Annotated in this window: 181 protein-coding genes, 2 pseudogenes and 1 riboswitch (1 of these 184 only partly in view); of the genes and pseudogenes, 50 read left to right on the top strand and 133 right to left on the bottom strand. The window is 51.0% G+C overall.

Features of this window, described 5'->3' with window-relative positions; genetic code table 11:
• Positions 1–155 precede the first annotated feature (155 nt).
• The gene (locus tag WFJ73_RS15555; protein WP_336773934.1) at positions 156–2,063 is read left to right on the top strand and encodes an LTA synthase family protein; all 1,908 of its coding nucleotides are present in this window, start codon (positions 156–158) and stop codon (positions 2,061–2,063) included.
• Between the two features lie 60 nt (positions 2,064–2,123).
• Here WFJ73_RS15555 and WFJ73_RS15550 read toward each other — a convergent pair whose 3' ends face one another.
• The 7 genes from WFJ73_RS15550 to WFJ73_RS15520 all read right to left on the bottom strand — a co-directional run bounded on the left by WFJ73_RS15550 (position 2,124) and on the right by WFJ73_RS15520 (position 11,832).
• Entirely contained in the window at positions 2,124–3,881 is a 1,758-nt protein-coding gene (locus WFJ73_RS15550) for a glycoside hydrolase family 2 protein (RefSeq protein ID WP_336773933.1), read from the bottom strand.
• Positions 3,882–3,936: 55 nt separating this feature from the next.
• Complete coding sequence (locus WFJ73_RS15545; RefSeq protein WP_336773932.1) at positions 3,937–6,360, bottom strand: glycoside hydrolase family 43 protein; 2,424 nt, start codon at positions 6,358–6,360, stop codon at positions 3,937–3,939.
• Between the two features lie 4 nt (positions 6,361–6,364).
• Positions 6,365–7,204: a carbohydrate ABC transporter permease gene (locus WFJ73_RS15540; protein ID WP_127491594.1), complete on the bottom strand. Its 840-nt coding sequence runs from the start codon at positions 7,202–7,204 to the stop codon at positions 6,365–6,367.
• Positions 7,205–7,218: 14 nt separating this feature from the next.
• Positions 7,219–8,109 carry a carbohydrate ABC transporter permease gene (locus tag WFJ73_RS15535; RefSeq protein WP_336773931.1) on the bottom strand — a complete coding sequence of 297 codons (891 nt, stop codon included), beginning with the start codon at positions 8,107–8,109 and terminating at the stop codon, positions 7,219–7,221.
• Positions 8,110–8,201: 92 nt separating this feature from the next.
• Positions 8,202–9,623, bottom strand: coding sequence for an ABC transporter substrate-binding protein (locus WFJ73_RS15530; protein WP_336773930.1), 1,422 nt, complete (start codon positions 9,621–9,623; stop codon positions 8,202–8,204).
• Between the two features lie 280 nt (positions 9,624–9,903).
• Positions 9,904–10,827: an ArsR/SmtB family transcription factor gene (locus WFJ73_RS15525; protein WP_336773929.1), complete on the bottom strand. Its 924-nt coding sequence runs from the start codon at positions 10,825–10,827 to the stop codon at positions 9,904–9,906.
• Positions 10,828–10,959: 132 nt separating this feature from the next.
• Positions 10,960–11,832 carry a LysR family transcriptional regulator gene (locus WFJ73_RS15520; protein ID WP_336773928.1) on the bottom strand — a complete coding sequence of 291 codons (873 nt, stop codon included), beginning with the start codon at positions 11,830–11,832 and terminating at the stop codon, positions 10,960–10,962.
• 112 nt (positions 11,833–11,944) lie between these two features.
• Between WFJ73_RS15520 and WFJ73_RS15515 the strand changes: the two genes are divergently transcribed.
• The gene (locus tag WFJ73_RS15515; protein WP_336773927.1) at positions 11,945–12,268 is read left to right on the top strand and encodes an antibiotic biosynthesis monooxygenase family protein; all 324 of its coding nucleotides are present in this window, start codon (positions 11,945–11,947) and stop codon (positions 12,266–12,268) included.
• A gap of 13 nt (positions 12,269–12,281) precedes the next feature.
• Here WFJ73_RS15515 and WFJ73_RS15510 read toward each other — a convergent pair whose 3' ends face one another.
• Positions 12,282–12,734, bottom strand: coding sequence for a MarR family winged helix-turn-helix transcriptional regulator (locus WFJ73_RS15510; RefSeq protein ID WP_336773926.1), 453 nt, complete (start codon positions 12,732–12,734; stop codon positions 12,282–12,284).
• A gap of 132 nt (positions 12,735–12,866) precedes the next feature.
• On the opposite strand from WFJ73_RS15510, the gene WFJ73_RS15505 reads away from it, so the two are divergent.
• Positions 12,867–13,301 carry a GNAT family N-acetyltransferase gene (locus WFJ73_RS15505; protein WP_336773925.1) on the top strand — a complete coding sequence of 145 codons (435 nt, stop codon included), beginning with the start codon at positions 12,867–12,869 and terminating at the stop codon, positions 13,299–13,301.
• Here the strand turns inward: WFJ73_RS15505 and WFJ73_RS15500 are convergent.
• The 4 genes from WFJ73_RS15500 to WFJ73_RS15485 form a co-directional block, all read right to left on the bottom strand.
• Positions 13,291–13,512 carry a hypothetical protein gene (locus WFJ73_RS15500; protein ID WP_336773924.1) on the bottom strand — a complete coding sequence of 74 codons (222 nt, stop codon included), beginning with the start codon at positions 13,510–13,512 and terminating at the stop codon, positions 13,291–13,293. The genes WFJ73_RS15505 and WFJ73_RS15500 overlap by 11 nt on opposite strands.
• A gap of 75 nt (positions 13,513–13,587) precedes the next feature.
• Positions 13,588–13,740: a hypothetical protein gene (locus WFJ73_RS15495; RefSeq protein ID WP_336773923.1), complete on the bottom strand. Its 153-nt coding sequence runs from the start codon at positions 13,738–13,740 to the stop codon at positions 13,588–13,590.
• A gap of 534 nt (positions 13,741–14,274) precedes the next feature.
• Positions 14,275–15,273, bottom strand: a complete 999-nt coding sequence (locus tag WFJ73_RS15490) for an aldose 1-epimerase (protein WP_336773922.1) — start codon at positions 15,271–15,273, stop codon at positions 14,275–14,277.
• 31 nt (positions 15,274–15,304) lie between these two features.
• Positions 15,305–17,182: a beta-L-arabinofuranosidase domain-containing protein gene (locus WFJ73_RS15485; protein ID WP_336773921.1), complete on the bottom strand. Its 1,878-nt coding sequence runs from the start codon at positions 17,180–17,182 to the stop codon at positions 15,305–15,307.
• Positions 17,183–17,360: 178 nt separating this feature from the next.
• On the opposite strand from WFJ73_RS15485, the gene WFJ73_RS15480 reads away from it, so the two are divergent.
• Positions 17,361–18,233 (top strand): helix-turn-helix transcriptional regulator, encoded by an 873-nt coding sequence (locus tag WFJ73_RS15480; RefSeq protein ID WP_336773920.1) that lies wholly within the window; start codon positions 17,361–17,363, stop codon positions 18,231–18,233.
• On the opposite strand, the gene WFJ73_RS15475 is transcribed toward WFJ73_RS15480, so the two are convergent.
• The 20 genes from WFJ73_RS15475 to WFJ73_RS15380 form a co-directional block, all read right to left on the bottom strand.
• The gene (locus WFJ73_RS15475) at positions 18,226–19,284 is read right to left on the bottom strand and encodes a glycoside hydrolase family 76 protein (protein ID WP_336773919.1); all 1,059 of its coding nucleotides are present in this window, start codon (positions 19,282–19,284) and stop codon (positions 18,226–18,228) included. The two genes, WFJ73_RS15480 and WFJ73_RS15475, sit on opposite strands and share 8 nt — an antisense overlap.
• Positions 19,284–20,348, bottom strand: coding sequence for a glycoside hydrolase family 76 protein (locus tag WFJ73_RS15470; protein ID WP_336774022.1), 1,065 nt, complete (start codon positions 20,346–20,348; stop codon positions 19,284–19,286). The genes WFJ73_RS15475 and WFJ73_RS15470 overlap by 1 nt, the downstream gene beginning before the upstream one ends.
• 27 nt (positions 20,349–20,375) lie before the next feature.
• Positions 20,376–21,533 (bottom strand): glycoside hydrolase family 76 protein, encoded by a 1,158-nt coding sequence (locus WFJ73_RS15465; RefSeq protein ID WP_336773918.1) that lies wholly within the window; start codon positions 21,531–21,533, stop codon positions 20,376–20,378.
• A gap of 5 nt (positions 21,534–21,538) precedes the next feature.
• A complete protein-coding gene (locus WFJ73_RS15460) occupies positions 21,539–22,462 on the bottom strand; it encodes a carbohydrate ABC transporter permease (RefSeq protein WP_336773917.1) in 924 nt (307 codons plus the stop codon).
• A gap of 12 nt (positions 22,463–22,474) precedes the next feature.
• Positions 22,475–23,362, bottom strand: coding sequence for a carbohydrate ABC transporter permease (locus WFJ73_RS15455; protein ID WP_336773916.1), 888 nt, complete (start codon positions 23,360–23,362; stop codon positions 22,475–22,477).
• Between the two features lie 107 nt (positions 23,363–23,469).
• On the bottom strand, positions 23,470–24,819 hold the full coding sequence (locus WFJ73_RS15450) for an ABC transporter substrate-binding protein (protein ID WP_336773915.1): 1,350 nt from the start codon (positions 24,817–24,819) through the stop codon (positions 23,470–23,472).
• 80 nt (positions 24,820–24,899) lie between these two features.
• Positions 24,900–26,195 carry a glycoside hydrolase family 125 protein gene (locus WFJ73_RS15445; RefSeq protein WP_336773914.1) on the bottom strand — a complete coding sequence of 432 codons (1,296 nt, stop codon included), beginning with the start codon at positions 26,193–26,195 and terminating at the stop codon, positions 24,900–24,902.
• A gap of 191 nt (positions 26,196–26,386) precedes the next feature.
• Positions 26,387–26,905 (bottom strand): CBO0543 family protein, encoded by a 519-nt coding sequence (locus WFJ73_RS15440; RefSeq protein WP_336773913.1) that lies wholly within the window; start codon positions 26,903–26,905, stop codon positions 26,387–26,389.
• A 27-nt stretch (positions 26,906–26,932) separates the two neighbouring features.
• The gene (locus WFJ73_RS15435) at positions 26,933–27,457 is read right to left on the bottom strand and encodes a CBO0543 family protein (RefSeq protein ID WP_336773912.1); all 525 of its coding nucleotides are present in this window, start codon (positions 27,455–27,457) and stop codon (positions 26,933–26,935) included.
• Between the two features lie 152 nt (positions 27,458–27,609).
• Complete coding sequence (locus tag WFJ73_RS15430; RefSeq protein WP_336773911.1) at positions 27,610–28,761, bottom strand: GntR family transcriptional regulator; 1,152 nt, start codon at positions 28,759–28,761, stop codon at positions 27,610–27,612.
• Between the two features lie 168 nt (positions 28,762–28,929).
• Positions 28,930–29,625, bottom strand: coding sequence for an SDR family oxidoreductase (locus WFJ73_RS15425; RefSeq protein ID WP_336773910.1), 696 nt, complete (start codon positions 29,623–29,625; stop codon positions 28,930–28,932).
• 149 nt (positions 29,626–29,774) lie between these two features.
• Positions 29,775–34,835, bottom strand: coding sequence for a glycoside hydrolase family 66 protein (locus tag WFJ73_RS15420; RefSeq protein ID WP_336773909.1), 5,061 nt, complete (start codon positions 34,833–34,835; stop codon positions 29,775–29,777).
• A 106-nt stretch (positions 34,836–34,941) separates the two neighbouring features.
• Positions 34,942–36,549 (bottom strand): ABC transporter substrate-binding protein, encoded by a 1,608-nt coding sequence (locus tag WFJ73_RS15415; RefSeq protein WP_336773908.1) that lies wholly within the window; start codon positions 36,547–36,549, stop codon positions 34,942–34,944.
• 64 nt (positions 36,550–36,613) lie between these two features.
• Positions 36,614–37,495, bottom strand: coding sequence for a carbohydrate ABC transporter permease (locus tag WFJ73_RS15410; protein ID WP_127491633.1), 882 nt, complete (start codon positions 37,493–37,495; stop codon positions 36,614–36,616).
• 10 nt (positions 37,496–37,505) lie between these two features.
• Positions 37,506–38,420 carry an ABC transporter permease gene (locus tag WFJ73_RS15405; protein WP_127491635.1) on the bottom strand — a complete coding sequence of 305 codons (915 nt, stop codon included), beginning with the start codon at positions 38,418–38,420 and terminating at the stop codon, positions 37,506–37,508.
• 75 nt (positions 38,421–38,495) lie between these two features.
• Positions 38,496–40,100: a response regulator transcription factor gene (locus tag WFJ73_RS15400; RefSeq protein WP_336773907.1), complete on the bottom strand. Its 1,605-nt coding sequence runs from the start codon at positions 40,098–40,100 to the stop codon at positions 38,496–38,498.
• Positions 40,078–41,853, bottom strand: a complete 1,776-nt coding sequence (locus WFJ73_RS15395; protein WP_336773906.1) for a sensor histidine kinase — start codon at positions 41,851–41,853, stop codon at positions 40,078–40,080. Before WFJ73_RS15395 ends, WFJ73_RS15400 begins: the two co-directional genes overlap by 23 nt.
• Before the next feature lie 80 nt (positions 41,854–41,933).
• Positions 41,934–42,941 carry a LacI family DNA-binding transcriptional regulator gene (locus WFJ73_RS15390; RefSeq protein ID WP_336773905.1) on the bottom strand — a complete coding sequence of 336 codons (1,008 nt, stop codon included), beginning with the start codon at positions 42,939–42,941 and terminating at the stop codon, positions 41,934–41,936.
• A gap of 110 nt (positions 42,942–43,051) precedes the next feature.
• Positions 43,052–43,783 carry a ThuA domain-containing protein gene (locus WFJ73_RS15385; RefSeq protein ID WP_336773904.1) on the bottom strand — a complete coding sequence of 244 codons (732 nt, stop codon included), beginning with the start codon at positions 43,781–43,783 and terminating at the stop codon, positions 43,052–43,054.
• Between the two features lie 15 nt (positions 43,784–43,798).
• Positions 43,799–44,848, bottom strand: a complete 1,050-nt coding sequence (locus tag WFJ73_RS15380; RefSeq protein WP_336773903.1) for a Gfo/Idh/MocA family protein — start codon at positions 44,846–44,848, stop codon at positions 43,799–43,801.
• A 126-nt stretch (positions 44,849–44,974) separates the two neighbouring features.
• Here WFJ73_RS15380 and WFJ73_RS15375 point away from each other — a divergent pair, with 126 nt between their 5' ends.
• Positions 44,975–45,844 carry a helix-turn-helix transcriptional regulator gene (locus WFJ73_RS15375; protein ID WP_336773902.1) on the top strand — a complete coding sequence of 290 codons (870 nt, stop codon included), beginning with the start codon at positions 44,975–44,977 and terminating at the stop codon, positions 45,842–45,844.
• Between the two features lie 31 nt (positions 45,845–45,875).
• Here the strand turns inward: WFJ73_RS15375 and WFJ73_RS15370 are convergent, their stop codons facing one another.
• Positions 45,876–46,901: a PocR ligand-binding domain-containing protein gene (locus WFJ73_RS15370; protein ID WP_336773901.1), complete on the bottom strand. Its 1,026-nt coding sequence runs from the start codon at positions 46,899–46,901 to the stop codon at positions 45,876–45,878.
• Between the two features lie 267 nt (positions 46,902–47,168).
• On the opposite strand from WFJ73_RS15370, the gene WFJ73_RS15365 reads away from it, so the two are divergent.
• Both WFJ73_RS15365 and dhaK read left to right on the top strand, forming a co-directional pair.
• Positions 47,169–48,305 (top strand): glycerol dehydrogenase, encoded by a 1,137-nt coding sequence (locus WFJ73_RS15365; RefSeq protein ID WP_336773900.1) that lies wholly within the window; start codon positions 47,169–47,171, stop codon positions 48,303–48,305.
• Position 48,306: 1 nt separating this feature from the next.
• Positions 48,307–50,067, top strand: coding sequence for a dihydroxyacetone kinase subunit DhaK (gene dhaK, locus WFJ73_RS15360; protein ID WP_336773899.1), 1,761 nt, complete (start codon positions 48,307–48,309; stop codon positions 50,065–50,067).
• Between the two features lie 79 nt (positions 50,068–50,146).
• On the opposite strand, the gene WFJ73_RS15355 is transcribed toward dhaK, so the two are convergent.
• The 4 genes from WFJ73_RS15355 to WFJ73_RS15340 form a co-directional block, all read right to left on the bottom strand.
• Positions 50,147–50,935 (bottom strand): SDR family oxidoreductase, encoded by a 789-nt coding sequence (locus WFJ73_RS15355; protein ID WP_336773898.1) that lies wholly within the window; start codon positions 50,933–50,935, stop codon positions 50,147–50,149.
• A 281-nt stretch (positions 50,936–51,216) separates the two neighbouring features.
• Positions 51,217–51,378: a hypothetical protein gene (locus tag WFJ73_RS15350; protein ID WP_336773897.1), complete on the bottom strand. Its 162-nt coding sequence runs from the start codon at positions 51,376–51,378 to the stop codon at positions 51,217–51,219.
• 120 nt (positions 51,379–51,498) lie between these two features.
• Positions 51,499–52,449: a hypothetical protein gene (locus WFJ73_RS15345; protein WP_336773896.1), complete on the bottom strand. Its 951-nt coding sequence runs from the start codon at positions 52,447–52,449 to the stop codon at positions 51,499–51,501.
• 95 nt (positions 52,450–52,544) lie between these two features.
• Positions 52,545–55,883, bottom strand: coding sequence for a DUF5107 domain-containing protein (locus tag WFJ73_RS15340; protein ID WP_336773895.1), 3,339 nt, complete (start codon positions 55,881–55,883; stop codon positions 52,545–52,547).
• A gap of 160 nt (positions 55,884–56,043) precedes the next feature.
• On the opposite strand from WFJ73_RS15340, the gene WFJ73_RS15335 reads away from it, so the two are divergent.
• Positions 56,044–56,934, top strand: coding sequence for an AraC family transcriptional regulator (locus tag WFJ73_RS15335; RefSeq protein ID WP_336773894.1), 891 nt, complete (start codon positions 56,044–56,046; stop codon positions 56,932–56,934).
• 19 nt (positions 56,935–56,953) lie between these two features.
• Here the strand turns inward: WFJ73_RS15335 and WFJ73_RS15330 are convergent, their stop codons facing one another.
• The 7 genes from WFJ73_RS15330 to WFJ73_RS15300 all read right to left on the bottom strand — a co-directional run bounded on the left by WFJ73_RS15330 (position 56,954) and on the right by WFJ73_RS15300 (position 69,008).
• Positions 56,954–59,074: an alpha-galactosidase gene (locus WFJ73_RS15330; protein WP_336773893.1), complete on the bottom strand. Its 2,121-nt coding sequence runs from the start codon at positions 59,072–59,074 to the stop codon at positions 56,954–56,956.
• 194 nt (positions 59,075–59,268) lie between these two features.
• Positions 59,269–60,879, bottom strand: coding sequence for a response regulator (locus tag WFJ73_RS15325; RefSeq protein ID WP_336773892.1), 1,611 nt, complete (start codon positions 60,877–60,879; stop codon positions 59,269–59,271).
• 2 nt (positions 60,880–60,881) lie between these two features.
• The gene (locus tag WFJ73_RS15320) at positions 60,882–62,681 is read right to left on the bottom strand and encodes a cache domain-containing sensor histidine kinase (RefSeq protein WP_336773891.1); all 1,800 of its coding nucleotides are present in this window, start codon (positions 62,679–62,681) and stop codon (positions 60,882–60,884) included.
• Positions 62,682–62,789: 108 nt separating this feature from the next.
• Positions 62,790–64,481 (bottom strand): hypothetical protein, encoded by a 1,692-nt coding sequence (locus WFJ73_RS15315; RefSeq protein ID WP_336773890.1) that lies wholly within the window; start codon positions 64,479–64,481, stop codon positions 62,790–62,792.
• Positions 64,482–64,566: 85 nt separating this feature from the next.
• Positions 64,567–65,466 (bottom strand): carbohydrate ABC transporter permease, encoded by a 900-nt coding sequence (locus WFJ73_RS15310; RefSeq protein WP_336773889.1) that lies wholly within the window; start codon positions 65,464–65,466, stop codon positions 64,567–64,569.
• Between the two features lie 3 nt (positions 65,467–65,469).
• Positions 65,470–66,360 (bottom strand): ABC transporter permease, encoded by an 891-nt coding sequence (locus tag WFJ73_RS15305; protein WP_127491678.1) that lies wholly within the window; start codon positions 66,358–66,360, stop codon positions 65,470–65,472.
• Between the two features lie 176 nt (positions 66,361–66,536).
• Positions 66,537–69,008 (bottom strand): beta-mannosidase, encoded by a 2,472-nt coding sequence (locus WFJ73_RS15300; RefSeq protein ID WP_336773888.1) that lies wholly within the window; start codon positions 69,006–69,008, stop codon positions 66,537–66,539.
• 186 nt (positions 69,009–69,194) lie between these two features.
• On the opposite strand from WFJ73_RS15300, the gene WFJ73_RS15295 reads away from it, so the two are divergent.
• Entirely contained in the window at positions 69,195–70,034 is an 840-nt protein-coding gene (locus tag WFJ73_RS15295) for an AraC family transcriptional regulator (RefSeq protein WP_336773887.1), read from the top strand.
• Between the two features lie 175 nt (positions 70,035–70,209).
• On the opposite strand, the gene WFJ73_RS15290 is transcribed toward WFJ73_RS15295, so the two are convergent.
• A complete protein-coding gene (locus WFJ73_RS15290) occupies positions 70,210–71,241 on the bottom strand; it encodes an NADH:flavin oxidoreductase/NADH oxidase (protein WP_336773886.1) in 1,032 nt (343 codons plus the stop codon).
• Positions 71,242–71,461: 220 nt separating this feature from the next.
• Between WFJ73_RS15290 and WFJ73_RS15285 the strand changes: the two genes are divergently transcribed.
• A complete protein-coding gene (locus tag WFJ73_RS15285) occupies positions 71,462–72,322 on the top strand; it encodes a LysR family transcriptional regulator (RefSeq protein ID WP_336773885.1) in 861 nt (286 codons plus the stop codon).
• Positions 72,323–72,365: 43 nt separating this feature from the next.
• On the opposite strand, the gene WFJ73_RS15280 is transcribed toward WFJ73_RS15285, so the two are convergent.
• Positions 72,366–72,593 carry a hypothetical protein gene (locus WFJ73_RS15280; protein ID WP_336773884.1) on the bottom strand — a complete coding sequence of 76 codons (228 nt, stop codon included), beginning with the start codon at positions 72,591–72,593 and terminating at the stop codon, positions 72,366–72,368.
• A gap of 145 nt (positions 72,594–72,738) precedes the next feature.
• Positions 72,739–73,863, bottom strand: coding sequence for a copper amine oxidase N-terminal domain-containing protein (locus tag WFJ73_RS15275; protein ID WP_336773883.1), 1,125 nt, complete (start codon positions 73,861–73,863; stop codon positions 72,739–72,741).
• A gap of 440 nt (positions 73,864–74,303) precedes the next feature.
• Here WFJ73_RS15275 and WFJ73_RS15270 point away from each other — a divergent pair, with 440 nt between their 5' ends.
• Positions 74,304–75,605: an alpha/beta hydrolase family protein gene (locus WFJ73_RS15270; RefSeq protein ID WP_336773882.1), complete on the top strand. Its 1,302-nt coding sequence runs from the start codon at positions 74,304–74,306 to the stop codon at positions 75,603–75,605.
• 122 nt (positions 75,606–75,727) lie between these two features.
• On the opposite strand, the gene WFJ73_RS15265 is transcribed toward WFJ73_RS15270, so the two are convergent.
• The 9 genes from WFJ73_RS15265 to WFJ73_RS15225 form a co-directional block, all read right to left on the bottom strand.
• Positions 75,728–76,351 carry a DUF3885 domain-containing protein gene (locus WFJ73_RS15265; protein WP_442955953.1) on the bottom strand — a complete coding sequence of 208 codons (624 nt, stop codon included), beginning with the start codon at positions 76,349–76,351 and terminating at the stop codon, positions 75,728–75,730.
• 300 nt (positions 76,352–76,651) lie between these two features.
• A complete protein-coding gene (locus WFJ73_RS15260) occupies positions 76,652–77,419 on the bottom strand; it encodes a nucleotidyltransferase (protein ID WP_336773880.1) in 768 nt (255 codons plus the stop codon).
• Between the two features lie 199 nt (positions 77,420–77,618).
• The gene (locus WFJ73_RS15255) at positions 77,619–78,533 is read right to left on the bottom strand and encodes a phosphotransferase (RefSeq protein ID WP_336774021.1); all 915 of its coding nucleotides are present in this window, start codon (positions 78,531–78,533) and stop codon (positions 77,619–77,621) included.
• Positions 78,534–78,747: 214 nt separating this feature from the next.
• Positions 78,748–79,401 (bottom strand): hypothetical protein, encoded by a 654-nt coding sequence (locus WFJ73_RS15250; RefSeq protein ID WP_336773879.1) that lies wholly within the window; start codon positions 79,399–79,401, stop codon positions 78,748–78,750.
• Positions 79,402–79,496: 95 nt separating this feature from the next.
• Positions 79,497–80,174, bottom strand: coding sequence for a DUF4304 domain-containing protein (locus WFJ73_RS15245; RefSeq protein WP_336773878.1), 678 nt, complete (start codon positions 80,172–80,174; stop codon positions 79,497–79,499).
• A gap of 143 nt (positions 80,175–80,317) precedes the next feature.
• On the bottom strand, positions 80,318–81,037 hold the full coding sequence (locus WFJ73_RS15240; protein ID WP_336773877.1) for an IMP cyclohydrolase: 720 nt from the start codon (positions 81,035–81,037) through the stop codon (positions 80,318–80,320).
• Positions 81,038–81,087: 50 nt separating this feature from the next.
• A riboswitch (ZMP/ZTP riboswitch) is annotated at positions 81,088–81,165 on the bottom strand.
• A 93-nt stretch (positions 81,166–81,258) separates the two neighbouring features.
• On the bottom strand, positions 81,259–81,567 hold the full coding sequence (locus WFJ73_RS15235) for a YfjL-like protein (protein ID WP_336773876.1): 309 nt from the start codon (positions 81,565–81,567) through the stop codon (positions 81,259–81,261).
• Between the two features lie 119 nt (positions 81,568–81,686).
• A complete protein-coding gene (locus WFJ73_RS15230; protein WP_336773875.1) occupies positions 81,687–81,863 on the bottom strand; it encodes a hypothetical protein in 177 nt (58 codons plus the stop codon).
• 539 nt (positions 81,864–82,402) lie between these two features.
• Positions 82,403–84,448: a beta-galactosidase gene (locus tag WFJ73_RS15225; RefSeq protein WP_336773874.1), complete on the bottom strand. Its 2,046-nt coding sequence runs from the start codon at positions 84,446–84,448 to the stop codon at positions 82,403–82,405.
• A gap of 183 nt (positions 84,449–84,631) precedes the next feature.
• On the opposite strand from WFJ73_RS15225, the gene WFJ73_RS15220 reads away from it, so the two are divergent.
• From WFJ73_RS15220 to WFJ73_RS15195, 6 genes are all read left to right on the top strand, one after another.
• Entirely contained in the window at positions 84,632–85,477 is an 846-nt protein-coding gene (locus tag WFJ73_RS15220; RefSeq protein WP_336773873.1) for a helix-turn-helix domain-containing protein, read from the top strand.
• Between the two features lie 242 nt (positions 85,478–85,719).
• Positions 85,720–86,274, top strand: coding sequence for a MarR family winged helix-turn-helix transcriptional regulator (locus WFJ73_RS15215; RefSeq protein WP_336773872.1), 555 nt, complete (start codon positions 85,720–85,722; stop codon positions 86,272–86,274).
• Positions 86,275–86,342: 68 nt separating this feature from the next.
• Positions 86,343–87,803, top strand: coding sequence for an aryl-sulfate sulfotransferase (locus WFJ73_RS15210; RefSeq protein WP_336773871.1), 1,461 nt, complete (start codon positions 86,343–86,345; stop codon positions 87,801–87,803).
• 11 nt (positions 87,804–87,814) lie between these two features.
• Positions 87,815–88,852, top strand: a complete 1,038-nt coding sequence (locus tag WFJ73_RS15205) for an ABC transporter substrate-binding protein (RefSeq protein WP_336773870.1) — start codon at positions 87,815–87,817, stop codon at positions 88,850–88,852.
• A 13-nt stretch (positions 88,853–88,865) separates the two neighbouring features.
• Positions 88,866–89,678 (top strand): ABC transporter ATP-binding protein, encoded by an 813-nt coding sequence (locus tag WFJ73_RS15200; protein WP_336773869.1) that lies wholly within the window; start codon positions 88,866–88,868, stop codon positions 89,676–89,678.
• Positions 89,675–90,454, top strand: a complete 780-nt coding sequence (locus WFJ73_RS15195) for an ABC transporter permease (protein WP_336773868.1) — start codon at positions 89,675–89,677, stop codon at positions 90,452–90,454. The genes WFJ73_RS15200 and WFJ73_RS15195 overlap by 4 nt, the downstream gene beginning before the upstream one ends.
• Before the next feature lie 74 nt (positions 90,455–90,528).
• On the opposite strand, the gene WFJ73_RS15190 is transcribed toward WFJ73_RS15195, so the two are convergent.
• Positions 90,529–91,542 (bottom strand): LacI family DNA-binding transcriptional regulator, encoded by a 1,014-nt coding sequence (locus tag WFJ73_RS15190; protein ID WP_336774020.1) that lies wholly within the window; start codon positions 91,540–91,542, stop codon positions 90,529–90,531.
• Between the two features lie 510 nt (positions 91,543–92,052).
• On the opposite strand from WFJ73_RS15190, the gene WFJ73_RS15185 reads away from it, so the two are divergent.
• Entirely contained in the window at positions 92,053–95,064 is a 3,012-nt protein-coding gene (locus WFJ73_RS15185) for a glycosyl hydrolase (RefSeq protein WP_336773867.1), read from the top strand.
• A 73-nt stretch (positions 95,065–95,137) separates the two neighbouring features.
• Here WFJ73_RS15185 and WFJ73_RS15180 read toward each other — a convergent pair whose 3' ends face one another.
• Positions 95,138–96,679, bottom strand: coding sequence for an alpha-L-rhamnosidase-related protein (locus WFJ73_RS15180; protein ID WP_336773866.1), 1,542 nt, complete (start codon positions 96,677–96,679; stop codon positions 95,138–95,140).
• Between the two features lie 355 nt (positions 96,680–97,034).
• On the opposite strand from WFJ73_RS15180, the gene WFJ73_RS15175 reads away from it, so the two are divergent.
• The 3 genes from WFJ73_RS15175 to WFJ73_RS15165 all read left to right on the top strand — a co-directional run bounded on the left by WFJ73_RS15175 (position 97,035) and on the right by WFJ73_RS15165 (position 100,333).
• The gene (locus WFJ73_RS15175) at positions 97,035–98,426 is read left to right on the top strand and encodes an ABC transporter substrate-binding protein (protein WP_336773865.1); all 1,392 of its coding nucleotides are present in this window, start codon (positions 97,035–97,037) and stop codon (positions 98,424–98,426) included.
• A 195-nt stretch (positions 98,427–98,621) separates the two neighbouring features.
• Entirely contained in the window at positions 98,622–99,503 is an 882-nt protein-coding gene (locus WFJ73_RS15170; protein WP_015846648.1) for a carbohydrate ABC transporter permease, read from the top strand.
• Positions 99,503–100,333, top strand: a complete 831-nt coding sequence (locus tag WFJ73_RS15165; protein ID WP_336773864.1) for a carbohydrate ABC transporter permease — start codon at positions 99,503–99,505, stop codon at positions 100,331–100,333. Before WFJ73_RS15170 ends, WFJ73_RS15165 begins: the two co-directional genes overlap by 1 nt.
• Positions 100,334–100,389: 56 nt before the next feature.
• Here the strand turns inward: WFJ73_RS15165 and WFJ73_RS15160 are convergent, their stop codons facing one another.
• The 15 genes and pseudogenes from WFJ73_RS15160 to WFJ73_RS15090 form a co-directional block, all read right to left on the bottom strand.
• Positions 100,390–101,703, bottom strand: coding sequence for an ABC transporter substrate-binding protein (locus WFJ73_RS15160; RefSeq protein WP_336773863.1), 1,314 nt, complete (start codon positions 101,701–101,703; stop codon positions 100,390–100,392).
• Complete coding sequence (locus WFJ73_RS15155; RefSeq protein WP_336773862.1) at positions 101,696–103,216, bottom strand: response regulator transcription factor; 1,521 nt, start codon at positions 103,214–103,216, stop codon at positions 101,696–101,698. The genes WFJ73_RS15160 and WFJ73_RS15155 overlap by 8 nt, the downstream gene beginning before the upstream one ends.
• Before the next feature lie 5 nt (positions 103,217–103,221).
• Positions 103,222–104,988 (bottom strand): sensor histidine kinase, encoded by a 1,767-nt coding sequence (locus WFJ73_RS15150; protein WP_336773861.1) that lies wholly within the window; start codon positions 104,986–104,988, stop codon positions 103,222–103,224.
• Positions 104,989–105,552: 564 nt separating this feature from the next.
• Positions 105,553–106,689 carry a bifunctional cystathionine gamma-lyase/homocysteine desulfhydrase gene (locus tag WFJ73_RS15145; protein WP_336773860.1) on the bottom strand — a complete coding sequence of 379 codons (1,137 nt, stop codon included), beginning with the start codon at positions 106,687–106,689 and terminating at the stop codon, positions 105,553–105,555.
• 16 nt (positions 106,690–106,705) lie between these two features.
• Positions 106,706–107,623: a PLP-dependent cysteine synthase family protein gene (locus WFJ73_RS15140; protein WP_336773859.1), complete on the bottom strand. Its 918-nt coding sequence runs from the start codon at positions 107,621–107,623 to the stop codon at positions 106,706–106,708.
• Positions 107,624–107,668: 45 nt separating this feature from the next.
• On the bottom strand, positions 107,669–108,310 hold the full coding sequence (locus WFJ73_RS15135; protein WP_336773858.1) for a class I SAM-dependent DNA methyltransferase: 642 nt from the start codon (positions 108,308–108,310) through the stop codon (positions 107,669–107,671).
• 162 nt (positions 108,311–108,472) lie between these two features.
• Positions 108,473–109,122 (bottom strand): annotated as a pseudogene (locus WFJ73_RS15130) (glycerophosphodiester phosphodiesterase family protein).
• A gap of 142 nt (positions 109,123–109,264) precedes the next feature.
• The gene (locus WFJ73_RS15125; RefSeq protein WP_336773857.1) at positions 109,265–111,547 is read right to left on the bottom strand and encodes a beta-glucosidase family protein; all 2,283 of its coding nucleotides are present in this window, start codon (positions 111,545–111,547) and stop codon (positions 109,265–109,267) included.
• Positions 111,548–111,584: 37 nt separating this feature from the next.
• Positions 111,585–112,832 carry a PTS sugar transporter subunit IIC gene (locus WFJ73_RS15120; protein ID WP_336773856.1) on the bottom strand — a complete coding sequence of 416 codons (1,248 nt, stop codon included), beginning with the start codon at positions 112,830–112,832 and terminating at the stop codon, positions 111,585–111,587.
• A 205-nt stretch (positions 112,833–113,037) separates the two neighbouring features.
• Positions 113,038–115,542, bottom strand: coding sequence for a GH39 family glycosyl hydrolase (locus WFJ73_RS15115; RefSeq protein ID WP_336773855.1), 2,505 nt, complete (start codon positions 115,540–115,542; stop codon positions 113,038–113,040).
• A gap of 60 nt (positions 115,543–115,602) precedes the next feature.
• Positions 115,603–116,649 carry an S-layer homology domain-containing protein gene (locus WFJ73_RS15110; protein WP_336773854.1) on the bottom strand — a complete coding sequence of 349 codons (1,047 nt, stop codon included), beginning with the start codon at positions 116,647–116,649 and terminating at the stop codon, positions 115,603–115,605.
• Between the two features lie 66 nt (positions 116,650–116,715).
• Complete coding sequence (locus tag WFJ73_RS15105; protein WP_336773853.1) at positions 116,716–121,227, bottom strand: glycoside hydrolase family 3 C-terminal domain-containing protein; 4,512 nt, start codon at positions 121,225–121,227, stop codon at positions 116,716–116,718.
• A gap of 248 nt (positions 121,228–121,475) precedes the next feature.
• Positions 121,476–122,678 (bottom strand): MFS transporter, encoded by a 1,203-nt coding sequence (locus WFJ73_RS15100; RefSeq protein WP_336773852.1) that lies wholly within the window; start codon positions 122,676–122,678, stop codon positions 121,476–121,478.
• A 72-nt stretch (positions 122,679–122,750) separates the two neighbouring features.
• Positions 122,751–123,350, bottom strand: coding sequence for a TetR/AcrR family transcriptional regulator (locus WFJ73_RS15095; protein WP_336773851.1), 600 nt, complete (start codon positions 123,348–123,350; stop codon positions 122,751–122,753).
• 131 nt (positions 123,351–123,481) lie between these two features.
• A complete protein-coding gene (locus tag WFJ73_RS15090) occupies positions 123,482–124,426 on the bottom strand; it encodes a glycoside hydrolase family 43 protein (protein WP_336773850.1) in 945 nt (314 codons plus the stop codon).
• Between the two features lie 310 nt (positions 124,427–124,736).
• On the opposite strand from WFJ73_RS15090, the gene WFJ73_RS15085 reads away from it, so the two are divergent.
• Entirely contained in the window at positions 124,737–126,278 is a 1,542-nt protein-coding gene (locus WFJ73_RS15085; RefSeq protein ID WP_336773849.1) for an acetamidase/formamidase family protein, read from the top strand.
• Between the two features lie 73 nt (positions 126,279–126,351).
• Here WFJ73_RS15085 and WFJ73_RS15080 read toward each other — a convergent pair whose 3' ends face one another.
• The 3 genes from WFJ73_RS15080 to WFJ73_RS15070 all read right to left on the bottom strand — a co-directional run bounded on the left by WFJ73_RS15080 (position 126,352) and on the right by WFJ73_RS15070 (position 129,086).
• The gene (locus WFJ73_RS15080) at positions 126,352–126,798 is read right to left on the bottom strand and encodes an Lrp/AsnC family transcriptional regulator (RefSeq protein ID WP_336773848.1); all 447 of its coding nucleotides are present in this window, start codon (positions 126,796–126,798) and stop codon (positions 126,352–126,354) included.
• A gap of 100 nt (positions 126,799–126,898) precedes the next feature.
• Entirely contained in the window at positions 126,899–127,918 is a 1,020-nt protein-coding gene (locus tag WFJ73_RS15075) for a cation diffusion facilitator family transporter (RefSeq protein ID WP_442955952.1), read from the bottom strand.
• A gap of 124 nt (positions 127,919–128,042) precedes the next feature.
• On the bottom strand, positions 128,043–129,086 hold the full coding sequence (locus tag WFJ73_RS15070; RefSeq protein ID WP_336773846.1) for an oxidoreductase: 1,044 nt from the start codon (positions 129,084–129,086) through the stop codon (positions 128,043–128,045).
• Positions 129,087–129,290: 204 nt separating this feature from the next.
• On the opposite strand from WFJ73_RS15070, the gene WFJ73_RS15065 reads away from it, so the two are divergent.
• Positions 129,291–130,061 carry a DeoR/GlpR family DNA-binding transcription regulator gene (locus WFJ73_RS15065; RefSeq protein WP_336773845.1) on the top strand — a complete coding sequence of 257 codons (771 nt, stop codon included), beginning with the start codon at positions 129,291–129,293 and terminating at the stop codon, positions 130,059–130,061.
• Positions 130,062–130,104: 43 nt separating this feature from the next.
• On the opposite strand, the gene WFJ73_RS15060 is transcribed toward WFJ73_RS15065, so the two are convergent.
• Positions 130,105–130,959 (bottom strand): helix-turn-helix domain-containing protein, encoded by an 855-nt coding sequence (locus WFJ73_RS15060; protein ID WP_336773844.1) that lies wholly within the window; start codon positions 130,957–130,959, stop codon positions 130,105–130,107.
• A 121-nt stretch (positions 130,960–131,080) separates the two neighbouring features.
• On the opposite strand from WFJ73_RS15060, the gene WFJ73_RS15055 reads away from it, so the two are divergent.
• Positions 131,081–133,411, top strand: coding sequence for a beta-galactosidase (locus WFJ73_RS15055; RefSeq protein WP_336773843.1), 2,331 nt, complete (start codon positions 131,081–131,083; stop codon positions 133,409–133,411).
• A 58-nt stretch (positions 133,412–133,469) separates the two neighbouring features.
• Here WFJ73_RS15055 and WFJ73_RS15050 read toward each other — a convergent pair whose 3' ends face one another.
• The 6 genes from WFJ73_RS15050 to WFJ73_RS15025 form a co-directional block, all read right to left on the bottom strand.
• On the bottom strand, positions 133,470–134,327 hold the full coding sequence (locus tag WFJ73_RS15050; protein ID WP_336773842.1) for a sugar phosphate isomerase/epimerase family protein: 858 nt from the start codon (positions 134,325–134,327) through the stop codon (positions 133,470–133,472).
• A gap of 104 nt (positions 134,328–134,431) precedes the next feature.
• Complete coding sequence (locus WFJ73_RS15045) at positions 134,432–135,175, bottom strand: sugar phosphate isomerase/epimerase family protein (RefSeq protein ID WP_336773841.1); 744 nt, start codon at positions 135,173–135,175, stop codon at positions 134,432–134,434.
• Between the two features lie 18 nt (positions 135,176–135,193).
• Positions 135,194–136,198, bottom strand: coding sequence for a zinc-dependent alcohol dehydrogenase (locus WFJ73_RS15040; protein WP_336773840.1), 1,005 nt, complete (start codon positions 136,196–136,198; stop codon positions 135,194–135,196).
• Entirely contained in the window at positions 136,191–137,108 is a 918-nt protein-coding gene (locus WFJ73_RS15035) for an AraC family transcriptional regulator (RefSeq protein ID WP_336773839.1), read from the bottom strand. Before WFJ73_RS15035 ends, WFJ73_RS15040 begins: the two co-directional genes overlap by 8 nt.
• Before the next feature lie 193 nt (positions 137,109–137,301).
• Positions 137,302–137,859 carry an AAA family ATPase gene (locus tag WFJ73_RS15030; protein ID WP_336773838.1) on the bottom strand — a complete coding sequence of 186 codons (558 nt, stop codon included), beginning with the start codon at positions 137,857–137,859 and terminating at the stop codon, positions 137,302–137,304.
• Entirely contained in the window at positions 137,852–138,340 is a 489-nt protein-coding gene (locus tag WFJ73_RS15025; RefSeq protein WP_336773837.1) for a DinB family protein, read from the bottom strand. The genes WFJ73_RS15030 and WFJ73_RS15025 overlap by 8 nt, the downstream gene beginning before the upstream one ends.
• A gap of 222 nt (positions 138,341–138,562) precedes the next feature.
• On the opposite strand from WFJ73_RS15025, the gene WFJ73_RS15020 reads away from it, so the two are divergent.
• The 4 genes from WFJ73_RS15020 (at position 138,563) to WFJ73_RS15005 (ending at position 143,798) form a co-directional block, all read left to right on the top strand.
• Positions 138,563–140,326, top strand: coding sequence for a glycoside hydrolase family 2 protein (locus tag WFJ73_RS15020; protein WP_336773836.1), 1,764 nt, complete (start codon positions 138,563–138,565; stop codon positions 140,324–140,326).
• Positions 140,327–140,375: 49 nt separating this feature from the next.
• Positions 140,376–141,458, top strand: coding sequence for a Gfo/Idh/MocA family protein (locus WFJ73_RS15015; RefSeq protein WP_127491806.1), 1,083 nt, complete (start codon positions 140,376–140,378; stop codon positions 141,456–141,458).
• A gap of 116 nt (positions 141,459–141,574) precedes the next feature.
• Entirely contained in the window at positions 141,575–142,495 is a 921-nt protein-coding gene (locus WFJ73_RS15010; protein ID WP_336773835.1) for a helix-turn-helix transcriptional regulator, read from the top strand.
• A 409-nt stretch (positions 142,496–142,904) separates the two neighbouring features.
• Positions 142,905–143,798: an EamA family transporter gene (locus tag WFJ73_RS15005; protein ID WP_336773834.1), complete on the top strand. Its 894-nt coding sequence runs from the start codon at positions 142,905–142,907 to the stop codon at positions 143,796–143,798.
• A 4-nt stretch (positions 143,799–143,802) separates the two neighbouring features.
• Here the strand turns inward: WFJ73_RS15005 and WFJ73_RS15000 are convergent.
• Positions 143,803–143,992 (bottom strand): annotated as a pseudogene (locus WFJ73_RS15000) (aminoglycoside phosphotransferase family protein); the annotation flags it as partial.
• 673 nt (positions 143,993–144,665) lie between these two features.
• On the opposite strand from WFJ73_RS15000, the gene WFJ73_RS14995 reads away from it, so the two are divergent.
• The 3 genes from WFJ73_RS14995 (at position 144,666) to WFJ73_RS14985 (ending at position 147,488) form a co-directional block, all read left to right on the top strand.
• Positions 144,666–144,896, top strand: coding sequence for a hypothetical protein (locus WFJ73_RS14995; protein WP_336773833.1), 231 nt, complete (start codon positions 144,666–144,668; stop codon positions 144,894–144,896).
• Between the two features lie 146 nt (positions 144,897–145,042).
• Positions 145,043–146,461 carry an MFS transporter gene (locus WFJ73_RS14990; protein WP_336773832.1) on the top strand — a complete coding sequence of 473 codons (1,419 nt, stop codon included), beginning with the start codon at positions 145,043–145,045 and terminating at the stop codon, positions 146,459–146,461.
• Between the two features lie 289 nt (positions 146,462–146,750).
• Positions 146,751–147,488, top strand: coding sequence for an alpha/beta hydrolase family protein (locus tag WFJ73_RS14985; protein ID WP_336773831.1), 738 nt, complete (start codon positions 146,751–146,753; stop codon positions 147,486–147,488).
• A 13-nt stretch (positions 147,489–147,501) separates the two neighbouring features.
• On the opposite strand, the gene WFJ73_RS14980 is transcribed toward WFJ73_RS14985, so the two are convergent.
• From WFJ73_RS14980 to WFJ73_RS14970, 3 genes are read right to left on the bottom strand one after another with little or no spacing between them, the layout of a single operon-like run.
• Positions 147,502–148,134 (bottom strand): bifunctional 4-hydroxy-2-oxoglutarate aldolase/2-dehydro-3-deoxy-phosphogluconate aldolase, encoded by a 633-nt coding sequence (locus WFJ73_RS14980; RefSeq protein ID WP_336773830.1) that lies wholly within the window; start codon positions 148,132–148,134, stop codon positions 147,502–147,504.
• A 14-nt stretch (positions 148,135–148,148) separates the two neighbouring features.
• On the bottom strand, positions 148,149–149,315 hold the full coding sequence (mutY, locus tag WFJ73_RS14975; RefSeq protein ID WP_336773829.1) for an A/G-specific adenine glycosylase: 1,167 nt from the start codon (positions 149,313–149,315) through the stop codon (positions 148,149–148,151).
• 4 nt (positions 149,316–149,319) lie between these two features.
• Positions 149,320–150,213: a helix-turn-helix transcriptional regulator gene (locus WFJ73_RS14970; RefSeq protein ID WP_336773828.1), complete on the bottom strand. Its 894-nt coding sequence runs from the start codon at positions 150,211–150,213 to the stop codon at positions 149,320–149,322.
• Between the two features lie 120 nt (positions 150,214–150,333).
• Between WFJ73_RS14970 and WFJ73_RS14965 the strand changes: the two genes are divergently transcribed.
• Entirely contained in the window at positions 150,334–150,681 is a 348-nt protein-coding gene (locus tag WFJ73_RS14965; RefSeq protein ID WP_336773827.1) for a c-type cytochrome, read from the top strand.
• A gap of 76 nt (positions 150,682–150,757) precedes the next feature.
• Here the strand turns inward: WFJ73_RS14965 and acpS are convergent, their stop codons facing one another.
• The 7 genes from acpS to WFJ73_RS14930 form a co-directional block, all read right to left on the bottom strand.
• Positions 150,758–151,153, bottom strand: coding sequence for a holo-ACP synthase (gene acpS / locus WFJ73_RS14960; RefSeq protein WP_336773826.1), 396 nt, complete (start codon positions 151,151–151,153; stop codon positions 150,758–150,760).
• A gap of 8 nt (positions 151,154–151,161) precedes the next feature.
• Positions 151,162–151,971: an ammonia-dependent NAD(+) synthetase gene (nadE, locus tag WFJ73_RS14955; protein ID WP_336773825.1), complete on the bottom strand. Its 810-nt coding sequence runs from the start codon at positions 151,969–151,971 to the stop codon at positions 151,162–151,164.
• A gap of 30 nt (positions 151,972–152,001) precedes the next feature.
• Positions 152,002–152,436, bottom strand: coding sequence for a BrxA/BrxB family bacilliredoxin (locus tag WFJ73_RS14950; RefSeq protein ID WP_127491824.1), 435 nt, complete (start codon positions 152,434–152,436; stop codon positions 152,002–152,004).
• 83 nt (positions 152,437–152,519) lie between these two features.
• On the bottom strand, positions 152,520–152,897 hold the full coding sequence (locus WFJ73_RS14945) for a DUF3905 domain-containing protein (RefSeq protein WP_336773824.1): 378 nt from the start codon (positions 152,895–152,897) through the stop codon (positions 152,520–152,522).
• 11 nt (positions 152,898–152,908) lie between these two features.
• The gene (locus WFJ73_RS14940; RefSeq protein WP_336773823.1) at positions 152,909–153,040 is read right to left on the bottom strand and encodes a hypothetical protein; all 132 of its coding nucleotides are present in this window, start codon (positions 153,038–153,040) and stop codon (positions 152,909–152,911) included.
• A gap of 66 nt (positions 153,041–153,106) precedes the next feature.
• Entirely contained in the window at positions 153,107–154,774 is a 1,668-nt protein-coding gene (locus WFJ73_RS14935) for an ATP-binding protein (RefSeq protein WP_336773822.1), read from the bottom strand.
• Between the two features lie 99 nt (positions 154,775–154,873).
• Complete coding sequence (locus tag WFJ73_RS14930; RefSeq protein ID WP_336773821.1) at positions 154,874–155,710, bottom strand: alpha/beta hydrolase; 837 nt, start codon at positions 155,708–155,710, stop codon at positions 154,874–154,876.
• 115 nt (positions 155,711–155,825) lie between these two features.
• On the opposite strand from WFJ73_RS14930, the gene WFJ73_RS14925 reads away from it, so the two are divergent.
• The gene (locus WFJ73_RS14925) at positions 155,826–157,106 is read left to right on the top strand and encodes an NAD(P)/FAD-dependent oxidoreductase (protein WP_336773820.1); all 1,281 of its coding nucleotides are present in this window, start codon (positions 155,826–155,828) and stop codon (positions 157,104–157,106) included.
• A 27-nt stretch (positions 157,107–157,133) separates the two neighbouring features.
• Here WFJ73_RS14925 and WFJ73_RS14920 read toward each other — a convergent pair whose 3' ends face one another.
• On the bottom strand, positions 157,134–157,529 hold the full coding sequence (locus WFJ73_RS14920; protein ID WP_336773819.1) for a hypothetical protein: 396 nt from the start codon (positions 157,527–157,529) through the stop codon (positions 157,134–157,136).
• Positions 157,530–157,720: 191 nt separating this feature from the next.
• Between WFJ73_RS14920 and WFJ73_RS14915 the strand changes: the two genes are divergently transcribed.
• Entirely contained in the window at positions 157,721–158,608 is an 888-nt protein-coding gene (locus tag WFJ73_RS14915; RefSeq protein WP_336773818.1) for a helix-turn-helix domain-containing protein, read from the top strand.
• Positions 158,609–158,615: 7 nt separating this feature from the next.
• Here WFJ73_RS14915 and WFJ73_RS14910 read toward each other — a convergent pair whose 3' ends face one another.
• The 3 genes from WFJ73_RS14910 to WFJ73_RS14900 form a co-directional block, all read right to left on the bottom strand.
• Positions 158,616–160,346, bottom strand: a complete 1,731-nt coding sequence (locus WFJ73_RS14910; RefSeq protein ID WP_336773817.1) for a methyl-accepting chemotaxis protein — start codon at positions 160,344–160,346, stop codon at positions 158,616–158,618.
• A 318-nt stretch (positions 160,347–160,664) separates the two neighbouring features.
• Positions 160,665–161,417 (bottom strand): twin-arginine translocase subunit TatC, encoded by a 753-nt coding sequence (gene tatC, locus WFJ73_RS14905; protein ID WP_336773816.1) that lies wholly within the window; start codon positions 161,415–161,417, stop codon positions 160,665–160,667.
• The gene (locus tag WFJ73_RS14900) at positions 161,414–161,644 is read right to left on the bottom strand and encodes a MerR family transcriptional regulator (RefSeq protein WP_336773815.1); all 231 of its coding nucleotides are present in this window, start codon (positions 161,642–161,644) and stop codon (positions 161,414–161,416) included. The genes tatC and WFJ73_RS14900 overlap by 4 nt, the downstream gene beginning before the upstream one ends.
• A 383-nt stretch (positions 161,645–162,027) precedes the next feature.
• Here WFJ73_RS14900 and WFJ73_RS14895 point away from each other — a divergent pair, with 383 nt between their 5' ends.
• From WFJ73_RS14895 to WFJ73_RS14885, 3 genes are read left to right on the top strand one after another with little or no spacing between them, the layout of a single operon-like run.
• On the top strand, positions 162,028–163,632 hold the full coding sequence (locus WFJ73_RS14895; protein ID WP_336773814.1) for a flavin monoamine oxidase family protein: 1,605 nt from the start codon (positions 162,028–162,030) through the stop codon (positions 163,630–163,632).
• Positions 163,633–163,647: 15 nt separating this feature from the next.
• Positions 163,648–164,208, top strand: coding sequence for a RidA family protein (locus tag WFJ73_RS14890; protein WP_336773813.1), 561 nt, complete (start codon positions 163,648–163,650; stop codon positions 164,206–164,208).
• A 55-nt stretch (positions 164,209–164,263) separates the two neighbouring features.
• Positions 164,264–164,449, top strand: coding sequence for a twin-arginine translocase TatA/TatE family subunit (locus WFJ73_RS14885; RefSeq protein WP_132310505.1), 186 nt, complete (start codon positions 164,264–164,266; stop codon positions 164,447–164,449).
• A 115-nt stretch (positions 164,450–164,564) separates the two neighbouring features.
• Here the strand turns inward: WFJ73_RS14885 and xylB are convergent, their stop codons facing one another.
• From xylB to WFJ73_RS14860, 5 genes are all read right to left on the bottom strand, one after another.
• Entirely contained in the window at positions 164,565–166,061 is a 1,497-nt protein-coding gene (gene xylB / locus WFJ73_RS14880; RefSeq protein WP_336773812.1) for a xylulokinase, read from the bottom strand.
• Between the two features lie 39 nt (positions 166,062–166,100).
• Entirely contained in the window at positions 166,101–167,414 is a 1,314-nt protein-coding gene (xylA, locus tag WFJ73_RS14875; RefSeq protein WP_336773811.1) for a xylose isomerase, read from the bottom strand.
• 223 nt (positions 167,415–167,637) lie between these two features.
• A complete protein-coding gene (locus WFJ73_RS14870) occupies positions 167,638–167,841 on the bottom strand; it encodes a helix-turn-helix domain-containing protein (protein WP_336773810.1) in 204 nt (67 codons plus the stop codon).
• Positions 167,842–168,082: 241 nt separating this feature from the next.
• On the bottom strand, positions 168,083–168,322 hold the full coding sequence (locus WFJ73_RS14865; protein WP_336773809.1) for a hypothetical protein: 240 nt from the start codon (positions 168,320–168,322) through the stop codon (positions 168,083–168,085).
• Positions 168,323–168,656: 334 nt separating this feature from the next.
• A complete protein-coding gene (locus WFJ73_RS14860) occupies positions 168,657–169,280 on the bottom strand; it encodes an ECF-type sigma factor (RefSeq protein WP_336773808.1) in 624 nt (207 codons plus the stop codon).
• A 390-nt stretch (positions 169,281–169,670) separates the two neighbouring features.
• On the opposite strand from WFJ73_RS14860, the gene WFJ73_RS14855 reads away from it, so the two are divergent.
• Together WFJ73_RS14855 and WFJ73_RS14850 are read left to right on the top strand one after the other, a co-directional pair.
• A complete protein-coding gene (locus tag WFJ73_RS14855; RefSeq protein ID WP_336773807.1) occupies positions 169,671–169,988 on the top strand; it encodes a helix-turn-helix transcriptional regulator in 318 nt (105 codons plus the stop codon).
• 250 nt (positions 169,989–170,238) lie between these two features.
• Positions 170,239–171,402 (top strand): ROK family transcriptional regulator, encoded by a 1,164-nt coding sequence (locus WFJ73_RS14850; RefSeq protein ID WP_336773806.1) that lies wholly within the window; start codon positions 170,239–170,241, stop codon positions 171,400–171,402.
• A 39-nt stretch (positions 171,403–171,441) separates the two neighbouring features.
• Here WFJ73_RS14850 and WFJ73_RS14845 read toward each other — a convergent pair whose 3' ends face one another.
• The 4 genes from WFJ73_RS14845 to WFJ73_RS14830 form a co-directional block, all read right to left on the bottom strand.
• Positions 171,442–177,150, bottom strand: a complete 5,709-nt coding sequence (locus WFJ73_RS14845) for a hypothetical protein (RefSeq protein ID WP_336773805.1) — start codon at positions 177,148–177,150, stop codon at positions 171,442–171,444.
• 848 nt (positions 177,151–177,998) lie between these two features.
• Positions 177,999–179,207: an S-layer homology domain-containing protein gene (locus WFJ73_RS14840; protein WP_336773804.1), complete on the bottom strand. Its 1,209-nt coding sequence runs from the start codon at positions 179,205–179,207 to the stop codon at positions 177,999–178,001.
• Between the two features lie 302 nt (positions 179,208–179,509).
• Positions 179,510–180,727, bottom strand: a complete 1,218-nt coding sequence (locus WFJ73_RS14835; RefSeq protein ID WP_336773803.1) for an MFS transporter — start codon at positions 180,725–180,727, stop codon at positions 179,510–179,512.
• Positions 180,728–180,755: 28 nt separating this feature from the next.
• Entirely contained in the window at positions 180,756–181,835 is a 1,080-nt protein-coding gene (locus WFJ73_RS14830) for a lactonase family protein (RefSeq protein ID WP_336773802.1), read from the bottom strand.
• Between the two features lie 185 nt (positions 181,836–182,020).
• Between WFJ73_RS14830 and WFJ73_RS14825 the strand changes: the two genes are divergently transcribed.
• Entirely contained in the window at positions 182,021–182,383 is a 363-nt protein-coding gene (locus tag WFJ73_RS14825; protein ID WP_015846737.1) for a LytTR family transcriptional regulator DNA-binding domain-containing protein, read from the top strand.
• 110 nt (positions 182,384–182,493) lie between these two features.
• Positions 182,494–183,498, top strand: a complete 1,005-nt coding sequence (locus tag WFJ73_RS14820) for an aldose 1-epimerase (RefSeq protein WP_336773801.1) — start codon at positions 182,494–182,496, stop codon at positions 183,496–183,498.
• A 293-nt stretch (positions 183,499–183,791) separates the two neighbouring features.
• Here the strand turns inward: WFJ73_RS14820 and sbnB are convergent, their stop codons facing one another.
• Genes sbnB through WFJ73_RS14805 form a run of 3 tightly spaced genes read right to left on the bottom strand, consistent with a single transcriptional unit; the run spans position 183,792 to position 187,020 of the window.
• Positions 183,792–184,760, bottom strand: coding sequence for a 2,3-diaminopropionate biosynthesis protein SbnB (gene sbnB / locus WFJ73_RS14815; RefSeq protein WP_336773800.1), 969 nt, complete (start codon positions 184,758–184,760; stop codon positions 183,792–183,794).
• On the bottom strand, positions 184,760–185,758 hold the full coding sequence (gene sbnA, locus WFJ73_RS14810; protein ID WP_336773799.1) for a 2,3-diaminopropionate biosynthesis protein SbnA: 999 nt from the start codon (positions 185,756–185,758) through the stop codon (positions 184,760–184,762). The genes sbnB and sbnA overlap by 1 nt, the downstream gene beginning before the upstream one ends.
• Complete coding sequence (locus tag WFJ73_RS14805) at positions 185,755–187,020, bottom strand: CoF synthetase (RefSeq protein WP_336773798.1); 1,266 nt, start codon at positions 187,018–187,020, stop codon at positions 185,755–185,757. The genes sbnA and WFJ73_RS14805 overlap by 4 nt, the downstream gene beginning before the upstream one ends.
• Positions 187,021–187,172: 152 nt before the next feature.
• On the opposite strand from WFJ73_RS14805, the gene WFJ73_RS14800 reads away from it, so the two are divergent.
• The 3 genes from WFJ73_RS14800 (at position 187,173) to msrA (ending at position 189,391) form a co-directional block, all read left to right on the top strand.
• Entirely contained in the window at positions 187,173–187,922 is a 750-nt protein-coding gene (locus tag WFJ73_RS14800) for a YheC/YheD family protein (RefSeq protein ID WP_336773797.1), read from the top strand.
• A 129-nt stretch (positions 187,923–188,051) separates the two neighbouring features.
• Positions 188,052–188,717 carry an ABC transporter ATP-binding protein gene (locus tag WFJ73_RS14795; RefSeq protein ID WP_336773796.1) on the top strand — a complete coding sequence of 222 codons (666 nt, stop codon included), beginning with the start codon at positions 188,052–188,054 and terminating at the stop codon, positions 188,715–188,717.
• A gap of 152 nt (positions 188,718–188,869) precedes the next feature.
• Positions 188,870–189,391 (top strand): peptide-methionine (S)-S-oxide reductase MsrA, encoded by a 522-nt coding sequence (gene msrA, locus WFJ73_RS14790; RefSeq protein ID WP_336773795.1) that lies wholly within the window; start codon positions 188,870–188,872, stop codon positions 189,389–189,391.
• 73 nt (positions 189,392–189,464) lie between these two features.
• Here msrA and WFJ73_RS14785 read toward each other — a convergent pair whose 3' ends face one another.
• Positions 189,465–190,457: an NADPH:quinone oxidoreductase family protein gene (locus tag WFJ73_RS14785; protein WP_336773794.1), complete on the bottom strand. Its 993-nt coding sequence runs from the start codon at positions 190,455–190,457 to the stop codon at positions 189,465–189,467.
• A gap of 74 nt (positions 190,458–190,531) precedes the next feature.
• Positions 190,532–191,206 (bottom strand): O-methyltransferase, encoded by a 675-nt coding sequence (locus WFJ73_RS14780; protein WP_442955951.1) that lies wholly within the window; start codon positions 191,204–191,206, stop codon positions 190,532–190,534.
• Between the two features lie 125 nt (positions 191,207–191,331).
• Here WFJ73_RS14780 and WFJ73_RS14775 point away from each other — a divergent pair, with 125 nt between their 5' ends.
• Entirely contained in the window at positions 191,332–192,228 is an 897-nt protein-coding gene (locus WFJ73_RS14775) for a LysR family transcriptional regulator (protein ID WP_336773793.1), read from the top strand.
• A gap of 148 nt (positions 192,229–192,376) precedes the next feature.
• Here WFJ73_RS14775 and WFJ73_RS14770 read toward each other — a convergent pair whose 3' ends face one another.
• From WFJ73_RS14770 to WFJ73_RS14750, 5 genes are all read right to left on the bottom strand, one after another.
• A complete protein-coding gene (locus WFJ73_RS14770; protein ID WP_336773792.1) occupies positions 192,377–198,850 on the bottom strand; it encodes an alpha-amylase family glycosyl hydrolase in 6,474 nt (2,157 codons plus the stop codon).
• A gap of 361 nt (positions 198,851–199,211) precedes the next feature.
• Positions 199,212–199,577 carry a hypothetical protein gene (locus tag WFJ73_RS14765; RefSeq protein WP_336773791.1) on the bottom strand — a complete coding sequence of 122 codons (366 nt, stop codon included), beginning with the start codon at positions 199,575–199,577 and terminating at the stop codon, positions 199,212–199,214.
• A gap of 15 nt (positions 199,578–199,592) precedes the next feature.
• Positions 199,593–201,074 carry an FTR1 family iron permease gene (locus WFJ73_RS14760; protein ID WP_336773790.1) on the bottom strand — a complete coding sequence of 494 codons (1,482 nt, stop codon included), beginning with the start codon at positions 201,072–201,074 and terminating at the stop codon, positions 199,593–199,595.
• 175 nt (positions 201,075–201,249) lie between these two features.
• Positions 201,250–201,816, bottom strand: a complete 567-nt coding sequence (locus tag WFJ73_RS14755) for a GNAT family N-acetyltransferase (RefSeq protein ID WP_336773789.1) — start codon at positions 201,814–201,816, stop codon at positions 201,250–201,252.
• Positions 201,817–201,828: 12 nt separating this feature from the next.
• Positions 201,829–202,668: an AraC family transcriptional regulator gene (locus WFJ73_RS14750; RefSeq protein WP_336773788.1), complete on the bottom strand. Its 840-nt coding sequence runs from the start codon at positions 202,666–202,668 to the stop codon at positions 201,829–201,831.
• Between the two features lie 122 nt (positions 202,669–202,790).
• Here WFJ73_RS14750 and WFJ73_RS14745 point away from each other — a divergent pair, with 122 nt between their 5' ends.
• The gene (locus tag WFJ73_RS14745) at positions 202,791–203,864 is read left to right on the top strand and encodes a Gfo/Idh/MocA family protein (protein ID WP_336773787.1); all 1,074 of its coding nucleotides are present in this window, start codon (positions 202,791–202,793) and stop codon (positions 203,862–203,864) included.
• 11 nt (positions 203,865–203,875) lie between these two features.
• A complete protein-coding gene (locus WFJ73_RS14740) occupies positions 203,876–205,033 on the top strand; it encodes a Gfo/Idh/MocA family protein (RefSeq protein WP_336773786.1) in 1,158 nt (385 codons plus the stop codon).
• 984 nt (positions 205,034–206,017) lie between these two features.
• Here WFJ73_RS14740 and WFJ73_RS14735 read toward each other — a convergent pair.
• Together WFJ73_RS14735 and WFJ73_RS14730 are read right to left on the bottom strand one after the other, a co-directional pair.
• Positions 206,018–207,496: an alpha-N-arabinofuranosidase gene (locus WFJ73_RS14735; protein WP_336773785.1), complete on the bottom strand. Its 1,479-nt coding sequence runs from the start codon at positions 207,494–207,496 to the stop codon at positions 206,018–206,020.
• An 82-nt stretch (positions 207,497–207,578) separates the two neighbouring features.
• A complete protein-coding gene (locus tag WFJ73_RS14730; RefSeq protein ID WP_336773784.1) occupies positions 207,579–207,878 on the bottom strand; it encodes a DUF6171 family protein in 300 nt (99 codons plus the stop codon).
• Between the two features lie 275 nt (positions 207,879–208,153).
• On the opposite strand from WFJ73_RS14730, the gene WFJ73_RS14725 reads away from it, so the two are divergent.
• The gene (locus WFJ73_RS14725) at positions 208,154–208,804 is read left to right on the top strand and encodes a helix-turn-helix transcriptional regulator (RefSeq protein WP_336773783.1); all 651 of its coding nucleotides are present in this window, start codon (positions 208,154–208,156) and stop codon (positions 208,802–208,804) included.
• On the opposite strand, the gene WFJ73_RS14720 is transcribed toward WFJ73_RS14725, so the two are convergent.
• Positions 208,788–209,675 (bottom strand): helix-turn-helix domain-containing protein, encoded by an 888-nt coding sequence (locus tag WFJ73_RS14720; RefSeq protein WP_336773782.1) that lies wholly within the window; start codon positions 209,673–209,675, stop codon positions 208,788–208,790. The two genes, WFJ73_RS14725 and WFJ73_RS14720, sit on opposite strands and share 17 nt — an antisense overlap.
• Before the next feature lie 81 nt (positions 209,676–209,756).
• Between WFJ73_RS14720 and WFJ73_RS14715 the strand changes: the two genes are divergently transcribed.
• Positions 209,757–210,560 (top strand): phytanoyl-CoA dioxygenase family protein, encoded by an 804-nt coding sequence (locus tag WFJ73_RS14715; protein ID WP_336773781.1) that lies wholly within the window; start codon positions 209,757–209,759, stop codon positions 210,558–210,560.
• Positions 210,561–210,631: 71 nt separating this feature from the next.
• Here WFJ73_RS14715 and WFJ73_RS14710 read toward each other — a convergent pair whose 3' ends face one another.
• From WFJ73_RS14710 to WFJ73_RS14685, 6 genes are all read right to left on the bottom strand, one after another.
• Positions 210,632–214,456, bottom strand: a complete 3,825-nt coding sequence (locus tag WFJ73_RS14710; RefSeq protein WP_336773780.1) for a GH32 C-terminal domain-containing protein — start codon at positions 214,454–214,456, stop codon at positions 210,632–210,634.
• A gap of 86 nt (positions 214,457–214,542) precedes the next feature.
• Positions 214,543–215,442: an ROK family protein gene (locus WFJ73_RS14705; RefSeq protein WP_336773779.1), complete on the bottom strand. Its 900-nt coding sequence runs from the start codon at positions 215,440–215,442 to the stop codon at positions 214,543–214,545.
• A gap of 16 nt (positions 215,443–215,458) precedes the next feature.
• The gene (locus tag WFJ73_RS14700) at positions 215,459–216,937 is read right to left on the bottom strand and encodes a glycoside hydrolase family 32 protein (protein WP_336773778.1); all 1,479 of its coding nucleotides are present in this window, start codon (positions 216,935–216,937) and stop codon (positions 215,459–215,461) included.
• A 106-nt stretch (positions 216,938–217,043) separates the two neighbouring features.
• Positions 217,044–218,657 carry an ABC transporter substrate-binding protein gene (locus WFJ73_RS14695; protein ID WP_336773777.1) on the bottom strand — a complete coding sequence of 538 codons (1,614 nt, stop codon included), beginning with the start codon at positions 218,655–218,657 and terminating at the stop codon, positions 217,044–217,046.
• Between the two features lie 76 nt (positions 218,658–218,733).
• Positions 218,734–219,615 carry a carbohydrate ABC transporter permease gene (locus WFJ73_RS14690; protein ID WP_336773776.1) on the bottom strand — a complete coding sequence of 294 codons (882 nt, stop codon included), beginning with the start codon at positions 219,613–219,615 and terminating at the stop codon, positions 218,734–218,736.
• Positions 219,616–219,631: 16 nt separating this feature from the next.
• The gene (locus tag WFJ73_RS14685; RefSeq protein ID WP_336773775.1) at positions 219,632–220,573 is read right to left on the bottom strand and encodes an ABC transporter permease; all 942 of its coding nucleotides are present in this window, start codon (positions 220,571–220,573) and stop codon (positions 219,632–219,634) included.
• 471 nt (positions 220,574–221,044) lie between these two features.
• Between WFJ73_RS14685 and WFJ73_RS14680 the strand changes: the two genes are divergently transcribed.
• A complete protein-coding gene (locus WFJ73_RS14680) occupies positions 221,045–222,085 on the top strand; it encodes a LacI family DNA-binding transcriptional regulator (protein WP_336773774.1) in 1,041 nt (346 codons plus the stop codon).
• Between the two features lie 77 nt (positions 222,086–222,162).
• Here the strand turns inward: WFJ73_RS14680 and WFJ73_RS14675 are convergent, their stop codons facing one another.
• The 7 genes in view from WFJ73_RS14675 to WFJ73_RS14645 are tightly spaced (at most 27 nt apart) and all read right to left on the bottom strand, a layout consistent with a single transcriptional unit that may run on beyond the window.
• A complete protein-coding gene (locus WFJ73_RS14675; protein ID WP_336773773.1) occupies positions 222,163–223,221 on the bottom strand; it encodes an LLM class flavin-dependent oxidoreductase in 1,059 nt (352 codons plus the stop codon).
• Positions 223,218–224,708, bottom strand: coding sequence for a DHA2 family efflux MFS transporter permease subunit (locus WFJ73_RS14670; protein WP_336773772.1), 1,491 nt, complete (start codon positions 224,706–224,708; stop codon positions 223,218–223,220). The genes WFJ73_RS14675 and WFJ73_RS14670 overlap by 4 nt, the downstream gene beginning before the upstream one ends.
• A complete protein-coding gene (locus tag WFJ73_RS14665; protein ID WP_336773771.1) occupies positions 224,687–226,732 on the bottom strand; it encodes an ABC transporter ATP-binding protein in 2,046 nt (681 codons plus the stop codon). Before WFJ73_RS14665 ends, WFJ73_RS14670 begins: the two co-directional genes overlap by 22 nt.
• Before the next feature lie 15 nt (positions 226,733–226,747).
• Entirely contained in the window at positions 226,748–227,641 is an 894-nt protein-coding gene (locus WFJ73_RS14660; protein ID WP_336773770.1) for an ABC transporter permease, read from the bottom strand.
• Between the two features lie 27 nt (positions 227,642–227,668).
• A complete protein-coding gene (locus tag WFJ73_RS14655; protein WP_336773769.1) occupies positions 227,669–228,589 on the bottom strand; it encodes an ABC transporter permease in 921 nt (306 codons plus the stop codon).
• A 20-nt stretch (positions 228,590–228,609) separates the two neighbouring features.
• Complete coding sequence (locus WFJ73_RS14650) at positions 228,610–230,295, bottom strand: ABC transporter substrate-binding protein (protein ID WP_336773768.1); 1,686 nt, start codon at positions 230,293–230,295, stop codon at positions 228,610–228,612.
• Positions 230,296–230,317: 22 nt separating this feature from the next.
• Positions 230,318–230,686, bottom strand: partial view of an LLM class flavin-dependent oxidoreductase gene (locus WFJ73_RS14645; protein ID WP_317979966.1) — the 3' end only. It continues 975 nt past the right edge of the window; the window shows 369 of its 1,344 coding nt (coding positions 976–1,344); its start codon lies off the right edge, out of view; its stop codon occupies positions 230,318–230,320.

Here is a 230,686-nt window from a genome sequence, read left to right as displayed (position 1 = left end):
TTTTTCGTCTGCTGGCATGCATGAACGTACGATTTTGAACAACCCTATTACTAATCCCGCAAGTCGCGAGCTGCAATCGGTACATACGGGGGCAGCCGTTCATATTATACAGCTTACCCTTGGTAATTAACTGAATGAAAGGGAGACGATTCGTTTTGACTAACGGATATCGGTGGAAAGCGCTGCTGAACAAGCCTTTTGTTGTCTTTTCCATTATTATGATTCTAAAAATGCTCCTTGTCTGGATCATCGTATTCGATGGCGGCACGGGAGATATCGTTAAAATGCTGTTGACTGGCATTTCATCAATCGGATTTATTTTCTGTCTTATCGAGGCCTTTGCTTACAGGAAGAAGTTTATGACTTACCTGATCCTCGACCTCATTCTAACCGGTATTTATTTTGCGGTTATTATGTATTACAAATATTTCGGCGTTATCGTTACTTATCATGAGCTGCGCCAGGTGAACCAGGTTGGCGAAGTAAACAGCAGCGTCTTCTCGCTGATGGATCCTTACTTCCTGTTTATCTTTACGGATATCGTGTTCCTGTTCATCATGATCGCCAGCAGCAAGCGATTCCGCGCTTGGAGCCGCACCTTGTCGGTCAAAGGAAGAAGAAGCTGGTTTGTGGCTGGACAAGTGCTTGCGGTTGCCGCATGCGCAACTGCCATCATTCCTTACCGCCAGGATATGAACGAATTCCAGCAGGCGAAAAACATGGGGATCCTGAATTACGAGATCTATGCGACGTTTGCCCCTTCCAAGGACTTGCCGATTAACGCGGAGGAAGTCACTCCGGCTATGGTCGAGCAGGAAAAAGGAAGCGCTCAGCCCGCTCAGCCTGCTTATTGGGAAGCTGCAAAAGGCAAAAACGTCATTGTTATACAGCTTGAAGCATTCCAGAATTTCCTCATAAACTTGAAAATCGACGGCAAAGAAATTACGCCGAATATGAATAAGCTGGCTGCGGATCATTTCTACTTCCCGCATTTCTTCCAGCAAGTGGGTCAAGGCAATACGGCGGATGCCGAGTTTGTCGTGAATACATCGCTTTACGTTCCGCCTAACGGCGCGGCTTCCGAGGTGTATGCCGACAAGGAGCTGCCAAGCATGCCGAAGGCCTTTGCCGCTAACGGCTACCAGACAGCAACCTTCCATACGAACAACGTTATGTTCTGGAACCGCGACCAGCTGTATAAGGCGCTTGGCTGGGGCAAATATTATGATGACCGGTTCTTTGGCAAGGAGGATCCCGTTGCCTTTGGTCCTTCCGATGAAGTTCTGTACGCGAAGACGTCCGATGAGCTTGCGCGCATGCAGCAGACCGGCCAGCCGTTCTATGTTCAACTGATTTCCATGTCCGGCCATCATCCGTTCCGCATTCCGGAAAGCAAATACAAGATGGAACTGCCGGACCGCTATAAAAACACGCTTGTCGGCGACTACATTGAAGCCCAGAACTACGCGGATTACGCGCTTGGCCAATTGATCGACGAACTGAAGAAAAACGGCGTTTGGGATAACAGCGTAATCGTCTTGTACGGTGATCATCAAGGACTGCCGATTTACTCCCTGAACAACAATGAGAAGAAGCTGATGAAGGAAATTTACGGCCGTGACTATACGCTGCCGGATATGATGAATATCCCGCTGATTATGTCCGTGCCTAATCAAACTCCTCAAGTTTTCCCTCAAGTTGGCGGACAGTCGGATATTTTCCCGACCATCTCGAACTTGATTGGCGTCTCGCTTAAGGATCAAGTCCACTTCGGACAGGATCTGCTGAACCATACAAGCAACATTTTGCCTGAACGTTACTATCTCCCTACCGGTTCCTTCATTACGGATAAAGGCGCGTTTGTGCCAGGCTCGGGTTACGCGGACGGCATCACCTATCCGATTGCGGGCGGCTCGGTCACAACTCCGCAGGATACGGAGGACACCTTTACGAGAGCGCACCGACTGATCAGCATGTCGGATGAATATGTCGCTTCGCTGCCGGAATGGAACAAGAAGGTTACGCCGGCAGACGATACGAAGCAGGTTGCATCGGTAAAATAAAGGCTTAGACATAAAAAATAGCGAAGCAGGAGTAATTCCTGCCTCGCTATTTTTTTCATATTACATCAGATTCACTTCGCGGATCTTCTCGATCGGAAGCTTCGGCTTGCGGTCTGCCGTAAGCACTCCGTTCATTTCCTGCTGCACGTCCGTAATTTGCGTATAGCAGTAGCCAACGATATAATCTCTGTCCTTGATCGCCTGGTGGATATTGCGGAAGCGGTTCAAGAACGCCTCATCCGACGCTACCTGGTTGCCGTAACCCCATCCTGCTTCCGTCTGGAAGGCGATGCCGCCAAACTCGCTGACGATGACCGGCTGCCCTTGATATTCGTAACCATCCGCAAAAGCATACTTCCAATGGTTAAACGAGATCTCGTTATTCAGGATTGCGTCCTTGTTGCTGTAACGCTTCTCGAACTCTTCTTTTGTCTCCACATAATCGTGAAGAGTCAGAATATCGGATACCGTATGCTCCCAGCCGTCATTCGTAATAACCGGACGGTATGGGTCAAAGCTTTTGGTCAAATGATAGATGGCTTCGGTAAACTTCTGCTGCTTCTTGTCCTTCTTGATGTTCATGACGCCCCAGGATTCGTTGAACGGAACCCAAGTGATGATAGACGGGTGATTGTACTGCTGCCGCACAACCTCCATCCATTCGTTCGTAAACTTATGAACGGCGTTGTCGTTAAATTCGAAGGTTGCGGCCATCTCCGACCAGACGAGCAGGCCTTTCACGTCGCACCAGTACAGGAAGCGCGCATCCTCCACCTTCATATGCTTGCGAACGCCGTTGTAGCCCATGTCCAGTATAAGATCGATGTCCTCAATCAGCGCTTCTTCCGACGGAGGCGTCAGATGACTATCCGGCCAATAACCTTGATCCAGAATAAGACGTTGATAGAGCGGCGCGTTATTGAGCAGGATACGGCCCTTCTCGATCGAGATTTTTCTCATGCCGAAGTACGAATACACATGGTCCAGCTTGGTATCGCCCTTATACAAAATAAACTCCACGTCATACAGATTCGGATGCTGCGGCGACCACATGCTATGCTTCCACGGGCCGTTCGCCTCGTGAACGAGATCGGCATCCAGCTGAAGCCAAGGACGGTCTACCGTCAGGCTCATCTGCTTCACCTGTTTGCCCCTCAAGCTAATGATGGTCTCCACGCGGATATCCGAAGCCGAATAATCGCCTTCTACCTGATATTCGAAACGAACGGTGCGGTTGTCGATATCCGGCGTTATCTTGACGGAATCCACGCGGACGGGAGCGACAAATTCCATCCATACCGATTGCCAGATCCCCGTCGTCTGCACGTAGAAGCATTCGAAATTGTCCTTCACCCAGCGCTGCTTGCCGCGCGGCTGCGTTGCGTCCATGCTATCCTCTACCTTAACGGTCAGCTGGTTCTCCCCGCCAATGGCGATATAAGGCGTAATGTCGAAGGAAAAAGCCGCATAGCCGCCTTGATGGGAGCCGACGTAAGTACCGTTAATCCATACCTTCGCGACATAGTCGACGGCTTGGAAATGCAGCAGCACTCTCGAGCCCTCGGCTTCGGCCGGAATATCCAGCGTACGGTTGTACCAGACATAAGGATGATGGCTTTCGTCGTTAATGCCGCTATCCGGCGTTTCGTAAGTAAAAGGCACGTTAATCTTCAAATCGCTGCTGAATACAGCCGGCAAATTCGCTTCGCCCGTATTGGCATCATCAAACGCAAAGTTCCATTCGCCGTTCAAATCGACCCATTGCTCGCGGACGAATTGCGGCCGCGGGTAGTTTTTGATATACATTTTTGTTGTCATACGTATTTCCCTGCTCTCTGTTACGCCTATGCGCTGCGTTAATGATGAATGAATGTTATGATTTCGTATTTACCGTGATATGGCTGAATTGCCACTCCGAAGAGCTCGCGCGAAGTCCGATCCGTCCATGCAGGAAGGCATTCCGGTCCGTCCAGGTCAGAACGGGCTCGTCATTGTCCCCGTCGAATACCTGGATGCTTGGTCCCTTCAGCTTGATCCGTATGGAATGGGCTTTACCGTTCTCCAGCTCCAGTACGCCGGAGGTAAGCTCTTGATTCACTTCGTAGCTGACTTTCTTCAGGATGATTCTGCCGTTGCGGAAGGTAAGCTCATACCCGATAAAAGAATCAGCAACCTGATCGCGAAAAGAGGATTCCATAGTTGTCCGTAGCAGAATCGACGCCTCGTCTTCCGCGGCTTCGTCCTGCGTGACGTCCACGCCAACTTCCATATCCGTCCAGCGGGTATCCCCGCCGAATATCATCGAATTATCGCCGGCCAACTGCAGCCCTACGGTACCGCCCTCTTCCTGCCAATACCCAAAGGTCGAGTCCGGGTCAAAAGCAACCTGCTGTTCTCCTTCAGGCGCTGCCGCCTCGATTGTTTCGATAAACCGGATGTCCGGATTTCCTTTTCCTTTGGAGAGCGTAAGCCACTGCAAGCCCTGCTTCAACGGATACGTTCCTAGCGGAACCTTCATCCATTCCGAGGAATCGTCTTCGGTAACGAACTGCTCCGCCTTAATTTTTACGGACCGCTTTACGCCGCCCGCTTCAACCTCAAGCGTAGAGCCCGCGGAAGCATCCGATATCATCGCAGCCAGCATATAGTCCCCGTCCGAACGGACGTATACCGGGAAAGCAAGCTCAGCGGATTTGCCAGTCAGTTCGGCCGAGTAGCTGCCGTCAGGCGTTCCTTCATGATGAATAGTGACTTCATTATTGCCGGACGCTGTAGCGTGCACGGCTTCCATCGTGCCGGGCACCTGCTTGATGATTTTGTTGTCGCTGCTGCCGCCCGCTTCATTGGAGAATGCCGTATACTGCAGCTCCGGCTTCAAGCCGCCTGTCCAGGCGTAACCGATTTGTCCGGCTTTTGCCGCGAGCTCCGCATTATCGATGAGCAGAAGTCCATCCCAGTACACTCTTGTTCCGCTCCGGTCCGCTTCTACCCGAACGGTATGCAGCTTGGAGAAATCCATGCCCGCAGGCAAAGATGCCTTCTGCACTTCTTTATCCGACGCCGCATCCCGTAACGAAATGGAATAGTCTGCCGGATTGACCCGAATGCTGCGATAATCGTCCGCGCTTGTATAAGAGAAGATCGTCTCCAATTCACCGCTTTCGCTGCCTAGCGCAACGTTGTATTCTGCCGTAAAACGGTCCCCCGTCGGCATCGAAGTCACCCAGGCCGCATCAGCCCCGGAGATTTCGGCCGATTGCCATTTATCCGCGCTTGGACTGCCGCCAAGCGGATCGCGGAATGCCGGAAGCGCGGGAGCCGGAACCGGCGCATCATGCGTTGGGCCAAGCACGGACATTTTATCCCCGTTAAACGTCAGGCGGTCCATGTTAAGCTTCCTTACGGGAGGTCCTTCGGCCGAGCTGCCGACCAGATTGTGATAAACGATATAATAGGAATCCATATCCGGGCCAAGTACCGTCGCGCTATGCCCAAGGCCGTTAAAATCTTTGTCCGTCGAGATGATAAGCGGATTATTGTCCGGTATCGTATACAGACCGGTTGGCGACTCATGCCCTACTGCGTAATTAACGCGATAGCCTTTCGAGAAAACATGATTGCCGGTATACGTGATGAAATATGTGCCGCCCCGCTTAATAATCATCGAGCCTTCCGTCCAATGCCCCAATGACGTGTTTAGCTTATCGCCTGCTTCGATCGTATAAGGATCGCTCATGCTGCTAGCCATAATGCCTCCGGATTCGGCATGGGTGAAATACCATTTGGCGTCATCGTCGATAAAGACGGAGCCGTCAATCGTAAGGCCGAGATTATCGGTTTTTACCTTGAACGGTCCTGTGGGACTGTCGCTTTGCAGCACGTAATGCCCTTTGCCCGCAGGAGACGTATACATATAGAAGGAACCGTTCCAATACACCACTTCCGGCGCATAAGCGCCTTCGCTTACCGGCTCTTCCGTTACCAGCCCTTCGTAGCTCCAATTCACCAGATCGTCGGAGCTCCATGCTTTTATGCCAACCCGCCAGTCCTTCGTGCTGCAGTACAAATAATATTTGCCGTTGTAGCGCAGCACGTAAGGATCGCCGATGCCGTAATCCTCCCATTCCTGGCCCAGCGTCATCGGATTCTGATAGGTCCGGTCCATCGTAACAGCCTCTCTTGCTTGTCCCTGCTCATCCTGGTTTTGCGTAAGCAACCATATCCCTCCTCCGCCTGCTGCGAGTACGACCGCGATGCCAATGCCGATCAAGGATCGTTTCATTTGCCATCCGTTCATGTCTTTACCCCTTAATACCGCTGATCGCCATCGACTCGATGAAGTAACGCTGCGCCATAAAGAACACGATAACAACCGGCACAAGCGCAACAATCGACGCCGCCATCAGGGACGGGTAATTCGAGGTGGAAATATAGTTGGACTGCATGCTTGCGATAAGGACTTGAATCGTTTGGCGTTCTGGCGTATGCAGGTAAATGAGCGGACCCATAAAATCATTCCAGATGCCCATAAAACCAAGCGCTGCTTGCGCGGCAATCGCCGGCTTCGCAATCGGAAGCGCAACGGTCGTAAAGGTGCGGAAATAGCCGCAGCCGTCGATTTTTGCCGCATCGATCAGATCATTCGGAATAGAGCCCTGCATAAACTGCCGGAAGAAGAAGATCGTTACGATATTGCCGAACAGGCCCGGAACGATAAGCGGCGCAAGCGTATCCACCCACCCAAGCTCAGAGAAGCCGATATATTGCGGGATCATAACAACCGAATAAGGAATCATCATGGTGCCAAGCAGCGCCATAAAGATCCATTCCTTGAACGGAAACTCGAACTTGGAGAATGCATAAGCGGCCATCGCTGCCACAAACAAACCGACAGTCAGCACGCACACTACAACGATTGCGCTGTTCATGAATCCGTATAATAGAGGCGCCTTCGACCAGACATCCTTATAGTTGAGCCAAGTGAGCGGTTCCGGAATCCATTGCGGAGGCACGTCGAACACATGCTGCTGCGTTTTTAATGAAGTCGACACTGTCCATACGAGCGGGCCCAGCATAATAACGGATCCCGCAAGCAGCAGCACGAATATTAAGGTATTGATAAGACGGCGTTGATTAGCCATTGCTTAAAGGCCTCCTAATCCTGGTACACCCACCGCTTGGACAAGCGGAACTGTACCAACGTAATGATGAATATAAGGATGCCAAGCACCCAGGCAACCGAACTTGCGTAACCCATGTTGAAATATTTGAACGCTTCTTGGAAAATGTAGTACACGATTGTCGCGCCGCTGTATTCCGGTCCGCCGTCTGCAGCCAGAATGTACATTTGGCTAAAGGACTGGAACGTTCCGATAATGCCCATAACGACAACATAGAAGTGAATCGGCGACAAAAGCGGAAGCGTAATATGCCTGAATTGATGCCAACGGGTAGCCCCGTCAACTTCTGCTGCTTCGTAATAGGTAGAAGAAATGCCTTGGAGACCGGCCAGATACAACACCATCGTACCCCCTACGCCGCCCCATAATCCCATAATAATGAAGGATGGTTTTACCCAATTCGGATCGCCGAGCCAATTCGGGCCTTGCGTTCCGAAGACTTTCCAAATAAACTCGTTAACCAGGCCGTAATCATAATTGAGCATCCACTGCCATAAGAGGGATACCGCAATAATCGGCGAGATAACGGGAATGTAATAAATCGTCCGGAAAATCGAGATGCCTGCCAGCTTGCGGTTCATCATAATAGCCAGAATCATCGAGATGACCATGCCTAGCGGAATGCCGAGCAGCAGGAAGAAGGTGTTGTAGAGAGATTTATAAAATTTCTCGTCATTAAACATGTAATGAAAATTATCGAAGCCGACAATCTTCGAAGGGGTTAGCATATCCCAGGTCATAAAGCTGAGACCAAACGAGGTTAAGAGCGGCGCCAGCCCAAAGATCAGAAATCCAAGCACGGGCGGCGTGACAAATATAAGCGACCAGATTATTTCCTTGCGCCGGTATCCTATCGTTTTCTTCATTAATAATCCTCCCTGGCCGAAGGTAAGAGGGGCAAAGACATCGCTTAAGGCGATTGTCTTTCCCCCGCGTACTCCAGCAAGTTCAACCTGCTTTACTTATTGCCTTCGTCGTACAGTTTTTGAAGCTTCGGCTGCTCCGCCTTCACAAAGTCGGCTGCGCTTTGCTTGCCGGTCCAGACCGCGCTTGCGTCCTGCCAGAACGTATCCAGCCATTTTGTGTTTTTCGAGCTGTTTTCAATTGGAGGACGGCCGTAATCGGAGATAATATCAAGGAATACTTGGCGGCTCTCCGGTTTTTTGTCCATTTGCATAAATTCGCCTTTAGCCATATCCATCAGGTTCGGAACCGCTTGGCCGAGCTGATAGTTTTGTCTTTGCGAGTCTTGATCAAGGCTGAGGTATGCCGCAAGACGGAAGGCGTCATCCGGGAACTCGGTTTTGGCCGATACTACAAAGCCAAGCGATCCAAGCCAAGTTGCGGTTTTGCCTGTATTCGGGCTAGCCGGCCATGCAGCGATATCCCAGTTGAACGGCAGATCCCAGAAGCCCGGCTGATCCCATGGACCCATCGGGAACATCGCCACTTTACCCGCTACGAAACGCGAATAACCGTTTTGCGCTTTTTCATCGTCCTTGGAAGGACTTACTTTGTTAACAAGGCTAAGGTCCGCTACAAATTGCATGGCTTGCGCAAACTCAGGAGTATCAATCGTGATCTTGCCATTGCCGTCTGTCCAGTCTCCTCCGTTTGCCCATACGGCAGATTCGGTGGAGTATGCGGCAACGCCAAAGGTATCGATCTTGCCGCGTTCATTAGCAACCGTCAGCTTTTTCGCGTCGGCAATCATATCGTCCCACGTGTATTCGCCGGCTTTTGCGCTAGGATAAGGAAGACCGGCTTTGTCGAACAGATCTTTGTTGTAAGCAAGCGCCCAAGGGCCAACGTCTTTCGGAAGACCGTAGATGTCGCCTTTGCCGGAAGCTGTACCGTCATAACGGTAGCGGTCCAGAGCGGCAGGCCATACGTTGCTTTGGTCAACCAGACTGCTTGTGTCCAGCATCTTCTGCAGGTTCATCAGCACGCCGCTGCTTACGAGCTTGTTGAAGTTCGCGCCGCCTGCGTAGAACACATCCGGTGTTTTCTTAGCTGCGATCAAGGTATCAAGCTTTTGGTAATACTCGCCTGGAGGTACAACCGTGTACTTTACCTTTTTGTTCGGGTACTTCTTCATATAAGCATCAATCAGCTTTTGGAAGACGGCTTTCTCCGTGTCTCCGCCCCAGCCCATAAATTCGATGCTCGATTTCGCGTCGGCTCCGGCGTCGGCTCCGGCATCCGTTCCTTCTGCCGTTGCTCCCGTGTTCGACGATTCCTGTGCTGCCGCATTGCTGTTGTTCTTACCGTTATTGGAGCTTTCCTTGCTGCCGCCGTTATTAGAGCTGCAGCCTGCCAGTACGATAATGAGACAAAGCATTGCAGCCATCCAAACTTTACCGCTTCTCCATTTCGCCATCTGTTACTTCCCCCTTCATAATGAATGAACGATATGATTTCCTCGCTGTAAACAAATAAGCCATGACCCTTATGTACCGTTCAAACGGCCCCCGCTAGCGATCCTTCATAGGCTCGTATATACCGACACATTTTTTAATTTGTTTCAAGTTATTTGTTTATAAACAAAATATACATGCGTTAAATCACTATGTCAACGCTTTCTTTCAATAAAACTGTATCATTCAATAAAAAAGTTCCAGATGCCTTTGTGCTAACAAAACATCTGGAACAATTAGACGTTATTCGTATTGCATCCGCATAATAATCCCTTGCGCGTAATCGCCAAACGATTTGCCAAACAAATTCATGCCGCCCTGATGCTTGGCATCCGGCTTTAATCCAATCCGGAATGTAATAAAAGGCTTCTGATCCATCTGCAGATCCCGAAGCGTTGTCGAGGAGCTTTTTTCGTTATCGATGGTACTGCGGCTTTCTTCGATTGCCCAAGTTTTCAGCAGTCCGTGCTGGGTGCTGGAGTCATTCCACCAAGGCGGATTCAGCTTGCCCCGGTGGTCGCCGAAATCGCCGGGCGAAATCCAGGAGCCTATCTCCCTATCATTCACCCATACCGTAATTTCGGAAGGCCAGTCGTTATTATAGTTCGGCGCTTCCGAGCATAGCTCAAGAGAGAACTCGAGCGATTTCACCTTAGCGCCCGCCGGCAGCTTCTTCGGAAACCGGTATTCGATCCAGCCTTTTCGGAACCAGATAATCTCGGCCGTACGGCTGTCCGGATGATAGAAGTTTTCCGGTTCATCCTCATTAAAGAGCATGCCGGTCGTATTCGCCATCCCGCAGGTTGGCTGGATGTCGAAGTTAATGAAATGGCCGATCGGCATTTCGACTTCAACAGCCTTGCTGGTGTTCTGATAGTAAGCAATCGGATTAAGTATCATGCGCACATCGTCGAAATTCCGGCTGCACACCTTCATGGCTCCGCGCGATGCCGGCTGAAGCTCGGTCAGAATAAGCTCCGCCTCTTCGAGCACCTTCACATTGGTAGCCGCCGTAGAGACTGGAATATCGAGCGCTTCCGCAATTTCAATAATATTCAGGTTTGGCTTGGCAAGCAGCAGCTTTATGATGCCGATTCTGGTATGTGTACTAAGAGCATGCGCAACCTTTACGAGACGATCGGGCTCGTCTATCGTTAATTCTAACAACGCAAAGTCCCTTCTTCCTCTGTATCGATTATGTTTCTTACAATCAGATTAGCGCCATTTGAATATTTTGTCTAGTTTATTTGTAACAAAATATAATTTTGTTTTTGTTTCAGATTTTGTGTAACTAAAGGTTTATCGGGACGCAATCCAAGTTCTAATCCATTCAATCAGCTTTCTGGCTGCCGGGGAGACATTTTTAAAAGACCTTGCGGCAAGGCCAATATGGCGGTAATGCTCGCTTTCCAGCGGACGGCAGCAGACATTGTCCGGAAGATGCGACAATATCATTTCGGGTAGAATGCTGATCCCAAGATTGCTTTGCACCATTGCAATGATGGCATGGTCATCCTCCAACTCGTATTTAATTTGCGGCTTACATTTGTTCTGCGAAAAGATTCGTTGTACATCCGTGTCGCAGCCCGCAACCGGCATAATAAAAGGCTCCTCCATAATCAGCCCCAAGCTGACAGCCTTCCGGTGACTGAAAGGATGCCCGGCATTCATTACGCACATCATCCTATCCTGATGAAGCGGTACTACATCAAATGCTTCGCGGGCAGGGAGATTAACAAAGCCAAAATCGGCCGATCCATTCGCGATCCACTCCTCGATCTCATGATAGTTGCCGTCCAGTAGCTTCACTTCGATTTGAGGATACAGATTCTGAAATTGCTTCATGATTTGCGGCAGCCATTGTATCGAAACGCTAGTGAAGGTCGCGATCTTAACCGTTCCGATCTCGATTCCTTTTATAGCGGCTACCTCTTGCTTCAAAATATCATTCGCGCGAAGAATTTCTCTGATCGGATGGATCAGACGTTCACCGTTGTTCGTAAGCTGAATTCCCGCCCTGTTTCTTATAAGCAGACTTAAGCCAAGCTCGTTCTCCAAGCTGGAAACCGCGTGACTGATCGCGGATTGCGTCAGATTCAAGAGCTCCCCCGCCTTTGTTAAACTTCCCACCTCAACGACCTTGCTAAAAATCCGGTACTTTTCTATATTCATCGTTGTCCCGCCTTAAATGAAACTCTTTCATGTTTAGCATTATTATCATTCATTTTATTTATCCAACAATCAATAGTATAGTCTAATTAACGCAGAAAGGAGCCTGATAAACATGGTAATGGACACTTGTTATGCGGTTATTTTTTCGAGTCAACGGACGGACGGGGATCATGGATACGGCGCGATGTCCGACAAAATGGAGGAGCTTGCCGCCAAGCAGCCTGGATTCCTATCGGTGGAGAGCGTGAGGGATGCCTCGGGAGCGGGCATTACGATTTCGTATTGGGAGAGCCTGGAGGCGATACAAAACTGGAGGCAGAACGGGCTGCACCAGGTTGCTCAGCAGAAAGGCAAAGAGGCCTGGTATGAGAGTTACAACGTTAAAATCTGTAAAGTTGAACGGGCCTATTCCTACCCGGCAGCCGGTCATTCGTGACGGCTGCCTTCTCTTAGTAGTCTCTTTTATTCCCCTTTTTCACGGAGTCCCACTCGACCTCAATATTTTTTCTAACCCTCTGCAGCAATTGGAAAAGCGTCTCCGCATCCTCTTCCGTTATTCCTGCCAGTGCCACAGAGTTCGAATGATCCCCTTCCCGCTTCAAAAATGGATAAGCCAGCTTGCCTTTCTCCGTTGTAAACAGCCTTTTGATTTTCTTGTTTGATTCATCGTCTTTCTTCTCGAGAAAGCCTTGAATCTCAAGCTTCTGAATCGCACGCGCCGCCGTTGTCCGGTCCACCTTTATCATTTCCGCCAGCTTCTCCTGAATAATTCCCGGGTGCTCATAGACGCGAACCAGATACAGGTATTGTCCTTTGGTAAGCTCAAGCTCCTTGAACTCGATATTGCTTATGGAATCCAATGCCCTCGCGATCATGCCAACCTCACGAAGTATCTCCCTCATGTTGCCACCTGCCAGCCAGTTAAATTTTGTTGCATTTACAACAATTATATTTTTTTATATACTGCATTTACCGCTGTTATTCATTATGACGTTAATCGCCATAAAAATAAATCCGGAAAGGCTGGAGAAAGTATGAATCCAATCAAAATTGCAACGCTCGAGGAGCTCGAGAGCGCATTTTCGATCAGAAAGAACGTGTTTGTTGAAGAACAAGGAGTACCTCTTACCGATGAATTTGACGAGTTTGACCAGTTGAATGGGAAATGCGAGCATATTCTAGCCTATTACAATGGACAACCGGTTGGCACGGGAAGGATCCGCACGGTCGAAGGAATGGGCAAGCTAGAGCGCATTTGCATACTAGAGCCTTACCGCAAATTCGGGATCGGCAGACAAATTATCGCCGCATTGGAAGGCATCGCTCTTGAAAAGGAACTTCCCAAGGTTAAACTGCACGGGCAAACCCATGCGAAAGGATTCTATGAGAAGCTTGGCTATGAAGTAGCATCGGCTAAATTCATGGAGGATAGCATCCCTCATGTTCTCATGACCAAATCTATCCAATAAAGTCAGCTCGTCGGATTAACCCTTTCGCCGCAAGCCACGCACATTTTTGCTTGCGGCGTGCGCAACGGCTTTCCGCATTTTTCGCAAGGTTCCCATACATGGAGATTCTATGGTGCATGATGGCATTGTGATGCATATCTTTAAAACCGGTCATTTTCTCGTACTCTCGCACCAGGAGTTTAAAGGCTTCGTTAATACGACTGTCGGTCAAAACCTTGCTTCCCGACATTCTATATTTTCGCACACGGTCAAAGCACTTTTCATACCGAAATATGCGCTCCCCCTGTTATTCGGAGTCTTTATTGGTTTGGGCATGGAGCAGAAGATCAAGCTTCTCGATCATAAGCTTCTGATTCTCCAAATGCTTCTTTATTTTCCCGTCTATATTGAGCACGGCGAGCAGCATAATGACAAACGCAATGATAAAAAAGATCCCCATATCATTTCCCCCCACTATCGATCGCGAATTGTTGTAAATTCCATCCTATTTCTAATGATTTTTAACGCAGAAAGCAGCGCGAAGTTGCGCTTTGCCTCGCTAACGAAACTACAGAGCCTTAGAACGCGGAAAACAGTCTTTCGCCAGTTTTAACGAAACTGTATATCGCTAATTGGCATTTTGGCGGTCAAATTGCACCAATACACCGTCAATAACGATATGTAGTTTCGTTACAATTACAAATGCCTCGTTTTTGAGCCAATAGCGTTACGTAGTTTCGTTATCGGTTAGGGAAATCTGGTTATTCGGCAATAGGCAAGTCGACGATAGGAGTCTGCGAGAGGAGAGTCTGCGAGAGGTTATTCGGCAATAGAGGAGTAAGCGAACGGACGAGCAACGTGAAGGCGAACAAGTGTGCAGAAATCGGCAATCATGATCACGCGGTTGGGCGATTAAGCGAGCAACCAGACACACGCACATAAAAAAAGCTACCCCTCATCATCCGAAGATGACGAGAGGCAGCCTCTCAAGCTATCAGCCTTTTATAACATACAACCGGCTGGATTCCTCGAAAATCTCTCCCGCAGCCAAGCTCAGAAGGCCGATTTCATCGGCTGGAAGATCCACATTTGGCGCGTTCACCAGGTTGATCTGTGGCTCAGGGCAGAAGAAGCCCTCGGTCGCGTTGTTATTCCAGATCATCCACTGCTTATAGGAGGTGCCTACATCATAGACAAGCTTTATGCCCGCTTTTGTATCGGTCAGCTCCATCCGGTTGCGTCCGTTCTGCGGGCGTGCCGTATAGTGGTTATCCATCGCTTCGAAGAACGGATATACGCCGCTGTCGCGCATAAACTGCTCCTCTTCCTTGAGTGGCTGATACTGCTTCGTTGGCAGCATCCGCTCGTTCAGCTCCCAACGCTCGCCAAGCGTCATATGGATCCGGTAATCTTTAGCCTCTCCGCCCGGCACAAACGGTGCGTTCACCGAAGTATGGAAAGCGAGAAGGCAAGGCATTGCCTCTTCGCCGTCATTGCGGACCGTCACCTGCTGCAGCAGGCCGTTCTCGCTTAACGAGTAACGGAGAAGGATCGTATAGTTAAACGGGAAGCTGGCATAGGAAGGATGGTTCTCATCCACCTGAACCGATACAACCACGTAGCTTTCCGTCTTTGTTGCGCCGAAGTCTTCAACCTGCCACGGCGTTTGATAGAGGAAGCCATGAAGATGGTTGCCCGTTGCCGGTTCATTGACATCGAATTGATGAACCTTCCCCTCCCAAGGGAATTTGCCGTCCTCATAGCGGTTCGGCGGGAACAGCACGGGGATGCCGTGGATCATCGGCCTTGCCTTGAAGCTCTCCATCTCCTCGGGTGTTGGTTCATGCAGGAAGCGGTATTCCTTCTCTACATCCCGAAAAGCAATCAGGTTGCCGCCAATCTCGGGAAGAAGAGCAGCCTCGTACGGTCCAAAACGCAGCCAAATCGCGCGTTCGCCGTGAAATAATCCTTCGTTTGCTTGATTTACCGTCATTCTTCTTACACCTCGTCTGTTAGTTTCCGTATTATCGTGTCCTTGATGTCTTTCGTTCGCCGATTAACGGGAATTCCCCGATCCTAAGCTTTGCTCCGCCATACGGAACAAGCACAAGCTCGGTGACCGGCTGATCATCTGTATTCGGTGCGATTGGCGGAGTTCCTGCATTATTGCCTTCCATACGCCAATCCGGCACCAGCTGACCCAATACGGCGAGCTTAACGGGAGACTCGACGGCCAGGAACGGCTGGTACGGAATTTCTTCGCTGCTCGTAACCGCTTTAAATGTCGTATCCGCCAGCAGTCCGTACTTCCAAGGGGAAGCCGGGTACAGCTCATAATCATGGAATCGTTCGCGCTTCCGCAGCAGCTGCCAGCTCTCTTCCACGGGAAGGGCATAAACAAGAGGTCCGCGTTCCACGCTTACGGCATACAAATTGCGGGAGACGGTTTTCGGTTCCATCGGCAGAGACAGCTCCATGCGGTCCCCCGTCTGCCATTCGCGGTGAATGGCCGCATAACCTTGCTTGATCTCAAGCTCTGCAGCGGTTCCGTTTACCGTAATGACCGGCGATTCGCACCAGCCCGGAATACGCAGCCGTACCGCAAAGCTGGCCGGACGATCCAGCTGAAGCTCTACTGTTACCCGCTCCCGGAACGGATACTCCCCGGATACCCGCAGCTCGGCTTTCACGCCGCCCGCGACATCCGCACGGACAAGACAAGGGGCATAAGATACGGCAGCCAATCCGCCCTCATTGTCCTTCATCCACAAATGGGAAACCAGCTTAGGCCAGCCCTGGTGCATGTTAGCCGTGCAGCAGCCGAAATTCGGCTCCAGGCCAAAGACGTTGGCATAAGGACCGTTGCTCCAGGCGCGCGGGGCTACGTTGCAAATAATCTGATTCACCTGCTGATCGTATTGATGGGAGGTCCAATCCGCCGAGATGGCGGCAGGCAAAGCGTTAAAGGCTACCTTTTCCAATACGTCGGCAAATTTGCCATCTCCGAAAATCCGGGTCAACTGCTCCAGCGTGAACATGTATTCAACAACCGCGCATAATTCCACGCCTTGGCTTGGATGCGTACCCGACAGCCATTCGTCGCCGGAGAACATGCCATGCGCCTGCCCGTGATAAATCATCAGACTTTCGATTCCGCGGTACACCGCCTCCAGCTCATGGCTGTCCTCGGTCAGCTCGTAGAGAACGCCCGGCGTCTTGAGTCCCATTGCCACATTAACGACATGCGTTCTCCAATCCCACTGCTCAACCTTCCGCCAGAACGGAAAATCATAAAAGATATCGGTCCAGTCCGTTGTCTGTTCCTTTACAATGGAAGCCAGCTTCAGCAGCTCTTCCTTGCCGGTGCGCTTATACAGCCAGATGAGGCAGAGCAGCAGCTCCGCGCCGCGTGCTTTGGCCCATCCCTGCAGCGGCTGATCCTCAATCTTCCCGGCTACGTAGTCCGCGAATTTCGTCAAGAACGGAATAACCCGCGCATCGCTGGTCGCTTCCTCGTATTGCGTAAAGACCTTAAGCATGATCATGTAATGCCACCAATCCTGCTCCTTGCTTACGTCATTATTGACCGTTTCGATTCGTGCCGGCCCGAACATGCCGCTCTCCTGCTGACTGTTCAGCGCCCATTCCACCCAGCGGTTTGCCTTCGCGATCAATGTCTCATCGTTCAAAATATAAGCAAGCGGCAGCAAGCCGTCCAGATAATACGGACCGCGTTCCCAGCTTTCGCCGTTGCCGCCAATCCATCCGTTATCCGGGCCAACGTCCGGCCAATGCTCCTCCAGATGACCCGTTAATCCGTCTGCTTGAATCCGAAGCTGGTTATACAGCCATCCCTCCGCTTGAATGCTGCCAAGCGGCAGAGCCTCAAAGATACTCTTCATGATTAAGCTCCCTCCCATTCGTCTGTCTCGAATATACCATTAGACGGGCCCCGGGCTGGATAGACAATCGCAACTACTATTTGTCCGATCACAACTTAATAGATTCGGAGGTATGTTTACGTATGTCCCGCATTTACTTATACTGGATTCATTCCTGTTCAAATGGAGGAGCTGCATAATGTTTCATTTTGAATGTCCGCCTATGCCCCACTTCGTTCAAATCGGAGAAGATACGTACCAGCCGGGCAGAAAGCATCCCGACCGCAGCAGCATCGGCGTATTCGATCTTTTGTTTGTGACCAGAGGATGTCTGTACCTAGCCGAGGGGGAGAACGAGCTCACCTTGCCAGCCGGTCATTTCGGCATTTTGCGTCCGGACCTGGAGCATCATACCGTCATCCCTTGCAGGGAAGAGACCCATTTCTACTGGCTGCATTTCCAGACGACCGGACAGTGGCATCCCGAGCCTTATGACAAAGAGCCCTTGCCGCCTGAGCAAGAGCCTCTTTATCCGCCTATCGAATACTTCTCCTTCTATTTGCCGCGCTCAGGCCCGGTACAAAGCCTCGGGAGAGGGGAAGAACAGTTCCGCGAGCTTCTTCACCTCTATGAGAATCCTGCCGGAAATTCCCGCTGGCAGGAGCAGCAGCTGTTCCATGCAATCCTCCTTAAGCTTCAGGAGGACAGCAAAGAAGAGACAACGCAAAGCTCCCATCTGCAGCTGGCCGAGGATGCCGCCCTCTATTTGCGCAAGCATTACCGCGACCCGCTGAGCTACAAGCGGATGGCGGAGGAGCTGCATTTTCACGCTAACTATATCGCCTTATGCATGAAAAGAACGTTTGGCTGCACGCCGCTTGATTATGTCACCCAATACCGCATTGAACAGGCTAAACGACTTCTTATTCATACGAACGATCCTGTCGGCGCGATTGCCGAGGATACCGGCTTTGGCTCCTTCCCTTATTTCGTCCGCTGCTTCCACAAGCGTACCGGCAAGACGCCAAAGCAGTTCCGGATGCTGTACCGTCAGAGCAAGCTGCCTACCTAGGCGCGAGGAAGCCGTCTCTCTCCAGCTCCGCCATCGCCTCAAGAAGCATCACGCCGCTAAGCTGGCCGCTCAGTTGAACTTCCGGCTCCGGCTCTCCGGCCCAGGATAAGCTGAACAAGCCGGCTTCCGAGCGACCCTTCTCCCACAAGGAGCCTGCGTTATGCCGGATCAGATTGACCCATGGCAGCGATAAATCAGGCTGAATACGGATGAGGTTAACAAGATAACGGATCAGAATGCCTTTGAACAGGCCGCAGTCGTCATTCCCCTCGCGCGGCAGCATGCCCGTCTCCGGATCGACAAGTTCCTGGACGGCCGCCCCTGCGGTTCGTTGAGCATCAACAAGATAGCTCTCATCCCCCGTGCAGTTGTACAGCTCAATGCCGGCTCCGATAAAGACGCCTTGGCAATACGTATATTTCCAATCGTAATCAATCTTGCCGTCGCCCAGCCGGTTCATGCCGTCCCAGACGAAGCCGGTCTCCGGATCCACAAGCCGTTCCTTGTTGAACCGATATATCCGCCTCGCCCATTCCAAATCTTCTTCGCGGCGGTCCATCTGATAGATGCGCGCAGCAAGTATGGAGGCCGGGGCATTTGCAGGCGTGTTTTTGTAGTCCAGCTGATCCTTCTTCCAAGCCATGCCGCCGCCCATATGATCGTTCCACGCCATCTTGATATCGTCCCACAGCTCAAGAGCGCCTTCCTTGTAGAACGATTTCCCCGTCGCACCATAGGCTCTCAGCAGCGCAAGCGCCATCCATTCCATATCGTCGTAGTAGTTATGAAGCAGCGTATCGCCGTTCCATTTCTTCGCCCCGCGGAATGCCCGCTCCAGCAGAACCTCATCCTCTTCCGACTTTGTGCGCTCCAGGGAATCTACCAATACGTCTACCACATGCGCATGCCACCAATAAATCCAATGGTCATTGCATGTGCCGTTGCAGGGCACCACTTGATCCATTACGCCGCGCTCTTCATTCCAGAACAGACGGCGAAAATCCTCCTGCGCGATTGCCGCGCGTTCTGCCCAAATTCCTTGTGCCGCCATCAGGACTGTACCTCCTCGGTTAACGCCGTGCTTGTCAGACCGCGCTTCTCCAGCGCAGCCAGCTGCTCCAGCAGCATAATGCCGCTAAGCTGCGTGCTTAAGGTAACGCGCTCTTCCGGCTGAAGGCTCCAGAAGGTGCTGAACACCTTGCGCGCAGGATCGGCGCCACGCGTCCAGAGCGCCTGGCCCTGCTGCTCCAGCAGCGCCGACAGCTCGGCCCGCTCCTCCGATACGGAAGCTAACTCGCCAAGATACCGGATCAGAATGCCTTTGAACAAACCGCCGTCTCCATCGCCTTCATCCGGCCATAGACCGCCCTGAAGCAGCTCGTCAGCCGCTGCCCTCGCCGTGCGTTCCGCGTCCCGCAAATAAGCCGAGTCGCCCGTAATCCGGAACAGCTCTACCGCAGCGCCAATATAGACGCCTTGGCAGTAAGTGAATTTCCAGTCCTTGTCAATCGAGCCGTCGCCGGTCCGGTTCATGCCGTCCCAGACAAAGCCAGTGTCCGGATCAACAAGGCTTGCCTTCAGCCAATTATAGATTTTGTGAGCCCATGCCAGATCCTCTTCGCGGCCAAACGCCTGATACAATCTTGCCGCCAAAATAACGGCAGGCGCGTTGGCAGGGGTATTCTTGTAATCGAGCTGCGGCTTCTGCCAAGCGATTCCGCCGCCTGCATGCTCGTTCCAGCCGGTCTGGATATCCTCCCACAAGAGAAGGGCCGCACCTTTATATTTCTCTACGCCGGTCGCCTGATAAGCCCTCAGCCAAGCGATGGCCATCCATTCCATGTCGTCGTACAGCTCATTTGGCCACGCGCCGTTGTTACGGTTCAATATTCCTTCGTAGAAAGCCTCCAGCCGTTCCCGGTAGAAGTCGCTTTCCGTCCGGTTCAGCCCATCCGCCAATGCATCCACGGCATGCGCCATCCACCAGTAATGAAAAATCGTATTGCAAGCGCCGTCCGGGCACGGAATTTCGATATCGTACATGTTAATTGCAGGATTCCAATACAACTGCTCCAATGCCTGCTGCGCTTCTTCCGCTCTTGCCGCCCACACCATTGCTCTCACTCTCCCCGTATCCTCTGCCTACTGTAATTGTCCGTTTTTCTCCAATACGGCCATCTGCTCGAGCAGCATCATTCCGCTTAACTCCGTGCTTAACTGCACGATCGTATCCGGCGCTTCGGCCCATGAATTGCTGAATACGGCTTTGTCTTCCGCTTTGCCGTATTGCCATAAGCTGTTGGCGTTGGTCCGAAGCATGTCAATCCATTCTTTACGCTCCGGCCCATCCGGATCAGCGGCAATCAGCTCTCCCAAGTAGCGGATTAATACGCCTTTGAACAAGCCCCCGTCGCCGTCGCCTTCCGATGGAAGCATGCCGGTTGCGGGAGACAGGAACGCTTCCTTCAGATTAGCCGCCGTCCGGCGGGCATCCTCCAGATAAGCCTTATCCTCCGTTGCCCGGAATAGTTCAACGCCGGCCCCGATAAACACGCCTTGGCCATACGTGAATCTCCATTCCTTGTCGATATTGCCGTCGCCCGTCCGGTTGATTCCGTCCCATACGAGACCGGTATCCGGATCCACAAGCGTCTCTTTTTGCCAATCGTAGATCTTTTTCGCCCAGGCCAGATCTTCCCCGTTATGGAAATGCCCGTACAGCCGTGCCGCCAAAATAGCCGCAGGAGCATTCGCCGGCGTATTCTTGTAATCCGTCTGCTCCTTGCGCCAAGCGATGCCGCCGCCCATCTCCTCGTTCCAGCCGCCTTTAATCTCTTCCCACAGTTCAAGCGTTGCCTGCTTATACTTCTCGTCCTTGGTGGCATCATAAGCTCTCAGCCAGGCTAACGCCATCCATTCCATATCATCGTAATAATCGTTGATCATCACGCCCGCGTTGCGATCAAGCAATCCTTGATGCAGCTTGGCGATTTGCTCCGTGTACCGTTCATCGCCGCTGCGCTCGTAGCCGTCGACCAGCACATCCACCGCATGCGCCAGCCACCAATAATTAAACGGATCGGTGCATAGCTGGGCAATGCAAGGTGCAGCATTGTTGTAGAGCCCACGCTTGTCGTCCCAGAAGGACTTGGTCAGCTCAAGCTGCGCTTCTTCCGCCCGCTCCTGCCAAATGACGGAGGCTGTTGCCGTTTTATCCTTCCAGACCAATGACCAGACCAACGCTATGAGGATAACTGCCGCAGCGCCGGCCAGCCAAAAATATCGTTTGTTACGATTCAATGCGATCAGCCTTTCGTCCCCGTAAAGGCAATGCCCTGTACGAAATACTTCTGGAGCAGAAGGAACAAGACGAGAATCGGCAGGATCGCGATCAGCGCGCCGGCCATCATAGGACCGAAATCGGTCTGATGGTTGAACGAGAACGCCTGCAGTCCCATCTGTATCGTCGCTTTCGCCGGATCATTCAAGACGATCATCGGCCACAGGAAGCTGTTCCAGCCCGCCTGGAAGGTAAAGATCGAAAGGGTTGCAAGCGCCGGCTTCGTCAGCGGCAGATAAATATTCCAGAAGATGCGGAACTCGCCGGCGCCTTCGATCCGCGCCATTTCCATCATGTCGGAAGGCAGCGTCAGGAAGAACTGCCGCATGAAGAAGACCGCGAACGAACCGGACGCACCCGGCAGAATGATTCCCCAGAAGGAATTCAGGAAGCCGTTGCCTCCGGCTCCAAGGATGTCATTGCCGCCAATCAGCGGGAAATGCTTCAATACATAGAAGCTTGGAATCATCGTTACGATGCCCGGAATCATCATCGCCGCCAGCAAGATGCGGAACAGCGGTTTATTCAGCTTGAAGTTCAGCTTGGCAAAGGCGTAGCCGCTGATAGACCCAAAGAACAGGTTGCATAATACGCCCGCTGCGGCCAGGATAAAGGAGTTTGCGAAATATCCCGCGAACGGTACGGTCGTAAACGCCGACCGGTAATGCTCTAACGTAAGCTTGGACGGAATCCACTTGATCGGCACCGAGAAGATCTCGTTGCTTGGTTTAAACGAAGTAATCAGACTCCAGAAAAACGGCAAGAACATTGCTGCCGCTATAGCTATCGCAACCACGTAGAACAGGACGCCTACCAGAACCCTTTTGAGAGTATAAGAAGGCGGCTTGGGTGCGCGTACTGCAATGGATTTGACAATAGGCTGTGCCATTTGCGTGCCTCCTTACACAATCGGTTCTTCGGATTTATTAATGCGCATGTTAATGAAAGAAAAGATCAGAATCGCCACGGCCAGCACAAACGCTTGGGCAGAAGCATAACCCATCTTGAGCTGGTTGAAGCCCTGGTTATAAATGAGATATACAGGCGTCTTGGTCACGTTGCCCGGCCCGCCCTGCGTCAAGACAAAGGCCTGGTCGAACAGCTGCAGCGCCCCGATAATCGCCATCGTGCTGACAAGGAAGGTTGTTGGGCGAAGCTGCGGCCAAGTAATATAACGGAACCGCGCAAAAGCGGTTGCTCCGTCCAGCTTGGCGGATTCGTACAAGTAATCCGGCACGCCTTGCAGGCCGGCGATATAAATGATCATATTGGAGCCGACCGACTGCCATAACGTCACCATAATAATGGAGAACATCGCCGTCTCGGTCTGAGCGAGCCAAGCCGGACCGGTAATGCCCACATAGCTGAGCAGGTTGTTCACCAGGCCGAACTCCGGATGGAGCAGCCAGATCCAGACCGTGGACGCCGCAACGGCGGAGGTTAATGTCGGAAGATAATTGAGCGTACGGAACAGCTTGACGCCGAACCGCTTGAAGTTCAGAAGCATGGCAAGCAATAAGGAAATGATGATGTTCAGCGGTACAAAAATAACGGAATAGAAGAATACGTTCTTGAACGTCGTCCAGAACAGATCATCCTCAAGCAGCTTCTTGTAGTTGTCGAGCTTAACGAATTCCATCCGGCTGACCACATCGTAGTTCGTAAAGCTTAAGTAGAGCGCCATGACGACAGGAATAATGGTAAAAGCGAAAAACAGCAGCATCGTTGGGGTAATAAATAAGTAGGCCATGCGGGCCTGATGCTGATTCAGCTTGCCCATTGAAGACATCAGCACTCCTCCCTCCTTCGTAGTGAATCCCGTTAGGCCGGCCGGAATAGATAAAGGGAGGTCTCCCTCCCTTTATCATCCGGTCCGTACCACCGGGAGACCTTCAATTACTTCACGTCTTCGTTGTCCGCGAGCTGCTGGTCGCCCCGCTGCTGCGCTTTCTTGAGCGTATCCTCCGCGCTCTGCTTCTTCTGCTGGTACAGCTCCAGGTTCGGAATAAGCGCTTCGGTCTCCATGACGGAGTAGCCAGGGTGAGCCGGACGAGTCTTCGCGAATTCGAGCGTATCGAGGAATGGCTGCCAGAGCGGATCTTCCTTGAAGAAGGGATCGTCAAGCGCCGGCTTGTAGCCAGGAATGTTCAAGCTTGTTTTTGCCCACAGAAGCGCGTTGTCTTTGCTTGCCGTCCACCACTTGATGAACTCCCATGCCGCTTCCTGATTTTTCGAGGCTTCCGGAATAACAAGGCCAAAGCCGCCCATCACGCCGCCTTTGTCTCCGTTAGGTCCAGCCGGAGGAGGCACAACCCCGAAGTCCAGATCCTTGCCGTATTTCTTATACGTGCTCAGCATCCATGGACCGTTGTAAGTCATTGCAACCTTGCCGGTTGCGAAAGCGTCGGTTCCTTCGCCAAGGCCTTGCTCGAAGCCAACCTTATACACTTTGTCCTGGTTCAGCATGCGGTCCCAGAATGCAAGCACGGACAGACCTTTTTCGTTGTTGAAGTTTGTTTTCTTGCCGTCGTCGGTCAGCATCGAGCCGCCTGCCTGTTGAAGATACATATTAAAGAGTCCGTTATCGGCAAGCGAGAAGCCTGCTACTTCAAGCTTGCTTCCGTTCCATTTGGTTGTCTTGATGGCAGCCTGCTCGAGCTCATCCCAAGTTGTAGGAGGCTGCGTTACGCCTGCGTCGGCCAAAAGTTTTTTGTTATAAAATAGTGCGCGCGCATCAACGGTTAAAGGAAGGCCGTACAGCTTGTCGCTATTGGACAATTCCTTCAGCGCTTCGCCGTAGAAATCATCCTTGTTCAAGCCGTCTTTCGTCATGAAATCATCGATTGGGTGAAGCACGTTTTTCGGTGCGTACAGCGGTGTCCGCCATCTGTCCCACAGCAGCACGTCAGGTGCGCCGCCGGATGTAGCAGCCGTCAGGAACTTCGTAATCAGATCCTGTTGAAGCACATACTTGACATGAATTTTGTCCTGCGATTTGTTGAAAGCGTCAACCATCGTCTGGAATTGCTTCTGTCCGTCGCCGGCCCAGTCGCCCCAGAACGTCAGCTCTACGGCTTTGCCGCCGCCGGAATTCCCCGAAGCGTTATCCGTTTGCTCGCTGTTTGCGTTCGTATTACTGCTTGCATTCGCATTCCCGTTGCCATTGCTGCTTGTCGTTGTTTTTGCGCAGCCGGCTGCTGTTGCCACTACCGTAACCAAGGCGATCATCGTGATCCATTTTTTCACTTTTCATGCCTCCCTTTTTTAGTAACCCACTATATTTCGAAGAAAGCCGCCGTTAGGCCTTGCTCTCTATGAAACCGCTTTTATTTTGTTTGTACTCGAATACCGCAATAATCAAGCAGAAGCTCGCTGAACATCATGTTGGCCCACGAGAACCATGGACGGCTGAACTGATACGGATCATCCGCGTGGAACCCTTCGTGCATAAAGCCCGTTCCCGCCGTTGTGGCTTCCATCAGGCTGAGAAGCCTCTCCTTCTCGGAACGGTCATCCGTTGTCAGGCCCTGCATTGCCAGGGCGATATGCCAGATGTAACGGTCCGGGGTATGCGGACTGCCGATTCCGGCTGCCGCTTCGCCTTCGAAGTAATACGGATTGCTGCTGCTTAGCACAAAGTCGCGCGTATTGCGGTAGATCGGATCCTCCTGCGAGGTATAGCCGAGATAGGGAATCGACAGAAGACTCGGTACGTTTGCGTCATCCATAAAATTGTAATTGCCTAGCCCGTCGGTTTCATATGCATAAACTTTTCCAAATTGCGGATGTTCGGTAATCGCGTAGGTCTGGATGCCTTGATGAAGCTCCCCGCCAAGCTTAGCCGCTCTTGCCGCAAGCTCCTCATCGCCAAGCACTTCTTCCGAAATTTCCTTCAGATAGCCCAAGACGACAACCGCAAACATATTTGCCGGCACCAGGTAGCCGTATGTACAAGCATCATCGCTAGGGCGGAAGCCGCTCCATGTCATTCCGGTATATGCGGTTTCCGTGCCTTTGCCCTCGCGCAGCAGCGTATCCGTTGGCGCGCAATTGAAGCGCTGGAACCGGTAAGGCGATGCGCTCTCATGCTCCTGCTCCGTTGTCCAGAGATTCAGAATCGCATCCGCGGCCTGACGGAAGGTATCGCCAAATTGCGAGGTTCTGCCGGTATTCTTCCAGAGCAGATAGCTGAGCTGCAGCGGGTAGCAAAGCGAATCGATCTCGTATTTGCGCTCCCAGATGGAAGGCCCCATGTCCGTCAGGTCGTCCTGATGTCCTTTGCCGGTTGGCCCGTTATTAAAGGCATTCGCGTAAGGATCAAGCAGGATCGAATCCATTTGCCTCCGGACAAGACCTTCAATCAGATCGGCCAGCTCGGCATCCTCGGACGCAAGCACCAGGAACGGGCGAAGCTGCGCAGCGGAATCGCGAAGCCACATAGCTGGTATATCACCTGTTATAACAAATGTGGTACCATCCGGCAGGCGCTGGATCGTCGTTTGCAGCGTATTGTGAATGGCCTTCTCGAATATTGCTGCCCACTTCGGATGATCCGCTGTTTTTTCCTTGATACGCTCCACTAGTCGCGTTAAGGATGCGGGAATTTCTGTCGATTGCGTCATCAGTTTCGTGCCTCCTTGTTTCCTTTGAACGCTTTCTATAAAACGCTTTCATTTGATATTGCTATTATATTGGCATATATATGGTATGTCAATATATAATTTTTAAAAAGGTTATACCAACCTTTATACTAATTGACCGGGACTTCAGACGCAAAATAAAGAGCCTCCAGAACGGAGGCTCTTCTTAGCAATCAGTTTCTTTGTTCAACGGGAACATTAACCGGGATCTTGAAATACCAGATATAGAACAGACATAACAGAAACATAATCCCGTAAGCAACCAGCGGTTTCCTGTGGAAGATCCACAGCAATGGAAACATCGTGCAGTCAAAAAAGATAGACCAGCTTAGATTCCAACCGTACTGGTAAATGATCCGGTCCGTCAGCATAAAGAACCATTCCACTCCTACGTATACCCCGATGTATCTCAGGTAGTGGCCGATGATTTTGCTATACCGGTCAGGGTAATTCGAGATAAACATTAACGCCGTCGCCGGAAAAATAACAAAGGTATACACCATTTCCGTCATACTATGGTTAGGTAAAAAGTCCGGCTTCAGCTTCCAGAGGAAGTGACCCGCCGTCAAAAAGTTATACAGCAGATTGCCAATGACAATAAACATCATCGTATGATGATATCTTTGCCAATGCCGCCAGTCCCCGTACCTCCATGCCGCGAGCACGGTAATAACCCCTAGGATCAAATGCACAAAGATTGCCCCTCTTATAGGTCGAGCTCAAGTCAGCTCTTGGAATTTTTGTCGGCGACTAAAGTAGAGAGCCAATAAATAGATACCAAACTGAATCGGAACGGAATACGTGTGATGCCACTTTATTAGTTGATATATGCCAAGCCAATGAATAAAAGGCTCTGCTGCATACGAGGTTAACAAGGCAAATACCAGCGCTTTTAAGAATGGGCTGACGGCAGGCTTTATCTGTAATAGAAACATGACCCCTACAGGCATTAAAGTGACATCCCAGGGGAAATAAGTCGGGATAAGAGGAATGACGTTAAACCTGTAATGCCAGAATCCGAATTGATCGCCCAGTACGTCCAGCGTCAGCGCGAGGATTGTAGTCAGAAACCCGGCATATAAGTTGCGGTCCGTGCTTTGCTTGTTTCGCAGCAGGATCCACAATACCCAAGGCATAACGCTTAGAATAACGCCCAGCCACCACAATCCTGAGAAGACCACGTAGCCCGGACCAGATTTGTTTTTTTTGATCAAGCAATTCTTCGATTTTATAATAATTTTCATCAATGAGACCAGCGACTTTCTCTTTATCCACGATTCTCCATCACCCCCTGCAAAAATATTGTGCTCTAACCTTTTTTTGTTATTCCTTGCCCGCCATGAAAAAGCGCAAATAAAAAAAACCTCCGTAAAGGAGGCCTTTCTGTACGCGAAAACTAGGATTGGGCTGGACCTGTCGAGTCGCTGACAACAAGCGAAGCATCCAGCAGAATTTTATTCGGTACGGATTGCCCGGCCCACAGCTTAAGCACGTTCTCGAAAGCAACGCGCCCCATCTCATGCTGATTCTGGCTCAGATGAGTGAACGGATATCGTCCATTGGTCTCCGGACAGTCAAAGCAGACAATCGAATAGTCCTTAGGTACGGACTTGCCCATCTGCTGCACCGCCTGATAAGCGATCTGCCCGATATTGAATTCCGTCGCAAACAGTGCCGTTATCTGCGGGTGCTTGTTCAGATGGCTGATCAGCTTCTGAATATCCTCCTGCTTGTTCTCCTCCGTATTGTGCTTTGGAAGCGTAGACGTAATATTCTCCATCCAGATCTCCCGGTCAACGACAATCCCTTTCTCCGCATGGGCTTGGATAAACCCTTCGATCCGTTCCTCGATAGCGGTTGTATCCACCGGCGGAGGCGTCAGGAAAGCAATCGATTTATGTCCAAGCTCAAACAAGTAGTTTGTTCCGTCCTTGGCGGCGCCTACATTGTCCGTTGCAATGGAGCTGGCCGAAATCCCCTTCAGATGGCGGTCAACAAGCACAAACGGGAACTGGTTAATGACCAGCTTCAAAATTTCGGCATTAAAGTATTCGCCTTGCGCCGGAAAAATAATAAGTCCGTCCACGCCAAGCTCCAGCAGTCCCTTGATCGCCTCCTCTTCGAGGGCAGGCATGCCGAACGTACGCCGGAGAACCAGGTAGCAGTTATGATGGCGGGATGCTTCCTCCATGCCATAAATCAGTCCGTTGCCGTAGCTGTCCGCAAAATCGGTAATCACAAGACCTATCAGCAGCTTGCCGTCTTCCTTGCGCGTCTTCTGTGCCGGCGTCCCGATTGCTGTCTGCTGCTTCGGTTGTGGCGCCGGCTGATCCGATACGAAAGAGCCTCGTCCCGGCTGCCGGATAATATAGCCTTCGTTAGCCAGAAGCTCCAGCGCCTTCTTGCTCGTAATCCGGCTGACGTTGTATTCGTCGCCAAGCTCCTTCTCCGAAGGAACCCGGTCGCCCGGTACGTATTTCTTCTCCACAATGTCTTCGCGGAGCGCTTCGAAAATCCGTTCATACATCGGTTTCGATGATTCGTTCATCCTGTTCGTTCCCCCGTCTTCCCTCTGACAAGTGTTTATTATATAACAATATATCATGATATATGTTATTTGCCAAGCTGAATTGACATATCAACTGCAGAATAGCGACAACATAAAAAAGCCTGTACCCCCAGTCGGGAGTCAGGCTTTTCAACAAATATTAGGTTACTAGATCGGCATTTCCTTGCCCGTATAATCCACAAAGTTGAACTTACCCTTAGGCACGAGTTGACCTTCGATCATATCCAGAATGCCCTTCGCGCTTTGGCGCGGATCGGTAGGCGCGTTCTCCCCGCCCATGTCCGTCTTCATCCAGCCCGGATGCACGCTAAGCACTTGAATGCCCCGCTCCTTCACGGCGGACAGGAGCTGCTGCGTGAACATATTCAGCGCCGTCTTCGAGATGCCATAAGGGTAATCTCCCGGATAAGCATTCGAGATGCTGCCCGCTTCGGAGGAAATATTGATAATGGCTCCATGCTTCTCGGTTACTAACTTAAGAAAATGCTTGGCGACCCGCATTGGCCCAAACAGATTGATATCGAAGGTTTTAGCTACCTCTTCGATATTCAGCTCTTCGATCGGAGTATTGCGTTCTACGAGAATGGCGGCATTATTGACGATTGCTCCAATGGCTTTTCCTTGCTGCTGCAAGGTCCCTGCTAACGCAGCGACTCCCGCTTCGTCCGTAACATCCAGCTCCACAAGCTCCAAGTGCTCACCGTATAGCTTGGCAAGTTCGGCAAGCTTGCCTTGCGCAGCGGTATCTCGCACGCCCGCAAGAACACGATGCCCGCGCTCCAGCGCTTCGGCAGCGATTTCCACGCCAAGTCCGCGGCTGGCACCCGTAATAAGGATATTCATAGAAAAACCTCCTCCTTAATCTTCCATTCTTCTAACTATAGCATAAAGGCATGTAAACATACCTTAGCAGATCCTTTGATAATATAAGGAGTTCTACCCTATTAAAAAGGCCGAGCAGATAGAACTGCTCAGCCTTGGTAGGTGCCGGACTAGATTTTTTCAAGTAAATTATCAATCGCCTGCGCGATTTCCGCGCGTGTGCCCTGACGTCCCGGAGCAAATTGCCCGTCGCCATCCCCTTGCATCAGGCCGGCTGCGCCGGCTTCGGCTATCGCCGTTTTCGCCCAGGCGGCGATTAGAGCCGCATCGGCATACAACGTCTTGCCGGCTTCCGCCTCCGATAATTCGCCGCCTGCAAGCTTATAAGCTCTCAGCAGCATGACTGCCAGCTCCTGGCGGGTAATTGGAGCGTTCGGGTTAAAACGACCGGAAGCATCTCCTTGAATGAGCCTTGCTTCATAAGCGGCGGCTAATTCCTTGCCATACCAGGCGCCTGCCGGAACATCCTTAAATCCGGCTGCAGAGGAGACCGCATTTCCGTTCAGATTAAGCGCCCGGACAATCATAGCCATGACTTCCGCGCGGGTTCCCTTCCGTTCCGGAGCAAACTGTTCCTCCGTCACGCCGTTAACGATATGCTTTGCCGACAGCGAAGCAACGGCTTCGTAGAACCAGCTCGAGCTTCCTACATCCACGTAACTCTTCTCGTATTCAAATACGGCAAATGTGCCTGCGGCATTCAAATCAGCTGCAAAGCTGCCATTTGAAGCCTTGTATCTGCCCCCCGCATACTTCCACCGACTATTCTCGCGGTCATAGACATATAAACCAAGCAGCTTGCCATTCAGCTTGGGAGCTGACACTTTAGACTCCAGTCCAGCCTGAAGATCAGACTGAACGGATGTTAGCAGCGTTCCTTCCTTTGCTTTCAAATTCAGCTCAACTGAATAGACTGTACCTTTCAGCCTCATGTCTGTCGGAACGGCAGGCGTTGCGGCAGACGATACCGGCTTCAGCGCAAACTCCAGATAGGCTCCGGCCGGGGCCGAACCTGCAAGCTTCTTCAACGGTTCCGGCTTCCACTGCAGCGCAAGACCGCCGTTTGCCTGTAGAGCAAGTTTGTTAGTGCCGAGGCTGCCGATGAGCGAAACAGGCAGCAACACGCGGTCCGTTCCTTTTTCCAATACGATGGCTACTTGCCCGTTTGCGGCGTTGTTCACATCCTGTTCAGTTACGGTACGACTGCCCTCAGACGGCGGTATAACCGTCGTATCCCCGCCTGATCCCGCACTGCCGTTTAGATCAAGCTGCTGTACTTGTCCTTGCTTCGGATCGCGGTCTACGACCAGCATCGTCCAATAATCCAGTGCAGGAACATCAATCGCAATATGATCGCCATTCCAGGTATAAGTCAGCTCCGTCATAGCGCCTTCCCCACGGTCAGGGGTAGCCGCAAACACCTTCAGCCCCGCAGCATCCTGCTTGGTGACGCCAACCGCATAATCAACCTTCAGATCGCTTTGCTTCTCCGGCTCGTTCGCCGCGTTTCTCCAGTCGGAGTCGTTATTGAGCAAATTAACAAGATGGATAATATCGTAATGTTCATACCCTTCGTTCGAAGCATTCCTGCGGACGGTATACCAGAGCGTATTATCCGAGCCGTCCTTGCTCAGCGCCAGGTCCTTTCCTCCTGCGGTCTTAACGCCAATTGTAGCGGCAGAATCGGTCTTGCTGTCGAAGAGCAGGTTCTCGTAAGCCGCGAAGAACTTATAATAATCCTTCATCGCTTCCTTCGTGCTTTCCGTCATTTTCTTGCTGCGGTTCGGGTAATACTCGTGGGCCAGCATATTGGGCCCCTCCTCAAGCTTCTCCGCCGTGCCCAGCTCAATATGGGTAGCTCCCATAGAAGCCAGAGCCGCATCCATCAACCGTACGGAAGATTCGTCAAAATAGCCTGCCGTTACGCCGCGCAGCTGGATCATACCCGGCTCATCGTCCTCTTCCATTTTAATCGTCACCGTGTGCTGCCCCGCCTTCATATGCGGAATAATCACATACCCGTCGCCGCTGTAACTGTCTTTGTTGTCCGTCCCCGATAATCCCAGCTTCAAAGCGTTTCCGCTTGCATCCTTGGCTCGTACGCCGTCAATGTAGACGGAACGGGTCGTAAACGCCCGCGGGTTTGAATACGTAAAAATCAGGCTTTGCTCTCCGGACTGCGGAATCGTGACCGGATAAGTAACTTGCTGTCCGACTTCGCCGAAATTCATTACCGTGTCTTTGTATAACGAAAACGGCGTTTCCGTATTTAAGCTTTCCGCTTCGTAGGTGCGCTCGGCAAGGCTGCCGCCACCGGCGGGAACAACTATCAGCTTGTCCAGCTGAAGGCCGATGTCGGTACCTTCAAGCATCTTGATCACTACCCGGTTTACGCCCTTCTGAAGCTGCACTCCGCTTAACACGGCTTCGCCCCATTCATCGTTTGCCGTAGGCGCAAAGCTTACCGTCTGACCTGCTCCGTCCCCGATATAAACCGAGCGGCTTAGCGGCATAACATCCGACCCGTTATTCCGGTAGAACCAACGCAGATCATAGCTTCCCGCTTCCTCCGCGTCTACATTGAACGCAAGCCGGTCGTTTTCGTTGTTAAAATCCGAGGCATAACCAACCACCGGAATGACACCGCCGACCGTCACCGCGCTTCCCGTGCTGTATTCGTACCCGCCGGCCAGCACTCCGCCGACATTCGTATATTGGCCGCTGGATTCCATCCGGAGCGTAATCGTATGATGGCCGGCCGGAACCGCTGCCTCCAGATCCTTCCGCTGCATCGCGCCGCCCCAGCCGCCAGGCGTTTTCGGGAACAACACCTTTTGCGCGTTCTCCGCAGGCTCGCCGTCTACCAGCACGGACATCGTTGGACTGTTGTCGCCATGATAGAGCACCGCAATCCTATCAATGGCGTCCGCCAGATCCACCTCATAGGTTACCGTTTGACCGGCCTGACCGAAATTATCCGTCTTGCTCTCGATGTAGGAAATACTGTTCGTCTGCGGGATGTCCGCATATAGCGCCTCGTACTTTTTGTTCCCGACAGTCATATACCGCAGCTTGATGCCCAAATCATCCGTTGGCGCCTTCAGCATAACCGTATTGTCACCGGCCTCCAGGTGAACGGTCGCCAAACCCTTATGCGCAACAAACTTATCCCAAGTGCCGTTGCCAGGGAAAGCAAGGCTGCCCTGCGGCTGATCGTTAACGACCAGGTCACGGCTTACCGTCTGCCAATCCGAGGCGTAGCTGAAGCCAAGCGGATAATCGCCCGCTTCCGGCACGCGGACGTGGAACTTCAAATAATCGCCTTTTGTATCAAAATAGTAGACGTTGCTGTACTGATCGACTATAACCGTATCCAGCTTGGCGTCTACCGCTTCGTAACGGTCGTTCACGCCGCCTCCCACCACGTCCAGACTGGCCAGGTTGAGCCACAGGTTGTTCGTATTAAGCGTCAGCTTAACCGTGTTTTCACCGGCTTTAAGCTCCGCCGGTACCGTATACTGCGCGGTCGGATGGCCCCAGCCCGTATTGACCGAGAAAGGAATAACGCCTTCCGCAACCTCGCCGTTCACGGACAGCTTGCCTTCAGGCCCCGTTGTCCCGTTGCCTTGACCGTAATTCAGGACAAGATTGTAATTCCCTGCTTCCGGAACGGTTACGGTAAAGGTCACCGCGTCGGTATCCTTGCGTCCGAAGTTGCCAACCCATCCGTAAGCCTTCGTTATCCGGGACTGATAATCGACGGTGGCCGGTACATCCTCCGCTTCCGTTCCGCGGGTTGTTACGCCGGTCGCCTGCTTATAGTTCATATAACCCGCGATAACCATTGCTTTGCCGCCGTTTGCGGCGCGCGTATCCTCCACAACCTTCTGAAGATCGCGGTATTGATTCCGGTCCTGCCATATTTCGCTGTAATCAAAGTCCGTCTTGGTGGCCGGATTCGGCACCGCGCTGTATTCCGCATTGCCGCCGACCATATTGAAAGTCACGTCGTTTTTATTCGGATTATTGACGGTAAGCGAATCCTTGACCGCGTTTATCAGCTTGCCGTAATCTAGCGAGTAATACCGCTTGTTTCCGTTGTAATCATACAAAAAATCGTTATCGTTCGCTCCCCATTGATCCAGATGAATGCCGTTAAAGCCAAACTCGTTTACCGCGCGGTTAAATTCCTTCGTAATAAAAGCCTGCCACTCCGTATTGCCCGGATCCTGCAGGAACAGCGACGTAGGATGGCCGTTTACGTCAAACGTAAATCCGTTCTGGTCCTTCTGCGGGTTGCCCGGATCAAGCGGGAACTTCGCCGACTTGTTGTACAGCCCCCATAACGGGCTGACGCCAAAATCCTCATAATTCTCCCTCGCGGCATAATTCATCTCATAAGCCATCGCGGCGGAGCCGTATTTCTGGGCAGCTGCCACCTGCTGCTTCACCGACATCGGGAATAATTCGCGTCCGAGCAAATCCGTGTAATGCGTATCCGCATCCATCGTTTCCGTTATGAAATTTCCGTTCTCGTCAGTTAGCGGCTTGCCGCTGCTGTCCGTTTTGGAATAGACCGATACATCGTGCCGCCACATCCAATCGTAGAACTGGTAGCCGTTCAAATAGTAGTCCTGGGACAGCTGCTTCAGCTTCGCATCGCTTTGCTCCGCCGTTTCCTTCGGAAACTCGCCGACATAGCCGTACCTCGGGTACTTCTTCCAATCGCTGGACACATCGATGGCAGCGGTTACAAAATCATCGCTGGCCGCCCCTTTTATCCAAGCCTTCACCATATAGCCCTTATAGTCCTCCGCCGGCGGCTTCCACTTTACCTGCAGCTCTCCTTGCCCCTGCAGGACCGTAACGGCCTTCGCGCCTTTGGCCACAAGCTTGTTTAACTGATAAATCTCCACATTGAGCTCGCCGCTCCAGGAGCTGACGTCCTTCAATGCAAAAGTCAGCGTTGCCTCTTCGCCAGGCGTAAAGCGGGCCTTATCCACCGTCAGCGAGGTAATCGTTTTCACGAATTGGCGCTGTTCACTGCTTGTCGTTTCGGCATAAGCCTTCGCCGTATGTTCACCGGCTGCCGCTTCGAATACCGGTACCGCACCTTGCAAGGCAACTATAGCTGCAAGCGACTGCAGCATTGTTTTATTCAGCTTGTTCATCGTATCCTCCTAAAATGAAGTCATATCGCCGATTGCTCTCCTGTTTTATCTGCCGTTCAAATAAGAAGGGTATAACCGCTTTGGATTATACCCTTCGTGTTGCTGCTTATTTGCCGTTTGCCGCGCGCCACGCGTCAAGCTGTTTTTGCGCTTCGGCGATGACTTTGTCCACGCCTGCCGCTTTTTGCTTCTCGAGCAATTTCGGAATGTTCTCCTCCGGATCCAGCTGGCCGGATTTCAGTCCGTCCACAAAAGCTTTGTTGGCATTGTCGATAGCGATAATCTCGTTCTTCACCGGTTCCGGATCAAAGATAAAGCCAAACGTGCGGGCCGGACGGCTCGAGACCATCTCGTTAAACTTCTCGTAGTTCTGATATTTGTTCGGGTCTTCGCCTTCACGGGTGTAGTTCAGCATCTGGTTGCCGATCTGCCACATAATATCGTGATAGAAGCCCACGTCATTTGTTGTTTTGCCGTCAGGCAGCGCGATTTGGCCGTTCTTCAGCACGTAATGCTTACCCTCTACGCCGAAGTTGAACAGCGTCAGAAGCTTTTGATCCTTAAAGAACAGATTCAGCAGCATCATGGCGCGGGCCGGGTCTTTCGACGTTTTGGAAATGGCCTGCATCGTCGCCGTCATTTTGCCGGTTTGCAGTCTGTCGACGTTTAACGGGATCTGAATCATTTCATGGCCGGCTTTAATAGATGCGTTAGGCGCTTTAGCTACCGAGCCAATCTCCATGTTAGCCAAAATCTCCATATCGCCTACCAGCGCAAAAGCTTTGCCAGCCTGGATTTTCTTCCACGCATCAAGCCCCGGAGTCAACGCGTCTTTGTTAATAAAGCCCGCTTTGAACCATTTGTGGGTCAAGTCTGCAAGCTCCTTGTAACGAGGCGTTTCAAAAGAATTAATGACATCAAGGCTTTTCGGATCCGTATTTAACGTGTTTACCGCCGCTACGCTCGAGATTGTATCCAGCGTGCCCGACGAATAGTAAGCTTCAAGCGGGAAGCTTGGCGCCGCCAGCGGCGTTACGCCCGGCTCATTATCTTTAATGATTTGAAGCAACGGCTCCAGATCTTCTACTTTGCCGGATTTCAGAGCGGATAAGTCCATGTTGTATTTGTCGACAAGCGCTTTGTCGAGATAGACGCCTTGCGAGCCGCCCAGCTCCTGATGCGTATGAATGCCGTACAGCTTGCCGCCGCGTTTGGCGGGCTCGTGGTAATCCTTTTCTACCGCCTCGATATCCGGGCCGTATTGGGCAAGCAGATCGTCAAGCGGGAGCAATCCGCCCTTCAATACCTGCTGGTTATAGCCTAACCAGTCGGCCGTGAACAGCAGGTCGAACTTCTCGTTGGACGCCATCATAAGGTTCGTCTTGTCGTTCCAAGCGCCCCAGTCAATCGGATTCAGCTTCACCGTCATATTTAATTCCGGGTACGTTTGCTTCAAATAATCGTTCATTCCGGTCTGCACGCTGGCCAGATCGGCTTGCGGCGCGTCCGGGTACACCATCACGACCTCGTAAGGATCAAGCGCCTTCGCTGCGTTATTCGCAGGTTCCGCCGAAGTATTCGCCGAGCTCGAAGCCGTACTCTCTTCCTTGTTGCCGTTTGAGGCTTTGTTCGTCGACGAGCATCCCGTTGCGGCAAACGCAATCGCAAGGATAAGCGTCAGAAGAACAAGCGAGCTGTGTCTAAACCTTTTCATTAAAGTGACCTCCCCAAAATGATCAAGCTTAAGTTCTGTATACTAAACCGAAGCGAGTTCGGACTTAGCCTTTGACTGCGCCTACCGTCAGCCCTTTGACGAAATACTTCTGCAGGAACGGAAACACGAACACAAGCGGGCCGATCGCCACCATTGCCATCGCCATCCGGATCGATTCCAGCGGCTGCGTCACATTGGCGGTATTGCTGTAGGCCTTGTTCGCGATGCTTTGCAGGAACGAAGCGTTCATCAGCGTTTTATTAAGCAGATACTGCAAGGAGTACAGCTTCTCGTTATTGATAAACACCAGGCTTGTGAACCAGTCGTTCCAGTAGGATACGATAGTGAACAGCCCGATCGTGGCCATAACCGGCAGGGACAGCGGCAATATGATGCTGAAGTACGTCCGGTACTCGCTCGCGCCGTCAATCTTGGCCGACTCGACAAGGGACGGCGGAATGCTGTTCGTAAAGAACGTCCGGATAATAAAGACGTTGAAGCCGCCGATTAACCCCGGTATGATAAGCGCAAGCAGCGTATCCTGCACATGAAGGAACCGGGTATAAACCAGATACCAAGGCAGCAGTCCGCCGGAGAACAGCATCGTGAAGAATACATAGAAACCTAGTGCATTCCGATACGGAAACTCAGTTCGAGACAATGCGTAAGCCATAGCTGAGGTAATCAGCAGACTGATGACAACGCCGGTAAGCGTAACCGTGATCGTTACCCCGTACGCTCTCGCGATATTCGCGGAATCATGGATCAGGTAACGGTAGGCTTCCCAGTCGAAATGCTTAGGCCAGAACGTGTAGCCGTTTCGCGTCAGATCGTTCTCATTGGTCACCGATACCATAAAAACGAGCCAGAACGGAATGAGACAAGACAAACTGAACAAGGTTAAGAACAACAGGATAAACGGGTTTGTGCGATTATTCGTCTTCATGCTTGGCCCCCTAGAACAACGCGTTTTCTTTGCTGAATTTCTTCACGATATAGTTGACCGTAAGGACAAGCACAAAGCCAACGACCGATTGAAGAAGACCTGCGGACGATGCGAGCCCCGTATCGCCGGTTACCAGCAAAGCGTTGTAGACGTAGGTATCGATAACCTCGGTTGTTTCCTTCAGCATCCCCGAAGCCATCGTTGCTTGGTAGAACAAACCAAAATCCGCATTAAAGATACGGCCTACCGCAAGCAGCGTCAGAATAATAATGACCGGCGTGATGAGCGGTACGGTTATGCCGGTCATCTGCTTCCATTTGCTCGCCCCGTCAATGCGGGCAGCTTCGTAATACTCTTGGTCGATCCCAACAATCGCGGCCAGATAGACGATGGCGGAATAGCCGACCGTCTTCCACGTATTGACGATCGTGAGGATATACGGCCAATATTTCGGCTCCGCATACCAAGCAATCGTCTCCTTGCCCATCGGTTCGAGAATCGATTTGTTAATAAAACCAAGCTCCGGATTCAGGAAGCCGTAGACGAGGTAACCAACGATAACCATCGATACAAAATTCGGAAGAATGGCGGCACTCTGGAAAAACTTCGACAGCACCTTCCGCCTGACCTCATTGAGCAGAATCGCAAGCAGTACGGCCAATGCCGTATTGATGACAAGGAAAGCGACATTGTACAAAATCGTGTGCTTAATGATCATCCATGCGTCATTGGAGGCAAACAAGAACTTGAAGTTCTGCAGTCCTACCCAATCGCTGCCCCATACGCCCTTCGTATAGTTCAGATCCTTGAACGCCAGGAAAATGCCGAACATCGGAAGATAGTTGTTGATAAATAGCATGATAATCCCCGGTATCGCGAGAATAATCAAGGCGCGATGCTTCAGCAGCCGTCGCAGCACGGGCATGTGTTTCACCTTCTTGTTGTTTGTATGTCCTAAGTATACGGCCGCCCGGCAGACCCCCCTACCGTTTTTGTAACCTCAGTCTAGTCGTTTTGTGACATTGCGGTATTCTTGCGGATTAACCCCGTATTGCTTCTTGAACATCTTCGTAAAATGCGAAAAATTCGAATATCCGACCTGCTGCGCGATTGCGCTGACCGTCATTCCCGTCGTATCGAGCAGCTGTCTGGCTCTTGCCATCTTCGTCTCGATGAGGTAATCAATCAGGTTCTGCCCGGTCTCCTTCTTGAACAGGCGGGACAAATAAGCCGGATTCAAACCGACATGCGCGGCGACATCCTCGCGGGAGATGTCCTCCTCCACGTTCTCTTTCATATACTGAACCGACTTCTGCACCACGCTGTTGCTCTCTAATGCAGTAAAGGCCGCATCCATGACGGCAGAGACGATATTTTCCGCCCAATGCCTGTATTGGGACAAGCTGCGGATTTGAGCCGATGCCCACAGCGGGAAGTTGGGCACCTGGCTTGGGCTCATTCCCTTTACGTGCATAAAGCCGTAAACGACCTGCAGCGTGTCCAGATGGTAGGTCTCCAACTGGTTCTGATGAATTTGACCCGCTTCCAGCTTATCCACGCTCCGGTTAATCAAGGAGATCACCTTGTCCCGTTCCTTGTTCAGCATATAGGACGACCATTCCGTTACGTTAATATTGTCCGGCACAAGCAGCGGCGCGGCCGCACTGCCTTGCGGCACGTACATAATGACCGACTGCGATTCCTTGACGTTATGACGCTCCTTGTCCTTCAGCCCTTCGCATAACCCGGACACTTCCTGCAGGCTGACGAACTTTCCGATATAACAGGTGATCTGGCAGTAGAAATAGGTTCGGCATACTTCGATGAACCTTCTGCAGATCTCGGTCCAGCTGCCCGCGGACCGGGCGGCTCCTCCCGTATAGACCATCGCGAACATCACGCCGCTCCGGTCCGTAATCACATCCCCGGCGCAGCCTGAGAGGAACAGCTCTCCGGCGGCTTTTTTCACCGCGTACTCCATAATCTCCTGATCCCGCGCATCAAGCGGCTTATGCCATTCTTCGATGCTGATGAGAATGGGCATCACTCTGCCGTCCGCTTCCAGCTCGATTTGGGCATCCTTCAGTCCCCGCTCAAGAAAATCGCCGAACGACAGCTGACGCCTCGACAACATATCCTGCCAGAAACGTTCGGCGAGCAGCGGCTGCTGCTTGCGCCACAGCTCCGCGTATTTGCGGTACTCGGCATGATGCTGTACGCTCTCTTCCTTCTCTCTAACAGCTTGAAGCATTAAGGAGACCGCCTGCACCAGCTCCTGGCCGTCGACCGGCTTCAGCAAATAATCGAAGCTGCCGAGGTTAACCGCCTGCTTGGCGTAAGTAAACTCCGAATGGCACGTAAGAAACAGAGACTCGGTATGCGGGGAATGCTGTTTCACCCAGCGGACCAGCGACAATCCATCCTCGTCGGGCATCTCGATATCGCAGACGAGAATATCGATGCGGTGCTCCTTCATGATTGTTCTTGCGGCATCGGCGTGATTGGCGGTAAACACGGCTTCAATGCCCAGCGTAGACCAATCGTTGCATTCGCAAATGCCGTCCACCGCAAATTTCTCGTCGTCAACGACCAGCATCCGCGCCATGTTCATCCCGCTCCTTTGTATGATCGATAGGTAAAGTCAGCCGTATGGCTAATCCTTTTGGTTCGTTTGGCCGGAAGCTGATCCGGGCCAGGCTGCCGTAACGCATCGCCGCCCGCTTCTTCACATTCCAGATTCCGATATGATTGTCATCCGAGGAGGGCTTGTATTGCTCCGATGCCAGCTCCTCCATCCGCTCCTCGCTTAAGCCTCTGCCGTTATCCTTCACTTCAATCTGCATCAGGCCGGAGTCCTCGGCGTCCCGCAAGGCCGTGATTTGAAGCAGGAAAGGCTCTCCTTTGACGCTCATGCCGTGAATCATCGCATTTTCCGCAAACGGCTGCACGAGCAGCGAAGGAATACGGGCATCCAGAAGCTCCTCCGCGCACCCGATCTCGAATTCGAAGGTATCCTGATACCGCATCTTCTGAATCTCCAAATAGTTGCGGATATGCTCAAGCTCCTGCGACAGCGTGATCGTATCCCGGCTTGTACCCAGCATAAACCGGAAGTAGCCGACCATATGGCGGACCGTCTTCTTCACCAGCTCGTATCTTTTCAAATCCGCCAATTGAAAAATAATGTTCATCGTATTGAGGAAAAAATGCGGATTGATCTGCGTCTGCAGATGCTTCAGCTCCGCCTTCTGCGCGTTCAGTCGCTCCTCGTACACGTCGATCTTAAGATCCTTGATCTCGTCCATCATGTTGTTAAAGGTATGATTAATTATCGCAAACTCGGTAATCGGCGAATCCGGCAGCTTCATCTCCATATCCCCGTCCTTCACCCGCCGGATGGTGCCAAGCAGCTGGAGGATCGGGGCCAGGATTATGCGCCGGAATACAAAGAGATAGACAAGCAGAATAATCAGGACAAACAGCGGAAGCAAATTTATAATCGTCTGGAATTGCTTCAGCCCTTTCAAGAGATCCGAATACGGCAGAACCACGGCCATGCTGATCCCGCTGAGCGGCGACTTGCTCGTAATGACAAACAGCTTCTTGCCTCCGTCCGAATAGGAGAAGGACGTATTCCTGGCCAGCTTATCGGCCGGAAGCCGAAAATCCTTGCTTAAGCTGCCTGACGGCTTGGACAGAATCATCCCGTCTTCTCCGGCAAACAGCACGTCGCCGCCCGTCCGCACATCCTTAAGAGGCAGCTTTAACGTATTCATGCTGATCAAAGCGCCGATATAAGCGTTATTGGTCGTATCATCGCTGACGACCCTGTGCAAATAATAGTCCTGCCCAATCTTGACGATCTTCCATTGATACAGAAGCGGATGCAGCTCTTCGGCGTTATTCAGGGTCTGCGTAATCCAGCTGCTCACCTGGTCATGGTCGGTGTCCGATATGACATTGGTTGTCGCCAGAACGTTATTGGGCTTCGAATACACGTAGAACATGTCTACCGTATGGTAATAGGAGCGGTAAGCCGAATTTCTCTGGATCAGCTCCATCTGGGCAAAATAGTATTCGGAATCCGACAGCCCAATCTGTCCGAACTTCTGAAAGTTCTCATCATGGTCCACGTTGTAGACCATATTCGTCGTTATATCGTCCAGACTGCGGTCGATCATATTCAGATTGGAATTCACCAGATTCTGATAGGAATTCGCCACCTGCGTAAGCACGACATCCTGTGCGTAATGACCGGCAGCAAACAGAATAAGCAGGAGCGGCAGGGTGACGGCCGAGAACAGCAGGACAAACCGCGAGCTTAGCTTTTTCGTTTTTTTCATGGATTTTCCAAACATGGTGGAACCTCCCGCACCCAATCTAAGAGCAGAAAATGCGTGACAGACCCGTTACACTGGCCCGCCACGCATTTTCTGTTTTATGTACGCAAATCCTTGACCGTCTGCCTTTCCACAATCTCATGCGGAACAATAAAGCTCGGGACGATCTTTCCCGTTTCAATCATCGTAATGACCTTGTCGACCGCATCGCGGCCTAACTGCAGCAACGGCTGCCCAACTGTCGTCAGCGCCGGGTAAACCATCCTCGACAGCCGGATATTATCGTAGCCGATCACGGACAAATCCTCAGGCACCCGGATGCCTTGCCGCATAGCGGCATTCATGGCTCCAACGGCCATTTCGTCGCTAGCGGCAAATACGGCCGTTATCCCGCGCTCTTGCTCCAGCAGCGTCTCCATCGCCGCCTGTCCGCTGTCATAATGGAAATCCCCGTAAGCAACCCGCGAGCTGCGGAACGGAATTCCTTTGTCACACAAGGCATCCTTATAGCCCTGCAATCTTGGTATGCCCGCGATCGGATCCTCCGCCGTGCCGGCGATCATCGCGATATCCTTATGTCCCTTGTCGATCAGATAACGTACCGCATCGTACGAGGCCTGCCGGTCATCGACCTTCACAAACGGAACCTTCGGATCCTCATTCTCGGAGGAGACGAGCACAATCGGCACCTGCATCGTATCCAGCATCTGCTTGTATTCATGCTTAAGCACTTCGCTTGCAAAAATAATGCCGTCGATCTGCCGTTCCCGAAGCACCTGCAGATACTTCATCGTCCGGTTCCCGTCTACCGCCGTATTGCATACAAGCACGCTGTAGCCCCGCTCCAGCGCATACTCTTCGATCCCCTGCAGAACGGCCGATGCGAACTCGTTGGTAACGGCGGGGAACATCACTCCAATCGTCTGGGTGCGCCTGTTGTTCAGGTAACGCGCTATGGCGTTTGGATGATAACCCATATCCTCTATTGTCTTAATCACCTTTTGTTTGGTTTTATCGGAATAGCCTGTTAATCCGTTTAGAACCCTGGAAACAGTGGCGATTGATACATTGGCTTCTCTAGCAACATCTCTGATTGTCGGTATCATAGACCATCCATCTCATTCCATGAAGTATTGCCCCGTCCATTTTACGTAACCGGTTACCTCAAAGTATATGGCCCTGAAAAACTTTCTGTCAATCGCCTTGAAATAGTAAATTATTTACTTATTTTTTCTAATGGTTCTACGCGACCGTAGGATGCTGCCGCGCCTTGTGCCGGTGCTGCCCAATTTACGGCATTTTTGATCACGTGAAGAATCTCCGGCTGATGATAAATCGGGAACGTTTCATGTCCCGGACGGAAGTAGAACAGCTTGCCTTTGCCTCTGCGGTAGCAGCAACCGCTGCGGAATACTTCCCCGCCTTCGAACCAGGAGATGAACACCAGCTCATCCGGTGCCGGAATCTCGAAGCGCTCGCCGTACATCTCTTCCTTCGGAATTTCGATGTATTCGCCGAGACCGTCGGCAATCGGGTGACCGTGCTCAATAACCCAAAGCCTTTCCTTCTCGCCGTCATCCCGCCATTTGAGCGCGCCGGTCTTTGTTCCGAGCAGCTTCTCGAACACTTTGGACGCATGGCCCGAGTGAAGAACGATCAGCCCCATGCCCTGCAGCACCCGGTCTCTTACCTTCTCGGCAATATCGTCCCGCACTTCATGATGGGCCAGATGCCCCCACCAGATCAACACGTCGGTGTTATTCAGTACTTCGTCCGTGAGACCATGCTCCGGCTCGTCAAGCGTAGCGGTTCCAACCTCAAGGCCTTCAATGGTTTTCAGGTATCCGCCAATGGCATTATGAATGCCTTCCGGATAGATGCCTTTTACATGCTCGTTATGCTTCTCGTGGCGATACTCGTTCCATACGGTTACTTTTATTTGCTTCATGTTTGTTAGTGCCTCCTATTGTTGAATGGTGATCCAGCGTTCTTCGGTAAAAGATTGAATAATCGCGTCTACGGCCAACTGATTGATATAACCGTCCTCTATCGTGGCGTCCATGCCGTCGCCTTGGCCGCTCAAGAGGCGAAAGAACGCCTGCATTTGACCTGTCCGGCAGTGATCCGGGATGTCGACCGGCCGGAATTGTTCATCGCCTTCCTCCTTGAACTTCACTTGAAGCGAGTCTGCCGCATCCAAGGTATAGACAAGAGCGCCTCTGGAGCCGTAAATTTCAATCTGCTGATAATTGCCCCGCCCGTAAGCGAAACGGGAGATCAGCATGGAAGCCGATATGCCTCCCTCCATCCGGGAGAGGACATGGCAGAAGTCATCCACGTCTACCTCGCCTTGGCCGGAGCCGTCCAGCAGATCCCGCTGCTTGATAATCGTATCCGCATCGGCAATCACGCGCTGCGTATTGCCAACCAGGAAGCGGGTTAGATCCAGGATGTGGCAGCCAAGGTCGCCAAAGGCTCCCGATCCGGTAACTGACTGCACGAACCGCCATACAAGCGGAATATCTTCATGGATGCCCCAATCCTGCAAGTATTGGCTATAAACGTGACGGATCGTGCCCAGTCTTCCTTCTTCGATAAGCTGCTTGGCGTATCGGGCGGCTGCTTTATAGCGGTAGGAGAAGCAGATCATATGAGGCAGCGGTTTATTCTGCAAAGCCGCCCGCAAGGCGGCCGCTTCCTCCGCGTTCATCCCGACCGGCTTCTCCAATGCAAACGGCTTGCCGTGCTCGATGGCTGCCATTGCAATGGCGAAGTGGCTGACGGTTGGCGTGCCGATGGTGACGGCATCCACCTCCGGATTGCGAAGCAGCTCGGTATAGCTGAGGTAAGCACGATCCTCGGGAATATTCCACTGCGCGCGCCTTGCGGCAAGGCGCTTCTCATCCTCGTCGCAGATCGCCCAAATCTCGGCCTCCCCGCTTGCGAGTATGCCTTCGCTATGAAAGTCGGCAATGCCGCCAAGTCCGATAATACCGATTTTTAATTTACTCATACGCACCATCCCAACGATTCCCGGATTTAAAACCACACCATCAGATTAGCCTGTGATAGAATGATTGAAAATGGCGGATCGAGACACTTTTTGTACAATAGCGACTTTTAGAAAAAGGGGAATGTTATGCTGGCCGTAAACATGGAGCTTGTCCCTACCGTTACGTTTCTCGGATTCGTGGCTTACACGAGCCCTTGGATTCACTTCAAACGGAACGTCGACGAATATATTCTGTACATCATCAAAAGCGGAGAACTGCACATCGAGGAGAATGGCGAGCGTTACGTATTGCGTAAAGGTGACGTGTTTATGCTGGAGCCGAATCTGGATCACGAAGGATTCGAGAAGCATGTATGCGACTATTACTACATTCACTTCAAGCATCCGGATATTCAAACGGTACATATCGAGGATATGGAGAGTTACGCGAGGAGCTTCTTTCTGGAGGATCAGGAACCGGAGGCCGGCTGCAGCCATGGCTTCCCGAAGCATTTTAACCTGGCGAACCTAAACGCGCGGAGTCAAGTGTACAATCACCTGAATGAGATGGGGCAGCTATACCAGCGGAAAAATTATAACCGCAGCATGACGGCCCTCAAGCTGGCAGAGCTGTTCGTCCAATTGTCCCGATCTTATCTTGCGGAGCATCTGCAAAGCGCAAGGAAGCGGTCCACCAAAGGAGAGGCTACCGCTTACGAGCTGCTGGATTACATCCACCAGCATTACCCGGACAAAATAACGGGCTCCGATATCGAAGCCCGCTTTGATTGCAATTTCGATTATTTGAACCGGATCTTTAACAAGATTACCGGCTGCTCCATTACGCATTACGTCAATAAAGTAAGGGTGAACCGAGCCCGGGAGCTGCTGGAGAAAACGCATATGACCATCGGCGAGGTCGCCGAGCTGGTTGGCTTCAGCGATATTTATTATTTCAGCAAAGTGTTCAAGAAATACGTCGGGCTTTCTCCTGCTTATTACAAAGGGACAAGGTGAAACGGTTACGACGTTTCGAGGCAAGCAACGATTAGGCCTTGTCCCGGTAGATTTTCCGGTAGGCGGCAGGCGTGAGACTCTCGAACTTTTTGAACGTCTTGATAAAATAACCCGCGTCTGCGAAGCCAAGCTCGTCGCTGATCTGGTTGACGGACAGCCCGGTTGTCTCAAGCAGCTCCTTCGCCCAGCCGATCTTCAGATGCGGGACAAACACCGAGAAATTCTCGCCCGTCTCCTTCGTGAAGATCCGGCTGAAATAACTCGGGCTGACATGGCATACGGCAGCCATCTCCTTGAGGTCCGCATTCTCATGCTTATGGCGGAAAATATAGTCAAAGGCCGGCTGCAGAATAGAGTTGCCTGCCTGGTAGACGCTCGAGGATTTCTTCAGCTTTTTCTCAATCAGCGTATGGGACAGCTCGCTTTGCAGCGCTTGTATATGTTCATAGGAGGAATCAATCGTATGAATGGGAGCGGCAGCCGGATTCTCGCGCGACAAGGAGTCACGGTACATCTGAAGCATGTCACTCTTACGGATCGCTTCCTCCACGATATAGTTGCATAGATGGAACAGCATATCGGCGATTTTCTCTACTTCCTCGTAAGACAACACCGGCAGCGACCGGTACTGCTCCTGCAGAGCGTTGAACTTTTTATCCGTCTCCGCATTGGGCGGCCTTGTCACGATCTGCTCAATCGGCACATCGGGATCGCTCAGCTTTACCTGCCCCGCCATAACGGCGCCAATATATTGGTTGTCCACTACAATCGGAATCGCTATATCGAGAATTTGAAAATGGCATTGATAAATATAAGGCTTGTTCGACCGGACCGCCTCGAGTCCCCCGCGCGCGTCGCATTTCTGGCAATAGGACGATAACGTGGGATCCTTTCGCACCTCGCGGCAGAATGCCTGGCATTCGCTATGCTTGGAGACGGGGATACCCTTGTAATCGACCGTAATAATCGCCATCTTCGTTACAAGGGACATGGAATCCTGAAGCTTATGCCATTTGTCGATGTCCATAATTTGTTTCAGATCGTATCTTGCGTTCATTGGGATCGCTCCAAACCTGAAGGGATGCCTCTATTATACTAGAACCCGTCGTCAGGACAAAATAGTACAATTCCAGGAAGGTTAGAGCATAAAAACACCATCGTAATCTGCTTTATTTTGCGCTTATCGTACAATGCTTCGTCCCGCCTCCTAAATTTATAATGAGAGTAGTCCGTAAGCTAAAGCTTACCATGGCTCATGATTACGAAGTATGAATTACCGCATAAGCAACCCTGCATGACCATTCATTTTAGGAGGTTATTCGAAATGAGAAAAGCATTTATCAGCCCAAGCAAATACGTTCAAGGTGAAAACGAACTGCTTAACCTCGGCTTTTTTGTTCAATCGTATGGCGATTCCGCCCTTCTTATTGCTCATCCCGAAGATGTAAAGCGCGTAAAGGACAAGCTGGACTTTACTTCTAATAAATTCCATATTACGCTGGTTGAAAGCGGATTCCGCGGCGAATGCTCCCGCGAGGAGATTGCCAGGCTGAAAGAGCTTGCCCGCGAGAAAAACTGCTCCTGCACGATTGGACTCGGCGGCGGCAAAGCGATCGATACCGCTAAATGCGTGGCCGAAGGCGAAGCGCTTATTATCGTTCCGACGATTGCGGCGACCGATGCTCCAACCAGCCATTCCGCCGTTATTTACACGAATGACGGGGCTTTCGAGGATTACGCATACTTCAAATCCAGCCCTAGCGTTGTTATGATCGACACGACCGTTATTGCGAATGCCCCTACCCGCTTCCTCGTATCCGGCATGGGCGACGCGCTGTCGACTTACTTTGAAGCAAGAGCAACTTCCCGCTCCTTCTCCAAAGTAAATGCCGGCCTGCCTAACGGCGTACATGCCGGCGCGGCGCCAATCGCCCGCGGAACCAAAGCGGCGCTTGCGCTTGCGAAGCTCTGCTATGAGACACTTCTCGAGGACGGCGTGCAAGCGAAATTGGCAAGCGACAGCAATAAAGTAACGACGGCGCTTGAGAACATCATCGAGACCAACATCCTGCTCTCCGGTCTTGGCTTCGAAAGCGGCGGCCTTGCGGCAGCCCATGCGATCCATAACGGTCTGACCGTGCTAGAAGGCACGCATCACTATTTCCACGGCGAGAAGGTTGCCTTCAGCACGATTGCGCAGCTCGTTCTGGAGAACGCGCCAAAGGAAGAAGTAAACGAAGTGCTTGCATTCTGCGCGGCGGTTGGACTGCCGGTATGTCTTTCCGACATCGGCGTAGACAGCATTACGGACGAGGAGCTTGCACAGGTTGCGGCGCTTGCCTGCATCCCGGAAGAATCGATTCATGCTATGCCATTCCCGATTACGGAGGAAGCGGTAGCCGCTGCGATCATCGTTGCCGATCAGCTCGGCCAGGCTTTCAAACAAGGAAGGAAGTCGTAAGATGAAGAAGATCATCAATCAGCCGGAAACGCTTGTCCGCGAGATGTGTAACGGACTTGCGATGGCGCATCCGGGTCTTGAATTCAACTCTAAATATAAAGTCATGAAGAAAAAAGACATCAATGCCGCGAAAGTGACATTAATCAGCGGCGGCGGCAGCGGCCACGAGCCTGCTCATGCCGGCTTTATCGGCAAAGGGATGCTGGATGCGGCGGTCTGCGGCGACGTCTTCGCCTCCCCTTCCCAAATCCAGGTCTATCAGGCGATCAAGTCTACGGCAAGCGAGCAAGGCACGCTGCTTATTATCAAGAACTACAGCGGCGACATGATGAACTTCAAGAATGCCGCTCATCTTGCGGCGGAAGACGGCATTCAGGTCGATTACGTCAAAGTGGACGACGATATTGCCGTTGAAGACAGCCTGTATACGGTTGGACGCCGCGGCGTTGCCGGTACGGTGCTTGTTCACAAGATTGCCGGTGCGGCGGCGGAAGCGGGACGGAATCTCGCCGAAGTAAAAGCCGCGGCCGAGAACGCGATTGCCCATGTCCGCAGCATCGGGTTTGCTTTTACCTCCTGCACGGTTCCGGCGAAAGGCACGCCTACGTTTGCGATTGGCGAAGACGAAATGGAATACGGCGTTGGCATCCACGGCGAGCCCGGGATCCGCAGAGAGAAGCGGATTTCCGCCAACGAGCTGGCAAGGCGCATGGTTTCGGAGCTGCTTGCCAGCCTGGGCATGAGTGCCGGTTCCACCGAGGAAATTGCCGTTCTGGTTAACGGCTTTGGCGGCACTCCGCTTCAGGAGCTGTACCTCTTGAACAACGCCGTCATGCGCGAGCTGCATGAAAAAGGCATTGCCGTTAACAAGGTGTTTGTCGGCAACTACATGACCAGCATCGATATGGCGGGTGCATCCCTGTCCATCATGAAGCTGGACGAGCAGCTGAAGCAGCTGCTGAACGAAGAATGCGATACGCCTGCCTTCCTCGTGCGCGGCGGTGCCTCGGAGAACGTGTCTTATGTTGCATTGGAGGAGCAGGCGGCAATCGCAGAGAACGTATCTTACCGCGTTGAAACGAGCGAAGAGTTTGCCGTAATCGAGAACGGAAAGCTGTCCCTCCGTAATATGACTTATCTCATTGATAAGATGAGCGAGATCATTATTGAGAACGAAGTGCCATTCTGCGAGCTGGATTCCCATGCCGGCGACGGGGACTTTGGCATGAGCGTGGCAAAAGGCTTCAAGCAGCTGAAAGCGGAATGGAAGGATATCGTGAGCGAGTCCGAGGATATCGGCAGCTTCCTGCATGCCTGCTCCCTGATCATTATGGAGCATTGCGGCGGTGCGTCCGGCCCGATCTGGGGCTCGGCCTTCCGCGCGGGCGGCAAATATGCCGAGGGCAAAACCGAGCTGTCCGTTGCCGAGGTAGCGGAACTGCTTGATGCGGTAGTAAAAGGCATTCAGGCAACCGGCGAAAGATCGTTTGGCCGCGGCGCCGTTGTAGGCGACAAGACGCTTATCGACGCGTTGATTCCTTACGCGGAAAGCTGGAAATCCGCTGCGGAAGCGGGAACCGAGCTGAAGGCTGCCGGCATTGCGGCTGCCGAAGCAGCGGTCGAAGGCGCCAAACAAACCGAATCGATCGTTGCCCGCATGGGCCGCGCCGGCACCGTCGGCGAACGCAGCATCGGTTATCCCGATGCGGGCGCTTATGCGCTTGGCGTTATTTTCACGGGATTGTCCGTCGTGTTGAAATAGTGGATGGATATACGAAACAGCAGCAGTCGTGATGACTGCTGCTGTTTTATTTCACGGATGAGGTTTTGCTCTGACACCCTTAAAATCCGCCTCTGGAATGAATAATTTGACCGGTAATCCATTCTGAATCATCGCTTGCAAGAAACGTGATCAGACGTGCTGCATCTCCAGGAAGACCGATCCGACCCATAGGGAACTGAGGCAGCAGCGCTTCCTTTACCTCTTCGGACATCCAGCCCGAATCAGTGGGACCGGGATCAACAGCATTTACGGTTATGCAAAGCGGTGCCAGCTCTGCGGCCAGTGATTCGGTAAAAATAGAAATAGCGCCTTTTGTGGCCGCATACGCAAGATTTCCGGGCATAGGCCCTTTCCCCTGGCCAGAGGTAAGATTGATGATTCGTCCGCCTAATTTGCCACCGGTGGATTGCTCCGCCTCAAGCATGCGGGCAAATTCGGCACTCAACATAAATGTACCCCTGATATTTACCGCGCAATGCGCGTCAATCAGAGCTTCGGTCAACTGCCGGAAATCTGCATCCACGCTGTAAGTCGCGTTATTCACGAGAATGGTCGGAACACCAACGGTCTTCCGCACTTCTTCCAACAGCAATAAACCCGAACCCGGCAAAGCAAGATCCAACTCCATATGTCCTACTTTTCCACCTGATTGATGAAGCTCCCCGGCAAAAAGATCCGGCCAGCTTTCATTGGCGTCATTCGGATATATATTTTTATCGTAGTCATACAGATGCGTAAAGAACAGATCGGCTCCTTCGGCGGCAAACGCCCGGCAAATGGCGGCTCCAATTCCGCCGGGGCGACTTACACCCGTGACGATAGCGATTTTCCCTTGTAATCTGGTCATTATAGATTTACCTCCCATTATCCGTTAGTGAACCCTCTAACGAAACCTCATATGCTTATCGATCAAAAAACAACAGTTTTACGATTCTAACGAAACCTCGTAACGCTTTTTGGTTCCTTGAAGACATCATAATACGTTTTTATGGACAATAGCGATATGAGGATTCGTTACAAATCCAAATACCATCATTTCGAGATAATAGCGATATGGAGGTTCGTTAGCGCAGTAAGACGCAAAGAAAAACAGCCAATCAACTGACTGGCTGCCCGCATGTTAAAGGTTCATTTTTTGTTTTTCTTCGAAGCCATCCAGAAAACGAGAATGACGATTGGAATAAAGATAAACCAAGGAATATGAATCGTGCTTTGGGTAATGACGGCGAGCACCAGCAAGCCTAGCACGCCAATAATAAGCCAGAGGCAGCCTCTGCCGAACGTCTCCATGCCTACGAATCCTCCTCCCTCTTCGACAACCTTCTTTAAGCCCATTGTATTAATCGGAACCCGATAATAAAACGGCGAGGCAACAAAAAGCCCGGAGAAGAAAAAGGTTATAGACGTTGCTTATTGGTTTTGTTTATTTTCAAGCTCCAGCTCAAGATACCATTCGTACCTGCCGTAACCCGGAATAACCGAGGTTTCTCCCTCGTCCCAAGCCGAGGAGGCATCGTCAAGGAAGCCTGTTGCCGGCTCCAGCGCGACATGATACTGATTCAAATAACCGCCGTAATTCGCCCATACCGCCAAATAAGGAACCTGCTCCTTGGGGAAGGTCATCGTAAGCATCTCCCCGCTGGCTGGATCATGCAAGGAAGCCCGGCCTTCCGGCAGCGTGCCGTCAAAATAAAACTTCTCCGCGGTTTCCGCTTCAGCCGCTTCCGTGATATTTAAGCTAACGTCCGGCAGCGGCCGTGGCCATGGCAGAAGCGTTCCCTTATCGCCTAGTCTGCGATTATGGGAGTAGGACACCGCAATTCGTTCCAGCCTTGCGGGTACGATAATTTCCATTCCCTCTTCGACTTGAAACAAGGGATGAGCCGCCCAGAGAAATGGGAGAGGATCGGAGCCTAGATTATGTGCGATGTAATCAATTCTCAAGTTGCCTTCTTCCGTAAAAGAGTAGGTCTTCTCCAACCGGTAGGGCAGTCTGCGGCCTTCCACTTCGCAAAACAACCGATCGTCCCGCAGGCCGCATTGCCAAGCCAGCGACCATACCTCGCCGTGATCGGGCAGATCGATATCCGCCCACGGCGCTTGCCGCAGACGGCAAGCGTCAACCGTAGGGAACATCTCGTCCCAGCCGCTGCCGTCGCCTTCCGCGAATGAACTGGCATAACCCAAGTTGCCAAGCGGAAGCGTAGTGCGGGACAACCACTCCCGGCGGGTGGCAGCATCCTTCAGCGATACGACCTTGCTGCCCAGCGACGGAATAAGCGTCAACTCCAGCTTTGAAGAACGGCCTCTCCACGCCTCGTAACCCTCGAACATCACTTTCTCCCAATGCATGCTTGTCATTGTCTTCAAGCACCTCCCGTTCTTATTGAAGCAGCTTCCGCAAATAAGGGAGCGCTGCGCAGTCACGGACAAGACTGTACCTCGCTCCCGAAAAATTATGACATGTAGGCCGAAGCCGGCAAGCAACGATGAATAGCGGCACCCTGGTGGGTCGGTTCAAGCTCCAGCACTTCTTGGAAATGTTCTTCGGCTATTGCCGCCTGCCCTAAGCCTAATTGACCAAGCGCTATCATGTAGTGGCAATGAATGCGGTTCTTTTTGTCCAGATCCTCGTCGAAGACCAGAAAGTCCGGTAGCGATACCGCAAAGTAATCGATCTTCTGCGGCTGGAACAAATGCTGCTCGCCGTAGTCGACCAGCTTATTGAACCGGCTGCGGGCTTCCCGCTCGCGTCCGAGCTCGCGCAAAGCCACGCCTTGGTAATAAATCATGTGAGGCGGCTGGTCGTTGTAGAACATGGCGCTGGTTGGTTCGTCTAGCCCTTCCGAAGCCAGCGACCAGAAGGCCTGCGCCTGCTCAGCGTTGCCGAGAATCCGGTACGCCATGCCGAGATAGTAATTGATATTGTTCTCTTGCGCGCCATCAAGCTTGCCCTCGTTAATGGACAACGGATATTGTTTGGCCGCTTCCAGCTGTTTGATGGCTTCGCCGGCTTGCCCTTGCTCCAGAAGCTGCTTAGCCAGCTCTACGCGGGCCAGTACGTATTGAGCCGGCACCTTTCCTTCTCCACCCTCCCAAGGATGGAAATGGCGGGCGAAGATGAGCCTCAGCGCTTCTTCATGACGGCCAAGCGAGTTGTGAAGCGTTACGTATTCAAGATACAAATCATCGCGAAGCTCCACCAGCTCTTTATTCCGCTCCAGGACGGTCAGGCGCTGCTCCGCCGTATAGGCCAGCTTCTTGTACAGCTGATCCAGCTCGTAGAAAATGCGGGCGTCATCCGGCGCCAAGGCATGCGCTTTCTCAAGCGAAGCCAAAGCGGCTTCCGGCTTGTTCTGTTTATTGTAATAAGCAAGCGCGAGATTACGGTGCACGGTCGCGTAATTGCCGTCGATGGCGGCCGAGGCTTCCCAGCTTGCCGCGGCATCGGCGTGGCGCTTCTTGTCATACAGCAGATTACCGAGATAATACAACGCTCTTGCGTCATCCGCGCGCATCCGGGATGCATGGGTCAGAGCAATGTAATCCGCAATCGTATTCGGGAAGCAGTAGGCTGGATTCGCCTCTTGACCAAGCGAGTAGCAGTAGTTGCCGGCTGTATGGTCTCCGGCCATATGGTGGTAATAGCCCTGATAATAATGCACCATCGGATAGACGCTGCCCGCCGTACGCTCCTCGATTCGTCCCAGCACGTCAAGCGCTTCGGCGTACAATCCGGCATCCGCGTAATCCTGCGCCAGCGAGATGTAATTGTGGGCATCATCCCGCATAAGGCCGGCGAGAGCTGCCAACGCTGACGAGGCTTGCTCTTCTCTGCCCTCAAGCAGGTGAATGCGAATCCATTCGTTGCGCGAGCCAAAGTCGATCGGATCGTAATCGGATGTTTCCGTCGCCAGCCGCCCTGCTTCTTCCAGGCGTCCCAGTCTGCGCAGCAGAGCCATTTTTAACAGCCGGGCCTTGCGGTTGCGATACTGCGCATCGAGAGAACGATCGATTAACTCCAGCGCCTCCTCGTATTTGCCGTTGCCAGCAGCCAGTTGTGCAAGGTTTAAGTATCCTGCAGCCTGCCAAGCTCCGGACCAGACCGACTTATAGAATGCGGCGAACGCTTCCTCGTGACGCCCCTGCCATTTGAGCACCTTGCCCAAATGGAAGAACGGCTCCGCATCGTATGGCCGTGCATTATGCCGCGTCAGCGTCTCGATCGCGCGCCGGAAATACGTCTCGCTCTCCGCGAACCGGCCGCGGCGCAGCAGCAGCAAGCCGTAAGCATTGTTCAGGCGAATATCTCCCGGATCACGCTTAAGTCCTTCCAAGTAGTAAGGATCAGGCTCGTAAGTAGCATGCCGGTACTGTTCCAGATGCTGCGCCGCCAGGAATAGCGCCTCCGTGCTGCGAAGCTCTTCCGGCTCGCCAATCGCTTTTGCCGGATCCGGCGTCTTCTCCAGCTGCTTCCGCTGCGGACGATAGCTGACAAGCTCTTTGCCGTTTTCCGCGAATACCGCAAGCTTCAGATTTTCCTCCAGCTCCCCTTCTTCAAGAACCACTGTTGCGGCAAAAACCTGGGATGGCGATAAATCCGCCGTCTGATCGATATAAGTGCGGGCTGCCCCCTTCAGTACGATGCGGGCATTTTCGTGGACCGAAGTCGCATACGCATTTACGCTAGCCTGCCGGCCTTCGACTTCCAGATTGACCGCGGCGTCAATGGTGGCGTTTTTCACCATGCCGACTTCCTTGTAAGGCATAAAGTATTGCTTGAAGCTTTTTTCCTCGTACGGCTGCAGCCATGTGAAGTCCGGCTGGTTATCCGTATAAACGCCCGTCATCAGCTCGATGTAAGGCCCGTCCTCGTCCGTCAGGTTCCGGTCCCAAGCCTGGCCGAATTCGCCATGCCCCCAGGTCCATTGTTTTTTGCCGGGAGACACATGCTTGTTGGCAATATGAAGAATGCCCGCTTTGACGTTGTGGTCATAACCACCGACAAAATCGTAATCCGACCGGTACGCCATGTATGAAGTAGGTACCGGTATGTTGCGGTAACGGGAGATGTCGACTCCTTCGGAATAATCCATTTTGTAATACGTCCCGGTTGCGATCGGGAATTTGGATACATCCCGCTTGCCATGGTCAAACACGGCGTGAACGTCGGGTGGAAATACGGACTGCGTATGGTCGTTGACCGCAACCGCCGGATTCGCCCACCATAGGAACGTTTGCGGCTCGGAGGTCCGGTTGAACAGCTGCGCGCTTATTTCCAGATAGGCCTTCCCCGGAAACAGGGTGAAGCCCGTCGTTACCTTGGTGCCGTACATCCGGTCGATCTCGCCGACCCATACGGTTTTGCTGCCGTCCGCATTTTCCCGAATATCGCATTCCACCGGTCCGTAGGTGTTCGGACGGTGATGCTGCGGCCAGTTGAACTCAATGCCGCCGGAGATCCAAGGACCGGCAAGTCCAACCAGAGCCGGCTTGATAACCTGGTTATGGTAGACGAAATCATAATCGTTCGTTTTGTCCACCGCCCGGTAGATCCGGCCTCCAAGCTCGGGCATCAATTGAATTTGCACGAATTCATTTTCCAAAAAGACGATCCGGTAAGGCTTCATCACCTTCTCGTCGTAAATCTTGTCGATAACGGGATGCGGATAGACGCGTCCCGAGCTTCCTTGATAGACGCGTTTCTCCAGAAACATCGGATTAGGGTCCGGTTTCCCGACTTCATAGGTGGGCAGCTCTACCGTCTGCTCCCATACTTTCACTTCAGCAGCCATTCTTGATTCATCCTCCCCGAGGTACGATTGTTATGGGTTAATCGTACGCAATCATGGCAGGGACCGCCATTGACAATCAAATGATAATAATGGACAATATGATGATTATTAGAACCTGCAACTCCTTATATACAGGCATGATTGGAGGATATCTTAAGGCATGGATAGACTATTAAAGGAAGAAGGCTTCCCTTCGCAGAAGCTGATCGTGCTTCCCGATCACATATTGGCCGAATATGCCGCCCATCCTCTTATCCAGCCCCTTCACATTACGGATATCGGCTGCTTCCCTTACGCGCGGCATCACTACCGGCACCGCCCGGAAGGAAGCGAGGCCTATATCGTCATGTATTGCACGGACGGCTGCGGATGGGTCAAGCTGGACGACGAGAAGCGCCATGAGGTACGCAAGGGCGAGCTTACCGTCATTCCCGCCGGCACGCCCCATGAATACGGATCGTCGGAAGAGGAGCCATGGACCATCTACTGGATCCATCTGAAGGGCGAGCTTGCGTCCTCCTTCTTCGGCGAGCAGGGGAAAGCAGCCCCCATGCCCATCCCGGTGGAGCGGTCCTCGGCGATTATCGGGCTGTTCGACGAATGTTACGAGATGCTGCTGAAAGGCTATACGCTGGATCATGTCGCCTACGTCTCGCAGCTCGCCAGCCATCTGGCAGGCATAATCCGGTTAGTTCACGCGTTTCGCCAGGCCGCCCCAAGCCCGCGCAGGCAGCTCGACATCGAGAAGGCGATCAAATATATGACGGAGCATCTGGAGGATAATGTCTCGCTAGCCGAGCTGGCAGCGGAAGCGGCACTGTCCGTGCCCCATTTTACCCAATTGTTCAAAAAAAAGACCGGCTATTCGCCGATCGATTATTATTTGCGTCTGAAGATTCAACTGGCCAGCCAATACCTCGATCTGACGGACCAAAGCGTCAAGGCCGTTGGCATTCGCGTCGGCTTCCAGGACCCCTACTACTTCTCCCGGCTGTTCAAAAAAATAATGGGGAAGTCGCCTTCCGCGTACCGCAGCACGCATAAAGGATAACTTCCCCGTCAGGATAGGATTATTGTTGTTCCTGGATATGGTACATCAAGCTGTCGAAGTCGCCTCTCAGCGGCAGCTCCACGCCGATCCGCATCAGCGACCGACCGCTAAACACGCCTTCGATACCTTTAATAGCGTATTGCTTGTCCGGGTTAAGGCCCTGCAGGAGCAAGCGCGGGAACCGGTCGCCAAGCTTTTGCGAATGCAGGAAGGCGAACAATACGCTTTCCTCTTCCCCGCTTTCGCCGATACCGACGTATTGCACCGCCTCTAAGCCTTTATGCTTCAGCGTGCTTAATCGATACTGCCTGCCTTCCTGAACGAGCGGACGAATCGTTTTGTATTGCGCGATCAAGGCGCCCGCTTCCGTTAGCTGCTCCTCGCTCCAATGATTCAGGTTGGCTCCGATGCCAAGCGTGCCCGTCATGGCGCTGTGGAAGCGGTATGGAATCGACGTCACGCGTTTGTTCATTCCGCTTACCTCTTCCGTCACCCAGCAGGTCATCAGCTTCGGCGCATACGCATACGAGAAGCCTTCTTGAATGCTCAGCCGGTCGAAAGCATCCGTGTTGTCGCTTGGCCAAGCCTGATCCGCGTAACGCAGCATGCCGAAGTCGATTCGGGAACCGCCGCCCGCGCAAGTCTCGAACGCGACATGAGGGAACTTCTCCCGCAGCTCCGCCCAAATCTCGTACAAGCTTCGCACATGGCGGACCCACAGCTCCTTCTGCCGGTTCAGAGGATGGTTCATCATGCCCGGCTCGGTAATCGTCCGGTTCATGTCCCATTTCACGAAGGAAATATGATGACGCTCAAGCAGCTCGGACATAAAGCCGATAATGTAGCGCTTTACTTCCGGCATGGAAATATTAAGGACAAGCTGGTTGCGCAGCTCCGTCCGCGAGCGGGTCGGGAAATGGTAGACCCAGTCCGGATGCTGCCGGTATAGGTCGCTGTCCGGGTTCACGGCTTCCGGCTCGACCCAGATGCCGAATTCCATGCCTAGTCCCCGTACCTTGTCAATCAGCTCGCCGAGCCCGTTCGGGAATTTCTCCGGATTAACGGTCCAATCCCCAAGGCCTGCGCGGTCATGGTTACGCTGCCCGAACCAGCCGTCGTCAATGACGAACAGCTCTACGCCAAGCTTCGCCGCACGCTCGGCAAGGGCCGTCTGATCCTGAACGTTGACGTCAAAGTACGTCGCTTCCCACGAATTATACAGTACCTTGCGCAGACTCCGGCCCGGTGCCACGACTTCATACTGATACCGATGCAGCATGCGGCTCATCGAACCAAAGCCGCCGGAAGCGTAGCCTCCGACAAATGCGGGCGTCTCGAAGCTTTCTCCGGGAGCCAGCGTCCATTCGCTGTCGAAGTCATTAATGCCGCCCGTTACCCTCACAAGATCAAACGCCGTTTTCTCCGCGACGATCTTCCAGTTGCCGCTCCAGGCTAGCGCGCCGAACCATACCTCTCCGGATTCCTCCGTTGCTCTTCCGTTGTCGATTGCAAACCAAGGATTCGCGTGGGCGTCGGTAAAGCCGCGGCGGGACTCCAGTACCTTCTTCCCTTCCGACAGCATCGTCTCCCTCAGTTGAAACTCCCCGGCCCATTTGCCCGTTACATGCGTCAGCCGGTAATTCTCGAGCGTTGGCATCGTCCAAGCCGCCGATTGGGCATTTTCCAGCACGATATTCTCGCTGCCCGTATTCGCGATAACCGCGGACCGCCCAATCAAATCAAGCCCCGGCACTACCGTATAGATCAGACGAGCTTCAATAGGATACGTCTCATCCTTCAGCGTAATGGTGAGCGTCTCTTTGCCGCCCGCTGCTTCCGTCTGATATCCGTCATAGACAAGGCGCAAATCGCGCACGCCATCGTGCAAGCGAACCTTAAGCGTAGGTTCCATGTACGACAACCCGCCCCAGAAAGCGAATTCTTCCGCCTCGCGGTCAAGCGCGGCGTCAAACGAGCTATGCGAACGGGAGCCCATGAGGAGCGCGCAATCGGCTGCTTCAACGGGAGCTCCCCAATACAAATGCTGCAGGATCCCTTTATCGTTTAATCCAAACACGTAGGAGCTGTTTGCCGTCGAGATCGAAAATAACCGCAAATCGGAGTCAAAATGTATGTTCAAGAGAATCACCTCATGTATTTGATGCGCTAATCGTACGGAAAAACGAAGCCCGAATCCATTAACGATATAAGGATAATGATGGACGATATGATGATTCAGTCAAGCAGGCAATCAAAACGATAAAAATCCAACCGCTATGCCAATGGCCTCTCCCCCGTAAGGCGGTATAATGAAATCACGGAAGATAATACCGGTCATTTGTCCTCAGGAGAATAGCCGTAATCCCGGTACTCCTGCGGAGTGACGCCTACCAGCTTTTTGAACAGGTAAGTAAAATACGCGGTTGTCTGAATGCCTACCTGTTCGGCAACCTCGTAAACTTTAATATTGGGATCCTGGAGCAGCTTCCTGGCCCGCTCAATACGGGTATCCTGAACGAACTCCGAGATCGTGCGGCCCATTTCCCGCTTGAACAGCACGCTGAGATAGCTGGCATTCAGGTTGAAATGCTCCGCCAACTGCTTCACCGTCCAATGCTCGTGAAGCCGCTCCTCGATGAACAGGGATACTCTCCGGATCAGGTTATGCTGCTGGTTCAATTGCGCTTTCTGCTCGGTATCCAGATAACGCTGCACGTAGCCGGTCAGCAGCTCCGCCAGCTGCAGGGCGCTTCCGCAATCGAGCATTTGCCGCCACAGCAAAATGTTCGCTTCGCTATCCGGCTCGTTCTTCCATTTCAAATGGCGGATCAACTCGCCCAGGAAGCTCATCGCGAAGGCTTGCGCATAGGAGAAAGAAGCATTCTCCGTCGCAAGCAGCGCATCCTTGATCCGGTTCATGTATTCGGCAACCTGCCCGGCATCGCCGGAGTCCAGCCGCTTAAGCAAGCCCGGAATAAATTCGTCATGCATCCGGTAGGCTGCGAAGTCGCCGGGCTCTACTTCGTTGTAACGCACGATCTGCCCGTCGGCTATCAGCCTCGCCTTCGTCATGCTGAATCGTATTTCCCTGTACAGCAGCGGCGCTTCTTCCCATGCGGAGCCTTCACGGCTGCAGCCAATCGTTACGCTTGCTCCGTACTGCTCGCTCATGATGGATTGAATAAATTGATATTGCTTCTCCGTTTTGGCGCGCGCAGCCGGCGACGGATTAACGTGGAGCGCGACAAATTCGTCAAACGAAGTCTGCGCAAGCCAGATGGAATCGTCTTGGGAGAAGGCGATTTCCACCGTTTTCTTAAAGCTGCTTCCGAGCAGCATCCGCTGCTTCGCCTCCTGCCCGGAGGAAGGATTACGGTCCAGGCCAAGCACGATAATCTGATAGCCGGAATCCAGCTCAGGCAGCGTCAGCAGGCCGTCCCACGAAGCAAGCAGCTCATCGACGGGAAGGGCTTCGGCAATCAGGTCGTCGACGAACCTTTCTTTAACGAGCTTTACGCTTCCCGACACTTTTTTCTCAAGCTCCCGGGTCTGTTCAACAACTTCCTTCCGCATCTCAATGGCGCTCCGGAAGCTTTGCAGACGCGAAGCCACCTCTTCAATCTTGAGCGGCTTCAACACATAAGCCTGAGCGCCGACATGAATGGCATCCTGCACGAATTCGAATTCGTTGTAGCCGCTAATCATCAGAATCTGAATATGGGGATGAAGCCGCTTCGCCTCCGCCGCAAGCTCGATTCCCGTCATGCCGGGCATGGAAACATCCGAGATCAGCACGTCAAATTCACAGCCTTGAAGCATCTCTACCGCTTCCTCTCCCGATTCCGCCGTCGACGGGGCTGCATAGCCAAGCTTCTCCCATTCGATAAACCGGACGAGTCCCTGCACATGCGATATTTCGTCATCCACAATAAGTACGTTCAGCATCTTTATCGCCCCTTCTTAATGACTGGCTGGACCCGGCAGGCCGGAAAATCAATCGTAACCAGCGTCCATGCTCCCAAAGCGCTTTCTAACGTATAACGGGCATCGTCGCCAAAATACAGCGCCAGCCGCTCCTTAATATTCGTGGAGCCAAAGCCGTTACCTTTCCCTTCGTAAACGCCATCGGCCAGCTGCCTGATCGTATCCCCGGAAATGCCCTGCCCGTTGTCGAACACCGACATAACGACCCGGTCGTCCCTCTTCTCAATGGAGATACGGATAAAAGCATCCGGCTTGCGGACAATGGCCCCATGCTGATAGCAGTTCTCCACAATCGGCTGCAGCACCGTCTTGATCGTGTACAATTCAAGCGCCGATTCGTCGATCTCCCACTCCAGCCGGACTTTGCCCGGATAACGGAATTCGCAGATTTCCAGGTAAGCCTTCACATGCTCTACCTCTTCCCTGATTCGAATAACGCTAATCTGATTGTTCAGCGTCAGCCGGTAGAAGGTCGTCAGCGCGTCGATAATCTGAATTTGTTCCTGATCCCTTGCATCCATGGCGCGCCAGCGGAGCAGCCCCAGCGAATTATAAATAAAATGCGGATTGATCTGTGCTTGTAATGCCCTGAAAGCCTGTTCCTTCTCCTGCAAGCCGGCTTGCGTGATATCTTCTACGAGTTTGCCTAGACGCTCGGACATCAGGTTAAACCTATTTTCCAGGTCGCCGAGTTCGTCCTGCTCGCTGTAGCGGATGGCCGCTTCGAATTCACCCCGGGACAGATCGCCCATTCGGTTGCCAAGCTTGCGGATCCGCCGAACGATGTTCTGCACGACGGTCATCATCAGCGATACGGAGAGCAGCAGGAAGAAGATCGTAATTCCGGCAATTAAAAGCAGAATCATGCGGTCCTGCGCGCTCAGTTGCTTCATCGCGGTGGACGAGACAACGCTCCAGCCGGATGACAGCGGCTTAACGATGAGCAGCTCTTTGCTATGCGTGAGATCCAGCCAATGAGCTTTATCGTTGATGTTGTCCTCCTTGAGTCCCTCTTGCCACTCGCTGAGCGCAAGCTTCTTACCGATCTGCTCCCGGTCGGTTGCCGCCAGGATGCTCCGGTTGTTATCCACGATGAACAGGCTTCCCTTATCGTTAAACGGTCGGTCGACCCGCTCTCCTAAGACAGCTTCATAGTCCAGCAATATATAAACGAGACCCAGCGGAGTCCCCGTCCTGTCTACAATCTTGTGCGTGATAACGACACGGTCCGGGCTGCCCGGCACGCTGCTCCATTTGAGAGGCTCCGAGGCCGCCATGGCATCCCGATACCACGTGCTTTCCTTCTGGCCCGCAATGCTTCTCGATTCCGGGCGCCATAACAGCTGACCGTCCTGCACGAGCGTATCGTTCGTATGATAAATGCGGAAATCCAAAATACCGGGCAAATACTTGCCCGTAAGCAGGAAGGTACGGTCCACGTAATTGACGGTATCCACCACTTCCGTCATATCGTCGTAATGCCTGGAGAGACGGGATATCAGTTCCCCGTCGGTTGCCGTTCGGACGGCTAATAAATCGTAGTTTCGTTTGCTGAAATCCGTAATCTGCGCCGTCTGAAGAACAGTCTCATCCACGGCGGACAAGTAGCTGTTATGGAAGCCCCGGGCGACCAGATACGCCGAACCGCTTCCCAATAGCAGCGTAGGCAGCAGCAGGATGAGCACGTATAGGGACAAAATCTTGCCGCGAAGACTCATGCCGCGGGTAAATCGGATAATCCATCGAGAGAGAGGAAAACGCAAGAGACTCCGCTCCTTTCCTGAAAATGCCCGGCCGCAGCCGACGGAAGGGAAGCCGGCATTCCGGCTTCCCTTCTCTCACGGCTTGAGCTGCGCCGTATATATATTTTTTTATGCTCCTGGGAATTGCTTGGACAGCAGCTGATGCCATTCATCCTTCAGCTCGCTCCAATGCGCGCGTTTCTCAAGCGCCGACTGGAACTCGGTCCATGCCGCTTCGAAGGCCTTGTCGTCCTTGGCCATCATCAGCTTGGCCTTGTATTCTTTCCTTACGTTTTCCAGCTCGGGCGAATATTTCTCCCACAGGCTGCCCGGTTCGGATTTGACCAAGTCATACGGCTCAGCGACCCGAATGGCCCCCATTTTGCTGATCGCGTTGGTGAAGTCGATCGTCTTCTGGCGTCCCGCTACGCTGTCTGTAGCCTCGTAATTCCACCATGGATACCACTCGTTGCTGTACGAGGACGTTGCGTAAAGCTCAGGCGTCGTGCTTGCTTTCTTCGCTGCATCGCCGGAATCATGCAGAGCCGTGTAATTCTCGTCGATATAATGCCATTTGCCGAGCGGCTTATCGACCCAATCCCAGAAAGTTCCCGCAGGTCCTTCATTGACCACTTGCTGCATTTCCGGCTTAGGCGTAAGCGTATAATCGAAAAATTTGAGTATGGCGTCGAGATTTTTCGTGTTTTTGCTGATATACACGTCATCCCCCGGATTCGGATTGATGATGGTGTTGATGCCGACTTTGTCTACGCCGGCCACCTTAGGATAAGGAACAGCCTGTAAATACCAAGCCGGTGCCGTTGGTCCATTGAGAGTTTCCCAGAGCGAGGCGTCCATGTTGAAGAAGCCGCCAGCGTTCATCGCAATGCGTCCGGACTGATTTTTTTCCTTGTAGCGCTCTTTTTTGTCCGTGATCGCTTCTTTGTCGATTAGACCTTCATTGTACATTTTGTTCATCCACTTGTAAGCTTCTTTGTATTGCGGATTGTCATAGATGAACTCGTAGTCGTCACCCTTCTTCTCCACCGGTACGACGCCGCCGCCGCTGGTCGATACGCCAAACGTGTTCAGAATGACGTTCTCGTCATTGGCATCCGACAGGAAGCCAAGCGGAATGAGTTTGTTGCCGGAGGCGTCCGTCTGCTGGCTTGCCGCCTTCAAATATTGTTCTACGCCTTCAATCGTAGCCAAATCTTCTTTCTTCATGCCCGCTTTCTCCAGGACGTCCTCGCGCACGAACCAGCCAAGAGATGCCCAGCCCGGCCATGGATCCTGCGGATTCTGGTCAAACCACGTCGGAATGGACCAGATATGTCCGTCCTTGTCCTTCATCGCATCCAGATATTGCTTCGGAATCGAAGCGAGTCCCGGATATTTGTCCGGCATGTCGAAGTATTGCTCAAGCGGCTGAATCGTGCCGGAGCGAACCATGGATGTATTGATAACGTCGCTCCGCCCGAAGATGGCCGCATCGTCGAAGCCGCCCGTATTCAGCTTCAGGTTAAGCGCGGTGGAAGCGTCGCCTTGCGTGGACTCGATCTGCACATCGACAAATGGTTCGTTCTCTCTCCAATATTTTTGAACCATGCTGTCGTTGTTGACGGTGGTCGTCCATCCGAGCCACAGATCAAACTTTCCGCCTTGCTTGCCTCCCTCGGCCGTCTGCCCGGTCTGTTCCGGATCCTTCGATGGCGAGTTCGTCGAATTGCCGCCTCCGCCCGAGCAGGCGGTTAATGCCAGCATAAGCGCCGCAAGCGCGCCGGCCGTGGTCGATTTCGCGTAAAATGCGCGACTTTTCATATTTTTTTCCCCTCTCTGTCTAGCTATTTGGTATATGTGGTTAATCCTAATACCCTGCGATAACTTGCAACAAGATCGGAATGCTCTATCCTTTGACCGAACCAATGAGTACGCCTTTGACAAAAAACCGCTGAAGGAACGGATACACGCACAGAATCGGAATGGCGCTTACCATAACGGTTGCCATCTTGACGGACATCAGCGTCACTTGGGCCAGGTTTCTGCTGCCTCGCGCGAGCGCCTCCACGCTATTGTTAGAACCCATCACCACCGAGATATCCTGGGCGGACAGCAGCTGCTGCAAGAACGTTTGGACCGGAATCAGATTCTGGTCCGAGACGAAGAAGGCGCCTGCGAACCAATCGTTCCAGTGCATAACGCCCGTAAATAGACCAAGCGCAGCAAGCATCGGCTTGGATAACGGAATGATAATCGAGAACAGGACTCTTGGCGGCTTGGCGCCATCCATCTCCGCCGATTCGATCAAAGCTTCCGGTATGCCTTGGATAAACTTCAGCATGACGAACATGTTCCAGGCCGAAAAGGCGCTTGGCAGAATGTATACCCAGAACGTATTGATCAGCGACAGATTAAACAGCTGGATATAGAACGGAATGAGACCGCCGCTGAACAGCATCGTGATCAGCACGATCGTCAGCAGCGCCTTTCTCGCCGGCATTTGCCGGTAGGATAAGGCAAACGCGGCAAGCAAAGTTACCAGAAGCCCGCTCACCGTGCCGATAATCGTTCGCATAATCGTAATCAGGTAAGAGTGCTGAATGACCTTATTGCCAAGCACGATATGGAAGTTGGACCACGTGAATTGCCTCGGCCACAAATATACGCCTCCCTTGGCGGCGTCGCTTCCCGTGTTGAGGGAAATCGCCAGCATGTAAACGAAGGGATAAAGGACCGTCAGGCAGAGCAGCAGCAGGAGCAGGGTAATAACCGCCTGTCCGAATTTTTCGCCGGTTGAACGTTTCATCGGTTACCAGAGCCCCTCTCCGTTGATTCTTCGGGATATCTGGTTCGTGCTAAGAACCAGCAGCAGACTGATAACCGAGGACAACAATCCTACTGCCGTCGCACTGCCGAAATAGCCCTGCTGCAAACCGCTCCGGAGAATATAAGTATCCAGAACATCCGCAACCGGTTGGTTGGCAGGGTTCATCAGCGGATAAATCTGATCCATGCCGACCGCTATGAGACTTGGCATGCTGAGGATCAGAACGATGGAAATCGTCGGCAGGATACCCGGGAACGTGATATGCCGGATTTGCGCCAGACGACCCGCTCCTTCCACCTTGGCTGCTTCATAGAGCTGCGGATCGATGGACGTAATCGCGGCCAAATACAGAATCGTGTTCCAGCCAACCTCCTTCCACAATCCGCTGGCGACGATCATCGGGCGGAACCACTCGGTCGAGCCCAGGAAGAATACCGGATCACCCCCGAGAGACACGATCAGCTGATTAACGAGACCGTTGTCCAGAGTAAGCAGCGACTGCAGAATGTAAGCGACTACAATCCAGGAGAAAAAGTGGGGCAGATAGCTGACCGATTGAACGAATCGTTTGAAGCCCCCGTGGCTTACCTCGTTGATCATCAAAGCCAAAATGATTGGAGCGGGAAAACCGAATACGAATTTAAGCAACGCGATGTACACGGTGTTCTTCACCACCAGCCAGAATTGGCTGTCCTGAAGGAATGCGAAATTTTCGAAGCCGGTCCAAGGGCTGTTCCAAATCGTATAGCCGATATGGAAGTCCTTGAACGCGACCTGTATACCGGCCATCGGCACGTAGCTGAACAGCAGAAGCAGCACGACGGCCGGCATGATCATGAGATATTGCCATTTGTATTTAAGTATGGCAGACATCGTATCACCTCTTTCTATTTCTAGCTTAATTGTACGCAGGGCCGGCCTTTCGAACTACGCAACAACGATTGGTTTTCTATCGCAATGTTTGTCAATTTTAATTGGCAGCCCCGAAGAGAAAGGACACACATATACGGCTATTGCCGGGACGTGTGTCCTCCCTTCTAGGAAGAGCTTTATTCAAAAGTATCGTATAGGCTTGTAACGACTAGCTCCTTGCGGAACGCAGCCAGGCTAAGCGGTTCGGACAAGCCGTCCTTTGGTACCGTCACAACGGTAGTACGGTCGGCCGATAGAGCAAATATATTGTTGCTCCAACGAGCATCGGCATGGCTCAGCTCCAACAGAACAAACGGCGCAAACGCCTGGCTGTCCAGCGTAACGATAAACCGGTCGTCTTCCTCCGTCACCTCGACGCGGATTTCCGGATTGAGCAGCTCGAAATGCTTCGGCTTCACGAACAGGGCCGTACCCTTGCTGATCGTCTCTTCGCCCATAACAAATTCGAAGGCGAGATAGCTTTGGCTGAGCAGCTGCTTGGTCGTCAGCGTCTCCGAGAAATCCAGCGAGACAATCTCTTCCGAAGCGAGAGCGTCAAGCGTGACTTCGGCTTCGCCGAATTGGATCGTCTCCGACTTGCGGTCCAGCAGTCTCCAGCGGAGCTGCCCATTGACCTCTTGCAGCGTTTCGTTGGTCACGTGAAGCGATACCGTTGTCCCGTCTTCCAGAGCGGATGCAAGCACCGGCGCAAAGAAGCGCTTGGCGGCATGATGCGTCGCCTTCCATCTGCCGAAGTAATCGAGGCTGGACCAGGATGCGCCCGGCCAGATGTCGTTCAACTGCCAGTAGACAGCCCCCATGCATCTGCCGCGGTTGCGTCTCCAATGCTCCACGCCAACCCGCATGCCTTCGGCCTGAATGAGCTGGGAGACGTACAGCAGCTTCTCGAAGTTTTTCGGATACTTGAAATATTCGCTGATGTAATACATGATCTTTTCGTTGCCTGTGCCGTTCTTCTGGTGAGCCTCCATGACCCGCGAGAAAATATTACGGTCTTCGGGAAGCGTAAACGTCTCGACCGTCTTAATAGAAGGGAAAGACTGCAAGCCGAACTCGGACATAAAACGGGGATGCAGCGTCCGGTATTCCGTTATCGGCTTCCGCCCGTGCCAGACATCCCAATAATGCATGTCGCCGATGTCTTCGTTATTCGGATCATCGATACCGCCCTTGGAGGATGGCGATGACACCAAATAGGACGTGTTTGGATCAAGCGACTGCGACAGCACCGGCAGGAACTCTTCGAACTGCTTAAGGTAATCGTCGCGCTGCTTCTCGCCGTAACGCTCCGTCCAGCCCCAATACGCCCAAGCGTATTCCAGCTCGTTGTTTCCGCTCCAGAGGCCCAGCGAGGCATGGTGACGGATCCGCTTCATATTGTCGATCGTCTCGAGGCGAATATTTTCCTTGAACTCATCGTTAAAATCGTAAGCTCCGCATGCGTATAAGTGATCCTGCCACACGATCAAGCCGTGCTTATCGCACAGATCGTAGAAGTAATCGTCAGCGTAGTACCCGCCGCCCCAGACGCGGATGCAGTTGTAGTTAGCCTCAACGCAGCTTTGAATCAGCTGTTCCGTCCGCTCGTCGCTGCGCCGTCCAAAGATGTTGTCCTCCGGAATAAAATTGGCGCCCATCGCGAAGATCTGATGACCGTTTATTTCAAACGCAAATGACTCGCCCCACTTATCCGGTTGGCGCACGACATGCAGCGTGCGAAGGCCGATGCTCAGCGAGCGTTCATCCAGAATACGGTCTCCGCTCCGCAATTCAACCCGTACCGCATATAAAGGTTGGCTTCCGAGATTGTTCGGCCACCACAGCTCGGGATCCTGAACATTAATCACAAGACTTGCGTTGTCTCCGATTTGGACGGCCGACGCTTCCAGCGTCCTACCATCCGGTGTCTCGATAGAGGCGAAAAGAGCAAGCGACTCGTCAGAGGACCAACGCTGCAATTCTGCGGCGATGTTCACCGAAACGTTGTTGTCGCCATGCTGCTGCGTAATGTAAACATCATCGATTCGGCCGATATTAAATCCGCAGAGGGACATGTCCCGCCAAATGCCCATATCCGGCAGCTGCGGACCCCAATCCCAGCCGAACATGCTATGCGCCTTGCGCAGATGCGAGATGCCCGGTACGGCGTCGGCGCAGCTCGTCAGGAAAAGCTCCTTGTCCTTCGCAAGCACAAAATTCGTGGCCGAGCGGATAATGACGTGAATATCATTGCTGCCTTCCGTGAGCAGCCCCTTCACATCCGCTTCGTATGTCCGGTGCATATTGTCCGTATTTAATACGGCTTGTCCGTTTACGTAAACCTCGCAAAGCGTATCCAGCCCTTCGCAGCGAAGCAGCACGCGGTCCATCCGCAGCAGATCCCCGTCAACGAGGAAGCTGCGGCGGTATTCGTAATCGAACTTCGTCAGCTCCAAAATATCGTATTCGTTATCGCGGTAATAAGGATCTTCCATCTTACCCGCAGACATTAGATCATGGAATACGGAGCCCGGAACCGTTGCGTTGTTCCACTCCGCTTCATCCGTTCTTTTCATCGTCCAATTGCCGTTTAGCGTTACTGAGCGCATGCTTATCAACCTGCTTTCAAATGTATGGATTGTGCTGGAATGATGCCATTCCTTCAATATTAGGTAAGGAAGGATGCATGATTCGGCCCTATCGTAGCATTCGAGGCAAATTATCGTCTTGTTATGCAGATGCTTTTTTTGTGCTATATTAACATCAATAATAACAACGACGAGGAGACAGCCGCCATGACGGTTCCCATGTTGTATGCGGCGGCTTTGATTGATCCGCTGGTGCAATCCAATTTCCATATCGTACATTCGGTGAGACATGCGTATCCGCTGCATGGACACGACTTCTACGAAATCTTTATCGTCATTTCCGGCCAATGCACGCATCTGGTCAACGGAGATACTCAATTTCTGAAAGAGGGAGCTATGGTGTTCATTCGTCCCGATGACACGCATAGCTATGATTTGCTGGAAGGCGAGGATTGCCGGTTCTTGAACGTCAACTTTTATAAAGAGGTTGTGGAGGGGGCTTTCGACTACATTGGCCACGCGGCGTTTGCCCAGGCGCTCCGGAGTCCGCAGCTTCCGCCCGTCATCCTGCTGCCCGGAACAGACATGGAGGCTCTGATGAGGAAAAGCGAGCAAATCCAGCTATTTAACTCGACCGATAAGCAAAAGGCAAGAACGATGGCCCGCAGCTTCCTAAACGATGCCTTAACCCATTTCTTCCTACACTTCCGCAATGACGGCACGCAACCGCTGCCGCAATGGTTCGATCATCTGCTCGCGCAGCTGCAGCGCAAAGAAAATTTCAGCGCCGGACTGCCCAGATTACGGGAATTGACGGACCGGAGCGACGGCCATCTTAACCGCGTTTTCAAGCAATATCTCCGCATGACGCCAACGGCTTATTTGAACCACCTGCGGCTTGGACATGCCAAAAACCTGCTGCTCACCACGCAGCTTCCCATCGTGGATATCGCTTACGACGCCGGGTTCGATAATTTAAGCCATTTCTACCATCTCTTTAAAGACGCCTACGGAATTGCACCGGGCAAAATACGCAACTGGCAATGACAGCAGGCTAATGAAAAGAAGTCCTGTTAATTAGCAAACTGCGCATTCGATGTTCTTTCGATCGCCATTGCTCCAGAATCATCGAGTGCTCCGTTTGGAATTAGAACGATTTTCAAGAAACCAAACACAAAAAAGCGGGGCAGGATTTAGTCCTGCACCGCTTTTTCGATATCTATTAACCGCGCGCGAAACCGCGCTCGTATTGTCTTGGAGGATCGATTTCTTTGTGGAGAACGCTCGCTGCTTCGAGGGCCCAGTAAGGATTGCGAAGCATGCCTCGGCCTACGGCCACGAGGTCCGCGTCTTCGTTGCCGATCACGGAGTTGGCAAGCGCAGGATCGTCTAGTCTGCCGACTGCGATAACCGGGATATTCAGTGCTTCTCTGATCGCTCTCGCGAGAGGCACCTGGTAACCCGCATGCGTACCCGGTCTGCCGGCAGCCGCGATCTGACCTTCGCCGCCCGCACTAATATGGAAGAGGTCGACGCCCGCTTCTTTTAATTCTTTCGCGAAAGCAATGCTTTCGTTAATGCCATAGCCGCCTTCTACATATTCGCGTGCGGAAATCCGCATAATTAACGGCATATGGTCCGGCATTTCGCTTTTTGCGGCTTTAATCACTTCTTTGCCGAATAACGTCCGGTCTTGACCGTATTTATCGTTTCTTTTATTCGTCAGCGGGGACACAAACTGGTGAATCAGGTAGCCGTGGGCACCGTGAATCTCAATCGTATCTACGCCAGCCTGTACGGCACGGCGCACGGCAAGTCTAAATTTCTCCACCATTTGCTCTACTTCTTCGGTAGTCAAAGCCCGAGGCGTTTTGGAATTTTCGTCAAACGGAATAGCCGACGGGGCTACCGGCAGCTCCGCGTCCTCGGCTTTACGGCCGGCATGGGCAATCTGAATGCCTATCTTGGCCCCATGCTGATGGACGGCATCAACGATGCGGGCTAGCGCCGGAATATGATCATCCGACCACAATCCTAAATCATAGTCCGTAATTCGGCCGTCCGGCTCGACGTCCGTCATTTCGATAATAATCAATCCCGCACCGCCAACCGCGCGGCTGACGTAATGCGCGTAATGCCATTCGTTTGCTATGCCGTCTTTGGCCGTTACCGAGTATTGGCACATCGGCGGCATAACGACGCGGTTTTTCAAGGACAAGCTTTTCATTTCGTACGGAGTAAATAAGTGCTTCAAAATACGATCTCTCCTCTATTCTATAGTTCCACGGTTCCAATTCGGCTACATCATAATGTACCCCGTTTCGGACAACTCATGAACAGGCATTTGTAAAGAAATGTTACAGACCCCATTATACCCTTGCCCCGACAATAAAACTAATTATATAAATTGCATTAAATCATAAAAATATTTATAATTTGGTTTTACTTATGAACGATAGAGGATGAGGAATAAGATGGTCGATTTTGAATGGTACCGAAGCTTTATTGCTATCTACAAGCATCACTCCGTCTCCGAGGCCGCCAAAACCAGAATGATGACGCAGCCAGCCATGAGCCAGCATCTAGCCGCGTTGGAGGCTGAAGTTGGAGAAGCGTTATTCACGCGCGTATCGAGGAGACTTGTCGTAACCGAACGGGGCAAAGAGCTATATTCCCGGGTTGCGCCGCTAGTTGAATCGCTGGAGGAAACAACGGCCGGGCTGAAATCCACGTCCCTGCCGAACAACAAGGTGTTCCGCATTGGCTTATCCCTGGAGTATTTCCAGGAGCTGTTTCTTCCCAAGGTTACGAATTCCGGCATGTGCAGCGTTTCTTACTTCGGGACGGCAGACCAATTGCTGGAGCTGTTAAAAGAAGATCAAGTGGAGCTCATTATTACTCCCAAGAAATTTATCTTACCCGGCATTGAGTATGAGCTGTTAATGGAAGAGACGTTTACGATCATAACCCCTGCTTCGCTTGAGGTCCCCGATCTTCGCCATCCCAAAGAGATCGAGGAATGGCTGTCCGAGCAGCGATGGATTTCCTACGGGCTGGAGCTCCCGATTATTAGACGTTTATGGAGAGAGCATTTCAAGAGACGTCCTCTAATCAAGCCCAAGCATGTGATTCCCAATCTGCACGCGGTTATCAGGGCCGTAGAGTTGGGAGCCGGAATCAGCGTGATCCCTACTTATCTGCTTGAGAATTCGAAGGCCGGCATTCATACTTGCTTCGACAATCTGACTGTCACTAATGATCTGTTAATTGGCTATAAAAGCAAGCACAAGCATCTGCCCGAGCTGCAGGAGATTATTTCGATTATCCGGAGATGAGAAAAAAGCCGCAAATTTGCGGCTTTCTTTTTTTCTTATCCTATTACAGCGAGCTGAATTTTTTCCCGACCTGAGCCAGCATCTCTTTGCGAGCCTCGTCGGTAACCGACGTAACGCCGCCAAACAGGAACTGCTCGACAACCTCAATGCCAGTAAATTCGAATATTCCGCTTCCGGAGGTTTGCTTCAAGGAATTGTTCATGCCAATGGATTCGTAAATCTCGGGACCACGATTGAGCAGATTGTCGAGAAAATTTTGCGTCAGGAACACTTGTAATCTTCCTGTAATCTTTCGCTCAGGTTCCTTTCATCATCGGCTCCTATAATAAAGGACATGACCCCCCTTTATATATTCTCTATTGTTGCCTGCGGCTGATTGCCGCAGGCTTTTTGTTTCTTCTTGTGTCTTATTTTCCTCAATCTGCGACCTTAGCGCTTACCTTGATATCGTCAAAGTAAAGCGTAGTCAGCCCTTCAAATCCGGAATCGGAGCCAACAAGAATAAAGATCTGGCCTTTGGCGTTTGCCGTTACCTTGGCGTTGTAGTCAAACTCAACACGCTGATACCCTTCCTTGTCCACATCCGGTTTAGCCGCATTGCCTATGACCTTTACATCCTTGCCGCCGGTTCCTTGGCTGCCGATGTCCACGTTCATTCTGTAATATTCTTCACCCGAAGAAGAGGTTGGCACGGACAACGGTTCGGTGGGCAGGATACCGGCCTTTAAGAAAATAGATTCCGCAGGCGAGCCGCCAATACCAATCGACCCTCCTTCCGCTTCGGTGTACATCGCAAACTTCAGATTAACGTTGTAAGAAGTATTTGGTTTGAAGCCTTCAATACCTTTGGAAAGATACATAAACAAATCATCGCTTCGATTATGCCCGGACAGCTTCAGGCCGTAATTGGAAGTATTGTTCGGGACCGGAATCAAGCTGCGCGCAAAGTCGAGCTCGTAAATCTCTTTGTAATAGTTGGTCGGCATATCGGCAAAGCCGCCCTTCCATCCTTCCGTATCCTTCGTAAACTGATAATTGAAATCGAGACCTGCGGGAGTATTTGCCTGATTGATAAGGGTAACCGTATGGGCTGCAGGCTCCCATTGCAGGCGGGCCCCCATAAGAGCCGCCAACGAACGGGCTGGAACAAATACCGTTCCTTTTGCCTGGCGAACCTGCTCGGGCAGCTTGATATTCTCTCCTTTCGCATTTACCGCATAAGAAGAGTTCAAAGTGAATTTTATCGTTCCGAAGGCTTTCCCCGACAAGGTAATCATCCGGTCTTTGTTATTCCAGCTTATCGATGCGCCGAGAGATTCGGCAGCGGCTCTAACGGGAACCATCGTGTTTCCGTTGCTAACATAAGGGGCGGAGAGCAGGCTATGCTTACCCGTGTTATTGCTATAATGAACATCGTTAATTTTAAAAGTAACGGCAGAGGCCGCGGCTTGGCTTTCTGCTCCGTGTGCTAGCGGGATGCTGCCTGCCGAAAGCACGGTTGCAACAAGGAGACTGGACAGCATGAGATTTTTTTTACGCATATTTATATTCTTCCTTTCTGCTCAGATGTACTTTCTAGACGCAACGATGAATTTAAAGGTTACAGCCTTTACAATCCGGCAATTTTTGAGACAAAAAAAGTGCCCCGCTTTGCAAGCAAAGTTGAGCACTTTCTCTCATCATACTCCCTATTAAACTAAAGAGCCCGGAGAGTCTGTACATATTTTTTTGGGGAAAAAATAAAATTACACTATACTATTCATGACCAATAAAGTTTGGAGAAAGGGCATCCTTACATGAACCATGCCTTATATATAAGCCTTACCATGGAGCAATGAGAATTTGGGAATCCATTCTGCTTATTATGCTGACCATTAGCATGATGACAATGAATCGAAATCAATCTTACTTACGCTTCTTTTGTATGCTTCTGCCCGTTCCATTGACTGTTCACCTATTAACCGAAGGATATCGCTGGCAAATGGTTCCTTCGTATTTATTCGCTTTCTATTCGTTTGTGACCGCTGTTCCGGGATTATTCAAGCGAAAGCGTATGTCCCCCATCCGTATGGGATTGATACCCTCACTCGGATTGCTGCTGATGTGCTGGGCATTGCCTTATTTGATACCCGTTCCTTCGCTAGAGGTTCCGTCTGGAAATAACCCGGTCGGTACAGTCATGTATCACTGGATTGACACAAGCAGGCCCGAGCAGACTATGGAGAAGACGAATAAATACCGTGAGATGAACGTTCAAATCTGGTATCCGGCACAAATCAAAGGAAGAATACAGCAGGCTCCGTATATTCCCGAACTAACCGGCTTGAGCCATTACATAAACCAGCGCTTGCATATTCCTTCCTTCTTGCTGAGCTACATGCGCCTTGCGAGGACGTATACCTACATGGATGCCGATATGGCGAATAATCAAAGCCAGTATCCAGTCGTTATCTTTTCGCATGGTTGGCCAGGCGCACGGTACGCCTATCATTATCTTGTCACGGATTTAGCTAGCAAAGGTTATGTGGTAGCCGTAGTTGAGCACACCTACGGTACTCTTGCGACTGTTTATCCCGACGGTCGGATGATGTCCCAAAAAGCTCCTCCGGAACTTCAACTTCCGGCTTGGGACCGTATCATTGATAATGTTTGGGCGGAAGACGACAGGTTCGTGCTGGATCAGTTGGAAAAGCTGAACGAGGGAATTATGGATAAACGTTTCAACCATCGTCTCAATATAGAGGAAACCGCAATTGCCGGCCATTCTTTCGGCGGGGATGACGCCCTTGCCGTGCTTCGCAAAGACAAAAGATTCAAGGTGGGAATTAGTTTGGACGGCTCCTTTTATGGGAGTACACGGACCCCGCTTTCCGCGGATCAATCTTTTCTATGGATTTGCACCGATAATTATTTGAATGGGCTAGGTCTGCCCGAACCAAGCGACAAGCAGTTGTCGGAAGAAGGGATACAACGGGCCGTTTATAATGACTGGGCAGACAACTTCTACCGTAGAAGAGACCAAGCGATATCCGAAGGCGGTCAAATTTTGCAGCTTAAAGGAATAAAACATTCAAGCTTCTCGGATTTTTATACGTACTCCCCTATTCTGAAGTGGAAAGCCAAAGCACCCGATCCTAAGCAAAGCCATCAACTGATTCTGAAATACGTCGAGTTATATCTGGAACAACATCTAAAGGGACAACCATCGGTAGGAAGGTTCGAAAACCTGTCGCATCAAGACAACCAGGTCTTACTAAATCCTTCGGTCAACCACAGATCATAATAAAAGTACCCTGCCTTGCTATAAAGCAAGATCGGGTACTTTCGGATCGTGTGCGATTGACCGTTTCTGCTTCTACTGTTCAAAAATTAATTTATCGACGATTTTCATCACTTAGACGAGAATCACTTATCCTTGAATATACCGTCAATGTATTCTCTCCAGTAGTCCACAATCCAATCGTTATACTTTAAATATAGAGTCTTTAAGCTTCCAATTGAAATGGCGTGTGCGATGCACCCTCTATCATCGTACATGTGAAATAGAATGTCCTTATCTTGACTTAAAAAGTAAACTCTTTGTCCAATGGACGGTTTTCTTCCCTGCTCATAATGAGAAATCCCTTCAAGGATCTTTTTATATGGAATTGACGAAACTAAACCCGATATTACTTTAAATTGATACTGATTTTTAACTTCTGTTGTATTTCCGTCTTCATCCTCGTCTTCATCGATCTCAAAGAGGGTGTCCTCTTCCATTGTTCTTTCTTGAAGCAATTCATATAGATAGTCCGGGGTTGGATTTCCAAACATGATATCTTCATAAGGTCCCCAGTCTTTGATTAAGACATATATAAAATCCGTCGGTTTAAACAACTCTTCGAAAATTGTATTTACTCTTTTATTTACTTGGGCAATTCTTCGTTTTGATCCGTTTCGATATGGTTCACCTAACTCAAAACGTACGTTGATATCACTTCGATATTCAGGAAACTTATATTTCAAGTAACTATATATATCCTGTAACATTTGATCCCCTTAGTTTTGTCATTTTTGTCTAATATCTTATCTATGAAACTTGCGAACTATCCTTATTTGAGTAATCGAGAAGCAAAAATAATACGGCAGTTGTTCCTTTGATCGGCCACCACCAATGCGTTGATTAAACTATCGTTCTCCAGATAGCTCAATAGTCTTATGTTTTTTAATTAGAGTCGCTGCTTATAGTTGTGAGGCTTGCCGAACACCTAATGCAGTGACGTCCCGACGGGCTTAGTGGCTGGATGTGGTCACTCGCTTCTCAGAGTGACCCGGAGCGTCAATATGGTGTTAGCCGAAGGAAGTTCTGGAAGCAGCCATTGCATTTAAGGCGTTCTCAAAATAGCTATATACGTCATCCGCAATTCCCAGAAACTCTTCAACAAGTACATTACTATCCAAGTAACAAGCATACAGATAATCAACTAAAGCGGAGTCAATCTCACAATAGTTTAATATGGCATTCTTCATCTTAATAATGTCATCTTGCCATACACCTGTATCTTCTAAAACCAAAGAGTATAATGCACGAATTAATCTCTTAGAGTAACCTTTAATATATCTAGTTTTCATTGTGTTATCACTAGCATTAGAAAGTAAACTATGTATACGATCTACTTCCTCCTTGGTCTCTGTATTTAAGTCTAAAATGAACTCTGGAGAAATAATTATCGATGGTACTTTTTCACCAACGTCATGACCATAAATGCAAACACAAATTATCTTTACCCAAAAACCCCACTCATTTGGTTTACTTAATACATCGTCAATCGAGCAAATTATCGTATCAATTTTAGTTACTACAGGATATTCTTCCAAGAGCCTGTCTTTAATATTTGTCAATCTTTCGTAATCAATATCATTGGGATTTACACATACAATAGTAAAGTCTGCATCTGACTTAAAAGGTATAGCAGTTCCTTTTGGAATTGAGCCACACATATAAATGCTATGAATCTTACCTTTAAATTCGGTAAGTATATTATCTATATACTTTTCAACAAAATTCTTATATTCACTTTGTATTACAATTCTATTTATAACTTTTTCTAATATCATATAGACCCCTCCTAAACTAAGAACCTCTTTCGGCTAACGTCTTTTTTGCGAACTTCGTAAATTCGTCATGACTTAAGTTATTCGCGAAATCATTCAACTATCTTGCCCTTTCGTTCAACGATGAGCGGCGGCCGATCGAATGGACGGCCGCCGCTGTGACATGATTGAGCTATCGTCTCCCGATAGCGGAATGAATTTCTTAATCAGCGAGAGCACGTTTTATGATCGCTTTTGCTTCAGCAACCAACTTTTCATCTTTATAATCAATTGCCTGCATCATGATCAAAATGGGAATGTATATGGCTATCAATCGAGCTAATATCTTCGTTTCTTCATCGACATCCCCATATTCTTTGAAAAAGTCTGAACGCGCATCCGGAGGCAAAAAGCTATACGCGACATTCAAGTCGCAAGCAGGATGTCCAATATTGATATCTCCCCAGTCGATAATCCCTGAAACTATTCCATTTTCGTCTACCAGCATATTTTTAAAATGAAGGTCTCCATGGAGGAATACGTTTTTGGGTTTCACTTTTTCAGTTCCAAGCTGTTCCAAATAGTTCGATAATTCATGATACTCTTCTTCACTAAAATGAAGGGCAAGGTCGGAAATGAATTTATGCAACTTTTCTTTACGCATTACAATATCAATCAAATTTCTATGGTCATGTTGAACTCCATTTTCTTGGGCAATTTGCACAGGAAATGCATGTAAGCTTTTCAAAAATTGCGCGAGCGTTGTTGCTGATAACGCACGTTGCTTGTCAGTTAATCCGATTGGAAACTCTCCTGATAAATAGGGGTAGCCTAGGAAAGGTGCAGGATAATTATAATCCCCTTCCCCAAAAAATAGAGGTAACGAATATGCAATGGAACAATAATCTTTAAGCTTAGGTAGTATCTTTTCTTCAATCCTTAAACGATTAATTGCAACTTCTCTTCTTGGAAAGCGAAATACATATTCGATCCCGATAAGAAAAACAGTGTTATCCCAGCCGTATCCTAGTTTTTGTACGCTTTGTGAAGCTAACTGCGGAAACTGACTGCTTATTAATTTATGAGCCAATTCTTCTGATACTTCCCATTCCGCATCCCATTGATTCGTACTTCCCATACCCATTTATCGACTCCCTCACGAAAATAGAAAATAGGCTCGACTAGCCTGTTCCATTTACAACATCATATCATTAATTTGTTCTTCTGTTCGAGAACAACCTTACCGTCTGTTCCTCTATCCTGCCCGTTACTTCAATGAAAAAAGAAGAGCAAATTGCCGCGGCAACTGCTCCAAGTTTCGTTGAACTATAGTTCCCCGATAGCGTAACGACTCATCTGAACTGATCAGCATTATTTCGAGATAGCCAGTCCACCATAAAATCAAACAACTCGATTGAGTAAGTATGCTTATTTTGGGTACTCGGAATCGATGTAATGATTTCCCTAATATTTCTATCAACGCTCACGGAATCTATAAAATGGACAAGATCGGGAACCTCTTTATTAAGCGCTTGGAAGTAATGTTTTTGTGGCTTAATGAACTGTAAATTCATATCAAAGCCCCCTCGTTTCCTCGAAGAATCCGATTCTTTCCGTTTAATTAGTTCATCCTCACTGCAGCTGAGTAGATAATATCTGTCAGGGAATCCGATTTTTTGGTCTAGAATCAGATTCCGATAGTAATCGGCTATAAACTCTAACGACTGATTATCAAATAAAGTAAAATCATACGCCCAGTTATACCAAAAGGGTTGAAATAAATCGATGTCTATAACAACAAATGAGTGCTTATTCCTGTTTTCCAAGGCTATTCTCCATCGATCTGCCTGACGTTCAAACCACCATTCTCTATATTCAGGGTTAGGTCGTTCTTTCCACCAGGTATTAATTTCAGGGATATGAAAAGCCCCATGAATGGCAGCCAGTTCAGAGGATGTGCTTGTTTTTCCTACAGCACTAGCACCTTCGATACTTATAATGGTCATACCTTCTCCTCCATAATTTGCTGCGTTAAATCTTTTACTCCATAAAAAACGGCAGCGGATCTCTAATCTGCAGCCGTATTATGCATGCTTTGAAACTAATGTTCTTCGTTAGCGTAATCCATTATTTCTGTGAAGTCCTGTATTAGTCCAGTTGTCTTACCTATGTTTGTAAGTCCCCAATGGGCAAAATTAGCGGCTTCAGCCTTATTTTCGAGGAAGATATGGGTACGTGCTATTAACAATGCTAATCTTAAATTCAAGGGTGCTCCGTAACTGTCTAATTTCTTTGTACGTTGTGATAACTCATTCAATTTTATTGAGGTTATTGCACGAGGGAAATCTTCATTGAACTGAGAGAAGTAACTTAACCCCTGGCCTAGTATCATATCTTTCATTTCTTGTATTAATGCCCTTGCTCTTGACTCATCTTCAGTATGATCATACCGAAACCAAACTTCACTTTTCTTTTGACGAAGAACATTTGATTGGAACCAGTTTAATTTATTAATCAATCGTGTTCTAAACTCACAGTCATAGACAGTTATTTTGCTTACAGGGATAAACTCTCTAATTGTATTAGGAAGGAAATCGAAGTGAACCCCCAACTCTACAACGCACGATCCACCATACTTATCCGCCTGTATCACAATAGCATTGATTACGTGGCTGCCGTTATCTTTTACAAAGTGATGATCTGTTCCAATAAATCCAATTTTGTTTAGTTCTGGTGCTAGATATTTCTTAATTAGCTTTCTAAATTCACTTGTTTTCATTCGCGATTTACCTCGGCAGATACGTTTTACGTTTAATTCGAGAAGATACTCTACGTATCCTTTAACTAATTCTGATTAAAGTAACCTTTACTTCAACAAAAGCTGCAGTAGGATCCTTCGATCCGCTGAAGCTTTTGTTTGAACTATAGTCTCCCGATAGTTGAATTCTTATTTCGAATTTGCAAGTGTATATCCTCATTCTGCACATCAATAAACTTTACTAACAATGCAATTTTGTTCTCAGAATTTATACGTTCCCAATAGTAGTCTGCTAATTCATTAATTGAATCAGATAGTGGTACCTCAAATGGTTCACCTTCGAATGGCTTAAGTACACCATCCAGTTCTGAACTATAGGTATGTATGCAATGACCTATTCCCTTTTTGAATCCGCTGTATTGATACATGTTACGTATACAAACTGAAGGATCATTGTCCTTTGTTTTGAGAATTGATAGGCTGTATTGTTTAAGTTCTGTGTTAATTATACCTGAGATTCTTGGGGTAAAGTGGGGAGCATCTGGTTCAAACTCTCGAAGCATTAATGATTCGTGAAAGGATCTTTGGTCCTTTAATCCTTCATAAATAGTTTCAGTTTGATCACCATTAGAGACAATGTGTACTTTATCCCTATGTCGTATAGGATAATAAATTATTAGAGAAGGGTCTTCCATTAGGCTAGGATCAAATGCTTTGTTTCTTACATTAGCCCCCTCTCTTTCAAATACTCGATTTCTACTGTTAGCGCTTCTTCCCATAATCCAGTACACCTGAACATAATGCGATCCTGAAGGAGTCATACCTACAATAAGTGTTCTTCCGGGATATGGATTTTCAAACAAATCGTATTGAATTGTTTTCATTTGCTTCTTCTCCTCTCGAATAAACACAAAGAGGTAAGGGGAATTCCCCTTACCTCTGCCCAGGCGTACGGCTACAACTTATATGCTTCCTCATGGATCCCCATGCTTCGCCAGTCACATATAAGGCTCTAAATTAGATATATAATAACAATTTTCAATGTTTTTTTTGTCATTATGTAACTAACGTTCACCGTTAGTTGAACAACTTGTTACCCTTGTTATTAATTCTCAACATTATAACTTTGAAGATTACCATCGTATCCTTTATCAATTCTAATGATCTGATTTGGATTATTCATGGGATGAACAACTGCAATAAAATGTTGATCGCTAGATGTAGATTCTTTGAAGCTATACTCAATACTTTCAATAATCATTTCATCTTGATAGTTTTTTCTGAGATATTCTTCGACTTCTTCTTTAAACATCCCTTTAGATATTGGATTTCCGTAACCAAGGCAATAGATTAAATAGCCAACAACTATTATTACGAATATCACTAAAGCAAAGATTAAATAACGAACTTTCATTTAGATTTCATTCCTTTAAAATGTGTTATATATAAATTTAATCTAATACTTTATTTACGGATTTCGCAACACTTCAACATTTAACATATTCGCGAATCGACTAATCTATCCGCCCTTTCTTAATCACAATCGTCTGCTCTTTCGCCGCTTGCATCTATTTGAGCAGTCCCACCGCCAAACTGCCACCCCTTGCTCTCAATAAATTCAATAAACGCTTCCAAAAACTCGTTATGCCCTAAATCACCTTCATTTGCATAAACACTATCATTGATTTGAACTCCAAAAGGTCCTTTCAAGTATCTCACTCCACTTCATAATAACCTTTCATTTATCACCTTATATTACCACGCAATCCTGCCCGTTAGCTCAATGAATAAATAAAACGTGCAATCCGAAAGGGATCACGTACTGTTTAAAACAAGAACATCTATCTATAACGAGAGTCGCAGTTAACGCGACTCCGGTTGTAGATAGATGTTCTTATCGTCAGACAGCTACCTCTCATTCTGTACCTGTGAGGGGGAACTTCCCAAGTATATGGCATTAAAGAACTTTATTTTCACAGACAAATAATAATCTTCTTGAATTAAAGAACTTTATTTTTCATTAAAGAATTTTATTTTCCCTCAGCAGCAATGGCGGATGGACGTATCAATCAACTGAACTTGTAACCTTCCTGTAATATTCCGCTCAGGTTCCTTTCATTATCGGCTCCTATAATAAGGGACAAGACCCCCCTTTATATATTCTCTATTGTTGCCTGCGGCTGATTGCCGCAGGCTTTTTGTTTGCGCAGCAAAAAGCCCCCGCAGGAAAATCCCACGGGGCTCATATATTAAAGTTCCAAAATCATAACGCCGTAAGCCGGCATCTCTACATCGTTTTCCACTGCTGCTCCGGTCAGGAGGTCTGTTACGCTCTGCTTCACCTGAATCGCAACCGGCTTATCCGAATAGTTCAGCAGGAAAGCGTAAGAAGCATCCTTCGAGGATCGAATACCGATCTCGACTTCAGCCGGGGCAGTGATCCGGTCCGCGAGAGGCGAGCGTAAACCAATCTCATCCAAAATCCCATCGACTACCGGTTCGCTGTAGGCAGCTCCTAAGTACCAGACTTGGCCTTCCCCAACATTCCGGCGGGTTAACGCTGGCTCCCCTTGATAATATTCGGATGAGTACCGGGCGACAACTTCCGCTTCCGGGTTCTGAACGCTAAGCACCTCGTTGAAGCCTACCGCCTTCGTGCCTTCGGACAATCGGCCTTCCCATTGCAGCTCTGCCGCATTCACTTTGCCTTTAATAAGCGTAAAGTCCTCAACCGTAATGCCGCATAGTCCGGCAACCGGACCCGGGAATGGACGCATGTAGCATTGTCCGTTCATATCCTTGTACCCCGTGCGGGCACCTAGGAACAGCTTGCCGCCCTGCTCCGCATAGCGGGTCAGAAGCTCGGCCGTCTCATCGGTCATAATCGCCGAATGCGGATAGACGATTACTTTGTACTTGGCTAAATCCTCGAGTGTCGTATTCGAGCGCAAGAAAATGGAGTCTGCCGGAATATGCCGGTATTGCAGCTGCTTAAACCAGGAGCGCATGCTCTGCCACTGCAGAGGGCCATGCCATACATCCATCTCTCCATCCCAGTTATTGTTGTAATCCTGCATAAAAGCAACTTCCGCTTGATAGGCCGTACCTGCGATCAGGGATCCAATCTTCGCGAATTCGCCGCCTACCTGCGCCACTTCCCGCACTCTACGGTTCGGCTGGTTGTGGTAGTCATTAATGCCATGCCAATAAATTTCGGTGCCGAACGTTGCCGTGCGCCAGCGGAAATAGACAAGAAGATCGGTTCCGTGAAGCACCGATTGATACGACCATAAACGGATTTGACCCGGTCTTGGCGTTCCCATCTCAATCCGGTCAACCCAACCGCCGGGGCCGGACTGCTGCTCCATGACGCAGAAGTTCTGCGAGATGGACCTGACGTTGGTCAAATTAATGCTCCATTGGCGGTCAAGCAGAGGGTCGGTTTCATTGTCGTTATAGAAAACGCTGCTGAATTGCGGATACGAGTCATACGAGAAGAAATCGAGCAGCTCATCCGTCATCTTATGATTATCGAGATGGCCGAACAATCCGTTAGTCGTTACCCAATGCTGCGGCGCCAGCTCGCGGATAATATCAACCTGCAGCTTGGCGAACGAAATGACGTTATCCGAAATAAACCGTTTCTCGTCCAATGCCAAATGCGGGTTCGGCGAATCCGTCTGCGACAGGTGCAGCTGCTCCCAATCCGTATAGGTCTGACTCCAGAAAACCGTACCCCATGCTTTATTGAGATTGTCCAACGTCTCATACTTTTCTTTGAGCCATACCCGAAAAGCGGCATGATCGGCTTCGGCATAAAACACGTTTTTCTCGCAGTTAAATTCGTTATCGATCTGCCAGCCTATAACCGCAGGATGGTCTTTGTAAGCGTTCACCATATTGCGCACGATTCGCTGGGAAAGCTCCCGGTATTTCGCGCTGGAATAATTGTAATGGCGGCGCATGCCGTGCTTGATCAATACTCCTTCCTTCGTTGCATTCAGCACCTCTGGATATTTATGCGTCAGCCAAGCAGGCGGCGTTGCGGTAGGCGTACCCAGAATAACCCTCAGACCGTAACGATGCGCCAGATCCATTATCCGCGTGAAAAAGCTGAAATCAAATACGCCTTCCTGCGGTTCGAGCATCGCCCAAGAAAATTCCGCCATCCGGATCACCGAGATATTCATCTCCCGCATGCGGCGGAAATCATCCTCCCACAGCCCCTCCGGCCAATGCTCCGGATAATAACATACCCCTAACGTTAACTCGTCCATTTGGATCGATTTTGCCATGACGACATCCTCCTTAGCTTATCTTGCTACTACCTCCATTCTAGTGGACGCCCAGGCAGAAGGATATGACAAAAAGATGCGAACTGTATTAAAATATTGTCATCAATTCATTCATTAGTTGCTATATTATCTTCTAAAAGAAGATATCGTATAAAAATATTGCGCTATTACGAGGTGTTTTCAATGAAAGAACATATCTTCCTCCCCAAGCCCATTTTCCCCCGTCACATCTGCTTTCCCGACTTCATCGGCGGCTACAGCGAATTTCCGGAGCATGCCGTCAACCGGGAATTTGCCACAACAGAAAACAACCTGGACCGTTATTACAATTTGCACATTGTGCTAGGCGGCAAAGGTTATCTGCATACGGACAACATGACCTACGAGCTGACGCAGGGGCAAGGTTTTCTGTACGGACCCGGCCTTAGACAAACGTATCATTCGGATGCCCGGGATCCCTGGAGTATTCGTTGGGTCCATTTTTACGGCGTAAGGCCAGAGGAGTTGCTGGACGGAAAAGGTCTCGATGAACCATGGCTTTTTCATTTGCCCGATCTTGCTCCTGTTGAAGCCTTGATGGAGCGACTCCTGGGGCTTGGCAGAAGCTATGAAGTAGATGACGAATACGCGGCTGCTTCCACGCTGTACGAGCTGCTCACCAGGATTCAGACTACCGCCAGCCAGCTTAACGTGTCCGTTCATCAAGCCGCGGACAAAATCCGGGCGGCAGCCAATTACGTACGCGCCAACTGTAATCAACCCTTTACCCTTGAGCAGGCGGCAACGATTGCCGGGTACAGTTCCCATTATTTCAGCCGGAAATTTAATCAAACCTTTGGCAAGTCCTTCTCCGACTTCCTGACCGAAGCGCGTATTTTGCGGGCGAAGCAGCTCCTTGCCTCAACCCGCCTAGCGGTCAAGCTTATTGCGCTGGAAACCGGCTTTTCCCAGACCAGCTATTTCAGCAAATGCTTTCGCGATCAGGAAGGCATGACCCCGCTTCAATTCAGGGAAAGGCATAAGGCGTAAAATAATTATTTTTAAATACCACTTGACTTGTCGGAATTATGAGGTTAATATCAATCCATAATCCTTCAACGTTCATTCTTTTAACGTTGAACTAATTTCATAACGCCGATTGGATAACCAAAGGCCCAACTCACGTACCTGATCACGGGACGTCTGTTGCGGCCTTTTTTGTTTTCTTCGGATTATGCTTTCGCAGTAAGAATCATCACGAGCGGCCCTATAGGAGGTAACGAGAGAACGACATGGCAGATTTCATATCCCAAATGGAAGAAAACGATTGGCTGTTCAGAAGGATGGTCCGCAGATTCGTTAAGGAACGCGACAAAATATCCGTGGAGGATATCGCATTGCCCGGCTTCCTTATTCTCCGAAGCATTCAACTGGGCGGCGCGCAAAAGCTTGGAGAACTGGCGGAGCAGCTTGATTTGACCTCCGGAGCAATAACGGCGCTTTGCGACAAGCTGGAAGCGAAACGCTTCGCACAGCGGCAGCGTCTGCAAGGCGACCGCAGGAACGTATGGCTGGACATTACGGAGGAAGGCCGGCAGCTGTTAGAACGGTATCCGGAGCTTGGCAAGCGTGGAGTCAGTCTGCTGTTCGGCAGCTTTAGCGAGGAAGAGCTCGCCTGCCAGAAGGAAATTTTCGAACGTATTTATGCCAATCTGGAAGGCTTCTCGGAGCGCTATATGGCAATGGTCAAGGAATACGAAGAGCAAAAAGCGGTAGAAAAAACGGAAGAACAACCAAAAAAACCGCCTGCCGCCAAACCGAATCAAAATTATTTTCTGAATTATTAATCCACTTTACTTTAGCTAATGCTTACGAAGCATGAATTGCTTCACAATTCATTTTAGGAGTGTTGAACATGGGACATCCCACTATTTATCCAACCGGAGCTACGGTTTATTTGCCTGAGAAAGCATGGAGCGGTTATACGATTTTCCAGGCGGCCAACGTTGGCGCCCTGCTGATTGATATGAGCGGCAAAGAGGTTCACTTGTGGAAAGGTCTGCGAGGCTTCCCGAACAAAATTTTGCCGGGCGGTTACGTAGTAGGCAGCACCAAGGAACGCGATCCGAAATACGGCTTCCAAGACGAAGCCGATCTGGTGCAAGTGGATTGGAACGGCAATATCGTATGGAAATTCAACCGCCTCGAATACATAGAGGATCCGGGCTACGAGCCGGAGTGGATGGCGCGCGCGCATCATGATTACCAGCGCGAAGGCAATCCGGTTGGCTACTATGCTCCGGGACAGGAACCGCAGACAAACGGCGGACGCACCCTCATTCTTGCTCACCGCAACGTAACCAAGCCGGAGATCTCCGATAAGCTGCTGCTTGACGACGTTATTCTCGAAGTGGACTGGGAAGGCAATATCCTGTGGCAATGGGCGGTAAGCGACCATTTCGAAGAGCTTGGCTTTGACGAAGCGGCGAAAAACGTGCTGTTCCGCGATCCTAACGGCCGTCACTTCGGCGGCAATACGGGCGGCGACTGGATGCATATCAACTCCGCGTCGTGGGTAGGTCCGAACAAGTTTTACGATGCCGGCGACGAGCGCTTCCACCCGGACAACATTATCTGGGATGCGAGAGAATCCAATATTATCGCCATCACGGACCGCCAAACCGGCAAAATCGTCTGGCAGCTTGGTCCGGATTACTCGAAGCCGGAAGTCAAGCATCTGGGCTGGATTATCGGTCAGCATCATGCCCATATCATTCCGCAAGGCTTGCCTGGCGAAGGCAATCTGCTTGTATTCGATAACGGCGGCTGGGGCGGTTACGGTCTTCCGAATCCTGCATCTCCTTACGGTATCAAAAATGCAGTCCGCGATCATTCCCGTATTCTCGAGATCAATCCGGTCACTTTCGAGATTGAATGGCAGTATACGCCAACGGAAGCCGGCTTTATGGCTCCGCTCGATTCCTATCGTTTCTACAGCCCGTACATCAGCTCCGCGCAGCGCCTGCCAAACGGCAATACGCTGATTACCGAAGGCGCCGACGGCCGGATTTTCGAGGTGACGAGCGAGCATGAACTGGTATGGGAGTACATCTCCCCTTACAAGAACAAAATTAACGCCAACATGGTTTACCGTGCTTACCGCGTCCCTTACGAGTGGGTGCCTCAGCTCGAGAAGCCTGTTGAAGAAGCGATTGTTCCGCTCGACGTTGCCAACTACCGGGTGCCGGGCGCCGCGGCAAAAGGAACCGATTCGGTTGTGGAAGTCGTAGGCACCGGAGAGTACGGCGAAGGCGCATTCTGCGTCGCGACCGTCGAAGAAAACCCAAGCACGGCCGAATCCGGAGAAGAAAGCTGAGGCGAAGTCAGATGAAAAAGTTCGGTATTCTCGCAACGGTTCTGGCCGTTGCCTTCACCCTTGCCGCATGCGGCGGCAAGGAGAATAAGCCGGCAGCGGCTGAAGCGAAATCGACAAACAGCCAGCAGGCTGAAGCGGCTAGCGATCCGATTAAAATCAAAATCGCCGATACGTCGACCAACCCGGTATTCCGCGTGGCGAAGAGCAAGGGCTTCCTCGAGAAATACGGCATTGATGCGGACATCATTACCTTCGCTACGCCTGCGGAGGGTATTAACTCCTTGTTCATCAAGCAGGCGGATATCGGCTGGGGCGCGGACTTTCCGTCGCTGAACGCGGTAAGCAAAGGCGAATTTTCGATTATTGCCGCGACAGGCACGGATACCGAGGCATCCGCTGCCCAATGGAAGCTGTTTGTCCGGGATGAAATCCAGTCCCCTGCCGATCTAAAGGGCAAAAAGCTAAGCACCCTTCGCGGCACGTTCCTCCCTTACTTGTGGGATGTTTATTTGAAGGATAACGGCGTAGCGGTAGGCGATACGAAAGAGATTGGGCAAGGCGGCTTCGACGAGGCTTACGTGGCGCTCAAAAAAGGCGAAATCGACGCCAGCTGGGTCATAGGCGCTACGCTGATCGATAAATTCAAAGCCATTGATGGCGTCCACGAGCTGACCGATATGTCCAAAACCTCCGTGCGGATCGGGGGTACGATTATCGCCCCTAATTCCTTGATTAAGGATCATCCGAAGGCGGTTGCCAACTTCCTGAAGGCCTTGGATGAGACTTCCAAGTACATTGCGGCTAATCCGGATGAAACCGCCGACATTCTGTTTAAGGAGACCAAGCAGCCGAAGGAAGCAACAATCCGGGATTTGGCGACGAACAACTGGACCGTTGGTTTTACCCAGCAATCCTTCGACAGCCTGACCAATCAGAAGAACTATATGGTAGGAGCCGGCATTATCCAGAACGACTTCAACCTGGCCGATAAGCTGAGCTTGGACAGCGTGCAGCAGGCTGTACCCGATCAGTTCACCTATAAGAAATAAGGAGAGATGACAAATGTTGAATACGAGTCCATCTCCAAATACGATTACGATCGAACGGCTTAATAAAAGCTATTCCGACGTGAAGCCCGGAACTGCCGGCTCCGTTCACTACATCATCAAAGATATTGATCTAGTCGTGAAGGGCGGAGAATTCTTCGTTCTTCTAGGCCCAAGCGGCTGCGGCAAATCAACGCTGCTTAATATGATCGCAGGCTTTGTCTCCAAGACCGGAGGCAGCCTGCGCGTCGGGAACGATGAAGTCGACAAGCCCGGCAAGGAAAGAGCGGTTGTCTTCCAGCAGGCGGACTCCTCCCTCTTCCCTTGGCTGACGGTCCGTCAAAACGTAGAGTTTGGCCTGAAAATGAAAAAGATGCCAAAGGACGAGCGCAAGGAAATATCGGAACGCTATATCCGGCTTGTCGGATTGTTCGGCCATGAGAACAAATTCCCGCGCGAATTGTCCGGCGGCATGAAGCAGCGCGTTCAGCTTGCCCGCGTATTAGCCAATGATCCGGCGATTCTGCTTATGGATGAACCGTTTGGCGCGTTGGACGCAATGACAAGACGGATCATGCAGAAGGAATTAAGCCAGATCTGGCGGGAAACCGGCAAGACGGTTATTTTCGTCACCCACGATATTCAGGAAGCGTTGCTGCTGGGACAACGGATCGCCGTTATGTCTACCGGACCTAATGCGAAGATCTCCAGCATCTATCAGGTTCCGCTCGGCTATCCGCGCGACCCGGCTTCCCCGGAGCTGAACGAGCTTCAGCGCCATATCCAGTCGCACTTTGACGCCGAACTGGAAGGAGGCATGTACCCGTGAAGGTTTTGCAAAAGAAATGGGTAACGATTCCGCTTCTGTGGGTCATCACCTTCATCGTATGGCAGGTTGGCGCATGGATCTACGGCCCGGAGATTATTCCGGGTCCCGCCGCTACCTGGCAAGGAGCGCAGGAGCTGCTGAGTGACGGTTCATTGATGAAATATATCGGCATCAGCTTCTACCGGGTATTTGCCGGCTGGGCGCTTGGCAGCCTTCTTGCCATTCCGATCGGACTTACCATCGGCAAAGTAACCGCGATCCGCGTCTTTGCGGAGCCGTTCCTGAACTTTGTCCGGTTTATCCCTCCTATCGCGTTTATTACGCTGTTCCTCGTATGGTTCGGCATTGGCGAGCAGTCGAAGATTGCCCTCATTATGTACGCGACTCTATTTATCGTCATTATTAATACGTTAACCGGCGTGCTCGCTATCGAAGAGGACCGGATCCGCTCGGCCCGCAGCATGGGGGCTTCCGAATGGCAGATTTTGCTTCATGTCGTCATTCCGGCTACCACGCCTTATATCTTCACCGGCATCCGGCTTGCTATGGGCACCTCGTACATGGCGATCATTGGCGCAGAGATGATTGCGGCGAACGAAGGCGTAGGCTTCCTCATCTGGAACTCCAGACTTTACTTCCGTACGGACTGGATCTTTGTCGGATTGATCAGCCTTGGTCTGATGGGCTTCCTGACCGATCGCATCGTTGGCTGGCTCGGCAGCAAGCTGCTGTTCCGTTATGGCGTTATTAATACAACGGCCCTTCGCCGCCGCTGAGAAAACCTCAATCATAGTAACAAAAGAGCTGTCTCCAGGCCGGTCGTAACCGGGAATCTGGAGACAGCTCTTATTCATGATCGTGCGGCACCGCAGCTCTGCCGCACGATCAGCTCCGGCGCGACCATAACCGAGCTCGACTGCAGCTGGCCGTTCATTAGGTCATACAGCATTAGAGCCGCCAGAAGGCCAATCTTCTCCTTATCCTGTCTTACGGTTGTCAGCGGAGGGCTGACGTATTGGCACGCTTCAATATCGTCGCAGCCGATAACCGCAACATCCCCCGGGACGTTCAGCCCTTTCTCTCTGATTGCCCGAATCGCCCCTATCGCTAGCAGATCGGAAGCCGCGAATACCGCACGCGGAACCTGCCCCGCTTCAATCATCCTTGTCATCGCCTCATAACCGGAATGCTCAAAGAAGTCGCTTCCGTTCCGGAAGAACGGTTCCATGACAGGCAGGCCGTAACGCTGCAAAGCCTCCCTGTACGATTGCTCCCGGAACTGTGAAATCCGGCTTGTCCCCGAGCAGCCGATAAATCCAAATTCCTTGTACCCCTGCAGGTAAAAATGCTCCACGGCCCGGTTCGAAATATGGCTGTTGTCCGACATGACGTAACCGGACCGGTTGCCGGTCAGCTCGAGATCGATTCCGATGCAAGGAATATCGCTCTGATCCAGCTCTCCGATTCCGGAATCAATCTCGTCGCCGGAAATAATAATGCATCCGTCCACCTGATAATGCCGGCAGCGGGACAAATAGTCCCCTTCCGAATCTTCAAGTCTCTCATTCGAGAAGAAGAGCAGGTCGTACCCTAACAGACCGATTCTTTTCTTAAAAGCGTTGATTACATCCACAAAGAAAAGGTGATTGAACTCGGCATTTATTTTACCCGCGTATACAACGCCGACCAGCTGGGATTTACGTTTCGGAGCCTTGGCTGCATTGGAGACCTCATACCCGTGCTCCTCCATAATCCGCAGCACGCGCTCTCTCGTTTCGGTGCCGACATCATCGTAGTTGTTTACGATTTTAGAGACGGTCGACACGGATACCCCCGCCAGCTCGGCGATTGTCTTAATCGTTATTTTCACCGTAATCTCTCACTTCCGTGGGCAGATATGCCCTTCTTCTCTTCTTTCATCCATCCTACCATACCTGTTAATTTTCGGAAACACCACAGTTATGTGTTTATAAAGTTACGAAAACTTTCGTTAGCAAAACAGGATTTAAGCCCTATTTTTGTAAATTCCCCCACTTTCCTCTTTACAAATGAACGAATCACGACCATAATCAAGATGAAATTACGAAAACTTTCGAAAATCGCATCACCACACTCCTCTTCGTTTCGCTACGCACACACATCAATCGCAATCACTTCCGTTTTGCCCTCATCTTAGACATCTAAACAGAATCTATCTCATGCTGTAAACGACAGAAGACGGTTCCGCAATCAATGGATTATGGAGAATAGGTCTTCTTTTTTTGTCGTCCTTAACCTACGAAGGGAGGCGATGTTGCCTGACTGGGGTGTCCGGGCACAACTTCATGGCATCGGTGAAGAATGCAGAACACAGACCTTTTTGAGGAGGAGCTTGATGAAGAAGGATATGAGATGGACCAAACTGATGGTATTAACCGCATTGTTTGCATTCACTATACTAGGCTCGTTTACTTCGCCGGCAGCGGCCGCTACGATTGCGGTAGGCGCGGGAAGCTATACGAATAGCCTGCCTGCAGGACAGACGGGACCTCCCGCAACGATCTACAAAACCTCTAATGTGACTGGGGCCATGCCAACCAATGACTGGTGGAGCTCCCTCGCCTGGAAGGCTTACTCGGACGTAATGTTCCCTCACCCGCTTGCCGTTCAGGCAAAAGCAGACGGGCTTGGCATCGGCTATCCGGTGCAATCCGGCAGCGCGGACGCCATGTTTGGCGCGTACGTCAACGATTTCACCCTTGGCCATTCCGCCCAATCGAACTTCCCTGATGCTAAGGTAGACGCATTCTCCGACTGGACGGTATCGATGCTGTTCAGCAGCGGCGGAACCATGCGGATTACAACCGGACACGGCCTGCCGTTTATCTACGGTACATACTCCGGCGGCCTGCCTAAGCTCACTTTCCCGTCCGCACCAGCCGTCTGGTCCGGCAGCGCTTCGAGCAGCGTTCTGGGCGTAACCATTAACGGCCATCACTACGGGTTATTTGGACCTACCGGCTCCACCTGGTCTGGCATTGGAACCTCTACGCTTACCAACTCGTTAAATGGCAAAAGCTACTTCTCGGTTGCCGTTCTTCCGGACAATACGGCGGCTACTCTTAATGCCTACAAGCAGTATGCCTACTCCTTCGTAACCAATACAACTTCGAACTACTCCTACAACTCTTCGACCAGCAAGGTGTCAACTACCTACTCTGTCACAACGCAAGCCATGGAAGGCACGCAGACCGGCACGATTATGGCGCTTTATCCAAGCCAGTGGAAAAATACATCGGCCTCGCTGCTCCCTTACACCTACGACAGCGTCAGAGGAACGATGAAGACGGTATCGGGATCCTCTTTTACAACATCGCTTACTTATCAGGGCATTCTCCCTTACCTGCCTTCCGTTGGCAGCTATAACAACGCAACCTTGAACAACTATATCGAGTCCGTCCGAACCGAAGCGAACCATACCGTTGGGGCAACCGATACGTATTGGCTTGGCAAATATTTGGGCCGGATCGCCAACCTGCTCCCGATCGCACAGCAGGCCGGCAATACGGCAGCCGTTACGAATTTCGAGAACTATCTCGAGACAACGCTGAGCAGCAATTTGACTGCCGGAACAAAAACCAACAACCTGTTCTACTACAACAGCAACTGGGGTACCTTAATCGGCTATCCGGCGAGCTATGGCTCGAATGATTCCTTGAATGACCATCACTTCCATTACGGCTATTGGGTGCGCGCAGCGGCTGAGGTGGCCCGCAACAATCCAACCTGGGCTTCAGCCGCTAACTACGGCGGCATGGTAAATATGCTGATCAAAGACTTTGCCAACTGGGACCGCTCCGACACCAGCTTCCCTTACATGCGCAACTTCGATCCTTATGCCGGCCATTCCTGGGCGTCGGGCAACTCCGAATTTGCGGACGGCAATAACCAGGAATCGTCATCGGAAGCGATTAATGCTTGGTCTGCGATGATCCTGTGGGGGCAGGCTACGGGTAATACGGCCATCCGCGATGCGGGGATCTACCTGTATACGACCGAGGTCAACGCGGTGAACGAATATTGGTTTAATATCGATGGAACCAACTTCAAAAGCGGTTATAACCACAACTACTCTTCGATGATCTGGGGCGGTAAGTCCGTCTATGCAACCTGGTTCTCGGCGGATGTGCAGGCGATCCGCGGCATTAATATTTTGCCGGTAACGGCTGCCTCCGCGTATCTTGGCTACAAGCCTTCCTATTCCGTTGCCTTCCTGGCGCAGACAGCCTCCGAACGCGGGGGCAATGCCTGGAATATGTGGCCGGATATATTCTGGGAATACCAAGCTTTGTATGATGCGAACGGTGCGATTAGCCTGTTTAACGCGAATCCGAACTACACGCCGGAGGACGGCGAGACCAAAGCGCATACGTACAGCTTCCTGTATAACATGCAGGCGCTTGGTCAGGTGGATACTTCCGTAACGGCTAATGTGCCGACCTACGGCGTATTCAAAAAAGGCACGACCCGCAACTACGTCGCATACAATCCGGGAACCTCGGCTATCACGGTAACCTTCTCGGATGGCGCAACCTTAAACGTACCGGCCGGTTCTGTCGCCTCCTCGCTTGGAACGGTCGTTGTACCAAGCGGACCTTCGATCACCAGCGTCAGCCCGTCTTCCGGTTCTTCGGGTAGCACGGTCACGGTAACGGGCAGCGGATTCGGAGCTTCGCAAGGCACGTCTGCTATTAAATTCGGCTCTGCTACCGCTGCCGTAACAAGCTGGTCAAATACTTCGATTACGGCGACCGTTCCTTCGAGTCTTGCGGCAGGAAGCTATAACGTAACGGTCACAACCTCAGCCGGCACGAGTAACGCTATGAGCTACACCGTCGCCGGTGCTTCACTTTCAAGCAATGTGCTTTATGTAAAATCAGGCTCCAGCTTAAGCTTCACGGCAGGAACGGCGGCAGCTAGCGATGCGATCGCGAGTGCGGGCGGAGCGAATTACGACGGTAATCCGCATAGCGCAACCACGTACACGATTACCGGCATTACCGGCACCTACGACGCGACGAAAGCAACCGCCTTCCACTTGTTCCTGGACTCCGGGACTAGCGTCGGCAACGGCATTCAAGTACAGATAACGTATGATTTTAACGGCAACGGAAGCGCGACAAGGGTAGAAACCTACGGCTACTTCGCAACCAATGACGTAACCGGCTGGGAGGATTATACGCAAGGCGGCGGACCAACCTCGGCAACCGGCTCCTTCGCGAACATGAACAACGGCACCATTACGATTAAGGTGTGGAGCGCGATTGGCAACGGGGCATCCTCGCTTCGAGTCAATGCGAGCAGCGCCAACGGCCAGCAGTCTACCGTGACCATTCCGTATAAATAAAGAAGAGACCGCTTCGCTCCGGGTATTTTGTGCCCGGCCGCGAAGCGGTCTTTCTCTGTTTGGTGCTGCCCAACTAAATCAGATACTTCCGAATAAAATACGTTGGCGTGCAGCTCCATGCGTGGCAGTAGCTGTTGATCAGGTTGCTGCCGTACGGCGACAGCTTTTTGTCCTCCGGGTTGTAAAGCTCCCAGAACGTATCCGCCCCGTCCTTGATCATCTCGCCCCAATACGCCTGCATCTGCCGAGTGGCTTTCTCCCTGCTGCCAACCGAGAACAAGGCCTCGATCAGATGATGGTACATATACGGCGTTGTCATTCCGATCGCCGGCTGCTCCTCAAACAGGCGCTCCAACAAGGCAACGTTATCCTCCGCCGGCAATACGTCCGCAAGGACCAGCCAGATTTGGGATGCCCAAGAAATCTGACGGTCGGAGCCGCTGACGAAGAAGCCCGCGTCCTCATCCCATAATTGAGCAACGGCCGCCTCAGCCGTCCGTGTAATCTGTTCTTCTATATACTGCTGCTTGTCTGCCAGACCAAGAGTACGGGCCAGCTCCAAGCCGCGCTTCAGGCAATAGATCAATACGCCTTGCGATGGCGCCTGCTTGTTCAGCTCCGGATGCCAGTCGATAAAGCTCCACCAGGTCTCGTCATCACGCACGATTCCCCGCTCGTCCAGCCTCTTCACGGCAATCTCCAGCTGCTCCATGGCAATCGGCCACAGCTCTTCAAGCGTTTCCTTGTCCCCGGATGCCTCATAATAATCGTACAAGCAAGCCACGAAAAACAGCGCATAATCGTAGAGCCGAGTATCATCCGCATGGGCATGCGGTTTCTCAAAGACGCAAGCCCCAACCGCACCGTCCGGAAGCCGCATGCCGGCAAACAAATACAAGCAGCGCTTCACCAAATCATGGTTGTTAAACGTCAAATAATTCGCCTGTGCCTGCAGCCTCAAATCTCCGATCCACAGTCTGCGGTCCCGCTTCGGCCCGTCCTCAAATACGGTCTGCATGCAGTCCTGCAGCGTCTTGACCGCAATGCGGTCCATCTCCGACCATTCACCGGACACGCTTTCCGGCAGCGGCGCAACGCGGGCGACATCGCCGGACGTAACCGCCGTGCACTCTACTTTCTCGAATGACACGTTATATTTTTTCGACGTATCCAGAACATCCACCTTGATATAACGGAACGTATACCGTCTTGGAAGCTTGATCTCCGCAGGCAAGACATCAATAAAGATCGTTTCCTCCTGCAGCCAGGAGCTGCTCAGCCATCCGTCGTACGACTCAAATGGTTCCGCAATCTCGCAGGGCATCTCCCCAATGGTCATCTTCAGCTTTAAAGGAGCGTCCGGGGGACTGCCGACGGGCTTCACCTTCAAGCTGACATAACCAACAAGGTGATCGCCAAAATCCAGAATAAAGCTGTCTCCTTTTCCGAGCACCCGCTCCTTCCACGCCTGAGCCTCTGCCTGCTCAACCCGCCAACCTTGAAAAGCCTCCTCATCCGCCACGATTTCAACAACGGACCTAGGCTCAACCACGCTTGTCATTAATTCAGGTACTAACGCTTCCGCTTTATCGACCATCGTTTGATTGATTAACATCTATAAATCCCTCCCGTATCCTGCTGCCTTATCTTCCTATACCTACAATCGTATGCGCTTGCATCGCTTCCAACAAGGCCGGCCTTTTTGGATAAGCATCCGATTTTTTTAGATGATCCTCTTATGGATGTCAGCGATTTTTGGGTCCCGCGTACGATTAATTTGGATCGCCCCGCCAAACCCCGCGCCGTTACGGCATTGTCAAAAAAAATCCGACAAGAGCCAAAAAAAGCAGCGCTTATCAAGTTGTCATGAGAGCCTTTACACTTAGGTCCACAGGGCTCCGGAAACCCGAACCGCTAGCGAATAGAAACAGATTGATTACGCTCGAACATAACAAGGAGGGTATATCTGAATGGCACAATCTAAAAAGAAAACGATTCTGGCCCTGACAGGAGCCGTACTTCTTACATCCGCTTTGACGGCATGCGGCAGCAACAATAATAACGGCAACGCGGCGAACGCTAATGCGAGCAAGTCCCCGGAAGCAAGCCAGACCGCGGCAGCCGAATCGCCGGCGGCAACAAGCGACGCCTCTTCCGAACGCTACGAGAAGCCGGTCACGCTGAAGCTGATGATCGACAACCAGACTTCTACGGAAGGCATTAAAGCGGTAGCCGACGAAATCGAGAAGCGCTACAACATCAAGACCGAATTCGATCTCCGCCCGGGCGGCGACGAAGGCGACAACCTCGTGAAGACAAGACTGGCAACCGGCGAAATGGACGACTTGAGCTTCTACAACTCCGGTTCCTTGTTCAAAGCGCTGCAGCCCGAGAAATATTTCCTTGACCTGACAAGCGAACCGTTTATGCAAAATGTGGTGGACTCCTTCCTGCCAACCGTCAGCGTTGACGGCAAAACGTATGCGGCACCAAGCGGCGCTTCGCAGGCAGGCGCTTGGCTCTATAACAAAAAGGTCTATGCGGAGCTTGGCTTGTCCGTTCCGAAAACTTGGGATGAGCTGAAAGCCAACAACGAGAAAATCAAAGCAGCAGGCAAAACAGCGGTCATCGGCTCCTACAAGGACAGCTGGACCTCACAGCTGATCGTGCTGGCCGACTATGCTAACGTAACGGCGGACGCTCCAACGTTTGCCGACGATTTCACCAATAACAAAGCCAAATTCGCCGATACGCCTGCCGCTCTGCGCAGCTTCCAGAAGCTTGCCGAGATGAAGGATTACATGAACAAGGATTATCTCGCCACCACGTATGACCAGGCGCTCAAAATGCTCGTTGACGGCACAGGCGTTCAGTACCCGATGCTGACCTTCGCTCTCACGAACATCTTTGCAACGTATCCGGACAAAATCGACGATATCGGCGTATTCGCCCAGCCTGCCGACAGCGCGGACAAAACGGCTCTGACCGTATGGATGCCAGCCGGAATCGCGATCTACAAGGATGGCAAAAACGTGGAAGCCGCGAAAAAATGGATCAACTTCTTCGCTTCGCCTGAAGGCATGGCCCTCCTGGCAACAAAAGCAAAACCTGAAGGTCCTTACGTGATCAAGGGCGCAACGCTGCCGGATGACGCTTACGCCGGCGTAAAAGAAATGATGCCTTACTTCGATAACGGCAACAACGCGCCGGCGCTTGAGTTCCTGTCTCCGCTCAAAGGACCAAGCCTGCCGCAGCTGACGGTTGAAGTCGGCGCAGGCATGAAATCGCCGGAGGACAATGCCAAAGCATACGACAAGGACGTCGAGAAGCAAGCGAAGCAGCTTGGCATCGCAGACTGGTGATAAACCTTATATCGAAGTCATCCGAAGATGAGCGACCGCGTTTCAATGGTAGTTTTATCGCCAATCAGAAAATGAGTTTTTCGAGCTCGAAATACTTATATTTTCTGATGTGGTAGGCAGTCATAGCAGCCCTGCCCTGCTCCTTAAGGCAGGACAGGGCTTTTTGCAAAGATAGTAAGATGGGAGAGATTCACCATGCAGAAGGCTTCCCTAACAAAGGCTTCCAAAAGGTTTTATACGTACAAGTTTTTGCTGCCCGCGGGTATTATTTATTTCGTGCTGTTCCTCTTGCCTACCATCATGTCCTTCTTCTTCAGTATGACAAGATGGGATCTGGTGGACTGGGATTTCATCGGCCTGGACAACTATAAGACGTTTTTCTCGGAATCGTCGCTTAATATCGGCTTCCGCAACACCTTAATCTATGCGGTAGTGACCTGCGGTCTCAAAGTCGTATTCGGACTGTTGCTGGGGGTCGCGCTGACATCCGGCCTCCGGATCAAAGGTTATCTTCGTTCCGTTGTTTTCTTCCCGACGCTGCTCTCTACCATTGCCGTAGGCATTGCGTTCAGCAGCATGATGCATCCGACTCAAGGCCTGATTAACAAAAGCCTGGCGCTTGCGGGCATCGTTGGTCCCGATTGGCTAGGCGACACGAGTATCGCCCTCTTGTCCGTCGCTTTCGTTGACGTGTGGAAGGGCGTTGGCATGGCTACAGTTATTTTTATCGCGGGCATTATGTCCATTCCCGAAGAATATTACGAAGCGCTTCAGATCGACGGCGGCAACGCCTGGGACCGGTTCAAGCATATTACGAACCCGCTTGTGGCACCTGCGATGAACTCGGTTATTATTCTTGCCTTTATCGGGGGCCTCCGTTCCTTCGACCTCGTATGGGCGATGACCAAAGGCGGGCCGGGCTTCAGCACGGACTTGATCGCTTCTATCATTTATAAACAATATCAAGGCGGCTTCTATGGCCTCTCGACGGCGGGCAACGTGATTCTTTTTATCGGTGTATCCCTGCTGGCCTTCCCCCTGCTTAAGCTTCTGTCCAAAAGGGAGGTTGATCTGTAATGAAGCTGAAAGGCACGAAACGAATTGTTTTCGAGGTTACTGCGATTGTCTTGTCCATCGTTATTTTCTGGATTCCGTTCTGTTTTGTCATTATCAACTCGCTGAAAAATAAAACGGACGCCGCTCAGCTTGATCTAAGCTGGCCAACGACCCTTCAATGGTCGAACTACAAGGAAGTTCTTATCGCGCAAGACCATATGGTGATCCGGTCCTTCGTAAACAGTACGCTTATCACCCTGCTGTCGATTGCCATTCTCGTGGTGGTCAGCGCAATGACCGGTTATGTGCTGCAGCGGCGCAATGACCGCTGGTCCGGCATCATTCAGTTCCTTGTGATGGCCGGCCTTATGATTCCGCCCGCCGTTGTACCTACGATCTGGGTGCTGGACTCGATTCATCTGTTCAAGACGATGTCCGGGATTGTCCTCGTCGAGGTTGCGCTTGGCATTTCGTTCGCCGTTATGCTGTACCGCAGCTTTATGGCGACGATCCCACGGGAGATTGACGAAGCGGCAATCGTGGATGGCTGCGGCAGCCTGCGGATGTTTTTCCAGATGATTCTGCCGCTTCTTATGCCTGTAACCTCAACGGTTATCGTACTGTCGTCGGTTGGCATTTACAACGACTTTGTGAATCCGCTCTACTTCTTCCCGGGAGCCAAAAACGCCACAATCCAGCTGACCCTGTACAACTTCACCAGCATGTACAATACGTCCTGGAATCTGCTGTTCGCGGATATTATTCTGATCTCTCTTCCGCCACTTATTCTGTTTATCTTCTTCAACAAAAGAATCGTTGCCGGCATGACGGCCGGTGCGGTCAAAGGCTGACAAGCGCAACAAATCCCGCAAACCAAGATCAGGTCTGCGGGATTTGTTATTCCTGCTTATTGCTGCTTGTCTAATGCCGCCTGCAAGTCTTCCATATACATCTTCCCGGTATAATCCTTGCTTGCAATCAGCAGCTGCGCATTATTCCAGGCAACCGTCTGCGTATCGGCATCAAATAATGCCTCGAACCATAAAGCGCCGTTCTTGACGCTGTCGATCGTCTCTTGCGCCATTTGCGTCAGCTTAGGCACATCCTCCGGCATATTCTGCACGTTAAAGCCGGAGATTACGCCGTATTCCTGCATGGCCTTGTCCCCGTAGCCGGTAAACACCGCCTTCAGCCAATCCTTCATCGTATCGTCATACGCTGCCGCCGATAAAGAAGTGGTCAGCCCCGCGTTCATCAGCCAGTCATCCTTCGTCCCCGCTCCGTTTTTCACCAAAGGAATATTAAACAAACCGATGGCATCCGTTCCGATCTTGTTTCTGATCGTGCTGTTAAAATCCCTGAGGCTCCAGCTTCCCGTATAATACATGGCGGTTTTTCCTTCGAGGAACATCGTTGTGGCTTCGTCCGTCTCGGTTGTGTTCACATGCCTGCCGAAATAACCAAGTTGGGCCATCCGCTGAATCGTATCGGCCGCCTTCACAAAGCCCGAATCCGTTACCTTAAGCTCCTTGCGGGCTACCCGCTGCATCGCGTCATAGCCGTAGACCCGGATGACGTAGCTGTTAATGAGCCGGGTAATCGGCCATTTATTGCCGCCCGCCAGCGAGAAGGGCTGAACGCCATGCGACTGGAATACCTCTGCTGCGTGAAGGAGATCCTCCCAGGTCTCCGGAACCGCCAGGCCATATTTGGCAAACAGATTTTTGTTATACCAAAAACCCTCGATATTGATCTCAAGCGGCAGAGCGTACAGCCCTTTATCCCGGACCATCGACTTAAGCAGCTTCACGGCTGCCGGGTTTAATTCGTTTTGCAGCCCAAGCTCGCGGAACACTTTCTCGATATCCAAAATAAATCCGTTGTCCGCCAGCTGCTCGAGCGGTCTGCCCGATTCGTAGGAGAAGACCTCCGGCAGGTCGTTGCTTGCCGCCAGCAGCTGGATTTTCTGAACGAGATCCGAGGTGTTGACGTTCTCGAATTCATATTTAATGTTGGGATGCTGCTTCTCGAATTCCCTGGCCTGCTCGCTGATAATCCGGGGCTGCTGCTCTTCGAGATCCGACGAGACGTAATGAATAACCCGGGTAGGATCCGTAATTTGTTCATCTTCATTGGTTCCGTACGAGCCGCCGCCCGAGCAGGATACGAGAAGTACGCATAACACGGTTATTAGGCCCATTGCCGCAGCCGGCCTACTCATGCTCCTCCACCTCCTGCGCTTGCTCATGCGTTTTGCCGCCGACATGCCCTTCACGGAATTGCCCCGGCGTTACGCCCGCATATTTCTTGAACAGCTCCGTAAAATGCCTGTAATTATAATAGCCCACCTTCTTGCTCACATCGTTGACGAGCATGCCTTTGTGCAGCAGCATCTTCGCTTGCTCCATCCGCAGCTTGGTGACGTATTTGATATACGAGGTTCCGACCTTCTCCTTAAACAGCAAGCTGAGATAGGTGGCATTCATGCCGACATGCTCGGCCACCTCCTGCAGGGTGAACGACTCCAGGTAATGCTTCTCGATAAAAGCCAGCGCCTTCTCCACCGCATTATGCTTCGCGGCATGCTTGTCTTCCCTCATAAAGTTATGAAGCAGCTCCATCTGCTCCCGAAGCCATTCGAACATCCGGTCCCTTGACGACATCTCGCCAAGCTCCCGGTGCGGGACAAGCGTCCGCGCTTCCCCGCCCGCTTCCATCGCTACCTGATACCCGATGTAAGCTAGCTTCAGCACCTCTTGTTCAACCAGCTCCGGACTTAACCGCTCCGCTTCCGTCCAATGCTTGTATTCCTCCAATTGGCGAAGCAGCCCTTCCTTGTTTCCCGTTCGCATGCAGAAGACAATCTCTTCCTCCCGTTCATTAAGGCCCTTCGGCAGGCTTTCCTCGGCAGGCTCAAACCGGGTCCAGCCCTTCTCCTCCAGAAATACCGCGTAACGAAGGGCCCGGACGGCTTCCTTCAGGCTCGCCCCCGCTTCCGCCAGATCGGCATACGTTTGGCCGGAGCCAACCGTCTCCTGCATTTGCGGTGAGAGAACCGTCAGCTGCTCCCATAATTCATCCGCCGGCAGCTTGCTGTGGAAGACCGCCATTATCCATTCCTTCCCGTACGGGAAAGAAACCATGCGGTAGGATGGATGATCCTCGAGAAGCGGATCCGGCTTGCCGGTTGCGGCAAGGATCGTAATCCCGATAACCTGCTTGGCCTCCGCTTCGCCATAAGCCAACCTCCAGGCAGGAATGGCTTCCGCGCCAAGCAGCAGCAAATCAAGCGTTGCCTTCTCCAGCAAAGCTTCCTTGTTTGCGGCCACTTGGGTTTTTAGCTGCGTATGCTCCTGCTGATAGCCGATGCGGGCAATGGTCCGGCTGATCGCCTCGTCGATTTTTTCAAGCGTGATGGGCTTATCCAAATAATCAATAACGCCAAGCTTTAGCGCCTTGCGGATATATTCGAACTCGTTAAAGCCGCTGAACACGATACACGCGGTATCCGGCATTTCCTTCGCGATCTCTTCAATCAGCTGCAATCCGGTTAAGCCGGGCATGCGGATATCCGTCATCACGATATCGGGCTGAAGCTCCCGGACCATCTGCAGAGCGGAGAGACCGTCGGCGGCCGTACCGGCCAGCTCAATGCCGTAACGGGACCAGTCCACCATCATTCGAAGCCCTTGCGTAACGATATATTCATCGTCGAAAATAACGGCTTTTAACATGACTCTCAACCCTCTCTGATTTCATTTGGCCGGAACCGGATCTCGACGATTGTTCCTTTCCCCGGTTCGCTCCGCACCGTTAACGAGCTTCTATGACCATAGTAGAGCATGATTCGTTCCCTGACGTTGACTAGCCCGTACCCTGTTTCCGTTGCCTGAATATCCTCCATGCCAACGCCGTCGTCCTCCACGGTAAAAACAGCCGTGCCTTCCTCCATTCTGCCCGTCAGCCGGATCGTTCCTTCCCCAACCTTGGGCTCAAGGCCGTGGTAGATGGCGTTCTCGACAAGCGGCTGCAGGATCAGCTTCAGAATCTCGATGCTCATCAGTCCCTGATCTACATCAACGATATAGTGGAACCGCGATTTATAGCGGAGATTCTGTATCGTCATGTAATGCTCGATATGCTGGAGCTCCTTGAATACCGGAATCGTTTCCTTACCTTTGTTGAGGCTAATCTTAAAGCTCTCCGATAAAGCAACCGTCATCTTCGCGATATCCGTGTTGTTCTGCAGAATAGCCATCCAATAGATCGAATCCAGCGTGTTATAGAGAAAATGCGGCTTAATCTGGGCCTGCAGCGTTCGAAGCTCCGCCTCCCTCTCCTTTAGCTGCGAATGAATAAGCCTTTCGCTGAGCTGTTTGTTCTCGGAGGAGATCTTGCGGAATGTCTCGCCTATCGCTCCGACCTCGTCTTCTTCAAAGGAGATAACCTGAACCGAGGCGCCTGAGCCCTTGGACCAGTCCACCATCATTTTTTTCAGCTGCAAGAGCGGCCGGGTAATACTTCCCGATACAAACATGGACAAAATAATCGCAATAAGCGCGATAAAACCCGCAATAAGCATTGTAACCGTACCGATCCGGTTCGAATCCTGCAGCAGCACGTTTGTTTTGACGATATGAAGGAAGGTCCAATTGGTCGTTGCGTTGCGGTAGCCAACCGTCAAATAACCATGCTGATGCAGCTCGCGCAGGACGCTGTCCTCGCCAACCTCTCGGTCGATCAGATGTTCAATGGATGCATTCTGGGCATAGACGCTGCGGGAAAACTTGCCAGTGGTATCCAGCACGATAAAATCCCCGTCATCCCCCATCGCCTGCTCGAATATCGACTTCTTCAAATTGATAATAAGCAGTCCGATGACGCGGAAGCTCGCCGGATCGCGAAGCAGCTTCACGCTGGAGAACGAGGACCCGGCATTCCCCGAATTAATGGACTGAAGCACGTTGTAGCTGAAAAACACTTCTCTGCCGTTCGCCGCTTCCGCGCGCTTATACCAATCCGTCTTGCCAATCACCGAACGGCTTGTCTCATCGTCATAGATTCCCGCGTTCGCTTCCACGCTGCCGTAACAGACGGAGTGGAAGCCCCGGTCGAACAAGCAGATAGAATCGATGTGACGGGTATCGATCAAGTTGCGCACTACGAGATTTTGCAGGCGGTTGGCGGTTCGGATATCAAGCACGTGGCTTTCGTCCGCTGCGCTTGCCTTCAGCTCGTCGCGAAGCTGATCGTTGGCCAGAATAAGCCGGTGCATATTGATGACGTTCCGGAACAGAAGATCCGCCACTTCGCTTGCCGCCTGCAGATTATGCTTGTTGTTGTCCAGATGGTTATGCATGATCGTATTTTTCGAAATATTAAAGGAAATATATCCAAGAATGATTAGCGGCGGCACCGACAATAACACTACGGCCAGCAGAATTCGGGTACGAAGTCTGCGGGGACGGTACTGCCTTAGAAGCGAGGATAAGGAAAAGGATCGCATCCGCTTTGGCTCCTTGGCCGCCGATCCGGCCCGATAAGATGTTTCCTTCATTGTAAACGAAATTTGGGACGTTTATCACGGCGCATTTTTTTAGGTGGGGTGTCAGGATTTTTTGGATTGTATTTATCTGAGTTTACTTAGGTTAAAGATCAAACTGCGTGTTTGTATGTTCTTCCGATCGCCGTTGCTCGGGGATTCCTTTGAATTAGAGTTATATAGTTGGAATCCCCGAGCAAAAGCGAACATTAGCATTTCTCCAGAACATACAAACACTCCGTTTGCCATTAACCTGTCAAATAAAGAACAATAACCAAGAAAATCCTTGTAGGGGTGGCCGCATAGCAAAAGAGGCTGTGCAGGTAAGATCTGCACAGCCTCTTTTGCTATATTGGCTTATCCATTCGGGGGATTGCATAACGACGCGGCGCAGCGTTAAGCCCGTTGATAAGACGGGACTCTAGTTAGCTATGGGTCATATCTGGAGACACTACGTCGATATAGAGGAAATTTCGTGCTGCGAGAGGGTTAAAGCAAATTGGTACGATTGGAGCGGAACCGGCTTTACTAGCCTTCCAGGCTCTGGGCCAAATCCGAGATTAGATCCTCCCGGTCTTCGATGCCGACCGAGATGCGGATCAAGCCGTCGGTGATGCCCAGCAGTTCTCTTCGTTCCTTCGGGATGGACGCATGCGTCATCCGGGCCGGAACGGAGATTAGGCTTTCCACGGCGCCGAGGCTTTCGGCTAGCGTAAAGTACCGAACTTTTCGCAGCACCTCCGCTACTTTCTCGGTGCTTCCCACATCAAACGAGATCATCCCACCGAAGCCAAGCGCCTGCCGCTTCGCCAGCTCATGCTGCGGATGATCCGGCAAGCCGGGGTAGTAGACCTTTCGGACGGCCGGATGCTCTGCAAGAAACCTTGCGATCTCGCGCGCATTTGCTTCATGCGCTTCCATCCTCAGCCCTAGCGTTTTTATGCCGCGGATCAGCAGCCAGGAATCATGCGGGCCAAGAACGCCGCCAACGGCATTCTGAATATAATGCAGCTCTTCGCCTAGCTTCTCGTCTGCCGTAACGACCAGCCCCGCAACCACGTCGCTATGTCCGCCCAAATATTTGGTCGCCGAATGGACAACGACATCCGCGCCTAACGCAAGCGGTGTCTGCCAATACGGCGTGCCAAACGTGTTATCTACTATAAATAATAACCCGTGCGGCTTCGCCCACGCGGAGACCGCCTCGATATCCGTCAGCTTCAGCAGCGGATTGGTTGGCGTCTCGACAAGCAAAGCTTTTGTATTCGGCCGAACCGCCTGCTCAAGCGCATCCAGATCTGCCGTATCCACAAAGGTGGCCTCAATGCCAAGACGGGCAAGCACCCGCGTAACAATACGGAACGTCCCGCCATAGACATCGTCGGTCACAAGCAGATGATCCCCGCTGCCCAGGCGTGACAGCACCGTATGAATCGCCGCCATGCCGGAGCTGAACGCAAGTCCGCGCGCCCCCCCCTCGAGCTCTTTGATGAGCTCCTCCAGCGCATGCCGTGTCGGATTGCCCGTACGGGAATACTCGTAACCGCGGTGCACGCCAACATCCTCCTGCTTATACGTACTCGTCTGGTAGATCGGTACGTTAACGGCGCCGGTGTGCGGGTCAACCGGCGTTCCGCCGTGAATCAGCTTCGTTAATCGCTTCAACGTCAAGCCTCCTCCTCTATCCCCCGTAAATCTGCTTGCTCAGATAACGCTCGCTACCATCCGGGAATATCGTCACAATGTTGCTTCCCGATGGCGCAAGCTCCGCTTCTCTGAGAGCAGCTTCAAGCGCCGCGCCGGAGGAGCTGCCGACAAGCAGGCCTTCCACCCTTGCCAGCTCCTTCACCCGGGCAAACGCAATGTCGTCGGTAATGGTGTGAATCGCATCGAAGTAGGAGGGATCCATAAACGGAGCCAGCTTCTCCACGCCGATGCCTTCGGTCCGATGCGGTCCGGACTTGCCGCCAGCCAATATCGAGCCCTCCGGCTCGACGATAGCCGTTTTTACGGCCGAATTCTGCTCCTTCAAATACCGCGCCGTACCCATAAACGTTCCGCCCGTTCCCGCTCCCGCCACAAAGACATCCACTCTCCCGTCCAGCTCCTGCCACAGCTCAGGACCAAGCGTGTCATAATAAGCCAAAGGGTTCGCCGGATTCGAGAATTGCGCCGGTGAATACGCTCCCGGAATAGACAACACCAGCTCTTCCGCTTTGCGGATCGCCCCGAGCATCCCGTCCTCTGTAGGCGTATTAACGACCTCCGCTCCAAGCGCGCGCATTAGCGTCTGCTTTTCGATGCTGAATTTTTCAGGTACGACAAATATGACTTTATAACCCGTGCCAACAGCGGCAAGCGCCAGACCAATCCCCGTATTGCCTGCCGTTGGTTCGATAATGGTTCCTCCAGGCTTCAGCACGCCCCGCTCAGCCGCATCACGCAGCAGCGCCAAACCTAAGCGGTCCTTGACGCTCCCTCCGGGATTCATTAGCTCCAGCTTGGCAAATAACCGGACCCCTGCGGGTAACGGAAAACGAGTCAGTTCAACGATAGGTGTATTTCCGATCAGCTCACGCACATTGCGATAAATAGCCATGCAAGCATCTCTCCTCTGCTGTTCCCGCCTAGAGGTGCAATCGATTCAGGCCAGCTTGACGGCTTCCAGCATCCAGACATAACGGTTGAGCCGGGTGAAGCTGACCATAAAACCGTGATTCGTAAACAGCTTATTCAAGACATCGAGAGAGGTATAATACTCTGTGCGCAAATCCTGATATAAATTTAGAAATCCCGCTTTAAGGGCAGATTGTTCAATTTCATTACGCTCTTCCGTGCTTGCAAAGGATGTATCCGCAAACACCACGCGCCCGCCTGGTTCAAGTAACTGGCTATAAAGGGCAATTGCCTGGTCTTTCTCCGTATCCGTCAAATGGTGAAAAGCATAAGTGCTCACAATTGCGTCTATCCGCTCCGGCAGCTCCGGAAACTCCAGAAAATCTCCGTCCAGAAGCCGGATCGGCAGCTCACGCTTCGACACCTCCCGGCGCATGCCTTCCGAGGGCTCAATACCGTACACCTTATCGCTCCGCTTGAGCAATTTCTCCGTCAAATTGCCCGTGCCTACCCCAAACTCTACAATCGTACCGCTAACCCTCTCCGCTACCGCTTCAAGGATGCGGTCATAGCCCGCAAATACTTCCCTATACTCCACATCTTCCCCGGCAACCGTCCGATCATAAGATTCCGACCATTCGTCAAACAGCGCTGTAAACTCTCTGCCCATCTGTACGCATGCCCCTCTCGTGCTGCCACAATGTGTTGCTTGCTATCAGGATATGTAGCCGGGCTCAACTTGTTCTCCTTTTTCCAACCTTATTAATCGGATTTAGTCAAAAAAAAGAAACAGCCTTGCTCAAGTAACGAACAAAGCTGTTTATCATCCCCTTTACCGGTTATATCGGGGAGCAATCCGGTCAATCCGGTTCGTCCAGATGACATCCGAATATCCATCTGGCAGGCGCTTCAAGTCTTCCACCGTATCAAAACCGCTGGAAAATTCGCTGCCATCGCCGCCAACGATTACGACGCGATTATCCGCTTTTTCCATGCGATCCAAAAACTTTTCTGGCCATCCCCATAAGAACGGGGCGATTTTCTCCGGAATATGTACTTCCGTATGGCTGCATGCCGAAGGCACATACCCAGTCCATCCAACGGCGAGATAAGGGATCAGGCATTTCTGGCGTTAGTACGACATTCCAGAGTCCAATCATGAAACACCGCAAACTGGTCATCCTTCGTGATATGTACGTCGAACTCAACGATATCGGCCCCGGCTTCGAAAGCGGCTTCCATTGAGGCAATCGTATTTTCCAAGTACGGATATTCCGGCTCGTAGATTCGCTCCGCCGTACAAGTATCATTTTGAATACCCACCATCGTAAAAGTCTGCGCCATTCCGCGATCAGCAAGCAGCAAAGGCTCGCCGCCCGGCGATTTGGCGAAATACGTTGTATTGTTTAAAAAAACGAGCACGATTACAAGCGCGATGACAATAAATGCTTTACTCTTCAATATCCTGACCATTCTCATCATAAAAGACGCCTTCTTCCCACATGCAACTAACGTCATTGTGCCAAGGCGCCCAGAACTTTTCAATGATGGCTTGGTTATATTTAAATGACTTGCTGTAAAAAAAGAAGACCGCATCGCCATAAACGGCAATGCGGCTCTTCCTTTACTTGCTTCCGAGCGCCATGCGCTCCCCTTCGATCTGTCCGATCAGCTCTTCAATCACTTCATTTGGAGAACGTTCGCCAAGCCAGCTCTGGCCAAACATCTGAATCAGCTTTACGACGGGGAAGTCGTCCCAGAAGCCGACAAATTCGTCGTTCAGCTGAATTTTGTCCACGATATTCGCGTTCATCTCGTCGAGAAAACGCTCGAGCACCGTTTTCGCCACAGGATCATTCAGCCAATCGATAAACAAGCTAAATTGATGGAAGGTTGCTTTCTCTTCGCCAAAGTCGCAATGCAGACGTCCACGCAGACGGATATCCCGCGACGAGCTGCCAACGGAGATCAGGAAGTACCCGGTCTCGGCCACCCATTTGCCGAATTTCGTGTTGTAGTAAGCAAAATCACGTTCCTCCAGCACAAAAGATACTTCCTTTACCTCGCCCGGCGCCAGCTCAATCTTGGCAAAAGCTTTTAGTTCCTTCTCTGGCCGTGTCCACTTACATTCCTCGTCATGAACGTACAGCTGCACCACTTCCTTACCGGACACAGAACCGGTATTGGCTACCGTAAACGTTACCGCTACTTGGCCGTCCGGCTGCTGAACGGTCTTCAGACCGGAGTAACCAAAGGAAGTGTACGACAGGCCGTGACCAAACGGGAACTCCGGCGCCAGCTCTTTTTTATCGTAATACCGGTACCCGATAAACAGGCCTTCCCGGTAATGCAGCTTGCCGTTCTCGCCGCGGATCCGCATATGGGACGGGTTGTCCGACAGCTTCACGGGGAACGTCTCCGACAACTTGCCGGATGGATTCGCTGCGCCAAACAAAATATCGGCGACCGCTTTTCCGCTGCCTTGACCGCTAAGCCAGGAATGAATAACGCCAGGAACCTGCTGCACCCAAGCCCGCATCGCCAAAGCGCTGCCGCTGCTGGTTACCACGATACAGCGGGGCTGAACCGCAGCTACAGCTTGAATCAGCTTCACCTGATGAACGGGCAGCTCAATGCCTTTCAAATCATGCATTTCCGATTCCGCGAATTCAGGCTGGCCCACGAATAGGATAGCTGCTTCGGAAGCTGCCGCAATCGCTACGCTTTCCGCGATAAGACGGTCATCTATAACATCTTCCTGAGGATAGCCGTCGGCATAAGACAGCTTGACCGAAGATCCGGCAAGCGACTCAAGCTCGTTATACGGAATATCTACGCGTGTTGGCGTAACGTTCGCGCTGCCGGCGCCTTGAATTCTCGGCTGCTTCGCAAACCGGCCGATTACCGCGACGCTGCCAAGCGTTTCCCGGTCCAGCGGAAGAATGCCGTTATCGTTTTTCAGCAGCACGATGCTTTCCGCAGCGGCTTTGCGCGCAAGCTCATGATAGTCTGCTGCTTCGGCTGCCTGCTCCGAGCCCGCGGTTGTTTTCGCGACCAGATCAAGAATGCGGCGAACGCTGCTATCCAATACCGCTTCCTCCAGCGAGCCCTTTTTGACCGCTTCAACGATCGCTTTCGCATTATAATCCGCAGGTCCCGGCATCTCGAGATCGAGACTCGCCTTGAGGCCGCGAAGCCGGTCATTAACGGCTGTCCAGTCGGAGATGACTACCCCGTCGTAACCCCACTCCCGGCGCAAAATATCATGCAGCAGATGCTCGTTCTCGCTTGCATACGAACCGTTAAGCAGATTGTAGGAGCACATGAGCGTCCAAGGCTTCGCCTTCTCGACGATCCGCTCGAACGCGCTGAGATAAATTTCCCGCAGCGTCCGCTCGTCTACTTCGGAGCTCGTAACCATCTTCTCGAACTCCTGATTGTTGCAGGCAAAATGCTTCACCGACGCGCCGACGCCTTCGCTTTGCAGACCGTTAATAAAGGAGGCTCCAAGCTCCCCGGACAAGCAAGGATCTTCGGAGTAATATTCGAAGTTTCGGCCGCCAAGGGGCGTGCGCTTCATGTTAATGCCAGGGCCCAGCAGAAGCTCAACGCCCATCGACCGGCCTTCCTTGCCGAGCGCAACGCCAACCTCATGCAGCAGCTCCGTGCTCCAGGACGAACCGATAGCCGAGCCTGTCGGATAACAGGTGGCCGGAATGTTTTGCCCGGTAACTCCCATCTCTTCGTCGCTGTTCGTTTTACGGATGCCGTTTGTGCCGTCGTACATATGAATCGCGGGGATGCCGAGGCGTTCGATGCCTTTCGTCATCCACATATTTGAGCCTGCAACAAGGGAAGCTTTTTCTTCCAAGGTCAATAAAGACAATAATTCCGCTGATGTTTTCATGAGTAGAAAACCTCCTTTTCTTGCTGTGCAAATTTGTTTAAACGTTTGGAGCCTCTTCCGTTTGCTGCTCTTTCTTCAGCTCCTGCAGATCGTAAACCTTATAGAACGGGAACCAGATAATAAACATGATTATCAAGACAAAGGCGAGCAGAATTAACCCGTTGAAGCCGGAGATCAGGTAAGTGGACAAGCCAAGCGGCGTATACCAAAGCTGGAATACCTGTGCCGGAATATCGGCCAGTCCCCAATCAAGCGCCAAATAGACGATGACCGGAATAACGATGCCGTTGATCCACATCGGAACCATCAGAATCGGGTTGAAGGCAACAGGCGCACCGTACACAACCGGCTCGTTAATGTTGAAGAGCGAAGGCACGATGGTTGCTTTGCCGATGGATTTCAGCTTTTGCGACTTGGCGAACAGGAACAGCACGACAAGCGGCAGCGTTGCGCCGAGGCCACCCACGCCTACCCAGCCGGAGAAAAACGTTTCGAACGTATTGATGTTGATCGGATCGAGACCTTTGGCAACCAGCGCGGCATTCTCCTCGATAGCCGGGAACCAGATAGCATACCAGAGCGGCGACATGACCCACGGGCTCACGCCAAACGAAAAGAGGACAACCCCGATAAAGTTGAACAGAACGAAGCCAAGCAGGCTTTGGCTGATCGCGTTAAGCGGATCGAACACCGAGACGATCATTTCGAAAATATCGAAGTGCAGCTGATAGATCAGCACCCAGCCAATCGCGAGCAACAAAGCAATCGGAACCAGAAAATCAAACCACTCGACGATAAAATCCGGCAGCTTCGTATCCTTCTTGAATAACGAGAAGCGGTGGAACAAATTCATGACCGCGGCTACGCCAACTCCAACGAGCAGCGCGGTAATCATGCCGGACGGGCCAAACCGCTCCAGAATGAACTTAATCGTCCCGTCATCGCCGATGGTTGGCTTAAGCAGCATCAGGAACAGCGATATGCCCGTTGCGCCGGCAATCAGCTTGATGTTGTGGCGTTCTTTCTTCTGCATGACGAAATAAGGCGTAAGAAAGGCAATAAATATACCGATCAGTCCAAAGCTGAAAGTCGTAAATGGCGTCAAATCCGGCATGCCCGGGATGTAATTATTCAGAATCGAAATGAGCGTCACGAGCGAGCCGATAAAGATCATAGGCAGGATTACCATAATTGCGGACTGGATTGAGTCTACCCAAATATTTTTGGTGAAGGCCTCTACCTTCGGAGCGAACCTCTTGGTCATCCAATTCATGAACCGGTCCATCTCTGTCTCCCCCTTGCGTTGTAGTCGGTCTATGAAACCGCTTTATTAGTATAAAATCAATCCATACCGCTTTCGCGTTCTTATTTGCCGGGATCAGGTCTGTTTCTTGCCGTATCCCCTTCGTTACTCCCAGCTTGTTCTCCGGAGGCCTTCCGTATACGACAAAAAACACCCCCGGGTAATCCCCGGGGGCGTAATTAGCACCTTATCCATACTGCTTCTCCAGTATAATCAGCTGAACCCCATGCGGTGGCACAACCGCCTCTTCCGCATAACCTTCACTGAGCTTCAGCCTGTCCGTCCGCATATCCGGCCCGCTTCTGCTATGCAGGTACTTCAGCTCTTCCTCCGTCGGAAAAGCCGGCGAGCCTAGTCGAATCCATTCGTCGAATACCGAGCCATGCTCCCGGTCCAGCACATGCCGGGTCCGCTTGTAGCTGCCCGACAAGCCTTCCAGGGCAATCCGGAACCGCTTATGCCCCTTCTCCTCAAAGACCGAATACCGGTTCAGCTCGGTTAAGCCGGTCCTGTCACCGCTCGCGTATAGCGAATCAACATGAACGTAATGGTACAGCAAGATTTGCACGTCTTCATTCTCGTTCCGAGTGACGATATAGCCATCCCCTTGCGCGATAATCCGGCTGCCCAGTCTAGATAGCAGTCGGAACGCGTAATAGCCGGGCTTTCGCAGCCCTTCCCGGTTGATAAGCCCAAATCCGCCATAAAACATCGATGGCAGCACTTGGCTTTCCTCGAATACGTCCGTAAACGACCAATAAGCAATGGAATCCACCGCTCCCGATGTCGCCAGCGCATGATGAATAATAAACGGCGCCATAAACATCGTATCATGCAGCAAATTGCGGTCATACAGCGAGAAGTTCCATTCCGTAATATGAAGCTCTGGCGTATGCGGCTGACCGTAGCCGATCTTCTCCTTCAGCAAGTTGATGCTGTCCAAAAAATAAGAAGGCGGCATAATGGTCGTCAGCTTGCCGATCTCTTTCTTCTGGAACGGATACTCGGAATAAACATGGAACGAGAAAAAGTTGAGCGGCACTTGCCGGTCGCGGCAATACGCGATAAACTGCTCCGCCCAGCTGTCGTTCCATAACGAGCCGTAGCCTAGCGCCGGCCCTCCTACGGTAAGTTCCGGCGAGACGGACTTGATCGTATTTGCCGTCGCTTCATAGAACGCGAAATACTCTTCCTTCGTCCCCGACCAGCAGACATCGGTTAAATCCGGTTCGTTCCACACCTCGAAATACCACTTCTTCACTTCCGCAAGTCCATAACGGTTCACGCAATGCCTGACGAATTCGCGGACAAGTCCGTTCCACTTCTCCTGATCCGCCGGCGGAGAGATGCCTCCCTTCCACCAGAAGATCGTTTCGTTCGAACGGCGCAGCAGAGCAGGCATAAAGCTGAGCTCGACAAAAATATGAATGCCCGACTGCAGCAGGAAATCGTACAGCTTATCTACATAAGCCCAGTTATAGACAGGCTTGCCGTCCTCATCCTCCGAATACACCATCATCTCGTCGTTAAAGATGCCGTGAAACCGAATATGGGTGAACGGAAACTCCCCCTGCATGCCGGCAAACTGCCGGCGCCAATCCTCCCGCAGCCCTTCCACCGCGCGGCCGGCGGTTGTGACCCGGTTCCAATGCTTGAGGAAAACTTCTTCACGGATGCCGGCATCTGCCTGAACGTCGACCACAACCCGCATATCGGAAGGCAAATCATGCTCTACCGGAGGACTGCCTTCCCTGTCGTTCAAATACCGGTACAAGGACTCCATCGCCGAGATCGTATCCGTCTCGTAGTAGTCGCCGCTTGACGACTCTTCCGTCGTCAGCGGCTTTCTAGCCGGGTCCGGCATCTTGGCGTTTGCGAGAGTATCCCGGTAAGAGCCCGGCGTGCTTCCGTATTTCCCTTTGAAGTATTGGTTGAACAGCTTCACGTTCGCAAAGCCGCAATCCAGCGCAATTTGCGTAATGCTTTTATCCGTATCGGATAGCTGCGCTGCCGCTTTCTCCAGACGGATAAGCGTCAAATACTTTTGAAACGGAATGCCGATTTTATCGCTGAAAAAATGCGAAAAATAATGAAGGCTGAGGTGCTCCTGGTCGGCAATCGTCTGAAGCGTGATTTTCTCGTTATAATGCTTGTCTACGTATTGGATTATGCGGTTAAGCCGCATATAGTCATAGTCTTTTCCTTTTTCCTGCGGTCCGACGCCGGTTCCCGCCGTGAAATAACGGGTCAGGTGGCCGATCAGCGTCTGCAGGCTTCCCATGGAATAATTGCGGTGACCGGGCCCTTTCTTGTTCGACTCCCAGACCATCCGGGCAAGACAACGGCGAAGCCGGTCATAGCGGTACCGGTTGTACTCCGTCTGGCTCATGGAATTGCAGTCAAACAAGGTCCCTTCGTCATCCAGAAGCTCCGGACCAAACTGCAGCGTCAGCAGGACATTGTCCAGGTTCGTGCGTTCAAGCTTATGCACGGACATGCTGTTGATCGCGATAATATCATCCTCGGCCAAGCGGTATTGCCGCTGGTCGACGTAGACGGTAACGGCGCCCTGGAGGACATAGATCAGCTCAATCTCTTTATGCCAATGAAAACGGATGTCCTTTACGCTGTTCACAAACAGCCGGACCGGCAAATCGTCCTGGGTCTCGACAAACTCGTAGTGGTAACGCATCTTCCGTTCCCCTTTCCGCTATTATTATGGGACAAAGGGGAACGGAAAATCAATGCGCCGTTATTTCCGCTCATCCACCATTCTTAAGATCAACGTTACCGCTTCCGCCCGGTTGGCCGAATCCTCAGGAACAAATTTGTTGTTGCCCCGTCCGTTTACGAGGCCTGCTTTTACGGCCGCGGCTACAACATCCTTCGCCCATGAAGGAATGCTTGCGGCATCCGCGAATGCAAGCTGCCCAGTCTGCGCCGTATCCAGCTTAAGAGCACGCACGACGATAACCGTCATCTCCGCCCGCGTAATCGGAAGATCCGGACGGAAGGTCCCGTCCTCGAAGCCCTTGATCCAGCCCGCGGAAACTCCGCTTGCGATAGAAGGCTTCGCCCAATTGCCTATTCTTTCATTATCTTTGAAATCGGTGCCTTGCTGCTCCGCTACTGGCAGCTCCAAAGCCCGCGCCAGCATCGTTACGAACTCCGCCCGGGTAACCTGCTTGAGCGGTTTAAACGTTCCGTCCGGATAACCGTTCACAAAGCCCATCTGGGCAGCCCGCGTAATGGCATCCCTCGCCCAGAAGCCTGCCGCAACATCCGTAAACTCTCTGCTGGCATTCACAACAAAAACCTGAACCGATTTATCGGGCGTTTGCTTCTCCGAAGTCAGATCCGTACGGACAAGCTTAACCGATTCAATCTTGACGGATGCTTTGCCCGCCGATAGGCCGCCAAAGGTAAACGCGGCCAGCGCTTTTGACCCTTCCGAGCCTGTAGCGGAGCCTACTTTCGTATAAGCAAACGTCACTTTGTTACCGGATTTAATCGGAGAGATGGCAAAGCCGTTTTGTTCTGCCGCACTGTTTTTGGGCAGCAGGTTATTTGCGGATTGTAAGGAAAGCTTGGTTGTATCGTATGAAAGAACAATCTCGTAACCGTACACGTTTTGCAGCTCGCTCGCTTTTACTGTTACGGTTAACGCCTTATTCACGCCAACACTTGTCTGGTCGGCGCTAATTTCGTAAGAAGCCGCAGCGGCAGACACTACAGCAGCAGGCAAACCGGCAAGCAACATTCCTAATACCAACGTCGAGAGGAACCATTTCCGCAGCATCCTTCTTCTCCCCCATAAAAGCAGGAGAAGGGACTCTCCCTCCTCCTGCTTGCCTATGATTTTTAATTAAGCTTGCAGAATTTTTTGCGCAATGATAACAAGATCGGAAATATCGATAACGCCGTCATTATTGAGGTCCATCCGCTTAATGGAGCTCCAGTCCGCGGACTCGGAAGTTTTGCCGTAATTGACGGATACTTGAGCAAGGTCAAGCACGCTGATTCTGTTGTCTCCGTTGACGTCGCCGACAACCTGCGTTATAACAAGCTGCTTGAACGCTTGAAGCGCCGTATGAAGCGCCGCTACCGCGTCTTGTACCTGCTGCTCGGTTGGCGCTCCGGCGGCAACGGTTGCCGCTGCGTCAATGGCTGCTTGCAGGGTAGCTTTGGATCCGGCCGGATATTGGCCAACAGCCGTACCTTCAACCGCCGCATCATGGAAGGCTTGCGCTTCGGTGATGATATCCAGCAAGGCTTGCGTATTCACGTACAGAATTTGAACGCTCAAGGCATCGCCCGCTTCAGCCGTAATCTCGGTTGCGGCATCGGAGAATTCCGCGCTCGCGATAGCAAACACCGCCGCCCTATTGCCCGATACCTGCTTGGCTTTCATATTCAGCTTGATCACGTCGCCGGCAGCCGTCACCGCATGATCCGGTCCTTCGCTTACGACCAGGACGCGCACGATGCCTGGTTCATCCGTATTTGTGCCAACAATGCTGACTCCGTCTACCAGCGATTCCGCGCTTAGGAATTCTACGGCACTGGAATCGTAGCTGATCCGGATATCCTGTGCCAGAAGCGGAACGGATACGTGGTTTAAGCCAACCGTCAGGCTGAACGGAGCATTGGAATAGACCTGACTCGCACCCGTAATGGATGCCGTGAGGACACCCGCATGATGAACGGCCAGAGTGTTGGTCACCGCAATTGCCGTATTATTCGCATCGGTTACCGTAATCGTAACGGTATACGGGCTGGCAGCATTGCTTCCTTCGGCAGGCGTACCCGTAATTTTGCCCGCGGCAGGATCGAAGGAAAGTCCGTCAGGCAGCCCGGTTACGCTCCATGCGTAAGGTTTGGTTCCGCCAATTGCGCTTAGATTCAACTGTTGTTCATAAGGAGTTCCTACCTCCGCACCTGGAAGCACCGCATTCGCTGCCGGGGAGCTGATGGTCAACTCGTTCTCTGTAACCTGCAAAGTATCAATCCGGATATCCGGCGAATCAAACACCACATAAACCGTATGAAGACCGGCCGGTGCGTGATCAATCGCCGCTTCCACCTCCGCAAAGCCAAGCTCGCGTACCGTCTGATCCGCCGCGGTTGGCATTGTATACGTGGATACGGAGGTAACGGGAACTTCAATAGTTGCAAAAGGCTCATTCGCCGGCGAATCCGCGCGAAGCGTAATATGACCGCCGCTGCCGTTGCTTGCAACGCTGGCAACCAGCTTTTGGGCGCCCGTAAAATCGGTCTTAGGCAGAGCTACCCAAGCTCCTTGCTTCTTCGAATTAACGGTGTAGTATTCGCCAGCGATCTTATCTTCGCTGAGGCTAGCCACCGTCCGGGCTTTGGAAGCTTCCGAATACGCCACATTGCTGGACGCGAATGCATGGTCAAAAACGTTAAACTTATTTACCGCCGAGAGCGATGCAAGCTGGTCGCCTCCGATTGCGATATTGCCCGTAAAGCGGATATCGTCCGAAGAATGACCCACCATCAGGGAATACGAGCCATCCTCTACGATGTAATCGCCTTTGTTCACATCCCAGATCGCAAGATCCTTAGGATCGACGTTCAAGGTAACGACCTTGTGCTCGCCTGCCGTAAGGGATACCTTCTCATAGCCGATAAGCTTCTTCTGAGGAGCTTCGGCTCCGTAAGCAGAGCCGTTTTTCCGGGCATACAGCTGCACGACCTCGGAAGTTGCGATGCTGCCCTCGTTTGTAATCTCTACGGATACGTTAAACGGAGAAGTGCTGCTTGCGCTTGATGGAGCCGAAAAATCCTTGTACGTAAAGTCCGCATAACCCAAGCCATAGCCAAACGGGTAAGTAACAGGCGCCGAAGTATACATATACGTCAGCTTTGTTTCTACCGGATCGGCATTCGACATATCCACGGTGTAACGCGGATCGATCTGGCTAAGCGTTGTTGCGCTGCCTTCCGGAATCGAGTATTTATCGATTGCAGGCAAAGCCGACATATCCGCGTACCAGGTAGAAGTCAATCTGCCGGTTGGCGCATAGTCGCCGTACAGCACATCGGTAAGCCCTTGCGCGTCGAATTCGCCGGAATAAGGCTGTTCCACAATTGCCGATACGTTAGGGTCATTCTGAATTTCTTCCATAATGACCGGCGAGCTGGCTAGCAGAACGACGATTGTTTTCTTGTTCTTGGCTGCGAAAGCCGCGGCAACATTTTTCACCAGCTTGTAGTCGTTGGCACCTAAGTAAAGGTCTGCCCGGTCATTGCCTTCCGCCGCGCTGTTGCTTGGATGCGCGCCAATAAATACGAGAGCATAATCCTGGGTGTCCGCCAAAGCTGCCGCATCCGCGCCGGCTTCCTTGACCGTTGTTTTCTCAAACTTGGCATCCGTGCCGCGCGAGTTATAGTTCGCGAGATTGCCGATTGCCGCAGCTCCCGTAGCAATCTTTCCGTCCGCTGCCGTAGTGACATAACGGCCGCTGTATACGCCGGTCTGGAATGCCAAGCCGCCGGAAATGATCGAGACGGAATTGTCCGAATTGCCTTCGATGCGCAGCTTAGCCGGAATCGTGCTGTTATTGCTGACCGACGTCAGGTTGGACCAATCCGAACCCGTCAGCAGCAGGTTTGCCGTTGCCGTATTGCCAACTGCCGCATTATTCGTTGTTGGCGCGGTAACCCAGCGGCTGTTTTCCTTGGAGAGAAGGCTTGCCGCCTGCTGGCCCCAATCATAGACCTCGAACAGCTGAGCGTTGGTGAAGGTATTATCAGATGTCGAATAGTCCGCCGATAATTGCCCCCCTGCCGCCGTTCCGGCAGTCACGTATTTGCCGTTAACCTTCGACTTCAGCGCGATCACTTCGCCGCCCGTATTGAACTGCACCTTGGATGCGCCAATCGTCTTCAGAATGGTGAACAACGGCGTTTTGCCGGCAGCCGGAAGGCTTGGCGTACTTGCCGAATATTGGGCTTTCATGCGCATATCCGCGTATGCTCCAACAACCGCTGCTTTTTTCGTTTTATCGAGCGGCAGCGCGCCGTCCGTATTTTTCAGCAGTACAACCGTTTCCCTTGCGGCCTGCTGAGCTACTTCCTGATGGGCCTCAGTGCTGAAGCTTGTAAGGCTCGACGATACATCCTTCGCCTGGCTGGCGAACGGATAATATTTAGGAAAGCCGTTTGCGTCCGTTTCGTTAAAAATCCCCGCGCGGACCAGCTGATTCACAAGCGGTCTGCCCGCATCCCGCACATCCTGCAGCGTGATGCCGTATAAGCCGTCTTTTACCGCGTTGGCAAGCGTTACGACATCCGTCTTATCCGTGCCGGAGGCGCGGACGGATTCCGAATGACCGAGCACCATAAGCGCCAGCGCATGCTTGCGGTCGAGCGTATACTGCGTGTCGTAGCCATTGCCGAAGCTTGTGTTGTACAGATGCTGTTCCCCGTTAAAGTCCGGCGACGAGTACATGCCGTAGCGCGCAACATTATCGCCCAGAATCATATAAGGAGAAATAATATTCGGAATGCCGTTTGTGCGTCCGAAGGAAGTCATAATACCCGATACGGAACCGGACTCCAGCCCTTTGAACGCGGACGGGGTCTGGTATTCGTAAATCGCCCTTGCTCCCGCCGCGGTGCTGGAGGACTGCCGGAACCATTCCGCATTGTACATGGAGAAGTGCTTCGTCCCCACGATAGCCCGAATCCAAAAACCGTTGTCGCTTTCGTTCTGGTCCGTGCCAGACAGCCCCGCCGCCATATTGTCAATCATCGTTGCCGACAGATAAGGGTCTTCCCCGTATCCTTCCGGGAAACGTCCGTTCAGCGGGTTAATGCGCAAATCCGACAAGGCGGTAAAAGCGATCGGCTTGGATGCATTCGAACCGTTATGAATATTGGCCGTGCCTTGCTTAACGTTGTTCTGGCTTATTTTCTCGCTGCCCATCACTTGCCCGACCTGCGTCAGCAGCTCCTTGTTCCAGGATTGGCCTAGGCCTACGAGAGCGGGAAAATCGGTCGATACGCCGTATACGTTATCCGCCGCCGCGATGCCGCCCGGCACCGTCTTGCCTTTGACCGGATTATCGTCCATCACAAACGTGTAGTTATCGCGGATGCCCGTTGCATATAAAGCGGCACCTTCAAGGCCGACGTAGTTAAAATAAGTATCCACAAAAGCGTCCAGGTGAGAAGGCACTCCGTCAAACAAAGGCATTCCGTCAAAGATGCCTCCTACCTGCGTATGAAAGGTTAATGCATCCGCCGATGCCTTGCTAGGAAGGATCTGTACCACACCGCTGAACATAAGCGTGCCGGCTAACAACAATGAAGCCGTCTTTCTTCTTTTTATCCCCTTCGAACTGTCCATGCTGACACCATCCTATTCATCCCAATGAATTGATTGTGACTGACGGAGGCTGCTGGCGAAGCTTGAAACGGTTAGCCCTCCCCCTCTCGGCTGAACTTGTCGACACCTAAAGTGTAAACGCTTACCAAACTGCGGGTAAGCGCCTCTTTTTTTGGGATAAGTTCCTATTTTTTTTGATAATGTCGTTAAAATAAAAAAGCTGACATCGGTTAAAAAAAACCGACATCAGCTGATTGAGCCCTCCCCGATTACGTCCGGGCCTCCTGCAAGGCGCGTTTTCTATCGCTTAACGTCAAAACGAAGCATAGAAGGAGAACGACGCAAGCAAGCGTGTAAGGGTAATTAATATCCACATCGAACAGGAATCCGGCGATGATTGGGCCGGCAATATTGCCAAGGCTCGTAAAGGCCGAATTCAAGCCCGCCACATAGCCCTGCTGGTCCTTCGCCACCATCGACATTTGGGTACTGATCGCCGGGCGCAATATATCGATCGCGAGGAAGATAATAAACGTCACCGCAAACACCATCCAGAACTTGTGAACAAAGAGCGTCAGTACGATAAACAATCCGGCAAACAAAAGACATATGGAGATGACCCGCCGCTCGCCAAACGTCCTCAGAATCCAACTGAAAATCGTGACTTGAACGACCGCTCCGGCAATGGAACCAAACGTAATAATAAAGGCGATATCCTTCGGCTCATAGCCGAATTTATGGTCGACGAACAATCCGAATACCGTCTCGAAATTCGCCAGTCCAAACGACATGACAAAAACGATAATCAAGGCCAGGAAATACGGCTCGCGATACGAATAACGGAGCTGCGTGAGAAAGCCGCGTTGTTCCTTCCCGGATACCAAGGTTTCCGTTGCCTCATCCTGTACGGGCTTCGACTCCGGAAGAATGATCAGGTTGATGACGGCTGCAAGGACACCCGCCACGCCGGCAGCGTAAAACGGCGCCCGTATGCCGAACTCGGCAATGTAACCGCCAATGCCGGGACCGATAATAAAGCCGGTCGTAATGGCCGCATTAATAAAGCCCATGCCCGAAGCCCGCTCTTCCTTCGTCGTAATATCCGCCGCGTAAGCCATAACGGCCGGCATAATCATAGCGGCGCTAATCCCGCCAAGCAGCCTGGATACGAACAATAATACCGAGGATTCCGCGAACCCGAACATCGCCTCGGAGACGGCGAACACAAGCATGCCGATAACGATCATCCTTTTCCTGCCGAATTTGTCAGACAACCGTCCGGCAAGCGGCGAGAATAGGAGCTGCGTCAGCGAGAACGCCGCCACGAGCAAGCCGACAATCCCTCCCGTAATGCCAAGTGTCTCCATAAATTTCGGCATAATCGGGATAACAAGCCCGATCCCCGTGAACACTAGCAATAAATTAAACATCAGGATAAGCAGCGCACCCCGATTTTTAAGCAATAAAGTCATTGTATGATTCCCCCGATTTCCAAGCTGTTCGAATACTGAATATTCATTCTAGATTATTGCAGAAAAAAAGGCCTAGCGGGCCGGTGTGGCAATGCCGTGCAAAAACACGTCCATAGCCAGCCGGTAAGCCGCCAGAGCTTCCTCCCGTTCCATTGTTCGCGTGTGCTGATTCAGGCCGTACATCAGACTGTCCAAAATAATCGCAAGTCCGGTCACATTCGAGGATTGGAATTCGCCGCTGTCGATTCCCCGCTGCAGCAAATCCCGGTTAAAGTCAATATAACCCTTTACCATCTCGTTAATGCGCTCTTCGACTTCCGGATTTTTCTCCGCATTGTTGAAGAACTCGTCAACGGCTTTGGTAAGCGGATGATTCAGCTGATCATGCGCAAGATGCTCGGCCATGCCGTACAGCTTATCGATGGTGGTCTTGTACTGCGGCTCCTTCGCCAGCCAAGTCTCCTCCCACTCCGTGTTCCAATCGTCGATCAGATGCAGGAACAGTCCTTCCTTGCTTTTGAAATGATAATAGATATTACCGGCGCTGCAGCCTGTCGCTTTGACGATATCTTCGATGGAGGTTGCTTTATAGCCCTTCTGCACGAACAAATTCCGCGCCGCATCCGCTATCTTTCTCTTCGTCTGCTCGGTTTGCTGCTGCTTCTTATTCACACCCGACTCACCTGCCTTGAACTCCCGAATTCGATACTGAACGTTTATTCAGTATTGTAATGGATTGAGAATATAAAGGCAACTCCAACAAAAAAAGCTTAGCATGGATGGCTCCATGCTAAGCTTTTCTCTTATTGTCCGGGCGTGCCCCAGGCTTTCACTAACGCCTCGTATTCGGCGCCGGTCAGATTCAGGAACGATCCATGCCTCTTCTTCGCAGCCCCTAGGTTATACTCATCCGGATTCAGAATACGGAACTGCCCGCTGGACAAGTCTTTCGTAATAAGCGGCAGATACCCCTTGCCGGCTGCATACTGATCGACCATTAGGCACCATTCGTTTCGGTCGTTGAACTTGAATACTTCGGGCCCTTCCACTCCAAACAGCTCGTCCAAAACAGGCGAATGCAATTCCCGGAACGAGGAAGCGGATAAGGAATCGCTGCTCTCAACCGTTATGCATTTGGTAGTCTCGTCCTTCGAATAACGGTAATACGTGCTTCCTTCCCGGATAATCGTCGTATCGATCACGTGATTGCCGCGCTCGATATATTTTTCCGGCTTCGTGAAGGAAACAAAGTCTTTCGTCCGGGAGCTGTAAATAATCTGCTTAGGCTCCAGATTGTCTTCTTTTGTCATCGAAGCCCAGAAAATCAGATGCTCACCCGCTTCCTCGTCGAAGATCGTCTCCGGCGCCCAAACGCAGCCCGCATCCGGAAGATCAATCTCCACGCTTCTCTCCTTCGACCAATTCACAAGATCCGCGGATTCCCAGACGATAATCGACCGGCTGCCGCGATGCTGCGCCGTATCCCAGCCTTTGTCATTCGCAATGCGGAGATCCGTCGCAATGATATAAAACTTGTTATCAAGCGGAGAGCGGATAATAAACGGGTCCCGCACACCCTTCTCGCCTATGCCGGATTGCAATACCGGCTGGCTGTCATTCAGATCATTCCAATGGAGCCCGTCCCGGCTGACCGAAAAATACACCTGCTCGCCATTCTCATGCTCGCCGGTAAAATGCACAAACAGATAAGCCTCGTAGGGCTGATTCTTTCCTTGTTCTGCTGACATGAACTAGTCCTCCTTAAAGCATAAAGCTCTTGCTTCAATTATCCGGTACTAGAGGCGGCTTGATAAGCCCTTATTATGCTATGAACTGACCTATTGTGCTTTATTTCTCGCCTCCATAACGATTAGGAATTTTTCTTGCTCGCAGACAGAAGATTAACTTTTTAAACGTTAAAACAATAATTGCTTAATTTATCAAACTTAAAATAGACGAAAACTTTATATTGTTAATCCCATATTCTTCTGCTATACTCAGTCTCACTAACATGTTAGGAAAACTTACACAAAAGAAAACAAAAAGGGAGAAATGTGCATGAGAAACCGTTTTTCATGGAAGGTTGGTACAGCTATATCTGCTTTAATGGTGTTCAGTTCGCCAGTTTATGTTGCAAATGCTGACACGAAGCCATTGCCAAAGACGCATTACCTTGCCGCAAATTCAGAAAATGTATGCTGGGGCAATATCGGGAAAGGGGATCCGGTCCTTACCGTGAACTCCGGCGATATCGTAACGGTCGAGGCTATTACCCATCATTCCGGCGATGATTACGAGAGAATGATTGAAGGCGATGCGGGCGTGGAGGATATTTTCCACTGGGATCAAGTCGAGAAGAACGAAGCGCTGCGCGGACCCGGCGTACATATTATGACCGGACCAATCGCGGTTGAAGGAGCGGAACCCGGCGACGTGCTGGAAGTAAAAATACTGGATATGAAGCTCCGTCCGAACGGCAATGAGAAGTACGCAGGCAAAACCTTTGGCGTCAACGCTGCCGCCAACTGGGGCTACTTGTACGGAGATATGGCGGAAGAACCAAAGAAACGGGAAGTGGTCACGATCTATGAGATGAGCTCGGACGGCGTTACCGATTATGCTACGGCGCTGTACAGCTTCAAATGGACGCCGCAGACCGATCCCGACGGCAAGGTGCATCCAACCATCGATTATCCGGGCGTTATTGTCGACCATCATACCGTCGAAGAAAACTTCAATGTGCTGGAAGGCGTTAAGGTTCCGGTCAGACTCCATTTCGGCACGATGGGCGTTGCGCCGAAAGAAGCAGACGTTGTTGACTCCGTCCCTCCATCCTACTTCGGCGGCAATGTGGACGACTGGCGCGTAACGGAAGGCGCAACGATGTATTACCCGGTATCCGTTCCCGGCGCCCTTCTGCAGGTTGGCGATCCGCATGCCGGCCAAGGAGATGCTGAAATTAACGGAACGGCCATCGAGACATCCGTGACCGGCGACATCCAAGTGATTTTGCATAAGAAAGCGGATTTGAACAAAAAGCTGAACAATCTCAGCTACCCGCTCCTTGAGAACGAGAATGAATGGGTCGTACACGGCTTCAGCTACGCAAACTACCTGGCAGAGCTCGGAGAAAATGCCCAGAAGGACATCTACAACAATTCCTCTATCGACAAGGCCATGAAGGACGCCGCGTTTAAAACAAAGGATTTTCTGATGAAAGGAATGGATCTGACGGAGGATGAAGCCTACTCCCTAATGTCCGTGTCCACCGACTTTGGGATTACGCAGGTCGTTGACGGCAACTGGGGCGTTCACGCCGTTATTACAAAAGGTCAGTTCGGCGAATCGGAACAGAAGACTTTAGGGCTGCGAAGCGCCTTTGAAAGCTTTGGAGCCAAGGTCGGCTGGAATACGCCAACGCAAACCGTAACGATCAGCTATAACGGCAATACCCTGTCCATGACAATCGGCCAAACAACCGCAACCTATAACGGTGAAAAGATTAAGCTGACCGCTCCCGTACAGCTGTCAGGCGGCAAAGCAGTCATCAGCGATTATTCCGCAAGCTTCTATCAATCCAAGCTGTCCAAAACCAATTAAGCCATCATCTTATTCTACTCAGCAAAAAAGAACCGCCGGGCTGCCACCCGGCGGTTCTTCCTGTCACGGCAGCTTAAATATTAAGGCCGTCCTGATTCTTATGGCGCTTGAGCAGAATCTGATTCTCAACGCGCAGTATCCCTTTTAGCGAATAGATCGACTCGTGCATGAACCGGTCCACCTCGTCCATATCCTCCACCAGATAATGAACGTGAAGCAGGCAAGGACCGGTCATCTCATAGAGAACAACCACGCGCTCGTTGGCCTTGAGCGACTCCAGAATCTCGTCCAGATGCGCAGGCTCAACCTCCAGCTCCAGGTAGGCGGATATCTTCTTTCCCAATTTTTCCGCGTTGATGACAATCGAGAACTGCTCGATAATGCCCTGATTCACAAGCCTGTCGATCCGTTCCTTCACCGCAACCCCCGACAGCCCTACTTCCTTGGCCAGATCGGTATATGAAATCCGGCTGTTCTGCGACAGCATCTGCAAAATATGATTATCGATGGAATCTAGCATGCCTTCACCTCTTTGACGTTATTGTAACAGATCGAACTTACCTATCTCCAGAGAGGAGCATAGAAAAAGGCGCTGCCCCTGGGACAGCACCTTCCATTGTTTATACGCCAGCCTCTTGCGGCTGCCAGTTGCGGACTCCGTTATCTTCGATAATGCCTATCGTAACGTCTGCGATTGCCGGATCAAGCAAGAGCGTATCTCTCACCTTGAACTTGATATCATCGGCTTCCGCAAGCGTCATCCCCCGCTTCAGCTCGATTAGACCTTCAACGTGGTAATAGCGGCCTTCCTGCAAAATTCGCATCGAATAAATATCGGTTACTTCCCCATGGGAGAAAATCAACTGCGCAACCTTCTCTTCGACTTCGCGCGGCGCAGCCACGCCAATCAGGCCAACCATGTTATCGTAGCCTACGCGGAACGCTACCGCCACCATAAGAAGCCCGATCAATATAGTCGACACGCCATCCAGCAGCGTAAAGCTGGTAAGCGAGGTGACAACGACGGCAATCAGCGCAAGAAACGCACCGGTCGTAGCAACCAAATCTTCATAAAATACGAGACGCGTCGGAGGTGCAGCCCGTCCGACATTTTTGAACGCCGCCGCAACAATGGCAAAACCTTTCGCCTCCGAACGCGATTCATGAACAATTTCTTTCATCGCTTTATGTAAAACAAAACCGTCAACGCCAATGGAAATAAGCAGGATAATAAAGTTTATCCAGAAGCCATGCGATTCCGACGGGTGGGCCAACAAGTGAAAGCCCTCTCTGATCGTTTCGTAAGCCATAACCGTAACGACAATAACCGCAATCATGCAAAACAGGTTAATTACCCGGCCGAATCCGGTCGGAAATCTAGGCGTCGGCTTTTTCTCGGCAAGCACGCTGCCCGCAAATACAAAGCCCTGGTTCACCGCATCCGCTATGGAGTGCATGGTGGACGCAAACATCGCGCCGCTTCCCGTCATCACCGCAGCTACGCCTTTTACGATGGCCACTGCCGTATTCCCGACTGCCGCCGTTGCCGAAGACGTATTCCCTTTTTTCAATAAACTCCAAAAACTGTCCTTATTCCTGTCCGATTCCACTTTGCAAAGTTCCCTCCATCGTTTACTCATCTTCCTAGTATAGGTAAAATTACTTTACTACAATACGATCTTGTAAAAAAGTGGTTTCATCCTATTCGCTAAAAAAATGCCCGGCCTTAGAATTTGATCATCCTCATGCCAGGCACTTCATCTTTTATTGGAAAGGCAAAGCCTTCTTCTCCGCGCTGCTTTGAATGGCCAGCTCAATGAGCTTAATCGTGTCTCTGGCATCTTCGGCCGCAACGGGTACAGGTTTATTCGCCGTAATCGCCTGAACTATACCCTCGTAGAAGCGTTCATAGCTTCCCTGCAGCGTCTTCACCTTGCTGGTCTCGGCCTTGCCGTCAACCGTTACCGTTAGCTCGCCGTACCATTCTTCCTGATCCATGCCCCACTCCGGCTGGCCCGGCAAGCCGCCTTTGCGCAGCATGTCCTCCTGCGAATCCAGGCCGTATTTGATAAAGCTGCCCTTGCTGCCATGCACCTGGAACTTGGGACCATGCCGCAACACAAGCGAACCGCTGTGCAGGATAATTCTTTTCGTGCCGTAGCTCAGGATCAAGTGGAAATAATCCGTCACCTCGGAGCCTGCTCTTTGCGCCATAAGATCGGCATATACGGTATCGGGCTTCCCGAACAAGTGCAGCGCCTGGTCGATCAAATGCGATCCCAAGTCGTACAGCATGCCCGAACCCGGACCAGCCGTTTCTCGCCATCTATTGGATACTTCCGGACGGTAACGGTCATAATGCGCTTCGTAGGATGCGATCTCTCCCAGCTCTCCAGCCTCGATAAGGCCTTTGACGGTGAGAAAATCGTTATCCCACCTGCGATTCTGGTAGACGCTGAGCAGCTTGTCTTGTTTCCTTGCCGTCTCGATCAGATCGTCCGCTTCTTCCGACGAAATAACAAACGGCTTCTCCACAACAACATGTTTGCCCGCAAGCAAGGCTTGCTTCGCAAAGGTATAATGCGTCTGGTTAGGCGATGTAATCACAACCAGATCGATGCTTTCGTCGGCCAGCAGCTCCGCAAGCGAGGCGATAACCTCCACATCCGGCAAGTGTTGACCTACCTTTTCGGGATTGCTCGACACGACCTTAACAATCTCCATCCCTTCAACCGACTGTATTATCGGAGCATGGAAAACCTGGCCCGATAGCCCGAAGCCTACTAATCCGACTTTAACAATACTCATGACTTGCACTCCCTCTCCGCTCTGTTCTATCTCCACCAGTATAAAAGATGAAATGCGGTATATCAACGCCAATTTAATTGTTACACTTAATTTAGTAATTATAACAAATATATAACCGCTATTTCTGCAAGCGAAACATGCAGATTGCTTGTCATTAAAAAGTATCGTTGCTTATAATAGAGAAAAGACATAAAAGGTGGGCAAATGATGACGCAAGAGGAACGGATTAAATCAATCGTTGATTATATGAAGCTGAACCGGAATATTAGCATGGAGGATATTTGCACCTTATACGAAGTATCCTACGATACCGCAAGGCGCGATCTGGTCAAGATGGAAGCGGATGGCCTGATTGTCCGCGTGCGGGGCGGAGCGATTCTCTCGTCCATGACCAGATCGGTGAGCAGCTACAAAGACAGATTAACCGAAGCAGGAAGCAAGCGTTCCATCGCGATGACGGCCGCCTCCCTTATCCGGGACGGAGAGTATGTCATGCTGGATACCGGAACCACAACGCAATATGTCGCCGAGTTTATGTCCACAACGGAAAATGTGGTTGTCACGAACTCGATCGACGTTGCCGGCGTGCTCTGCGACAAGCCGCAGATTGCTACCCATTTACTTGGAGGCATGCTGAATTCCTGGCACCGGTACGCCTTTGGGCCGCGCACGGTCGAGATGCTGAACGACATCCGGGTAGACAAGCTTTTTCTCGGCACATGCGGCATTACAACCGAGGGTTTGTTCACCCCTACGGAGGAAGAAGCGTATCTTAAGCGAGAAATGATCAAACGGGCGAATCAGGTCATTATGCTGGCCGATTCGGCCAAATTCGATAAAAGCCTGTTTCACCGCGTATGCGCGTTTGACGCTATCGATCTGCTTATTACGGACGTTAATCCTCCCGCTCCTTTCGCTAAGCTGCTGCAAGACCACAATATAGAAGTAATTGTTGCTTCCCCATTGCCTAAATGAACGAAAAAGCGGCTGTGCAATCTCGCACGGCCGCTTTTTCGTTCTATTTTCTTATAGCAGCGGGCTGCTCGCGCCTTCTGTACATCGAAGGGGTCTCGCCAAAGGTCTCCTTAAATTTGCGTGTAAAATAAATCGTGCAGTCAAACCCAACGTCCGAGGCGATCTCCGTTACCTGCCGGTTTGTCCCCGTCAGCAGCTGGGCCGCTTTCTCCAGCCGGATTTTACATAAAACATTCAGAACCGTATCCCCTACCTGCTCTTTGAACAAATGAGAGAGCCGCGAGGTGGACAAGCAGCTTTTCCTCGCCAGCTCCGGCAGGCTGATCCTTTGGGCAGGGAACAGCTGAAGCTCCCTTAGAATCTGAGCAATTCTCGGATCCATCGTAACGGAACTCTCCGCCGGGCAAGTCTGCTGAATATAGATCAGCGTCTCCTCCAGCGTCATTTCCGCCAGACGTCGGTGCAGCCCCGAGCTTCCCGCTGAAGCCTCATGCCGAACCATCCGCACTAACGCTTCGTGAATGCTGTCGCGAGATTCCCCCTCCCCCACATGCCGGAAGAAAAACTGCTTATCCGAACCGGGCAGCCTTAGCCACGTGCTCCATTCCGGATCCGGGATAAAATGAACCCAAATAAATTCCCATGACGACCCTTTTGTTCCGTAGTGGTGAGGAATACCCGGCATAAGCACGGCAACATCCCCAGCTCGGCACGTAACGGTGCTTTGGTTGTTCTTTTGAACCTGCCCTTCGCCGGAGACGGTATACATCAACAGCCAATCTCTGCTGCCCGAGGGACGCTGGATGGCATAATCAGCAGTTTCGTTATAATAACCCGCAATTAAAATCCCGTATGGGCGTTCATTATAAATAGCATAATCGGTTTGTTTTTTAGCCATATCAGCTCTACCTCGCAGTCTAGCGATTGCCCTACAATTAAAGAAAATTGCAGCATCTATAAAATTATCGAAACAGTAGAATTCATCGCTACGAACATACCATAAGGAGGCTATACCTGCAATGACCGATATTACCAAGCTTAATCTTACGGACAGCGCGCAAGTAGAGATTCGGCCGGGCAAAATGGGCGGTAAAGGCGGCAGCAGTCCAACAGGAGAATCCTTTGGGTTCACCAATTACTATATGACGAGGAATGGCAAGCCTTTTATTCCCGTCGTTGGCGAGTTTCATTTCTCCCGCTTCTCCTCTCTCCAATGGGAGGAAGAGCTGCTCAAAATGAAAGCCGGCGGCGTTCATATTGTGGCAACCTACGTCTTCTGGAATTTCCACGAGGAGGAAGAAGGCGTATTCGATTGGAGCGGCAGCCGTAACTTGCGTCACTTTATCGATCTATGCGCAAAGCTGGAGTACCCGCTTATTCTGCGGATTGGCCCGTTCTGCCATGGCGAAGTCCGTAACGGCGGCATCCCGGACTGGGTGCTCGCCAAACCGATCGAGATCCGCTCTAACGACCCGGAATATTTAAAGCTTGCCAGAAAGCTGTACCGGGAAATTGCGGTACAAATGAAAGGCAGCCTCTATCAGGAGGGCGGGCCCGTCATCGCCGTTCAGCTTGAGAATGAATTTATGCATTGCGGCGCTCCAAACGAAGCTTGGGGATATAAGACCGGCAAATTCCTGTCTTCCGGAACCGGCGGCAACGAGCATCTGGCAGAGCTCCGCCAAATCGCCGAGGCTGCGGGGATTAAACCTCTATTCTTTACCGCAACGGCTTGGGGCGGAGCTGCCGTTCCGGAGGAAGGCTTCCTCCCGATGCTGGCCGGCTACGCCTACACGTCCTGGATTCCGAATCAACCGCCAAGCCGGGAGTTTATGTTCCGGGACCTGCGCGTTGTACCGGCTGAACCCGTTAACTTTGATACCAACGAATATCCTGTCGCTTATTGCGAGATGGCCGGCGGCATGCAGGTCAGCTATAACGCCCGCCCTTCCGTTCCCGCTGCCAGCATTGAAGCGATGACGCTTGTGAAGCTTGCAAGCGGCAGCAACCTGGTCGGTTATTACATGTACCACGGCGGCTCTAACCCGGTCGGCAGAAAAGGGTACATGAATGAGCAATTCCTGCCGAAAATCACGTACGACTATCAGTCGCCTCTAGGAGAATTCGGCCGTGTCGGAGAATCGTATGACCGCATTCGCTCCTTGTCCCTTTTCCTGGAATCGTTTGGGTCTATTCTGGCTCCAATGACAACGGTTCTGCCGGATGGCCAATCCGATCTGGAGGTAACCGATACTTCGACGCTCCGGTGGTGCGTAAGACAAAAGGACGGCTCCGGCTTTGCGTTCCTCAACAACTTCCAGGACCAAGTCGATCTGCCGCAGCGTCCGTTCCGCATTGAACTGGAAACAGCCCGCGGCCCGGTCTCTTTCCCGCAGGAAGGAGAAGCTCTGCTGCCGGGCAACACCGGTGTCGTGTTACCGTTCAACCTTGACCTTTTTGGCATTACCTTGATCAGTTCAACCGCCCAACTGCTGACGGAAGTACAAGCCTCCGATGGCGAGCGGATTATTTTCTTCTACGCCCATGATGGCTTGGCACCCGAGTATGTAGTTGCTAAAGCCCCCTTGTCCGGCATTGACATTCATGACGGTCAAGTCAGCGAAGCCGGCGACAGCTACGTTATTCGCCCGGCAGTTGGCAGAAACAAGGGAATTTCGTTCCGGACGACAGACGGCAAGCCGGTCCGCTTTATGACGCTTTCCCGCCAGGATGCGCTGCAGACCTACCGTTTCGATCTATCGGGACAATCTACGGTCGCAATCAGCAGCTGTCCCGTTGTTGCCCATCATAACCAGCTCGTATTTACTTCGCCAGGCAGCACGGCATGCAAAGTGTCCCTGTTCCCGGCACCAATGCCTGAGCTTATCGCAAATAACGGAATGGCTGTTAAGCTTGAGACGGTGGGCTTGTTCCATACGTATTCAATCGAGGTTCCCGCCTATACGCCGGAGATCGCTGTCACGAGGCCTTCCGACCACACAGCACTGCTGCAATTCGCCGGCAATGATTGGCCTTCCCATGTAGAGGATGTATGGCTCGAAATCGATTACGACGGCGATGTCGCCCAAGCGTTCCTGAACGGCAAACTTCTGACCGACCATATTCATTTCGGCAAAACCTGGAGCATTGGCTTAAAAGATTTCTACACCCAGCTGGAGCAATCTACGCTGCATCTGACTATTACACCGCTGCGCAAAGGAACGGTGCATACGTTTATTAACCAGGCGCAGGTTGAAAGATTCGAAGGCGTCGAAATTGCGGTCTTCCACCGGATCGAGATTATCCCGCATTATCGGGTAGCCTTGCTTCCGCTTCCGGCAGCCAAATAAACAAACAAAGGGATCATCACTTCATTGTGATGATCCCTTTGTTCTATTTCCCTATTATCTATTTTCCTATTTCCGACCAAAGCCTTCTGGCCGTTCTCATAAAGAACTTCGATTGCTCCCAACGGTCGCTTATTTCATGGTTACGTCCGGCGTATTCATCCGTTGTTATCGCATAGGAAGGCGGACCCAGCTCCACGACAAAAGGCAGCACATCCCCCGCTCCCGCTTTCGACTGCCAATTTTTCATGCCCGAGCTCCACCAACGCTCGAAATGCTGCAGCATTGGATGCTCGCCGTTGCTCCCCACGTCAATCTGCACCTGCTCGCCGTTGGATACCCTCGCATGGAAAGCCGCGCTGCGGGTCAGAACGGTCTGGATCAGCTGCTCCGCTTCATCGGATATCGTATGAAGCTCTCCAGCCACCACATAATGAGACAGATCAATCGTCAAACGAAGAGACTGAAGCGCCTTAATATAATCCACCGTCCGCAGCAAATCCTGGGTAATCGTACCGCGGTGAGTCTCGATAAATACCGGAATTCCGGCATGACGCGATAAGGCATCCATGGAGCTGAGCAGTTGAACGGCTGGCTCGTTGATGAGGAAAGGCGTCAGAACTTGCGCGTTAATATGCTGAATGCCGCCGTATTCTTTCGCCTTGGTTAGAAACTGATCCATGTCCTGAGCCGTTTTCGGGTACGCATTTACGCTAAAGGACAAATCGTAACGCTCCAGAAGACGTCTCCATTTCTCCTCGTCCTGCGGAGCCGGGATAAATCCGTTTATACCGTCAAAGCCCGCTTCCGCAATCATCTCTACCTGTTCCTCAACGCTTCGCCCCTTCGCGGCCGCAAGGCCCGACATTCCCCACCATGACATCTGCACGTCAAGCTTCGGATCCAACGATTCCTTCACAAACTCTCCTCCTAAATAAACATATAGTCTAGTATAGGGAATCGCCGGAAGGAGAGGCAGTAACGATCCTGCTATCAACTCGTTTAATCCTGCTACTCGATTTACTATTTGGTCAAGTTGCCGTAACTGATCGCCAGACTTTCAAGCGGATCTCTGCGGCACAAATCCTGTTCAACCACAAGCCACTTTGTCCCAATCTCCTCTGCCGCTTGGAAGATGGAATGAAAATCCAACACCCCTTCGCCGATCTCCGCAAAGAATGCTTCTTCACCAGCCTCCGCATCCTTGATATGCAGCAACGGACAACGGTCACGAAGCTTAAGCAGATATTCTGCCGGATTTAAGCCCCCGCGATGAACCCAATACGTATCGAGCTCCATTTTTACATGGCAAGGATCGGTCTCCCGCAGCAAAATATCGAGTATATATTCGCCGTCAAATTTCCTGAATTCCCAATCATGATTATGGTATAACAGCTGCACGCCTCTTCGACTTAATCGGGTACCAATTTCATTCAGCTTACCAGCCTTGCCAAGTAAATCTTCCTTTGATTCGAAGCCAAGGGACAGGGCGACATACTTCTCCGCGTCTACCTTCTCCAAATAATCAACCACACTGTCCGGATCCGATTCAAGCTGCTCCAGCGAAGTATGGCATCCGATCACTTTTAACCCAAGCTGGTCCAGAAGCAGTTTTTGTTCGGCAACGGTAATTCCCTCAGGCGGCGGCCCAAGCTCAATAGCTTTATAGCCGATGTCCGCTATTTTTCTTAATGTTCCCCTGTAATCCTTGTTCAGTTGATCACGGACGGTGTAAGGCTGTACGGCGACTGGAAGGTTAGGCATCATTATTAAACCTCCTTTAATTTAGGACCAATCGAATAATACTCCGTGATAATGATCCTTGTCGTTCCTAAGCCCTTCGTAGGCTTGAACGGCTTGTTCCGGCTTTAGTATATGACTGATTAAAGGCTCAATTGCCAACTTCTTGCGTTTCATAAGCTCAAATATGATTTCGGAATTCCGGGTTAAAGAATGCTTCACAAACGCACCCTGCTCCACCGGGAATCTCCACTCATGAGCACCTTTTAACGTCATGCAGCCTTGTCCGTCCAAATGAACATAGTTCAGCAGCTCCGTTATATTGCCTTGATATTCGCCCCGCGGGCTTCCGAGCAGCACAACCTCGCCGTATTTCGCGACCCAAGGCAGTCCTTCCGTTACCACCTTCGGAATTCCGGTGGCATCTATTAACGTCGACACTCCTCTTCCGCCTGTTATCTCGTTTATACGCTCATGAACCTTAGGGCCTGACGGGAAAGTATACGCGATTCCGGCTGCTGTCGCCGCCTCCAGCCGAGGCCCCGATAAATCGATTCCGATCACGGAAGCGCCTTGCAGAGAGGCTAATTGCGCGGCCATATTCCCGATAAGACCTAAGCCGGTTACGGCCACATAGTCTCCAAGCTCAATCTCGGATACCCGAAGTGACGTTATCGCTACGGAAGCCATCCGGGTGAACGGCACCCAGTGGAGCGGCAGCTCTGACGGCGCTTTCAAAAGTATTCCGCCTAAGGAAATGACCGAGTACAGGCTATGATCTCCATAGTGAAACACATAGTCGCCCGGCTTAAAGCCCTGCACCTCTTCACCAATCTCAATCACTTCGCTTACGGAAGAATAGCCGGGAATCCCAGGCATCGCAAACCAGCCTTCATTACCCGATAAACAGGCCAGCTCCGTTCCCGGACTGATTAAGGTAAATCTCTTCTTTACCAACAACTCGTGCTTTCCCAGCTTTTCTATATGGAAGGCATCCTCATGAACCTCGACCTGCCATGGAGCGGTAAAGACGATTTTCTTGTTATTCATTTGTAATCTCCTCCTTGGACATAGCTCTGCCGCTTGTCGAATAGGTCTCAATAAACTGACTGGCTGTCAAACCTGTAATGGCTTTGAATGTTCTGCTGAACGCATGGATGGATGCAAAGCCAGCCGTTTCCGATATTTGAGTAATAGAGAGGTTACTCTCAAGCAGCTTTCTTTTTGCTTCCTCGATCCGAACATAAGTGGCGTATTTATGAATAGTAACTCCCAACTGCTCCTTAAAGAGGTACGATAAGTGATTGGTCGATACCCCAGCCTGCCGGCTGATTTGTTCCAGGTCTAACCGGGGATTGGCAAACTCCTGTTGAATATAAAGAACGGCTTTTTCGATAGATGCCCAGCCTTTTGTCTTCTTGCCTTTCCCTTCGTAGGACTCATGCTGATTTCTTAAGAAGTAAATGAGCAGCTCCAGCGCCAGCGACTTCATAAACAGCTGATGGTAGGGGCGTTTGCTCAGAAACTCCTGGTGAAGGATATGAAATCTTTTGTGCACCTCTAGTCTATGGGCAGGATGAATGAACGAAATAGGATACAGCGATGATAACAGCTCTTCTTCCGGCTTAATCTGGACTTGCTGCCCTTTGGAAACGCCGGTCTCCTGCCATTTGCTCTGATCCTCCCAATGGAATAAATCGAAATGAAAGATGTATTGAACCAAAGGCTCACACGACACGGACCGGATAAAATGGAGCTTCATCGGCGGAAACAGGATAGCTTCCCCTGCCTTTAACCGATACTGGACGCCATCCAGCAGGATCTCCGCTTCTCCTTGTTCGATGTAGGTATACACGTGATCGTAATCTACCCATTCGCCCACAAGGTAGTCCGATCTCGTTATTTTTACAGAGCGGACAAAGGGCGACAGCCGCTCCATTCCGGCGATGTTACGTTCCATAATAGCCTCCGTTTGAAAAGGGGTTTTAACTGTTTCCGAGTACTCGTTAAACCTATCTTATTGAATTTTTAACGCGAAGTCTTTAAATAGGAAAACGTTTTTTTAACCGTAACACCGATTATTGCATAAGTGTCCGTTGCGAACGCAAAAAAGCCGCGATGCGATGCACGCGGCTTTTTGACCCTCTATTTCCTTATATGGAGCGAATTCGCTTCAGTAAATCAACATAATCGAACCCTGCTGCCGTATCGACCTCAACGACCGTTCCGCCAATAGACAGTGGCGCAAGCTTCTCGTTTAACACCCGTTCCTTGTTGCCTGGCTGCTCAATCCATCCCTTGTCGTTATGACCCTTATGCCGATCCGCTGATCCCATACGCGCATAATAGCGTTCCAGGAGCACCTGTCCATCAGCTGTGCACATGATTTGGAAGGACTCGAAGTCATACTCCCGCTTCAGCTTAAGAAACTCCGCGCTTCTTAAGTCCGGACGGCCGAAGAAGCCTTCGATAACAAGCGATTGCCCGGCAGCCAGCAGCGTACCCGCGAAGGAATAAAGAAAAGTAAAAGCGGCCGGCGCCAAGAGCGGCGGAGAGCCATGCGTATCGCAATCCAGAGCATCAAACAGAGTCTCGTAGATCCCGTCCCGGGATAGCAAGGGAAGCCTCAAATCCTCGGAAAGCCGTTTGGCGAGCGTTGTTTTACCGGCGCCCGGGAATCCGTTCACTATAATAACCGTTGGTTTATTCATCCGCCGAAGGACCATAGAGGCCGGGCACCGGAATATCCAAAAGCCGCAAATATACCCCAAGCTGCGCACGGTGATGAATCATGTGGCTTAAGCCAAAGGAACGAAGCGCCATTGCACGCGGCTGCCGCAGAATAATATGGTCACCGTTTCGCAGGATCCATTCTTCGCTAAGCTTGTTCTCATCGCATTCGGCGATCAAGCCGATAACCTTGGCAACGTTGGCATCGTATTCGGACAGCACGTCTTCGCGCTTTTGCAAGGCCTCCCGCCGCCCCGATACAGTAGACATATCGAGTTCGGGGGAAAGTAAAATAGCGGCCTGCCAGTTCAACAGGTTGATCAAATGCGTGGCAAGCCCTCCCAACGTCATCGATTTTTCATGCGGCTTCCAAGCCATATGCTCGTCAGGCAAGCGCTCCAGAATACGTCGCGTAATCGTCAGTTCATGTTCGGCATCTCCAACAATCAGTTGTTTCATCATCACTCGCTCTCCTTCCGCTTTGAGATAGCACCTTTTTATACTAGCATATTTTGTAAAACTGTATCCATCTCCTAATATCAAATTATTAATTAACTATAATATTAATAAATTAACCTATATATTGACATAAGGACTATCCTTCCACATAATATGAACTAGAATCATCTTGATTTCATTATTAAATTAACCTTACGGTTAACTAAAAGGAGAGAAAAGAAGATTATGGCTAGCACGCACAAGTATGTGAAGGATTATCCGCGTCCGCAGTGGGTACGCGACGAATGGCAATTGTTAAACGGCGAATGGGGCTTCCGCTTCGATGATTCGTTTGAAGGCGAACGCGGCAAATGGTACAGCAAGCTGGATGCGGACCGGACGATTCAAGTCCCGTTTACATACGAGACTAAGGCTAGCGGCATTGGCGAGGAGACATTCCATCCATGCGTATGGTATGAGCGAAATGTCGAAATCCCGGCAGAAACGGGAGACAAACGCGTTATCCTCCATTTCCAGGCCGTTGATTATTTGGCTAAGCTGTGGGTAAACGGGGTGTATATCGGCTCGCATGAAGGCGGATATGCGGCATTCTCCTTCGATATTACGGATGCCGTGCTGGTTGGCGGAGATAACCGCATCACGCTCCGCGTCGAAGACAGCAACAGCACGATGCAGCCGCGCGGCAAGCAGCGCTGGATCGAGAAGAACTACGGCTGCTGGTATGTGCAGACAACCGGCATCTGGCAGTCCGTCTGGCTGGAATATGTCGACGGCAACCATGTGAACAGAGCTAAAATTACGCCAAAGCTGGAAGAAGCAGCGGTTACGTTTGAATACGAGCTTGGAAGCACGGTACGTTCCTTCGACGGCTTGACGCTCCAAACCGTTATTCGTTACGACGGAAACCTGATCCGCTCCTCGGAAACCAATGTTGACCGCAAGTTTTTGAATGTCGAGCTAAGCGTCATGAACGACGTGAATGAATGGAAAATTCATTCCTGGCATCCGAATCATCCGAATTTGTACGATGTGGAAGTTATTCTGAAGAAGGACGGCCAGCCGGTAGACACCGTATACTCCTACTTCGGCATGCGCCGCATCCAGATTAAAGGCGACCGCATCCTGCTCAACAAGCAGCCGCTCTACCAACGCCTTCTGCTCGATCAAGGCTATTGGGAAGATACGCATCTGACTCCGCCTTCCGAAGAAGCCATTATTGAGGATATCGATAAAACGCTGGCGCTTGGCTTCAACGGCGTGCGTAAGCATCAGAAGCTCGAGGATCCGAGATACCTGTATTGGGCGGACCGCAAAGGCCTTCTCGTCTGGTCGGAGATTGCCGCCACTTACGAATTCGGAGATGATGCCGTAGACAGGTTCACGAAGGAATGGATGGAAGTTGTCCGCCAGCATTACAACCACCCTTCCATTGTGACGTGGGTACCGTTTAACGAATCATGGGGAATCGGACAAATCTTCACCGATCGGAAGCAGCAGCAATTCACCGAATCGATCTATCACCTGACCAAATCCTACGATCAAATGAGACCTGTAGTCGTGAACGACGGCTGGGAGCATACGATTTCGGATATTATTACGCTTCATGATTACGAGGAGCTTGGTCCCGTTCTTGAAGCCAGATACAAAGACAAGGATGCGCTGCTCAGCAACGACTTCGCGCATGACAAACATCGCTATCCGTTCGCTAACGGGTACAGCTACAAAGGCCAGCCGGTGATCATCAGCGAATACGGCGGCATCGCATTTACAAGCGAATCCGGTTGGGGTTACGGCAACCAAGTAAAAAATGAAGAAGAATTTTTGGCCCGTTATGAAGGAATTACCCAAGCAATCAAGAATCTCGATTATGTAAGCGGATTCTGCTACACGCAAATTACGGACGTGCAGCAAGAGGTTAACGGCTTGCTTACGATTAACCGGGAGCCTAAGATTGCTATGGAGAAGATCAGAAAAATCAATCTGCAGTAAAGTTCGGCTTCCAATGACCACAGTTCATGAGAAGGCAGGGATTAGATTCATGTCAAAAATGCAACGTATTGGCATTATCGGCAGCGGCGGTATCGCTTCTGCTCACGTAAGAGCCTACAAACAGCTTCACGATGTTGAGATTGTCGCCGTTGCCGATGTTATTCCGGGTAAAGCGGATCAATTCGTTACGCGCGAGCAATTGCCGGGCGCCATCGGTTTCGATGATCATCGCAGGCTCCTTGAGCTTGATCTGGACGGGGTCAGCATCTGTACGCCAAATGCCTCCCATCACGTAACAACCGTTGACGCGCTGCGCGCAGGCAAAAATGTCCTGCTCGAAAAGCCGATGTCCGTTACCTTGGACGAAGCGATTGATATGGTTCAAGTCGCTAACGAAACGGGAAATATGCTGACAATCGGTTTTCAGCCTCGTTACGACCCTAACATGAAGGTCGTTAACGAAATCGTCCAATCCGGCAAACTCGGCAAGGTCTATTACGTGGAGACCGGCGGCGGCCGCAGACGCGGCATGCCTGGCGGCACGTTTATCAGCAAGCAGCTCGCCGGAGCCGGCGCTATGGCGGATATCGGCTGCTACTCGCTCGATATGGCGCTTAATGCGCTTGGTTATCCAAAGCCGCTTACGGTATCGGCATATACATCCAATTATTTCGGCACTAATCCCGTTCATCATCCGGAAGCGAGCAAATTCGAAGTTGAAGATTTTGGAGTAGCGCTTGTACGCTTCGAGAATGATCTGGTGCTTCAATTCAAGATCTCTTGGGCCATGCATATGGATACGCTTGGCTCCACCATGTTCCTTGGAACGGAAGGCGGACTTAAAGTAAATCCTTACGGCACGGGCAATTGGTCCGGCGTATGGGATGGCCGCGTCGGCGAAATGAAGCTGTTCCATGATTTTATGGGCAAACAGACCGAGACGCCGATTCCGGTTACGAACACCGACCTTAACCTCTTCAACGAGAAGGTGCGGGATTTCTCCGAAGCCGTGCGCGAAGGACGCCCTGCCCCTATTCCGGGTTCGCAGATCGTCATTCAGCAAGCCATTATCGATGGAGTGCTCCGCTCCTCCGCCGCCAAACGCGAGGTTGCAATCGAGCTTCCATTCTAATGCTTGACCTAAATAGCCTTGGCCGTAACTGGTCAAGGCTATTTATTTTATAGACAAAACGAATCCCCTTGCACTACGATCTTAACAGCGCAATACAATGGGGCGGTGATGTATTCTTGAAACTGGAAAGATTGATATCGATCATCTATATGCTGCTTAATAACGAAGTCGTATCCGCATCGGAATTGTCTTGCAAATACGGCGTTTCGCAAAGAACCATTTACAGGGACATCGAGGCGATCTGCGCGGCAGGCATCCCGGTTGTCTCCTATCAGGGCGTTAACGGCGGATACGGCATTATGAAGGAATACAAGATGGACAAAAGCCTGCTCAGTTCGGATGACATCGCCTCTCTAATTACCCTTCTCAAGAGCACGACTACTTTATTCGAGGACGAGCGGGTTCAGGAGACGATTCATCGACTGAAGACCGTTCAGGCCGATAACGGCAAAGCCCCAAGCCTGACGATGGATCTCGGCAGCTGGAGATCGTACACGGCGCATCTTCGCACTCTCCACTCCGCCATTAACGGCCGTCAGCTTGTCCGCTTCCATTACATGAATGCGAAGGACGAACGTCAGGACCGAGTAGTCGAGCCCGTTAGTCTTCTGCTTAAATACGACGCCTGGTATTTGTACGGCTACTGCCGCTCCAGGGATGACTATCGGGTGTTTAAGCTAACAAGAATGTCGGAGCTGCTGGCCTTGTCGGAATGCTTCGAGCGGAAGCATAACATCCATACCGAGGATATTTTATCCGGCGGCGGCAATCAGGGGCAGGAGCAGACCAGGCATGCCGTCATTCATTTCACAGGCGGTTCGCTTGCAAGGGTGCTTGATGAATTTTATTTGGATGAGAAGCAGTTTAATGATGACGGTTCTCTTACGCTAACGATCGTTCAGACGATCGACACGGACTGGCTGATTGAAAAGCTGCTTGGCTTTGGCGAGGACGCCTTTGTTCTGGAACCGCCTGCGCTTAGGCAACGAATCAAAGAAAAAATTGGAAAAATGTTAAACCGTTACGAAGAAGTGTGACAGGATGCTGTCATACTTCTTTTTTTATAATGGAAACATTCGTTCGATCAACTTAATCGTAAAGGGAAGTGACTGAGTTGTTAGACCATCCTTTTTTCTTTGAAGAGCAGATGAAACATAAAAGCTGGGAGCTCAAACAAATCGATAAGCATGCTTGGAAGTACGCGCACATGAAACGGAAAAAAATGCGGCTGCCTCTATTCCTGCTGCTTCGCGTCCTCGGAATAATTAAACATTGACAACGCTCGGGATATGTTTTTATACTGGTAACCGAAACGTCAATACTAAAACTCATTAGGGAAGCTGTGGACTTTTCTGGAGAGCAATCTCTATTTTCGCCACACAAAGGCCCGTACTGCCGGTACGCGTCATTTGTGTGGTTTTTTGCGTTCAAAAAAGGAGGATCATCATGAAATTATGGCACTACGCGTTAATCGTATGTTTGGGAGGCTGCTGTTACGGGGTCTTGTCCACCTTTGTAAAACTGGCGTATGCGGCGGGTTTTTCCGTGTCCGCGGTAACCGGCGGCCAGTATCTTTTCGGAGCGGTCCTAAGCTGGCTGATTGTTCTGCTGGTTAACAGGAAAGCGCCAACCCGCAAACAAACCTTAAAACTAATGTTGTCCGGAATACCGTTTGGATTAACGGGCGTTTTTTATTATCAAGCCTTGCAGACACTGAATGCCTCGCTCGCTATCGTCATTTTATTTCAATTCGTTTGGATTGGAACGTTATTGGAGTGGCTGCTGCTTAAGAGAAAGCCGACAAGAAGTAAGCTGATGTCCATAGCGCTCACGCTGATCGGTTCCGTTCTAGCTGCCAACATTCTGTTTCAGGAAAATATGTCGCTGTCATGGACGGGATGCCTGTGGGGATTGCTTGCCGCGTTAACCTTTTCTACCTTTGTGTTTTTGAGCAGCACGGTTGAACCATCAACTCCTCCCCTGTTAAAAAGCGCGCTTCTTTCCACGGGGGGCCTTATAACGATATTTATCGTATTCCCGCCGACCTTTTTATTGGATTGGAATGTTGTAACGGGGCTGCTCCCGTACGGATTAGCGCTAGGCGTATTTGGGGTCGTGCTTCCTCCCCTTCTGTTTTCGATTGGCATGCCGCATGTCGGCTCGGGATTAGGAACGATACTGACCGCATCCGAATTGCCGATTGTCGTGATCCTTTCTTCTATCGTGCTGGCGGAACCAATAAGCTTGCCGCAGTGGATTGGCGTGCTCATTATTTTGAGCGGGATTATCGGCAGCAACCTCCGGTTAAGGAAATCAGACCAGCCGTCCCTAGCCGCTTAGAAGATTCAATAAGCGCGATTTTCCCTTCACCATATATCCAAGTTAGTTACCCAGAAGTCCCGGTGGCATAGCACGAGAGGCAATTTTTCGATACGGGCGAATATCTCGTCTGCCTGCCTATCGATGTCGATGAGCATTTGCCGCACGTGCAGCGAGAATTCGCAGTCTTTCGATCGTATATAATCGTAGACGACCGCCGTAACGCTCCCATTTATTCTGGTTTTTCAACACTATACGGTACTACTTAGATGATGATATCAAAGTTAATTCCTAATTTTGGGAAGACTTTAATGACTTCGTTAAGAAAACGACAGCTCATCATTTAATGGAGCAATGCTCTAGTCGTCCGACACGAGGTGCTTATACTATAAAAAAGCTCCTCTAGAGCGGTTACCCGGCAGCTTTAGAGGAGCAGAAAAAAAGGTTATGTACCTATGGTAGACAAATCAGGCGCGTAATGCCAATTAGAATAAACTAAGAGGGATTAGAATCTACTTATTTTAAGCGATTCGTCGAAACCACCGCTCATTCAGTAGTCTTCAAAGATAATCTCTTCTCACTGCTGCTTTCTCATTTTAATATTCTCAATTCTTTTGGAAAGAAGGGGTAACCGTTACCAAATTACCGCAAGATGAACCGATTGAATTGGAACGATCGGACTGCTATTCACGCAAAGTCAAAGTTTTATAATATCGACGCTTTTTTGGCAGGGAAGAGTTCTCTGTCGGGACTGGATCAGGCCGAGCTTGGTGATGTAGCTGGTCGCACGTTGCTTCATTTGCAATGCCATTTCGGGAAAGATTCGCTATCTTGGGCCAGATTAGGTGCTCGTGTGACAGGGGCGGATTTTTCCGAGGAAGCAATTGCTTGGGCCAAATCATTGAACCAAAGACTGGGCTTGATGTCCGTTTCCTGTGCTCGGACATTTATGACGCCAAGGAGGCGCTTCAAGGAGAGCAGTTCAATATCGTATATACGTCGTATGGTGTTCTGTGCTGGCTTCCTGATTTGACCCGATGGGCGGAGTTAATCAGCACATCCCTAAAGCCTGAAGGTACGTTATATATGGCCGAGCTCCATCCTCTTACTTTTATCTAGTATCATCAATATCCATTCCTGTTGTTTATAGTTATAAACTATAATTATAATACATTTTATATATTAGAACTATAACCCCTTCTGCTTTAAAATACATTTAACAAAAGATCTTGATTAGTGGCATACATTCGACCGGGAGGAGAAGTATGAAGATTTCGGCAAATAAACGCTTAGATCAGACTGACTCTTATCTCGCTATAGTACTTGTTGCTGGGGTAGGTATGTTTCTCACAACCTTAGACTCAGGAATTCTTAACGTTGCGATTTCTTCTCTTGTTCAAGAGTTCCATTCTTCTGTCACAACGGTAGCATGGACCATCTCTCTTTATACTATTGTCATATGCAGCTGTATTGTAGTCTTCGGCAGACTAAGTGACCGTTACGGACGTTTGAAAATTTATTCAATGGGATTAATGTTATTTGCGCTTGCCTCCCTGTTTTGTGCTTTTTCAGAAACTGTGATCCAGCTAATTTCATTTCGAATCTTGCAAGGGATAGGAGCTGCCATGCTTCAGGCAACCTCTGCTGCTCTAATAACAACCTTAGTATCCCCTGTCAAAAAAGGTGAAGCGCTGGGGGCTCTAGCCGCATTCTTCGGACTCGGGCATGTTCTCGGACCTGTAGCGGGTGGAGTCATCTTATCCACAATAGGCTGGAATTGGTTATTTTTGATCAATATCCCTATATGTCTCCTTTGTTTACTTGCATGCCGCTATGTCTTAAAAGGAAAAGCAGTACCGGTAAGCAAAAAAACGCCGTTAAATTTATCCGGTTGCCTTTTGCTTTCAGCCTCTATTTTTTCATTAGTTTATGGATGCTCTCGGTTAGGTTCTCCTCATTCCAGAATGTCTATCAACATTCTGATTTTTGCAATCCTTATGTTCCTGTTTATCCGAAGAGAAAAAAGAGCGGCTAGTCCCATCGTTCCATTATCGTTATTTCAGAATGGTTTTTTCACCGCCTCTTTATATACCATCTTTGCATATGGAGGTGTTACGCGCCTTTGCATGGTTGTTGTACCTTTCTATTTGGAACAAGCACGTTATTATGCCCCTTGGAAATCCGGGTTGGTAAATTTAATGTTACCCTTGGGCCTTGTATTGACCTCTAATATTGCCGGCCGACTAATGAGGAGCTGGGGCACGTTCCGATTAATGACAGTTGGACTTTGCTGTATGTTAGTGCCACTGCTGATTCTTATCTTTTTTCTGCCGAACGGGCAATTACCTATAGTTTGCTCATTGCTTTTTGTTTATGGAGTAGGTGCCGGGCTTTTCCAACCGTCAAACATTGCGGCTATCATGGAAGCCGTAGGGCCCTCGCATCAAGCAACGATTGGATCTGTTCAAAGACTTGCGCAGAACATTGGAATTTCATTGTTCACTGTAGTTACAGCACGATTTCTTCAATCCCCCGCTCATGATATATGGGTAGGCGCACGCAATTCATTCTGCTTGGCAGCCGCGGCCACTTTCCTAGGCATTATGGGGTTTGTTATTATAAAACAATATGAAAAATACAGGCCAGAAAAGGCCGCCGATGTTACCGACAGCACTATAGATTGAGAAACTGACCCTAGGGAATTATTAAAAAACTTTATTTTCAATTAAAGAACTTTATATATTTATACCGCTTGTCTGAGTAAATGCTCATAGAGTCACCGCATTGTAATGTTCTTGTAACACTGCACTCAGACTCCTTTCATTTACGCAATCTATACTAATAGACATGACCCCCCTTTATTATATTTCTCTCTTGCAGCCTGCGGCCCCGTGCCGCAGGCACTTTGTTTTTATAGGGAGAGCATGGTAGTCTAATGAGGTGAGCTTACATAAGAACGGGGGCAGTAAAAGAATGAGCGGCACTAATCATAAGGTAGTCCGTCTTGCCGGCGTCGACTGTCTGCAGGTTGATCCCATCGGGCAATCGGGGGGAACCGTCATTTTATATCATGGCTGGGGCTCCACGCAGGAAAGCTATTTATTTTTCGCATCCATCGTATCGGGCTGGGGTTATACGGTCATCGTTCCGGAGCTCCTCCATCACGGCTATCGAGGCGCTTTGAATTATGCGGATCCCGCCGTGCTCGAACAGAGCTTCCTGGAGATTGTACTGCAAGGCTCCAAGGAAGCCGTGGAAATGGCTGAACAGCTTGGCGAGCCAAGCGGCGGCAAAATCGGCATTATCGGACATTCGGCTGGAGGTTTCGTGGCAGCGGGAGCCTTCGCAAAAAATACGGATGTTGCGGCAGCCGTCGTTATTAACGGCTCTTGCGCATGGACGGAGTTTTATGAAGCGTATCTGAAATACGCCGGAAAGCCGGCTTTAGGGGAAGAAGAACGTATCGCTCTCGCGAAGCATGATCCGATCTCTTTATTAAATTTCGAGGATGAGAGAGGATTGTTGCTGCTGCACGGAAAAGAGGATACAACGGTACCGATTCACAGCCAGCGTTATTTTATGGATAAAAAGGCCTGCGCCGCTCCCGAGCGTCTCCGTATGGTCGAGTACAGCGGAGTCAACCATCAGATCACGCTCAAGATGCTGGAGCAGGCCAAGCTATGGCTGGACAGCCATCTTCGGGCAAACTAATATTCAGCAGCGTCTACAGCTTGCTTACGGCCTCAACAAACTGGCGTGCGCGACCCGTTATCAGATCGAATCTGCCCTCGCGCACCCAGTCCAGATTCAGCAGCTTGCCGCCCATTCCGACAGCATTGGCACCCGCGGCAAAATAATCGGCGATATTGTGCAAGTCTACGCCGCCGGTCGCCATAATCGGTATGGAATCAAGAGGTCCGCGGATTTCCGATAAGTATTTGGTGCCAAGCGTTCCCATCGGGAACAGCTTTACCGCTTCGGCGCCGGCCTTCCAGGCTTTTACGATTTCCGTCGGGGTCATGACGCCCGGCCATACCGAAACTCCTCTTTCCTGTCCGTAGGCGATAACTTCTTCATCGAGGTTCGGCGAGATCAGGAATTGCGCGCCAGCGGCAACGGCCGTCTTCGCCATCTCCATATCCAGCACGGTGCCCGCTCCTACCGAGGCCTGTCCGTCAAAGCGGCTGCGCCAACGCTCGATCATCACGGCTGCGCCAGGCGTGTTCATCGTAATTTCCATCAGACGAATGCCGCCGTCTATCATAGCTTGTCCGGCAGCATCCGCTTGATGGTCTTCAATGCCTCTCAAAATCGCCACAATCTTGTGCTCAAGCAGCAACTCCAGCATCTTACTCATCTCAACCGTCCCCTTTACGTCCAATATTCCCGCAATATGCGAATGAATAAATTCGGAAAAGCCAATGTTTCCATATCCTCAGGACCAATCCATCGATATTCGCCTTGCTTCCCGCCTGCTTCGTAAGCGGCCGCAGTCTCGGCAGCCCCAGCAAGTGTACCAAGGTCGGCCAGGTAAATTCTCATTTTCCAATGAATATGGCTGAATACATGATCCGCATCCATAAACCAGCGCTCCGGACGAATCAGGAGGCCTGTCTCTTCTTCCATCGACCGGGTCAACCACTCGCCCGCAGCCGCCGTACTGCCGTCTGTCTCGGGAGCGGCATCAACGATTTTCTCCTGCTCCTTCGGCACAAGCAAATGAGGAAGCTCCCACATTTGCGCGAGCAATCCGGTCTCCGGACGCTGGCGCACCAGAATCTTGCCTTCATTCACGCCCGTACCGGCAATAATCGCGGCAACCCGCTTCTCCCCACGGGGCGGCTTCGCCTTTGTCTTAATAGGCAGCTCCGTTTCACGGCCGGCAAGACGGGCCTCGCAATGCTCCATTACCGGACATGGCAGGCAGCTTGGCGATTTTGGCGTACAGACAAGCGCTCCAAGCTCCATCAGCGCCTGGTTGAAATCGCCGGCAGCTCCTTCCGGAATGAGCGATACCGCAAGCTTTTCGATACCGATGCGTGTCGCAGGCTTCGCAATATCGTCCTCCAGGCAGAAGTACCTCGACAAAACCCGCATGACGTTGCCGTCTACCGCAGGCTCCGGCCGGTTAAAGGCAATACTCATAATCGCGCCGGTTGTATAAGGGCCAACGCCTTTAAGCCCCGCCACCGCCACTTTATCATCCGGTACTACGCCGCCGTACCGTTCGACAACTTCGCGTGCGCCAGCCTGCAAATTGCGGGCGCGCGAATAATAACCGAGTCCTTCCCAGCACTTCAGCACTTCCGGCTCAGGCGCTTCGGCAAGCGCGCGTACCGTAGGGAATTTATTCATAAACCGCTCGTAGTAAGGAATTACCGTATCCACCCGAGTCTGCTGCAGCATAATTTCCGATACCCATACGCGGTATGGATCCTGATTCATCCGCCAAGGCAGATCCCGCTTAATTCTCCGGTACCAGGCAAGCAGCTCGCGGCTGAAGTAAGCCTTTGCCTCTTCCTTATTAATCGCTTCCATTTGTCTAGTTGTTCACCTCTTTGTGTTCGGCAGCCTCCAGAGCCTTCGGAAGCTCCTGCTTCATAAACCGGCGGTATTGCTTCGGCGTTATTCCGGTATGCCGCTTAAGCAGCCTTGGCAAATAATGATTCAGCATTCCTACCTTGCCGGCAATTTCGGATATCGGCAAATCCGTCTCCTTAAGCAGCTTTTTGGCCAGCTCAAGACGCCGCTCGGTTACGTATTGAATCGGCGAGCAGCCCATGATCGATTTGAAGGAGGTAATCAAATAATTGGGATGAAGATAGGCAACTTTAGCCAGATCCTCGATTTGAATGTTATGATGCAAATTTTGTTCGATGTATAAGAGGACATCATCCCATTTTTCTTTTCCAACCTCATTGCCGATAAAATAAGCATCATTCAAATCATCCCAGGAGCTATGATCTAATAGATACGCTATCAGCTCCAGTATGCCGGAATGCAGCCTGAGATTGGTCGATACGGTCGGGAACTCTTGAGCTTGAATCATTTTTTGCATAATTTCAACCACATGACTCTCATCCTGAATGGCAACGGATGAGGAATAAGGAAGCTTCGGAAGCTTCATAAACTTCATATCATCCGCATTCCGAACACGGAAATGACACCAATAGGCCTTAATCTTTTGCTTGATCGCAATATTATAACTGAGTTTCTGCTTTGGGCGAAGCACGTAAATTCTACCCGGCGTCAGATCGTAGCCTACTCCCTTTGTCTCGAGAACAGCATGTCCCTCCAATAGATAGAAAACTCTGTAATAATCGATTTCATCATTGTTGTTCAGCCAGCCGGCTTCCCTCTCCGAATAAGCAGCCATAATGACGTCGATCTTCAAATGATCGAATTGTCTTTGTAATATCTGTATTTTCGTATCCATGACTACCCCTGTTGTCTGGCTTTCGCAAATTATTTACTCTATTATATAAGCAATAAAGATAAAATCATATTGGTAATCTTTTTAGATTTATTATAATCTGGACACGAAAGAAGGAAAATCATGCTAGCAAAAGGATTGATTGCTTCCTCCGTTCTCGCCGTACTTCTCGCTGCCTGCGGCAGCGGCGGTTCCGGTTCCGGCTCTGCGATCTCCACCAGCCATATGGATGCTCCCGGGAAGACCGGAGCTGTATATAAAGCGAACTGCGTCAGCTGTCACGGCTCCGATCTGCAGGGGCGGATGGGAGCGCAAACAAATCTTCAACAAGTAGGCGCGCGCATGACCGAACCCGAGATTGTCGAGCAGATCAAGCATGGCGGATCCTCGATGCCGCCTTTCGAGGATCGTCTGACGGACGAGCAAATTGCCGGTCTGGCAGCCTGGCTGGCAGGCAAGAAAAAAGATTAACTCATGCAGACGAAAAGGCTGAACCGGTATCCAGCTTAAACAGCCGCTTACCGATCAGCCTTTTCTATTATTTCATCTATACCGTCTGCTCCACAATCGCCACCGCAGACGCAATCGCGCGATCGTGAGTAATCGTAATATGAATGCGATGCCCATCCGGCGTCAGTTCAAGCCTCTCCCAGGCACCGCCGGATAACGTACACTCCGGCTTCCCTTCGGGTCCGCGCAAAATATCGATATCGGTAAACCCGACTTTGGCTCCGATTCCGCAGCCCAAAGCCTTCACTACGGCTTCCTTCGCCGCGAATCTACCCGCCGTAAATTGCGCCAGACGCTTGCCCTCATAGCTGCCGGCCAGATCCCGCTCCCGACTCGTTAATATCCGTTCTAGGAACCGGGCTCCCGCTTTGCTCGCAAGCAGTGCCTCAATCCGGTCCATATCCGTAACGTCATGTCCGACTCCTGCTATCATCGCTTGAATCAGATCCCCGGAATCGGGGAGCGTTTATGCTCGGTACGCAAATATTTCTTCTCGAGCTTCGCTTTCGCTTCCGCTCCGATCTCTTTGCCTTCGAGATAAGCGCTGTTCTCGTCATACAGAATGCCAAGCTCCGATTCGTCGGTCTGCCCTTCCCAAAGTCCGGCAGTTGGCGCTTTGTCCAGAATGCTCTGAGGTACGCCAAGCACGCTTGCAAGCTGGCGGACCTGACGCTTGTTTAACGAGCTGAGCGGCGTAATATCAACCGCACCGTCGCCCCATTTCGTAAAGAAGCCGGTGATGGCTTCAGACGCATGGTCCGTGCCAACAACAAGCAGGTTGAGATCAAAAGCAAGCGCGTATTGGACAACCATCCGCGTTCTTGCTTTTACGTTTCCTTTGCCGCCGCGGCTCAGATGGCGGTGAATCCCGATTGCTTTAAGCGCATGCTCGGTTTCCAGCGCGATTTCGTCCACCGCTTCGCCGATATTCGTCTCCACCTTATGCTTCAGCTGAAACGCTTCCGCCGTCGCATAGCTGTCCTCAATATCGACCTGCTCCCCGTAAGGCTGAAACACGCCAAGCGTCATATACTCCCGGCCGGTCTCGGCAGACAATTCATCCGTTGCCATCTTGCAGAGGCCAGTCGTAACCGCGCTGTCGATCCCGCCGCTAATCGCAATCAAGAGGCCCGTTGTACCGGACTTCTTCACGTACTCCTTCAAGAAGTCGACGCGCTTGCGGATCTCCGCAGCAGGATCAATCTCCGGCTGTACGCCGAAGCGCTCGATTATTTCCTGTTGTAAACTCATAGCCCAGGCTCCCCCTACTCCACCTGCCGATTAACGGCAGTAACGGTCAAAAGCTTCAGTCAGATCAGCCGCGATTTCGGCAGCGGAACGGTTCTCGATTTGATGGCGTTCGATGAAATGAACCAGCTCGCCGTCTTTCATCAGAGCGATCGAAGGAGAAGACGGCGGATACGGAGCAAAGTACTCGCGTGCTTTCGCCGTTGCTTCTTTATCTTGACCGGCAAATACGGTATACAAGTGATCCGGCGTAATATCGTGCTGCAGCGCTTCGGCTACGCCCGGACGGCATTGACCAGCCGCACAGCCGCATACCGAGTTAACGACAACAAGCGTAGTGCCTTTAGCATCAGGAATCGCATCCGCAACTTCCTCAGGCGTGCGAAGCTCTTTGATCCCGATCCGGGTCAGATCATCGCGCATTGGTTGAACCATATCCAGCATATATCTCTCAAATGACATAGACATTTGAAAACACTCTCCTTTTTAATAACCTAAATTTAGTTACTATTATACCGCCCGCGATGAAAATAAAGCAACCGGAGCAAATGTCACTCCGGTTGCTTTTGCGGCGCTTCCTCCGAGTCAGGAATAGGATCTCCGGCCCGGTAGGCGCTGTTTTTGTCCTGATGCATAAAAATCCCCGACTGGGGCGCGATTCCCCGTTCGAAATAGTCCCGGTTCTCGGCAGTCTGGAAACCGATATCCTTAAAAGGATGAACCCACTGGTCGCCGGCCATAACGGCCGGATCCGTCTCGGTGCTCCATTCATTAAGCGGCGAATTCGGCGAATCATAGTCGTGATCGCCGATCACTACGCCATGCTCGTTGACGAACGGCTCGCGCGGGCCTCTTCCCTCGCGGAATTCCGGAAGGAAGGAGATTTCGAACGGATCAAGCGACGGATCGTCCTCTTTGCCCTTGCTCATTAGCCGTTCCTTTAGATCGAAGGGCGGTTCGGCCCGTCCAGCTTTTTATCGTAGCCGGCTTCGCCAGGGGCAGCTGCTCCGGCTTTATTTTTGCTTGCTTGCTCGGTTTGTTCAATTGAGTTGCCTTGTTTATTTTTCACCATCGTAGTTGTCCTCCCGTGTATAGCTGATTGTACGAACTACGATAGTATGCGCGTCCGGCATAAGCTTTATGTTTCTTCTCCCCTTAGGCCGACTGCTTGGAAAAACGAGACGATAAACGTCGTTCCGACGCCTTGCTCGGATTCGACGTTGATCCGGCCGTTATGACGTTCGGCAATGCTGACGCAAAGCGGAAGCCCCAGACCCGTTCCTTGCGTCTTCGTCGAGAAGAACGGATCGAAGATGCGCTGCTTTTGCTCGTCGGAGATACCCACGCCTTGATCCTGTATGCGAAGGACGATCTCCTCTTTTTCTTCTATGTATGCCGTGTGGATGGACAGGCGGCCTTTCTCGCTCATCGCCTCCATCCCGTTGCGCGCCAGATTGAGGAGCAGCTGCTTGATCTCTTTCTCATTCAGATGAATGGCAGGCATGAAATCGCATAGCTCAACCTCAATCGTCTGACCCCGCAGATTGGCGTCGGCATTTAATAACGGAATCATTTCCCGGATAATATCATGCAGCGAGCTCGCTTCCATCGTAAGCGCCCGGTTCTGGGCTAGGGACAGGAAGTCGCTTATGATGGTATTCGCCCGGTCCAGCTCGTCCATCACGATACCGTAATAGGCCTGCTGATTTTCCGGGCTCCGTTCCCGCATCAGCTGCACAAAGCCGCGGATAACCGCCATGGGATTGCGAATCTCATGCGTAATGCTTGCCGCCATCTGCCCAATTAGACTAAGACGCTCCATTCTGCCAACCTCGCTGCGCAGCAGCGCCAGCTCCGTTATGTCATGCGCGGTGAGGACTGCCCCCGTAATGGAATCCGTTTGAAGGTTCCGGATGCAAAAGGCGGTCTTGAGCAGCGTTCTGCCATTCTCCACCTGCGGATACTCATGAACAAGACTTTGCCCGTTTAGCGCCTCGCGCAGCAGCTTCGCATTGGAGTCCTCAAGCCCGTTATCAAAAAACTCATAGAAATATTGGCCGACGATATGTTGTCCGCCAGCGAGCATCTGAACCCCCATCTCGTTCAGATGCGTGATTTTGCCGTGTTGGTTAACCAGAACAACCGCAATCTTCGTCTGATTGATAAACTGCTCAAGCTTCTCCACTTCCTGCCGGTAGCTCTGCGACACCCGCTTCACATCGTAATGCAATTGAGCGTTTTCTTTAAACGTCTCTATCGTGTACACCGAAATCCACGAGGAAATGACCGTCATCACGACAGTAAGGAATGCCAGCAGCACAAATTCGAGATTGATCGGCATGCTTGTCGTAACTGCAGCAACCGTGAAGGACAAAACAACAAATGCGCACATCACCACGATGAGCTGCATGACGATTCTGATCTTGCGCCGTCGGTCTGCCCGCTGGAACGCTTTTATAATAGACGGCATAAAGACAACGTAGACTAGCATGAAAGAGACAAACACCACCGTCTCCCCCATACTGTCGAGAGATTCGATCCGAAGTGCCGTATATACACCGCTTAGCAGCAATAAAAAGTATGGTCCGCCGTATAAAGAACCGATTAACAAAGGCATAAGCCGAAAATTAAGTTCGCAGCCGTAATAGTCCCTCGTAAACAACATGCACAATGCCATCGCAATACAGCTGGACAGCCCTATAATAACGGGAATTCTCCGCCAATGGCGGTTCGAATTATGCCATAACTGAAAGGCAAAGGCAGGTACTAGCGTAATAAAGAATTGTAACAGCAATTCTTTCAACACGAACGATCAGTCTCCCAACGAAAACACGTCATGTTATGAAAAATACCCTGTCTTCACCTATTCACCTGATAGTCCGATTAAATCACAACTCTCATTATTTTACAATCGCCTTCCCAGCCAATTGGAAATAATATTTAATAAATGAACGGCGTAGATATCGTTATGCAATTCATGGTATCCACCCTCGTATTTAACAAATTTGCAGCTGTCCCCAAGGCGCTCCGCTACCTCCTTGCTCGCCTCAAACGAGGTCACTTTATCTCCTGTCCCGTGCACCAGCAGCACCGGAACATGCAGCTCGTCACTATGCATAATAGCCCATTCGCCGGCATCCGTCATGATGTGAAAGGTCCTAATTGTAATGGCGCTATGGCATAGAGGGTCTCCGAGGAACGTGACCGCTTGATCATAACCGGGGCGATACAGATCGTCGGGACTGATCCCCGTTGACAGCGACAGCTTAGGCGCAAAGCGCACAATCAATCTGGCCAGTGCCTTCATAACGGCATTGGGGCCTTTCGCCAGACGCAGCCACGGGCTGCTCAGAATGAGACCGTCAATAGAAGGTTTAAGTCGCAGCGCGGAATTGAGCGCTACGTTGCCGCCCATGCTGTGGCCGTAAAGAAAGCAAGGAAGCAACGGGTGCCGGTCTTTGGCCTGCTCAAGCAATAGCCCTGTGTTATGGACCGCCGTTTCTATAGAAGAAAGATGTCCGCGTTTTCCCGCGGAACGGCCATGTCCCTCCTGGTCGTGAGCAAGCACCGCATAACCGTCGCTTGTAAGCCGCTCCGCAACCGCCGAATACCGTTCCCCATGCTCTCCCATGCCGTGCACAATGCAAACCGCGGCTTTTGGCTCCCGGTTATCCGGCAGCCATTCTCTTGCGTAAATTTCGATCCCGTTCGCCCCGCTGAACCGCCAATCCGTACGCTCCATGCGTTGTTCGCTCCTTTATGGGTTTAAAGTTGTCATCATTATATTTCAATAAATAAGAAAAAGAATGTTACAATACGTTAAAGAAGAAAACGTATGAGTCAGGAGCAATGTAACGATGTTCGATGTAATTATTATCGGCGGCGGGCCGTCCGGTCTGATGGCCGCCGTTGCCGCCAGCGGCGCTGGCGCGTCTACCCTTCTTATCGATAAAGGGGACAAGCTTGGACGCAAGCTGGGCATTTCCGGCGGAGGCCGCTGCAACGTAACCAACGCCAATGAAATGGATGAACTGATCCGTAATATTCCCGGAAACGGGAGGTTTCTGTTCAGCGCTCTAAATCAATTCGGCAACCGGGAGATTATTGCCTTCTTTGAAGGGATGGGCATTGCTTTGAAAGAAGAGGACCGAGGGCGGATGTTCCCGGTATCGGACAAAGCGAAGACGGTTGTAGATGCTCTGATCCGGAAGGTGAAGGAGCAAGGCGTGGAGATCCGAACGAATATGCCGGTGAAGGAAGTGCTGTACGAGAACGGCGCCGTTACCGGCATCAGACTCGCTTCCAACGAAATTATCCATACCAAGTCCGTCGTTGTCGCTACCGGCGGAAAGTCCGTTCCGCATACGGGCTCAACGGGCGATGGCTATCCATGGGCGAAAAAAGCCGGGCATACGATTACCGATCTATACCCGACGGAGGTGCCTCTCACCTCGGCAGAGCCATGGATTCGCAGCAAGGAGCTGCAAGGTCTGTCGCTCCGAGACGTTACGCTGACCGTATGGAATGCCAAGAATAAGAAGCTTGTCTCCCATGAAGGCGATATGATCTTTACTCATTTCGGCTTATCCGGACCGGCGGCGCTGCGCTGCAGCCAGTTTGTCGTTAAGGAGCTGAGGAAAGCTTCCGAAAGCGAGGGAGGCAGACAGACGGCCCTCGTTACCATTGATCTGCTACCGGACCGTACGGAGGCCGAAATCTTCGACGAGACGCTGAAACTAGCCAAGCTTGATCCCAAGAAGGCTGTCAAAAACGTGCTGAAAGGCTATGTGCAGGAAAGATTGCTCGAGCTCCTGCTGCGACAATGCGAGCTTAACGGCGATATCACGTACGACAACATTCCGAAGGAACCATGGCGCGAGCTGGCCAAACGGATGAAGCAATTCCCCGTGGCGGTTAACGGAACTTTGTCGATCGAGGAAGCTTTCGTAACTGGCGGCGGGGTGCATCTGAAGGAGATCGATCCAAAAACGATGCAGTCGAAGCTCGCCCAAGGGCTTTACTTCTGCGGGGAAGTGCTCGATATTCACGGCTATACGGGAGGCTACAATATTACGGCCGCATTTACGACGGGCCACAGCGCAGGAACAAGCGCGGCATCGGCTGCTTTAAGCAGCTGAAGCCGCGCTTTTCCTTTTTTGCCCCTATTACGTGTGCACATCTCCCGAGAAGTGGCTGTATTCACCGGGATCCGGCAAAAACTCATTGCTCGTATCCGCATCGTCATCCCAATTGTGCAGGTCTGCTGCTTCCTCTGCCCCAACCCAATCCTCATTCACGATATGAGCCGGAATCGTAATGGCATTCAGGGAATAAGCCGTATCCGTGACAGCCTCGTTCTGGATCGCAGACTGATCCACCAATTGGCCGCCATGAGACATGGCAATCTCCAGCGCCGAGGTCAAGTCGCTGCCGTCCACATGAATATGCAGTCGGTTGCCCTCATGCATTAACGGCTCGTATCCAAGCTCCTGCAGGGTATCCCGCGCAAGCGCAGCGCTAAAGGAGTCAGCGAAATCAAATAAAATAGCCGAACTCATCATCTCATCTCCTTCGATAGGCTTCCAATATATTAAGATTCCCTAACATTCCCCACTTTTATGAATGAAAGGTGTTGTCATTTCAACAAAACTTTATATAATTTAAGTTATACCCTTATACGTTAGGTTTATTTACACCATACGTCATATTATAGCGACAATCACATAATAACTTCCAGGAAGGTGACAAAACTATGGAGAACGTGTTTTATTTGCTGGCTGATCCGATGTTTATCGTTGAGCTTGAGCATAATCGATGGTATATACGTGACATTAATTATGCCTTTACCAAGCTGACCGGATACAAAAAAGCGGAGCTGATGGATGCAGACCCTGACGGGCTGTTAAGAAGGGGTTCCACCTTCAGCGGACTTATGACGCAGCTCAGCGAGGATCATGAACAGTCGCTCGAACAAGAGTTGATCTCCAAATCGACCACCTCCATTCCCGTACGCTTTACCAGCCGCCGATTGCCGTCAAGCGAACAGACTTGCTTCATTATAATCTGCAAGGATTTATCGGAGGAAAAATACATCGAAGAATATGCGATGGATAATCAAGTTCTGATGAGCGTTGGAATATCCGAGCAGTTCCGTATGACAAACGCAACCCGGTATTATTCGCCCTTCAAACCAATCAACCTGGTGAACCAGTCCGTATTCGATCATATCGCAGAAGAAAGCCGCAAACCGCTTCGCCGCATCATGGAATACGCGCGTGCTCACGGCACAACCGAGCAGACCGATGTGAGGCTGTATCTTGGCGATCAGCTTCGGATGACAACGGTTATTATCAAGCCCTTCTTCTACGGCAACAAAGAGTTCAAGGGTTATGTCGTTCTGCTGACCGGCACGCTTCAGTCGGCGCGGGAAGAGGATGCCGCCTACAAGCTTCGCATGCTGATGCTGAGCAAAAACATTACGGCTACCTCTTTGGCGCAATCAACCTTAATATCGCTTACGACCATCTCCAAAATCCGCAACGGCAAAATTAAAAAGCCCCAGCGTCTTACGGCCGAATTAATAGCCGGAGAACTGGGGGTAAAGCCGGAATCGATATGGAGCGGCTTTAAACGTTATTAGACGATTGTTAGAAACGGAACTTCATAACCAATTCGTTCAAATCTTGAGCGATATCGGTCAAACCGCCTGCGGCAGATGCAATTTCTTCAGCCGAGGCGGTTTGTTTGTCCGCGCTTTGCGCGACTTCCCTGGCAATATCGTAAGTACGGCGCGCGATTTCGGTCAGTTGATCGATAGAGGCGGACACCTCCTCCGAGCTTGCGGCAAGCTGCAAGGCAGCGTTCGCAACCTCGCCGATTTTGCCGGACACCTCTCCTGCCGCGGTCGTAATTTGACGGAAGGAGCGGCCCGCCGCGTTTACTTTTTCCAGACCCTTTATCGTTTCCGCTCGGCTAGCGCTCATTTTTTGAACGGTCAGGATCATATCTTCCTTAATCATGCCTATAGCACCGGCAATATCGGAAACGGAGGCCGCCGTCTGGACTGACAGCTTGCGAACCTCTTCCGCGACAACAGCAAAGCCTTTTCCCGCTTCACCCGCTCTTGACGCTTCAATTGCCGCATTAAGCGCGAGCAGATTAGTCTGCTTGGATATGGAGCCGATAAAATCGGTGATCCTGCCAATGTTGTTCATGCGGCTCTCGAGCAGCGCGACATGCTCGGATGCTGACTGAACGGTGCCATCGATGTCCGTCATCGTCCGGACAGCTTCTCCTATCGCCTCCGCCCCTTCCTTCGCCTGCAGCTCCGCATTTGCCGAGAGCTCCGCCGCGATAGAACTGCTTTCCGCAATTCGTTGCGTTCCATGAGCCATTTCTTCCGTTGAGCGGGAAATTTCCTCGAAGCTGTGGAGCTGCTCCTGCGAGCCCGATGCCGCTTCCCGGAACATAGCTGAAGCTTGCTCGACCGTGCCGGCATTTTGTTCGGAGGCCGCGAGCATCTCCTCCGAAGCCGCGGAGATGCTGGTTGAAGCCGTCTGCACGCTTTGCATCGTGGTCCGCAGAGAGTCAACCATCCCTTGCAGCGCTTGCACCATAACCCCTATCTCGTCGCTGCTCCTTACCTTCGGAATAGCAACCGAAAGCGAGCCCGCGGCCACTTCGGCAATAACATCCGAGGAGCGCTTGATTGGCAGGGAGATCGTCCGGCGCACGTAATAGAGCAGGGCGAGAACCAGGACAAGCGCGGCACCGAGACTCATGGCAATGGTCACTACCGCCTCGCGGTTAATCTTTTCGCTGGATTGCTCGGCAGCCTTCGCCCCTTCCTCGTTAATCCGGATAAGCGTGTTTATGTAAGACTGCATCGTACTGAAAGACTGCTCCGATGACATCAGGGAATCGCCGACCTGCTTCTCCTCCTCCAGATTGGAGTAACGGATGACATTCCGGTATAACGCCAGATAGGCCTTCCACTCCCCCTCCAGATTACGGGACAAATTCATGTCATCGCCCGATTTCGGAAGCGACATAAATTCCTGCAGCTTCTTTTGCAGAACAACGATCGTATATTCGCCGTCTTCCTCCAGCAGCTTGCGCTTCAGCGGATTGCCTTCCCACGCCATCTTGTATTGAATGGTCAGCATATGCTCGTTCAGATAATTGATTTCGTTAATGGCTTTGATATTAGCCAGCCACACCTGCGAGATCTCCTGCGCATTGCTTGTCAGCTTGCCCATCCGGTTAAAGCTGAGCGCGCCGTTCGCCGCCAAAATAATAACGATTGCAAGGAAGGATAATGTCAGCCTCTGGCTTACCGAGATTTTCCACTTCCATTTGTTTGTGAATGTTTGCGGCATATGTAGCCCTCCTCTGGACTCGCTCGATTATGATGTTAGTATACCTTACATGCAAATAACTACCAACTTCATAAGCATGCAGGAAATCCGTGATTTTGCCGTATTTGCTCGCTTTCTGTCTGCGGCAGTTCAGTTAGCGGATAAAAAGCAAAAGCTTTTAATCTTTTCCGCACAAGGTAAGATGACTTCGCTTTCTTTAGGCGTGGAGGCTCGTTTCAATCCGGAGAATTCTAAGCAAAGTTTATAAAAACCTATAAGCTCTTAGAAATTAACAATAGCCCTGGCTATAAGCCAAGGCTGTTAATGGTATGCTATGCTTTAAGCTCCGGAAACTTCCGCAAGGGCCGCGGCCTTTCTTTTTCCGTATACAATCCGTGACAAGAGAACGCTAATCTCGTACAAAACCACAAGAGGAACAAATACCATCAGATGGGAAATCAGCTCCGGCGGAGATATCAAGCTGGCTACGACGACTAGCACCAGATACGCGTATCTTCTCATTTTATGAAGAGCTTTAGGCGTCAGGATTCCAATCTTGGTCAGAAACATAACGATAACCGGCAGTTCGAATGCAATTGCGAGCGGCAGCACAATATTGAACATAAACCCGAAATACTGAGCAACCCCATACGTTTCTACAAGCTCCATGCTTTTTGTTATTTTGGAAGTGAAGGAGAAGCTCATCGGAAAAACCACAAAGTAACCGAAGGCCAGCCCTGTGAAAAAGCAGATCACGCTGTACGGCACATACCGCAAAGCGGCGTTCCGCTCTCCGGGATGGAGCCCCTGCTTCACAAAGCCCCACAGCTGGTACAAAATAAACGGCAGCGATACCGCCAAGGCGATTACGAGCGCAACCGACATATACATGCGGATGCCGTCCCATGGCGAGAATACGTTCCATGTCATTTCCGAGCCAGGCGGTACGCTTTTCAGATAACGAAGCACTTTCGGCGATAGATACAGTCCCCCTCCGAGCGACACCAGCACCACGATAAGAATCTTCCAGATCCGGCTGCGCAGCTCCGTCAAATGTCCAAGCAGCGTCATAGTCTCCTCGATCCCCTTCATTCGCCGCACAACCTTCCGGGCTTTCTCAGCTCAAAGGTATGGAAGCCGTCCCTCAGCTTGTCGTGAATCTCCTTCAGGCGGTCAACATCGTCAAAGGAATATTTGCGCGCGCCTCCTTTGCTCCTCACCGGAAAAACCAGCTGCTTCTCCTCGTAATATCGAATTTGTCTTTCCGTCAAACCAGTTAAGTCGCTAACGATTCCAATACTCATCACTTTGTCCTTCATCGTCTAACGCCTCCCTAACGGATATGTAATATTTTCTAACACGGATTCTTTGATTCGAAATATATCAGCGGGCTGTTTCTTCGTCAATGGGACCGTTAGCCCTGGTATGTTTGTCCGAATTAGATGGGCGTAAACGAACAAAACGAACATTCTTTGTGTTCAAATGCTTGATTAGCCTGCGTTTTTATGAGATATGGAGTCTCTGCCCGCACCTATAAATGGTTATAATTACCTAAAACTCTATTTTTGATTGATTATTTTTATCTTAGCAATAAATTTTATTTATGTAAGATTTTCTAACAAAATGTTGGCGAAGGCTTGAAAAACCGTGCTACATTTCTTTCCGAGACGAGCAAATCGATCAAGCGAAGGAGTTGACGGGCATGGAAACAAAAGAGACGCCAAACGAGCTGTCGCGCAGACAATTTCTGACGACAGTCGGCAAAATCGGCGGTGCTGCCGCCGTGTTTAGCGTAATGGGGACGATGGGGTTATTTTCGCCGGAGACGCTGAAAGCGGCGGAGTATGAGCCTCCATCCAGCTGGGATCTGAAGGGCACAAACCGTTCAGGCAAAAAAGTCGTTATACTCGGCGCTGGCGTCGCCGGCCTGACGGCAGCTTATGAGCTTGGCAAAGCCGGCTATAACTGTACGATCCTTGAAGCCCGCGCCCGTTCCGGAGGCCGGAACTGGTCGGTCCGCCGCGGCACGACCGTAACTGAGCTTGGCGGGCAAAAGCAGGTTGCGCGGTTTGATGACGGCATGTACCTGAACGCAGGGCCGATGCGTATTCCTCAGTTTCACGTTACGATGGATTACTGCCGCGAGTTCGGCATCGCGATGGAGCCGTTCAACAACGTCAACGAAAGTGCCTACTATTACAATGAGAACGTTGGCGCCTTGTCCGGCACCCGCGTCCGCAAACGGGCCGCCAAAGCCGATGTAAGAGGTTACGTCAACGAGCTGCTCGCCAAGTCCATCAATCAGCCTGGACTGGACCTTCCGGTTTCCGCGGAGGAGAAGGACAAAATCGTCGCTTATCTCCGCTCCGAAGGCAATCTCGACGCCGACCTTTTTTACAAGGGCTCATCCCGCGGCGGCTATAAGGATGAACCTGGCTCAAGGCTTGATGCCGGCGTCATCCGTGATCCGTTCGAAATGAAGGCGATCATTAATTCCGGCTTCGGCAACTTCTTCGCAAGCGAGTACAGCTATGATCAGCAAATGATGATGTTCCATCCTGTGGGCGGCATTGACGCGATTCCGAAGGCTTTTGAGAAAAGGCTTGGCAACCGGATTAAATTTCAATCCGAAGTGACCGAGTTCAAGCATGTCGGAGATAAGGTGCAGGTTACCTATACCGATCTCTTGAACGGCGAAGCCAAGCAAATCGAAGGCGATTTCCTGATCTGCACGATCCCGCTCTCCGTTCTGAAGAACATCAAGCATGATTTGTCTCCGGAGATGACCAAGGCCATCAACAATACGAAATACGCGAACGCGGGTAAAATCGGTTTGCAGTTCAAACGGCGGTTCTGGGAGGAAGACGACCAAATCTACGGCGGCAATACGCTGACGAATATGGATATCTCGTCGATCTATTATCCGCCAACGAATTATTTTGCCAAGAAGGGTCTGCTGCTCGGCTACTATGCCCAAGGCTCCAACGCGGATAAGATTGGCGCATTATCCTTTAAAGAACGCGAAGCGCATGCGCTTGAACAAGGCGGCAAAATTCACCCGCAATATTATAACGAATTTGAATCTTCGTTCTCCGTGAACTGGAAGACGATCAAATATAACGAAGGCAGCTGGGTTTCCTACTCGGAAGACGATCGCAAGACCAACTATCCGGTGCTATGCAAGCCGGACCGCCGCGTCTATCTGGCAGGCGAGCATATCAGTTACATTACGGCCTGGATGGCGGGCGGCATTGAATCCGCGCGTTCGGTTGTCACCGATATCCATGAGCGCGTCATGAAGGAATAGCCAAAGGAGGAGCCTATGATGAAGATGACTGGAAAAATGAAAGTGCTAGCCGGTGCGATTGTGATCTCCTGCCTCGCCGCAACGGCCAGCGTATACGCGGCGGTTACGCCTAATAAATACCCGCTCGCCCCTATTCACGAGCCTGAATTTTACGGCAATCCATCTTCCGCGATCTCTAGCGCTGTAGCGATGCCGGCCGGCACGGCAACCTTCGAAACAAGCGGCACGGTCCCTTCCGTCGTGAACAAGGAAGGCAAAACGATCTACGATCGTTACGGCGATACCGAAAAACAAGGCCTCAGCGTCCTTAAAAATATCGAGACCTTGCTGAAAGAGCAAGGCCTCTCCATGAAGGACGTCACGTATCTGCGCGTATACATAGCGCCCGATGCCGCAAAAGGAGGCAAGTTCGATTTTGACGGATGGAATAAAGCCTACGCCAAATACTTCAATACCAAAGAAAACCCCGTCAAAACGGCACGTTCTACCGTTGGTGTCGCAAGCCTTGTCAACTCGGATTGGTTGATCGAAATCGAAGCCGTTGCCGCTTTCCCAAGCCATCATAACCAAGACTGATTTTTATAGAGTTAGAGTTTAAAATGCAAGATAACAATAGAATGGAGATGATCGTATGCTTCAAAACGTTGGTTTCCCGGGTCTTATGATGATTCTTGTTGTCGTGTTGATCATTTTTGGACCTTCCAAGCTGCCCGAGCTGGGCCGGGCCGTAGGCCGTACGCTGCATGAGTTCAAGACGTCGGCGAAGGAGCTAGTCTCCGATACGAAGGAAGAAGTCGTATCCGAAAGCAAGTCCTAGCATTTTAAGAGGCCGTACCTTTCCCGGGTACGGCCTTTTTTGTCCTAAAAAAAAGAACCGCTCCTCCCGGCTAACCGGAAGAAACGGTATCAACTCGCGTTATATGGTGCGGAGATTATCCGCGGTAAGCAACAAGCTCTTCGTTCATGCCGCGCGTCTGCGCGTAAACCTGCTGGTAAATACGGAACAAACCTTTATACGTCTCAACCGCTTCAGGCTGAGGCTCGTACGAAGCCGCATGCTTCACGAATTGCTCCGCGCAAGCTTCAAGGCTGTCGAACCAGCCGCAGCCGTAAGCTGCGAGCATTGCCGCGCCAAGGCCCGGGCCTTGTTCATTCTCAAGCGCAACAACCGTTGCGTTAAAAATGTCCGCCTGCATTTGCAGCCATACCGGATTTTGCGCGCCGCCGCCAATGGAAACAACCTTGTCGACCGTTTTGCCAACGCTGCGGAACAGATCAACGGACTCGTTAAGCGAGAACGTGATTCCTTCCATTACCGCACGGGCAAAATGAATGCGCTCATGCGAGCCGTCTACGCCAATAAAGCTTGCGCGGATAGCCGGATCGGCATGAGGCGTACGTTCGCCAACGAGGTAAGGCGTAAAGATCAATCCGCCTGCACCAGGTTTTACTTCGCCTACCCCCTGCAGCATTTCGTCAAACGATTCGTTAGGAGCAAAGGTTTTCTTGAACCAGCTCAGGCTGTAGCCTGCGGCTAGCGTTACGCCCATGGCATAGAAGGAATTCTCTTTGCCGTGGTTGAAGAAATGGACCTTGCCTTGGAAGTCTTTGTTCTTGTCGTTCTCGTAAGCGAGAATAACGCCCGAAGTACCGATACTCGACAGCGTGAGGCCCTCGGACAGAATGCCCGCGCCAATCGCGCCGCAAGCATTGTCGGCGCCGCCGGCAAATACTTTTGTCGAGGACTGAAGGCCGGTACGTTCCGCAATCTCGGGAAGCAGCGTGCCTACGAGGCCATGCGATTCTACCAGCTGTGGGCAGAAGCTAGCCGGGAGGCCAAATGCAGCGAGCACGTCGCTGCTCCATTCTTTTGCCGCAACATCAAGAAGCAACGTACCCGCAGCATCGGAATAATCCATATGCAGCTCGCCTGTCAGGGCATAACGAACATAGTCTTTCGGCAGCACAAACAGCTTCGCTTGCTCGAACGCTTGCGGCTCGTATTGACGAACCCACAGAATCTTCGGCAGCGTAAAGCCTTCAAGCGCCGGGTTGCGAGTAATGCCAAGCAGCTTGTCGCCAAGCGTACGCTCGATCTCGCGGCATTGCTCCGTTGTACGCGTATCGTTCCACAGGATTGCGTTGCGTACAGGCTTATTGTTTGCGTCAAGCAGTACAAGGCCATGCATTTGACCGGAGAAGCTGATGCCTTCAATCTGGTCGGCAGCGACGCCATTGGAGGAAGCAACTTCATTTAAAGCTTCGATTGTGGCTTGAACCCAATCCTCCGGCTTTTGCTCGCTCCAGCCGGAATGCTCGTGGAACAGCGGATAGCTGCGGGATGCTTCCGCAGCTACCGTTCCGTTCTTGTCAACGAGCAATGCCTTTACGGCACTTGTGCCTAAATCTATACCAACTACATAACTCATTGACATAATCCTCCCGTTGCCTAAGTTATTTCTCAGCCATTAAACGCTGAAAATAACTTCGCTGAGCATCAGTCTCATGCGCTCTTGCTTGCCGGATTTGTTAACGATCGGGTTGTTTTGCAAAGCGTAAGCTTCAAGGGAAGCCAAGGAAGCTTTACCTGCAACAACGTCAGCGCCGATGCCGGATTTGAAGCTGCTGTAACGGTCTTCAACGATTTGGTCGAAGATTCTTTCTTCAATCAGCTTCGCAGCCGCTTTCAGACCCCAAGCGAAGGAATCCATACCGGCGATGTGAGCCAGGAAGAGATCCTGATCTTCGAACGAGCCACGGCGCACTTTCGCATCGAAGTTAACGCCGCCGCGAGTCAAACCGCCGGCTTTCAGAACTTCAAACATCGTCAGTGTAGTCGAGTACAGGTCAGTTGGGAATTCGTCGGTATCCCAGCCGAGCAGCAGGTCGCCTTGGTTAGCGTCAAGGGAGCCCAGCATGCCGTTGATTGCAGCCGTACGGATTTCGTGCTCGAAAGTATGACCGGCAAGCGTTGCATGGTTAGCTTCAAGGTTCAGCTTGAAGTAGTCTTTCAGGCCGTATTTTTGCAGGAACGCGATTGTTGTTGCAGAGTCGAAGTCGTATTGGTGTTTAGTAGGCTCTTTTGGCTTAGGCTCGATCAGGAATTGCGCGTCGAAGCCGATTTCTTTTGCATAAGCGATAGCCATGTGGTACAGACGAGCAAGGTTGTCGAGCTCGAAGCCCATGTCCGTGTTCAGAAGGTTTTCGTAGCCTTCGCGGCCGCCCCAGAATACATAGTTTTCAGCGCCCAGTTCTTTACCGACTTCAAGGCCTTTTTTCAATTGCGCGGCAGCGTATGCGTATACGTCAGCGTTGCAAGTTGTGCCAGCGCCGTGTACATAACGCGGGTTGGAGAACATGTTAACGGTATTCCACAGCAATTTCTTGCCGGTTTGTTGTTGTTGATCTTTCAGCATAGCGACGATAACGTCGAGGTTTTTGTTCGTTTCTTGCAGCGTAGCACCTTCAGGAGCGATATCCACGTCATGGAACGCGTAGAACGGCGCGCCGATTTTGTCCAGGAATTCGAAGTTAGCTTCTACGCGTGCTTTCGAACGGTCAAGACCGTCGAATTTGTCCCAGCCGCGGAACATCGTAGCGTTACCGAACGGATCCGTGCCGTTAGCGTTAAAAGTATGCCAGTAAGCAACCGCAAAGCGAAGATGCTCTTCCATTGTTTTGCCCAGAACCACTTGTTTTGGATCGTAGTGTTTGAATGCAAGCGGATTGTCGGAGCCTTTGCCTTCGAATTGAATCTTGCCGATGTTAGCGAAATACGTCATGAGATGAATATCCTCCTTTAAAATGTACGAGTATAAGTTCAATCTTCTCGTTAGCTAAATGTGTTTTGAAAACGCTCACCAATAATATAGCACGGGTAACTTAGTTTGTCTATTAAACAAACTAAGATTGTTCTAAATATTTTTTAACATTTTTTCAGGAGTAATATTCCCCTTCGTTCGCTTCATTACACTGAAGTAAAGGGGAAATAAAAAACTGCCAACTCTAATCCGGCAGCTTACCGATATGAATCAGATCGATTGTAGGTACGCGATAAAGAGCGCATAATTTCATGGCTATGCTGCATGGAATCAAGCGGCTGTCCTTCTCGTACTCCAATAATAAGTCATTTGAAACACCTATTCGTGCAGCAACGTCACTAACCTCCAGTTGGTTCGCTAGGCGAATTTCTTTAAATGTAAAGATCACTCGAATCACACTACCCTCCTGATAATAGCTGATCCTCATATTTGAAGATGCCAGAAAACAAGCGATACTCTTCGCTCTATATAGGCCGACTATATAATAAGAACATGTGTTCCTATTATATACCAAACATACGTTCCTATTGCAAGTTGAAAATAATTTGGAAATAGGGTTTAGAGCCAATGACCATGCTAAATAAGCAGTGCGTATATTTAAAAAAAGGCTGCTCTATATTAATGGTGATTTAGTTTGCACCCTTGCCTCTATCCTTCGTTTTAACGCAGCTGTACGCGCCCGATGCAGTGAGCCCGATTGTAGCAATGTTAACGATAATATCCCGTACAGCAGAAGGTACCAATACCAAAATAGCAGCTATACCAATTGCAATGACTGAGCTATGTTTTGCCGTGACTCCATAACCTTTAATTACTCCGACAAAAGCCGCCACAAGGGCGGCGAGGTGAAGAATTTCTGGTTGCTCCATAATGTTCAGCCTCCAATGATCAATTCGACATAGTCACAATTCCTCGAACAACAAAAAAAGCCTTGCGCCTTCGCAAAGCTTTGCCCAATCAAACCATTTATTTTTCACCCAAACCGCTGGTTAGTGCATAGTGCATCATCCTCCCCCTTCATCATCCGATAATGTTAGCCTACGATAAAAGGCTGCGGAACGATCTTCCGCAGCCTGGCATCCAAGTAAAAAGCCGCCCTAGGGGGGCGCTGGCTACTGGTTAACATTTCGTTTGATACTATCATATTAGCATGGGTTGACTTGCCAAAACAGTACACTCAAGGGGACAACCTCAGGGACAACTTTAAGCGGAAAGAATAATATACTGCTCAATGGCCTGCTTTCTCCAACGTTTATACGTCCGTTCCACAATACCCAGAAGGCTGATCGTTTCTTCAACCGACTCTCCCTCAACATACCTCAAGCGAAGCAGTTTGGATAAATTCGGTTTATAGCATTCAAGCGCCATCAGGATGGTGTCGATCTGAATAAGCTCCTCCTGCAAATACTGCAGCTCGGTTATGCGATCAAGGACCGCGTCAAAATCATTTTTCGTATCATCGTATCCTCGCGCAGCAATAACCTTCTTGATTTTCCCGCGCAGCTCAGCCAGAAGCATCTCGTCCTCTTCGTTTGCCGCATCCTTTGGAAGCTCGGCAAGCTGACTTTTGAGACCAGTCCGTTGTTTGGACAAATAGGCGTTTGCCGTTGCCTCCAACTTCTGTTCGTGTTTAGATAAGTATTTATAGCTTGGCATCCCCCGTAAACGCTGATGCAGAGCCTGCAGCTTATCATCCTGATTAAGCCGTCTCATCGTCAAATCGGCTCCTATCGGATAATGATCAAGAACCTGGATTCTAGCCTGAATTTGCTTGTATCTATTTAATTGATGAATAACATGTTTTTCTTCCATCGTTTTTTCATTCATCCCCGATTTCTCCTTTGCCGGGCCTAATATATATTTGATTAGAACCTTTCATATCTCGCAATATTTGCTATACTATCAATAATTAGATTTGCCTTAAGACTGTCTTGGCTCCTACCCCAAGGCAGTCCCTGCTTTACTGGTTAAGCCATTATCCGTCTACTATCGGAAGATATTTCTACTTAAAGTAGACTGATTATCAAAAAAATATCACCCTTTCATAGAAATCCATTCTTAAATAAGGCATCATCCTCTCTTCTGTCTAAGTTGTTTCCATAATATTCTTCTTAAAGTAGATTGTCAACGTTAAAAACACGGTTTCATCTACCTTTAGATTGATCTCAATTAACCTTTTTTGTACAATTACCTTATAACAAGTATGGAGTGATTACGTTGAGTATCAGCGCAAATTTAAAAAAGCTACGTGAAAAATACGACCTAACGCAGCAGGATCTCGCTGATATTGCAGGTGTTACTAATAAAGCAGTTTCTGCTTGGGAAACGGGCCTGAAAGAGCCTCGCATGGGCGCAATTGAAAAGATCGCGAACAGGTTTGGACTTAAGAAGAGCAATCTCATCGAAGAAAATGGGATGGATCTTACGTTTAATCCTAATCAAGAAGAAACAAGCGGCGAGGATTGGACCGAAGAAGAATTAAAAGAAATCAATGCATTTAAACGTTTTATCCTTTCTAAGCGTCAACATAAATAAGAGGTAGATTTGTTCTCAGATTTACCTCAATAGGGCTACCCCTTTTTCTCCTCTACATCGTTTAAAATCCCTCATTACTGTTCGTCCAGCTTTGGACGAATCCCAAACCCTCATCTAACTTCATTTCTCCCATCCTTAGTTTGTATATTAAACAAACTAAGTTTATGTGTTAATATGTTTACTACAGCCATACACGGGCAAATTCTGATAAAATAGGCTGAATGGACGACATGGACGGAGGCAATTGCAGTTGAAAGTAACTACGACAGGCGATTTGACCCTTATTAAAAAAATAAATACATCCATCGTGCTGGAAGCCGTACTGAAACAGGCCCCCCTCTCCAGGGCGCAAATTTCCGAGCTTACAGGACTGAACAAAGCAACTGTCTCCAATTTAGTGCAAGATTTGATCGACAGTGATCTGGTAATAGAGATTGGTCCCGGGGAATCAAGCGGCGGACGTAAACCGGTTATGCTCCTATTTAACGGTAAGGCTGGTTATGCCGTTGGCATCGACCTTGGCGTTAACTACATTCGCGGGGTGCTTGCTGACCTTGAGGGTAATGTGGTAGCCGAGCTGCAGCGAAGCCTCAAGAAGCATCAGCTTGAGTTCACCTTGAAGGAACTGATTCAATGCATAGAAGAATTAATTGGAAAAGCACCTGACAGCCCTTACGGAATCGTGGGAATCGGCATTGGCGTGCCTGGTATCGTGGATGACCAGGGCTCTATCCTGTTTGCCCCGAACCTGGAATGGCGGCATGTCGAGCTTCAGCAAATGCTGGAGGAACGGTTCCAACTGCCGGTTACAATAGATAATGAAGCAAACGCTGGCGCGCAAGGCGAGCAGAAATACGGGATTGGCCGCGGTATCGCCCATCAGATCTATGTCAGCGTCGGGATTGGTATCGGTACGGGCATTATTCTTAATAAAGAATTATATAAGGGAGCAGCCGGATTTTCCGGCGAGCTTGGGCATCTGTCCATTGAATATAGCGGCAAACCTTGCCGATGCGGCAATGAAGGCTGCTGGGAGCTTTATGCTTCCGAAAATGCGCTGCTCGAACAAGCTGCTCCGCTTGGCTTCGATAATTTAGAGGATCTTCTTGACGCAGCGGAAGCTGGCAACGAAGGAGTCCGCGCGTTATTCTATAAGATTGGCGAGTATATGGGTGCGGGTATTTCGAACATCGTTAATGTGTTCAATCCCGACGTTGTGATCATCGGCAACCGTATGAGCCGGGCGAAAACATGGCTTGAGGAAGCGGTGCAATCTTCCGTTACCCGCCGGACATTGCCTTACCATCGCGAGCGGCTTCGGATTCTTTTCGCGGAGCTGCAGGATCAGTCGGCCGTACGAGGCGCCGCGTATTATGCGATCAGCAAGTTTTTCACGAAAATCAAAACCGGATAACGAAGAAAGGCTGCCCTCGAACGGGGCAGCCTTTTTGTATTATTTCACCCTATGAACGCCTACGATATCGTAGACATTGCCTTCAATCTGTACCGCCACAGTATCCCGCTTCACAATGCCATTATTGTAATAAGCCGTGAACTCGAAGATTAGCGGTCCTTTCTTGAAATCGTTAAATGTTTTTTCCCACAGCTCGCTTTGCCAACTAGTACGGGAGCTATTCGAAGACGTTAACGATGCGGAGTAACTCTTCATCGCAACTTCAACCCGGTCTGCTTTTGTTGCAGTTCCCGTGTTTGTTGTTGATGCTGACAGAATGAACTTCTCACCTGCCCAGAATACGTTATACCCCCGCGGCGAATCCTCTCTGCCGCTCTGCTTCTTGTTGAATTCCTTCCGTTTCTCATCCCACTGCTCGGTATGCTTTACGTAACCCGTTAATCCAAGCGCCAGTACCTTTACCTTTTTCTCAGTCTGCACGGTTTCCATGCCGTCGCTGACCGTGAGAAGCATCGTCCAGTCTCCCGTCTCCGTCATTCGCAAGCTTGGGCCTATAGACGGATAAGGCGTTTTGAAGCTGTAGGTGAAGGTTCTCGTTACGCCAGTTGGACTGGTCAGCTTATACGTAATAGCCAGATCGTTGTTATCCGGGTCGGATGCGGCAGTCGTAAATACTACAGCATCCCCTTCGTATACCGGCTTTGGCGACCAGTCAAAATCTGCGGTTGGCGGGCGGTTCGTCGAGAAATATATATATTCGTATTGGCCCATATTCCCTGCCACGTCCCAATCCACCACCATCAGCCGGTACTTCGCACCGGCTAGCAGCCCTCCTACCGTGTAACTGGTCGTTCCGTTCGAGAGCGGAATGCTGGATTCTACCGTTCCATTATTGTTCAAATCGATATTGTTCGTTGAACCGTCATCATTCACCTTTTGCATATAGAAGGCTCTTGATGCATGACCGGATGACGGTGCCGCATCGCTAAACGGATTAAACGTAACCTTTACCGATGTTGGCTTGATCTCAAGCTGCTCATTCGTATCATCCGGCTGAACCGTATCGACGAAGAAATAGCCATTCTCCGAATATCCGCCCCATGCAAAGCTGTCGCTTGCTCTTGCCCTCCAGTTATGCAGTCCTTCCTGCAATGCCGGGGTTGTATAAGAGGTTGCGCTGACCGCGCTATTTGTGTCTACCGCAAGCTCTGAACCCGCGTTGTAAAACACCTCGTAATCAACCCTGGACACCGGCTGACTATCAACATCGGTAACGGATACTTTCAGCAGCGGTCGATTATTATTCGTATAGATAGGTTCTGAAGCCTTGGCTCCGTTAAAAGACAGCAAATGCGTCACTGGCGGCGTGTTCAGAATAAAATATACGATATTGCTGTCATCCGACCAGTACCCTTTGGAATAGACGCGGCCTTGTACTTTTACTTTTCGTCCCTGCTTGATTCCTTCATCAAGAATGAACGAGGTATCGTTCCCGGGGTATTTCCCCTCCATAATGGTTGCCCCATTATCAACGTAGGACACCTTCAGATAAAACTGCTCTTGCGGGTCACGATCGGCATCGCTGTACGTCCACCGCAGGATTGGCTCTCCTCCAAGCAGAGTCGGGCTGGCCAATGTTCCTCCAGGATAGGTGATAATCATCTGCGGCCTATGCTGATTTGCAGGCGGGAGCGCTTCCTTGTAGACGCGAGTCTCCACCCAGTAGGACCATACGCCAAAGCCATCCTGCACTTGCTCCTGAATAATGAGCTCCACACCAGGTCGGGTATAGAGCTCCCTCTTCCCGGCAGTCCAAGCCGTTTCATCGGCCCATCTGGTCCGGAACTTCCTGTCCGCCAAATAATCCGGGATATCCGGATCATAGGAGGTATCAAATGTTGAGTAATCAAGCGTCTCCCCTTCTGGGTAAACAATACCCGTAAATCGGACATCCGGTCGAGCAATTGGACGGCGGTGCACATAAAGCTCCTTGGTTACCGGTTCCGACCACGCCTCATATTCATCCATGCCGGGACTATCCTTTGCTTTAAGCGTGATATGGTAAAGGCCAGGCTTGTCCAGCGTTGGAAGCTTAACCTCGAAGGTTTTCCCGTCAAACGCACTCGCCCCAAGCGAATTGGCAAAATAATCCGGATCATGCAGGTAGCTCCACTCTTCGGCCAACTCGGGATCTTTTTCGATATCATCAAAAATGGTCTCGTATTTGATCTCTTCTCCCACCAGAACGGATTGATGGGTTTCTTCTATATAATAATCCCCGTAGTTCTTGACGTTAACATCGCTAAACTTTGCTTGCTGCTGACCAAGAGACAGAATGCCTACTGAACCTTGCCTGTACGATGTGTCTGAAATTTCAATTAATTTTGCATGGTTGATATAGACCCGCAAAGTGCCGTTACTCGCTTCAAGCTCAAATGGATACGTTACAAACGGCGATCTTGGATAGTCTACCGATTGCAAAGCTGTTTTTGTACCCGCCGCGACTTTAAATAAAGTAAGCTTGTCCTTCGTCCACTCGGCCGCATACATATTTTTTCCATCTTGGATATGGATCGCTGCGCCAATTGGTTTATCGTTCGCTGCATCGTTTACAGCGACGTTGAAGAAGAGGCGATCGTTCTTCAGCTTAGTTGCCGGATCGTACCAAAGACCTGCCCACGCTGCGTCAACAACTTCAACGGTATTATCATCGATGACCTTCGGATAATCGCCGTTGCCGCTTGCAGGTACAAACGGAAAGACATATTGAATCGTAGAGCCTCCTAAAGTAGCCGAAAATCCATAAAACGATCCATCCGGAAGTATGGATGTATTTAGAGTCGGATCTTTCAAAGCACCGCTTGGGAATGAATAACCCTTATCTAATATCTCGCTTGAATACGTCTTGTTCCCATAGTAGTTATTATAAAAGTCCACCGGCGCCCTGCCTGCAGCTACTATACCAGCGTACGGCTTATAAGTAGCTTCAGAATAGTTCGCAATAGCTCCATTTATAGGATAAGCTAACAAACCGCTCGGCATCAAAAAAGCTTTGCCGTTAGAAATCTTGTTCCCTCTGTTATTTTGATACGTGTATTTCTTACCGTCGTAAGCTGAGGCAATAGGATTAAGATTGCTGTCGAACTTATAGTCGCCGTAATTATAGACGGTAGTCGAGTAAATCGTTCCATCCGGATAAACAACTGGAGTTGTCCCACCCCAAGATTTTTGAGCAGTAAACGAATCACAATAGGGATAATCGTCGCAATACCAGCTTTCCATACCAAATCGATTAGGGCCGGAAATACCAGGGTAGCCTAGCGTGCTTAATTGACCGGTTGTTCGATTCCAGTAGTATCCATAAATATCCGTACTCATGCCCGTATCGCTATTAAACATGTTTGAATAGTATCCGGAGACGGTGAAATACAAATTTTTGGTGTTTGTTGATTTATTCAGAGGACTGGCAACCATATAAGATGGATCGGATTGAGCGCTCGTCCTTACATCATAGCCCATGACACCGGTATCACCGTTTACTGCCATGGCATAGGTTTCAAAGCCATCATAACTTGTGTATGTACCCCAAGTTAAATACAAGTCCCCGTCAGAATCCACAACGCCTTTATAGTTTTGCAGGATCGTTGGGCTGTATTTCATGTCGCCTGTTTTGACATCCCATCTTACAGACTTATCAAAAACGGAATATTTGACGGCATGTACATTCCAGTAATTTTGTTCGACGCCAACTCTATTCCGATAAGCCAGATAGAGATATTGCCCGTCATCCGAAACCTCGAAATACATCACGTAAGAAATACCTGTCGATATCGGTATGGTATAACTGGCAGAGAGTTGACCGCGATTGTTGATTTTCCTGATCTCATAGGCAGTAGCTTTTGATGAGTCACCTACCCACGCCCCATAATAAAAGCTCTCGTTCTTATCAGCTCCCAAATAGGTCAGATTTCTTACTTCAGACAAGGAAAATCTGCTAATCTCCTTGCCATTTTTCGCATAACGTTCTACCATCTCCCCACCTTCACGCGAGTAGAGGCGATGACCGGCATAAATGTACGGTACGGCAACTGCACCGGCTGGCAGTCCCCATACAGGAAGGCTGGTTAGATCGGCAGCCAATTCGTACTTAGATCGGCTATTTGCGCCTAAGCCCATATTCGGATACTTAATAAAGAAATCCGCCATCTTGGCATTCTTGGTTTGCAGGGCGCCATTAATTGTTTTCCAGCCGATCGGCTTGTTAGCGTTTGTTGTGTAGGGCTGGATTAGCCTCCACGAACGCATAATCGATTCGCCCGAATAGGCCAAATCTTCAGGTGCGCTGTCATCACCCTGATCGGGTTGCCGCGTCAGGCCAGATACCTCAAAATCTACGAACGGAGCGTAGTTCAGAACGTTGGTTGCGGCTATTTCGGATATTGCCGACAACCCGTAATCCTCCGTCACGCTTGCACGGTATTGCCTCTTCCCTACGGTCGTATAAGTAACGGGAAACGTATCCTTAAATGGTCCCGTATAAATGGTAGTCCAGGGCTCTTCTTCATAGTTGCCGTCATTATCATGATCGTAACGCTCTTCGATTTGCATGCTTGCAAGTACATCGCCATCTACGCTTTCAGCATCAATATAGATCATCGATTCGTTAAAACGATAGGTCTGTTCCGGGGTCATGATGCTTACGATTGGCGGCTGATCGGGGACAACTTCAAAGATATGCGAACCCCAGTCACTCTCGCGTCCCTGCGAATCAAAAACCTTGCCTTCTACGGAATAATCACCAAGAGTTGTTGGGCCCTTGGAAGGCCATCCGTTTGTATATTCGGAATCTTCGACCTTTTTGTAGCGCGTCTGATTCTTCGTAAAATCAATGGTAACCCCACGCTCGGAAAGCGGTGTATACGAATTATACAGATGGAAGATGTTTGAGAAATCTCTTCCTTGAATAACCGTCGTTGGCCCTGTAACCACTGCAACCGGTTTGGGATCCAATACTTGCAGGGAAGCTGTATCCCATCTCGTCTCTGATCCATTGGTAACCATGATTTTTGCTTGATAGAAACCAGGCTTATCGAATTTTAAGTTAGGGTAGCGGTATTGACTATCATCCGGTATTACTTCTTGCAAGTTGTTGGAAAACGTCCAACTCATGGATGTATATCCATCGGAATTGTTATCCAACGTTGATTGATCACCTGTAATAATGGTATTAGGTATAAACTCAATATCAGCAGTGACTGGCGGAGCCGGCGGCGGTGTTGGTGTCCCTCCCGGATCAGGCGTGGCTGCACCCGGCTTCGTAACCGTTGTTGTACACTCTATCGGCTGTTCAGCTGTCGTACCGTCTGTGAAGTTTACCCGGACACGCATGACCCACGTTTCTGTATAACTATCAACGCCATCTAACTTGGTCTTCGATATGGTAAAGCTGAAATTCTGCTCGATCTTATCCAAGCCATACCCGACGGTTGAAGTCATGTACTGGCTGCCATCATCGGCACGACCATAGACCGTCCAGTTTTTGACGGTTTTAGTGCCTTTTCCTGCAAGAGAGGCAGTCAGCGTAGCTGTAACTGGAACATCTTTGTCAGCGAAGTTGATAGTGTCAGGTTCTGCCGTACAGTCACAGGATACGGTTGGTGTGGTTGGTTCAGCAATTAGTTCGTAGGTAACACGAACTTCCCCTTCGTAGTAGTAAGTACTTGCAGACCAGTTCAACTTTGTTTCCATAGTATATTTTTTCCCTATTGCATTTCCTGAACATCCTGTACAGTCTGCACTATCAAGTAATGATGCCTTGACTGGTGGTGTGGATACTGTTAATTGACCTTTACCTGCTATTCCTTTACCAAAGGAATCTACTCTATGCTGCGCATATCCTGATGGTGTAGCTTTTGTTACATTAATAGTTTCTTGAATTAATGCTGTTTTATATACTGAATCTGAATCTATAGGAGAAATATAATTATCAGGGCCAGGAACACCATCACTTATGGCTTTAATCCAGCCATCAGATGTACGGAGCCTACCATCAATTAATTTTCCTCCATTATCTTTAGCAGGTAGTAACCCTGGACAAACTGAAACTGTGCCACTCCAGCAAGAATCTCCAGTTGCCGGGGTCACATTATATGGCCCAACCCCATTACCTTCTACTACCCACTCCTTTCCATTTGACCTACGATTTATGACAGCATACATATTGGATGGTATCCCGTTTGCTGTCACTGTAAGTTTTGTTCCTTTGATATTGTTTAAAGTTAATCTTTTGCCACTTAAAGAAAAGTTGCTATTGTTTGAACTTACTGATTGGTGTGATTGTTGTACTAACTTTACCTTCCCACTACTATCAGCAACCATCATCCATAGTTGATATGCTTTAGGTTTATAACCTGTTGGAATATTTAAATCAACCGTTATCCCTGACAAAGTGGAACTTGGATTATATTTTTGGCTTGCTTTAAATGAGAGTGAATCTGTTTTTTTAATAGATGTTTCTGCTGCAGCATCTGAAACAGATTGAAAGCTAAAAAGGCTTATCAATATTGATAAAACAAGAAGTTGAGGTAATAATCTTCTTACAGTGCCCATTTATCTTTCACATCCGTCAGATAAAATTGTGATTGCTTTCCAAATGCGACATTATAACGCTCAAGGTGAATCGGAACTCCTCCATATTCTTTAATTTGATCTTGAATGTACTTTTTAGGTACTAATTTAAAGACATAATTATGGGCTATGCTATTGACTTTATGGAATCCAAACTCTTGATTGTTATAGAACAGTCCTTCTCTTTCAATCAATTTACCGTCATCGTATACATATGATGTATCGAGTAATATTGTCCCAGTGCTTCCTTCCGTGTACATTTCAAAACTAGTTCGCATAACTTGCCCTGAACCATCAGCCACAAGGTTTTTGCCAATTATTTTATATGCAAAAAGATATTCGTCGTTTGGTTTTTCTAGCTTATTAGCTGGAAAATATGTTGTACCTTTTAAATATTCTGAGAGAAACCCCTTCGTATCCGCAGGATCCAAAACAATCAACTTATCTATCGTCACGTTATACTTCTTACTAATATCCACGGAATAAGGAAGCTTCACCAAATCATTCTGATCAAACATCGTAATCATATTATGACGATGCCAAGCAATCTCCGCTGCGCTGGATGCCCCTTGGTCAACCGTTAATTTACCGCCGTCAGCCAGCTTCAGCAGCCTTGTCACCAGTACCGCGGCCTCCGCGCGGGTTGTTGTTCCTTCGGTGTTAATCGTCTCCGCTTTTGTCCCCGAACGTGACAAAATCCCTTTGTTCACGGCGCGGAACATCATTTCCGCCGCGCTTAACTTTTTCCCGCGATATTCCGTATACTCTCCCCGCACAGCCAGCTTCGCCATTTCATTGCGAGTAGCCGGATTATTAAGATTGCCCGGGTAATCGCCATCCAAGTAAATGCCCGCCTTGCTCAGCGCTGTCTGATAAGGCGCATACCAGTTCGAGCCGCCCGTGCCCACTTCGATTTTGAAAGTCATGGCCATAACTTTGAGCAGCTCGGCCCGCGTTATGGTGTTATTAGGCTTAAACGACCCATCCGGATAACCGTTGAGTACCTCAGCCTGCACCGCTGTTTCAATGGACGATTCCGCCCAATGCCCGTCGATATCCTTGAACGAAGGCTTGGCAGCCGCTTCAACACTCCGCTCGCTATCGGTTAATCCTAATCCAACCAAACTCCCTGCCGTAACGACACTAGCTAGTACAATAGAAATCCATCTTTTTCTCACAATCTATCATCTCCCCTATGATTTTTAAGCGCTATTACGCCTTTGTTTTTTGCCTGCTTCCCCCATATTCGCAATTTTGCATAGAAAAAAAGCACACAAAAAACCCGTAAGGCTTTTGGCGTGCTTCGCTCAAAAATTATTTCTATAATATCGTAATCTATCATTTTTTGTCAAATGTTTCCGTTAATTACCGTTCCAGCCTAACCCACTCGACCGCAAGCGGTCCGCCTTCGGCTTTGATCGTTACACGGCAGCCGCCAGATGCCAGCTTGACGCGTGGTTGAAGCCAACATATTGTCATCTTATTCTCTACGATCCTTCGGAAGCAAAATCGATAACAATCCAATCAAAGGCAAGAAGCTGCAGGCCACCATCGTATCCAAAATGCCATAATGGTCGGCTGCCGTACCAAGCACAATCGAGCCAAGCCCGCCCATGCCAAAAGCAAGACCCGTAATCAAGCCGGATGCCATGCCTACCTTGCCGGGCAGCAGCTCCTGTGCATAAACAACGCTGACGGAAAAGCCTGACTGCAGAATAAATCCGAGTACGAAAATAACCGGATAAATCCAGCCAAGCGAGACATGAGGCAGCAGTAGGGCGAATGGCGCGGAACCGGCAATCGAGAACATCATCATACGCTTTCGGCCAAACCGGTCGGAAAGGATACCGCCGAAGAACGTCCCCAGCACGCCTGCCGCCATAAAGATAAAGAGCGGCACCTGAGCTGCTTTGATAGACAACCCGAATTTATCCTGCATGTAGAAGTTAAAAAAGCTTCCAATTCCCGCCGCATACCACGAGCGGGCAAAAACAAGAATAAGCAGCAAAGTTAATGCAAAGGCGATAACCTTTTTGTTATATGGGGATACCGCCGGCACAGCGCCGGCTGCTTTTTTCTTAATCGGCGCACCCTTCTCAGCCAGCTGTGCTCCATACCATGGCACAACTCGAAGCAGTACCAAAATAGCGGCTATCGCAAGGAAAGTCCCAAGCACGGCGCCGCGTTGGCCAAGCGGTACGAAAATATAAATCGTCATCAGCGGAGCAAGCGCCTGGCCGAAGTTGCCTCCGACTTGATAGATCGATTGCGCAAGGCCGCGGCGTTCGCCCGCGGCAAAGAATACAACGCGCGACCCTTCCGGATGGAAGACCGCCGAGCCAAAACCTACAAATACGACGGCAAGCAGCAGCATCCAGAAGCTTGGCGCGTAAGCCAGGCCTACCATCCCGACCAGACTGCAGGCCATCCCCACCGGAAGCATCCATGGCGCGGGCTTTTTATCCGACAATAAACCTACAGCAGGCTGCAAGACCGATGACGTCATATTAAGAGTAAAAGCGATCCAGCCGATCTGGCCGAATTTTAAACCAAGCGAATCCTCAAAAATCGGGAATAGAGCCGATACGACCGATTGCATGGCATCATTAAGCAAATGGACAGAGCTGATAGCAAAAAGAATAGAGTATACCGTCCCCAGCTTGACTGCCGGAGAAATTTTCGCCGAATTGCCGGACATGCCGATTCCTTCTTTCTATTATCCAAGCTTACCGGGCAGCACCCAAACGAATGCATACCGGACTTGGTACTTCAAGTATCGTACCTTCCGATCGGATATGACCAGTCTCTTCGTTAACGGAGAACAACACGATATTGCCTGTCTTCTGATTCGCGACTAGCAGCTGGCTGCCATCCGGCAGCACAAGGAAGTTACGCGGAGCATCGCCCTCACAAGAAGCGTTCTGCAGAAGCGTCAGTCTTCCGTCTGCTTGATCAACGGTAAATACAGCGATACTGTTATGACCGCGATTTGAGCTGTACAGGTAACGGCCGCATGGCGACAGATGAATATCCGCAGCATCATTGTAGCCCGAGAAGCCCTCCGGCAGAGCGGATACGGTCTGAACAGGCGCTAGCTCCCCGTTCGCCGATACATTCAACAAGGTTACCGTCGAATCCAATTCATTCATAACATAAGCCGTGGACAAGCTCTGATGGAAAACAATATGGCGCGGGCCGGCGCCCGAATGAAGCTTGCAGGAGCTTTGCTTCACAAGCTTGTTGCCTTCTTCAATCCGGAAGGTGTGGACCTGGTCCGTGCCAAGATCATTTAGATAGACATAATTACCGTTTACGACAATGGCATGCGCATGAGGAGCTTCCTGACGCGCGGCGTTCGAACCAAGCGGTGCTTCCTCACGGACAATGGAAGTTGCCGGTGCAAGAGTGCCGTCTTCATGAATAGGAAGAAGCGCCGCATTGCCTCCGGTATAGTTCGCAACCAATACAGCGTTATTCGCGGAATCAACCGTTATGTAACAAGGATCCGCACCATGCGTCAGCTGGCGGTTCAGCTCCGTTAGCGCTCCGCTTCCTTCTTCAATCGCAAAGGATACAACCGAGCCTCCCGCATCATCGCCGGTCTGCCCCGTTTCGCTTACCGCATACAGGTGACGGCCAGCCGGATCAACGGCCAGATAGGATGCATTTTGAACTTTAGCCACTTCTTGCTTGACCGAAATTTTGCCCGCAGCGCCGTCATAAGCACATACGAGAATCGTCAGTTCTGTTTCGGCTCCATAAGAGCCAACGTATAAAATGCCAGCAAAAGTCTGGTTCTTGCTCATTTGCTCAACAACCTTTCTTTAGGTAGGGTACAGTAAAGTGAACATAGCATAAGCCACCGGTCTTCACAATGCTTTTAAACAAACATTCTGATGCCTATAAAAAAATGTCTTTTCAACCATGAATAGGCGTGATATAATGTAAGCGCTATCAAATCAGTAGTTCACATTTCTAAGGGGGAATCGGAATGATGAATACTACGCTGAGCGGCCGAAATGTCTACGAGGATTTCGAACTGGAATCGGATGTGCTTTACTTCAAGCTTGGTACTCTTGGTCTAGTCAGCTTCCACGGCAGAAACTACAACATAAAGAAGAGAATGACTGCCGAACAGATCCAGCAGCTCACCGCAAATAGCAGCTTCTATCCGGTGAATACGAATTGCTACATTAATATCGGCAAGATCAAGTCCATTGCCGGCGGCGTCGTATACTTTGGCTCGGAATATCACGAGACGAAGCAAGTACCGGTACCTAGGCGCAAACAATACGTGCTGCAGCAGCTTTTCACTCAACGCACGATCAACAACGAGCTGCGCATAACACCATAAGCTCTGCCTGTACGGACAACCGCCGCATTCCAGCCCTGGAATGCGGCGGTTGTCTGTTCAAGTTCATCCTGTTATTCTAAGGGAAGGTTGATTATAAGGAGGCATTATCAATGAGCACGCAAGGAAAAGCATTCGAGGAACAATATAAAGGCGAGCCTGCGGTATGGCTGCAATGGGGCTCTTACGAAGCCGCCGTGCTTCCTGGCGTTGGCGCGAATCTGATCGCGTTCCGCGACACAAGCAAAGGCTATCATATTCTCCGCGAGCCAGCCGAGCAAGAAATGGAAGCGTTTAAAGCGAACCCCGGCGTTCACGGGATTCCGGTATTGTTCCCGCCGAACCGTTATGAAGACGGTACCTTCGACTTCAACGGCAAAACGTATACGTTCCCTATTAACGAGCCTAAGACAGGCAACCATCTGCACGGCTTTGCCCATACGGCGGTCTGGACAGTTGAAGACTACGGCGTAAACAAAACGGAAAGCTACGTATCCCTGAAGCTGTCGGTGGACGAGAAGCATCCGATCTTCGAATTCCTGCCGCATGTCTTTACCCTTCGTCTGCGTTACGCCTTGAACGATACCGGACTTCTTCAGCATATTTCCGTACATAATGAAGGACAAGACGCCATGCCTTGCATGGTTGCCTTCCATACCGCCGTTAACGCGCCATTCGCGCCAAACAGCACGCCGGAAGACTGCTCCTTCACGATAACGATCGGCAAACGCTGGGAAATGAGCGAGCGTATGCTGCCTACCGGTCAGTTCCTTCCGCTCTCCGAGGGCGAACAGGCTATTCAAACAACGGGCGTCCCTACTTATTGGGAAGCAATGGACAACCATTACACGGCAGAACCGCGCAACGGCCGCAACCAAATGGTGCTGACGGATGCGCGTGAGCAGGTTGCTCTCGTTTATGATGCGGGTACGGCCTTCAAGCAATGGATGGTATGGAATAATAACGCGACAAAAGGCTTCTTCTGCCCTGAGCCGCAGCTTAACCTGGTTAATGCGCCAAACGTTGATCTGCCGGCCGATGAGATTGGTCTCGTCAGCCTGGAGCCGGGCGGCATTTGGGAGAACTCGAGCCGTTTCTACTTGCGATCGGCAAAATAATAAAATACAGCAGCCCCGGAGCACTTCCGGGGCTGCTGTATTTTAACCCCAATTCTAACGAAACCACATATTCTTATTCCGCTCATTTGTGCCCTTTCAAAATTCTAACGAAACATAGAAACGCTATTTAAGAAAAACTCTCGTTAAATCAGCCTAAAATGACCAAATAACGATACTACGTTTCGTTAGCACTCAGCATCGGCTTCAATAGCGAAAATAAGAATATGACGTTTCGTTAAAACTCCGCTGCTCCGAAGAAAAGCGCTGTTCCTACCGGGACAGCCCTTTTCTTTCTATTCTAGTCTCAGACCCACGCCAAGCCGCTCCGCAGCTTCGGCATAATGCGCCGCTACGGCAACATCAAAGATCGCAAGCCCCATTGGCGTAAATAACGTTGGTCCCGCAGGACGAATGATTTGATCCAGAGGAAGCGTCAGGGCATCGGCCAGCGTCATCGTATCTTCAGCCTGCAATCCCCCATGCAAATGCATACGCTCCGTATCCGTATCCGCCCGGCATATCTCCTCCCAGCTGTCGACGATGATAGTGCCTACGTTAGACAATGCCTCCAATTGATAATCGCGCAGCGAGACATGCATCAGAATCGCATCGGGCTTGGCAGCCTCATCGATATAGCGCTCCGGCGCAGCCGTGCAAGTAAACACAACGTCCGCTCCCCGGTAAGCTTCCTGCCAGGACGCTGCTTTCTCGACCGGAATAACGGCTGGAACTCCCTTCAACCACTCCTCCACTTCAACGTCCCGACGGTCAAAAACGGAAATTCGGCTGATCCGGTCACCAAGCAGGCCGTTTAGCATATGCACGTGCATCCGCCCGATTGGCCCCATGCCGATCAACGCCACCTGCAGCGGCGACTTTTTCCCCGCAACCAGCTTGCGCAGCATGGCGCCGCTCACCGCCGCTGTCCGGATAGCGCTAATGAGGCTTCCCTGCACCATCGCAACGGGAACGCCGGTATCCGGGTCATTCAGAATCGTAACGCTATTCGCTCTCGGCAGTCCATTCTCAATATTGCCCGGAAAGCTGGCAATCCACTTGAGCCCGGCAGCCCGCACCGGCCGGCTGACAAAAGCAGGCATCGCAATAATCCGGTTTCGTTCATCTCCGTATTTCAGATAAGGCTTTATCGGCTGCGCGCACTCGCCTGCGGCGTAAGCAGCCGCCGCATCACCAATAAGTTTGGCTAATGCTTGCCAGTTAATGCCGATCCTCTCAAGATCCCGTTCATTCAAATAAATCATTAAATAATCCCTCCTTGCTTATGCAGACCGGACGTAAAATCAGCGCCGAATATCCGCGATACCCAAGAATCGTCGTAAACGGTATTCAAATAGCGTTCTCCCCGGTCCGGCAGCAGCACCGCACAGGTTGAGCCGGGCTCGATGAACGGACTGTATTTTTCAACGGCCGATATCACTCCCCCAGAGGAGCCTCCAGCCAGAATGGATTCCATGCGAACCAGCTTACGGCAGCCTGCTATACAATCTCGGTCGTTCACGCGAACAATCTCATGAATACCTTCGTCCGGACAAAGCCCCGGCTTAATGCCGGCCCCAAGTCCAGGCAGCAAACGGGTAACCTTTCCCTTTTCCCCGCCAAAAATAATACTGCCTTCCGCATCTACCGCAATAACCTTCGTCTGCAGTCCGTTTTCCCTGATGTAGTCCACGCATCCCCGAATCGTTCCGCAGGTGCTAACGCCGCAGAACAAATAATCCAGCTTGGGAAGATCGGCTGCCATCTCCGCCATCGTCGTCTGCTGATGGGACAAGGCATTGTTTTTGTTGCCGTATTGATTGGGCCAATAAGCATCCGGCAGCCGCTTCAGCCACCTGCGAACGCGGGCAAGCCGTGCCGGCACGAATTCTCCCGTCTCCGGATCAGGCTTCTGGACCAGATCAATTCTCGCGCCGTAAGCCCTGAGCACGCGGAGATTCGCTTCCGTCGTTTTGGGATCTACCACGCAAATAAATTTGAAGCCCATCGTGTTGCACAGCTGCGCAAGTCCTACCGCCAGATTGCCCGAGCTGGACTCCACGATAACGGAACCGGGTTTAATTCGGCCATCCAATAACGCGGCCTCCAGCATAGCCTTTGCCGGACGGTCCTTTACGCTTCCGCCGGGATTATGCATCTCCAGCTTCGCGTACACCTCAAAATCGGCATGACCAAACAGTCTCCCAAGCTTCACCATCGGGGTATTGCCAATCATGGACGCGATATTATTGTAAACGCTCATCCATGATCCCTTCCTTCGCTGCTCTGCTGCACAAACAGCTTTTTCTGCTTAATCGGCTTTTTCCCCGTTCCCTCCGGCGCGGCGGAGTCCGTATCTTTGCCAATAAACAAAACATCCATTTGTTCCAGCAGCCCGCCCCGAATCATCGCTCCGATCGCAGGGATGGTGCTATGCAGCTCATCGCGAACCGCAGTCCGCACGTCTTCATCCAAATCACTAGTTGTCGTAATGTTGACCTGCAGCTTATTGCCGTTCACAAGCACCTTCACCACGGCTTGCCGAACATGGTTGAAGATAGCATTTTCGATATCGTAAATGCTGATTTTTTCCCCATGCTTCAGCTCCGGTCCAACCCGCTTCACAATGGCATCAAAGGTGGTAATCCGCCTTCCGTCCCGCTCCTCCACCTTTAAATCCCGGACTACATCATAAGTGACGAACCGAAGCGCCGGAAAACGCCGCCTTACAAGCGAGGTTAGTACCAGGAGCTGCTCTCCGGCAGGAAGCTCGACGTCCGGCAACCCTGCCTCTGCAGGTTCCACGCCTTCGGCTATAATGCCGTCCATAACAACATACCGCTGGATCGACCGGTCATAATAAGCAATCGTTCCGATCTCGATGCTGCCCAGCGTATCCATTACATCCTGCTCGGTAATGCCAAGACGTTCCGCAACCCGATGACGCCACGCGGGTGGTGCCGGCTCCCCGACCAGAATGACGCATTTCAGGCCCCAATGAAAATCCGGAGGAGCAACGCGAAGCATCCCGTCAAGGAGAGAAGGCATCGTGTACAGCACATCCGGCCGATACTCCGCAATACGGATCAGATGAGCGGCTGCAGGCAGGCCAAAAGGAACCGATTCGCAGGCAAGTCCTAGCTCTTCGAATATTTGCACCGCCGTAGCTTCCGCATGACCCGTCCCCATATCGCTTAATGCCCGGGAAACCTCATAGTTTTTGAGGAGCTCCGCAAACATCTCTTTTTTATACTGAATATAAGCATCCTCGTCGCTTGCATCATAATAGATAGCTTTTCTTTTATTGCCGCTTGTACCGGAAGTCCGGTAGACATTCCAATCTAGCGGAACGGTCCTCTCGTCACTCTCGTAATAGGGCAGCAGTCTGTCCTGCGTGAGAAGCGGAACTTCCTCCCAATTGAAATTGTCATTATTATCCCCGGTCATCTCTTTATACCAAGGATACAGCTGTCTCACTTCCTCCCATTTGGCGCGGAGAGAGGGCGTATTCATAGAAATAGGCATGAAGCATCCTCCATTTCGGTCGATCATTCTACCATCCTATGCGCCCCAAAAGAGAATCGCCTCGTATAAAGCCCACTCGCGGCAGAAAGGGCAAGCATATCTTAACTCTGTAAGACTACCATGTCAGGAAGACGGAGGAAGATTGTGTCCTTATGAGAAAAAGAAGAGGCGTATATAACAAATGGGCCAAAACCATTATTCTTAACCGAAAGGCTTCAACCCGTAGTCATGTTCCGCATACCCTCCTGTTTAGCGAAAGCTCTTTGAAAAGCATGCTGCGGCTCTATCAAATGGTCTATGTGAAACCAAACAGAGGATCCCACGGCGTTGGGGTTATGCGGGTGGAGTACAAGCATGGCACCTATTCCTATCAGCTCGGAGCAAGAAGGAGAAGAAACCTGACCTGGGCACAGCTTGTTGCTTCCTTAACGAACAAAATTAAGGGCACCAAATACATTATTCAACGCGGCATCCATTTGTCGAAATTCAAAAACCGGATCTACGACCTGCGGATCGAGGTACAGCTGAACGAATACGAGCGCTGGCAAATGACCGGCATACTTGCCCGGGTTGCCCAGCAAGGCATGGCCGTAACCAACGGGGCGCAAGGCGCCGATGTATATACCTTCAGTTCTGTTATTGCATCCCATGGAGGAGCTGAGCTGGTTCGCAAGGTTTCTTCTCAGCTGAACAGCTTGTGCATCGAATGCGCGCATCTGCTTAAAGCCCAGTATCCCTTCTTGACCGAGCTAGGCTTCGACATTGCGCTGGACCAGCAGTTGCATCCTTGGATTCTCGAAGTGAATACAACCCCTGAGGCTATTCCCTTCAAGAAGCTTCCGACCCGGAAGATGTACAATCGCATTATCCATTTGCGCAAGCTGAATGCCCGCAGAACTTAAGTGTAAACAAGCCGGAAAAACCGGAAAATTGAACAAGCTTTTTGAATAGCCTCTATAGTAGGTAAATGCTTACGAAGTAAGAATTGGCGCAAAGAGCGTGCGCCAATTCTTTTAGGAGGGGTCAAAAGGATGTCCTTGGTTCAAATGGAGCAGATTACGAAGCATTACCGAATGGGCGGGCAGCGTTACACGGCCTTGCAGCATATTTCGCTGGAAGTGCAGGAAGGCGAATTTATTGCCATTCAAGGGCCGTCCGGCTCCGGTAAATCTACGCTCATGAATATCATGGGCTGCCTGGACACTGCCGACAGCGGCACTTATGTGCTGGAGGGCAGACGGGTATCGGCAATGAGCGATAATCAACTGGCGGATGTGCGCAACAGGAGGATCGGGTTTATTTTTCAAAGCTATAATCTGATACCAACCTTGTCAGCCTACGACAATGTAGAGTTGCCGTTAATCTACCGGGGAGTTCCCGGGCATCAGAGAAAAAAAGCGGTGCTGGATACGCTCGAATCGGTTGGGCTGAGCGGGCATCTGCATCACCGTCCGGCGGAATTGTCAGGGGGGCAGCAACAAAGGGTCGCAATTGCGAGAGCGCTTGCAACAAATCCTTCGATACTGCTCGCGGATGAACCTACAGGCGCGCTCGATTCGCATACGGGAAAAGAAATCATGGCGCTCTTAACCAAGCTGCATGCGGAAGGCCGTACGATTATCCTGATCACCCATGATCAGGCGGTGGCTTCGTACGCAGATCGAATTCTATATATTAGAGACGGAGCTATCGCTTAAGTCTTAAGCCTCATTGCTTTCCGGCTGTATGCGGAGGGTTATGGGGCTTATTGGCGTGTAGAAGCGCCGAAATTGACTTCTTGCGCCGGACAAGTTACTTTTAGAAAATAAAGAATGGCAAGTCAACGCAACAAAAGAAAGGGTTATGTAAAATGTCGCTTACGCATGCAACCTTTGCCGGTGGATGCTTCTGGTGTATGGTTACGCCGTTCGAGGAGCTTCCGGGCATTCACGGAATCGTATCCGGTTATATGGGCGGCCATTTGGCCAATCCGACTTATGAAGAGGTTAAAAAAGGGACAACCGGTCATCTCGAGGTCGTCCAGATTGCGTTCGATCCGGCGGTATTCCCTTATGAACGCCTGCTTGAGCTGTTCTGGCCCCAGATTGATCCAACCGATGATGAAGGACAGTTCCAGGACCGCGGAAGCCAGTACCGTACCGCTATTTTCTATTATAATGAGGAGCAGAAGGAGCTCGCCCTTGCTTCCAAGCAGGCGCTGGCGTTGTCCGGGCGCTTCGACAAGCCAATCGTAACGGAAATCCGTGAGGCGGAGACGTTCTACCCGGCGGAGGATTACCATCAGGATTATCACAAGAAGAATCCGAAGCATTACAAAGAAGACCGCGCCCAGTCCGGACGCGACGAATTTATTGAGCAGAACTGGAAGTGATTCCGTCCTTGCAATAACAACCCGCTTGACCTGCCGTTACAATCGATACGGCAAGCCAAGCGGGTTTTCTTTTTTATCCAAGCTTTACGATTGTCCGGCCGCGCACTTGTCCTTGCAGAATGAGAGCAAGCTCTTCCGGAAGCTGCTCCAGCTGGATTTCGTTTACGATCGTGTTGCTTAGCATCGTTGGTTTCAGGTCTGTTGCTAGTCGTTCCCAAACCCGGCTGCGGAGCTCCATCGGGCATTCCACCGAATCGATACCAAGCCAGTTCACCCCTCTAAGAATAAAAGGATATACCGAGGTCTCAACTTCAACGCCGCCGGTTAATCCGCTTGTGGCAACGGATCCGCCGTATTGGAGCGTGCTCAGCAGGTAGGAAAGTGTTTTCCCCCCAACCGGATCCACCGCTGCCGCCCAGAGCGGACGCCGGACCGGCTTGCGTTCCGTTTCCGTCAGCTCATCCCGGTGAATGACATGCGTTGCGCCAAGCTCTTTCAAATAGGCCTCTTCGCTGAGTCTTCCCGTGCTGGCCGTTACTTCGTAACCTCGTTTGGCCAGTATGTTGACGGCAACGCTGCCTACCCCGCCGCTAGCGCCCGCGACAACGACCGGACCTTTCTCCGGTGTTAGTCCGTTATCCTCAAGCCGCTGAACGGATAACGCCGCCGTAAAGCCCGCCGTTCCTAGGATCATGGCCTCTCGTTGGGTAAGCCCGGTTGGCAGGGGAACAACCCAGCTTGCGGGAACCCGTGCCAGCTCGCTGTATCCCCCATGATGCGTTACGCCAAGACCATAGCTCGTTACGATGACCTCATCCCCCGGCTTATAGCGCGGATCCGTAGATTCGGCTACGGTGCCGGAAAGGTCGATGCCCGGGATATGCGGGTAGCTCTTTATCATTCGCCCCCATATTCCAACCATCCCGTCTTTATAGTTCACGCTGGAGTAGGCGATTCGAACGGTTACTTCTCCTTCGGGCAGATCGGCGGCAGCCAGATTTTTAATCGTTAGCGTTGGTGCTTCTTCCCCATTGTTATCCGCTACTAAAGCACGGAAGTGATCCATTCTTGCATCCACTCCTTCGGTTTCGTTTCTTCTATTGTAGCGGAAAGACAGTGGCACATCCAAATCGGGGGATGTTAACTCTTCACGATCCCCAGCGCAAAGCCGTCGTAGCCCTTGGATCCAACCGTTTGGATAGCCGTTGCGGTCATTCGCGGATCCTCCGCCAGCAGTTCCATGAATTTGCGTACGCCTTGAACGCGGGGATCCGTGCTATGTCGGTTTGTTACTTCACCCTCCCGAACGACATTGTCGGCAATGATAACCGTGCCGGGACGGGAGAAGCGCAGCGCCCATTGCAGATAATGGGGATTATTAGGTTTGTCGGCATCAATAAAAATGAGATCAAAAGGCGCCGTCCCTTCCTCCTCCAGCTTTGCTAATTGCTCAAGCGCTTCTCCAACTCTTATCTCTACCTTTGGGCTAAGTCCGGCTAATGCGATATTTTGCCCGGCAACGGATGCATGATGGGGATCAAGCTCCAATGTGATCAGCTTTCCGTGCTCCGGCAGTGCCCTTGCCATCCAGATCGTGCTGTATCCGCCCAACGTACCAATCTCTAAAATCCGTTCCGCGCCAATCATCTGAGCATAAAGGCTAAGCAGCTTCCCTTGATTCGGCGCCACATCGATGGCAGGCAGATCGGCCTGTTTATTGTTCGCCAGCACCTGCTCCAGAATGGAATCCTGCTGAATGAGCTGCTCCGTCAGGTAGGCATCAACTTTTTCCCAAATGTGCAATGTACTCATCATAATCACTTCTCCTCGCTTTGAATTGACTTTCTGCTTCCATAGTAAGCGAGTTATAATGATAAGAATAATATATGTTTTTCTTCGACTTATATATTTTGTATATAGATGGACTGGAGAGCTGCGTTATGAATTTGCATGCCTTGCGTTTGTTTCATACGATTGCCGCAGCGGGGAGCGTAACCCGCGCTTCAGAGCTGCTGAACATCAGCCAGCCTGCTATTACGGCTCAGATCAAGAAGTTTGAGAAAGAGCTGATGCTCGATCTCTTCAAGCCCCAAGGAAGAGGAATCGCTTTAACCGATGCAGGCGAGGAGCTTTCCTTGCTGGCTAAAAGACTGTTTGCCGTGGAGCATCAGATCGAGCAATTTGCCGTGAACTACCGGAGCGGCACCATCGGCAGCATCCGGCTTGCCGCTACCTATTTGCCTTCCCACTTCCTTATCCCGGCTTGGATCGCAAAGTTCAAGCAGCAGTTCGAGCAGGTCGAAATGAATATTACGACGACAAATTCCAGCGGAGCCTTACAGCAGCTTCTGGACGTCGAAGTTGATATCGCCATATTTGGCGGAATAGCCGAGAATTATCCGGACACGATTCAGACGGAAGAATTGTTTCAGGATGAACTATGGTTTGTTGTTGCACCGGCCCACCCGTTTGCCAATCAGCGGGTCACGTTGCCTGAGATGATGAAGGAGCCGTTTGTTATGCGCGAGGAAGGCAGCTCGACCCGGGAACGCCTGCTGTCCTTATGCCGCACCTACAATTCCGCCGTTCCGACCATCTCCCTCCAATTCAACGGATTACATGAAGCGATTACTGCCGTAATCGCAGGCTACGGCGCCAACTTCGTCTCCTCCCTTGTCGTCCGCGACTACGTCGAACGCGGCGAGCTCGCCCGCGTCTATGTCGAAGGGATCGATCTCAAGAACACCATCGCTATCTGCACCCGCAAAAACGAGCCGCTTCCCGCCTCGGCGATGAACCTTGTGCAGATGATCCGGCAGAATCCGTATGTGAGGTAGAGCCTCGCATACGGCTATCCCAGCTCATATCCGCTGCAACTCGGGTTTTTCCTCTTAACATAGAGCAGCAGGCTTTTTGCCTGCTACTGCCCCAGCTCCACCATCAAGACGCAAAAAAGCTGCCCCATATGGGACAGCTTTCCTTCTTCTACAAGCCTAGCAGCTTGTAGATCACCTTCGCGCTTTCGGCTCGGGTAGTGTTGCCTTGCGGGTCGAATTTGCCTTGGCCCTTGCCATTGATGAAGCCAAGCTTAACGGCTGCATCAATAGACGTTTTCGCCCAGTCATGGATAGCGGCGGAATCGGTAAAGGTGTTGCCTTCCGCGCCGTCTTCCATTTTCTTGCCGCTCTTCGCTTCGTACGCTCGCTTGAGCATAACGGCCATCTCTTCGCGCGTAATGACTGCGTTTGGCGCAAAGGTTGTAGCGGTACGCCCTTTAATAATGCCCGCTTCCGCCGCAGCTGCAACGCTATCGGCATACCAGCTGCTGGCTGCTACATCCGCGAAGCCAGCCGGCTTGGTCGCCTGCAGGTTCATTGCCCGAACAAGCAGCGCTGCAAATTCGGCACGGGTTACGCTTCGTTCCGGCTCAAACCGGTCGGCCGTTACGCCTGTTATCACATGCTTGGATGCCAGCTCCCTGATCATTTCCCAAGCCCAATGAGTCAACGGAACATCTCCAAAAGTCTTCGCATACTCCAATGCCGCATATTTGGAGAAATGCTGAATATCTGCCGTCATTGTACCGTCTGCATTTAACATTCCTCCGACATATTCCAGCTTGCCGCTATCCGCCACGTAATAAATACCGGTCAACTTCTTATTGGCTTCGCTATCCAGCTTGAATGTCAGCTTCAGCGGTTCGTCAAACTTGCTTAATACCGCCGCTTCCTTGCCATTGCCATCCACTAGCGCTAGGCGGAAATCAACTAAGGCGGAAGCCGGGCTTAACTCCGCACCATCTGCCGCAGCAGCCTTTTTCAGCAAATCCTGCTCCGCCGTTGCATCAAGCGGCTTAAGCTGCAGGACAATATGCGAAGCAGCACTCGACGCAGAGTCTCCCGCTTTCTTCACCAGCTCTTGCAGCATCCCGCTTGGGATGAGCAGCGTCAGATCACCTTGCTTAAGCTCCAGCGGTTTGCCGGCTAACAGCTCAGCAGTTCCTACTGGCAGGAGTACTTCCGTTTTTCCATCAACCGCAACGGTTACTTTGCTGCCGCCAGCTTGCTTCACCGCATCCTTCAGCTGATGTTCGGTTACCGTCACCGAAGAGCTGCCCGGCGTCACTCCGCCGCCGTTGCCACCGCTGCCGTTTCCATTGCCGTTGCCGTTACCCTCGCCGCCGTCTCTTGTAATCACAAGCTCCATCGTTTTGGTCGCTTGCGAAGCGCGGCCTTTATCCGTGTACCAATCCTGCGCCAGCGTCTCGGCGCTTGGTTCAATGTGAAGCTTAAAGCGGTTCTCGCCCGGCTCAAGCGGAATATTTTCCGCATACACATTGCCGTAGGCATCCATTGCTCCGTCAGCCAGCGGCTGATCGTTGATCGTAAAGTCCACGCCATACGGCACATTGGCACGCAGCGTAAACGACTCTTCCTTGGTATCGTACGAGATATCATCGCCATAAGAGATACGCGGCATCGTCAAGATCATCGGCATATCCACCCAGCGCAGGACGTAATCGTCGACAACCATCGTATTGCCGCCCTGGTTCTTGATCGTCAGCCTCATATTCGTATCCGTCGAGGAGTACGCATAGTTACCGGCATCCACGGTATCGTTCGCCAGGCGGGCATGCGAGGTAAATGCCTCCGTCGCCCAGGTGCCGCGGGTATATTTGTACTGGATCGACTTGCCTGCCATCATTTTGAAGCTGTATTCGACCACATCGCGAGTCGTGGCGCCGCTTGGAACGATCAGCTTGTTGCCTGCCGAATTCCAGCCGTTCAGATCGCCCGCCAAATAAATATCGTCTTTAACCGGCGTATAGCTAGGCAAATGAACGCGGAGCTTCACATCGACCATAACAAGCTTTGGCGTTACCGATTGTTCGCCCGAGTAAGCCCGGTTATATGCGCTGTCTACGGCAGCTACCTTGTACGTATAAGCGGTATCGTTGCTGACCGTAAAGTCCACATAGGACAACGCTGTTTTGGCTGCCGAAGCAATTTTCAAATATCCCGAGTTTGCCGTCTTGCGGAAAATCTCGTAATGATCCACCGTGGTTTCCTCGGGATCCTCCGTCCAGTTCAACAGCACGCGGTTGGATTCTACAGCAATCTCCGCAAGCACGGGAGCCTTCGGAGCCACCGTATCCGAGCTGTCCGCCTGAACCAGCACCGCTGCCTCAGCCGATTCGGCAAACGACTCGCCGTTATCCGTAGATATTTTGGCAAAATAATGATACGTTCCCGCTTCCGTTGGTTCAAAAGCAGCCCAGTATACCTTCTTTCCGTCTTCCGTATCGGACTTATAGCGAAGCTTGGTATCTTCAGACGCTGCTTTGCCAGCGCCCTCTTTATAGAACGCAAGGCGTCCAATGACGTTTGGCGCTTCTTTGCCCGCATAAGCCGCGTTGTCCGTCAGGCCGGGAATATCAATCGTTACTTCAATGTCGGAGGTCTTATGGCCAACGCCAAGCGTTACTTCCTCCGATTGCTTTGTTACTTCCACGCTGCTGACCGGGAACGATGGCGTTGCCGAGCCGTATTCGCTGAGCGGGCTTTCTCCATCCTCCGTCACGGCCGTCACCGTGTAGTAATATTTTTTGCCGTTCACGACATTCGTATCGGTCCAGCTTGCATCTTCCGGCTGTCCTACCAGCTGCAGCTGTCCGCCTTCAATCGCCGCGCGGTAGACGTTATAGCCGGAAGCGCCGGCTACCGCATTCCAGGTCAAAGCCACTTGCCCGTTGCCGCCGGCCGCATGCACATCGAGCACCTGCGGAACCTGAACCAGCTCCGACGTCGACGTCATCATGAGACCGGTCATCGCTTTTACCGTCAGCGTCACTTTGCCGCCGGCAACAGATGCTTCCGCATTGCTGCCAAGCTGGTCTTTCAGCGTCAGTCCTTCAGGCAGGAAGCCTGCCACATCCGCTTGAATGGACACATCCGAGGAGCCCCGGTTCACCACGACAAGGCCACCTTGGCTGCCTGTTTTCCGTGCATAGGCAATGACATCGCCCGTATTATAAGCCGTCTTCAGCTCCCCTGTACGGAAAACTTCATTGTTATCGCGCACGGTGCCTGCCTTCTGATACGTATCGAACAGAGACGCATATTTTCCAACCCCGGTATACTCTCCACCGGATTCCGATACGCGCTCCCAAGGGAACGTACGGCGGGAGTCGGGATCTTTCGTACCCGTAAGACCAACCTCATCCCCGTAGTAAATCGTTGGAGCGCCCGGATAACCCATTTGGAAGATCGCCGTCAGCGCCTGCATCTTCAGCGCGTTATCCGAAGCTTCCGGCGCGATCGCCAAATGCTCCTCTTCCCATTCCGGCTTATCGTATTTCGTAATCGAACGGATCGTATCATGGGAATCGACCAGGTTGAGCATCACTTCCCAAGCCTCGGCCGGATAATCCTCGCGGATCGACTCCAGCGCATCGTTAAATTGCTGGGCGTTGCCGCCAAGAATAAAGCTTTGCAGCGCGCCGCGGAAGCGGTAGTTCATCACCGAATCGAATTGGTCCCCAAGCAGGAACCGCGTAGCTACTCCCCACTCTTCGCCAAGAATAATCGGCTCCGGAATGGTCTCGCCATTGCTGTCCTTGCGGCCTTCCGTCGACTTCACCGCTTCGCGAAACTTCTGCCAAGTGCCCGCGGATACATCCGGCGCAACGTCGAGACGCCATCCGTTTGCCCCCATCCAGCCCCAGCGCTGCGAGTTCGCCTCCTGCATCATCGCGGAAGCTTCTTCATCCGTCTTGCCCGTCAGATTATGGCCGATAACGAGATCGCGGTAACCTTGAACGTTCCATTCATGGTTGCCCGGAAGGCCTTCGGTATCGCCTGCGGCAGGCGTCGGCGCATCGATAACAGGCAAGGAATCGTAGCCCCACCAGCCTTCGTACTTGTAATGGCCGTCTACCTTTTCATTCGTAACCGTAAACCAGGTTGTAAAATCGAAATCTTCCGGATAAGCATAATGCTTGCCCGTAGCCGGGTTGATCTGAGAGGTAAAGGAATCAATAACCTGCTGCTTCGCTGCATCAAGCTCTAAGCCATTGTCATTCACCTTGTCGTACACCTTTGCCCAGAACTCGTAAGCTCCGATCTCCGGGTATTTCTCATAGCGGTCAAAATAAATCGAATCGTCCCCGACATGGTTAAACACGCCGTCAACAATGAGCATAATCCCCATCTGATGGGCTTTTTTCGCGAATTCGGTGAAAACGCGGTCGGAAGCTACCCTCGTCGCTTCGTAATCCAGCCCGGAGCTTGGATCGCCAGGCGTATTGTACACCGGCTCGCCAAACATCGGATCCAGATGCTCGTAGTCGGTTGCATCGTATTTATGGTTCGAGCCTGCCCAGGCAACCGGGTTGAAGTAGATGACGTTTACGCCAATGGACTTCAGGTACTCCAGCTTCTGCGAAGCCCCTTGGATATCGCCGCCGTAGAACTCGTTGGTCCATACGCCGTCGGATTTCGCATCCGGGAAGTAAGGCTTCTGCTCCGGCGAGATCCGGTCCGGATTTTCCGGTACGGTCGACCATGTTCCGTCCACCTGATCCGGCGTTGGATCATTGGCCACTCCGCCGTCAAAATATTGCAGCTCATAGCCGCCCTTCGAAGTCACGCCGGCCGTTGCGGCATCCCCATCTGCAGGCCCGCGGTAGCCGTCCTCCGTCTTCGCCCGGTTATTGTCCTTGTTGCCGTCATAGAAGCGGTCAGGGAAGATCTGATAGACAACGGCATTTTTCATCCAATCCGGCGTCGTAAAATCTTTATCGTAAACGGTCAGATCGTAAGGCAGCACGCCTTCATCCGCCGTTGTGCCGGTACCGCCGCGCGAACCGTCGTCGCCGTATTCCACCTTCGCCGTTCCGTCGATCAGGATAAATTTATACCCCCATACCCCGATGCCCTTGAACGTCGAGCCCGGGATCGTCACTTCCCAATAATCCTTGTCGTCAAAGGAAGTCGCTTTGTGCATATCAAACGCGGAAGCGAGACCTTCCGGATTGCTCAGCTCCACGCGAACGACCTGCGCGTCGCCCGCTTCCGTCGCAATGCGGAGCGTGACATCCTCGACTCCTTCTTTTATCGCGCCAAACGGCTTCTTGTAAGTAACCGACCGGGAATCAAACAGCAGCTTGTCGCGCTTGATCATCCCGTCAAACTGGCTGTCCGCCGGCTTGTAATTCGTCACGATCGTCCGCTCCGCAGGCACGGTGCTGAACGTGATATCGGCCGGATCCAGTGTCGTCAGAATAAAATTGTCGTTGCCCGATCCGTAATTATTCGCCGACCAATTGTCGCCCTGAACAACCTTCATCTCGTACCGGCCTGCCGGCAGCGAACGCTGCAGCTTATAGACCGAGCCATCGAAGTTGTAATCGACAAAGAGCTGCTTTGCTTGATCAGGCGCCCAAGCGCCTTCTCCGAACTGCGTCTGAATGTCGCCAACTAGCCTCGGCCAGTCTGCTGCGCCAAGAGCCGGCGTATATTGCGGAATGCCGCTTGCTCCCGGCACGCTGATCCGGACTTTTCCAAGCTCGTCGTTGACATAGAAATTCACCTTCGATTGAGCCGCCAGATCAAAAGCAAAGTTATTTCCGTTATCCGAGTAACCGTCCCATGTACCTTGTCGGACCAGCTTGAACTCGTAATGACCCGCGTCCAGCACGGTCGAATAAGCGTAAAACTCGCCGACGAGATGCCTCATAAGCGTATCCGCCGAAGCGTTATTCCACCCTTGGAAGGAACCGGCAACCACCCATTTGGCGCTGCCACCTGGCTGGTTCACGAATACATCCGCAACCGGAGCATTGGCCGGCGGCTCGCCAACGAGAATTTTACTGTTTCCGTTCGACGTTTCCGAATTCGCAGGATCCTGGAACCAAATGCTTGGCAGCCCGTCAGCCGCCGAAATAAATTTATACGTATAAGTCCCGTCCGCACGCGATTCTGCCGCAAACGTATAATTGCCCTCACTGAGCACCATTTCATGTTGGTCGGCAAAAGCATTCGCATCAAAGCTTCCCGCCACCTTGAAATGCGGCGTATAGCTCAGATGAATCTTGCTGTTCTCATCCGAAGTCACGCTCAGATTCGGATCGTCCAGCCAGTTGCCGTTCACCAGAAACTTGTAGCCGTAAGCCTTGCTTGGCGCATCGCCCGTTACCTCTGCCGTGTAAGTACCGTCCCCGTCCTCATCGGTCAGCTTTACGGCCGGATCGCCCCAGCTGTTGAAATCGCCTTTGGCCGTAATGCTGACCGACGATTTCGGCAGAACAAAATGAATCGTGCCAGCCTCCGCATAGGTTCCGCTGACAGCGCTTGCTTGAACCTGCTTGGGCATCAGCCCCACCACCTGAATAACCATCATGATCACCAGCAGCAGCGACCATACTCTTGTCTGTTTTCTGTTCCTTACATGCTTCATCATATGCGCGTAATCCTCCCTAGTACATTCGAATTGGGCAAACGATTGCACAACAAGACGCAAAAAGCTCCTTTCCGCCGATAAAAAAAGCTATCCCTTGGGTTAGAAGAGATAGCGGGGTTGTTCCGGCTTTTGCAGTAAAAACCGGAAGGCATTGCCCTTAAGTTAGGCATTTATCAGCTTAAGTTCATTACCCTCATCCTATTATGAAAACGCTTTACAGTCAATGATAGGCTAGAAGAAATTTACTATTCGACAGAATCGGCAAAAATATGAGCAACCGTTTGCGCATAATGGACTATTGAAACGGGGAGATTTATAGCCATTACGTTCAAAAAGGAGCCGGGAACCGGCTCCTTTTTGATTATTTAATTTCTTTAAGGGCGTCATTTAATTTGACGATTTGTTCTTTAAGCACGGCTTGGTCCAGCGGAGTTTCTTTAACTCCGGTTTGAATCGCGCCCAATGGATCTTCAACTTTGCCGTATACATCGGCTTGCTTAGCCTTTACATCGTCTTCAAACTTCTCCCAATTCGACTCAAGCTCTTCAGCGTTCTTTGCTGCTTTTGCGGCATCGTTCGCATCCACGTTCTTCTGCATATCCGTTAAAGTATCCTGCATTTTCTTTGCGCCGTCTGCGGTCGAACTCGAATTCGACGAATTCGACGAACATGCTGCAAGAACAAGAACCAAACTTACTAGTACTGTTAACCCTTTTAATGTTTTCAAATGAATAACCCCCGATTAAATATGATTTATATTTGTCTGCTGTTGAATCTTTAACTCTTTTACTCGTTTATAGACAACGACAAGGATTGCAGCCAGCAGAAGGATACCTTGAGGAATGATATTTTCCCAAGTTGGATACAGACCAAATACATCGGCCACCGGGAGACTGTCCGAGTGCGTAGCTTTCAATACGCCTGCTAATTGCAGTCCGTGGATTCCCATGCCAAGAAACTTGAAGCATAAATAAAATACTAGAATGCTGGAGACGAGGAAAAAAGGTCTCATCGGAATTTTCACGCCAACTTTTATAATCAAGAAGGCAACAACAATCAAAATCAAGAGCCCGATTGCAATACCCGATAATAAACTGATCAGGCTAATGGAGGAAGCCATGCCGATAAAGAAGAGCACCGTTTCCGTTCCCTCTCGAAAGACAGCAAGGAAGGAGAGAATGGCAAGCGACCATAGGCTTCCGGAAGCAAGCGCCTTGGTGCTTTTGCCATTAATATAAGCTCTCCAGTTGGAAAGGCTTGATTTGCTGTGCAGCCAATAGCTCATATAAATAAGCATTACCGCAGCAAATAGTCCGGTACAGCCAGCGATCAAGAAGTTATTATTGCCAAATGTACCCTTAGCGAACAGTTGCTGGACAACGATGCCTAGAATAACACTAACCAGTGCGCCTGCCCCTAGACCATACCAGATCCAGTTCTTTTTCTCTCCATGGCCTGATTTCTTCAAGAATCCAAGAAGAGCGACGATTACCAGGAGTGCCTCAAGTCCTTCGCGAAGCAGGATCGTGATGACATCAATCATCCCGTAGCCGGTTTTATTGGCCAGCGGTGCCAGATAATCGCGCATGTCCTTCAGTGTCTGTGCGGACTTCGCGATTTGGGGAGGATTTGAAGTAAGCAAGGCGTACGAGGATACCATATCTCGTTCCGCATCCCCATAAATTTTAGAGGACTGCGTGAGGACGATACCCTCGACATCCAGCCATGAATTACGAAACGCCTCGATCTTGGCTTTCGCCGTCTCCACATCATTTTGGGCTAGAGCCGCATTCGCTTGGTCGAGCAGTTGGAGGATATCTTTAATCGTTGCATTTCCGGAAGAGACAGGCTCTGTAAAGGAAGAAAAATCGCCAGTTATAACTTTTTGATTGATGTTTATTAGTTTGTTAAGGCTTTGAACGACTTGATCTTTAGAAACCGGATTCTTGGCAAAGGCATATTGAACTTCGCCCATTGTTTCTTCAATACTGCGATAGGCGCCTTTAGATTTGGATTTTATATCCTGTTCAAAGACGTACCAGCTTTTGTTAAATTGGTCATATTGCTGCTTGGCAAGAACAAAATCATTTTGCTTGGCCGATTCTGCAGCCTTTACAACATGATTATTAGCGTCCGTTAATGCATCAGATGCTTGATCTGCGAATACACCGAATGGCAATAGAAGCATACAAATGAAAATGAGAACAGTTAATTTAAACTTCATTAATCCACCCCGATATCAAATGAGAAACGTTATCAATAAACTTTCCACATTCAATATTACGTACTTAGAGGGTAGATGTCAATAATGATTCTCAATCGCGATATTGGGAAATAATTGAAATGACTAGTTTTGACAATCAATTCTTATGTGTGTGAAACCCCGCAGAGCTATGTGGTCATAGCAGGTCATTTGACAGCGCCTCCCCCGCGTCATACGCGATCAGCCAGCAATCCCGGTATTCCCCCTCATGCCATTCATGTTTCTCCATCAGCTTCACCTTCTTGAAGCCGCACTTCTCATACACTCTTAACGCTCTTGTATTCCAGGCCTGCGGGTCCATGACGATCTTCCGCGCTCCCCGTTCCTTGATCAAATATTGAACCGTTTCCTTAATGAGCTCCGAACCAATTCCCATGTTCCAATAACGAGTCTCGCCAATAAACTGATCCATCCCGTAGAGGCTGCCTGATTCATTCGAGAGTCCGTAAATCTCCCTTTCCTCTTCCCCAATCTCATAAAATTGCAGATAGCCGATATCGGTGCCCTTATATTGAATAATGCAAGGCATGATTTCTTCCCGGTCCTCGTAAAAATGCTTCTGAACCAATGCCGCGTCAAGCGGCCTGTCCCTGCCCTCGTAATACTCCAGCACAGCCGGATCACTCAGCCAGCGGACCAGCAATCCCGCATCCTCCGGTTCAAGCGTGCGAAGACCTACCTCTTTCCCTTGAAAAAGAATCATCGTTTCACCTCATTATTTGATTAGATGCTGCCTATACGTCAGCGGTGCCACGCCCATGATCTGGCGGAAAATTTTACTGAAATACGAGGGGTTCGCAATCCCTACCCTATAGCCGATTTCCGATAGCGGCAAGGTTGTCTTGCGAAGCAGCGAGCAGGCATGCCGGATCCGCGTCGCTTGGGTATAAGCCACAATCGTCGTGCCAGTGGATTCCTTGAACAGATGCGCCACATGGTAAGGCGACAAATGAAGCTCGCCAGCCAGGTCCTCCAGCCGGAACGGCTCCATATAATGCTTCTCGATCCACCCGATAATCTCTTCCACATGAAGATTATGCCTCTTCAGATAAGCCGATTCACCGTCAGGGCTTTGCTTCAGCTGATGCACAAGACTGAGCAGGAAAACGCCCATGTTTTCCTCGAAATCTGCCTCTCTCTTGCCGCCCATCGTTATGCTGAACTGCCTGAGCAAAGCAACAAACGGCTCGCTCTCCGGCATTGCGTTCACTGGATGAACATTTGCCTGCTGCAGCATTAAGCGCTGGAAGAAGCTTTTTAGACTCGGAAAATCATTCAAATACCCATGAAGCACAGCCGGTTCGAAGAGCAGCACGCTGCGGATAAAAGGCTCCGCCTCCGTTACCTGAATCTGAATCCGGTGCATCTGGAACGGCGGGAACACAAGCAGCGTATTGGGCTCAATCGAATACGATTTCCCGTCGATAATGAGCAGTCCCCTGCCCTCATGCACATAGGTAAGCTCCATCTGGGAATGGGCATGAAACACCTCGCGGAAATAGTCCGTTGACGTTCTGCGATACTCGTATTCGAACCATCTTTTTGCTTGAACCATCCGTTTTCCCGCCCTTTCAAGATAACCGCAAGATATAAACACTTTACCGCAAAATTGAGCGACAAAGGATGTCTTTTTCCATATATTCTAGAAGCAATTCCACTAAAGGAGATGTTTCTGGCTTGAATAAATCAGATGGCATGAATTATGCGCCGCAAGGCAGACCGAATCCGGTCGTAACGCCCGGGGAATTCCAATTTGCGGCGATCGCGCTGGACCACGGGCATGTCTACGGCATGTGCAACGGATTGATTGAAGCAGGCGGCGAGCTTGTATACGTGTACGATTCGGATCCGGACAAGGTTGCCCGGTTCGTTAAGACCTACCCTCAGGTGAAGGTTGCCGCTTCGGAGGAAGAGATTTTCGCCGATTCCCGTATTCAGCTGGTTGCTTCCGCGGCTATTACTTCGGAACGCTGCGCGCTTGGCCTTCGGGTGATGCGGGCGGGTAAGGATTATTTTACGGACAAAGCTCCGCTCACAACGCTGGAGCAGTTGGAAGACGCCAAGCGGGTTTCCGCGGAGACCGGACGCAAATACATGGTGTATTACGGCGAAAGACTCCATAACGAAGGAGCTTTATTCGCTGGCCAGCTGATCGAGCAAGGAGCGATCGGACGGGTTGTGCAGGTTATGGGCTGGGGTCCGCATCGGACGAATGCGCAATCCAGACCGGAATGGTTCTTCGAACGGGAAAAATACGGCGGCATTATTTGCGATATCGGCAGCCATCAAATCGAACAGTTCCTGTCGTATACGGGAGCCAAGGACGCGCAAGTCGTACAGTCTCGCATCGCCAACTATCATCATAAGGACTATCCGGAGCTTGAAGATTACGGCGACGTTATGCTAACGGGGGATAACGGTGCAGCGGCGTACTTCCGGGTGGACTGGCTGACGCCTGACGGGCTGAGCACTTGGGGCGACGGCCGGACGCTTATTCTTGGCACGGACGGTTATATCGAAGTCCGCAAATATGTGGATCTTGCCAAGAGTACCGAGGGCAATCAGGTATATATGGCTAACCACGAGGGAGAGTTTCATTTTTCGGTAAAAGGCCAAGTCGGCTATCCGTTCTTCGGTCAGCTTATTCTCGATTGCATCCACCGTACGGAAAATGCCATGACTCAAGAGCATGCTTTCAAGGTTGCCGAGCTTAGCGTATTAGCCCAAAATCTTGCGGTTCGCATGGAATAGGAGAGATGAAGATGCTGAAAATCGCCATTATTGGATCCGGGGCTATCAGTAGAGCCCATATCGACGCCTATCAGAAATTTTCGGACAGATGCCGGATTGTTGCGGTTACGGATATTTACGTAGACAAAGCCGAGAGCCGTATTGCCCAGTGTGGACTTACGGAGGCGAAGGCGTACAGCGATTACAAGCAGCTGCTGGGGCAGGATATCGATCTGGTCTCCGTCTGCACGCCCCCTTATACGCATGCCGAGATTGCCGTAGAATTTCTGAAGTCGGGCAAGCATGTCCTGGTCGAAAAGCCGATGGCCTCCTCGCTTGAAGAATGCGATGCCATGAACCGGGCGGCTGAGGAAAGCGGTAAGCTGCTGTCGATTGTAGCCCAGAACCGCTTCCGCACGCCGATGATGAAGCTGAAGTCCGTGCTCGACAGCGGGCTGATTGGCCCGGTTGTCCACTCGCAGATCGATTCCTTCTGGTGGCGCGGTCACTGCTACTATGACCTGTGGTGGCGCGGCACGTGGGAGAAGGAAGGCGGCGGCTGTACGCTGAATCATGCCGTCCATCATATCGACGCGCTGCTCTGGATGATGGGCCGGCCAGCCGAGCTGCAGGCATTCATGAGCAATACGTCGCATGATAATGCGGAAGTCGAAGACCTGTCGATTGCGATGCTAAAGTTCGCCGGCGGCGGCCTTGGCCAAATTACGAGCTCCGTCGTCCACCACGGCGAGGAGCAGCAGCTTATTTTCCAGGGCAAAGCAGCACGGATCTCCGCGCCATGGAAGCTTGTCACTTCCAGCTCGATGGATAACGGCTTCCCGACTCCGAATACGGCTCTCTCCGCTGAAATTCAAGCCTATTACGACAACCTGCCGGAGGTTGCCTACGAAGGGCATGTCGGACAGATCCATAACGTTCTGTCCGCGATCGAGGGCGGGGAATCGTTGTTGATTGACGGACATAGCGGCCGCGCGACGCTGGAGCTGATTCTTGGCATCTACAAATCCGCCAGCACCGGGAAAAAAGTCACTTTCCCTCTGGCCGCCGATGATCCGTTCTATACGCGCCAGGGCATTCAGGACAACGTCCCGCATTTCTACGAGAAAGGTGCCTCGGTCGAGAACTTTCAGGACCGCACGATTACGACGGGCAGCAATTTGCGAGGATAGCAGATTGATGTGGAGGAATAAGACCCTGCTGGGGTCTTATTCTATCTGAAGTTACTCTACTGGTTATGAATAAGACCCTGCTGGGGTCTTATTTCTTTACGAGTACCTTTAATGGATCAGTTTCGTCACTCGCGCTGGCGAATAAGACCCTGCAAGGGTCTTATCACACTTCAAATTACCCTACTATGGCGGAATAAGCCCCTGCGAGGGTCTTATTCCATCTGCCCGCCTTCTAATCAGGCCAGTTTTGATACGCACGAAGGGAGATAAGAACCTACCAGGGTCTTATTACACTTCAAATTACTCTACTATTGCTGAATAAGACCCTGCCGGGGTCTTATTCATTTACTGGGGGAATTTTGCAGGCTGTGGACTGCTTGTTCCGGATGAATAAGGTCCCTCAGGGACCTTAACCCAATCAACGCAGGCTAATTTTACTGCCTTAAGGCCCCTTAGGGACCTTAAGCTTCCTCAAACGCTTCATTTGATCGTTGTTTGCTGCTTGCTCCACATGGTTAAGGTCCCTAAGGGACCTTAACACGACCTACGCCGGCTAAGTTTACTGCCTTAAGGTCCCTTAGGGACCTTAAGCTTCCACGAACGTTCCGTATGATCGTTTTTTGCTGCTTGTTCCGGGTGGTTAAGGTCCCTTGGGGACCTTAACCTTCAGCAAAGCGTCACCGTTTGAACGCTTTTTGGACCCCACGTTGGATTCCATCCAACGTAATTACTGCATCTGACATTACTTCCTTATCTACGTTGGATTTAATGCATCATAATGAGCTCCCTTCTCCCAACTAACCTCTAAATAGGAGATTACACGGGATGAAATCCAGCGTAGATGCCTAGGTGCAATTAAAAGAACCTATTTTTTAACTGGAGGAAATCCAACTTAGAAAGCGTCATGCCTCAGACCTCTTGTACCCCTGCAAAAAAAAACAAAGCCGATAAGCCCCGCAAAAGGGACTTATCGGCTCTAATCGTTTATTGCTCCAAACGAAGCGTAACTACCGATGCAGCAGGCAGATTGAGGCTCAATTTGCCGTTCTCGATCTTCGCTTCGTAGAATGCCTTCACGCTCACCTTGGAAGGCTCCTCGAAGGTGTTATGGGCCTGAATCGCATCCGCTGCGAGCAGCCTGCCCGTACAGTTGAAGCTGCCTTCGGCGCCGCGTAGCTCAAGGCTGATCTCCGACTGCTCGGACGGATGCAGGTTGTACAGGCTGACATGGATAACGCCATCCTTCTTGGACGCGGTAACGCCAACTTGATCCAGCTCTTTGCCGTCGGCATTTACTTTGCCGAATTGACCATGAATCGCCAATGCCTCGGCATCCTGATGGACGTTGTACATTTCAAGTACATGGTACGTAGGCGTCAGCAGGATTTTGTCCCCTTCCGTCAGAACCACCGCCTGCAAAACGTTAACCATTTGGGCAATATTAGTCATCTGCACGCGATCGCAATGCTTATGGAAAATATGCAGATTAATCGCCGCAACAAGCGCGTCGCGCATCGTGTTCTGCTGGTACAGGAAGCCCGGGTTGGTGCCCGGCTCCACGTTAAACCAAGTACCCCACTCGTCAACGATCAAGCCAACGCGTTTGTTCGGGTCGTAACGATCCATTACCGTGCTGTGGCGAGTCAGAAGCTCATCCATATATTCGGCTTTTTTCATAGTCACGAACCAGTCGTTCTCGTCAAATTCCGTTGCGGAGCCTTTGTCGGCCCATTCTCCCGGAACCGTGTAGTGATGCAGGCTCAGACCGCTCATAAAGCGCTCCGCTTTGTTCATCAGCACGTCGGTCCAGCGGTAATCGCTCGAGTTGGCGCCGCCGGCAATTTTGTATAGCTTGTTATCGCCGTATTGGCGGACATACGTCTGGAAGTTGCGGTACAGATCCGCGTAATGCTCCGGAAGCATCTCGCCGCCGCAGCCCCAGTTCTCATTGCCCACGCCAAAATATTTCAGCTTCCAAGGCTCTTCCCGGCCGTTCTGACGGCGCAGGTTCGCCATCGGGGAATCGCCGTCGAACGTCATGTATTCCATCCATTCGGACATTTCCTGAATCGAACCGCTGCCCACGTTGCCGCAGATATAAGGCTCGGCGTCAATCAGCTCGCATAGACGGAAGAACTCGTGCGTTCCGAAATGGTTATTTTCCACAACGCCGCCCCAGTGCGTATTAACCATTCTCTTGCGCGTCTCGCGGGGACCAATGCCGTCTTTCCAGTGATATTCGTCGGCAAAACAGCCGCCCGGCCAGCGCAGAACAGGCACCTTGAGATTGCGCAGCGCTTCGATCACGTCGTTACGGATACCGTCCGTGTTCGGAATTTCCGAATCTTCCCCTACCCACATGCCTTCATAAATACATCTGCCAAGATGCTCGGCGAAATGGCCGTAGATGTTCTTGTTAATCGTGCCGATCGACCAGTCTGCATGGACAACTGCCTTGTTCATTTGTAGTTAGCCTCCCAATAATAATGATTACATAAACAGCTGGATCACTGTTTATGATGGTTCTTGCCTCGTAAGCATTTTGCTAGTGGCTTGCTTCCCATAACGCCCGAACCGCCTGATGCGGATGCGGGCATCCTTTATCCTTCAGCTTGGCTCGCACTTGTACGAGACAGCCGCAATGCATGCAGGTCGTATCGTAAGCCATGCTTGCGCAGCCTTCGCATGCGGCGAGCCGCAGCGCGTACAGCTCGTCCGTAACGCAGGCATCGGGTTTGATCTTGGAGATCAGACGCTCAATCTGCTCGTCCGTCACTCTGACATCGGCCGAGCAGCCCTTGCAGCCGTCTCGTTCCCTTTTACTGACAGATTCTGTGATTGTCATGCTTGCTTCAGCTCCCACCCGCGCACAGGACGATAATAAATAGTTCTATAAGGAGATTGTATGGGATTGAGAAAGCGCCTACAATTCACTATAATGAGAAAAAACTGACCTATCGTGCTTTTTTTTGAAGAAAGGAGCTGCTGACGATCATCCGATTAGACAGCTGCGGCTACCGGTTTGTCCATCCTCACGGAATTTCGATTATCCGGCCTAACGGATCGGGGGATTACGCTTTTGTTCTGTTCAAGAAGAAATCCGAGGTAATCATACGGGGCGTGCGTATTCTTGTGGACAGCGATTCGTTTATCCTGTTCCAGCCGGATACGCCGCATTCGTATATGCAGTTTGAGCTGCCTTTCGTTAACGACTGGTTTCATTGCCGGGGAGAAGAGCTCAGGGGGTTGCTTGCCGAACTGAACTTTCCGCTGGATACTCCTGTCCCTGCCGTTGACCCGATGCTGATCTCGAGAAGCATTATGGAGCTCCACCGGGTTCAAAAGCAAGGCGGGCATTTGAGGGATCAAATTCTGGATACGGATATCCGGGCGCTTCTGATGAAGCTGAGCAATCTTCATGAGCTTTCCCAGCATCCCGAGCGGCCGGGCCGTTATATCCGGCAGTTCTCCGAGCTGCGGGACGAGCTGTACAACTCGCCGCAAAGCCATGTAACGGTAGAGATGCTGGCTGACCGCGTGCACCTGAGCAAGTCTTACTTCCAGCATCTCTATAAGGATATTTTCGGCTGCTCCGTCGTAACCGATATGATTAATGGCAGGCTGGAGCTCGCCAAATATTTGCTCAAGAACAGCACCCTCTCCGTATCGGCTATCGCGGCAAGCTGCGGGTACGAGCATGAGACGCATTTCATGCGGCAGTTCAAGAAATTTGTCGGCCTGACGCCAAGTCAATTCAAGGCTCGGGTATAGGCATAGATTCCGCCTTCCGCTTGTACTCCGCCGGACCGCAGCCATACCGCCTGCGGAACAAGGCGGCAAAATGATTATAGCTCTGGAAGCCAACGTCGAAGGCTGCTTCCCCGGCCGTCCGGCCGGCCTGCAGCATAAGCAGAACCGCCTGCTCGAGACGCATATTATTTAACGTATCCACGATGGAGCGTCCGGTCTCCGATTTGAACAGATGGGACAGCCGGGAAGCGGACAATCCTACCCGTGCAGCCAGCTCGTTAATGGATAACGGCTCCTGCATCTGCGCGGATAAAATCCGCATCACCTGGCTGACGCGGTAATCCAGCTTGTCCGCTAGCTGCCCGGCCATTAGCAGGATTAAGGCACTTAGCTGATTATCGCATAGCTCCTCCCAGAATCCGCCTTGCGCCCTTGAGTCATGCAGCAACGACCGAAAGATGCGGATCACCCTTCGCTGCAGCTCGCTGGAAGGCAGCGGGCAGAGCAGCACCTCTTCATCGGGAAGCAAAGACAACTCCGGGAGCCGATTGAAATGCACCCAAAGAAAGTTCCACGTATCTCCTTTTACGGTACCATACGTATGAGGAACCCTTTTGCGGAGCAGTACCAGCTCCCCCGCCTTGCATAATTTCTCTCCCGCAGGCGTCCGAAAAAAACCCTGACCATCCAGCGTATAAACGAGCAGCCAATCCTCCCTTCCGGCAGGACGCACCATGCAATAAGAATCGTTTTCCAAAAAATGTCCCGTTACGACGCCGTTCTTCGATTCCTTCTCCACCTTCTCCACCCCGCTCCGATTCATTACTCTAAGGGTAACGCGCCAGCCTCCATTCGTCCAGTATAATAGCAGAATCCATGCAGTATTGAGCATAATCGCGACTTCTACCTTTCCCTTTTACGCCCTACAATTAGAGACAAGAAGCAGCACACAACAAGGAGAGGGGCAATACAAATGAACCAGTCGCTTAAAGTGCTTACAGAGGAGCAAATGAAGCAGTTCGAGAAAGAAGGATATGTAATCGTTAAGGGTGTTTGGAGCAAGGAAGAGATCGAGGAAATCCAGGCCGAGTTCGATAAAATCAGCCTTACCCCCATTCCCGGCTACTTCGAGCCGGTTCTGGACGGAGAGCAGGAAGATCCGCTTCGCCGCTACCCGCGGGTGATGCATCCTCACCGTTACAACGATCTGAGCAAGCATTACATGCTGCATCCGGTTGTTCTCGACATTATGCACGATTTGTACGGAGAAGAGGCTTTGGCTGCGCAAAGCATGTTCTATTACAAGCCTCCGGGCTCCCGAGGTCAAGCGCTGCATCAGGATAACTTCTATCTCAAAGTGGAGCCGGGCAACTGTATTGCGGCATGGGCGGCTATCGACCGCTGCGACGAGGAAAACGGCTGCATGCTGCTTGTTCCGAAGACAAATACGTATGAAATTGTATGCCCGGAAGAGTCCGATTCGAACGAATCGTTCACGAACCATTACGTAAAGCCGCCAAAAGAGGAAAAGCCCGTTGCAGCCATCATGGAGCCCGGCGATATCCTGTTCTTTAACGGCAATCTGATTCACGGCTCTTACCGGAATAAAACAAAAGACCGCTTCCGCCGCGCGTTTATTTCCCACTACGCGAACAGCAGCGCGATGTCCATCTCGCATTGGTACAATCCGCTCTACAAGGCGGACGGCTCCGAGCTGTCGCTGGAAGCGAATCCGGACGGCGGACCATGCGGCATCGAGACGCCGGCTTATCACTAAACCATACAAAAGAGGGAGGCACGCGATCTCATCTGACCGCTGCTTCCCTTTTTTACAAGCCAGTTATTAGTCTATTTCTGCTCCATTATCCATTCCTGCCGCGCCAGCCCTGCTTGTGCTTCATTCAGAGTAAGTGCTGTTCCGTCCTCCGATACTTCAAGCGCCTTGCCGTTGTGTACGGATGTGATCGTTACTGACCCATTCGAATTCGGGCTAATAATCCACCGCTGATTATTGTAACCGAGGTAACTGTAGAGCTGAATGGAATTCTGTCCTGTATTGAGATCAAGCGCCTTTCCGCCTTCCGCCCGTATCGAATAGGAGCCTTGTTCATCACCAGTCGGTACTAGCGTCCATATGGAAGTTCCCCCGGCCTGAATCATTACCTGCTCTCCATTCTGTTGACCATTAACGAACAGGGATTTGCCTGTCGCTTCATTAGTCAAGACTGCGGAAGTCAGATCAGCCTCCTCCATATTAGCAGCCATAACGTTCTGATAGGACGCCTGTCCTCCAAACACATTCACGCCGAAATGTCCTTCTGCAAAGGTTCCATCCTGAACGTCCATGATACTTTGTCCGTTGACGGAAATTATGATATGAGGACCGTTTGCTTCAATGTTCACATGATAAGTTATGCCCCTCTGAAGAAAGGCAGGTACACGCGCAAGCACCATCCGGTCTTCGAAAACGCCGCCAACCTTATAGAACAACCGGTAAGCCTTCATATTTGGATCCAGATTAAAGTAATATCCGCTGCGTCCGTCAGCACTTGCGCGGAACAGAACCGAACCAGCCCCTCCATCCTCGCCAAGCCTCATATCCGCTGCATAGCTGAAATTGCCCGCCGTCTCTTGAGCGATATAATTCGCATCGCTGGAGTAGCTGCCCCGAATACCGTTCTCCGTAACTACCCAGCTGGGCAGCGACAGATCCGGCTTCCAGCCGGTCAGATTCGTAACGAATTGCCCGTCATACACCCGGACCAGCGTTCTGGCGTAAGCTTTGCCATCCGGGGTCGACACTTTAATTAAAGCTTCTCCCGGGCTGCCCGCCAGCAGTGTCGCCTTGCCTTGCTCTGAGGAGCTGATGCTCACCACACCTGGATTACTGGATACCCACTTTAACCGCTGCATTTTACCTTTGCCTCCAGCGTAACACAAGGAGTCAACCGCCGCATACAACGTTTGTCTCTGACCGACGCCAAGCTCCTTGTCGCTGGTGTCCATGACAATTAGGGTACCGGCATCCTTCAGCACATTCCAGGTATCTGTGAGGGCGTGTACTTTCAACGATACGATCGTAACGGGTCCGCCCTTCGTATAGAAGCTCATGCCGCGGCTTGCAGGATCGGGAAAAATAACATCGGAGAACACAACCTCACCGTCATTGCCAAACAGCTCAATGGAGGATTCATCCACAAAAATATTCATTTTCACCCGCTTTGCTGCCTGCTTTAGCGGTGCCTCCTGATAAGTCGAGAACTTGTCCGAGAAGTCTGTCACGCCGGAATTGCTCCGGTCGATGAACATTTGATGATCGGCAATCCGATAGCCTGCAACGGTTTTGTTGCTCCCAGCCCCTTCCCTTACGTTAAAGCCGAATTCCGTTACAGCGCTGCCGGCCTTGATCTCAATCTCCGCTTCGATCTCAAAGGCTCCTGCCGACAAGTCCTTAAGAAGATTCGCACTGTCTGCCGTTACCTGTTTATTTAGGGTCGTATACATCGTCGTGCGTAAAGACTGAAGCTCCCGAACAGGAGCTTGCACAAGCCTCACTCCGTCACTTGTATTCCTTAGCGTTAACTCCCTTGGAATCGTAAGCTCGCCCTTCCAGCCGTTAGTAGGAAAAGCGAACGGATAGTCCCAGTTCGTCATCCAGGCGAGCGTGATTCTCCGGTTGTCCGGCAAATCCGAGAAGGACATGGAAGCGTAGAATTCCTTGCCGTAATCGGTTCTCAGCACCTTTCCAGGCGTATTATCGTTGACAAATTTGCCTTCTGCCGTCAACTGGCCGATGAAATATTCAGCATCGGAGCCCTCCGTTGCAGGATTGGCGCCAGTGCTGATCATCAGCACCCATTTCTTCTCTCCTGTTCCTTCCATCGGCAATTCGAACAGGTCCGGACATTCCCATACGCCGCCGCGCACATAACTGCCGTATCCAAAGCTGTCGGTATGCGTCCAATCGATCAAATTCGCCGAGGTGAAGAAGCGAATGTGATCGCCGCCGGAAACGACCATGATCCACCGGTGATTCGCCTCATCTCTGACGACCTTCGGATCGCGGAAATCCCAGCCGCCAGGATCATTCCCCTGCTTGCCCGGATTCTCAATGATGATCGGATGCTCAGACGAATATTGCCAAGTTCGTCCTTTATCGGTACTGTAGGCAAGGCCAATACGCTGATTGCCGTTATACGCATCGGGATTATACGAGGTATAGTAGGCAATCAGGCCGCTGCCGCCCGAGTCAGTAAACAGACCGGAAGCATTATTCAGATCCGCGACCGCCGAGCCGGACCAGACATGCCCGTTATCATTCCAGGGCAAGGCTATCGGCAGTCTTTTCCAATGTACCAGATCATCGCTGACCGCATGTGCCCAAGTTCCCCCATCCTGATGGAACAGATGGTATTCCCCTTCATAATAGACAAGCCCGTTAGGATCGCTCGCTGAACCGCGGGCCGGCGAATAATGATAATCCGGACGGTAACTTTCCGTGTAATAATCGGAGGTCGGAACCATATATACATTCTGGAAATAACCGCTGCCCTTCAGGACGGCAAGTCCTGCATTCCCTTCCAGGTAGCTGCTGTCGATCGCTTGAACAGCCGCATCCGCATAGCCGTCTACATAAAGGGTAATTTGATTGCCGCTGGCTGTAATCTCCAGATGATGCCTTGCATCATCCTGCGTCGAATATACCTGCTTGGAGGTACCGATTACGGTGCCATCCAATTTCAGCAGACGTGCAACGACGCCGTTGCTATCCTTTGATAATGCAGCCAAATAACCTTCTGTGCCATCTTCATTCATTCGGAAAGCAAGAGCTGCTTCAGACTGCCCGGCGTCGAAGGCGATATCGCCTTCATATACAAAGTCAGCCGCTTGTTGATTATAAACCTGAACGGCCGCTTTATCTTGAGCTATTCCTTGCCAGCCTTTCAAATCCGGCTCCCAAATGCCGGAGACAGAGATAGCCGTTCCCAGATTGCTCTTCAGTTCACTCACTTTTATATTCTGAAATAGGGCTGAGCCGTCCCATACATTCAACCCAAGGAAACCTTTTTTGTAAGCGGTATCATTAATGTCAATAACAGGCTTGTATTGACCATTCCAATAGACCCTCAGGCTGCTTCCGTTTGCAATGACTTTCAGATGATAAATTTCGCCTGCTTTGAGTTCAACTTTCCGTTCTTCCTTCAAGGCTGTGTCACTGCCCTCATCTCTAAGGCGGATAAGACCTGCATCAGGTACGATTTGCAGCATATAAGAAGCCCAGCCGTCCTCATTGGACCGAAATACCAATGTGGCATCCGCCTTCATGTCGGTTACTTTCACATCCGCCTCGTACACGAAATTATCCGCTGCGACGCCGGATATCGCCATTACATTTTCCTTCGGATCGGATGTCAGCAGCAAGCCCTCCTCTGTATTTTCCAGATGGCCTCTTCCTTTCACTTGCCAGTTTGTTAGATTCGTATCAGCATTGGTTGCGCTTACAAGAGTATCCGGAGCTGACTCTGCTTTTATGCCTGCATCCGCTGCTGCCTTAGCCGTCCAGCCTGTTTCCGGATTCGCCGTTACCGATGCAACTGAAGCAACGGCCATTACACAGGAGAGTACCGCCCCAACCGCCCAACTCTTTGATCTGCTCTTTGCCTTCATCATCATCCCTCTTTTCTTATTGAATCTCGCATCTCGAAAAAGAACCGGGGAATTGCCGCACCTCCTCCGGCAAATCCCGCTGTCCTTGTCTATTAAATCGCACCGGCCTTCGCATGTGCCTGCTGATAAGCCCGCAGTCCAAGCGCCAGAGCTCCGCATAATCCAGCTTGCTCCCCTAGCCCCGGCGCGACGATATAGTTATCGATATGTTCTGTAATTTCAGCTGCGCTAACGTAGCCGTTCAAATTAAGCTTCACCGCTTCACGGATAAGAGGGAACAGATGCGTCTGCTTCATCACACCGCCGCCGAGTATAATCTTCTGCGGCGAGAGCATGAGAATAGCTCCTGTAATAGATTGGGCGATATAATAGGCTTCCATCTCCCAGGCGCGATGATCTGCCGGAAGCTCATCCCCCTTCTTTCCCCAGCGTGCCTCGAGAGCCGGACCAGCCGCCATGCCCTCCAGACAATCACCATGATAAGGGCATAATCCCCGGAAGTTTTCTTGCGGATGCCTCTTGACCGGCACATGTCCTCCCTCCGGGTGAACAAGGCCATGTACCAATTGGCCTTCTGCGTAAACTCCGATTCCAATGCCAGTACCAATCGTATAGTACAGACAGCTCCGAAGCCCTTTCGCAGCCCCCCATACGGATTCCCCGTAAGCAGCCGCGTTAACGTCGGTATCCCAGCCATATGGAACACGAAACACTTGCTTCAATGTCCCCACGAAGTCACAGTTTGCCCAGCCCGGTTTAGGCGTTGTTGTCACGAAGCCGTATAAAGGGCTGCCCGGATGAAGCCCAATAGGTCCGAAGGATCCAATGCCAATGGCCTCTACTTGGTTTTCCCGAAAATAGTCAATCACCTTGCCAAGCGTCGCCTCTGGCTGCTCTGTCGGAAAGCTGACTGAATGCTCGAGCACACCATGCTCATTACCAACCCCGCATACAAATTTGGTACCACCCGCTTCAATCGCTCCAATGCGCATAACTTAATGCCCCCTCTTAATTCACATTATCCTCTGTATCAGGAATGAGCTCGTAAATAGACAGGGAGGAAAGAGCCTCATTGGCGTTATCCGTGAAGTACGAGATTCCCGTTGCATCCGGATCAGGATAAATAAGATCCGTTATAACGGCTTGCCCATTATTGGCGAATACCTCTACAGATGCCGAGTCAACAAAGACACGAAGGTCTATGCTTTCGCCGGAAGTCACAACCTTAGCGACTTGAATGCCGGAGAATAACGGATGGAATCCATGCTCACCGGACTTGGTACGGTCTACATAAACGCTGCGCGAAGTGGCATCGAAACCAACAACGGTCCCGTTAGCAGCCCCAGTCCGGATCATGAATCCTGATGAATAATCCGTTGAAAGCACAGCTTGAATTTCATAACTGACAAGTTTCAGCTTCTGCAGCGCCTGTCCTGTTTCTTCAATCGTCGCGTTTCGCAGCGCAAGCCTAGGCTTTCTGATCGATTCCAGCTCTGCAACCGGCCTCTGCACCAAAGTAACTACTCCCTCTCTTAATTCAAGCGACATCTCCCTAACAATCGTCATCGCTCCCCGATAACCCTCGGTAGGAGTCTGATTGGCATAATGCCAATTGCTCATCCAGCTAATCATCAGACGTCTACCGTCCGATTCAGGAATATCCGACCACGTGATACCGGCATAGTTATCGCGGCCATGGTCAACCCATCTAACTGCCTCGGAAGCCGCATCCGGAGTGAAGGCAACCCCGTCAAAGTCGCCGGTGAAATATTGGGTTCGCGATCCTTCCGCGAAAGCGGGATCCGCCCCGATGCTCACAAGCATGACCCATTTCGTATTGGATGCATCACCATCAATAGCCAGTGGGAACAAATCCGGGCATTCCCATACGCCGTCATGTGATCCGATTCCGTCACCAAACTCGCTGCCAAACGTCCAGTTTATAAGGTCTGGAGAATGATAGAGGCAAACCGTCTGACCGCAGGCAATAATCATCACCCAGCGACTCGTTTCCTTATGCCAGAACACCTTCGGATCGCGGAAGTCAATAAATGTCTCATGCGTCAGAACCGGGTTGCCGGCATACTTCACCCACGTTCTTCCTTTGTCCGTACTATAAGCCAGGCTTTGGCGCTGAATCGGGTGGCTGCCTTCAATATCCAGATGATGAGTGAATATGGCAACCAGCCCCGGACCGTCCGGAAACAATCCCGTTGTATTCTCCCAGTCCACTACTGCGCTTCCGGAAAAGATCACGCCATGCTCATCCGGTACCAGTGCAATGTCGCGTTCCTCCCAAGTGACAAGATCCTTACTCACCACATGTCCCCAGTACATAGGCCCGTGAGTATCTCCATAGGGATTATGCTGATAGAATAAGTGATATTCACCCTCGTAAAAGACCATCCCGTTTGGATCGTTCATCCAGTTGGCCTGCGGCGAGACATGGTATGCACCTCTGAAGTTTTGTTTAGCCAGTATAGACATGATTGCCTCTCTCCCCTGCTCCATTCTTTTCTCTTTCTTCAAAAAAGAAGGCCCTGCCCGGCAGTTTCCCTTGCCGGAACACGGCCATTACCGCTGCATTTTGCATTTAGCCTTTTGTCGCTCTGTCGTAACCGTCTTGTTTAATTTTGAGCCATTCCTGCAGACCAAGGCGGTCCAGCTCTTTCAAATAATCGTCCCACTGTTCATTGATCTTGCCATTCTGATACCATTCCGTACGCATTCTGAGCACGTAAGCGAACAAATCTGTTTCAATCGTTGTAAGACGGTCCAGCTCTTCTATGGAGTTAAATACGCTAGGCATGACATTGTCAGCTTTCATATGCGGAGCCATAATATTTTTGATAATATCCAACCGGCTCTTCGCATCATCCGGCATCGTTGTATATTTGCCATAGTAGGAATCCAGAATTGCGAGTGGTCCGCCGATGCTCGTTTTCTCGCGAAGCTCAACCGGCGCCGTACCTTTCAGCGGCAGATGCTTCAGCATCTTGCTTGCTTCATCGTATTCGAAAATATTTTGCTGCTTATCGTCGCCGTAAGTTCCCCAGTTGTCCTGTACCGATTGAATCGGATCATAGAGCTGATCGACCCATTTCGCTGTCGTTTCCAGGTTCTTGTTCGCACTTGTAACGACCATCTTGCCACGGCCAAGTCCAAGGCCATTCGTTCTCGTTACGTTAATTTCCCCGTCAGGTCCTGCAAGCGGAGGCATCACTTCATAGGAATCGTTCGCTCCGGAAATATTCGCTTTATCCCAGGAGAAGTACAATCCGTATTTCTGATCTTTCCCCTTCGCCAAATAAGTGCTCCAGTCTTGTGTATAGGCTTCAATGTCAATCAAGCCTTCTTTATAAAGCTCATTCACAAAGGAAACAGCTTTCTTGTAACCTTCATCCGCAGCTGTAAAAATTACCTTGCCGTCATTTGATACAACCGCATGATCTGGATTTTCACCTAATCCAAAGGAAGCGAATAAGAAAGCCAGATCCTCGGCACCAGGCTTATTAATGAAGGACAACGGAATTTCATCCGCTTGCCCATTGCCATTCGGGTCCTGCGTTTTGAAGGCAATTAGTACTTTCTTCAATTCTTCCGTCGTGGTCGGCATTTTCAGGTTCAGCTTTTTCAGCCACTCCACGTTTATCCAAGGCATGCTGTCCACGGCCTGGATTCTTTCCTTGCCGCTTCCCAGCTCTTCAATCCAAGGGAAGGCATAAATATTGCCGTCAGGAGCGGTAATCATGCTTTTATACTCAGGAGCCTGCTCCAGTACTTTCTTGAAGTTTGGCATATATTGATCAATCAGGTCATTGAGCGGAATAATCGAGCCATTCTTAGCAAGCTTTAGAAGTTCATAGTCGCTGTAATCCGCATTAAAGATCGCATCCGGCAGGTCGCCGCTTGCTACAGCAAGATTTCTTTTCTCAACAAAGACATCATTCGTAAAGTTCTTCCAGTTAATATGAACATTGGTTTTCTCTTCGAGCCTCTTGTTAACAAGCTTGTCGTTTGGATCAGCCGGAGCTATGGCTGAGCTCTGTGTAATAAAGTTAAGGGTTACTTTACCGCTTGGGTCCTGCTTCTTGCTGGCAGCGCTTCCTCCGCCTCCACCGCTGCAGGCCGATAGTAGAAGGATTGAAGCAAGTGCTGAAGCCGTAGCTGTTCTGGATACCAATCTGGATTTGTTCATTGTACTCATTACCGATGACCTCCCAATAATAATGAATGAATGATTTCTATCTTTCGCATGGCCATGCGTATGTGAAGATCCGTTCCTACTTGAGGGAACCGACCATGACACCTTTCTCAAAGTACTTCTGGAAAAACGGATACATAATAAGAAGCGGCACACTGGATACGACAATAGCCGCATATTTGATAATCTCCGACAATCGTTTAAGCTCTGCTGCCGCAAGCTGGTCATTGATCATGCCCGGCTCGACCTGGTTCTGAATAAGAATCGACCGAAGAACAAGCTGAAGCGGATGGAGATTCGAATTGTCGAGATAAATCATCGCATCGAAATAAGAGTTCCACTGCCCGACAAAAGCGTATAACGCAAGCACAAACACAATTGGCTTCGACAGCGGTAGAACGACCTGCATGAAAATCCTCATCTCGGAAGCCCCATCGACATTGGCTGCTTCCTTCAACTCTAGAGGCACTCCTTTAAAGAACGTCCGCGACAAGATGATATTCCATACATTCACGGCCCCCGGAATAATGACTGCCCATACGGTATTAAGCAAACCAAGATTTTTCACAAGCAAATAAGTAGGTACCAACCCTCCGCTGAAGAACATCGTGATGATGAACAGGGTCATGAACACCCCCTTTCCCTTCAACCGATTATCGGACAGAGAGTATCCGGCACAGACGGAAACTACCACCGTCAGGAGGGAGAAAGAAACCGCATAAAAGACAGCATTGCCGAAGCCGCGAATCATCGCCGGATTGGACAGTATCATTTTGTACCCCTCAAGGGACCAGTCCGATAGCTTAAAAGACAAGCCTCGACTCAGCAGTGCAGACGGATCCATAAAGGAGGCGACCACCACATAAAGCAGAGGGATCACGACGACGAGGACAGCAAGCGTGAGGAAGATTCCGTTAAAAATAAGAAATAGGCGATCCAGTCTGGAATGCTTAATAGTCATGCGTATATCTCCTTTCTTAGTAGAGGCCGTCGCCTTCATTCAGCCTTTTTACGATGAAATTAACGGTAATAAGCAACACTACGTTAATAACTGAATTAAATAATCCAACTGCCGCAGAATAAGCATAGTCACCGGACTGCAACCCGATTTTGTACACGTAAGTTGGAATAATCTCTGATGTCGGAAGATTCATTGCCGTCTGCATCAGATAAGCCTTCTCGAAACCAATCGACATAATGCCGCCTGCCGCCAGAATAAATACAATCGCCATAATAGGTCGAATCGTCGGCAGATCGATATGCCGAATGCGCTGAAGCAAGTTCGCTCCATCCAGATTAGCCGCATGATGAAGCTCAGGATCAACGTTTGCAAGCGCCGCTACGTAAATAATGGAGGCCCAGCCTGCTCCTGTCCAAATATCGGACAAAATATAGATACCCCTGAAATACTGGGGACGGGACATGAACATTACAGGTTCCCCTGTCACCAAGGTAATCAAATGATTAATCGGACCTGTCGGGGATAGGAAGATAAACAGCATCCCTACCACAACAACAACCGATATGAAGTTAGGGGCATACAAAAATAATTGAATATTTTTCTTAACGCCAGTATGCCGGATCTGATTCAACATAAGCGCGAGAAGAATCGGTATCGGAAAACCGAGAATAAGACCGAAAAAACTTAATTTAAGCGTATTCATAAAAATAACGTCGAAGTTCGGCGATGACAGAAACTTTTCGAAGTTATACAATCCTACCCAGTCACTTCCCAATATGCCTTTAATCGGGCTGAAATCCTTGAAGGCAATAACAGCACCATACATCGGACCATACTTGAATATTAGTGTCAGAATAAGCGCAGGAGCGAGCAAGATATAGAGAAAGTAATGCTTTCTCCAATAATCAAGTGCTGCGTTACCGGGCTTTGCTACCATTTGAGCCTGTTTGGCTTCCATGTGTTAGGCTTACCTCCGTCCATTTACAAAAGTGTTCTATTTTTTGTGCAGTAAGGGCTTTCAATTAAACAATTGCATCTCGCTTGCTGCATTTACAATTTACCAAACAGCTTTACAAACGTCAATACATTTTGTAAAAATAATTTGCGCATTTGATAACCTACTATTGTTCATAAACAACTAATTTTTCTCAACCTCCTATAAAATTTGTTGGTTTTTATTGGGAAATTAGCGGTTTTATAGTCAAAACGCTTTTTACCCGAAGCGTTTTCCGACCAATCAATATGCATTTTGCATGGTCTTTCTTATTTTTTGAACACTAAACAGATGTGTGATTGTAAAGTAAATTGTGCATTTGTAAAATTAACGTTGCTATTTACTATAAACTATTGTACATTTGAGTTACCTACATGGATGAAATAAGTTTACAAAATCACAAATAGGGGAAATGCAAGAGGTGAACATATCTGCATGACTAAGGAAAAGGTAACCATTCAAGATATCGCCGATGCGCTAGGCATATCTAGAAATACCGCTTCTAAGGCGCTAAACGGCCGAAGCGAAATTCCTGAGGAAACACGCAATAAAGTAATTAAGAAAGCTATTGAGTTAAAATACAAACAATTTTCTTATCTAGAAAGCGAGCAGCTGTTATCCAAAAATTCAGGAAATATCGCTTTATTGACGGCTAACCTTCCGAATACATCCCACTTCGGCTCCACTCTGATCAGCGGCTTGGAAAAGCAAATCAGCGCCGAGGGCTATAACCTTTCTTTTCACATTATTAGAGAGGTGGATCAAGCCTCGTTATCGCTGCCGAATAATTTTGATGTATCGAATGTAGACGGCATCATATGTATTGAATTGTTTAACCTTGCTTATAGCGAAATGATTACAAGCCTTGGCGTGCCTACAATATTTATAGACTGCGCTTCCACGGTATGTTATCCCGAATTTAAAGCTGATATTCTTCTGATGGAGAATCAACACAGCGTATACCAGCTGACAAGGAAATTAATAGCGAGCGGATACAACAGCTTAGGATTTATCGGAGATTATAACCATTGTCTCAGCTTTAATGAACGCTGGCTGGGCTTTAACCGGGCTCTCAACGAGGCTGGAATCCCACTTGATCCCGGTCAATGTATAGTAGAAGACGATCGTCTCTTCTTCTCTACGCCAACTTGGCTTGAAGAACGTCTCCACGAGATGCAGAAGCTGCCCTCTGCCTTTATTTGCGCTAACGACTTTATCGCCGTCAGTTTCATGAAGGCGCTGAAGAACAAAAGCATCTCTGTTCCTCATGATGTCGCCGTTTGCGGCTTCGATAACGGCCCTGAGTCCATGATCGTTGAGCCTCATCTTACGACTGTTCATATTTATAGCAACGAAATGGGCGTGAAAGCTGCGGAGATGCTGCTGTCAAGGATTAACGATCCTGAACAGCCCTATCAGGTTTCTCATATCTTTACGAAACCTATCATCAGGGAGTCTACTGCGGGGATTGGTTAGTGCCAAAGAACTGTTCTAGAATGAATAACAAAAAGCCCCATTCTCGGATAGGGGCTTTTTGTTACTCCAACAACTATTTATACAGGAATTCCCTTTCCCTGCTCCTCCCAAACCCAGCTTGGCACTTCCCGGCGCAGCACGGGGGCGATGTCCGAAGCGAACCGCTCCATCTGCTCCCGCTGCTCGGCTTCGGATAGGCCGTCTACGCTAAGAGACAGCACCTGGTGCCCAAAGGCCGCTTGGTAGTTTAATATTTTCTCGAGAATCTGCTCCGGGCTTCCGATCAGACTTGGCCCTCTGGCGATATTGTCCTCAAGCGAGGTAAACGGAGATTGGTTATGCTGGGCGGCGGCCGTTGCCTGGAACGCCTCATAGTAAGGACGATACCGCTTAATAGCCTCCTCCGTCGAATTCGCGATATACAAGCTGCCCGCGCCTGAACCAACAACCGCTTTCCGCGGGTCATGCCCGTAATACGCCAGTCTCTCGCGGTAATGATCGATGAGATCCTTGTATTTGGCCTGCGGATGGAAGCTGTTCGAGGAGAAGATCGGCTCGCCGTAACGGGCGGCAAGCTCGGTGGAGCGGGTGCTGGACGCGCTCCCGTGCCAGATTGGAATCGGTTTTTGCAGAGGCCTTGGCTGCGTCGTCACCTCATGAAGCGGCGGACGGTATTGGCCTTGCCAGGTCACACCCTCCTCCTGCCAAAGACGCCGCAGCAGCTCGTAACGCTCTTCCATCGAATCCCATTGCTCCTCTTCCGTAATTCCGAAGAGCGGGTAATGCCGCGGATCATTGCCTTTGCCGATAATCATCTCCAGTCTTCCGCCGGACAGATGATCAAGCGTAGCGTAATCCTCGGCGACCCGTACCGGATCCAATACGCTTAACACCGTTACAGTCGTCAGCAGACGGATGCGCGAGGTTCTTGCCGCAATGGACGTCAGCAGAAGCGGGGGAGAAGAAGAAAGAAACGGAGTGCCATGCCGTTCTCCAATGCCGTATCCTTCAAAACCAAGCTTCTCGGCAAGCACCGCCTGCTTGATTATATTTTCGATTTTTTCGCTGGTCGTGAAATGCTCTCCCGTCACCGGGTTCTTCAAATTCATTACCAGGCTGAACCATATAAATTTCATAAGCTTTCACTCTCCTTTGGCGTCGTAAGCGGTGGTGCCGGCATCCGTCTGCCCAGCAGCAAAGCAATCGGAATCGCGCAGGCAACAATAATGCTGGATACGAAAAACACATCGTGAATACTGTGCATGTAAGCTAGACTATATGCCTTCGTCCCCTCTTCTCCTCCGCCTGAATCAGCCAGATGAACCGACAGCCGGGAATAAAATAAAGACGTGCAGAGACCTAACGCCATTGCGCTAAATACTTGCCGCAGCCAATTGAGCAATGCAGACGCATGCCCAATCCACTCCTCGGGAACGGACGACATGCTTGCGTTTGTTGTTGGCGTTGAGGCAAGACCGGTTCCGGTATTGCGGATGGCGAGCCATACGATAATCGCAATAAGACTGGTTTCTGGAGGCATCTGACTGAAATAATAGGTGCTCACAACCAGAATCGCGCAGCCGATCATAATCAGCTTGGCCGGTCCCAATCTGTGATACCATTTGCCGGCGGCAAACGTGGCAGCCGTTAAGCATGCCGCGGCGGGAAGGAACAGAAGACCAACCCTGAACGGCGATAAGCCTTTCATCTCAACCAATAATAAAGGCATGAAATAGACAACCGAATAAAGTCCAAACGACAGAATAAGAGAGGCCATCAGACTCAGCGAAAATCTGGGGTTTAACAGCAGCCGAAGCTGCAATAGAGGATGCTCGCTGCGGCGAGCCTGCCATATAAATAGGCCAAAGCCGCCGACGCCAACAAGCAGCATCGTCCAAGTAAGCAGGCTGTTCCAGCCCCATACGGTCATGTTGCCGAATAGCAGCAGCAACGCGAGACTTCCGCCCGTTGCAAGCAGCAGCCCGGGCCAATCCAATCGGGCGAGACCGTTAGCCGAATCCTTCGGAATAACAACCGCCCCTACAATCCAGGCGACGAACCCGACCGGTACGGTCACCAGGAAAATAAGATGCCAATCGAAGCTTTGCAGCCAGCCGCTGAGCGACGGGCCAATGGCGGTGCCTAATACCGTGGAGAATGACCACACGCTAAGGGAAAAAGATTGCTTTTCCAGCCTAATCGTCCGGTAAATCAAGGCAAGCGACACAGGCTGGATAAGCCCGCAAAACAGTCCTTGCACAATACGAAACGCAATAAGCGCTCCGACATTCCAGGATAACGCGCATAAAAACGAGCTGACCGTGATTCCCCCGATTGCAAATAGAAACAGCCGCTTGCAGCCAAACCGCTCCATCGCATAGCCGGTAATAGGAACAACAATGCCGCTCGCCAAGGTAAAGCCAGTCATCATCCACTGAACCGTCTGCAGCTCCGTACCGAATATCCGTATAAAACCGGGCAGCGACACGTTAAGCGAGACGACATGATACATCCCGACAAAGGATCCGATAAAAATAGCCGTCAGCACCGGCCAGAATGCCGGGTAGGATGCTGCCGCCGGCTCCTTCAGCTCCGCCTGCTTCATAATAAGGTATAGTGACAAGCCGCATAACGATCCTCGCCTAAGGGGCGAAGCTCCGGCTGCTCCTTCCTGCATCTTTCCGTCGCGAACGGACAACGGGGGTGGAACCGGCAGCCGCTTGGCGGATTTGCCGGCGAAGGGATTTCGCCTTGAATCGATGCCGCGCTGCCGTGCTGCCCAGGGACATGCTGCGGAATCGATTCGATAAGCAGCTTCGTATAAGGGTGAGCAGGCTGGCGGAACAGCTCATCGCTTGGCGCGATTTCCACAAGCTTGCCCAGATACATAACGCCAATCCTGTCCGAAATATGTCTTACAATCTGCAAGCCGTGGGCGATAAACAAATAAGTCAGACCCAGCTTCTGCTGAAGCTCCTGCAGCAAATTAACGATTTGCGCCTGAACCGACACGTCCAGAGCGGATACGGCCTCATCCGCAAGAATAAAGCTTGGATTCAAGGCAATTGCCCGGGCAATGCCAATGCGCTGCCGCTGACCGCCGGAGAATTCATGCGGGTATTTACCGACACTCGAAGGGTCAAGCCCAACTAACCGGAGCAGCTCCTCCACGCGATTTTTCCGCTCGTCTGCCGTCCATGAGCCATGTACCTTGAGCGGTTCGACAATGCTGTCGCCAATCGTCCATCTAGGGTTCAAGGAACCGTAAGGGTCCTGAAAAATAACCTGCATATCCTTCCGCAACGGACGAAGCTGCGCGCCATTTAATCCGGTCAGCTCCTTGCCCTGAAACAGCACCTTGCCTGAAGTCGCCTGCTCCATTTGCAAAAGAACCCGGCCCAGCGTAGATTTGCCGCTTCCCGATTCGCCAACCAGACCAAACGTCTCCTTCCGCCGGATGCAGAAAGAGACATCGTCAACCGCCCGGATGTAGGTACGGGGAGCGGTAAAGCTTTTTCTCTTCACCGGATAATACTTATGAAGATGCTCGGCCACGAATAACGTGTCGCTATCTGCTTGAGGTGCAGCGCTGGCAGTATCCCCTTCACCAACTAAAGCCGATTCCTCAACCCGGATGAAAGAAGATTTACTCTTGCCGGATACGAGAGGCTTCACGGCAACCTGCTCCGCATGCCAGCAAGCTACCTCGCTTCCGCTCTGATCTGTAAGCGGCGGAGCCTCCGCCCGGCATCGCTCCGTTGCGTATTCGCACCGGGGATGGAACAAACAACCCTCCGGCAGCGCGGCAAGTGACGGAATAGATCCCTGAATCGCATAGAGCCGTTCGCCGCGTACGCTGTCCAGAGGAGGAATCGATTGAAGAAGTCCTCTCGTATACGGATGACGGGGTCTTGCGAACAGTTCCTCCGCTGTTCCCTGCTCAACAATCCGTCCGGCGTACATGACGACAATCCGGTCCGCCATCTCCGCGGCAATGCCAAGATCATGGGTAATGAGCAGAATCGACATTCCTAGCTCCTGCTGCAATTCCTGCAGCAGCTTCAATATTTGAGCCTGAATGGTAACATCCAGGGCCGTTGTTGGTTCATCGGCGATTAGCAGATCCGGGCTGCAGGAGAGGGCCATCGCAATCATCGCCCGCTGGAGCATGCCGCCGGACAACTCGCCGGGATACTGCTTCATCCGGATTGCCGCCTCGGGGATACCAACGCGGTTTAATAACTGAATGCCCCTATCCCAGGCGACCCGCCGGCTCACCCGCTCGTGCTGAATGATCGTCTCGACAATCTGCTGCCCAATGGTGAACACCGGATCAAACGCGGCCATCGGCTCCTGGAAGACCATCGCTACCCGCTTGCCGCGCAATTGCCGGAGCTCCGCTTCAGGCAGCGCCGCAATATCCCGTCCCTGCAGCAGGATGCTTCCCCGCGTGATGGAACCTTTCTCGTAATCAATAAGCCGCATAATCGCTTTGGAAGTGACCGTCTTGCCGCTGCCGGATTCTCCGACCAGACAAACGGTTTCCCCCGGCTGTATCGAGAAGGATATATTCGTAATCGCTTCAAGCAAGCCATTTTTAGTTCGAAAACCTACGGACAGCTCCTGAATATTAAGCAACGCCTCCAATAGAGCCCCCCCTTCCTACCTTGCGCTTTTCTTCGGATCAAGCTGATCTCTCAGCCGGTCGCCGATCATATTGACAGCCAGCACAAACATCGTGATCGCAAGTCCCGGGAACGTACAGATCCACCAGGCAACCGTCAAATACCCGCGCCCCTGCGACAGCAGCGTTCCCCAGTCCGGCACTTCCTTCAGCACGCCAAGGCCAAGAAAGCTAAGCCCCGACCCGGTCAGAATCGATGTCCCGATGCCAATCGTCGCCATAACGAGCAACGGGGACAGCGAATTGGGCAATACATGCTTCCAGAAAATATGGAAAGGCGATGCGCCGGCAACCTGCGAAGCCTGAATAAACGTCCGGCCTTTAATACTCATAATTTGCGACCGCATAATGCGGGCATAACCCGGTATGGAGGCTATGGCTACCGCCAGCACGATATTGAACAGGCTTTTGCCAAGCGCGCCCGCAATCGCAAGCGCTAGCAGAATGCCCGGGATGGTCATCAAAATATCGTTGAAGCGCATCAGCACCGCATCGATCCAGCCACCCGCATAACCGGACAAAGCGCCAATCGCCCCGCCTGCCAGTCCCCCGACAAGAACGGAAGCGAAGCCGATAAACAGCGAATCCCGGCTGCCGTATACAACCACGCTAAATATATCCCTGCCGAAATAATCCGTCCCGAACAGATGGGCCGCGCTTGGCGGCTGCATAATGCTGTCCGTTAACATCTCGGTGGGCGAATAAGGGGCAATCCAGGATGGTACAACCGCGCATGCCGCAATAAACAAGATAACTAGGGCTGCCGCAAACAGGAACACATTGCTTGACGTCAAATGTCTGAAACGGATAGCCGTCAGGCGTATTCCGCTTCTTTTGTACGGGAGTGTACGGGCCGTAGCCGCTTCACGCATACGTACTTGGCTCCTTTCTCCTTAACCTTATGCCGAGCGCCTTACTCTCGGATCAATTAGCGAATAGGACAAATCGACAAGCAGGTTCACCAGGACGTAGATCAGCGCGGTAAAAAAGATAACGCCCTGCACGACCGGCAGATCCTTCGCCATCAAAGCGTCCCCTATAATCCGTCCGATGCCTTGCCGGGAAAACACCGTTTCAATCACAACGGTTCCCGCCAGCATTTCCCCGATTAGCATGCCAATCATCGTAACCGCGGGAATAAGCGCATTCCGCAGCGCATGCTTATACATCACGGCACGCTCGGACAATCCTTTGGAACGCAGCGTCAGCATAAAATGCTCGTCGATAATGTCCAGCATGCTGCTTCGGACCATTCTTACGATAAAGCCGGCTCCAACAATGCCTAACGTAAGAGCCGGAAGCACAAGCGTGCGCCATCCGTCCGAGCCCATGGCCGGAAACCAGCCAAGCTGCAGGCTAAACAGCACAATAAGCAGAATGCCCGACCAGAAGGTCGGCATCGAGATGCCGAACAATCCGACGAGACGGGCAAGGTAATCAATGGGACCGTTGCGGTGAACGGCGGACAATACGCCAAGAACAAGGCCAATCGTAACCGAGACCAGCGCGCTTGCCGCCGTGAGCGTCAGGGTTGCGGGGAAATGCTCCAGAATTTTATCCAGCACCGGCTCGGAATTTAACAAGGAATTTCCGAAGTCTCCCTGCACCATATCGCTTATGTAGCGGATGAACTGGATATAGAAGGGCTGATCCACTCCCAGCTGGTGCTTCAGGTTCGCAATCTGCTCCGCCGTGGCAACCGACGGATCAATCATCGAATCCGTCGGGTCGCCGGGCAGGACATACAGGATCGCGAACACCAGCACCAAGGTGCCCGCGATTACCAGCAGGGAAGAGAAAATCCGCTTAGCAATGTACATAAAAGCCGCCTCCCTATCGATTAGGAACTAAGCGAGACCCCGTTGAACAGCGGATAACCCAGCGAATCAAATACAAGTCCTTGCACGGATTTGTCCGCGGCTACCGTATACGGGAATACGTAAATAGGCAGGATAACGGCCTGGTCGATAATGTAATGCTGGATTTGCTTGTAGATATCCGCGCGCTTCGTATCGTCCGTTTCTACACGGCCTTGCTCAAGCAGCTTGTCGATCTCCGGATTGGATAAACGCGTGAGCGACTTCGGAGCGTTTGGAGCGGTCGAGTGATAGAACGAATACAATGCGTTTGGATCCGAGTTCACCTGGCTGTTGCCATAGAGATCATAATTGCCGTTGGTATAAACGACCGTCCGCACGTCCTTCGTAATCTCCACCTCAACCGCAATGCCAAGCGCCTTCAGCTGCTGCTGAATGATGACCGCGATATCGTTGCGTTTCTCCCGGTTTGGCGTGCCGTCCACGTAATGCAGGGTCAGCTTCTTGCCGGCCTTCTCGCGAATGCCGTCCGAGCCTTTGACCCAGCCCAGCTCATCCAGCAGAGCGCCCGCCTTCTCGAGATCCGGCTTCACTCCGTTCTCCAGCGAAGGATCATAACCGAAGGTACCCGGCGTAAGCGGTGACCAAGCGCGGTCGTACGTACCCAGATACAACGTCTTCACAATGCTGTCGACGTCAACGGCCAGCTGGACCGCCTGTCTAGCTTTAGCATCGTTCCAAGGCTCATGCTCCTGATTAAAGAACAGCGTATAAGGCAGGCCAACCGTATTGGCTCCAAGCAGTTGAATCTTCGAATCGCCCTTTAAGGCTACGATGTTTTGCGGAGGAACCGTCTCTGCCGCCAGCACCTGACCGCTCTGCACGCTGCCGATCCGGGTTGCTTCCTCCGGCACGATCTTGAAGGTAATGCCGTCCAGATACGGCGCGCCCGCATTCGTTACAAGCTCAGGCGCCCACTTATAGTCCGGATTCTTCGCCACTTGAATTTCGGCGTTCTGCTCCCATTTCACGAACTTGAACGGCCCTGTGCCAACCGGATTCAGTCCAAATTGGTCACCGGATTTCTTGGCCGCCGTAGGCGATACGATCCCAAGCAGCGCCTGGCTCAGGTTGCCCAGGAACGCGCGCGACGGGGTAGCAAGGTTCAGCTTCACCGTATACTCGTCAATGACTTCCGAGGATTGGTACGGAGCAAGCAGGGCCGCCGCATTCGCAGCTTTCGTAGCCGGATCTAGAATACGGTCGAAGTTATATTTAACCGCTTCGGCATTAAACGGAGTGCCGTCCTGGAACTTCACGTCTTGACGCAGCTTGAAGGTATAGCTCAGACCGTCATCCGAAATCTCCCACGAAGTAGCAAGCCACGGCTTAATGGAATTGTCCGGAAGCTGTACGACAAGCGAGTCATAAATCGTGCGGATGACGCGTACGGCAACGGCCAGACCGCTGCGGTGCGGATCAAGCGTATCCGGCGAGGTAGCTAGAGCGTAAGTCAGCTCTCCGCCTTGCTTCACTTCCGTGGAAGCTGCAGGCGTATCCGTCGACTGCTGCTGCGACGGCTGCTGCGCCTGCTGGCCGTTATTGCCGCTCCCTTTATTTGACGCGCACGCCGACAGCACCAGTGCCAGAACTAACAATAACGCCGCCGAGCTGTGGAGTGATTTGCGTTTCGATTTGAATGTATTCATCGGATTTCTCTCTCCTATTCGATTAGTTAACGGTCACTCCAGCCTGTTTGCGCGCCGCCGCGTAACGGTTCTCCGGTACCGGAATCCCCAGGTTGCCGCGAAGCGTATCGGCATCGTACTCGGTACGGTACAATCCGCGCTCCTGCAGAATCGGAACTACCAGCTCGACGAAATCATCCAGACCCCGCGGCGTAGCCGACGCAATAATAAAGCCGTCCGCCGCTTCCTCTTCGAACCATTCCTGCACTTTATCCGCTACGAATTCCGGCGTGCCGATAAAAGAATTCCGTGGCGTTGCCGCCTGCAAAGCAACCTCGCGAAGCGTAAGTCCTTGCTCCTTGGCGCGGCGCTTGATCCGGTCGGTTGTGCTGCGGAAGCTGTTGGAGCCAAA

This window comes from Paenibacillus sp. MMO-58, from assembly GCF_037146255.1.
Classification (GTDB): Bacteria; Bacillota; Bacilli; order Paenibacillales; family Paenibacillaceae; genus Pristimantibacillus.
This window is presented reverse-complemented; position numbering and strand designations above follow the sequence as displayed.

What these genes read in the sequence shown, in the direction of transcription:
- WFJ73_RS15550 (WP_336773933.1), bottom strand. Translation starts at nt 3,881, where the DNA reads ATGACAACAAAAATGTATATCAAAAACTACCCGCGGCCGCAATTCGTC.
- WFJ73_RS15545 (WP_336773932.1), bottom strand. Translation starts at nt 6,360, where the DNA reads ATGAACGGATGGCAAATGAAACGATCCTTGATCGGCATTGGCATCGCG.
- WFJ73_RS15540 (WP_127491594.1), bottom strand. Translation starts at nt 7,204, where the DNA reads ATGGCTAATCAACGCCGTCTTATCAATACCTTAATATTCGTGCTGCTG.
- WFJ73_RS15535 (WP_336773931.1), bottom strand. Translation starts at nt 8,109, where the DNA reads ATGAAGAAAACGATAGGATACCGGCGCAAGGAAATAATCTGGTCGCTT.
- WFJ73_RS15530 (WP_336773930.1), bottom strand. Translation starts at nt 9,623, where the DNA reads ATGGCGAAATGGAGAAGCGGTAAAGTTTGGATGGCTGCAATGCTTTGT.
- WFJ73_RS15520 (WP_336773928.1), bottom strand. Translation starts at nt 11,832, where the DNA reads ATGAATATAGAAAAGTACCGGATTTTTAGCAAGGTCGTTGAGGTGGGA.
- WFJ73_RS15515 (WP_336773927.1), top strand. Translation starts at nt 11,945, where the DNA reads ATGGTAATGGACACTTGTTATGCGGTTATTTTTTCGAGTCAACGGACG.
- WFJ73_RS15510 (WP_336773926.1), bottom strand. Translation starts at nt 12,734, where the DNA reads ATGAGGGAGATACTTCGTGAGGTTGGCATGATCGCGAGGGCATTGGAT.
- WFJ73_RS15505 (WP_336773925.1), top strand. Translation starts at nt 12,867, where the DNA reads ATGAATCCAATCAAAATTGCAACGCTCGAGGAGCTCGAGAGCGCATTT.
- WFJ73_RS15495 (WP_336773923.1), bottom strand. Translation starts at nt 13,740, where the DNA reads ATGGGGATCTTTTTTATCATTGCGTTTGTCATTATGCTGCTCGCCGTG.
- WFJ73_RS15490 (WP_336773922.1), bottom strand. Translation starts at nt 15,273, where the DNA reads ATGACGGTAAATCAAGCAAACGAAGGATTATTTCACGGCGAACGCGCG.
- WFJ73_RS15485 (WP_336773921.1), bottom strand. Translation starts at nt 17,182, where the DNA reads ATGAAGAGTATCTTTGAGGCTCTGCCGCTTGGCAGCATTCAAGCGGAG.
- WFJ73_RS15480 (WP_336773920.1), top strand. Translation starts at nt 17,361, where the DNA reads ATGTTTCATTTTGAATGTCCGCCTATGCCCCACTTCGTTCAAATCGGA.
- WFJ73_RS15475 (WP_336773919.1), bottom strand. Translation starts at nt 19,284, where the DNA reads ATGGCGGCACAAGGAATTTGGGCAGAACGCGCGGCAATCGCGCAGGAG.
- WFJ73_RS15470 (WP_336774022.1), bottom strand. Translation starts at nt 20,348, where the DNA reads ATGGTGTGGGCGGCAAGAGCGGAAGAAGCGCAGCAGGCATTGGAGCAG.
- WFJ73_RS15460 (WP_336773917.1), bottom strand. Translation starts at nt 22,462, where the DNA reads ATGGCACAGCCTATTGTCAAATCCATTGCAGTACGCGCACCCAAGCCG.
- WFJ73_RS15455 (WP_336773916.1), bottom strand. Translation starts at nt 23,362, where the DNA reads ATGTCTTCAATGGGCAAGCTGAATCAGCATCAGGCCCGCATGGCCTAC.
- WFJ73_RS15445 (WP_336773914.1), bottom strand. Translation starts at nt 26,195, where the DNA reads ATGACGCAATCGACAGAAATTCCCGCATCCTTAACGCGACTAGTGGAG.
- WFJ73_RS15435 (WP_336773912.1), bottom strand. Translation starts at nt 27,457, where the DNA reads ATGAAAATTATTATAAAATCGAAGAATTGCTTGATCAAAAAAAACAAA.
- WFJ73_RS15430 (WP_336773911.1), bottom strand. Translation starts at nt 28,761, where the DNA reads ATGAACGAATCATCGAAACCGATGTATGAACGGATTTTCGAAGCGCTC.
- WFJ73_RS15425 (WP_336773910.1), bottom strand. Translation starts at nt 29,625, where the DNA reads ATGAATATCCTTATTACGGGTGCCAGCCGCGGACTTGGCGTGGAAATC.
- WFJ73_RS15420 (WP_336773909.1), bottom strand. Translation starts at nt 34,835, where the DNA reads ATGAACAAGCTGAATAAAACAATGCTGCAGTCGCTTGCAGCTATAGTT.
- WFJ73_RS15415 (WP_336773908.1), bottom strand. Translation starts at nt 36,549, where the DNA reads ATGAAAAGGTTTAGACACAGCTCGCTTGTTCTTCTGACGCTTATCCTT.
- WFJ73_RS15410 (WP_127491633.1), bottom strand. Translation starts at nt 37,495, where the DNA reads ATGAAGACGAATAATCGCACAAACCCGTTTATCCTGTTGTTCTTAACC.
- WFJ73_RS15405 (WP_127491635.1), bottom strand. Translation starts at nt 38,420, where the DNA reads ATGCCCGTGCTGCGACGGCTGCTGAAGCATCGCGCCTTGATTATTCTC.
- WFJ73_RS15400 (WP_336773907.1), bottom strand. Translation starts at nt 40,100, where the DNA reads ATGGCGCGGATGCTGGTCGTTGACGACGAGAAATTTGCGGTGGACGGC.
- WFJ73_RS15395 (WP_336773906.1), bottom strand. Translation starts at nt 41,853, where the DNA reads ATGTTTGGAAAATCCATGAAAAAAACGAAAAAGCTAAGCTCGCGGTTT.
- WFJ73_RS15390 (WP_336773905.1), bottom strand. Translation starts at nt 42,941, where the DNA reads ATGATACCGACAATCAGAGATGTTGCTAGAGAAGCCAATGTATCAATC.
- WFJ73_RS15385 (WP_336773904.1), bottom strand. Translation starts at nt 43,783, where the DNA reads ATGAAGCAAATAAAAGTAACCGTATGGAACGAGTATCGCCACGAGAAG.
- WFJ73_RS15380 (WP_336773903.1), bottom strand. Translation starts at nt 44,848, where the DNA reads ATGAGTAAATTAAAAATCGGTATTATCGGACTTGGCGGCATTGCCGAC.
- WFJ73_RS15375 (WP_336773902.1), top strand. Translation starts at nt 44,975, where the DNA reads ATGCTGGCCGTAAACATGGAGCTTGTCCCTACCGTTACGTTTCTCGGA.
- WFJ73_RS15370 (WP_336773901.1), bottom strand. Translation starts at nt 46,901, where the DNA reads ATGAACGCAAGATACGATCTGAAACAAATTATGGACATCGACAAATGG.
- WFJ73_RS15365 (WP_336773900.1), top strand. Translation starts at nt 47,169, where the DNA reads ATGAGAAAAGCATTTATCAGCCCAAGCAAATACGTTCAAGGTGAAAAC.
- dhaK (WP_336773899.1), top strand. Translation starts at nt 48,307, where the DNA reads ATGAAGAAGATCATCAATCAGCCGGAAACGCTTGTCCGCGAGATGTGT.
- WFJ73_RS15355 (WP_336773898.1), bottom strand. Translation starts at nt 50,935, where the DNA reads ATGACCAGATTACAAGGGAAAATCGCTATCGTCACGGGTGTAAGTCGC.
- WFJ73_RS15350 (WP_336773897.1), bottom strand. Translation starts at nt 51,378, where the DNA reads ATGGAGACGTTCGGCAGAGGCTGCCTCTGGCTTATTATTGGCGTGCTA.
- WFJ73_RS15345 (WP_336773896.1), bottom strand. Translation starts at nt 52,449, where the DNA reads ATGACAAGCATGCATTGGGAGAAAGTGATGTTCGAGGGTTACGAGGCG.
- WFJ73_RS15340 (WP_336773895.1), bottom strand. Translation starts at nt 55,883, where the DNA reads ATGGCTGCTGAAGTGAAAGTATGGGAGCAGACGGTAGAGCTGCCCACC.
- WFJ73_RS15335 (WP_336773894.1), top strand. Translation starts at nt 56,044, where the DNA reads ATGGATAGACTATTAAAGGAAGAAGGCTTCCCTTCGCAGAAGCTGATC.
- WFJ73_RS15325 (WP_336773892.1), bottom strand. Translation starts at nt 60,879, where the DNA reads ATGCTGAACGTACTTATTGTGGATGACGAAATATCGCATGTGCAGGGA.
- WFJ73_RS15315 (WP_336773890.1), bottom strand. Translation starts at nt 64,481, where the DNA reads ATGAAAAGTCGCGCATTTTACGCGAAATCGACCACGGCCGGCGCGCTT.
- WFJ73_RS15310 (WP_336773889.1), bottom strand. Translation starts at nt 65,466, where the DNA reads ATGAAACGTTCAACCGGCGAAAAATTCGGACAGGCGGTTATTACCCTG.
- WFJ73_RS15305 (WP_127491678.1), bottom strand. Translation starts at nt 66,360, where the DNA reads ATGTCTGCCATACTTAAATACAAATGGCAATATCTCATGATCATGCCG.
- WFJ73_RS15300 (WP_336773888.1), bottom strand. Translation starts at nt 69,008, where the DNA reads ATGCGCTCAGTAACGCTAAACGGCAATTGGACGATGAAAAGAACGGAT.
- WFJ73_RS15295 (WP_336773887.1), top strand. Translation starts at nt 69,195, where the DNA reads ATGACGGTTCCCATGTTGTATGCGGCGGCTTTGATTGATCCGCTGGTG.
- WFJ73_RS15285 (WP_336773885.1), top strand. Translation starts at nt 71,462, where the DNA reads ATGGTCGATTTTGAATGGTACCGAAGCTTTATTGCTATCTACAAGCAT.
- WFJ73_RS15275 (WP_336773883.1), bottom strand. Translation starts at nt 73,863, where the DNA reads ATGCGTAAAAAAAATCTCATGCTGTCCAGTCTCCTTGTTGCAACCGTG.
- WFJ73_RS15270 (WP_336773882.1), top strand. Translation starts at nt 74,304, where the DNA reads ATGGTTCCTTCGTATTTATTCGCTTTCTATTCGTTTGTGACCGCTGTT.
- WFJ73_RS15265 (WP_442955953.1), bottom strand. Translation starts at nt 76,351, where the DNA reads ATGTTACAGGATATATATAGTTACTTGAAATATAAGTTTCCTGAATAT.
- WFJ73_RS15260 (WP_336773880.1), bottom strand. Translation starts at nt 77,419, where the DNA reads ATGATATTAGAAAAAGTTATAAATAGAATTGTAATACAAAGTGAATAT.
- WFJ73_RS15255 (WP_336774021.1), bottom strand. Translation starts at nt 78,533, where the DNA reads ATGGGAAGTACGAATCAATGGGATGCGGAATGGGAAGTATCAGAAGAA.
- WFJ73_RS15250 (WP_336773879.1), bottom strand. Translation starts at nt 79,401, where the DNA reads ATGACCATTATAAGTATCGAAGGTGCTAGTGCTGTAGGAAAAACAAGC.
- WFJ73_RS15245 (WP_336773878.1), bottom strand. Translation starts at nt 80,174, where the DNA reads ATGAAAACAAGTGAATTTAGAAAGCTAATTAAGAAATATCTAGCACCA.
- WFJ73_RS15240 (WP_336773877.1), bottom strand. Translation starts at nt 81,037, where the DNA reads ATGAAAACAATTCAATACGATTTGTTTGAAAATCCATATCCCGGAAGA.
- WFJ73_RS15235 (WP_336773876.1), bottom strand. Translation starts at nt 81,567, where the DNA reads ATGAAAGTTCGTTATTTAATCTTTGCTTTAGTGATATTCGTAATAATA.
- WFJ73_RS15225 (WP_336773874.1), bottom strand. Translation starts at nt 84,448, where the DNA reads ATGGCAAAATCGATCCAAATGGACGAGTTAACGTTAGGGGTATGTTAT.
- WFJ73_RS15220 (WP_336773873.1), top strand. Translation starts at nt 84,632, where the DNA reads ATGAAAGAACATATCTTCCTCCCCAAGCCCATTTTCCCCCGTCACATC.
- WFJ73_RS15215 (WP_336773872.1), top strand. Translation starts at nt 85,720, where the DNA reads ATGGCAGATTTCATATCCCAAATGGAAGAAAACGATTGGCTGTTCAGA.
- WFJ73_RS15210 (WP_336773871.1), top strand. Translation starts at nt 86,343, where the DNA reads ATGGGACATCCCACTATTTATCCAACCGGAGCTACGGTTTATTTGCCT.
- WFJ73_RS15205 (WP_336773870.1), top strand. Translation starts at nt 87,815, where the DNA reads ATGAAAAAGTTCGGTATTCTCGCAACGGTTCTGGCCGTTGCCTTCACC.
- WFJ73_RS15200 (WP_336773869.1), top strand. Translation starts at nt 88,866, where the DNA reads ATGTTGAATACGAGTCCATCTCCAAATACGATTACGATCGAACGGCTT.
- WFJ73_RS15185 (WP_336773867.1), top strand. Translation starts at nt 92,053, where the DNA reads ATGAAGAAGGATATGAGATGGACCAAACTGATGGTATTAACCGCATTG.
- WFJ73_RS15180 (WP_336773866.1), bottom strand. Translation starts at nt 96,679, where the DNA reads ATGTTAATCAATCAAACGATGGTCGATAAAGCGGAAGCGTTAGTACCT.
- WFJ73_RS15175 (WP_336773865.1), top strand. Translation starts at nt 97,035, where the DNA reads ATGGCACAATCTAAAAAGAAAACGATTCTGGCCCTGACAGGAGCCGTA.
- WFJ73_RS15170 (WP_015846648.1), top strand. Translation starts at nt 98,622, where the DNA reads ATGCAGAAGGCTTCCCTAACAAAGGCTTCCAAAAGGTTTTATACGTAC.
- WFJ73_RS15165 (WP_336773864.1), top strand. Translation starts at nt 99,503, where the DNA reads ATGAAGCTGAAAGGCACGAAACGAATTGTTTTCGAGGTTACTGCGATT.
- WFJ73_RS15160 (WP_336773863.1), bottom strand. Translation starts at nt 101,703, where the DNA reads ATGAGTAGGCCGGCTGCGGCAATGGGCCTAATAACCGTGTTATGCGTA.
- WFJ73_RS15155 (WP_336773862.1), bottom strand. Translation starts at nt 103,216, where the DNA reads ATGTTAAAAGCCGTTATTTTCGACGATGAATATATCGTTACGCAAGGG.
- WFJ73_RS15150 (WP_336773861.1), bottom strand. Translation starts at nt 104,988, where the DNA reads ATGCGATCCTTTTCCTTATCCTCGCTTCTAAGGCAGTACCGTCCCCGC.
- WFJ73_RS15140 (WP_336773859.1), bottom strand. Translation starts at nt 107,623, where the DNA reads ATGGCTATTTATCGCAATGTGCGTGAGCTGATCGGAAATACACCTATC.
- WFJ73_RS15135 (WP_336773858.1), bottom strand. Translation starts at nt 108,310, where the DNA reads ATGGGCAGAGAGTTTACAGCGCTGTTTGACGAATGGTCGGAATCTTAT.
- WFJ73_RS15125 (WP_336773857.1), bottom strand. Translation starts at nt 111,547, where the DNA reads ATGAAAACATCAGCGGAATTATTGTCTTTATTGACCTTGGAAGAAAAA.
- WFJ73_RS15120 (WP_336773856.1), bottom strand. Translation starts at nt 112,832, where the DNA reads ATGGACCGGTTCATGAATTGGATGACCAAGAGGTTCGCTCCGAAGGTA.
- WFJ73_RS15115 (WP_336773855.1), bottom strand. Translation starts at nt 115,542, where the DNA reads ATGCGTTACCACTACGAGTTTGTCGAGACCCAGGACGATTTGCCGGTC.
- WFJ73_RS15110 (WP_336773854.1), bottom strand. Translation starts at nt 116,649, where the DNA reads ATGCTGCGGAAATGGTTCCTCTCGACGTTGGTATTAGGAATGTTGCTT.
- WFJ73_RS15105 (WP_336773853.1), bottom strand. Translation starts at nt 121,227, where the DNA reads ATGGACAGTTCGAAGGGGATAAAAAGAAGAAAGACGGCTTCATTGTTG.
- WFJ73_RS15100 (WP_336773852.1), bottom strand. Translation starts at nt 122,678, where the DNA reads ATGACTTTATTGCTTAAAAATCGGGGTGCGCTGCTTATCCTGATGTTT.
- WFJ73_RS15090 (WP_336773850.1), bottom strand. Translation starts at nt 124,426, where the DNA reads ATGTCAGCAGAACAAGGAAAGAATCAGCCCTACGAGGCTTATCTGTTT.
- WFJ73_RS15085 (WP_336773849.1), top strand. Translation starts at nt 124,737, where the DNA reads ATGAGAAACCGTTTTTCATGGAAGGTTGGTACAGCTATATCTGCTTTA.
- WFJ73_RS15080 (WP_336773848.1), bottom strand. Translation starts at nt 126,798, where the DNA reads ATGCTAGATTCCATCGATAATCATATTTTGCAGATGCTGTCGCAGAAC.
- WFJ73_RS15075 (WP_442955952.1), bottom strand. Translation starts at nt 127,918, where the DNA reads ATGAGTAAACGATGGAGGGAACTTTGCAAAGTGGAATCGGACAGGAAT.
- WFJ73_RS15070 (WP_336773846.1), bottom strand. Translation starts at nt 129,086, where the DNA reads ATGAGTATTGTTAAAGTCGGATTAGTAGGCTTCGGGCTATCGGGCCAG.
- WFJ73_RS15065 (WP_336773845.1), top strand. Translation starts at nt 129,291, where the DNA reads ATGATGACGCAAGAGGAACGGATTAAATCAATCGTTGATTATATGAAG.
- WFJ73_RS15060 (WP_336773844.1), bottom strand. Translation starts at nt 130,959, where the DNA reads ATGGCTAAAAAACAAACCGATTATGCTATTTATAATGAACGCCCATAC.
- WFJ73_RS15055 (WP_336773843.1), top strand. Translation starts at nt 131,081, where the DNA reads ATGACCGATATTACCAAGCTTAATCTTACGGACAGCGCGCAAGTAGAG.
- WFJ73_RS15045 (WP_336773841.1), bottom strand. Translation starts at nt 135,175, where the DNA reads ATGATGCCTAACCTTCCAGTCGCCGTACAGCCTTACACCGTCCGTGAT.
- WFJ73_RS15040 (WP_336773840.1), bottom strand. Translation starts at nt 136,198, where the DNA reads ATGAATAACAAGAAAATCGTCTTTACCGCTCCATGGCAGGTCGAGGTT.
- WFJ73_RS15035 (WP_336773839.1), bottom strand. Translation starts at nt 137,108, where the DNA reads ATGGAACGTAACATCGCCGGAATGGAGCGGCTGTCGCCCTTTGTCCGC.
- WFJ73_RS15030 (WP_336773838.1), bottom strand. Translation starts at nt 137,859, where the DNA reads ATGAATAAACCAACGGTTATTATAGTGAACGGATTCCCGGGCGCCGGT.
- WFJ73_RS15025 (WP_336773837.1), bottom strand. Translation starts at nt 138,340, where the DNA reads ATGATGAAACAACTGATTGTTGGAGATGCCGAACATGAACTGACGATT.
- WFJ73_RS15020 (WP_336773836.1), top strand. Translation starts at nt 138,563, where the DNA reads ATGGCTAGCACGCACAAGTATGTGAAGGATTATCCGCGTCCGCAGTGG.
- WFJ73_RS15015 (WP_127491806.1), top strand. Translation starts at nt 140,376, where the DNA reads ATGTCAAAAATGCAACGTATTGGCATTATCGGCAGCGGCGGTATCGCT.
- WFJ73_RS15005 (WP_336773834.1), top strand. Translation starts at nt 142,905, where the DNA reads ATGAAATTATGGCACTACGCGTTAATCGTATGTTTGGGAGGCTGCTGT.
- WFJ73_RS14990 (WP_336773832.1), top strand. Translation starts at nt 145,043, where the DNA reads ATGAAGATTTCGGCAAATAAACGCTTAGATCAGACTGACTCTTATCTC.
- WFJ73_RS14985 (WP_336773831.1), top strand. Translation starts at nt 146,751, where the DNA reads ATGAGCGGCACTAATCATAAGGTAGTCCGTCTTGCCGGCGTCGACTGT.
- WFJ73_RS14980 (WP_336773830.1), bottom strand. Translation starts at nt 148,134, where the DNA reads ATGAGTAAGATGCTGGAGTTGCTGCTTGAGCACAAGATTGTGGCGATT.
- mutY (WP_336773829.1), bottom strand. Translation starts at nt 149,315, where the DNA reads ATGGAAGCGATTAATAAGGAAGAGGCAAAGGCTTACTTCAGCCGCGAG.
- WFJ73_RS14970 (WP_336773828.1), bottom strand. Translation starts at nt 150,213, where the DNA reads ATGGATACGAAAATACAGATATTACAAAGACAATTCGATCATTTGAAG.
- WFJ73_RS14965 (WP_336773827.1), top strand. Translation starts at nt 150,334, where the DNA reads ATGCTAGCAAAAGGATTGATTGCTTCCTCCGTTCTCGCCGTACTTCTC.
- acpS (WP_336773826.1), bottom strand. Translation starts at nt 151,153, where the DNA reads ATGATAGCAGGAGTCGGACATGACGTTACGGATATGGACCGGATTGAG.
- nadE (WP_336773825.1), bottom strand. Translation starts at nt 151,971, where the DNA reads ATGAGTTTACAACAGGAAATAATCGAGCGCTTCGGCGTACAGCCGGAG.
- WFJ73_RS14950 (WP_127491824.1), bottom strand. Translation starts at nt 152,436, where the DNA reads ATGTCTATGTCATTTGAGAGATATATGCTGGATATGGTTCAACCAATG.
- WFJ73_RS14945 (WP_336773824.1), bottom strand. Translation starts at nt 152,897, where the DNA reads ATGAGCAAGGGCAAAGAGGACGATCCGTCGCTTGATCCGTTCGAAATC.
- WFJ73_RS14940 (WP_336773823.1), bottom strand. Translation starts at nt 153,040, where the DNA reads ATGGTGAAAAATAAACAAGGCAACTCAATTGAACAAACCGAGCAAGCA.
- WFJ73_RS14930 (WP_336773821.1), bottom strand. Translation starts at nt 155,710, where the DNA reads ATGGAGCGTACGGATTGGCGGTTCAGCGGGGCGAACGGGATCGAAATT.
- WFJ73_RS14925 (WP_336773820.1), top strand. Translation starts at nt 155,826, where the DNA reads ATGTTCGATGTAATTATTATCGGCGGCGGGCCGTCCGGTCTGATGGCC.
- WFJ73_RS14920 (WP_336773819.1), bottom strand. Translation starts at nt 157,529, where the DNA reads ATGATGAGTTCGGCTATTTTATTTGATTTCGCTGACTCCTTTAGCGCT.
- WFJ73_RS14915 (WP_336773818.1), top strand. Translation starts at nt 157,721, where the DNA reads ATGGAGAACGTGTTTTATTTGCTGGCTGATCCGATGTTTATCGTTGAG.
- WFJ73_RS14910 (WP_336773817.1), bottom strand. Translation starts at nt 160,346, where the DNA reads ATGCCGCAAACATTCACAAACAAATGGAAGTGGAAAATCTCGGTAAGC.
- tatC (WP_336773816.1), bottom strand. Translation starts at nt 161,417, where the DNA reads ATGAAGGGGATCGAGGAGACTATGACGCTGCTTGGACATTTGACGGAG.
- WFJ73_RS14900 (WP_336773815.1), bottom strand. Translation starts at nt 161,644, where the DNA reads ATGAAGGACAAAGTGATGAGTATTGGAATCGTTAGCGACTTAACTGGT.
- WFJ73_RS14895 (WP_336773814.1), top strand. Translation starts at nt 162,028, where the DNA reads ATGGAAACAAAAGAGACGCCAAACGAGCTGTCGCGCAGACAATTTCTG.
- WFJ73_RS14890 (WP_336773813.1), top strand. Translation starts at nt 163,648, where the DNA reads ATGATGAAGATGACTGGAAAAATGAAAGTGCTAGCCGGTGCGATTGTG.
- WFJ73_RS14885 (WP_132310505.1), top strand. Translation starts at nt 164,264, where the DNA reads ATGCTTCAAAACGTTGGTTTCCCGGGTCTTATGATGATTCTTGTTGTC.
- xylB (WP_336773812.1), bottom strand. Translation starts at nt 166,061, where the DNA reads ATGAGTTATGTAGTTGGTATAGATTTAGGCACAAGTGCCGTAAAGGCA.
- xylA (WP_336773811.1), bottom strand. Translation starts at nt 167,414, where the DNA reads ATGACGTATTTCGCTAACATCGGCAAGATTCAATTCGAAGGCAAAGGC.
- WFJ73_RS14865 (WP_336773809.1), bottom strand. Translation starts at nt 168,322, where the DNA reads ATGGAGCAACCAGAAATTCTTCACCTCGCCGCCCTTGTGGCGGCTTTT.
- WFJ73_RS14860 (WP_336773808.1), bottom strand. Translation starts at nt 169,280, where the DNA reads ATGAATGAAAAAACGATGGAAGAAAAACATGTTATTCATCAATTAAAT.
- WFJ73_RS14845 (WP_336773805.1), bottom strand. Translation starts at nt 177,150, where the DNA reads ATGGAAACAAAGTTGAACTGGTCTGCAAGTACTTACTACTACGAAGGG.
- WFJ73_RS14835 (WP_336773803.1), bottom strand. Translation starts at nt 180,727, where the DNA reads ATGTCCGGCAATTCGGCGAAAATTTCTCCGGCAGTCAAGCTGGGGACG.
- WFJ73_RS14830 (WP_336773802.1), bottom strand. Translation starts at nt 181,835, where the DNA reads ATGAGCAAGAACCAGACTTTTGCTGGCATTTTATACGTTGGCTCTTAT.
- WFJ73_RS14825 (WP_015846737.1), top strand. Translation starts at nt 182,021, where the DNA reads ATGATGAATACTACGCTGAGCGGCCGAAATGTCTACGAGGATTTCGAA.
- WFJ73_RS14820 (WP_336773801.1), top strand. Translation starts at nt 182,494, where the DNA reads ATGAGCACGCAAGGAAAAGCATTCGAGGAACAATATAAAGGCGAGCCT.
- sbnB (WP_336773800.1), bottom strand. Translation starts at nt 184,760, where the DNA reads ATGATTTATTTGAATGAACGGGATCTTGAGAGGATCGGCATTAACTGG.
- sbnA (WP_336773799.1), bottom strand. Translation starts at nt 185,758, where the DNA reads ATGAGCGTTTACAATAATATCGCGTCCATGATTGGCAATACCCCGATG.
- WFJ73_RS14805 (WP_336773798.1), bottom strand. Translation starts at nt 187,020, where the DNA reads ATGCCTATTTCTATGAATACGCCCTCTCTCCGCGCCAAATGGGAGGAA.
- WFJ73_RS14800 (WP_336773797.1), top strand. Translation starts at nt 187,173, where the DNA reads ATGAGAAAAAGAAGAGGCGTATATAACAAATGGGCCAAAACCATTATT.
- WFJ73_RS14795 (WP_336773796.1), top strand. Translation starts at nt 188,052, where the DNA reads ATGTCCTTGGTTCAAATGGAGCAGATTACGAAGCATTACCGAATGGGC.
- msrA (WP_336773795.1), top strand. Translation starts at nt 188,870, where the DNA reads ATGTCGCTTACGCATGCAACCTTTGCCGGTGGATGCTTCTGGTGTATG.
- WFJ73_RS14785 (WP_336773794.1), bottom strand. Translation starts at nt 190,457, where the DNA reads ATGGATCACTTCCGTGCTTTAGTAGCGGATAACAATGGGGAAGAAGCA.
- WFJ73_RS14780 (WP_442955951.1), bottom strand. Translation starts at nt 191,206, where the DNA reads ATGATGAGTACATTGCACATTTGGGAAAAAGTTGATGCCTACCTGACG.
- WFJ73_RS14775 (WP_336773793.1), top strand. Translation starts at nt 191,332, where the DNA reads ATGAATTTGCATGCCTTGCGTTTGTTTCATACGATTGCCGCAGCGGGG.
- WFJ73_RS14770 (WP_336773792.1), bottom strand. Translation starts at nt 198,850, where the DNA reads ATGATGAAGCATGTAAGGAACAGAAAACAGACAAGAGTATGGTCGCTG.
- WFJ73_RS14760 (WP_336773790.1), bottom strand. Translation starts at nt 201,074, where the DNA reads ATGAAGTTTAAATTAACTGTTCTCATTTTCATTTGTATGCTTCTATTG.
- WFJ73_RS14755 (WP_336773789.1), bottom strand. Translation starts at nt 201,816, where the DNA reads ATGATTCTTTTTCAAGGGAAAGAGGTAGGTCTTCGCACGCTTGAACCG.
- WFJ73_RS14750 (WP_336773788.1), bottom strand. Translation starts at nt 202,668, where the DNA reads ATGGTTCAAGCAAAAAGATGGTTCGAATACGAGTATCGCAGAACGTCA.
- WFJ73_RS14740 (WP_336773786.1), top strand. Translation starts at nt 203,876, where the DNA reads ATGCTGAAAATCGCCATTATTGGATCCGGGGCTATCAGTAGAGCCCAT.
- WFJ73_RS14735 (WP_336773785.1), bottom strand. Translation starts at nt 207,496, where the DNA reads ATGAACAAGGCAGTTGTCCATGCAGACTGGTCGATCGGCACGATTAAC.
- WFJ73_RS14730 (WP_336773784.1), bottom strand. Translation starts at nt 207,878, where the DNA reads ATGACAATCACAGAATCTGTCAGTAAAAGGGAACGAGACGGCTGCAAG.
- WFJ73_RS14720 (WP_336773782.1), bottom strand. Translation starts at nt 209,675, where the DNA reads ATGCTCAATACTGCATGGATTCTGCTATTATACTGGACGAATGGAGGC.
- WFJ73_RS14715 (WP_336773781.1), top strand. Translation starts at nt 209,757, where the DNA reads ATGAACCAGTCGCTTAAAGTGCTTACAGAGGAGCAAATGAAGCAGTTC.
- WFJ73_RS14710 (WP_336773780.1), bottom strand. Translation starts at nt 214,456, where the DNA reads ATGATGATGAAGGCAAAGAGCAGATCAAAGAGTTGGGCGGTTGGGGCG.
- WFJ73_RS14705 (WP_336773779.1), bottom strand. Translation starts at nt 215,442, where the DNA reads ATGCGCATTGGAGCGATTGAAGCGGGTGGTACCAAATTTGTATGCGGG.
- WFJ73_RS14700 (WP_336773778.1), bottom strand. Translation starts at nt 216,937, where the DNA reads ATGTCTATACTGGCTAAACAAAACTTCAGAGGTGCATACCATGTCTCG.
- WFJ73_RS14695 (WP_336773777.1), bottom strand. Translation starts at nt 218,657, where the DNA reads ATGAGTACAATGAACAAATCCAGATTGGTATCCAGAACAGCTACGGCT.
- WFJ73_RS14690 (WP_336773776.1), bottom strand. Translation starts at nt 219,615, where the DNA reads ATGACTATTAAGCATTCCAGACTGGATCGCCTATTTCTTATTTTTAAC.
- WFJ73_RS14685 (WP_336773775.1), bottom strand. Translation starts at nt 220,573, where the DNA reads ATGGAAGCCAAACAGGCTCAAATGGTAGCAAAGCCCGGTAACGCAGCA.
- WFJ73_RS14680 (WP_336773774.1), top strand. Translation starts at nt 221,045, where the DNA reads ATGACTAAGGAAAAGGTAACCATTCAAGATATCGCCGATGCGCTAGGC.
- WFJ73_RS14675 (WP_336773773.1), bottom strand. Translation starts at nt 223,221, where the DNA reads ATGAAATTTATATGGTTCAGCCTGGTAATGAATTTGAAGAACCCGGTG.
- WFJ73_RS14660 (WP_336773770.1), bottom strand. Translation starts at nt 227,641, where the DNA reads ATGCGTGAAGCGGCTACGGCCCGTACACTCCCGTACAAAAGAAGCGGA.
- WFJ73_RS14655 (WP_336773769.1), bottom strand. Translation starts at nt 228,589, where the DNA reads ATGTACATTGCTAAGCGGATTTTCTCTTCCCTGCTGGTAATCGCGGGC.
- WFJ73_RS14650 (WP_336773768.1), bottom strand. Translation starts at nt 230,295, where the DNA reads ATGAATACATTCAAATCGAAACGCAAATCACTCCACAGCTCGGCGGCG.